The following is a 229,935-nucleotide window of genomic DNA, read 5'->3' as shown; positions in this document are numbered from 1 at the left end:
AGGCACCTTGCCCAGGTCGACGAGCGTTCGCTGACCTTGGATGACCTCGTCACCTTGCCATTCACGACCAAGGATGATTTGCGCGAGGCAGGCTTCGACATTCTGTCCGGCCCGCTGGAAGACAGCATCTTCTATTACGAGACGACGGGCACCACCGGGCCTGCTACGCCATGCCCACGGGATCGCAAGGAAAGCTACGCGAGCAATCGCCAACTGGCCATGGCCTATCAGGCGGTGATCGAAAAGCACTTTCCGGGTGAGAAGACCGTGGTCGGCATCATGGGTCCCACCGAGGTCCATTCCTTTGGTGACACCCTGGGCGACGTCTGCACTCAGCTCGACGTGTGCAATGCCAAGATCTGGCCGCACTCACCGGTGATCGGCTGGCCCAAGGCGCTGCAACTGCTCAAGGACCTGCGCATCGGGGTGCTCGCTTCCGCACCGGGGCTTTTGCTGGCCATGGCCAAGGAAGCCGAGCGCCAGGGCTTTAACCCACGCGAGGACTTCGCTCTGCGTGCCTTCATGATGAGTGGCGAGCTGTGCACCCCTGCGTTGAAGAACAACCTCTTCAGCCTGTGGGGGGCGCAAGCCTACAACAGCCTGTATGGCTCCCAGGAAGCGATGATCATCGCGGCTTGCAACGCCAACGACCAACTGGTGCCTCATCGCCTCAACTACCTCATCGAAGTGCTTGATCCCAAAACTGGCGAAAGCCTGGGCGGCACCGGCGATGGCGAGTTGTGCGTGACCATGCTGATCCCTGGTAGCAAGCCGTTGATCCGCTACCGCACGGGTGACCTGGTCTCGATCCAGTCGCGTCCGGGCTATCCCCAATCGATGCGCCAGACCGTCAAGGTCGTCGGTCGAGTGAAGGATGCCGTGCAGTTGAACGATCGCGCCTTCTCGGCCGCGCAGATCGAGCAGGCGCTGCTTGAAGGCGTTGAACAGTGCCTGGGCTATCAGATCGTCCTTAGCCGCGCCAATGATCGCGACACGGTCATCGCCAAACTGGAAATGTCGCGCTTCTTCGATGGCGACCGTGCACGCCTGGTGCTGCTGATCAAGGAGCGCCTGCGTGAACGGCTGGGCGTCGAAGCCACGGTCATGGTGGTGGGCGATCTTGCCGAACACGTGAACCTGGGCAGTTGGTTCAGTTGGAAAGAAGCCCGCATCGTCGATCAACGCGAAGGCCAGTGAGGTCACCGATGAGCTTGTCTGTTCGCGTGATCGACAGCGCCAGTGATCTGTTCGAGTCCGTCAGGCAACTGCGCAGTCGCTACCTGGGGACTAACCCGGCGAAGGAGGATGACTTCGAGCGAAGGGAGCAGCTGCGCGACGCCATGTCTTACCACCTGATCTATCTGGACAACGACGAAGTGGTCGGGACGCTGCGCGTCACACCGCTGGGCCATGGCCTGAGTTTCGTCGAGCGGGCCGTCAATGTGCATGCCTATTTCCAGCAGTCGACGGATGCCTTCGATGCCAATCGGCTGGTGCTGGACGAGCGTTACCGCGGCGGGCGGCACCTGCGCATGTTTCTCCTGCAGGCGGCGATCTGGCTGAAAGCCAACACCCACCTGCGATTCATCTCGGCACTGTGTCGCGGCCAACTGGCTGCGCTGTATGTCGGCCTGGGCGGGCGCGTGCTGGAGGAAGACGTGACCTGGACGGGGGAACAGGTCGAGCGGCGCTACAGCCTCGTGTACCTGGAACTCGAAAGTGTTTACCACAATGTTAAAGGAGCCAATTGAAATGCAAGCATTCTTCAAGGAACTCGACGCTATCGTCGACGCGGGTTGGGCCCAGATCAAGCAGGGCGCCTACTGGAAATTCAGCCTGGACAACCCTACACCGCCAGCCCTCTACCAACAGCTCATGCTGCAGGTGTACCACTACACCCGCTACAACTCGGTCAACCAGGCCGCCTGCGCCTACAGTGCCGACCCGGAAGAAACGACGCTGCTGCGCTTCGTCTACAAGCACGCCCTGGAAGAGCTGGGTCACGAGCGCATGGTACTGCGTGACCTCGAGTCGGTCGGGCTGCTGCCACAGGACATGCCGGCACCCCTGGCGCCAACCCAGGCACTGATCGCCTTCCTCAATGATGTGGCTATCCGCAAGGGGCCGATCGCAAGGTTGGGCTACAGCTATTGGGCCGAGGACGTCTACGAGCACATCCAGCCGATCCTGGACCGGTTCCGCACCGACCTGGGCTTGAAGGATGAGCAGATGACGTTCTTCGTCGCCCACTCGACCATCGATGAGAAGCACGCCGAAGAAGTGCGCCTGGCCATCCAACGTGCGGTGAAGACCGAGGACGATCGTCGCCAGATCAAGGAAGTCGCACGCGTCACGTTGTGGCTGACCGGACAGTTGATGGAGGAAGCGCTGCGAGCCTATCTGGCTGGCGAAGAAGGGCTGCGAGAGGCGTCCTGAATCATGAATCTGACCATCATTGTTGGCTCTAGCCGACCTTGTGGTGTCAGTGCACGGGTGGTGGCGCTGGTGCGCCGCCACTTGGGCGAGGAGATTGAGATCGATGACATCTGGCTCAAGGATTACCGGATCGATTATTGCGACGCCGATAACGCCTGTTCGGATCAGGACTGCGCCGTGCAGGACGACGTCGGGCAGTTGGTGGCGCGGTTGGACCGCGCCGATGCGGTGCTCTATCTCCCCGTCATGCATGCCTACGGCACCAACAGCCGCTTCCAGGCGTTCCTGGAGCGGGTCGGCTATGGCTTCATGCGTCCACGCCAACGTCCCCTGCGCGACAAGCTCGCGGCGATTGCGGTGGTCGGTCGGCGCTATGGGCACACGGCTGTTTTCTCCCAGGTCGCGCTGAACGTACTGCTCAACAAGATGATTCTGGTCGGCTCGGGATTCCCGCCGTGCTTCCAGACACAGCTGGCCCACGATCCTGAAGCGGAACAGGCCTTGTGCGAGACGCTGGACCGGCTCTGTGAGCACTACCGTCGTCTTAATCCCACAGGGGTTGCCACGGGCAAGCCGGAAAGAATCCTGCGGCCCATTCAATTTCAGAAGGGATAACTGTCATGCCATTGAAAGATTCATTGCTGGCGCTGCTGGTCGCGTTTCTCTGGGGCGCCCAGGTCACTGCCGTGAAGATGGGTGGCGCCGAGCTGCCACCTATCCTCATGGTCGCCATGCGTTACGCGATCATGGCGCTGTTTCTCATGCCATTGCTCAAGCGGGTCAAGCGCGAGCAGTTCGGGCCGATGGTCGTGATCGCGACGATTACCGGCACTTTGCATTTTGGTTTGCTGTACTGCGGTATCGCCCGGGTAGACGCTTCTACCTCGGCAATCATCTATCAGCTGGCGGCACCCCTCACCCTCGTTCTGGCGTTTGCGGTATTGGGTGAAGTCCTGAAAGTGCGGGTGCTGGTGGGCATCCTGCTGGCGTTCGCCGGGGTCCTGGTATTGCTGGCCAAACCGTCGGCGAGCGGGACTTTTGTCGGCATGCTGCTGGTGGCGCTGGCGGCCTTGGCATTCGCGGTCGGATCGGTGTTGACCAAGCGTCTCGGGCCGCTGGATCCGCTGGCCTTGAGTGCCTGGACGGCTGTCATCGCCGCGCCGCAACTGTTGTTGTGGTCCTTCATCCAGGAAGGCGGGCAATGGGCAAGCGTCCACACGGCCAGCGCCCAGGCATGGTGGGCGGTCCTCTACACGGCACTCAGCGGCGGTCTGCTGGGGTTCGGCCTGTGGTTCTGGTTGCTCGGACGCAATTCGATGCAGCAACTGAGCCCGTACCTGCTCCTGGTGCCGTTGTTCGCGATCGCCGTCAGCCAGATCATGCTCGCCGAAGGCATCAGCCAGCGCCTGCTGATCGGCGCCGCGTTGACGCTGTCCGGCGTGGCGCTCTGCCAACTGCGCCTGCCCGCAAAGTTCTTTCTCAAAGGCGGCAGCAAAGGGCAAGGAGTGGCGGATGAACAGCGTTGATCGCCTGTTGCTCGGCACCTTGCGCCTGGTTCAGCGCTGGCGGTTCGGTTTGAAACTGCGCTGGCACACCAGTGCGCAAGGGCGCTTGGCCTATCTGCAAAGCGCTGCGCGTCAGAAGGGGCCGACATTGGTCATCCTTCATGGCTTGGGGGCCAGCAAGGACCAGTGGGGGCCTGCGATCCTGGGCTTGGCACGCCATCACCCTTGCGTCTTTGTCGATTTGCCGGGACATGGCCAATCCTTGTACGAGCCGCCTGCGGGCTTCGGACCGCAGGCCTTGCTGGCAGCGCTGGAGAATTTGTTGGAAACGGTAGGCGAGGGTCCCTTCGTGCTGGTCGGCAGCTCTTTGGGCGGTTGCGTGGCCGGGTTGTATGCCGCGAAATACCCCCGGCGCGTCAGTCACCTGGTCTTGCTGGCGCCTGCCGGTCTCGGCCCGACGGTGCTGGGGCCGGCATTGCAAGCCGGCCTGCAAGGGCAGGGAAATGTCTTCGGCTATCGTACGGTCGAGGAGATGAGGCGCTTCTGGAGCCTGGTGTTCAGGCGGCCACCCCAAGTGCGAGGACGCCTGGCGCAGGCCATGGCGGCCAGCGGCAGGTCGCGGTTTGCTGCGGTGCAGCGGGCCATTGAGGATTTCCGCCGCGAAGGCCTGGACGTACTTCTCGTGCGGCTTCCACAGATCGCTTCGAGGACGCTGGTGATCTGGGGGCAGCATGACCAGGTCTTCCTGCCTGCCGCCCTGGAGGACCTGCTCCAACAACTGCCCGACGCCCGTGGCCAGGTCATCGAGGACTCTGGGCATGTGCCCTATCTTGAGCGGGGGGCGGAGGTCGTTGCGGCCATCACCGGGTTCATATCAACCTCCGGTGCCGGGGAGGCTCGACCATGCTCGAAGTGATTGCCAGCACCCGCAGTGAGATGTCCCCGGCCCTGTTCAAGGCACTGGCGCGCTATCGGTATGATGTGTTCGTCAAGGGCCTCGGCTGGGCATTGCCCTGCGCCGAGGGCTTCGAGGTGGATGCTTTCGATCGGCCGGACACGGTGTATGTCCTGGCCCGCGACAGCAGGCAGGAAATCGTCGGGTGTGCACGCTTGATTCCTACCGATCGCCCCTTTCTGTTGGGGGAGGTGTTTCCCCAGTTGATGGGTGACACGCCGTTGCCGTCCTCAAGCACCGTCTGGGAGCTGTCCCGGTTTGCCAGCCGGCGTCCACTGTCGCGACGGGCCCAGGTCATGCGGGCCTGGCACGACACTACATGGTTGATGAGCAAGGTCATCGGCGTCGCGCAGACCCTTGGCGCACGTCGGTTGATTGCGTTCAGTGCGCCGGGAAACGAGCGCCTGCTCAGGCGCATGGGTGTCAGCACCCACAGGATTGCGGGGCCGCAGATGGTCAATGAGTTTCCAGTGGTGCCTTTCTGGATCAATGTGGCGGGTTATCGTCACCGTGCAGTGGCTGGTAAGACTCAACGCGAGTGCCAGCCCAACTGAGCTGAAATCTGCTGCGTGGCTTCCATCAGCTGCTTGACGTAATCCTGCTTCAGTTCTTCCCGGAAGCGAAAACACGGGAATGAAACGCTCATGCCGCCGATCACGTGACCAAAGCGGTCACGAATCGGCGCCGCCAGGCAGCGCATGTTGTCTTCGAACTCTTCATGGTCTTCGGCATAGCCTTGCCGGCGGACGGTTTCCAATTCTTCCAGATAGGCTTCGATGCTGGTCAGTGTGTTGGCTGTGCGGCGCTCGAAGCTTTCTTCCTTGAGGTGCGCGAGCAACTCATCTTCTTCAAGCCAGGCCATCAGCACCTTGCCGATGCCGGTGCAGTACAGCGGCGCTCGCCGGCCAATGCGCGAGTACATGCGCAGGTTGTACTTGGAGTCGATCTTGTGCACGTAGACGATGCTGCCCTCATCAAGAATCCCCAGGTGAACCGTCTCCCCCGTCAGCTCGTTGATCCGCCGCATGCCCGGCTCCGCTTCCCGGACGATGTCCAGGTGGGGTAGGGCCTGGGCGCCCAGCTCAAATAGACGGACGCTGAGACGATAGCGATCCTCGGCATCCTGCACCACATATCCGCGCGCCTTGAGCGACTGCAAAAAGCGATAAACCGTGGCCTTGGACATGTCCAGTTTGTTGGCGATTTCCGAGACGCCGCTTTCTTCCGGATGCTCGGCCAGGGCCTCGAGTACGGCCATGGTCCGGCCCACCGCCGACACCAGCTCGTTGTTTGGGATGACGCTGTTGTCCATGAAGGCTCCAACGTGAAAAGTAAAACCCAAGGATATACGCAAGCAGAACAAAACGCTGTTTCATTTTTGCTTGACGAGGCGATAAATCTGACTAGACTCGGGCCTTGAAAGAAAAATGAAACGCCGTTTTAAAAACATAAAAAAGGCGCGTGACAATGGATATGACACTTGTGCATGGCTCCCATGCCCGCCCGTTGAAGGTGGCGTTGGTGGGGGAGTGCATGATTGAGATGCGCGGTGAACCGGGCGCCTCGATCTCCCAGACCTTCGGCGGCGATACGCTCAACACGGCGGTGTATCTGGCGCGATTGAGCAGCCGTGGCGCAGTGGTCGTGGACTACATGACGGCCGTGGGGGGCGATGCGTTTAGCGTGGCCATGCGCCGCTCCTGGCGAACCGAAGGGATCGCGGACGCTCATGTACGGGTGATCGAAGACGCGCTGCCGGGGCTGTATTTCATCCAGACCGATCTGCACGGTGAGCGACGTTTTCTCTACTGGCGCGGGGAAGCGGCGGCGCGGCGCATGTTCGACGGGCCTGAGGCCGACGCCATGCTGGCTGCGCTGGCCGAGTACGACTACATCTATCTGAGTGGTATCAGCCTGGCGATCCTCAGCGGCGAAGGCCGTGAACGCCTGATGCAGGCCTTGCACCTGGCCAGGCAAGGCGGCACGCGCATCGTCTTCGACAACAACTACCGTCCCCACCTTTGGCCCAATCCTGAAGCGGCCCGGCAGGCCTATCGCGAACTGTTGCGCCTGACCGACCTGGCCCTGATCACCTGGGAAGATGACGCCATCCTGTTCGGCTACCGCGACACCGAGGCCTTGTTCAGTGCTTACGCGCAAGAGGGCATCGGCGAAGTTGCCCTCAAGCGCGGTGCCGATTCCTGCTTGATCCAATGCCCGGCGGGCCGTTTCGAAGTGCCTGCCCAGCACGTTGCCCGTGTCCTCGATACCACCGCTGCCGGCGACTCGTTCAGCGCCGCTTACCTGGCCTGCCGCCTGCAGGGCGGCGACCCGGAGCAGGCCGCTCGCTGGGGCCACCGCCTGGCGGCCCAGGTTGTCCAGTACCGAGGTGCGCTGATCCCCCAAGCGGCGATGCCGAGCATGGGGACGCCCTCATTTCCTTCTGTTGCACAGGTTTGACCTTATGAAAATTCTTGAAGCGCGCGTCATTGTTACCTGCCCGGGTCGCAACCTGGTCACCCTGAAGATTGTCACCGATGAGGGCATTTATGGCATTGGCGATGCGACGCTCAATGGCCGCGAACTGGCGGTGGTCGCATATCTGGAAGAGCACGTCCTTCCCGCGCTGATCGGCCGCGATGCCCACCGCATCGAGGACATCTGGCAGTACCTGTATCGCGGTGCGTATTGGCGCCGTGGCCCGGTGACCATGACCGCCATCGCCGCCGTTGACGTCGCACTCTGGGACATCAAGGCCAAGGCGGCGAACATGCCGCTGTATCAGTTGCTGGGCGGCAAGAGCCGTGAGCGGGTGATGGTCTACGGGCATGCCACCGGCAAGGACATCGAAGGCTGCCTGGACGAAGTCGCTCGCCACGTCGAGTTGGGCTACAAAGCCGTGCGCGTGCAATGTGGTGTACCAGGTATTGCCACCACCTACGGTGTTGCCAAGCGCAGCGGCGAACGTTATGAGCCGGCCGACAGCGACCTGCCCGCCGAGCACGTCTGGGACACCGCCAAATACCTCAACTATGTGCCCAAGCTGTTTGCCGCCGTGCGCGAGCGCTTTGGCGATGACCTGCATATCCTCCATGACGTTCACCATCGCCTGACCCCCATCGAAGCGGGGCGCCTGGGCAAGGCCGTGGAGCCGTACAACCTGTTCTGGCTCGAAGACTGTACGCCGGCCGAAAACCAGCAGAGCTTTCGCCTGATTCGCCAGCACACCACCACGCCCCTGGCCGTTGGCGAGGTGTTCAACTCCATCCATGACTGTCGCGAGTTGATCCAGGAACAGTTGATCGACTACATCCGCACGACGCTGGTGCATGCCGGCGGCATCACCCATGTGCGGCGCATTGCCGATTTCGCCGCGCTGTTCCAAGTGCGTACTGGTTTCCATGGCGCCACCGACCTGTCACCGGTGTGCATGGGCGCGGCCCTGCATTTCGATACGTGGGTGCCCAATTTCGGCATCCAGGAACACATGCCTCATGAAGACCGTATCGAAGAAGTCTTCCCCCATGCCTATCGCTTCGAGGACGGTCATTTCACGCCCGGCGATGCGCCGGGGCATGGCGTCGACATTGATGAAGACCTCGCCCGTCAGTACCCCTACAAGCGTGCCAGTCTGCCGGTCAACCGTCTTGAAGACGGCACGCTCTGGCATTGGTGAAGCGTTTCCAACCCATCAAGCGGCGGGGCGGATGTCCCCGCCAGGAGTGACCCGATGAAAGCGTTCCAGGTAAGAGCACCTTTTGAGTTCGGGCTGGCCGAGGTCGACGGACCGCAGGTGGCTCGTGGTGAAGTCCAGGTCGATGTGGCTTACGCCGGCATCTGCGGCTCGGACATGCACATCATTCACGGGCAGAACGCATTCGTGCGTTTCCCTCGTGTCACCGGCCATGAATTCTCCGGGGTGATCCGGCAAGTCGGCGAAGGCGTCGAACACCTGCAGGTGGGCGACCGGGTGTGCGTCGATCCGGTGATCAGTTGCGGCACCTGTTATCCCTGCCGCATCGGCCGACCGAATGTCTGCACACGGCTGCAAGTGATCGGCGTGCATCGCGACGGTGGCTTCAGTGAACAGGTCTGCGTACCGGCCGAGAATGCCCATCGCTTGCCCGACTCGATGTCCCTCAGCCACGGGGCCCTGGTAGAGCCTTATTCCATTGCCCTGAATGTGCTCGATCGCATGCAGCCCCATCCGGGCGACAGCGTGCTGATCTATGGCGCCGGTGTCATTGGCCTGACCCTGGTGCAGATGGCCCGGGCGCTGGGGCTGACCGACATCACCGTGACCGATGTCATCGACAGTCGCCTGGAGACGGCGCGGGCACTGGGTGCGAGCCGGACTCTCAACGGCCAGCAAGTCGATGTCGAAAGCACAATGCGTGAACTCACCCAGGGTGAAGGCGTGCCGTTGATTGTCGACGCCGCCTGCATCCCGGCACTGATGCCACAGATGGTGCGCCTCGCTTCGCCAGCCGGACGCATCGGCCTGCTGGGTTTCAATGCCACGCCCAGTGATCTGGTGCAGTTGGAAATGATCAAGAAGGAGTTGACCCTGGTGGGCTCGCGGCTCAACAACCGCAAGTTCCCCAGGGTGATTGAACTGATCGCCAGCGGCCAGTTGCAGGTCCAGGACCTGATCAGCCATCGCGTCACGTTCGACGAGATGCCTGGCGCCATCGACCTGATCGAAAAACACCCCGAGCAAACCCGAAAGGTACTGGTGGAACTGACGAACGCCCACCACTGATCTTCCGACCTTATCGTGCCCGAGTGCGGGCACCCTCACCGAATAAACACAACAAGCGGGAGGCTCCACCATGTTTGGTCAAGGACGTAGCTTAATCATCATCATGCTGTTCCTGGCAGGGGTCATCAATTACCTCGACCGGTCGGCATTGTCTGTGGCAGCCCCTTTCATCCAGAAGGACTACGGTTTGAGTACGGGTGAGATGGGCATGATTTTCAGTAGTTTTTTCGTCGGCTATGCCGCCTTCAACTTCATCGGGGGCTGGGCTGCCGACCGTTACGGCGCCAAGACCACGTTGCTGCTGGCCATGGTGTTGTGGTCGTTGTTCAGCGGCCTGACCGTGCTAACAGTGGGCTTCGCTTCGCTGGTGCTCATCCGGATTCTGTTCGGCATGGGTGAAGGACCGCTGAGTGTCACCACCAGCAAGATGGTGAACAACTGGTACACCCCCAAGCGCAGGGCGCGGGCGATTGGCACGTCGATGTCCGGCACGCCGCTGGGCGGGGCGATTTCCGGCCCCGTGGTGGGCTTTATCGCCGTCACCTACGGCTGGAAAATGTCGTTCATTATCATCATGCTGATTGGCCTGGTCTGGGCGGCGGTGTGGTTCAAGTTCGTCAAGGAAAGGCCAGAAGGTGAGGGCGCCGAGGAGATTCTTCGGGCCGAGGGGCAAAGCGAGCTGGCGGCACAACCGGTGTTCCCGCTGCGCTATTACCTCAAGCAACCGACGGTGCTGTTCACCTCCCTGGCGTTCTTTTCCTATAACTACACGTTGTTCTTCTTCCTGACCTGGTTCCCCAGCTACCTGACCATGGCCCACGGCCTGAACGTCAAGGACATGAGCATTGCCACGGTCATTCCCTGGGTCCTGGGTTTCCTCGGCCTGGCCTTGGGCGGTTTCATTTCCGACTTCGTGTTCAAGAAAACCGGGCGGATGATGTTCTCGCGCAAAGTGGTGCTGGTGACGTGCCTGTTGGCCTGCGCTGTCTGTATCGCTTGTGCCGGGATGGTCAAGACCTTGTATCCGGCGGTCGCCCTTGTGGCCTTGGCGGTGTTCTTCCTTTACCTCACCGGCGCTATTTACTGGGCGATCATCCAGGACACCGTCCCGGCGGCGCGGGTGGGTGGGGTCAGTGGCTTCATGCACTTTCTGGCGAACACCTCGGGCATTGTTGGCCCGACCTTGACCGGTTTCCTGGTGCAGTTCACCGGTTCGTTCACCAGTGCGTTCCTGCTGGCAGGGCTGTTGACCGTGATCGGTGCGGTGTGTGTGGCGCGCTATGTAAAACCCCTGGTGGTGGTCAATACCGGTGACTCGGCGGCACAAGGCTCGCAACCGGCTTCGGCCCTGAGCCATCCCTGAACAGAAGGAGTGTATTGATGCCTGTTGTGAAACGAGTGCCCTCCACCGGGGCTGCAGCGCAGATCGGTATCGTCCATCTGGGTTTGGGCGCGTTTCATCGCGCCCACCAGGCGGTCTACCTGCAGCGCCATCTCAATCGTCATGGTGAAAGTGACTGGGGGCTGTGCAGCGCCAACCTGCGCTCCAATCGCACCTTGGTCGATCAATTGCGCGAGCAGGATGGTCGCTACCATGTGGCCGAGTACCGCGACCGCGAGCAGGTGACGCTGCGCGAGATCGCGGTCTTGCGTCAGGCCTTGTATGTGGGCGAGGGCGGCCACGACCTGGAACTGCTGTTGCAGCGCATGGCTGCGCCGCAGACGAAGATCGTCACCCTCACCGTCACCGAAAAAGGCTATTGCCTGAGCCCATCCTCCGGGCAACTGCGCAGCGAAGATCCGCTGATTGCCCATGACATCGCTCATCCACAAACGCCGCGCTCGGCCCCCGGTATTGTCCTTGAGGCCCTGCGCCGTCGCCGCGCCGCCGGCATCCCGGCCTTCACCGTGTTGTGCTGTGACAACATGCCCGACAACGGTCAACGCACCCGCCAGGCGGTCAGCACGTTGGCGGCGAGGCAGGATGAGGCGCTGGCGCAGTGGATCGACCAACAGGTGGCGTTTCCCAGCTGCATGGTCGATCGCATTGTGCCCGCGATGGACGGCGAGTCCTTTCGACGGCTGGAACAATTGGACTGTCACGACCCGGCGGCAGTGGTCTGTGAAAGCTTCAGCCAGTGGGTGATCGAGGATCACTTTCCCCTCGGACGCCCGGATTGGGAAGTGGAGGGTGTGCAAATGGTGGAGGACGTGCGCCCGTTCGAGACGATGAAACTGCGCATGCTCAATGGCAGCCATTCGTTGCTGGCCTATGTGGGGTTGCTGGCGGGCCATGAGTCGGTGTTCGACGCCGTCAGTGACGCGAATCTGGCACGGCTCTTCGAGCGCTACATGGCCGAGGAAGCGGCGCCCACCCTGGACATGCCGGCGGGCATCGATCTTTCGCTGTATGCCCGCGATCTGAAGGCGCGCTTTGCCAATGACAGCCTGCAACATCGCCTGCGCCAGATCGCCATGGACGGTTCGCAGAAACTGCCGCAACGCTGGTTGCTCGGCGCCCGGCACTTGCTCGATCAAGGGCGAGGCATCGGCTGTACCGCGCTGGGCATTGCGGCATGGATTCACTACTGCACGCAACCGTTGCCTGGTCATCCGATGCACGTGGTTGACGACCCTTTGAGTGCAACGTTTGCCGATCTGGCGGGGCGCTTCGACGGCGTATCGTTGGTGGAGGCCTTTCTCGAATTGGGCGAAGTCTTCCCGGCCGCGTTGTCGGAGCGCCCGGCGCTTCGCGAGGCCGTGCAACATGCTTATACCGCGCTGACCCGCGACGGCATCGGCAGCCTTTTGCAGACCTTTGCCGCACCCAACTAACAAAAAGGAGAACAACATGGAACCGACATGGCGTTGGTTTGGCCCCAAAGACCCGATCTCCCTGGCGGACGTTCGCCAAACCGGTGCGACCGGCATCGTCACCGCGTTGCACGAAATCCCCAATGGCCAAGTGTGGCCGGTGGACGCCATCGCGGCGCGTAAAGCGATGATCGAAGCCGCTGGCTTGAGCTGGTCAGTGGTGGAAAGCATTCCGGTGCACGAGGACATCAAGCGCGGCTGCGGGCGGCGTGACGAGTACATCGCCAACTACCAGCAAAGCGTACGCAACCTGGCGAGCTGCGGCATCGATATCGTGTGCTACAACTTCATGCCGGTATTGGACTGGACCCGCACCGACCTGACCTTTGAGCTGGCGGATGGCGGCTGGGCGCTGCGTTTCGATCAAACCGCGTTTGCCGCCTTCGACCTGTTCATCCTCCAGCGTCCGGGTGCGCAGGCCGAATACCGTGCCGAGGATATCCAACAGGCCAAGGCCTACTTCGAGCAACTGACGCCAGCCCAGAGCGAGACCTTGGTCAATACTTTGATCGCCGGCCTGCCCGGCGCCGAGGAACACTACAGCCTGGAGAACTTCCGGGCCTTGCTGCGCACCTACGCCGACATCGACGAGGTGAAATTGCGTGAACACCTGGGGTATTTCTTGCGCGCGGTGATCCCGGTAGCAGAGGAAGTGGGAGTGCGCATGGCGATCCACCCGGACGATCCACCCCGGGCGCTGCTCGGCCTGCCACGCATTCTGTCCACCGCCGAAGACGCCCAATGGTTGCTGGACGCCGCTCCGAGCCCGGCCAATGGCCTGACGTTCTGCACCGGTTCCTATGGCGTGCGCGAAGACAACGACCTGGTGGCGATGGCCAAGCAGTTTGCGCCGTTCATCTACTTCACCCACCTGCGTTCAACCCGCAGGGAAGCGGATCCGCGCAGCTTCCACGAGGCCCATCACCTGGATGGCGACGTTGACATGGTCGGGGTTATCAGTGCCTTGGTGGCCGAGGAGCGCAGGCGTGAACGCGAAGGCGGCCCGCGCTTGCCGCTACGGCCGGACCATGGGCATCAACTGCTCGATGATCAACACCGCAAAAGCAATCCCGGCTACTCGCTGATCGGCCGCCTCAAGGGCCTCGCCGAAATCCGCGGTGTGGAACTGGCCGTGCGGCAACAGTTGGGCTGAGGCTTGAAGATAAACAGGGGAAATCCGTCAGGCCAAAAAACCTGTGGCGATGTATCAGTTGCCGAGGGCATTTGTGGCGAGGGGATTTATCCCCGTTGGGCTGCGCAGCAGCCCCCAAACCGGACACCTCGGTGTATCAGGCAGACTACATACAACCTGCCTGGGGGCGCTGCGCACCCCAGCGGGAGCAAGCTCCCTCGCCACAGGTTCGGTGTGCAGTTGATTGAGTTTGAGTGATCCACACAAGCGCCCATCCACCGCAGGTCTAGCCACTCATGTCTTCTGGTTCCAGCGCTTGCAGCCAACGGTTCTCCGAACGGCTCAAGTGCTGGCGCATGCAGGTTTGTGCGCCGAGCACATCTTTGTTGGCGACGGCATGCAGGATCGCTTCATGCTCGGCCACCGCGGCTTCCCATGTCAGAGCATTTTCTGAATGCTTGCTCAAGTGCGCCGAAATCGGGTTGTGTCGTTCATCAAACAGCGCAGTGATGATCCGGACCAAGGCAGAGTTGCCACTCATTTTGGCCAGACGCTGATGAAATCTACGGTCGTCTTCCAGCGGGGGCAGGCCGTTGGCAATGCTGGCGCGCATGGCGTCGATGCATTCCTGCAGATAGCGGTAGTCGCTTTTTTTGCCATGCAAACAGGCCAGGACCACTGACTCACCTTCGATCAAGGCGCGCGCCTGCATCAGTTCCGAGGGGCTTTCGCCCAAGGTGCCGGCAGGATTTTTTCCATCTGTGGGCCTGGCGCGGACATACACGCCCGAGCCCATCTTGATTTCAATTTCGCCCTCGATTTCCAGGGCGATGAGCGCCTCGCGCAGCGAAGGCCGGGAAACCCCCAGCAGTTGGGTCAAATCACGCTCGGGAGGAAGCCTGGAGCCTGCCTTGAAATCCCCCTGGACGATGTAGTTTCGCAGTTGGTCAGCGATTTTCTGGTACGGCTTTCGCTCGGCGGCGTTGATCGGTGAGACCATGGCAACGGTGTCCATCAGATAGTCTGCGAAGGCTACCATAGGCGCTTGGTGCTGTTCATTTATGTGGGAGCGGTGGTGCGGCAATCACATCACCGCGCCAATCTGCCAAGGCACAAACTCGTTATCACCCAAACCGTTTTCTTCACTGCAGGTGCGACGCCCGGAAGCGGTATCGAGCATCAATCGGAACAACCGCTCACCGGCCTCGGCCACCGACTCCAGGCCATCGACAATACCCCCGGCGTTGAAGTCCATGTCCAGCTCCATGCGTTGGAACAGGCGGGTGTTGGTGGCGATCTTCAAGGATGGCGTGGGTTTGCAACCATAGGTCGAACCGCGACCCGTGGTGAAGCAGATGAGGTTTGCGCCTCCCGCGACCTGACCGGTCGCGGACACCGGGTCGTAGCCGGGGGTGTCCATGAACACCAGTCCCTTGGCATCGACCGTTTCAGCGTATTGGTAAACGCCCATTAACCCGCTGGCGCCTGCCTTCGCCACGGCGCCGAGGGATTTCTCCAGAATGGTGGTGATGCCCCCGGCCTTGTTGCCAGGCGAGGGATTGTTGTTCATGTCCCCATCGTTGTGGTGCACGTAGGCTTCCCACCAACGGATCCGCTGCATCAATTTTGCCGAGATGTCAGCGGATGCCGCGCGGGCCGTCAGCAGGTGTTCGGCGCCATAAATTTCCGGTGTTTCCGACAGAATGGCGGTGCCGCCATTTCGCACCAGCAGGTCTACAGCGGCGCCGAGTGCTGGATTGGCGCTGATGCCTGAATAACCATCCGAACCGCCACATTGCAAGCCGACACTCAGGTGGCTGGCCGCAACGACGGTACGCTGGAGGTCGTTGATGATTGGCAGCATCTGTTCGATATGGGCGATGCCCCGTTGCACGGTTTCACGAGTACCGCCGGCGTCCTGGATGATCAGGCTGGCCTTGAGCGGCGCTGGGCGATCGCCGAGCTCTTCCATCAGCGGGACGAGCTGGTTGACTTCGCAACCCAGGCCGATCAACACGATTCCGGCGAAATTGGGATGATCGGCATACCCGCGTAAGGTGCGTTTGAGAATATCGATGCCTTCGCCTTTGGCCCCCATGCCGCAGCCACTGCCATGAGTAATCGCCACGACGCCATCGACGTTGGGGAAGTCTTTCAGGCGCCCCGAAGAAAAGGCGTTGGCGATGTGTTTGCACACGGTTGCCGAGCAATTGACGCTGGAAATAACGCCGATGTAGTTGCGGGTGCCGACGCGGCCATCATCGCGGACGAAACCCTCGAACGTCGCCGCAGTAGTGCTGGGCACCGTGGGGGCATAAATGTTGCGCACGCTGTGTTCGGCATTGGTCGTGGGCATGTCCAGGTTGTGCACATGGACGTAATCGCCGGGCTCGATGTCCCGGGTCGCCTGGCCGATGGTCTGGCCATACTTGAGCACCCGTTGGCCGGCCAGCACCCTGCGCAGGGCGATCTTGTGGCCGGACGGGATGGGTTGCCGGGCGACCAGCACGATGCCGTCGGCGCTCAGCTGTTGCCCTTGGGCAATATCGCCTCGGGCCACGGCAACATCATCACCGGGGGTTAAAACAAGCAAAGAAGACGGCGGGTTCATGGTGCGTCTTCCTCCTAGCACTCGATGATTGCCTTGACGACACCTTGCTTGGGGTCGAGCAAGGTGCTGAACGAATGGGCAACATCGCTGAGCGTCAGACGATGGGTATTCAGGGCCGCGTCCGGAATCAATCCGTTGCGCAGGCATTCCTCCACATGACGGAAGTCTTCCTGGGTGGCGTTGCGGCTGCCCATCAGCGTGGCTTCACGCTTGTGAAACTCCGGGTCGGAGAAGGTGATGGAGTCCCGCACCACTGAAATCATCACATAGGTGCCGCCGTGGGCGATGAACTCGAACCCGCGCTCCATGGCCCGTGCGTTGCCGGTGGCATCGAACACCACGTCGAAAAAATCACCCTCTGTCAGTTCAGCCAGGGTCTGCTTGTCGCCTTGGCCGATTTGCACGGCGGCGTGGATATCCAAGTGTTGCTTACAGAACGCAAGACGATCCTCACGGGTATCCAGGACGGTGACTTGCGCCCCACGCAGGCTGGCGAAGATCGCCGCCGCCATGCCGATCGGTCCGGTGCCGACCACCAGCGCGCGTTTATCCTCCTGGACATTTGAACGCCGCACGGCGTGAGCGCCGATGGACAGGAACTCGATCATCGCCGCCTGATCAAGGGAAACCCCCACGGCTTTGTGTACGAATTGGTGGGGAACGCTCAGGTACTCCGTGAACGCCCCATCGCAATGAACCCCCAGCACTTGAATGCGGGTGCAGCAGTTGGTCTTGCCCTGGCGGCAGGCGATACATGCGCCGCAGGAAAGGTAGGGCATCACATAGACCACATCGCCGATGGCGAGGTCGCTGGCGCCGTCCGTCTCGTCTACAACCCCGGAAAACTCATGGCCCATGACGCGCGGGTATTCGAGGTAGGGCTGATTGCCGGTGAAGATATGCAGGTCGGTGCCGCAGACCCCGACCCGTCGGACCTGGATGAGGACCTCGCCCGGTTTCCTGAGGGGTTTTTCGCGCTCGATGGCGGTTAACGAGCCGGGTTCGTTACAGATGACAGTCAGCATGATGATGCTCCTTGGCGGGCACACAGGCGACGAATGCCAGCTAACGAGGGGAGGGCGTTGAGCGCCCGGTTGGCGAGGGATCTGCACATTCCGAGGATCTCTTTTTTTGTTGTAGGCGGACGGGCGTCCGCTGGGGTGATCTTGGGTCGAAACTACACGCCAAAAAAAATATTGGCAAGACCAATTAATAAAAAACAAAATTGGACAGACCAGTTTTGAGGCCTCTCTACGGGCATCGCCAGGCCCAGGGGTAAAAGGCAAAATGGGGTTGATGTCGGACCAAACGGCGGGTGGAATCCTGTGGGGACGTTTCAATGAACACTGAATGGACCAAAAAAGGCTGCGATGTTTGCCGGGCGCTATGGGAGTCCGGCCAGCGTCCTCCAGAGCTTGCGGTGAGCGTCGTTCTCCATTCCCGCTTGCATCGATGTTCATCCTGCGGCGCGTTCTGGGAGCAGCTTGAGCGTTATGCCGATGTCATTGGTGAGCAGCAGGCGCGGGAGTTGTATCCCGAGGTCTTCAAGTCGGAGGGCTTTTAATGAACCCAGGCGATTCCCTCATGTCATTCATCTGTCAGGAACGACAACATGATGGAGTTGCCTATGCGACCAATGGATTTCACCAGCCTATCCCTCGCCGCGCTGCTCTGCGCGGCTTGCTCAAGCCAACCGCCCGCGACATGGAGCTACGAAGATGCCCAGGGGCGAGCCAATCTGCCGCCCGACCAGGCCTACCCCGAACTGTTTGAAGCGGTTCAGCGCGGGCAGCTTTTCACTGACCAGAAACACTTCGTGGACGCGCTGCCCAAGCGTGACCCGGCGAAAATCCGCGCCGATTACCTGGCCCGTCGGGACAGTGATGGCTTCGATCTCAAAGCTTTCGTGCACGACAATTTCATCGAATCCGGCGAGGCGCAAAGCCCGGCGTCGAAACCTGGCGCTTCGATCGAAGAACACATCGACAGCCTTTGGCCGGTGTTGAGCCGCAGCTATAGCCAGGTGCCGCAATTCAGCAGCTTGCTGCCCTTGCCGCAGCCCTATGTGGTGCCGGGCGGGCGCTTTCGCGAGATGTATTACTGGGATTCCTATTTCACCATGCTGGGGCTTGAGCAAAGCGGTGAGAAGGCCCGGGTTCGCCAGATGACCGACAATTTCGCCTACATGATTGACACCTACGGCCACATCCCCAACGGCAATCGCACCTACTACCTGAGCCGGTCGCAGCCGCCGTTCTTTGCCTACATGGTGGAGTTGCAGGCGCACATCGAAGGTGACCAGGCCTATGGGCGCTACCTGCCACAATTGCAGAAGGAATATGCCTATTGGATGGACGGAGCCCAGACGCTCAAGTCTGGGACGGCCGCCAAGCACGTGGTCAAACTGGCCGATGGCAGTGTGCTCAATCGCTATTGGGATGCCAGCCCGACGCCTCGCCAGGAATCCTGGTTGCAAGACGTCAAGACTGCCGAGCAGGCGCCGGAGAGGCCCAAGGAGGAGGTCTGGCGTGACTTGCGTGCTGGCGCCGAAAGCGGCTGGGACTTCAGCTCTCGCTGGTTGGGCGATGGCCAGGACCTGGCGACCATCCGCACCACATCCATTGTGCCGGTGGACCTGAACAGCCTGATCTATCACCTGGAACGCACCATCGCCAAAGCCTGCGAAACCGTGCAGAACAGGCCATGCGTCCAGGCTTATGGGCAGCGCGCCGAATTGCGTCAGCGGGCCATCGAGCAGCACTTGTGGGATGCTGAAAAAGGCTTCTACGTGGACTACGACTGGCAGCAAAACCAACAACGCCAGCCACTCACCGCCGCTGCGCTTTTTCCGCTGTTTACCGGCCTGGCCTCCACCGAGCACGCCAATCGCACCGCCGATGCGGTACGTGAAGGCTTGTTGCGTCCCGGTGGCATTGCTACCACCCAGGTCAGTAACGGCCAACAGTGGGATGAACCCAATGGCTGGGCACCGTTGCAATGGGTGGCAGTGGAGGGGCTGGACCGCTACCAGCACAGGGCACTGGCCCAACAGATTGGCAGTCGCTTTTTGCAGCAGGTTCAGAACCTCTACAGCAAAGAGAACAAGCTGGTAGAGAAATACGATTTATCGGGCCAGGGAAATGGCGGTGGAGGCGGCGAGTATGAGTTGCAGGACGGCTTCGGCTGGACCAACGGGGTGACACTCAAGCTGATGAGCAAATATGGCGCAATCTCGCCAACTCCCATTGGTGAATGAAGTGCAGCCTTTGTTCGCCTATGAATGCTGAATGCGCCACCGACATCGCGAGCAAGCTCTCACGGCGGGCATTGCCCATCAGGCATGGGCTGTTGCGGCATTATCTACTCATGCACCGTCACCCGGTTACGCCCGGTCTTCTTCGACGTATACAACGCCTGGTCCGCCCGGGCGATCAGATCGGCGTGGCTGTTCGAGGGCTGGCTCAGGTCGGCCACGCCCAGGCTGATGGTGAAACGGATGTGCTGGTCGTTGTACACCACCTCCAGCGCTTCCACGGAGTGGCGCATGCGTTCGGCGAAAGTTTGGGCGCCGCTGCTGTCGGTATCCGAAAGCACCACACCAAACTCTTCACCGCCATACCGCCCGACCACATCGGAGTCGCGCGCATGTTCGCGCAGCAGCCTGGCGACATGCTCGATGACCTTGTCGCCCGCCTGGTGCCCATAGGCGTCGTTGACTCGTTTGAAGTGGTCGATATCGAGCATCACCAGGCTCAACGTATTGCCATAGCGGTGATGTCGGGCATAGGCGGCCCTGAGGCTTTCTTCCCAATGACCGCGGTTGTACAGCCCCGTCAGTCGATCGGTGCTGGAGAGCTGTTGCAGTTGCGCATTGGCGGCCTGAAGCTGATGCCGGTTGGTGGCGACGTCGGTGACGTCATAGATCACCAGGCAAATATGGTTGATTTTGCTGTCAGGGGAGCGCAGCGGCAGCAGGGTAGTGTTCTGGTACATGAACTCTTCGCTGCCGGTGATCGGCTGATAGTTCTCGAACCGCACCAGATACGGCCGCTGCTCCCAGACCGTAAACGCTGGAGTGCCCAGGGTGGCGACGCTTTCCACTTTGCGGCTGAACCATTGGCGATCGATTTCGGGGAACAGGCTGAAGAAGGACTGATTGTGGGCGTCCTTTGGCTGCACCCCCGAGCGGTTCTCCATGAAGGTGTTCCAGACCTGCACGCGGTAGTCGCGGTCGAGCACCACCACACCGACATCGATGCTCTGAACCACGGCAAGCAACCAGTGAAATTCGTTCAGATCAATAGGATCGTTCATGGCTCAGTTCATCAGGTAGGCGAGTTTGTGGGTCAACCGCTCGATGGAGTCTTCCGTGAACAACAGCAATAGGTCGAAACGAATATCGTGCCCTTCCAGGCTGTAGCTGATTTCCACCGCCAGGGTCTTTTTCCAGCGCGTGCGGTTGACCCGGATCAGCTCATCAATGGCCGCGTGCTGGCCGAGGATCTGTGGGTGGCCTTGAGAGAATCCTACGTCGATCTGTTCGGCAATGCTGGTCAGGCACGCACCGATCAGTACGCTGGAGAGGTCCAGCAACATTTCCAGGTCCGAATAGTCGCTGCTCTGACGTTGCATCAATTGCGCGATGTCGCTGATTTCCGAGTCGTGAAACATCAGCAGGGCTTCGCCAGCGATGCCGCTGCCAATAAAGCCCTGGCAGATAGCCGTGAGTTGCTGTGAGCTGCTGGCATCGTTCAGCGCCATGTGCAACTCGCCGACTTCGAGGATGTTCACATTGGGGACGGGCAACTGCACAAAAACGCCCAATACCTTGGCGATCAGGGCGGCTGCCTGGCCGATGGCTACGTTGACCGTTTCGCGGAATACATCGTTGAAGCTGATGGTTGTGTTCGATACTGGACGATGCTGTAGCGGTGCCTGGCCGGGTTTCGCCAAGAGTCCCAAGCGACTCAGGGTCTGGCGCAGTTCATTTTCGTCGAAAGGCTTTTTCAGGAACGCCAGCGCACCCAGCTCATGCACGCGGCGCACCGCTTCCTCCTGGACGTCACCGGAGATCACGATGACTTGCGCCTGCAACCCTTCGGCGCGCAACGCGCTCAACACCTGGTAACCGTCCATCTCCGGCATGGTCAGGTCGAGCAACACCACTTGGCCCAGGCCCTGGCGTATCGCGTCCATGGCCTGGCGACCATTGACGGCCTCGGTGACCGAAACCGGCCAGTCCGCGGGCAGCGCGCGTAACACCTGTTTACGGGCCATGTTGGAGTCGTCACACACCACTAGGGGAATCACTGACACAGAAGGCTCTCATAGGTGGATGGATATCAGGGAAACACTTAGATGCATCATGCCATAGGGTAGCAAAGAGCACCTAATGCATAGGGTTTATCGAGGGATCCATCCAGAATGGCGAGGCCGGTTGGGCGCTTACACCATGTGCCCAGCCCCGTAATACTTGTCCCAAAGCTTGTTCCGAAACCGGTTGTCCGGATCGAATTGCGCCTTGAGTGCGAACAGGCGTTGCGCGTGGGGGTAGGCGCGGGCGAATTGTGCCCGGGTGGCATGCAACTGGTAGGGCAGATAATAGGTTCCGCCGAACGACAGTGCGGCGTCGATGAGTTCGCGCGTCCACGTGCCGACTTTCTCGCGGTCGGCCGCGCTGACGTGTTGCCAATAATAGAGTACGAACGAGAACACCTCTTCACGGGCCCAGGACAGGCACGAATCAGGCGCGGCTGGTGCGTGCCGGATGGAGATGTTCACGGCGTTCACGTTGTGCGTCCGCAGGATGCCCGCCATGTGTTCGACAAACCCGTTGAGCTGGGCGACCGGCACAAAATATTCCTGCAGCGCGTAGGTGCTGTCCTGTGTCGCGAGAGGCCCGAGCGAGGCAACGTCCCGGCTGGCTTCGTAATTGCGCCGTACAACCGGTTGGCTGAGGTAGCGCAACGGGTCGATTACATCCTTGCGAATCAATGGACCACCGGGAAGCCTCGTCACACCCCACATGAGGGTCCGATCGAATGTGTAGGATTGCCCCGGAGCGACCAGCCTCTGCGCCACTGTCAGCTCTTTGTCCGTCGTGCGCCAGGTGACGGCCGTCGCTTGGTCAAAGTAAGGAGGCGCCAGATCGGCGTTATGCAGGATAGCCTGTTCGTTGCCGCGGATCTGTTCATTGAAAAACCTGGTGTAATCGGCAACGGGCATGCGGTGTACCTGACGTTCCATCGAGACGTTTGGCGCGAGGTCCAACTCGACCTCAGTGATAACCCCCAGCGCTCCGTAGCTGCCGATGGCCGCGTGGAACAAGTCGGTATTGGCGGTGCGGGACGCTTCTACTACCGAGCCGTCGGCGAGCACCAATTGCAGGGCTCGGACTGAGTTACTCACCGGGCCAGCACCGACATAACGCCCATGCGCATTGACTGACAGCGCTCCGCCAACGGTGAAGTTGGCATAGCTCTGCATGATCTTTACCGAGAGGTCATGCGGATCGATCACCGACTGCAGGTCGCGCCAGCGTATCCCTGTTTGCACACGTATGACCCTGTGCTCCGGTGAGTAACGAATGACCTGATTGAACTGACGCATATCGAGGTGCAGGCTGTCTTCGGCGGCAATCTGTCCGCCCATGCTATAGCGGGCGCCCCCGATACTGATTGGGCCTGACCACAGAGTGAGGGCCTGGCGGATTTCGTTCGTGGTACGTGGGGCGAGCACGCGGCTCACCCAAATCGGGTTGAGTAGCGTCACATCGTTAACCAGGACGCCTGAAGAGGCGGCCCATGCCGACCAGGGCGACAGCACACCGATGGCCATCCCAGCCATGCCGGCCTGGAGTAGATTGCGCCGTGTGAAAGAGAGCGAAGGCATGGGCGGGGCGTGCGGTCGTGTGTTGTCGATCATGCTGCGTTATCCATGGGTGAATCGTTGAGCGTTGCGCTGAGCCTGCAAACGTCCGTGGTGGAAGCGCTCCAAAAATGCGCCAAAAAGTTTGTCCAGTGACACATCAGGATTCGCCCCTGTAGGCCGCTTGCCATCAATGCTACAGTCCCGCGCTTTCAGGGGGGAGGGGACGTCATGCGGATCGTAGTAACGGCTTTGGTAATGACACTGCTCGGAGGATGCGCAACGGCCAACGAAACCTTTGGCAATGGACAACTCTGCGGCCTTCATCCCTACTGCGGCGCTGCTACCGATATCGAGGTGATCAAGGCCACGACCGCGGAAAGCGCTGGAGCCCTGCGGGTATTGGCACCGCTTGCAATAATCGACCTCCCTTTCAGTATTGTCGCCGATACGTTGATCCTGCCTTATACGATTTTTCATATGAAGCCTGCCGAGGAGTAGCTGTACCCCGGTCCCCCCAACATCACTCAGCATGCACTTTACGAGCACCGGCGCGAAGACAGGTGGCATCGGTGTTTTCGCGTACAGCTTTGCGTTGCGGGGGGTTACGTCTGGGGCAGGGCTTCTTCGACAAGCTCGATCCAGTGGCGCACGGGTGTGCGTGCGGCACCGTCGAGGTGGGTCTGGCAGCCGATGTTGGCCGTTACGATCACTTGCGGATTACCGCTCTCCAAGGCATTGAGTTTGTTATCGCGCAACTGCCGGGACAGCTCGGGTTGGGTCAGCGAATACGTGCCTGCCGAGCCGCAACACAGGTGACTGTCGGGCACCGCCGTGAGGCTGAAACCCAGGCGCTCGAGCACTCCCTCGACGGCGCCACCGAGTTTCTGGGCATGCTGCAGGGTGCAGGGGCAATGGAAGGCCAGGCGCCGATCACCGCGCATGCCGAGGGCTTCCAAGGGTTCGGCGCCTAGTACTTGCACCAGGTCGCTGGCCAAGGCGCTGACGCGTTCGGCCTTGGCCGCGTAGGCCGGGTCATCCTTGAGCAACTGACCATATTCGCGCACGAAGGCGCCGCAACCGCTGGCCGTCTGGACAATGGCTTCGGCCCCGGTCTCGATGGCCGGCCACCAGGCGTCGATGTTGCCCCTGGCCCGCTCAAGGCCTTTTTCCTGGGCATTGAGGTGGTAGTCGATTGCCCCGCAACAACCGGCCTCGCGGGCCGATACCACCGAAATGCCCAGGCGATCCAGGACGCGAGCAGCAGCGGCGTTGGTGTTGGGCGCCAGGGTTGGTTGCACACAACCTTCGAGCATCAGTACATGGCGCGGATGCCGCACTGGCGGGCGTGGCTTGGCCGGAGGGTGCTGGCGCGGCAGCTTGGTTTGCAGGGCGTGGGGCAGCAGCGGACGGAAAACCTTCGCGGCCTGGATCAACGCTTGGAAGAGTGCAGGCCGTGGCAGTACCGCCCGCAGGGCCTGGCGAAACGCGCGCTGGGCGAGGGGACGGGGCACTTTCTGCTCAACGACAGCGCGGCCGATGTCCAGCAGGTTGTGGTACTGCACGCCGGATGGACAGGTGGTCTCGCAGCTGCGGCAGGTCAGGCAACGGTCCAGATGTAGCTGAGTCTTCGCGGTGACTGCCTGGCCTTCAAGCACCTGCTTGATCAGGTAGATGCGCCCGCGGGGGCCGTCCAGCTCATCGCCCAGCAATTGGTAGGTGGGGCAGGTGGCCGTACAGAATCCACAATGCACACATGAGCGCAGGATGCGCTCGGCCTCCTCGGCACGGGGAAGGCTTTTGGCTTGTTCGCTCAGATGGGTTTGCATGGCTCGTCCTCAGACGTCGGCGTACATACGGCCCGGATTGAAGATCCCCTGGGGGTCGAGCTGTTTCTTCAGGTTCTGGTGATAACGCAACAACGGCTCGGCCAGCGGGTGGAAAGGTGCTTCGTCGACGGCATAGAGGGTGGCGTGACCACCAACGCTGGACGCTGTATGGCGAATGATTTGCGGCAGAGCTGCGGATTTCAGCCAGCGCTGGGCGCCGCCCCAGTCCAGCAGTTGCCGACCGGGCAGGTCGAGAGGCCCGGTGTTGTTCGGCAACGAAAGCCGCCACAGCGGTTCGGGTGTGGCAAAGAACCCCAGGCGCTGCTCCCGCAGGTCAGCCCAATAACTGTTGTCGAGGGCGTCGCCACCGAAACGGTCGATGGCCGAGGCCACCGAGCCCTCACCACCTTCCAGGCGCAAGTGCAGTGCCTCGCCGTCATGACAGTCCGCGCTGATCGGGATCGGCTGCTGGCCCCATTCGGCCAGTTCAGCCAACGCCTGGCGAACATCCATTGCCAGTCGCACGCTCAGGCACTGGCGTGGCTTGGGCAGGACCTTCAAGGACACTTCCGTGAGTAGCCCCAGGCAGCCGAAGCTGCCGGTCATGAGGCGCGACAGGTCATAACCGGCGACGTTCTTCATGACTTCGCCACCAAAACGCAGCAACTTGCCCTGGCCGGTGATGACCCGAGTGCCCAGCACGTAATCCCGCACCGAGCCGGCCCAGGGGCGCCGTGGCCCGGACAGGCCCGTGGCGACCATACCGCCCAAGGTAGCCCCTGGGCCCAGGTGCGGGGGCTCGAACGGTAGAAATTGCCCGGCCTCGTTGAGCGCCGCTTCGATCTCCACCAGGGGAGTACCGGCGCGTGCGGTCAGCACCAGCTCGGTGGGGTCGTAGCTGACGATGCCGCGGTGCTGACGGGTATCGAGTACTTCAGCGCAGACCGGGCGGCCCAGCATGGCTTTGCTGTTGCCGCCCTGGATGCGCAGCGCCGTGCGTTGGTTGAGGGCATGGTTGACCTGTTCCAACAGCGCGGCGCTGGCGTCATGATCGTAGGGCATCAAAAGCGCTCCAGTTCCGGGAACGGCAGTTTGCCGAGGTGCACGTGCATCGAGCCGAACTCCGCGCAACGCTGCAGGGTCGGGATGTTCTTGCCGGGGTTGAGCAGGCCTTGCGGATCAAAGGCCTTTTTCACCGCGTGAAACACGGTCAACTCGTCGCTGTTGAACTGCGCGCACATTTGGTTGATCTTCTCGCGCCCGACGCCATGCTCCCCGGTAATGCTGCCGCCGACTTGCACGCACAGTTCCAGGATTTTGCCCCCCAGCGTCTCGGCGCGCTCCAGTTCGCCGGGCTGGTTGGCGTCGAACAGAATGAGCGGGTGCATGTTGCCGTCCCCCGCATGGAACACGTTGGCCACGCGCAAGCCATGTTCGTCCGACAGGTCGCTGATGCCTTTTAGCACCCGCGGCAACTCGCGTCGTGGGATGGTGCCGTCCATGCAGTAATAGTCAGGGGAGATGCGCCCCACGGCGGGAAACGCATTTTTGCGCCCGGCCCAGAAACGCGCCCGTTCGGCCTCGTCGCAGGCCACCCGCACATGCACGGCGCCAGCAGCCTTCAAGACCGCCTCGACCCGTTGGCAATCGTCCTGCACGTCGGCCTCCACACCGTCGAGTTCGCACAACAGGATGGCGGCGGCATCGACTGGGTAGCCGGCGTGGATAAAGTCTTCAGTGGCCCGAATCGACAGATTGTCCATCATCTCCAACCCACCGGGGATGATCCCGGCGGCAATGATGTCGCCGACGGCGCGCCCGGCCTTTTCCACCGAATCGAAACTGGCGAGCAGCACGCGCGCCACTTGGGGCTTGGGCAGCAACTTGACCGTCACTTCGGTGATGATGCCAAGCATCCCTTCCGAGCCCGTGAACAGGGCGAGTAAATCAAATCCTGGCGCGTCCAGGGCGTCGCTGCCCAGGGTCATGCTTTCGCCCTCGACGGTGAGGATGTCGACCTTGAGCAGATTGTGCACGGTCAGGCCGTACTTCAGGCAATGCACGCCGCCGGCGTTTTCCGCGACGTTGCCACCGATGGAGCAGGCGATCTGGGAAGACGGATCGGGTGCGTAGTACAAGCCATGTGGCGCGGCCGCCTGGGAGATCGCCAGGTTGCGCACCCCGGGCTGGACTCGCGCATAGCGGCCTTGGGGATTGATTTCAAGGATGCGGTTGAAGCGTGCCATCACCAACAGGACTCCCTGTTCCAGCGGCAAGGCGCCCCCCGACAACCCGGTACCGGCGCCCCGGGCCACCACCGGTACCTGACGGGCATGGCAGATGCGCAGCAGCGCTTGTACCTGCTCGATGCGCTCGGGCAGGACGACCAGCAACGGCATGACGCGGTAGGCCGAAAGCCCGTCGCACTCATACGGCCTCAGGTCCTCCGCGCTGTGCAGCAGCGCCAGGTCGGGCAGGGCCTCACGCAGTTCTGAAATCAGCGCGGACTTGTCGACCCGAGGTAATACGCCATCGACGCGCTCATCGTAGAGAATGTTCATAGGCTTCTATTGTTCTTCATGCCAGGCGGAAGGGCATTTGACAGTGTAGCGCTCGATGATTGAGCCAAGCACATTCATCCGGTCCTGCCAGTCGGGAAAGTATCGCGACGGCCCACTGAACGTCTGCGCCCGCGTGGCCTCTGAACCTAAAGCAGGGCGGCGACCTCGCGCCGCCCGTTGACACCAGGAGGAAAGGCTCACATGAACATTCTAATGGTCCTTACATCCCACGATCAGTTGGGCGATACCGGCAAGAAAACAGGGTTTTGGCTGGAAGAGTTCGTCGCTCCCTATTACGTGTTTGTCGACGCCAAGGCGACAGTCACGCTTGCCTCTCCCAAGGGTGGACAGCCGCCGCTAGACCCCAAAAGTGATGAAGAGGACGCCCAGACTGAGGCTACCCACCGTTTTCGTACCGATACGATCGCCCAAGCGGCCCTGGCCAACACGGTGCCGCTGGGCGAGATTGACCCTTATGACTTCGATGCCGTGTTCTACCCCGGCGGTCATGGGCCGCTCTGGGACCTGGCCGAGGACACGGATTCGAAGACCCTCCTCGAAGCCTTTTATGCCGCGAATAAGCCCGTGGCCGCGGTTTGCCACGCCCCTGGCGTGTTCAAGAACGTTCAAGCCCCGGATGGCCAGCCGGTGGTGAAAGGCAAAAAAGTCACCGGTTTCACCAACTCTGAGGAAGACGCCGTGGGACTGACGCAAGTGGTGCCGTTTCTGGTGGAGGACATGCTCAAAGCCAAAGGCGGCGAGTATTCCAAGGCCGCGGACTGGGCCAGCTATGTGGTCGAGGACGGGCATTTGATCACCGGTCAGAATCCGGCTTCATCCGAAGCCACCGCCAAAGCGTTGCTCAAGCGGCTGGCGCAGGAACAGACGGCCTGAGCCGTCGCAGGAGGCGGCCCGGTTTGGGCCGCCTATGAGCGCAATATCCTCCCCGATCCATGTCGGCGGCCACCGCACCACTGGCGATAACTTATGCGCCAGGCTTGGCCGGTGGTTGCCCCTGCATGTAGTTTTGATGCCGCATCATCTGGTCCATCATCATCTGTTGCATGCCGGTGAATCTATCCATCATGTACTGGCGTTGACTTCTTTGCTCCGGGGGCAGCTTGGAGTAGTCCTGCCAGCCCATCATATGACCACCGCCCATCATCTTTCCTTTGCCCATCATGCCGGGGCCTCGGCAGCATCCCATCATTCCCGGCCCCCCCATCCCATTCATCATGGCCATGCCACTTTGCATCGTATTCCAATGTTCCTGAAGGAGCTTCTGCCGCTCCTGGGGATCCTGGGTCTGCTGGATTTTCTCCATCTGCTCCTGCATTTTCTGGAAGGTCTCTTGCGCCTGGGCCATCTGCGTATCGAACTCTGCAACATTGGGGGTTTGTTGCTGCGTCGACGGCACTTCAGATTGCTCGGCTGCTGACGTCCATAGGGGGGAAAGCGATGCAAGAAGGAAAAGCATGGCCAGTCGGGTATTTTTCATGTCGAGCTACCTATGTGGGGGAGGAGCCGAACCAAAATCACAGGTTTCACACGATTGTGGAGAGTGGAGTCAGCCGCATTCGCCGGAACTCATGGACTTCAGCATGACAGTCGCTTACTAACGCCCCCAAATGATGAGTAGATATCCCCGGGACAACCTTGATTTATGTCATCTTCGAAGGTGGCCGCCGGTTTTGTGCCCTGAAGGGCTCAAGCACTGGCATGGGTCAGCCCGGTCAAGGTGTCGGCGATGGTCTTGGTGCGTTGCGCTGTGCCTTCAGTGGTGCGGCTGGAGTCCTCCAGGACATCGAGCATTTCGCGCAGTGCGCCCACGGCCACGGACTGATCTTCGATCTGTTGAGCGACGCCTTGGATCTCCTTTGACAGCAGGTCGATATCCACGCCGATTTCAGCCGCATTCTTGCGGGTGATTTCCGCCAGCTTACGCACCTCGTCAGCCACCACGGCGAAACCTCTGCCCATTTCACCCGCCCGGGCGGCTTCGATGGCGGCGTTGAGCGCCAACAGGTTGGTCTGCCCGGCGATTTGCTGAATCACCTGCACGATCGACTGGATACGCAGGCTTGAGCTGGCGAGCGCACGCGCGCCGACCACCGCTTCACCGGCTTGCGTGGCCAGTTGTTCCACGGTTGTGCCCGCCTGCTCGGCAACGCTATTTTGCCGATCTATCGTGCCCGTCAGGTCATCCATCGACAGGTGCAGCTCACCGGAGTAATGCTTGATTTGCGTGGCCATCTCCTCTTGCTGCTGGCTGGCCTGTGCCAATACCTGGCCCAGGTCCGTCAGGCCGTTGAACACCGGCAGGATCGTGTTATCCAGGCCGCGGGTGTCCAAGGCGCTGTTGAAGTCATTCATCTTGAACGCCATGATCTGCTTGACCACTACATGGTTCAGGCCGGCCAGTTTCTTGATCTGACGACGCAGGAAGAAGGCCTTGAACTCGCCATAGTGGGCGATGAAGTGGTCGACGTATTCATCGGCAAAACGGGCGCCCTTGGTGATTCGAAAGAAGAAAATCGCCGTGAGCGTCTGGTTCAGGTTCAGGCCCAGGATTTCACCAAAAGTCGAGAAACCGGCCAAAGGCACGTCGCCGAAAATACCGGCCATGCTGCCCAGGTCACTGCCGTTGTTGAGCCGGCGCAGGATGCAGTCGTTGAGAATGGCCGCTACCGGCCGACCACCTTTACCTCTGAGGAATTTCTCGTAGTCGATGCGGGTCGCTTCGCGAAGAGGCGTGCGCTTGACCATCACCAGCTCTTCGCCGGGCGCAACGTCGCAGAACAACTGGATGATTTGTTGTTGATAGTCGATGCGAGCAATGGAGCGCACGAACAGTTCTTCACCCACCCGGATGGCGAATGAGTAGTCGGCCAGCTTCTTTTCCAGCGTTTGGGCCGTGCACTCGAATGCGTCGCACAGGGCCTGCACCATGCTCTTGATATTGCCGCGGCTGTCGATGACCTGGTCGATGGTGCGGTCTTCCACCGACGCGGTCAGCACGTTGAGGCTTAATCCGGCGGGTTGGAAGTTCTGGCTTTTGAATACCCCGAAGCGCACATCCGCCGCGGTTTTCAGAAAAACAATTTGCGCATGGTTCTGGTAACTGCGCTGGCCATCGCTGATCAGGGTTTTCTTGAAATCCGTCTTGCCCCCGGCAGAGCCGCCGACGAACAGGCAAGGGAAGCGCCCGGACTCGTAGAGCGCCTCCATAAAGAACGACTCGGACGCCGAAAGACCATCGAACACCACGTAGGCCAAGGTGTCGCGGTGGTCAATGGGCGTGCTCACCTGCGCCTGCTTGATATTGTTCACCAGTTTGGCGATTCGCTCGCGCATGGCCAGACGTTTGCCCCCGCTGCGAATGTCTTCACACTCCAGCGGCACCATCACCACCTCGGCCGAAGCAATCACACTGGAATCAAACAGTTGCAGCACCACCCGGTCCCACGTCTCGCCGGTCTGGCAGTACAGCGTGCTCGCGCCGTTGCACAGCTCTCCCGACGTCGTGCACAGGCTGATTGCACTGTGGCCAAAGCGCTTTTTGATTTTGGCGGCGATCTGGTCGATGTCCAGGTGAGGAGAGACAAAGCCGGTGACCAACACCGGGTCTACGCGCACGCTGGCCAGCGCCTGGTCAAGCTCACTGGCGGTGCAGACCACGCTGACAGCACCTTGTGCGTGGGCGCGGGCCTTTTTGAAGAGATTCAGTAGGTTCATGGCTGGACTCGTTTGAGTGCGACGTGATGCATACGCGGCATACGCGCGGGGCCTTCCTCTGTCCTCTTATGCGAAAGCGAGCTTGTTAGAGTTGGTTACGCAGAGGCGCCCGGCGGCGCTCAGGCTATATACAGGGACCACCAGCGGTGGATGACCCCTGTGTATTGCCCAGTCTCAAACTATCTATTTGCTTTCCCGCTCCACATTGTCTTTTCGTTGGCTTTTACTGCGTCTATCGATCAACGACTTTCGTACACATCTGCGCAGAAACACAGCAAAGCTGCCCGGCGTCCCCTCCACACCGTTTGCGAAGGTCCTTCTTCGCCATGTAAATCGGACGATTGGCTGCGGGTGCAAAACGGCACAGCCGCTCGACCGATCGATCAGCCGTTCAATAGGGTCATCGTCTGAGCGGCGTATCTATCGCCCGCTACCACACCTTCGGCGCCGAAAATGTCATCCAGATGAACCCGTTCGTCGGCGCTCAATGTAACGGCCGTGGCCGCGACATTGCTCTCCAGATATTTGCGCTGTTTGGTGCCCGGGATCGGGATGACATGGTTGCCCTGGGCCAATACCCACGCCAGGGCCAGTTGCGAAGCGCTGATGCCCTTATCTGCGGCCAATGCTTTGACCCGTTCCACCAGTATCAGGTTGCGAGTGAAGTTGTCGGCCTGGAAGCGTGGGTTGAAACGGCGATAATCATCGGCGGCAAAATCGTCCGGACTCTTCAGTTCACCCGTCAGAAACCCGCGACCCAGGGGGCTGTAGGCGACGAAGGCAATGCCCAGGCGTCGACAGGTATCGAGCACACTGTTGTGTTCAGGGTCACGGGACCACAACGAGTATTCGCTCTGGACCGCTGCCAGTGGATGAATCGCATGGGCGCGTTGGATGGTCTCGGCGCTGGCTTCTGAGATGCCAATGTGGCGGACCTTGCCCGCCTTGACCAGCTCGGCCATGGCCCCGATGGTCTCTTCGATGGGGACGAGGGGGTCAACGCGGTGCTGGTAGTAGAGGTCGAGGTAGTCGGTCTTGAGGCGTTTGAGGCTACCCTCGACCGATTGCCTGACGTATTCAGGGCGGCCATTGACGCCTCGGGCGTGGGGGTCGCTGCTGCGCACCAGGCCGAACTTGGTGGCCAGGTAGATGCTTTCACGCTTGCCGTGCAAGGCGCGTCCGAGCAGTTCTTCGTTGGTGTGCGGGCCATACATGTCAGCGGTGTCGAACAGGGTCACGCCCAGTTCCACGGCGCGGTGCAGCGTGGCAATGGCCTCTCGCTCATCCACCCCGGTGGTGTAGAAGTCCGACATGCCCATGCAGCCCAGGCCGATGGCTGAAACGTGGGGGCCGTGATGGCCGAGTTGGCGGGTCATCATGATGATTGCTCCTGGCGGTGAATGACTCGTTCAGTCTCCAGCAAGCTGTTTTCTGGATAAACCCGTGATTTTTGGTTTAACTATTCGCACTATCTAAATAGTGAGCCCGAGAATGGATCGATTACAGGCCATGCAGGTGTTCAGGCGCATCGTCGAGCTGGGCGGTTTTGGCAAGGCGGCCGATGACCTTGGACTGCCCCGGGCGAGCGTCAGCCTGTTGATACAGCAGCTGGAAACCCATCTGGGCGTGCAACTGCTGCAGCGCACCACACGGCAGGTGCGCGCGACACTCGATGGTGAGGCCTATTACCAGCGCTGCGGCCAACTGCTCGACGACCTCGATGACCTCGAGAGCGCGTTGTCGGTGCAGCGCAGCCAACCGCGCGGCACCTTGAGGGTGGACATGCCCATCGCCTTCGGCTGCACCTGGATCCTGCCGCATCTGCCGGATTTCTATCGGCGCTACCCAGGGTTGCAACTGGACATCGGCTTCCACGACCGGCAGGTCCATCTGCAGCGCGAGGGCGTGGATTGTGCGATTCGGGCCGGCAACGTCGTCGACCAGGCATTGGTGGCACGGCCCATTGTGCGGCTGCAGCAACTGACCTGCGCCAGCCCCGACTACCTGGCCCGCTCGGGCACGCCCCAACGGTTGGAGGATTTGCCGGCGCATCGGGCCATCAACTTTGCCTCGGGCAATGGACGATTTTTCCCGTTTGAGTTCGAGGTGGCAGGGCAGGTGCGCGAAGTGCAATTGCCGGGCGAGCTGACCGTCAACAATGCCGACGCCTACGTAATGGCCTGTGAGGCCGGCTTGGGCTTGATTCAAGTACCGCGTTACCACGTCCAGCGGCAATTGGCCGAGGGGCGCCTGGTGCAAGTGCTGGATGAATACGCCGTGCCGTTGTGGCCGATCTCAGCGGTGTACCCACCGCATCGACAGTTATCGCCTCGGGTGCGGGTCTTTATCGACTGGGTGATCGAGTTGTTGCACGGGGTGGCGGATACGCAGCGGGAGTTGATGGTGAGGGTCTAGAGGCGCGCGACCACGTCAAGCCTGGACCCAACGCTGACGACTCCAGCTACTCAACGTATCGACCACGAACACCAGTAGCAGCATCGCCAGGATCACCGTACTGCCCTGGGCCTCCTGGAACAGGCTGAGGCTGACATAGAGCATCTGGCCCAACCCCCCGGCACCGACGAAGCCGAGCACGCTGGCCATGCGGATATTGTTTTCCCAGCGGTACAGGGTATAGGCCAGCAACTGGGGCAACAGATTGGGCAGTGTGCCGTAACAGAACGCCACGACAGCATTGCCACCCTGCAGGCGGATGGCATTGGCCGGTTCTGCCGGGGTGTTTTCCAGCGCTTCGGCGAACAGCCGGCCGAGTACGCCGGTGGTGTGCAGGGCTAACGCCAGGGTGCCGGCATTGGGGCCGAGCCCTGCGGCCAGGACCATCAGCGCGGCCCACACCAGTTCCGGAACCGCGCGCAAGGCATTGAGCACAAGGCGCGAGGCGCTCTGGAACGGCCAGCCGTAGCGCCCGGCCGCGGGCAATGCCAATAACAGGCCGAAGACCGTCGCCAGCAGCGTGCCGATGGCGGACATCGCAAGGGTTTCCACGGCGCCCTGGCCAATCGCGCGCAGGTGGCCCAGGCTCAGGTCCGGGCTGAGAAAACGCTGGGCATAAGCGCCCATCCGGGTCAGGTTGCCGCTGTCGTTGAGCTCGCCGAGGTCGATGCCCAGATAGGCGAACGAGGCGACGACCGCCGCGCCGATACCCAGGACAATGAGCGCGTTGAACAGACGATTCATGCCAGCCTCCAGCGCAGCAGGCGGCTGAGGTGATCGGCGAGCAACACCAGGACGAGGAACGTCAGCAGCAGGCTGGCCACTTCACCGCCGGCGAACATGCGCAACGACAGGTCCATTTGCTGGCCCAGGCCACCGGCACCGACGAAGCCCATTACCACCGAAGCGCGGATGGCGCACTCCCAGCGGTACACCGTGTAGGACAACAGCTCTGCCGCGACATTGGGCAGGATCCCATAGCCGAAGGCCGCGAGCCGGCTGCTGCCGGCCTGCAGCAACGCGTGGGCCGGACGCTGGTCGACTGACTCGTAGATTTCCGCGTAGACCTTGCCCAACATGCCGCTGTAGGTAATGGCAATGGCCAATACCCCGGCGGTCGGGCCGAGGCCGACGGCGCGCACGAAGAGCAGGGCCCAGACGATTTCCGGCACGCTGCGCAGGAAGATCAGTAAACCGCGTACGGGCCACCGCAACAGTTGGCCCCAATAGCCTGGAATGCCGGCATGGGAGGCCGCAGACAGCGACAGGGCACGGCTGGCCAGCAGGCTGGCGGGAACGGCCAACAGCAACGCCAGGGCCATGCCCGCCGTGGCGATCGCCAGCGTTTGCAAGGTGGCTTGCAACAGCAGCTCAATGAATTCCTCGCCATGGGCTGGAGGCCAGAAGGCTGAGACAAAGCGGCCCATTTCGCTCTGACTGTCACTGGCCACCAACACACTGAGGTCCAACTCACTGAATCGAATGCCCGGCCACAGCAGAACCAGTGCCAGCAAACTGAGCAGCAGGCGAGGGCGGGTGGCGGGGTCTCGGGTATCGCGTGTCAGCATCGGGGAATCTGTACGCTCAAGGGCGGCGCCGGGATCGGTGTGGACTGCAATTGTTCATTGGCGTAGAGCGTGTCGAGCAGCCCACGGTCGACCGCATCGGTTGGCAAGTCGAACAGGATCTGGCCATCGCGCAGGCCAACGATCCGCGAAAAATGCGCCAGGGCCAGCTCCACCGCATGCAGGCTGGCGACCAGGGTGACGTTGTGCTCCCGGGCATGGTGGCAAAGCACCGACAGTGTGTGCTCGGCCAAGACCGGGTCCATGGCCGATACCGGCTCGTCGGCCAGCAACACCTCGGGCGCTTGATACAGCACGCGAGCGATGCCCACGCGCTGGAGCTGGCCGCCGGACAGTTGCTGGCATTGGGCGAACAGCTTGTCGCCCAGGTCCAGCCTGGCCAATGCCGCGCGAGCACCGGGAATATCCAGCGGATGCAGCAGGTTCAGCAGGCTCTTGCCAATCCCCCACTGGCCCAGCTTGCCAGCCAGAACCGCAGTGACCACGCGCTGGCGCGGCGGCAGCGGGGGCGCTTGATGGATCAGGCCGATGCGCGCGCGCAGGCGTTGACGCTGGCGCGCCGACAACTGCCAGGCTCGCACGCCGAGCACTTGCATTTCACCGCTGCCCGGGCGCAGGGCGGTGCCCAACACGTTGAGCAGGCTCGACTTGCCCGCACCGGACGGGCCGATGATGGCGACCTGTTCGTTGGCGCCGATGTGCAGGTCCACGTCACGCAGTGCCTGGACACCGTTGCCGTGGACCAGGCTGACCTGGGTCAGGTGCAACGTCATTTGAGCAGTTCGGCGGCGCGTGCGGCTTCCTCGATGCCCTTGTAGTTCTCAGGCTTGGTTTCGATGAAGCGGCTGGCGGCCTGCAGGTCGAGGATTTCCTTGTCTTTCGGGTTCGCCGGATCGAGTGCCAGGAAGGCGGCTTTTATCTTGGCGGCCAGGGCGGGATCGAGGGTGCCGCGCACCGTCCAGTTGTAGTCGAAGTAGGCCGGTGTGGTAGCAAACACCTTGACCTTGGTGGTGTCGACCTTGCCGGCGGCGACCAGTTTTTCCCAGACACTGGCATTCAGCACCCCGGCATCGACCTTACCGGCCTGGACCCAGGCGACGGTGGCGTCATGGGCGCCCGAGTAGCCGACGCGGCTGAAGTAGGTTTCCGGCTTGATGCCGTCCTGTAGCATGAAATAACGCGGCATCAAACTGCCGGAAGTCGACGACACCGAGCCGAATGCGAAGGTCTTGCCCTTGAGGTTGGCCAGGGACTTGACGGCGGGGTCGGCGGTGATGAATTTGCTGGTGAATTGGGCGTCCTGCTCGCGCTGTACCAACGGAATGGCATTCCCGGTTTTCAGGCGGGCTTGTACGAACGTGAAGCCACCCAGCCAGGCCATGTCGATCCGGTCGGTGGCCAGTGCCTCGACCACGGCCGGGTAGTCGCTCACGGGCACGAACTCGACTTTCATGCCGGTTTGCTGTTCCAGGTAAGCGCCAAGTGGCTTGAACTTGCGCAGCAGCTCGGTAGGGGCTTCATCGGGAATCGCGCTGACCTTGAGTGTGTCGGCGGCCTGCGTCAGCAGGGTGCAAAAAGACAGGGTCAAGCCTGCAGCCAGTGCCAGGGAACGCTTGAACATGGAAGATCTCCGGTACATTAACGCAAGAATGTTTAAGCGCTAGCCACAGGTTGTTAAAGGCACGGCGCTTTGTGAGGGTAGACGAGCGGGAGCCCGATGACCGTTTTTTGGCTGCCCCGGTGGATCGCTGTTGGCAGCATTGCCGGGATCCTACAAGCTCAAACTGGCGATGCAAGCAGTTCTTGATCTAAATATCGCGCCGGACCAGGCTTGATTGAAATCACCTGCACTCATTGTCGCAGTCAGCAGAAGCAAGCTGAGCCTGGCATGATCGACGATCCGATGAACGATGACGCAAGAGCCTGATTCGATCCATGAGCGATGACTCCTACACACTGTTCACGCGCTTCAAGACCCCCGACCCTGCAATTGCTCCACGGGAACAGGTGCCGATGCTCGCCCAGGAGCTGGCCTGGGCGCATGAGCACGCTGCCATGCACCGCTTCAGCTGGATCGCGGTGCTCGTGCCGCCGTTGTGCTTTGGCCCTGTGCTGCCGGGCATCGCGTTTTTACTCGGCCTGTGGCTGTATCGAGCGCTAGTCGCCCCAGGTCTGGACGTTGACCGGATCGTCGATGACTCCCTTGGCTGGCTTGCGCTGGCGACGTTGCTGTTCATGGCCGGTTGGGCGCTGCACAACTTTTTGCGCGATACCCGCGACCCGACCAGACGCTACTGGCAGTCGATGCCGGACCAAGGACTGGTCGAGCTTGAGCGCCATACCCTGGTCTCTGGCATCAGCCTGTGGTCTTGTGACTATGACCCGGATTGCAACGCCCTCATGCAGTGGACCAATGGCAAACTTGAGCGTATGCAAGACTCCGGTGTGTCGCAATGGGTCCTGGCCAAGACCGCTGCGGGCCACTGGCTCGCGCTCAAGGAGGGATATCCGGGCAGTTTCACCTACGAGCGGGTCGGGCGAATGCCTGCGCTGGACAAACAGATGCAACCCCGCCAACAACTGGCGTTTGCCTTTGCCCCCGGTACCAACCTACCTCTGGGGCGGCGTTTCGACGGGGCGCCAATGCCGTTGACGCAGACGCCGTATTGGATGTCCGCCGATGAACTCAAGCGCCTTGTAGAGATTGCCCATCACTGGACCTTTTTCCCGCCGAACCGTTTTGCCGTGGTCAATGACCAGGATGCCAGGTGGGTGCAATGGCTGGTGGACAGGGCCCAAGCCAGCGTCGGCCCCCGGCCGGAGCGATGCATTCCGACGGTGGTTTAATCTACCCGGAAACAGTGAACGCTCAAGCACTTGCGTCGCTGCGCTCATCCATAGTTATCCAGAAAAACCGTGAGTATGTCTGTGGATAACCGCGTCGCGGCCAGGCGGTTGGAGCGTTTCAACAGACGATCAAAAAATAAACAGGTAGAGGGTTGTTAACCGGTCCTGCGTAAGCCAGCTGCTCACCTAGTCCCTCGAACTTCTACGCAACTGCCCCGGGCTGACGCCAAGGCGCTGCCTGAAGACAGTCGCCATGTGCGCCTGGGAGTTAAAGCCGCAGGTGTGGGCGATCTGCGCCAACCCGGCTGTTGAATCACGCATCAGGGCGCGGGCCTTGGCCAGGCGTCGGTCGATCAGGTAGCTATGGGGGCTTTTGCCCGTCGCATGCTTGAAGGCGCGCATGAAATAGCCTTCGGACAATCCGAGCAATCCCGCCATGGCCGGTACACTCAGTGGGCCGTCGAGGCCAGCGTCGATGAACTCATCGAGCAGACGCATGCGGTTGCCGGTGATAGACCCTGGGGGCGGGGTCGACAACGCCAGGTTATCCATCGTCCGTTCAGCCAGCCCGAGTGCCCAGGCCTCCCAATCGTCCTCGATGGAGGCCCGCAACAGTGCCCCGCGCATTCGTCGGGCGAGGGCGATGGCCTGTTGATCAATGCGATTGTTGAAGGCCCGATCGCCTACCAATGGAAAACCGTCTGTACGCATGACCCGCAGGTATTCACCGCCCCCCGGTGATTCGGAGAACACGTCACACTCGGCCGGGACGAACGCCAGGCCATTGGGCATGGCCTCGAAGGGCTGCACGCGGTCGCTGCCAATGGCATGCACGCCTCGCTGGCTGTCAAAGGCAAAGCCAATCGCCGCCTGGGTCGCGACATAACGGGCCGCGTAGGCGCAGCCGGGTAACAATTCGATCGCCCATGGGCCAGCCTCGATACGACGGACCGGTTCGGATGGACGCGATGGCGGCAGGCGGTTTCGATAGCTCATGAACACCATAGTAGAGAAGAGCGAGCACAAAAGTCAGGTCAGTTTTCTGAAAGCCGCCGTCTGGCGCCCACGCCTAGACTGGGCAAAACCTGGAGGTCACTCATGCACACACTGACTCGCGACGATCTTGAACAAGCTGCGCATCATGTCTATCAAGTCATGCCGGCAACCGCCCAATACGCCTGGCCGTTGCTGGCTGAACGGCTGGGTTGCACGGTGTGGGTCAAGCACGAAAACCACACCCCGACCGGTGCTTTCAAGGTGCGCGGTGGTATCACCTTTATGCACTGGCTCAAACGCACCCACCCGGACGTGAAAGGCGTGGTCACCGCCACCCGTGGCAACCATGGCCAGAGCCTGGCGCTGTCGGCAACGGCGCAGGGTTTGCGGGCGTTGATCGTGGTGCCGGAGGGTAATTCCGTCGAAAAGAACAACGCCATGCGCGGCTTTGGCGGCGAGGTGATTGAGTACGGCCGCGATTTCGATGAGGCCCGTGAGGAGGCTGCGCGCCTGGCGCAAGTGCATGGCCTCTACCTGGTGCCACCGTTTCATATGGAGTTGGTCAAAGGCGTGGCCACTTATGCCTTTGAATTGTTCAAGGCCGCGCCGGACCTGGACACTGTCTATGTGCCGATTGGCTGTGGCTCGGGGATTTGTGCGGTGATCGCCACCCGTGATGCCTTGGGCCTGAAAACCCAGGTAGTGGGTGTGGTGTCCACTGAGGCGATGGCGGCAAAGTTATCGTTTGAAACGGGAGACCTGTGCGAAACCGCCTCGGCCAACACCTTTGCTGACGGCCTTGCCGTGCGCAGGCCAATTGCCGAGGCCTTCGCCATCTACGGGGCCGCTGCGACACGGATCGTATCGGTCAGCGACCAGGAAATTACCGAAGCCATGCGTGTCTATTACACCGATACCCATAACCTCGCTGAAGGGGCTGGCGCGGCCGCTTTGGCAGCGCTCATGCAGGAGCGTGAAGCGATGAAGGGGAGGAAGGTGGGGGTGATTCTGTCGGGTGGGAATGTCGATAGATCGGTGTATGCGAAAGTGATTGGATGACTGAGGTGGCGCAGGCGGTTTCTTGATCTTGCCTTTGGATACTGATTTTGACCTCAAACCAATAGGCTCTCGCCTGACAGGCCCGCTTTGTAGTCTATAGTTTTCACCAGACCCGGAATCCTTTCGCGTGGCCGATCAGGAGCAATTAACTCCAGGAGCCGTTACCGCGTCAAAGGCCCGCAAGCCGTCAGCAGTGAAACGATGCAGGGAGCACATCATGCCGGTCCAACGGTCGAATATATTGGGATCGGCCTCTGATATTGCCAATGCTGCAAACTCCGTTTCCGCTACCACCCATAGCCTGTTTCGGCGCGGGTTCGACCAAGCCAAAGAAATCTACATTTTATTTCCGCTGCTAACGGTGCTCCTGTTGCTGGCCATCTGGGCGGGCACCCTGTACCTGATCAAGGTCGAACAGGTTCGCGCGCAACAGGGCGCCGCCACGGCAAGCCTGGAAATCGGCGCCACGTACGAGGCGCAAATTCTGCGGGCCGTGCGTGAAATTGATCAGACCCTCAAACTCGTCAAATACACTTACGAGTCCGAGGGGGAACAAAACCCGCTGCCAAAACTCAAGGAGCGGGCGTTATTGCCACCCCCTTTCCTGTTTGACGTCAGCGTGGTGGACGCCAGCGGTGTGGTGGTCGCCAGTACGCAGGCGAGTGAAGTGGGCATTGTCGTCGCCCAGGATGAGGCGCAAACGCGGTGGCGCGACAATACCCTGTCGATCAGTCGTCCCTGGAAAAATCCTGCGACGGGCGAGTGGACGCTGCGCTTCAGCCGGCGTCTCAATTCGGCGGGGGGCGCGTTCTCCGGGATCGCAATGGTCGAGGTCGACGCGGCGTATTTCGTCAGCAGCTACGACGCCTCGAAGCTCGGCAATCAGGGTACGCTCGGGCTGCTGGGGACCGATGGCATCTTCCGGGTACGGCGTACCGGGGAGGCAGTAATAGCCGGCGATACGGTCGATTACGCGGCGGTGGTGCCGGACACTGAAAACACTGAAGCGCTACTCTCGACCAATGGATGGGACGGGGTACGGCGCTACACCAGCGCCCGTCAACTCTACGACTATCCATTGGCAGTGATCGTCGGCTTGTCCGAGGAGGAGCAACTGGCTGCGGTGACGCGGCAGGCGCATACCTACCTGTGGCGGGCGGCGGGCGGTAGCCTGTTGCTGGTGTTGTTGGTCAGTCTGCTGAGTCGGATGAGCTGGCAACTGGTGCAAAGCCGTTTGCGGGCCGCCGAAGCCAAAGTAGCCTACGCCGAACGTGTCGAGTATCTCGCCTATCACGACGGTCTTACGTCGCTGCCTAATCGTAGTTTGTTCAGCAAGATGTTGGCTCAGAGTATCCGCGAGGCAAGCCGATATGATCGGCAGTTGGCGGTGCTCTTCCTGGACCTTGATCGTTTCAAGCAAATCAATGACACGCTTGGGCATGATGCCGGTGACCAACTGCTGCAAGCCGTTGCACTGCGCCTTCGGGCCTGTCTGCGCGCCAGTGACACCGTAGCTCGATTAGGCGGCGACGAATTCGTGATCTTGCTGCCGGAGCTGTCGGAGGACTCGTACGTGGCGGTCACCGCGCAGAAAGTCCTGTCGACCATTGCCCGGCCCTTTAACCTCCACGGTCAGGAGTTCCGTATCACCGCCAGTGTCGGCATCAGTGTTTTTCCCCGCGATGGCCTGGACGAGCAGACACTCAAGAAAAACGCCGATATCGCGATGTACCAGGCCAAGCAACAAGGCAAGAACAACTTCCAATTCTATTCCGAGAAACTGAATGCGGACTCGCTGGAACGGCTGACGCTGGAGTTGAGTTTGCGCCACGCCCTGGAGCGCGAGGAGTTCCAACTTCACTACCAGGCCAAGCGAGATGTGCGCAGCGGCCAGATCACGGGCATGGAAGCGCTGTTGCGTTGGGAACATCCCGATTTGGGGGTGGTGGCGCCCATGCAATTTATTCCGGTCGCGGAAGAGACCGGCTTAATCGTGTCGATCGGCAAGTGGGTGCTCAAGACCGCCTGCCGACAAAACGTTACCTGGCAACAACAGGGGCTGCCGCATTTGGGGATGGCCGTGAACCTGACCGCGCGGCAGTTTGCCGATGAGAACTTACTCACGGATCTCGCCGCGATACTGGCAGAAACTGGTATGGACGCCGGTCTGCTGGAACTCGAAATTGCCGAAAGCCTGCTCATGCAAGATGCCAAAAGAGCATTGAAGGTATTGATCGGGCTTAAAGACTTGAAGGTCCGGATTGCCATCGATGACTTCGGTATCGGCTATTCTTCGCTCTCGGCACTCAAGCAATTTCCCCTCGACGTCATCAAGATCGATCGTTCGTTTATTCGTGATATCTGCGATGTCTCGGAAGACAAAGCCTTGACCGAGGCCATTATTGCGATGGGTAGGACCCTCAGCCTGACCGTGGTTGCCCAAGGCGTGGAAACCAAGGAACAGGCCGACTTTCTACGGGACAATGCCTGCGACGAATTCCAGGGTTTTTACTTTAACCGGCCGGTGCCTGCCGACCAGTTCAAGGCATTGCTGCAAGCACAGACGGCTCATCCGGGGGCCGATAGGTAGAGGTCCAACGGGCTGATGAACAACGGGTACTCATTGGGGGGCAAGCGGTAGCGCCTTGACGCTGCTGTCCACATCGCGTGCGTCGATGTAGCCAATGGTTTCGGGATTCTCCGCGATACGTTTCTTGACTTCCGCGCTGCTTGAAACAGCCTGCGGAGGCTGTCCTCTGCCGGTAAAAATGATTTTCGACCAGTGCGCCTTGAGCTGGGACGCAGACTTGCCGGTGAAGGTTGAGTAAAACTCATCGCGGGTCGTTGAATCTTCGGTCTGATCAATCGGGACGGCCTGTCCGCCGTCGGGAAAACGGCTGGTTTTGCCCAGGAAGATATCCGCAACCTGATTGCGCGCCAGGGTTTTTACCGGATTGGAGGTGGCAACGACCACGACCACATCGGCCTTGATGGCAGCGCTGGCTGTGCACATGGCAAGCCCCGCTAGCGCAAATCCGATGAGCCTCACAAACCTCATGGCCTGCTCCATCAGAACACAAAATCGACAGCTAGGCTGATCACGCTGAATGACCCTCCCGGCTCAAAGTCTGGTTGGGGGTTGATCAACGGACCGACAGAGTTGCCCTTGAGACGTGTGTGGTCGTACTGCAATTTGGCGTCCATGTTCTTCGTGAAGTCCCAGCGCACGCCAAGGGAAAGTGTTTGGCGGCCTTCACCAGATCCCAGGATGGTGTTGAGGGCGCCGTTGAGGCCGACAGCAGCCTCAGCGAAGGCGGGGGGTAAAGTCGACACCGTCAAACCCGAGGCGGAGGTTTCAGATTCCGTCCTGGATCGCGCGTAAGTGATGTAGGGGGTGAATGCCTCGACCCGGTAGCCACCGCTGACATACCAGGCGCTTGTGGTGCCTAACGCGGAGCGACTATCGAGACGCCCCCACTCGCTCATGACGAACCAGTCGCCCGGATCGTAGCTGGCGCCTACCCCGAAAAAACCGACGGGTGTGTCATTGGAGTCGTAACGTTTGGCAATAGCGTTGCCTTCTGCACCGAACGCCCTGAACGTATCGAAGAGTGAATTGAATTGCTCCACGGTCAGGTCGGTTTTCATATAGGTGATGCGCGTGGTCAGGGCGCCGAACTCGGTGGTGTTGGTAATGCCCCACAGATTCCTTGCCATCGCCTTGCCGGCACCGTCGGGCTGGCGGCTGTCGTGCTGGCCGTAGTTACCCTGCACGGTATTGGTGAGTTCATCGACATGAAATCTGTAGCTGAGGTCCACGCCGTCGCTGCTGGTGATGGGAATCAGGCTGTAAACCTCCATCGGTGGACGCACCCAGGGCAGGGTGTACCCCACTTTTCGGGTGTCGGAGAGCAAGAAAACCGGCAAAACGGTGCGGCCGACACGTGCGCTGAAATCCGGCGTGAACTGATATTTGATGTTGGCCCACTCGACGAAGGGCCGATAGCTGTTGTCGTAACGCTGCTCTGAAATGACTTGTACCACGGCGGAAAGCTGGGGAGTGAACGTGGCGATCACCTGGGCACCCATCAAACTGTCGACGTCGGCGCTCCAACTGCGTGAGTGACCTGCACCGTTGGGTTTGAAGATAGTGGAGGTGAAGTCAGCTTTTCTCTCGCTGGAATGGACTATCCCCACTGTGCCGAAAGTGCTTAGCGAAAACATCGACGTGTCTGGGGCGCCGGCGTTGACGGCGCTGGCCTGCAAGGTCACCACTGCCAGCGCCAGGGTATTTAGTTTTGCCACGGGTCTGCCGCCATTCGTTCTGTTCCTTGTAACGTTGGCTGAAACTGCGTGAGGCACGAACCGAAGAGTAGCCTAGATCGCCAGCTTGAGCGTAAAGGTCGCCCCTTTTCCTGGCCCATCGCTGTGCGCCTCCAGTGAGCCTCCCATCTCCATGGCTGCCAGGACGCAGCTGTGCAAGCCAAACCCGTGGCCATCTTTGCGCGTGGTGAAGCCATGGGCAAAAATCCGCGTCAGGTTCTCTGACGCAATACCTTCACCGTTGTCGATCACCTTGATAGCCAAGGTGTTTTCTTGCTGGACTTCACTGTGAAGGGTGATCTGAGGGCTACGTTCCGGTCTGTCATCCATCGCACTGCTGGCATTTTTTATCAGGTTGACCAGGATCAGCAGTACCCGGTGTTTGTCCAGCTGCAGCAAGGGCGTTTCTGCGAAGTCTCGCACCACGGTTATCTGGCGTGCCGCGATTATTCCGGCGTTCATGCGCAGGGCGTCCTCGATCAGTTCCTTTATTTGTACGGCCTCGGCGATGCTGGAAGCGCCTGCATAGGATTGCTGCGCGGAGACGATTTCCTTGATGTGATCAACGCTTTTGCTCAGTTGCTCAAGTTCGTTGGTCATGCTTTGTTGCTCGACCGCCAGGGCCTCCACCAGTTGGTTCAGGTAACCAGGCAGAAGCTTGCCTTTCTCGTCATGGGAGATGTAATCACCCAGATCTTCGGCATGCTGGTTCATCAACTGCACCGCCTTGCCAAGCCCCAAGGCCTTGCTGTTGCGCAGCTTACGGGTGACCAGCTCTGCGGAGATATTCACGCTATTAAGCACGTTGCCGACGTTATGCAGCACGTTGGTGGCGATTTCGGCCATGCCGGCCTGGCGGGCTACCGCGGCGAGTTGAGTCTGGGTTTCGGCGGCGCGCAAGCGGCTTTGCGCCAGTTGCCAACTCATCCGGGCGAGCAGCCCCACCAACAACACCAGCACCAGGCTGCCGCCCGCCGCCCGCCAGAGGTAGGTGTGCGCTTGTCGAGTCACTGCGGCCAATTGTTCCTTCTCGGACAAACCGACAATCACCGCCAGCGGCAAATCGTAGAGTTGGCGGGCGCTGGTGTAGCGCCGTACACCGTCCCATGCATTGACCGAGAGTACCGCCTCGGTATTTTCGGTGTCTGGCACCACCGCCGCGTAATTGACCGCATCACCGGCCAATACTGCCTCTCCGGTGCGTCGTACGCGGAAGATGCCGTCAGTGCCCAGGAGTCCGAGTGCGCCCTGGTCGCCGAGCTTCGAGGCGTCGTAGCTGCTGACGAAATAGGCGGCATCGACCTCAACCCTGGCGATTCCGGAAAACGCGCCCCCCGCTGCATTCAGCCGGCGACTGAAGCGCAATCGCCATTCGCCTGTCTCAGGGCTTTTCCAAGGACGACTGATCAACAGTGAATCGTTGTTCTGCAGAGCCTGCTGCTCGTCCGGGTCGGCGTTTTTTTCACTCTCGTGCCCCCGTGTGCTCGCCACCAGCCCTCCGCGCGGATTGACGACACTGACGTCAAACACCAGGGCCGGCGGCAACAATGCGCGCTCCTTGAGTCGGGGCAGGGGATTGCGCTCACCCTCAGTCTCGTAGGTGTATTTGACCAGCTTGAGGGTCTGATCAATCTCATGAATGGCGCGCAACATTTGTGCTTCGTACGTGGCGCCGATTTCCATGCTCGCTGTCGCTGCTCCCTGCTGGGCGCGAATCTGTTCGACCTTGATCAGGTACAGGGTGGCCGTCCAGATGGCCAGTAACAGGAGCACGGCTAATAGCGGGAATAAAATGTAGGCTTCTTTAGTCTGGTCGAAGACGCGCCGAAACAGTTTATCCGTGGTAACAGAAATGGCGCCCGGGGAATTCTCGATGCCAGGGGCCGACCTCGCGGTATTCGGCTGTTGGATCAGCATGATGTGCTCCCTGCATCGTTTCAATACTGAAGGCTTGCGGATATGCGGCGCGATAATCGCTCGAGGAGGGGGGGACGCTCCTGATTGCCCGAGCAAAAAAATCGGACCTGAAAGAACTATAGACCACAAACCGTACCCGCTATTGCCTTGCCCGTTTCAGGGGGGGACTGGCAGGCGACCGTTACCTACGGCTCTTCGCGCATGATCCGCGCTACTTCGCCTGATGCCTTGAGCTGCTCGAAAGCCCGCTGGGCCTTGGCGACGACTTCGTCCGAAGTGCTCAGGCTGAAGGCCAGGTGTACCCGATGGGGCCGCTCATCAAGGGAGTAGACTTCCTCCAGTGAAGTGAAATCCACAGCGGCATCCTTGCTCATCAGGCGCGCCGTATTTTCGGGCATCGGTAGCAACTGGATCTGATGATTCAGCAGCTTCTGAAAGTTATCGTGGTTATCGACCGACACCACCAGCCGGGTAAAGCCTTGCTGCTGCAGGTAAACTTGCTTGGCGTCATTGCGAACCACGCCTATGTCGTACTGCTTGGCCTCTTCAAGGCTGTTTATGGTGATGGCCTCGCCCCCGCGCATTTTGTAGAGCTTGGTGGTCGACTGATGTATTTCACCCACCCACTTGAATAGCTCTTCGCGGGCCGGCGTACGATCCAATGGGAAGATCAGCACATTAGGCTCATGCAAGGCCTTTTCGTAAGCCCGTGCCCACGGATACAGCCCCATCCGAAAGTCAGTGAGTTCTGCGCGTTTCAATGTTTCTTCGGCTATGCGAGTGCCTGGCCCGACGAGCTGGCCTTCACGGGCGTAAGCGTACAAGGAGTCTTCGGTCACGACTTCAATCGCCTCGGCATGGCTTTTGAAGCTGATCAAGGCCAGGAGCAAACATGAACAGAGCGTCAGACGAGAATGCATACAGACCTCATTACATGCGATGGTTTATATAACGACGCGGTCGCGCCCTTGGTGTTTGGCCCGGTACAGCGCCTGGTCGGCGCGTTGCAACAGTTGATCGAAATGATCCATGGTCTCCGGGTCCAGCTCGGCGACGCCGATGCTCAGGGTGACGAAGGAGGAGACCGCTGAGCCGCTGTGGGGAAGCTCACGTTCGGCCAGGCTTGCACGAAGTCGCTGGGCAGCGTCGTAAGCCTGGTTTGCATCGATGTTGGGCAGCACCACGACGAACTCCTCACCCCCGACGCGGGCGGTCAGTTCGCCAGAGCGCCCGAAAACGCTGCTCAGGGTTTCAGCGATCTGCTTCAAGCACTGATCCCCCTGTATGTGGCCGTAGGTGTCGTTGTAGATCTTGAAAAAATCGACATCGCACATGAGCACGGCCAGCGGGGTCCTGTGGCGGATCGCGCGGCGAAATTCGACTTCCTTCAGTTCGTCGAAATAGCGACGGTTGGCCAGGCCGGTCAAGGCATCGTGACGTGACAGGGCTTCCAGGGACTGGTTGGCCGCCTTGAGTTCGGCGGTACGCGCCTCGACCAGTTCGGCCAGTTGATCGCGGCTGGCGGCAATCGCCAGTTCATCCGAATGCTGGCGCTCCAAGTGGGCGTGGAGATTGTCTTGAAGAGCATTGACTTGGAATTCGAGCAGACTCAGCTCATCTTGGCCGTGCACCGAGCGTTGCAGCTTGAGGTGATGCTTGAGTGTCTGCGGGGCGAGACCGCTCAGATGTCGGGCGATCTGTACCACGTGCACGGTCACCAGGCGGTTGAACATGGTCATGACCAAGCCGGCCAGCAGCAACGATTGGATAATCTGAGTGATGACGATGCTGCGGGCTTCCTTCCAGAGACGCTCCCAAAGCAGGTGATTGTCGCCTTCAATGGTCAGCTCGCCGACTTTTTCGTTGGCGCCGATGTAGGGTTGCGCGACGAGCTGGCGATGCAGCACTGGCACCACACCTGAGGGGCCGAGGGGATATCGATTGAATTCGATAGTTTCAGGCGACTGGCCTGGTCGTAAAATATTCAGCGCCACGCGCCCCACCGGCGCAGCCTTCGCGACGCTGCTGAGCTGCTTGTCCAGCGATTCGCGGTCCATTTCCCAGATGGCGTGAGCCAAGGTGTTCTGGAACACTTGATCGATCAGGGCAAGCTCCGAGTTCATCTCCGTCAGGTTGCTCTCCCAAGCCATCCAGGTCCGGAGAGTGACCATGGCCAGGGTAAAGAGCAGACAGAACAGCAATGTTGCGAGCACCAGGCGCCGACCCAATGAACTGAACGTCCTGGTCTTCGGCTGTGGGGAGGACGGCGCCGGCAAGTGGTCTCCCATGTCATAACCATTTGCGCACGATGGCATCGAAAACACCATTGCGACGGATGGCCTCGAGGCCTGTACGGAATTTGTCGACCGTTTCGGTCGGCGTCTTGCGGCTGAACGCCATGTAGAAGCCCTCTGCGTTGCTCAACTCGGGAAGCGGCAGCGAGCGGATCAGCACTTTTTCCGGGTCCTCGCCATTCTGGCGAGTCAGGTACAGCGCGTTGAGTTCATTGGAAATCCATAGCTCCACATGGTCGACCTTGAGCTTGCGGTAGTTGTGCTCGTACTTGGTGCTCGACTGCAACTCTTCACCGATGCGGAAGCCCTTTGAGATCAGATACTGCTCCCCCACATCCTGATTGACCGTGGCGATCTGGTGACCATGGGCATCGGCCAGCGAGTTGAGTTTTACCGGGCGGACGGCCAGCGAATATATGTACCACTGCGTAGGGGCAATGGCGCCGATCCATTGGAAAAGCGATTCGCGGGCAGGTGTGCGGACGATTGAATAGATCAGCACATTACTTTCATTGAGTGCCAGTTCATACGCACGGGCCCAAGGCATGGGCTGGATAGGAGGCGATTCGACGCCGGCTTCCTTGAATACGGCCTGCACCACCTCGGTGGCCATGCCGGTCACCCGCCCATTCTGCGTCATGTTGTAGGGCGGCAATTCCTCCGTAACGATACGCAGCGCGGTCTCTGCTGCAACGCTTGGCGGGGATCCGCAGGCAGCCAGAAGCACCAGAATGCCGAATATTAGAAAGCGGTTAAGCGCCAGAGCCATCGAAATTATCCTGTGCAACCAGCAGAACCTGGCGGGTCTACGAGCCATTGACTTAATGGTTATCGACCGGGCGAGCGTCAGCTTGAGCATCGCCCGTCGAACGACGCTGGCGAACTTCGAGCAAACGGCTGCTGTTGTTGCGCAGGTCCGCAGTGGCCATGGCGCCAATGAGGACCTGCTTACCGGTGGCGGGCAACAGGAGGTATTGGGTCGGTACTCGAACCTATCTGGAGAGTTTTGACCCGGGCGGGCAGGGGGATCGGTTCGAGCTGGGTCCGCCTTAATAGACCTGAGGCACGATGAGCTCCGGTGGCGTCGGGCTGCGGGAGTAGTCCTCCTGACGCACGCGCTGTGGCAGTTCAATCACCGGTAGCTCCACCTCTTCATAGGGCATCTGCCCGAGCAGGTGATGGATGCAATTGAGGCGGGCTTTTTTCTTGTCGTCGGCTTGCACCACCCACCAGGGGGCTTCGGCGATGTGGGTACGCTCGAGCATGATTTCCTTGGCCTTGGTGTAGGCCTCCCAGCGCCGCCGGGACTCCAGGTCCATGGGGCTGAGTTTCCATTGCTTGAGCGGATCATGAATGCGACTGAGAAAGCGCAGGTGCTGTTCCTGGTCGGAAATGGAGAACCAGTATTTGATCAGCTGAATGCCGGAACGGGCGAGCATCCGTTCAAACTCAGGCACCGTGCGGAAGAACTCTTCGTACTGGTCGGCGTTGCAAAACCCCATGACTTGTTCGACCCCGGCGCGGTTGTACCAGCTACGGTCGAACAGCACGATTTCACCCGCCGCCGGCAGGTGTGAGACGTAGCGCTGGAAGTACCACTGAGTGCGTTCGCGGTCATTGGGGGCGGGCAGGGCGGCAACCCGACATACCCGGGGATTGAGGCGCTGGGTAATGCGTTTGATCACGCCCCCTTTGCCGGCGGCATCGCGGCCTTCGAACAGGATCACAACCTTGTGCCCGGTCTTGACTACCCAACTTTGCAGCTTCACCAATTCGCCTTGCAGGCGAAATAGTTCGCTGAAATACAGTCGGCGGATTTCCTTCTCGCTGGCGTCCTGGTCGTGTTCATCGAACAACGCATTCAAGCCGTGCCCGTCTTCGGCCAATTCCAGCTCCAGTTCTTCGTCGCTGTGATCGAGCAGTTCACGGTGGATACGCTGTATCAAGGTGTCTTGGATGGCTGACATGGTGAGGAACTCGCGTCGTGGGTGCGGCAAACGCTATTCGCAATTTATGACAACTTCGCTACGCCTCACGACCCACAGGTTTTCATCGGTTTAATTGCCCATAGGCCAGCAACCGACGCTCGGCCAGTCGGAATATACCCACCAGCGCAAACGCCACCAACATGTAGAGCAAGGCGGCGATCCCATAGGCTTGAAAAGTCTTGAACGTGGCCGCGTTAACATCCGCCGCGATTTTCAGGATGTCGGGCACGGTGGCGGTAAAGGCAATGGCCGTGGCATGCAAGACAAAAATCACTTCGTTGCTGTAGGCGGGGAGTGCCCGGCGCAGCATGCTCGGTATCAGCACCAGCATGATCAATTGGCTGCGAGTCATGCCCAGGGCCAGGGCTGCTTCGATCTCGCCGCGTGGGGTGGTGCGCAGTACACCGGCGAGAATTTCGATGGTGTAGGCGCAGGTGTTCAAGGCCAGCGCCAGGATGACGCAGTGCATGCCGTCGCGGAAGAACCACCACAGGCCTGGTGATGCTCTGATGAGGCTCAGGCTGGCCAGGCCGCTGTAGATGATCAGCAACTGCACGAACAATGGCGTGCCGCGAAACACCAGGGTGTAGAGCTGGATCGGCAGTGCCACCCAGCGGCTGCCGTAGGTGCGAATCAGTGCCAGTGGTATCGCCGCACACAAACCGGTGACGGCGGATGTCACCAACAGCCATAGTGTCACGGACAGGCCGCTCCAGCGGTAGCCGTCGGACCACAGGAAGTTCGGTCCGAACTCCTTCAATATCTCGATCATGACACGCTCCGCTGCGGTTCGATGCTGTAGCGCCGCTCAAGGTGTTTGAGTGCAAGGCTTGAAAGGATCGCAAAGGCAAGAAATATCGCGGCGATCACCAGGTAGAAAAACATCTGCCTGGAGGTCGCATTGCCCGCCTGTTTGGCGACCTGAACCATGTCATTGAGGCCCAGCAATGAAATCAGGCCGGCGCTTTTCAACAGCACCTGCCAGATATTGCCGATGCCGGGCAGTGCGAACCGCATCATCTGCGGGAGGCGGATACGCCGCAGGACTTGCCTGTGACTCATGCCATAGGCCCGGGCCGCTTCCAGCTGCCCGGATGGGATGGCCTGGAAGGCGCCGCGAAAGGTCTCGGTGCAATAGGCACCGTAGATGAAACCCAGGGTGCCGATGGCAGTGCCGTAAGGGTTCAACTGGAACGATTCCTGGCCGAGCGCGTCCGCCATCTGGTTGAGCCCGATTTGCGCGCTGTAGTAGATGAGCAGCATCAGGACCAGGTCCGGCACGCTGCGCACCAGCGTGGTATAGACCGTCGCCACCATCCGCAGCGGCGCCAGCGACGAAAGCTTGGCCAAGGCCCCGAACAGGCCAAGGACGAGGGCTACGCAGGCGGCCCACGTGGCCACCTGGACGGTCAACCATGCGCCCTGGAAGATGAGATAGCCGTACCCTTCGAGAAACATGCTTTCAGGCTCCGCGCGGCTGGTTTACTTGGGCGAGATGTCGAAGTCGAAGTATTTTTTGGCAATGCGTTCGTAGGTGCCGTTCTGGTGGATCCGCTCGAGCGCCTGATTGATTTCACCGGCAAGGGCCGTATCGCTTTTGCGCAAGCCGATCCCGGTGCCCGGCCCGAAGATTTCCGCTGATTTCACCACTTCTCCGGCGTAGCCGAAGTCTTTGCCCATCGGCTTTTTCAGCAGGCCTTCGGAAACTGCGATGGCATCGTCGAACGCGGCATCCAGGCGGCCGTTGATCAAGTCCGAGTAGGTCAGGTCACTGCTCTGGTAAGGCACCACTTCCACACCTTTGAGCCCCCACATCCGCTTGGCATAGACCTCGAACACACTGCCTTGCTGCACGCCGACGCGCTTGCCGCGCAGGGATTCGGCCGTGGGTTGCAAAGGGCTGCCTTTCGGGGCCACCAGGCGCGCCGGGGTGTCGTAGAGGGTGTTGGAAAAAGCGATTTCAGCTTTGCGTTCTTCGGTAATCGACAGCGCCGAGAGTATCCCGTCGAACTTCCTGCCCTTGAGGGCCGAGACCATGCCGTCGAAGGCGTTCTCCACCCAGACGCAACGCCGCTGCAACTCGGCGCACAGGCTTTCCCCCAACTCGATGTCGAAACCTGTCAGCGAGCCGTCCGGTCGCTTGGACTCGAAGGGCGGGTAGGTGGGATCGACCCCGAAACGCAACTCTTCACTGGCGCCCCAGGTCATCAACGGGCTGGCCACGAGCATCAAACCGATCAGACATTTTTTCATCGACAGGGTATCCACGACAGGTTGGTAGAACCGCCCCGGAATGGCCCGGGGCAGCACGCATCAGCCTTGAATGTTCAAGGCTTGTTTCAATTGCCGGGCGCGTTCGGCGTCCACCGCGTGACCATGGCCAAAGCCACCGGCCCAGCCGCACACCTGGCCGGCATAATCGACGCCGCGTAAAAGGCATTGGGCGAGGCTGTGCCCGTCTTGCCACGCCAGCAAAAACGCCGCGATGAAGCCGTCGCCGGCGCCCATGCTGTCGACGAACGTGCAGGGCAGTGCCGGTTGCTCATGGACGCCCTGTGCATCGATCGCGAGTGCGCCCTGGGCACCGCGAGTGACGACCACAACCGCCGGGCCCATGGCGCGCATCGAGTTCGCCAACTTATGGGCTTCGTTCGACGGCAGGTCGGCCGCCGAGAAAAACGCAATGTCGACATGCTCCAACAAGGCCGGCCAATCGAACTCGACCCAGTTGTCCGAGAAGTCGAATGACAGGCAGCCGCTGGCCTGGCGGATCTGCGCCAATTGGCTTTCCAGGCCGCTGTAGAGGCTGCTGTGTGCCAGCGGGAATGTCGCGACATAGGCCAGGTCGTCGGCATTGAGTCGCAGTTGACGACATACTCCAGGATCGCTGCCGAGAAACACTCGCTCGCTATCGATGCTGTTGACGCATGCCCAGCCGTTGGCGCCCGGCAACGTTTGGCAGCGTGAAACATCGACGGCTTCCTGTTGCAGGCAATCGAGCAGGCGCTGGCCGTATCGATCATCGCCAACACAGCCCAGGTAGGCGCTGCGAGTGCCCAGCCGGGACGCGAGTACCGCCACGTTGAGCGCATTTCCGCCGGGGTATTCGAGGTTTCGGTCCAGGTACACATCCAGGGTGTTGTCGCCGACCGCGATCAGGCTGGCCATGCTCAGTACTCCGTTTTCCACATGTAGCGACGCGTCGTCAGCGGCTGCTGGTGCCAGACCGCCAGGTGGGCGGCGATGCGTTCCGCGGCGATACCGACGATGTAGGGCGCGACAATCGCGCGGATTTCCGGATCGATGCCCTCCATCGGGAAGTCCTTGGAGTCATAGACCATGACCCGCTCGGTGTACCGCTGGCAGAAGCGCACGACCCGCTCCATCTGCGCCCGGCTGGGGTCTTCGCCCACCAGCAACAGCAGCGGGGTGGTCGCGTCGATGGCTTCGAACGGACCATGGAAAAACTCGGCAGCCTCCACCGGCAGGCAATGCAGCCATTGGCTTTCCATCACCACGCAGACGCCAAACACATAGGCAGTGGTGAACATCGGACCCGAGGCGAGGAAGTACATGACGCGGTCATCTTTGTAGAGGCGTGCTTCTTCGGTTGCCCGTTGGTCGTTATTGATCGCCGCGTCGGCCAGTGCCTGTGGCAATGCTTTGAGCGAGCGCGTGAGCTTGTCCAGCAGTGGCCAGCCTTCGCGCTTGGCCAAGATGCCACCGATCAAGGCCTGGAGGATCATGAAGCACCCGAAGTACGCCTCATCGGTACGCCCCAGCAGAAAGCAATGTTGCACGGCCTGGGCCAGTGGTAGCTCGGCGGTTTGTGTCACGCCTACGGTGAGGCAGGGCTTGTCTTGCAGAAAGCGTGCGGCGGCGATGGTTTCCCGGGTCGTTCCGGATTTGGACGCGAGGACCACCAGGGTGCGTTCATCCAGGCGCGGCGGATCGATGTCCATAAAGTCGGCCGGGAAATAGCGGCGTACTTCCAGTGTGTGGCTGTAGCGCTCAAGCCAGTACTGCAAGCCGAGCATGATGCGGTTGGGCGCGCCGCAACTGACGAAATAGATACGGTCGATCCGCGTCGCCAACTCCTGGCCAAACTGCTGGGCGTCGTCGACGATTTGCACGGATTGCTGCAAGGAAGTGATGAAGTCTTCCCGGTTGAACTGGATCGCCATGTGAACTCCTGGATGCCTTGTTGCGGTGCTTCATGTTGCTGTTCATGATCACCATTTAGACCAAAAGCTATACCATGAAAAATACCATTACAAGGCTTTTTGTCCGTGGTCTAATGAGCCGTTCAGCAGTTTTCAGCGTGTTATTTGAAGTGAGTTTGCTTATTGCCATCAAGCTGGCGGGGTTGCGGTGGTTTTTTTGGTTTTTATCGCAACATTGATGCGTCAGAAAAATAATCCAGGATGTAGACCATGAAAGTTGTTCCTCCAAAGTCCTCTGATGTGGCGCTGCTGGCGCCCGAACGCAAGCAGGTGGCCTGGCAGGCCGTCCAGGCGTTGCTCGAAATGCTCGAACGCCCGGAGTTCGGGCCGACTGAACGTATTCCAGCGGAACGGGACCTGGCCGAGCATTTGGGCATCAGTCGGATGACGTTGCGCAAGGCCCTGCAAACGCTGATCGATCGTGGGGTTCTGGAGCGCCGGGGCAATCGTGGGACCTTCGTCACCGCCCCGGGTGTCGAGCGTCCCCTTAATACCGTGGCGCGCAAAGGCATCGCTGAAGTGGTCGAGCAGGCCGGGGCCAGGCCTGGCAGTAAGCTGCTCTACTTCGAACAAACCCAGGCCAGCGCACGCGTCGCCAAATTACTGAAGATTCAGGAAGGGGATGCTTTGCTGACCATTCGGCGTCTGCGCACCGTGGACCAGAAACCTTTCTGCATCGAGACCAGCTACATCCCCGCGGCACGCGCGCCGGAGCTGGTAGCCGGGGACCTGATCGAGGGGGCATCGTTGTATGCCTTGCTGTTATCGCGGTACCAGATCGAAATAGAAAGCGACGAGGGCACGTTGAGCATTGCCACGATGAACGACCAGGAGGCGCGCCTGCTCGAAGTCGAACCGGGGACGGCTGCGCTGGTTTATCGGGGCGTGATTTTCGACCGCCAGGGACGGCCGGTGGAGTACCTGGTCTCGATCAACCATCCTCAGCGCGTGGTGTTCAAGCTGGCGGACAGCCGGGTCAATAGCATTCATACCGAGCATTGATGTGAATGTGCCGCCGCCCTCGCGAGCAAGCTCGGCTCCCACAGGAGTCCCTGGGTGTCCACAGATCCAGCGTTCACCACACATCCTCTGTGGGAGCGAGCTTGCTCGCGATAGCGGTGGGTCAGTTGCCGGTGAGCCGGGAGGTCGCGCGGGGCCTGATTTTCAACTGGTTGGATGGGATTTGAAAACTCCACTGAGTACAAAGGCATAACGTTCCGGACGAATGAAAAACGTCGTGCGGTCGCAGCAGCGGCCGTCGGCAAACCAGGAGGTGCGCTCCATGACCAGCAGTGCGGTGCCGCGTTTGACGTGCAGCGCGCTGGCCAGGCGTTTGTCGGCTTCCTGCGCGCGGATGGCCAGGTCGGCGCGAGTGACTGTCAGGCCGGTGATTGACTCGAGAATGGAATAGATCGGTTGATGTTCGACGTCAGCCCAAGTCACGCTGGCCAGCTCGGCCGGTAAATGGCTGCGTCCCAGCGCGATAGGTTCTTCATCGACGAAATGCAGTCGCTCCAGCAGCAGGCAATCGTCTGCGCCTTCAAACAGGCCTCGCAATGCCTCGGGAACCGGCTGCAGGGCGTGACTGACCACCCGCATGCTCGGTTGCAGCCCTTGCAGCAACAACGCCTCATGAAAACTGCGCAACGCATCCAGGCCGTGGCGGACCTGTTTGGCGGCGACGAAGGTGCCTTTGCCTTGTTTGCGCTCCACCACGCCTTCTTCGCTGAGCTTGCCCACCGCCAGACGCACCGTGACGCGGCTCACGCCAAAGCGCTCGCCCAATTCCGCTTCAGACGGCAGCTTGCCGTTGGGTTGGTAATCGCCGCGCTGGATTTCCTCCAGCAACTGATGGGCAATCTGTTCGTAAAGCGAGGTGCTGCTGTCGCGAAGAATGGGCGTGGACACTGTCAGCTTCCGTGACCTTGAGTGGGGCAGGGTGCCTTCACTTCTAAGGTTATAAAAATAGGTTATTGGGACTACTTGTATTAATACGTATTATGTCAGGCAATCCCATTGTAGACGACCTGACGACACTTGCCATGCTCAAAACCGTTCCCTACCCCCAGCAGCAAGCCGATGCTCTGACGGTCGATGACATCAGCTTCAGTTACCCCAACGGGCACCGGGTTTTTTCCTCGTTCAGCCTGAACGCCAAGCCCGGCGAGTTCGTCGCGATCCTTGGGCCATCGGGCTGCGGGAAAACCACGCTGCTGAATTTGTTGTCAGGTTTCGTGCAACCGCAAAGTGGCCTTATCACCATCAATCAGACGGCGGTGCGTCCGGAGCGTTCGGAACTGGGTTATGTGTTCCAGGCACCGCAATTGTTTCCCTGGTTGAGCGCTCTGGAGAACGTCCGTTTCGGCCTGCGGATGAGCGCTCAGACCAACGAAGCGCAGCAGCGCGCGCAGGCCTTGCAGTACCTGCGCCTGGTCGGCCTGGAGAGCGCGGCGCATCGGCTGCCGCACCAGCTTTCCGGTGGCATGCAACAGCGCGTTTCCCTGGCCAGGACCCTGGCCTTGGAGCCCAGCGTATTGCTGATGGACGAGCCGTTCGCCGCGCTGGATGCCATCAGCCGCAACAGCATGAATGAAGAGACGTTGCGCCTCTGGGCCGAACTGGGCCAGACGGTGTTGTTTATTACCCATGACATTGATGAAGCGGTGTTCCTGGCGGATCGGGTCATTGTGCTCAATATCGCCCCTGGCGGTATCCACAGCGAACTGGACATCCATCTGCCGCGTCCCCGTTCCAACCTGAAAACCCGTCGCCTGCCGGCCTTTCTCGATTACCGCAATGAGCTGATGGAGCGCATTTCCCAGGTCATGGATGCGTCCCAAGCCACTGCTTACCTCACCCCACAACTCGAGCTGACAGCATGATCAAACGTTCGCTGCTTGCCCTTTCATTGTCTGTTGCCGCCCTGGCAAGCAGCGCATTCGCCGTGGCGGGCGAGGAGAAACCCTTGCGCGTGGGGTATGTCTTCGCCATGGCCAATGCCCCGGCGCTGATCGCGGACAAACAGGGTTACTACCGCGAGGAAGGCCTGAATGTCGACCTCAAGGCGTTGGGCGATGGCCCGGTGATCCAGCAAGCACTGGCCGCCGGAGAGCTGGATGTGGCCTATGTCGGGACCCCGCCGGTGTACCAGTGGTTTTCCCGGGGGCTGCAAAGCCGGATCCTGGCGAAGGTCAATTACGGTCAGGCTGCGGTGATTGTCGACGCAAAAAGTCCGATTAACAGCCTGGAGCAACTCAAGGACAAAAGACTCGCCGGGGTCAAGAAGGGCAGTGGCATGGATGTGTTGCTGCGCGGTTATGTCCTGAAAGAAAAGGCCGGGCTCAATCCTGACAAGGATCTGGACATCATCGACATGCCGCCCGGCAACATGAACGCGGCCCTGGAGCGCGGCATCGTCGACGCGGCGTTTTCCTGGGAACCCTTTGTCAGCCAGTCGCTGTTGCGCGGTTCGAGCCGGATCCTGCTGGACGTGAACCAGGCGCTGCCCAATTACCCGTGGTACGTGGTGATCGCCTTGCCGAAGACCTTGCAGGAGCGCCCGGACGATGTGGTGAAACTGCTGCGCGCCCATCGCAAGGCCATCGCCTTCCTCAACGAGCGTCCCGCTGAAGCGAACCGGCTCATCGCCGAGGCGTTCAAGCTTGAAGCGGTGCAAGGCACCGACGGCCGGACCATCGCACCCGAAGACATCGTCGCCCAGGCACGTACTCGCTTGGGCTGGTCGGCGGACTTGCAGGCAACGGATATCCAGTTCATCCAGCGCCTGATGAACTATTCCCACGATCTGGGTTTTATCGACACCACGCTCAAGACCGAACAGATCGTGGATACCTCCTACCTGGAAAAAGCCGCGCACTGAGTCCGTCATGTCCTTGCCAAAACCGAATTGGGGATGGGCGTCGCTGCCGTTCCTATTGTTGATCTGGGTGGCCCTGGCCAGCCGCTTTCCCACGTACATCCTGCCGCAGCCCTGGGACGTTGCCCGCGAGGCGCTGCGCTGGCTGGGCGATAGCTCGCTGTGGCAGCACCTGCGGGCCAGTGTCCTGGAAGAGTTGGGTGGTTTCTGCGCGGCGGTGATCGTTGCGCTCCTGTTGGGCACGGCCGCAGGTTTGTCTTTGCGATTTCGCGACTTTATCTCGCCGCTCAACAGCCTGTTCATGGCCATTCCGCCGATCGCTTGGGCGCCGCTGATCATGATCATTTTCGGCCTCGGCTACGTCTCCATCGTGCTGGTGATTTTCATCGCCGCGATGTTCCCCATGGCCGTGACCATCCAGGAGGGCGTGCAGAGTATTCGCGGTGGTGAAGTCCGCGCGGCGCGCACCCTGGGGGCCAATTCCTGGCAACTGTTGGCCCATGTCTACTTGCCGGCCTCGTTGCCCTTTGTGACTGCAGCGTTGCGCATCGGTTTCAGCCAGGGCTGGAGGGCGTTGGTCGCGGCGGAAATGATCGGTGCGTCCCAGGGCATCGGCTGGATGGTCTCCACGGGCGGGCAGATCGGCAACAGCAGCCAGGTGTTGCTGGGCATTGTCGTGATCGGCCTGATTGCCTGGCTGATGGAGAGCTTCGTGTTCCGGCGCATCGAGCGCCACTACCAGAAATGGCGCGTGCAATAAGCATCGCCCCCCGTATCCAAAACCTTCAGTGGACCACTGCACGAGGTGTCATGTGAGTAACGTTTTCGATCCCCGCGAAGCCGGGCATTACATTGCCCCGCAAGGCCTCTACGAACGCAACAAGAAACGCCCGTTCCTGGGCCGCATCGACTGTGATCGAGACACGCTGATCGCCGGTCAATGGGATGAAATTACCTTGGTCTACGAGGTCGGTGGCAGTGGCCTGGCGGACGGTGCCTGGCTCAAGCTGGCCTTCAAGTTCTACTCCGACTGGGCCTTGTTCCAGACCTCGAACCCGGCTGGGCCCAACTATGTCAGCGCGGAATATCAAGCCGGGGAGCTGGTCCCGGGCCAGAGTCAGGCCACCGTACAACACCTCAAAGTACGCTTCGACCAGAAGGGCCATGAGCGGCCCTTCCAGAAAGCGATCATCATCGACATCGTCGACGGTTACCTGAATCCAGGGGACAAAGTCATCATTCGCCTGGGGGATCGCCGGCAGGGCGGCGCGGGGACGCGGGTGCAGAGTTTCGTCGAGAAAGACTTCCGCTTCCGGCTGTTCATCGACCCGTTGGGCAGTTCGAAGTTTGCCGAGGTGCCGGGTGATCCGTTGCTGGACATCGTGCCGGGACCGGCCCGGAGCCTACAGTTGATCGTGCCGCGACTGGTCAGTGCGGGTGAGGCGTTTGACGTGCTGCTCAGGGCGGATGATGCCTGGGGCAATACTTGCCGCCAGTTGCCACTCAAGGGCGTTTTGACCTTCATCGATCCTGAAGGCGGAGAACGGCGGCAGCCGTTTACCTTGGCGGCTAGCGGCTGGGCCACTGCGCGGCTTGAGGGCATTGACCTCGGTGCCCAGGGTGAGTGGCGTTTGTCCGCCGAGGTACAGTCGACCTCGGTCCGTGGCGCCCAGGCGTTTGTCACGGTCGATCCGGCCGGTACAGCGCTGCGTCCGCTCTATGCCGACCTGCATGTGCACTCCGATGACACCGTGGGCACCAACGACACCTTGTACAACCTCAGCTACGGTCGCGACGTGGCCGGGCTCGATGTCCTTGGCTACACCGCCAACGACTTCAACATCACCGAGCAGCGTTGGGACCAGGCGGTCAAGCTGATCCACGAGCTCAATGAACCGGGCCGATTTGTTTGCTATCCCGGCACCGAGTGGTGCGGTAACTCCTGCGCGGGCGGGGATCGTAATGTGGTGTTCCTGCATGACCGCAAACCCGAGTTTCCCTTCGACAATCAGGGACGGCTGGTGCGCTCCTTCGAATGGAACGAGTTCACCGCCGGTACGATCAAACCGGGCGCCTGGCCGGTGGACGAGCTGTACGCCGCCTATGCCAAGGACCCCGAAGGCCATCTGATGATGCCCCATGTCGGCGGGCGCCGTTGCAACCTTGACTGGCACCATCCGGAGCTTGAGCGGCTGATCGAAGTCGGTTCGGCCTGGGGGCAGTTCCATTGGGTGTATGCCGAAGCGCTGCAGCGTGGCTATCGGGTGGGTGCCGCGGCGAACAGTGATGAACACCAGGGCCGTTGCGGCGGCGGGGTTCCGGCCACGGCAGTGTTTGGTTCGCGGGGCGGGTTGACGGGGGTGGTTGCTGACGGCTTTGATCGAGCCAATGTCGGTAAGGCGCTTCGCGCCCGTCGCACCTTCGCCACGACCGGCGAGCGCTCGTTTGCCAGCCTGAGCCAGGGCAAGCATTTCATGGGTGAAGTCTTCACCGCCGATTCGAATGCCACGCTGGACTATCGACTGCTGGGAGAGGCAGGTTGGGAGCAGGTCGATCTGTTTGATGGCGACAAGTTGATCTGGTCACGCAACCTGCATCAGGAACTGGGTTTTTCCACGCAACGCATTCGCTTGCGTCTGGGTGGCGCGCGGATCAAGGACCGTTATCGCGGCGCTTACTGGACCGGCGAGATTCGCATCACCGGCGCGGTCATCAATGGTTTTCGCGCCTTGGGCCTCGATCATCCCGAGCAAACCGTCTGGCGCAAGGATGCCACTGTCCTGGCCTTTCGCACGGACACCAATGGCGATACCGACAGCATCGAAATCGACCTGTCGCACCTGGCCGGCGCGACGTTGCAGATTCACAGCCGTATCGACAACTACGTCAAGGTCGGTGATCCGGCCGAACCGCAACCCTATGTGCATGCGCCGGCGGTGCTGATGGAGCTGTCCGGGGAGGAGTTGCTGGCGCAATCGCAAGTCATCGAAGAGCTACCGGGCGCCGAATTGAAAGTCTCCCTGGAAAGGACCACCGCTGCAGCGCTGCCCCGTGAGCTGCGAGGGAGCATTGAACTGGCCCGGTTGAACCTGGAGCAGGGCCGTGAACATCCACTGTTCATCTGTGCCCGTCAACGGGATCAATCCCGGGTCTGGACTTCGGCGCTGTTCCTGACGTTATAAAACGCGGGGTTTGACGCCCCGCCGGATAGACGGCATATTTGCTCGATTGTGAGCATTTATGCTCGTTTATGTGGGTTGTAATGCCATGACTTCACCTCACGAAGCGTTTCCCGGCGAACGCCAGCAATTGATCCGTCGGCGTCTTGCCCAGTACGGCCGGGTGATCGCGGCTGATCTGGCCAGCGAGCTCAATGTGTCCGAGCACTCGATACGGCGCGATCTGGGTGCATTGGCGGCGGCGGGGTTGTGCAAGCGCGTTTATGGCGGCGCCATACTGTTGCCCGGCGCGGAAGGGCCGTTGGAGGTTCGAGTACAGCAAGACACCGTGCGCAAAAGCAGTCTTGGCCAAGCGGCGGCTTCATTGCTGAGGGCCGGCCAGCATGTCTTCATCGATGCCGGGTCGACCAACCTGGCCATTGCCTGCGCCATTGACCCGCAACTTGAGCTGACCCTCACGACCAACTCACCGTTGATTGCGGTGCAGTTGATGAAACTGCCGCGCGCCGAAGTCATTGTGCTGGGCGGTCGCCTGAACCCGGTGGCTGGAGGTTCGATCGGGCTGACGGCGGTACAGCAATTGCGCCAATTCAGTTTTGACCTGTGTTTTCTGGGGGCCTGCGCCATCGACCCGGACAACGGCGTCACCGCGTTCGGTCTGGACGATGCTGAGTTCAAACGCGCGGTGGTCGCCGCCAGCGGTCAAGTGGTGGCAGCCGTGACCAATGAAAAACTGTCGAGCGTTGCGCACTATCAGGTGGCATCGTGTGAAGAAATCGCTGTCCTGGTGGTGGAGCACGATGCGCCGCGCGAGCGACTGGAGCCTTTTTTCGGCAGGGTTTCCAAGGTGATGACGGCGGCCTGCGAACAGCGGCGCGGACAAGGCCAGGCTTGAGATGGTTGCCTTGGCACGAGCAGCAATCAAACGGATGCCGGACGCCCCCATTGTCCGCCACGTCATTTACGTCTAGTTTGCTGCCCCATCATAAGGACAAAAACAGGAGTCATCGATGCAACCGATTCGTCTCGGTCTGGTGGGCTACGGCAAGATAGCCCAGGATCAACATCTTCCCGCTATCCTCGCCAACCCCGCGTTCCAGTTGGTCGCTGTCGCCACGCAAGGGAAACCCTGCGCCGGGGTGGAGAACTTCCAGTCCCTGGGCGAATTGCTCGAAAAGGGCCCGCACGTCGATGCGATTGCGTTCTGCACACCGCCGCAAGGTCGATTCGCGTTGGTGCAACAAGCGTTGGCCGCTGGCAAACACGTCCTGGTAGAGAAGCCGCCGTGCGCCACGTTGGGCGAGGCGATGGTGTTGGTGGAGCAGATCCGGGAGCAAGGCGTCAGCGGTCTGTTCGCCTGGCATTCGCGTTACGCACAAGGCATCCAGGCGGCCCGTGACTGGCTGGCCAGCCGTACCCTGCAAAGCGTGAAAATCGACTGGAAGGAAGACGTGCGCAAGTGGCACCCGGGCCAGGCGTGGATCTGGCAACCCGGAGGCCTGGGCGTTTTCGACCCGGGCATCAATGCCTTGTCGATTGTGACCCACCTGCTGCCACTGTCACTGTTCGTCGAATCGGCCGAACTGCGCGTCCCCAGCAACTGCCAGTCGCCTATCGCCGCTAACATTAAAATGTCTGACGCGGGTCGTCTCGATGTCCGCGCGGAGTTCGATTTCGACCATGGTCATGATGAACTTTGGAGCATCGAAATCCGCTGCACCGAAGGTCTCTTGCGCCTGGACAACGGCGGCGCACTGTTGAGTATCGACGGCGTGCGCCAGGCCGTTTCGCAGGAGGGCGAGTACGCAGCGGTGTATCGGCATTTCCAACAACTGATTGCTGACAAGGCCAGCGACGTGGACCTGCAGCCGCTGCGACTGGTCGCAGACAGCTTTTTTGTCGGTAGCCGCGCGTCGGTTGAACCGTTCTACGACTAGGCGCTGTCAGGGATTAACCGCAGGAGGGGGGCCAGTCGATCCATGCGTCGACTGGCTGCGCTTGCGTTCGATTCTGTCGCTATCCGACGCTGGGTGCGATGGCGGGCAGCCGTCTTTCAGCCCAAATCTTCAGCCTGATGCCGCTCCGGCACCTGGCTCGCCTCATCCCCCCACGTCCGGTTGACGCGTTGCCCACGGATGACCGCCGGCCGTTTGGCGATTTCTTCCGCCCAACGCTGCACATGGGTGTATTCGTGGGCAGCGAGAAACTCGGCGGCCGAGTACACGTTGTTGCGCACCAGTTGGCCATACCAGGGCCAGACCGCGATATCGGCGATGGAGTAGTGGTCGCCCGCCAGGTATTGGCTTTCACCCAGGCGGCGATCCAGGACATCCAGTTGGCGCTTGGCCTCCATGGTGAAGCGATTGATGGGGTACTCAAGCTTCTCCGGTGCGTAGGCATAGAAATGCCCGAAGCCGCCACCCAGGTAGGGCGCAGCGCCCATTTGCCAGAACAGCCAGTTCAGGGTTTCGGTGCGCCCGGCCAGGTCAGTGGGCAGGAAGGCGCCGAATTTCTCTGCCAGGTAAAGCAGGATCGAACCGGACTCGAAGACGCGGATGGGCGGCTCCACACTGCGGTCCTGCAAGGCCGGGATTTTTGAGTTTGGATTGATCTCGACAAAACCGCTGGAGAACTGGTCGCCCTCGCCGATGCGAATCAGCCAGGCGTCGTATTCCGCGCCTGCATGCCCGAGCGCCAGCAGTTCCTCAAGCAGGATGGTCACTTTCACGCCATTGGGCGTGGCCAGCGAATAGAGCTGCAACGGGTGCTTGCCGATCGGCAATTTCTTTTCGTGGGTCGGCCCGGCGATCGGGCGGTTGATGCTGGCGAACTGGCCGCCAGACGGGGCCTCATTTTTCCAGACCTTGGGCGGAACGTAGGACGCTTGACTCATGGAACGTACCTCATCGTTTGCTGGCGGTGTACACGTAGACCGCGCAAGAGGGGGGCGCCTGGCGTGATGCGGTAAGCGGCACGCCAGAGAGGCCGAAGCCTGGCCTTCGAATGAAAGCAGAGAAGCTATCATAGGCTGCGCGGCGCGTGGTGGTCGGCGCGCCAGAGACCCTGGCTGGGAGACGATCAGAGAATCAGATGTCCACGCTCCGTCGGTTCACCATCGATGTGAGTGGTCGATCGGCGGACGTAGCCTGCTTAAGCGCTCAGCCACAGTTCGACTTTATCTCGGCTCGGAATGCCTCCGGAATGAACAACTTTGCCATCAATGACCACGCTGGGTGTCGATATAACCCCATAGCTCATGATGTCACGTAGCTCTTCCACTTTTTCCAACTTCACAGGCACGCCTTTCGCTTGAGCGACTTGCTCGATGATGGCGATTGTCGATTTACACTTGGAGCAACCGGTACCTAGCACCTTGATATCTTTCATGGGAACCTCGGCGGATGGACTTACAGAACGAAGTTGAAGGCGTAGCCAACGACGAGAATGCCGGCGGCGACGACACCAATGAAGGTGGCGATCAGGCGGACTTTCAACACCTTGCGCAGAATCACCATCTCAGGGAGGGAGAGGGCAATGACGCTCATCATGAAGGCCAGTACCGTGCCCAACGCTGCACCTTTGGCGAGTAGCGCCTGGACAATGGGAATGATCCCTGCTGCGTTGGTATACATGGGAATGCCTATCAGGATCGCGACTGGGACAGACCACCACGCCTCTTTACCCATGAAACCGGCCATGAAATCTTCGGGCACGTAGCCATGAATACCTGCGCCAATGGCGATACCGGCCAGGATGTAAGGCCAAACGTTTCCGACGATTTCACGCACGCTGCCAAAACCGGCATAGATCCGTTCATGCAGCGGCATGTGTATGTCTTCTGCGGTTGCCTGGACTTTGGGCATGTCGCGAACCCAATCCTCTAGAGAGTCCTCCATTTTCAAGCGCCCGATGATCCAGCCTGCAACCACAGCAATAAACAAACCGAGACTCAGGTACAGCAGCGCAACTTTCCAGCCGAACAAGCCCAATAGCAGTGTCAATGCGACCTCGTTCACCATGGGCGCGGCAATGAGAAACGAGAAGGTCACCCCTAAGGGCACGCCTGCCTGAACAAAGCCGATAAACAGAGGAACTGCGGAGCAGGAGCAGAACGGGGTAAACACCCCGAGAGACGCCGCCATGACGTTGGCCATGCCCTCGCTTCGTCCGGCCAATGTTGCGCGGGTGCGTTCAGGTGTGAAGTACGAGTTGACCATTCCCATCAAGAACACGATGCCGGTCAGCAGCATCAGCACCTTGGGCGTGTCATAGAAAAAAAACTGCAGGGCACCACCCAGGTGGCTGTCACGCTCGACAGGCAGCGCTGCAACCAATGCCTCCGAGACAGGGATAAGGGCCTCATACAAACCGAACCAAATAAGCACGGCTGCCACCAAAAAAAGGCGGGGACTGCGCTGTGGCCAGCGCACAATGATCTCGTTCATGTCCACACCTCCTGGGACGGAGCCGGGCTAGGCCACCGATTGATCGGCCAGAGCCGCTGCGATTTCGCTGACCGTGCTGCGAGCCGTACGCGTTACGCCGATCAACGTGGCGGAAGCCGAACCGGTCCACTCACCGTAGCCAACCAGCCATAGCCTGGGTTCTTCAATCGAACGGGTGCCTTCGACCTCGACACGGCCCTCGCTGTTGACCACGCCCAGCGCATCCAGATGCTGCAGGGCCGGTCGGAAACCAGTGCACCAGATCACCACGTCCACCGCAGACTCTGAACCATCGGCCCAGATCACTCCGTTGCGGGTAAACCGTTGGAAAGGCCGGACAGATTTGAGCGCATGGCGTGCTCGCGCATCGACAACGGGCGGCACCATGACGATATCGCCCAACCCGCCCACGGGCTGTTCGATGACAAGGCCTTGCTGTTGGGCTTTCCAGCGCCCGGTGGCGCGCTCGAACAACACGCGTCCATCCACTTCGTCGGGCAAGAACAAGGGTTCGACAGGCGTCACCCAGGTGGTCTGCGCGACTTTGGAAACCTCAGCCAGAATCTGCGCCCCTGAATTGCCACCGCCCACCACCAACACACGCTTACCCGCGAACGGCTGCGCCTGGACATAGTTCGCGGAGTGCAACTGTTGGCCGGCGAATGACTCGGCATCCGGGTAGTAAGGAATGTAAGGATTGCTCCAAGTGCCCGTGGCACTGACCACGGCCTTGGCATCCCAATGCCTGCCGTCAGCCCATACGCGCAAGCCCAGTGCTGTGCGCTCCACCCGATTGACCCGTACCGGACGCACCACCGCAAACTGATAGCGTTGTTCGTACTGCTTGAGGTAGTCGATCACGTGGTCGCGCGATGGGTAGCCTGCTTGCGTGGGGGGCATCATCCAGCCAGGGATCGAACTCCACGTGGCCGGGGAGAACAGGCGCAACGAGTCCCAGCCATGCCGCCATGCGCCTCCTGGTTCTTGCTCGGCGTCGAGGATGACAAACGTCAATTGCGTGCGGCGCAGGAAATAGGCCACCGCCAAGGCAGATTGACCCCCACCGATAATGACAACGTCAAATGCGCTGGAGGGCGAATCAGTCATGACGGCGAACCTTCAAGGGCGTGGATGGAACGGCGGCAGTGGTCCCTGCCAAGGAACCGTCTCAATAATGCTTGCACGTTTTGATGCCCAATAACGTATAGATCGGGCAGAAGCGGAAAATGCCAGTGGCCAGCGGCACCAGGCCGATCCAGCCCCACAAGCCGATCACACCGGTCAGGCTCAGGGCGATGAGAACAAGCCCGATGACTATGCGCAGGCTACGGTCAATGGTTCCGATATTGGCTTTCATGCTGATCTCCCGATCAATGGGGGCGCCGGGTCTCCAGCGCCGTGAACAACAACATGCCCGCCAACATGGCCAGCATGAACACAATGATTTGCCAGTGTCCGGTCAGCAGGATGGCCACGGCAGGGCCAGGACAGATACCGGCTATGCCCCAGCCGATGCCGAACACCAGGCTGCCGCCGATCAGGCGTGGGTCCAGCTCACGTTTGACCGGTAGTTGCATAGGGCTTCCCAGCACTGAACGCGATTGCCGGCGAGCCCAGGTGAGCGGGCCGATGGCAACGCCAATCGCACCGATCATCACCAACGCCAGGGACGGGTCCCAGGCCCCGGCCAAATCCAGAAAGGCCAGCACTTTTCCCGGGTTGGCCATCCCCGCCAGGAGCAGACCGAAGCCAAAGAGCAGGCCGGCAATGAATGCAGTCAGTTTGAGCATGATCAAACCCCCATCACATGACGCAGGACAAAGACTGTCGCGAAACCGCTGAACATGAAGCAGGCCGTGGCGATCATTGAGCGCGGCGACAGGCGCGATATGCCGCACACGCCATGGCCGCTGGTGCAGCCCGAGCCATAGCGGGTGCCGATCCCCACCAACAGGCCGGCGACGACCAGCCCGACCCAGCCGCTGTGGAACTCAATCGGCGGCAAAGTGGCAAACAGCCCCCATAAAAGCGGTGCGACCAGCAGACCCAGAAGGAACAGGGCTTTCTCGCCCACGCCTTCGCCGCCGCGCTGCAGAAGGCTGCCGATCAACCCACTGATGCCAGCGATACGTCCATTGGCGACGACGAACAGGCTGGCCGCCAGGCCGATCAACAGGCCGCCGGCGAGGGATGACCAAGGTGTGAAATTGAGCCAGTCAACATTCATGAGCGTTCTCCGATACACAATCGTTGCTATTCCACGACAGGGTTCAACCCAGGACTTTTACCAGCAGGGCCACCGCCACCAGCGTAGAGACCAGGGCAAAGCCTTTTTGCAAGTAGGGTTCCGGCAACCTGGCCGCAATCAAGCGCCCGCCAAGCATGCCGCTGAGTGCGCCAATGGAAAATGGCACGGCTACCGCCCATTGCAAGTGACCGGCTGCCGAACTCGCCACAACCCCCGACATGGAAACCAGTGCAATCACCGTCAGCGACGTGGCGAGCACCGACTGCGTGGTCAAATTGGTGTAGCGCTGCAGCGCCGGGACCATGACGAAACCACCGCCGACTCCGAGCAAGCCGGAAAGCACCCCTGAGACCACGCCGGAAGCGGTGAGCGCCCAGGCACATGGGCCGGTCCAGTTCAGTTTGCCGCGGTTCTCATCTAGGACACAGGGCGGTGGCTTGCCCCTGCCAGATGCCTTTGCCCGCGCGTGCGCAGGCCGTGATTTTTGAAAGGCCCGCCAAGCCACGTACATCAGCAAAAGGGCAAACATGATCGTCAAGGGGGCGTTGGGAGTACGTTGAGCCAACCACAAGCCGACGGGGGAGCAGACGATCCCCGCCCCGGCGGTCAGAAGTGCGGCTTTATAGCGTACGATGCCGTTTTTGAGCCCCATCACGGCGCCCAGGGTGGCGGCTAAGCCCACGGCGAGCAAACCAATAGGCCCGGCTTCGGCCATGCTTAATCCCACACCAAACACCAGGAACGGGACCGCGAGTATGCCTCCACCCGCGCCGGTCAGCGCCAGAATCACCCCCACGGTGAAGCCCAGTAGCAAGACGCTCATCATCTTGTTCTCCTGGCGTTCAAGTCCGATTTCATAGGTCCGCCAACTCGGGTTTTGCCAGCCACTCATGGCCCTTGAGCATCCCCTTCCAATACAGGGGCGGCAGGATCCGCTCTTTGAGCAGCCACGCCAGCCGCGAGGGGCGGGTTCCGTCAATCAGCCAGGATGGGAAACTGGGGGCAACCTTACCGCCATAGGTGAATTCGGCGAGGACGATCTTGCCCCGTTCCACCGTCAGCGGGCAGGAACCGTAGCCGTCGTATTGGGCGCAGCCCTCGGCCTTGCCCATCGCCGCCAGCACGTTATGGGCGACCACGGGGGCCTGCTTGCGCGCCGCCGCTGCGGTTTTAGCGTTGCTGGTATTGGCCGCGTCTCCCAGCGCGTGGACATTCGCCCACCCTTTGTGGCGCAGGGTTGCGGGATCGACGTCAAGCCATCCTGCCGCATCCGCGAGGGGGCTGACACGAATAAAGTCCGGCGCAACCTGCGGCGGCACCACATGAAGCAGGTCGAAGTCGCGGGTGACAGGGTGAGAGCTGCCATCGGGCCCGACGCAACTGAAGGTGGCCGTGCGCTCGGGACCATTGACGCTCGTCAGGGTGTCGCCGAAATTCAAGTCGATGCCGTAGGCGTGGATGTACTTCATCAAGGCGGGCACGTAGTCGGGAACACCGAACAGCACCGTCGCGGCACTGCAGAAATCGATCTCGATATCCCCCAGCACGCCTTCGCGCTGCCAGTGGTCGGCAGACAAGTACATGGCTTTTTGTGGGGCTCCGGCACACTTGATCGGCATGGGGGGTTGCGTGAACACGGCTTGTCCACCGCGCAGTTGTCGCACCAGTTCCCAGGTATAGGGCGCCAGGTGGTACAGATAGTTGGACGTCACACCGTTTCGCCCCAGGGTGTCCGACAAGCCTTCAATGGCATGCCAGTTGAGTTTGAGGCCTGGGCACACGATCAGTTGTTCGTAGCGGACGACTCTGCAGCCGTCGAGAATGACGGCATTTCTGTCCGGTTCGAAAGCCGCTACCGCGGACTTGATCCAGTGCACGCCACGGGGAATGGTCGCGCCCATGGTGTGGGCGGTTTGGGAGGCTTCGAAGACCCCGCCGCCGACCAGCGTCCAGCCAGGCTGGTAGTAGTGCACATCCGCCGGGTCGATGATGGCAATGTCGAGTCCTGGTTCGCGGGCCAGTAAACTCGATGCCGTGGCGATGCCCGCGGCGCCGCCACCGATAATCACCACCGCGTGTTCGGCCTCGGCCACTTCGACCGGCGTGCGTCCGTTATTGGCAATGCGGCGAATGACGCCTTTCATGTCGAACCCGGCCTTTTTGGCTGTGTCGACGATCTGTGGCAAAGGTTGGTGCCCGGCTTGCGACAGCGCCCACATCGTTGTCGAGCGCATGCCGGAACGGCAATAGGCCAATATTGGTTTCGGCACTGTTTCAAGCAACTTGGCGAACGCTACGCCTTGTTCGTCCGTGACCTTGCCGGACTCGGCGGGCAGATAGTGGGCTTCAATGCCCATCGCTTGAGCCACACGTTTGATCTCGGCAAACAACGGTTGATCGCTGCCTTCACCGTCCGGACGGTTACAAATGATGGCGCGAAAGCCGGCATTTTTGAGTTCATTCAACTGATTGGGAAAAATCTGCTCTGAAACCGATAAGCCGGGCGCAAGGTGGCGGATGTCCATAAATGTCTCCGATCGGGAAGTTTTTCTTATAGGGAGCGTCAGAGCACGTTGAGCGGGATCTTGAGATAGCGCGTGCCGTTGGATTCAGGCTCGGGAAAGTGGCCGGCGCGCATGTTGACTTGCACCGATGGCAGGATCAGCGTCGGCATGTCCATCAAAGCGTCACGCTTGGTGCGCATTGCGACAAAGGCTTCTTCACTGATGCCGTTACGGACATGGACGTTGTCGGCGCGTTGTTCGGCAACCGTGCTGGCAAACTGCACCTCGCGGCCACCGGGCTGATAATCGTGGCAGGTGTAGAGCACGGTGTTGGCCGGCAGGCTCAACACCTTGTTGATGGATTGGAACAACGCGCGGGCATCACCACCCGGAAAATCGCATCGTGCGGTACCGTAGTCGGGCATGAACAAGGTGTCGCCGATGAATGCAGCCGTTTCCAGGCCGTCGCTGATGACGTACGTCATGCAGGCCGGGGTATGGCCCGGTGTATGAAGCGCGCGACATTGCAATGCACCGATCATGAAAGGTTCGTCATCGACAAACAGGTGATCGAACTGGCTTCCATCGCGGGCCATGTCGCCACCGGTATTGAACAGGGTGCCAAAGACTTCCTGCACCGCGGCAATGTGGCTGCCGATACCGATGTTACCGCCGAGCTTTTCCTTCAAATAGGGTGCGGCGGTGAGGTGGTCGGCATGGACGTGGGTTTCGAGAATCCATTGGACCGTAGCGTTCAACGTCGCCACCCGGGCCATTAACTTGTCGGCAGACGACGTCGTGGTACGGCCCGACTTTGGGTCGTAATCCAGGACACTGTCGACCAAGGCGCAGTAACCGGTCGATTCATCCAGCACAAGATAACTGACAGTGTGGGTCTCAGGATCGAAGAACCCTTCGACGTGCAATTTTACGGTCATGACTTGCCTCCTCAGGACTGTAGCAGCCGCTCAAAGAATACATACAGCAATAAGTCTGCCATGCCATGATCAAAGCGAGGATTACACTCAAGCATTTGATTTTATTGGTTTTTAATACTCTTTCGTGCGATGTCTTTACGCGCGTTGATACAAAGGTACTGCCACTGGCAGTATTTGTTGGCATAGTGGCAGTGTCAGTTTAGCCAGGACTATGCACCGGAGCCGCGATGATCAACATCCTGCCGTCCACCCAAGAACATCTTCCGCATCCGGACCAGGTGCAGTCCCTGGTCTCGTTTCTCGAGCACGAGCCTCATCCGATGATCGTGCTTGATCCCGATTACAACATCCTGGCAGCGAATACGGCTTACCTGCGTCAGTTCGGCAGTGCCGACAAATCCTTTATCGGTCATAAGTGCTATCGGATTTCCCATCACTACGATGTCCCTTGCGATCAGGCCGGTGAGCACTGCCCGATGAAAAAGGCCAAGGAAATGCGCGGCCCGGATCGGGTCTTGCACATCCACCACACCCCCCGTGGACCTGAGCACGTTGATGTGGAGCTGCGCCCGATCCTGGATGAGCACGGCGATATCACCGCTTACGTGGAACGGTTGACCCTGGTGCGCAGCGCGTCAGCCCGGCCCAGCAATGAGGGCTTGGTAGGCCATTCACCGGCCTTCAACCAGGCGCTGTCAGAACTGCAGCGAGTCGCGCCATCGATGTTGCCGGTGTTGTTGCTGGGAGAGTCCGGCACAGGCAAGGAACTGTTCGCCAGGGCGGTTCATGAAACCAGTGAACGTGCCTCGGGACCCTTTGTGGTGGTCGATTGCTCCGGGTTGACCGAAACGTTGTTCGAGAGCGAGCTGTTCGGTCATGAAAAGGGGGCGTTCACGGGGGCCACAACGCGCAAGCCGGGCCTGGTTGAAACGGCCCAGGGCGGAACGTTGTTTCTTGATGAGATCGGTGACGTCCCGCTGACCATGCAGGTGAAATTGCTGCGGTTGATTGAGTCTGGAACCTATCGCCGTGTTGGCAGTGTCGAGACCCTGCATGCCAATTTCAGGCTGGTGGCGGCGACCCACAAACCTTTGGAGAAAATGGTGGAAACCGGTGAGTTCAGGCAAGACCTGTACTACCGCATCAGCGTTTTTCCCATTCACTTACCCCCTTTGCGTAACCGGGTGGAAGACATCAGCTTGCTGGTACATTCGTTCCTGCAGCGTGCCGGTAGAGGCAAGCGCCGGCTGACTATCGACTCCGCTGCCTTGAAGCAGCTGCAGCAGTTTTCCTGGCCGGGCAATATCCGTGAGCTGCGTAATGTTCTGGAAAGGGCCAGCCTGTTCGCCGATGACGGCGTGATTCACTCGGTGCAGTTACCCCAGGCTACCGCGGTGTCCAGCCCATTGGCTACGCCAGTGCTCGACAGCAGGGCATTGGCACAGGTGCTGGCAACTTTTAAAGGTACGCGTAGCGAACTGGCTGAACACTTGGGTGTGAGTGAACGTACGTTGTACAGGCGACTGAAAGAACAAGGTTTGTCCTGAAGGCCGTCAGCCCTGACTGCCATTGACTGCCACCCTGGCAGGACTTTTTCCTTTCCGGGTACCCGGCGTACTGAGCGCCGGTTTCTAACTTATTGTTATATCAATAAAAAATCTGATTTCCTGCCTTTGGCATGACGCGTGCTAATGCCCCGTCATGACTATTTCCGATAAACGACTGCGGCGCCATTTGCTCACAGCAGTACTGATCAAGCTGATTGTGCTGACAGTGCTGTGGTGGGTGTTCGTCCGGGATTCGCGCGTCAGCGTCGACTCGAACACCATCGGCGAAAGGTTCGGCGTACCCACCTCGGCTCAAGGGGCAAGCAAGTGATTTCAGAACAACTGGTGGACCTGTCACGGCTGCAATTTGCAGCCACTGCGCTTTATCACTTTCTTTTTGTACCGCTCACCGTGGGCATGGTCTGGCTGCTGGTCATCATGGAAAGCGTCTATGTCATGACCGGCAATGTCATCTGGAAAGACATGACACGCTTCTGGGGCAAGCTGTTCGGCATCAACTTCGCCTTGGGGGTGACGACAGGGATCACGCTGGAGTTTCAGTTCGGTACCAACTGGGCGTACTACTCGCACTACGTCGGCGACATCTTCGGCGCCCCCCTGGCGATTGAGGGCCTGATGGCGTTCTTTCTCGAGTCCACCATGATCGGCCTGTTCTTTTTTGGTTGGGACCGCCTGAAGAAGCAGCATCACTTGCTGGTCACATTGCTGATGGCGATTGGTACGAACCTGTCGGCGCTGTGGATCCTGATTGCCAACGGATGGATGCAGAATCCGGTGGGTTCAGAGTTCAGCTACATCACCATGCGCATGGAGATGGTCGATTTCTGGACAGTGGTTTTCAATCCGGTGGCCCAAGCCAAGTTCGTGCATACCGTTTCGGCGGGTTATGTCACTGGCTCGATGTTTGTATTGTCGATTTCCAGTTGGTATTTGCTCAAACGTCGTGACGTCGAGTTTGCCAAACGCAGCTTTCGGGTGGCGGCGGCTTTCGGGTTGGCTTCTGTCTTGAGCGTGATAGTGCTGGGGGATGAGTCCGGCTACACGGTGGGTGAAGCGCAGCAAACCAAAATGGCCGCCATGGAAGCCATGTGGGAGACAAAACCCGCACCGGCCGGCCTGACCCTGGTGGCGAGCATCAATGAAGCTGAGTCCAGGAACAATTGGGAAGTCGAGGTGCCCTGGCTGATGGGGCTGATTGGAACCCGCTCGGTCAGCAAACAGATTCCGGGTATTCACGACATCAAGGAGAAAAACCGCGCTCGAATCATCCGCGGTATTACCGCCGTCAATGCCCTTGAAACACTGAGGGCAAATCGCGGCGATCCCGTCGCACTCAACACCTTCGAAGCCTATAAGGCTGATCTGGGTTTCGGCTTGCTGCTCAAACGTTATGTCCAGGACGTCAACCAGGCGACGCCGGCAATCATCGAAACGGCCGTTAACGATAGCGTTCCACGCGTGACGCCGATGTTCTGGGCATTTCGCATTATGGTGGGCCTTGGTTTTGCCATGCTGATGCTTTTCGGGCTGGCATTCTGGAGCACCTTGAAGTCCGGTTCTACACACCATCGCTGGTTACTGCGCGGGGCTCTTTTCATGCTGCCTGCGCCATGGCTCGCCTGCGAGCTGGGCTGGTTTGTTGCCGAATACGGTCGCCAACCCTGGACCATCTACGGCGTACTGCCGACCCACATGAGCGTCTCCACCCTCAGCGTCAACAACCTGTACGGCTCGCTGGCCGGGTTCGTTGTTTTCTACACCGTACTGCTGATGGTGGAAATGTTCCTGATGGTCAAGTTCGCCCGCCAGGGGCCCGGCAGCCTGGGTACAGGCCGTTATGTCTACGACGCCAAGTTGAAGGAGCTGCACCATGCTTGATTACTTCACCCTGAAGATTATCTGGTGGGCGCTGGTCGGCGTCCTGTTGATAGGTTTCGCCATCATGGACGGCCACGACATGGGCGTGGGTACGCTGCTGCCGTTTGTTGGCCGCAATGACATGGAACGCCGCGTCGTCATCAATACCGTGGGACCGCATTGGGATGGGAATCAGGTCTGGTTCATCACGGCCGGCGGCGCGCTGTTCGCCGCCTGGCCGGTGGTGTATGCCACCGCATTCAGCGGATTCTACTGGGCGATGATCCTGGTCCTCTGGGCATTGTTTTTCCGCCCGGTGGGTTTTGACTATCGCAGCAAGATCCACAACCCTGCCTGGCGCAGTACCTGGGATTGGGGGCTTTTCGTCGGCGGGGCGGTGCCGCCGTTGGTGTTCGGGATCGCGTTTGGCAATTTGCTGCTGGGGGTCCCGTTTCACTTCGATCAATACCTGGTGTCGACGTACACCGGCAGTTTCTGGCAATTGCTCAACCCTTTCGCGCTGCTGACCGGCATCGTAAGCAGCGCCATGATTACCCTGCAGGGCGGCGCGTATCTGGCCCATCGCACTGAGGGGGGCATTCAGTCCAGGGCTATAACAGGCGCGGTGGGCGCTGCGATAGTGCTGGTGTGTTCATTCGTCGTTGCCGGTATCTGGTTGCAATGGATTGAGGGCTATCGCATTGCGTCGGTGGTGGATACCGCCGGGTTGCCTGACATTCTCAACAAATCGGTCGTGAGAGAGGCGGGGGCCTGGATGGCTAACTATGGCCATTATCCGGCGCTGTGGCTGTTGCCGGCGCTGGGCTTGGCTGGCGCAGCCGGTGCCGCGCTGTTGCTGGTGATGCGCCGTACGCTTTCAGCATTTGTCGCCTCATCGCTTGCGGTGGTCGGTGTCATCAGCACCGCAGGCGTATCGATGTTTCCCTTCGTCATGCCGTCATCAACGATGCCAGCGGCGAGCCTCACGGTATGGGACAGCGTCTCCAGTCATCTGAGCCTGGCCATCATGTTCTGGGCCACGTTGATCTTCATGCCACTGATTGTCCTTTACACCTCCTGGGCGTACCGCGTCATGCGCGGCAAGGTCACCGTTGCACAGATCAAAGCCAACGAACATTCAGCCTACTAGTGCCTGCAAAGGAGTCAAAGACATGTGGTATTTCGCCTGGATGCTAGGCGTCGGTTTTGCGTTACTACTGGCGATATTGAATGCGATGTGGGGCGAGAACGAGGCGGGTCGAGCCTTGAGTGATAGTGACGAGGCGCCGCGATGAAGCCGCACCTCTGCGCGGCCCAGCCGTCCTCACGTATTCATGTACTGAGTTTGATCATTGCAGTGACCATCATGCTGGCCTGCACGCTTTATCCCCCCATGATCGCAACCCCTGATGGGAAAGCCGATCATGCTCTGGCCAGCGCGTTGTTCGCAGCCATGAGCGTGGCGTTTGTGAGGGGGGTGGGTTTCGTTCCACGCAGGCGGATCTGGCGGTGGTTATTTTCGGGGTGGATCTGCTTTGGGGCACTGGTGCTTGCAGGGGCGTTAAAGTACTGGCGTTGATCGCTGGCGTATCAGCGTCGGGTGACCTCTACACGGTTGGCCCTGCTGAAGGCGTCTCAATCCCGGGCTCGGTCAGGCGTAGGCGAATCTGTTTCTCAATCTCGATGAGGGCAAAGAAGGCCATGCCAATCCCTATGATCAGGAGTCCATCCATGAATGAGACGGCCTCGGTGGCAAAGACCTTTTGCAATGTCGGCACGTACGTAATGGCGAATTGAGCGACGGTCACCACTGCGATGGTCAGCCACACCACCTTCGTGCCTCGAATGGCCTTCCACGTGAAAGAGGTGCCGTACAGATTGCGTATGAAGAACAAGTGGAATATTTCCATCACGACCAACGTATTGACCGCAAGGGTACGGGCCAACTCCACTGAATAACCACGGTCGAGCGCGTACGAAAAAATACCGTTGACGCCGCACAGGAAAAGGATGGAAACCAGCACCATGTGCCAGACCAGGGCGCCGCTGATCAAAGGCTCATGCCTGGCGCGCGGAGGCCTGCGCATGCTGTGCTCCTCGGTCGGCTCGAACGCCAGGGCGATTCCGAGTGTTACTGCGGTGATCAGATTGATCCACAAAATCTGTATGGCCGTGACTGGCAGCGTGAAGCCAAACAGCAGCGCGACGATGATGGTCATTGTCTCGCCGGCATTGGTCGGTAACGTCCAACTCAACACTTTCTTGATGTTGTCATAGACCGTCCGTCCCTCACGTACCGCAGCCACGATGGAGGCGAAGTTGTCATCGGCCAGCACCAGGTCCGCAGCCTCTTTCGCCGCTTCACTGCCTTTGCCGCCCATGGCGATGCCGGCGTCTGCGCGCTTGAGCGCGGGTGCGTCGTTGACGCCATCGCCGGTCATTGCCACGGTCATGCCGTTCGATTGCAACAACGTCACCAATCTGAGCTTATGTTCAGGGCTGGTGCGGGCGAAGATGTTCACCTCCTTTAACGCTTCTTTCAGTACGCCATCGCTCATGGCGTCCAGATCGAGGCCGGTCAGGACCCTGTCAGGGTTTTGCAAGCCAATCTGATAGCCGATGGCGCGGGCGGTACCGGAGTGATCCCCCGTGATCATTTTAACGGCGATACCGGCCGCCTGGCATTGCTCAATGGCCTGTATCGTTTCTGGACGAGGCGGGTCGATCATGCCCACCAGACCAAGCAAGGTCAGCGTCCCTTGCACATCAGCCAACTGCAATACGGTGTGTTCGGGCGGCACTGACCTGATTGCAAACGCCAAGACCCGCTGGCCTTTGCTGGCGATGGTATTGGCTTGTTGGTGCCAGTAATCGGCGTCAAGCCGCTCGGCCGCTCCAGCACTGCCACGCTGCTGTGTACACATGGCGAGAATCTGCTCAGGCGCGCCTTTGACATAAATAGAGGCTTGTCGGTCATGGTTGTGATGCAGAGTCGCCATGAATCGGTGTTTGGCGTCAAACGGAATGGCATCGGTGCGAGCCCACGTACCGCGTTCTTCTTCGCTATTGATGCCGGCCTTTGCCGAAAACACCAGCAATGCGCCCTCCATCGGATCCCCTTCGACTTTCCATGCCTGTTCATGCTGCCTCAACATGGCGTCATTACAGAGACTGGCCGCGCGCCCCAGTTGCGCCAATGTCGGGTGATTGGCTGTATCGATCAACTGATCGGCAAGGTTCATGTTGCCCGTGGGCTGATATCCCGCACCATCGACTGTGAAAGTAAGATCACTGATGACAACCGACGCCACCATCATTTCGTTGCGGGTGAGGGTGCCGGTCTTGTCCGTGCAGATGACGGATACCGAACCCAGCGTCTCGATGGCAGGCAGGCGCCGCACGATGGCGTTGCGACGGGCCATCGCCCGAACCCCGACCGCCAGGCTGATGGTGAGCACCGCGGGCAACCCTTCAGGTATGGCCGCGACCGACAGCCCCACCACGACCATGAATATCTCGGTGAATGGGTAATGCCGGACAAAGTGACCGTAAATGAGCAGCAACCCCGCGACGGACAGAATCAATAGCGTCAGCCAGCGTGCGAAAACGTTCATTTGCTGCACCAGGGGCGTCGTCAGTGTTTCGACGCCCGACAGCAGGTTGCTGATGCGGCCGATTTCGGCTGATGTGCCGGTCGCCACAACGACCCCTGTCGCTTGTCCGCAGGTCACCAGGGTGCCGCTGAAGGCCATGCAGGCACGATCGCCCAGGGGCGCCGCCAGTCGCACCGGTTGGATGTGTTTTTCCACGGGGGCGGATTCGCCGGTCAGAATGGCTTCCTGGATCTGCAACCTGTTGGCGTGCAGCAGGCGAAGATCGGCGGGGACCTTGTCACCGGCCTCCAGCAAAACGATATCGCCCGGAACCAGCACCTCACCCGCGACACCCAGGCGTTGGCCGGCCCTGATCACTGCCGCGCACGGCGCCAGCATCTGCCGGATGGCGTCCATGGCTTGTTCTGCCTTGCCTTCCTGGACGTAGCCGATAACTGCATTGGCAAGCACTACCGCCACAATGACCACGGTGTCCCACAGGTGCTGCAACATCGCCGTCAGCGCGGCAGACGCCAGGAGTACATAAATCAGAATGTTGTGGAACTGCAGCAAGAATCGCAGCCACGCTGGCCGCCGAGCTGATTCGGGCAGACGATTGAAGCCCGTGCGCTCAAGCCGGGCTTGCACTTGCGCCGCGCTCAGCCCGGCTTGCTCATTGACCTCAAGCAGGTTCAGCACCTGCTCCGCAGGTAACGTGTACCAAGCCAAGGCATCTGTGGGAATCGGATGTTGCTCCTGCGATGCGTCGCTTGGTCTATTCATCAAGGCATGTTCCTTTGCGCGTGGCGGTTGCTTTACACGCTTGAGCCGACCTGTTGCGGCGCAATCACCCACAAGCTGCAGGGCATCTTGTACAACAAGCCCTCCACGGTGCTGCCGATCAGCTTGTCCAAGCCTCCATAGCGCACTCGGCCCATGACGATGACGTCAATATCATGGGCGGCCGCGTAACTGGTCAGCACCTTGGCCGGCTCGCCCATGATCATGCGCCGTTGTTCCGGGGCGATGCCGTTGCGTTCTGCCAGGGCGTCGAAGGCTGCGCCCTGGGACTCGTAGAGCTGACGGGCCAGGGTTGAGGAGAAGAATGTCGAGCCATTGCCGAAGCCGTATTCGGCGGCGGTGATGGAGGACAGGTCGTAAGCGTAGATGACTTCCAGCGTTGCGTCGCAGCTGACCGCCAGTTTGTTGGCTTCGCTCAAGACCCGGTCATTGAGACCTTCGTAGCGCCCGTCGCGATGAAACGGGTCGATGGCCGCCAGAATCTTGCGCGGGCGGGGATGGGTGACCTTATTGACGAAGTGCAGCGGGACTGCGCATTCGCGCAGAAGGTGCACGTCCAGCGGAGTGAACATCAGGCGTGAGAACCAGGACTCAGGGTCCACCGTCTTGATCAGCGCATCCATCGGCTGCTCCTTGAGGTGAATCAGGATCTCCTGCAATGGACGCTCGACCCACGTCACTTCTGTCGTGACTTCGATGCCGAGCTTGCGCAGCGGCCGGGCCTGCTCCTCCAGCCATTGCCGATGGCGTTCAATGTAGCCCAGGCGCATCTGTTCCAGCGCCTGCTCATTGACCAGGCCGGCGGTGGCCAGGCCCTCCAGGTAGTCGAACGCGACGATATGCAGGGCGGCGCCTTCGGCCTTGGCCAGGGCGGCTGCCCGGTCGAACGCCGGGTTGTGTTCCATCAGCGGTGAGACGACCAGCATCAAGCGCGATTGCGTAGACATGACAAACCTCCCGGGTACGGACGTATTGGCACCGGGCGACCCTTCGCACGGCGTGGCGTCTGGGTTTGATCATGATCGTCCGTAGATCCGGCGGTTTGATTTACATCAAACCTGGCCGAAAACGTGGTATCGCGTCCTGCAGCGCTCGAGCAATAGCGCTATGTTTGATCATGATCACTCTCCCCAGGGCAAAAGCCGGGCAGGCTCGGGTTCCCCCTGGATATAGATACCGTTGGAGTAATCGCCATCGACGCCCCCATAAGCGAAACCCTGGGCTTTGCCAATGCTGCCGCTGCGCTGGGAATCGGCCTGTTGGTGGGGCTGGAGCGCGAGCGGCGTAAAGGCGAGGGCGATAGACGCGACTTTGCTGGCCTGCGCACCTTTGCCATTACGTCTTTGCTGGGTTATGTCACGGTCCGGGCCGGCGGCCCGTTGTTGCTTGGGTTCGTCGCGCTTGCGCTGGGGGCAGTGGTCACGATGGCGTACTGGAAAAACCTCGACAAAGACCCCGGCATCACCAGCGAGGTGACTGTGTTCGCGGTGCTGGCCTTGGGGGCGTTATGTGTGAGCGCGCCGGCCCTGGCGATCGCGATTGGTGTGGTCATAGCCGGGCTGCTCGCCAGTCGGCAGACGCTGCACCACTTCGCCCGCAACCAACTGACCGCTGCCGAACTGCGTGATGGCCTGTTGCTGTTGATTGCTGCCCTGGTGGTGCTACCGCTGGCGCCGGATCGTTTCCTCGGACCCTACAATGCAATCAATCCGCGCACCCTTTGCACCCTGACAGTCATGCTGATGGCGGTGGGGGCGCTGGGGCATGTCGCAGTCCGCACCCTTGGCACCCGTTACGGTTACGCCCTCAGCGCGATTGCCTCGGGGTTCGCCTCGGCCACGGCGACCGTCGCGACCATGGGTAATATCGCCGCGAAAGAGCCGCTCAATCTCAAGGTGCTGAGTGCCGCCGCCGTATTGTCCAACCTGGCGACGGTGGTTCAAATGGGGTTGATCCTCTTTGCGGTGGAGCCCGCTCTGTTGCGTTGGATGTGGGGGCCGCTGCTGTGCGGGCTGCTGATGACGTTGCTCTACGCTGGCCTGCTGATGTTTCCCCGCCCCAGGGTTCGGGCCGATGAGCCTATCAAGCACGGCGGGGCCTTCAGCCTCAAACTGGCATTGACGGTCGTTCTGGTGATGAGCGGTATCACGCTCCTGTCATCGGCGATGCTTGAGCAATTCGGGCAGACCGGTGTGACCGTGACTGCGATTTTCAGCGGACTGGTCGACGCCCATGCCTCGACAGCCTCCATTGCTTCTTTGGCGAAGGCCGGGTTGATGCCCTTCGATGTCGTCGCCGTGCCGGTCTTGATGGCGCTGAGCAGCAACTCCCTGAGCAAATGTGTGGTGGCCTGGCTCAGCGGTGGGCGCGGTTTCGCCGGGTATGTGATCCCAGGTCAGGTGCTGGTGACGCTGGCGATGTGGGCCGGGCTACTACTCCCGAGTCCGTGAGCCTGAGTGATGGCAGCTTGATGAAGATCAAGTCCTGCGCTTGGCATGCGTCCATTCTGGAACCCTCAATCCTTTAAGTGGCAGCCGCCACGTGCCGAGGTGTTCCATGTCCCAGACTCAACGTTTGTTGTTATTGGCGCCTGACGCCATGATCCGTACGCCAGCGTTCGACCGTGCCACCGAACTGGCCCTGGCCCTGGATTTGCCCCTGCACATCGTCGCGATCGATTACCTGGATTTGCTCTCGGTGGCCGGTCTTTTCGCCCCGGAGCAGGTCAAACAAGCGCGCGAGGGCTACCTGGAGACGCATCGGCACTGGCTGTGGCAACAGGCTGAGCTGGCGCGCCGACACGGGGTCGAGGTGAGCTGTGAAGTGGTTTGGGGCAAAGATCCCTATCAAGCTTTGCAGCAATACGTCAAAGAGATGCCATTGGCACTGATCATCAAGGACGCCGAGCCGGAACCGGCGATGAAGCGAATTTTCTTCACGCCACTGGACTGGCGCTTGCTGCGTGACTGTCCGGTGCCGGTACACCTGGTCACGGACGCCCGTCACCCCCGGCCTCGGCGGATCCTGGCGATTGTCGATGTGCTGCGCAGTGAAGACCAGGACCTGGTGTTCAACGACCAGATCGTCAACGCCGCCGTGAAACTGGCTGAACAGTGCAACGCCCAAGTGGAGTTGCTGCACGCTTTCGATTGGACGGCGGTGTACGCCTCGGACATGGGCATCGGCGCGCTACCCCTGGCCACGGGACTCTACGAAGCACTGGGCCGGGCGCAGCACGAGGTCTTCGAGTCCCTGGCCGAGCGCCATGGGGTCGAGCCGCAGCAGCGTCATTTCATTGAAGGCACGCCATTGAACAGCATCTGCACGTTCGCCGCCGATCACCAGGTCGACGTCATTGTCATGGGCACCACCGGGCATCGTGGCCTGGACCGGCGTTTGGGCACCACCGCCGAACTCATCTTGCAACGGGCCCCCTGCAGCGTGTTGGCGATCAAGCCGCAGGAGTGAGGGGATCAACTCCGCGCGGGGCCTCGATGCGTGGCCCCGCGCCAGTGTTGTGACTAGAGATAGAGACGGTGGATGACCTGCCGGGTGTCGTCGGGGTCGGAACGGGTTTCAAACCCCAGGCTATGGGCCAGGTCCCGCATGGGGGCATTGCTGGCGGCGTCGACGGAATACATCTGGCGATAACCGTTTTTGCGCGCGGTCTCGATCAAATGCTCCATCAACAACGTCCCCAGCCCCAGGTGCTGCCAGGAATCGGCGACGGTCACGGCACACTCGCATTCATGTTCGCCGGTCGCGCAATAGCGGCTGACGCCGATCTCGATCAACTGGCCGTTGTCATGGACCAGGGCGATGTAGGCCATGCGTGTCTTGCAATCGATATCCATCAACTGATCGAGCATGGCCGTGCCTGGCTCATTGATTTGCGCCAGGAAACGCATGTGCCGGGACTCCGGTGACAGGCGCTTGATGAAGTCATATTCGCGCTGGCGGTCTTCATCGCGCAGCGGCCTGATCAACACGTGCCGGCCGTCTTTAAGGGCCTGGATCCAGTGCTTGCCACTGATGCTGGCATACAGGGCGGCGGCACGTTCGTTGTGGTCTTTGACTGTGAGCATGATGTGATCCTCCTTCGGATGTGAACCTGCGGTGCGGCAAAAAAAGCTACGCATTCGGTACTGTTCTACGCCCGCGGCGGCGATTGATTCTGATCTGGATCAGTCCTCGTGTACCCAGCTGTCGATTGCCCCGTAGTTGATTCAGATCAAACCGCTTGGGGCATCGATGAGCGCACGCTGCAGATCGCGCCGCAACGTGTCGGCGCGCGGTTTCCGACTCGAGGTGAACAACCCGATGGAGGTGTGTGATGGGGCAATACCAGCGCCTGCTCTTGATTGTCGAACCCGATCTGCATCCTTCCGCGGCGATGCGACGGGCCTGTGCCCTGGCCAGGGCCAGTGGCGCCGAGCTGCATTTATGCGCCTTCGTTCAGCCGCCACCGCGTACCCATTTGTGGGGTGAAAAAATCGACCAGGCGACGATCCAGCGCTATTTGCACCGTTATCGTCGCTGGATGGTGGAGGAGGCCTCGCTGCTCAAGGAGGAAGGGCTGGAGGTGACGACACACGTGGTCTGGACCATCCATCCGTTGCTGGACATTCTGCGCTACGTCGAACAGTTCCAGCCCGACCTGTTGATCAAGGACGTCACCCTCGAACCTTTGCTCAAGCGCGTTTTCGCCACGCCGCTGGATTGTCATCTGTTGCGCGACTGCCCGGTCCCCGTGCATTTGGTCAACCAGGCAGTAAACGGCTTGCCGCGTCGGGTGGTGGCTGCGGTGGACCCCTCGGATCCCGAGGCCAATGCCTTGAACGAGCGCATCGTCCAGACGGCCGCTGCCTTGGCCCGGCAATGCGATGCTGCGTTGCACCTGCTGTATGCCTGCGACTTGTCGCCGGCCTTCAATGGCGAAGCCGCGTTACTGGCCGGGGCCTGGGATGAGGACTTTGCCGACGCCTTGCGCGAATCGTTGCACGCAGCGTTCATCACCCTCGCCGAACGTTGTGAGGTGCCGGCCGAGCGCCGGCACTTCGTCATCGGCCTGCCCGTGCCGGTGATTCATGAATTCCTCGAGGCGTTCGAGGCGGACGTGGTGGTAATGGGCACCGTGCACCGCGCCGGTCTTGAGCGTTTGATTGGCAGTACGACGGAGCGGGCCCTGTATTCGGTGCCGGGCAGTCTGCTGGCGGTCAAGGGATGAGCACGATGGCCCCGTTGACCTGGCCGCTCCTCAGGCGCTCCAGGGCTTGGTTGGCTTGATCCAGTGGGTAGCAGGTCACGTTGCAATGCACAGGCGTACGCTGGATCTGCTCGAAAAACGCCACGCCGTCCGCGCGAGTCAGGTTGGCCACTGAGCGCACGCTGCGCTCCTGCCACAACAGGCGATAGGGGAAGGCCGGGATGTCGCTCATGTGAATGCCGGCACACACCACGCAGCCGCCTTTGGCAGTGGCTTGCAAGGCCAGCGGCACCAGGGCGCCGACGGGGGCGAATATCAGGCTGGCGTCGAGCAAGTGTGGCGGCGCCTGATCCGATGGCCCGGCCCAGGTGGCGCCCAGCGAACGGGCATAGTCCTGGCCGCTGTCATCACCGGGACGAGTGAAGGCATAGACCTGCTGACCCCGGCCCACAGCGACCTGGATCGCCAGGTGTGCAGCGGCGCCGAAACCATAAAGCCCGAGGTGAGGGGCGTTTTGCGCCATCTGCAAGGCCCGGAAACCGATCAGCCCGGCACACAGCAAGGGCGCCGCTTCGGCGGCCTCCAGCGTGTCGGGGAGGGGGAAGCAGAACCGCGCATCGGCGACGGTGTAATCGGCATAACCGCCGTCCAGCTGGCAGCCGGTGAACAACGCCTGGTCGCAGAGGTTCTCCCGACCCGAGCGGCAGAACTCACACACCCCGCACGTCCACCCCAGCCAGGGCACGCCTACCCGCCGGCCAATCCAGTCCGCGGCCACCTGCGCGCCAACGGCGATCACCTCACCGACAATCTCGTGGCCCGGCACCCGCGGCAACCGGGCCTGCGGTAGTTCTCCGTCGAATAGGTGCAGGTCGGTACGGCACACACCGCAGGCTTGCACCTTGATCAGCATTTGCCCGGAGGCCGGCGTCGGTCGCGGACGTTCCTCCAGTTGCAAGGGCTGGCCGGGCGTGTGCAGGACCATGGCGCGCATGAGCAATCTCCTGTTTGGGCGGTGCCAGAACATCGAACGAGAACCTTGTATGACCTTAGCGTCCCTGGTTCTGATGTAAATCAAGTCGTGCTCATTCGGGCGCTCCAGAATCAGGCATGGCAAGCCGTTCGAGAACGGTTCAAGCGATCAGGGTCAGCTGCCGCCAACCCTGTTTTTTGCGGAGGACGTGATGAGCGATTTTCTCAGCCCCGACCAACTGGAAGGCATTGACGCCTACTGGCGAGCGTCCAATTACCTGGCCGTGGGCCAGATCTACCTCAAGGACAACCCCTTGCTGCGCAAACCGCTGCAACAGGGTCACGTCAAGCCTCGCTTGCTGGGCCATTGGGGCACGACGCCAGGGCTGAACCTGATTTACGTGCACCTCAATCACCTGATCAAGCGTCATGACCTGGACATGATCCTGATCACCGGCCCCGGGCATGGCGGCCCGGCCATCGTCGCCCAGAGTTACCTGGAGGGCAGCTTCACCCAGTGCTATCCCGCAGTGGAGCAGAACGAAAACGGAATGCTGCGCCTGTTCCGGCAATTCTCCTGGCCCTATGGGCTGTCCAGTCATGTCTCGGCGCAGATTCCTGGCTCTATCCACGAAGGCGGGGAGCTGGGCTATTCCCTGGCCCATGCCTATGGGGCGGCGTTCGACAACCCGGACCTGATCGTGGCCTGCGTCATTGGTGACGGTGAAGCCGAAACCGGCACGTTGGCGGCAAGCTGGCACTCCAACAAGTTCCTCAACCCCCGGCGCGATGGCGCCGTATTGCCCATCCTGCATCTCAACGGCTTCAAGATCGCCAACCCGACGCTGCTTTCGCGCATCAGTGAAGACGAACTGGCGGCCCTGATGTATGGCTACGGCTATGACCCTTATTTTGTCGAAGGCGACGACCCGCAAGCGGTGCACCAGCAGTTGGCCAGGACCTTGGACGGCATGTTGCTCAAGATTCGCGAGATCCAGCGCATGGCCCGCGCGGATTCGTCGGGGGAGGCGCCGGAGCGTCAGCTCTGGCCGATGCTGGTGTTGCGCACGCCCAAGGGCTGGACCGGTCCGAAGTTCGTCGACGGGCAGCAGGTTGAAGGCACCTGGCGCTCTCACCAGGTACCGCTGAGCCATTTCGAGCTGCCCATGCACTTGACGCAACTGGAACAGTGGCTCCAGAGTTATCGGCCCCAGGAACTGTTCGACGCCAACGGTGCGTTGCTGCCGGATATTGCCGCGTTGGCGCCGACCGGACATCGGCGCCTGGGCGCCAATCCCCACGCCAATGGCGGCTTGCTCCTCAAACCCCTGGAGCTGCCTCGGTTTACTGATTACGCCGTGCAACTCAGCGCCCCCGGCAGCGTGCAGGCAGAGTCCACACGGGTGTTGGGCGGCTTTGTGCGAGATGTGATGAAGCACAACCTGCGGGCGGGCAATTTCCGCCTGTTCGGCCCCGACGAAACCGCCTCCAATCGCCTCGATGCGGTGTACGAGGTCAGTGGCAAAGCCTGGATGGCGGCGCTGGAGGCGGGCGATACGAACCTGGAGTGCGAAGGCCGGGTGATGGAAATCCTCAGTGAACAGGTGTGTGAAGGTTGGCTGGAAGGGTATTTGCTGAGCGGTCGGCACGGGCTGTTTTCCTGCTATGAGGCGTTCATCCACATCGTCGATTCGATGTTCAACCAGCACGCCAAGTGGCTCAAGACCGCTGCCCAGATCCCGTGGCGCGCGCCCATCGCTTCGCTCAATTACCTGCTCACATCCCACGTCTGGCGTCAGGACCACAATGGGTTTTCCCATCAGGACCCGGGGTTCATCGACCTGGTGGCGAACAAGAGCGCCGACGTGGTGCGCATCTACCTGCCAGCAGACGCCAATTGCTTGTTGTCCGTTGCCGATCACTGCCTCAAGAGCCGCGATTACATCAATGTCATCGTGGCCGGCAAGCAGCCGGAATGGCAATGGCTGGACATCGATTCGGCCATCCGGCACTGCTCGATCGGGATCGGTCGCTGGGCCTTTGCCTGCCACAACGACGAGGACCCGGACGTGGTGATGGCCTGTGCCGGTGACGTGCCGACCCTGGAAACCCTGGCTGCTGTCACGCTGCTGCGTGAGTACGTGCCCGACCTGCGTGTGCGGGTAGTGAATGTCGTGGACCTGATGGCCCTGCAACCGCCGCAACAGCATACCCACGGGTTGCCGGACGCCGAGTTCGATGGGTTGTTTACCGTGGATAAGCCGGTGATTTTCGCCTTCCACGGTTATCCGTCGCTGATCCATCGGCTGGTCTACAAACGCCACAATCACGATAACTTCCATGTCCGCGGTTTCATGGAGGAGGGCGCCACCACCACGCCGTTCGACATGGCGGTGATCAACCACTTGGATCGCTACCAACTGGCGCTCGATGTCATCCAGCGCGTGCCACGCTTGCAGCCGCTGGTGGACAGCGCTCGGGATCGCTACTGGGCAACCATGGAAAAGCATCAGCTGTACCTCATCGAGCATGGCCAGGACATGCCCGAAGTATTGAACTGGCGCTGGACGCCGACGCCGCAATGACTGCCAACACGCCTCATGGCATCGACGCTGCACCGTGGCGTTCGAGCCTGACTTTGGAGACCCATCATGAGCCAGTACCAACGCCTGCTGCTGATCCTCAACCCGGCCCAACGCCATTCGCCCGCCCTTCATCACGGCGCGGCCCTGGCGGCGGCCAGCGGGGCGCACCTGCACATCACCGCATTGATCCCCTCACTGGAGATCCTGTCGCTGCTTGAAGAGGAGCCGCGCGAAGAGGCGCGGCAGAACTATCTCCAGGACCATCGCCACTGGTTGGAGGATGAGGCGGACAAGATGCGTCGTCGTGGCCTGCGGGTCACCACCGAGGTGGAGTGGGCCCATAAGATGGGCAAGCAGATCCTGCAACACGTCACGCAGATCCAACCCGACTTGCTGATCAAGCAGGTGCAACACGAGCCTTTACTCAAACGCGCATTTTTCACGCCGCTGGACTGGCAACTCCTGCGCAACTGCCCTGTACCGATGTACCTGGTGGGGGCCACCGGTCATGCGCTGCCGCGTAAAGTGGTCGCGGCGGTGGACCCTTCCAGTGCATTTGCCCAGAACAGTGGGCTGAACGACCGGATCATCCGCGAGGCAATGGGGCTGGCCTTGCAGTGCGACGCCGAGCTGCATCTGGTTCATGCCTATGAGGTGTCGTCAGTCTATCTGGGGGATGTGGGCGGTGGCGGCCTGTCGCTGTCGCAGCTCAGCAAGGAGTTTCGCAGGAGCCTGGAAAAAACCTTCCTGGAACTGGCGAATCTGTTCGGTGTGCCGGCCGAGCGCCGGCATTTTCTACTGGGCCATCCAGTGTCGGCCCTGAGTGAGTTCGCCTTGGAGCACGAGGTAGACGTGATCGTCATGGGCCGATTCCAACACAATGATCTGCATGGACTCTTGGGCAGCACGACCGAGCACATTCTGTACCAGGTGTCGTGCAGTGTTCTGGCGGTTTGAGCAATCGGCCCTGGCCACTGTGTTGTTGACTAAAATCAACGGCAGGCAAGGTGAATGATGTGACCCATAGAGCCTCTATCGACTGTTCAGGAGCACCGTCATGCGCATGACCTTTCTGGGAGCAGCCGGCACGGTCACCGGCAGCAAATACCTGCTGGAACACGACGAACAGCACATCCTGATCGATTGCGGTCTCTTCCAGGGGTACAAGCAATTGCGCTTGCACAACTGGGACCCGTTCGAACTGCCAATGCGGGAGCTGGACGCGATCGTATTGACCCATGCGCACCTGGACCACAGCGGTTATCTACCGGTGCTGGTGCGCAATGGTTATCGCGGTCCGATCTATGCCTCGCCGGCGACCTGTGAACTGGTGAAAATCCTCTTGCGCGACAGTGCCCGCCTGCAGGAAGAAGAGGCCGAGTACGCTAACCGCAAGGGATTCTCCAAGCACGACCCGGCGTTGCCGTTGTACACCCTCGAGAACGCCGAGCGGGCGCTGAAGTTACTGCGGCCGATCGCGTTTGAACATCCGGTGGAAATTGCCCGAGGGGTGACGATATTGCTGCGCCGCGCCGGGCATATCCTCGGCGCCGCCACGGTGCAGGTCCAGGCTGGCGGGTTGACGCTGGTGTGTTCCGGGGACCTGGGGCGGCCCGAGGACCCGGTGATGTTTGCCCCCCAGGCCATCGAGCAGGCGGATTATCTGCTGGTGGAATCCACCTACGGCGACCGTCGGCACCCACGGGAGTCACCGGAAGATCAACTGGCCGATGTCATTACCCGCACGGCATTGCGTCGCGGCATCACCCTGGTGCCTTCGTTCACGGTCGGACGCGCACAGCTGCTGATGTATCACCTGTATCGCCTGAAACAGCGCCACGCCATCCCGGATATCCCGATTTACCTCAACAGTCCCATGGCCATCGATGTCACCCGGTTGTATCAGCGCTTTGGCGCTGAGCATCGGCTGTCCAGGGAAGAATGCGAAGGCATGTGTCACATTGCACATCCGGTTCGCTCGGCCAAGGACTCCATGGCCCTGGACCTGCAACGCACCCCGGCAGTGATTATCGCCGCCAGTGGCATGGCCACCGGTGGACGGGTGCTGCACCACCTCAAGAGTCTTGCCCCCAACCCCATCAACACCTTGTTGATGCCGGGGTTCCAGGCGGGTGGTACGCGGGGCGCAAGGATTGTGGCGGGCGAGCCCTCGGTGCGTATCCATGGCAAGGACGTGCCGATCAATGCTGAAGTGGTGCCGATGCAGACGCTGTCTGCCCACGCCGATGCCGACGAAATCATGCAATGGCTGCGCGGCTTCAAGACCCCGCCACGGCATACCTATGTCGTCCACGGCGAGCCCAACGCTTCCGATGTCCTGCGCCATCGCATTCACGACGAACTGGGCTGGTCAGTGTCGGTGCCGGAATACCGCGATAGCGTGGAGCTCTGACCCCACCGCCATCGCGAGCTTGCTCGCGAAGAGGCCGGTAGCGGCAACGACGTCGTCAGCCTGAAATAAGCCCTGCCACAAAAAAGCCCCTCGTCGTTGGCCGGCGAGGGGCAGGCTATCGAGCGTTCAGTCAGCCTTGATCGGCACGACTTTTTCCGCTTTCAGTGCTTCCGGTTTTTTAGGCAGCGTCAGTGTCAGCACGCCTTTGCTGAACTGGGCTTCGATCTTGTCGCTATCGATCCCTTTTGGCAGGTTGAACACCCTTTCGAAGGAGCCGTAATGGCGCTCGGACAGGTGATAACCTTTTTTATTTTCTTCCTTGGTTTCTTTTTTCTCCCCCTTGATGATCAGGTTGCCATTGGCCAGGCGGATTTCGATGTCCTTTTGATCCATGCCAGGCAGTTCGGCAGTGATTTCAAAGCTCTTATCCTTTTCGCTGATATCCACGGCCGGCAGGCTGGTGGCGAACTCGCGGCGCCAGAAGGGCTCGACATCGAACAATCCGCGACTGAAGGGGGAGAGCCCTGTCCCCCGGCTGAAGTCATCGAACAGGTGATCGACCTGCTGACGGAGTTTTTCCAGCGGATGCCAGAGGTCAGTCTTGGCGGGATGCGGAGCATTTTTTTCGGTGTTGACCGGCATTTTTTTCACTGAATTGGACATTTGATTTTCCTCTTTGGTGATGTCCGGATGGCTCCTGGCGCCATTGCCAGGGGCCGGTCCCGGACGGGTCAATGCACGCTTGCAAGCTTTTACAACGAGAGCTGGCCGGACCAGAGCATCCAACCGGCGAAGATCGCCGCCACCCAGATCACCAGCAGCAGGGCCCAGCCAAAACCGTTCAGGGCCTGGCCTGTCCTGGCCCGTTGAGCGCTCAGGTAGATCAACGAGCCGGGGGCATAGAGCAGGGCACTGAGCAGCATGTACCGGGGACCGGCGGCGTACAGCAGCCAGACGCAATAGGCGGTGGCGACCAGGGCTATGGCCATGTCGCGCAGTTGCAGGCTGCGATGGCCGGCGTAGGTCTGGCCTTGCCAGGTCATCTTCAGCGCATACAGGCCGCTGAACAGGTACGGCAGCAGGATCATCGAAGTGGCGAGCGAAATGAGGGCCAGGTAGCTGGCACTCGAATACAGCGTCAACAACAGGAACAACTGGATGCAACCATTGGTGATCCACAGCGCATTGGCGGGGACTCCCTGCTGGTTTTCCGAGGCCAGCAGACGCGGCATGACCTTTTCCTTGGCCGGGGTGAACACCGACTCAGCCGCCAGCAGGGTCCAGGCCAGCAAGGCGCCGCCCACCGAAACGATCAGGCCGATGCTGATCAGCACCGCCCCCCAGGGTCCGGCCACCGCTTCCAATACCCCCGCCATGGACGGGTTCTTCAGGGCGGCCAGTTCAGGTTGTCTGAGGATACCCAGCGACAACAGGGAAACGGCGATCAGCAGCAACAACGTCAAGACGAAACCAATCACGGTGGCCCGGCCCACGTCCGCCCGTTCGGCGGCACGGGCGGAAAATACGTTGGCGCCTTCAATGCCGATAAACACCCAGACCGTCACCAGCATGGTGCTCTTGACCTGATCCAGCGTACTGCCCAGTGCTGGCGTGCCCCAAAAGTCCACCAGGAAGGTGTCCTTGGAGAAACCGGCGATCACCAGCCCAACGAACAATAGCAGAGGCACCACCTTGGCTATGGTGGTCAGGGCGTTCGCCTTGGCGGCGGTGCGCATGCCGCGCAGGATCATCCAGTGCAGCGCCCACAACACCACCGACGCACCGGCAATGGCCGCTTTGTTATTGCCTTCGCCGAACAGCGGAAAGAAGTAACTGAGCGCGGCGAACAGAATCACCAGGTAACTGACGTTGCCGATCCAGGCGCTGATCCAGTAGCCCCAGGCCGAATTGAAACCCAGGAATTCACCCCCCAGCGCGCGGGCGTAAGCGAACACGCCGTTATCGAGCTCAGGCTGGCGATTGGAGAGCATCTGATAGACCAGGGCCAACGACAGCATGCCCACGCCGGTGATCAGCCAACCGATGAGGATCGCCCCGGCGCCCGCGCTGGCGGCCATGTTCTGGGGCAGGCTGAAGATGCCGCTGCCGATCATTGAGCCGACTACCAGGGCGATCAGCAGGCTCAACGACAAGCGTTTAGGTTCGACCTTTCGCAAACTGCCAGCTAAAGGGTGAGGTGTGACGGTCGGGATGACCGGTTCCGTGCCTTGCAGGTGCGTTGCCATGATAGGGCCTCCACGAGACGAAAGGTCCGAGACCGTCGCCCATGCGAAGGTCCGAACGCTGGTATTAATCTCGGCGCAAAGGCAGCAGGAGGCATTGATTTAGATCAGAGGTCATGCAAGGTGTGCGGGGGGAATTTCAGAGTTCGGCGTGACGATGGCAACCGACGACCTTTTGCTTGAGGCCGGGCAAGTCCAGGATCGTGACGTTGCGTCCATGCACGTCCACCAGTTCCTCTTGGCGCAGGTGGGCGATGCCCCGACAGATGGTTTCCAGGCGCAGACCCAGGTAGGAGCCGATGGCTTCGCGGCTCATGCGCAGCACAAACTCCCTGGAGGAATAGCCGCGCATGTTCAGCCGTTGTGACAGGTTCAAGAGAAACGCGGCCAGGCGCTCTTCGGCGTTCATATTGCCGAGCAGCAGCAACATGCTGTGGTCGCGCACGATCTCCTGGCTCAACAGTCTATTGAGGTTGTGCTGCAAAGACGGCAAATCGTGGGCGAGTTTTTCCAGGTGGTTGAAAGGGATCGGGCAGACCTCGCTGTCTTCCAGGGCTATCGCATTACAGGCGTAGTGATCGGTGCTGATGGCGTCTAGGCCGAGCATTTCACCTGGCATCTGGAACCCGGTGACCTGTTCGCGACCGTCCACCGACAGCACGCTGGTCTTGAAGAAGCCCAGCCGCACCGCATACAACGAGCGCAACGGGTCGCCAGTGCGGTATAGCGCCGAGCCCTTCTTGACCTTCACCCGCTGGGCAATCAGGGTGTCGAGGCGCTCGACTTCACCGCCCGTCAGGCCGATGGGCAGGCACAGCTCAAGCACGCTGCAATTGGAGCAGGCGGTTTTGAGGGCATGCACCTGCAGAAGTCGGGGTTCAGACTCAGCCATGGGACAAATTCCTTTAGTTGGGGCAAGCATAGAAGAACAATCCCTCTGTGCCTGTTTTTTGTCGTTGAAAGGCATGCCGGCTGTCGATTGGCGCTCAGTTCGCAGGCAATCGGCACCGCGCAGCAGCAAACTCGTCACACTAGCGTTTTCAGCTGCACGGGGCGTATTCAACGGCCATTCTGCGGATGTGTTCGTGACGAAATGACGGGCACCGTGACCTGGGAAGGCTTTCCAATGACTCAGAGATGATGGCGGCGATCCATGCGGTGCCGGTGGCTGCGCTTGAAACGGTGGAGGCGCTGTGCAGCGAGTGGATCAGGCGATTTTCCCGCTTATGCCTGACTGGATGGTTTCAATGGATATGGGTATGAGGATTTTTCCTCAGGCCCCGGATGAAGTGGTTGTCGAGTTGTTGCAGCGAGCCTGGGAGCGAGAGGCCGCGCAGGACCGCCATCCCAGTAGCTCGCCAGCCCCATAAAAGAGGGCTGTCAAAGAAGTCGCAGCGCCGCCACCGGACGCTTGGTCGGTAAGAGTGGGGCAAACTCTTCAGGGGTCAGGGTCTCCCTTTCCAATAACAGACGAGCTCCAGTGTCCAGATCAGTCCGGCGACTTTCAAGCAAGGTCTTGGCGCGTTGATAGGCTTCATCGAGCAACGCACGAATGCCCAGGTCGATTTCCCTGGCCGTTTGCTCCGAGTAATCTTTTTCACCGCTGTCCTGCAGGCGGTCGCCCAGGTAGGTTGCGCTTTTGCGCTCCAGCACGGCCTGGCCCAGCTCAGGGCTCATGCCGAACCGGGTGATCAACTGGCGGGCGATATCCGTCGCGTGGGCCAAGTCGTCGGCGGCCCCGGTGGAAATCTGGCCATAGACCAGGGATTCTGCAGCCCGCCCGGCCATCAGCACGACCATGCGGTCCTTGAGCATCTGGCAACTGATGAGGAAATGATCCTCGGTCGGACGCTGCAAGGTATACCCCAGCGAGCCGATGGCGCGCGGCACGATCGAAACCTTGTGGACCGGGTCCATGGCCGGCAGGTTGCTGGCGGCCAGGGCATGGCCCATTTCGTGATAGGCCACCACTTGGCGTTCATCGGGGTGCAGCAGGCTGCTCTTGCGTTCAACCCCGGCAATGATGCGCTCCACGGCTGCCGTGAAATCGTCGAGGCTGACCGCTTCGGCGCCGCGACGGGTGGCGACGATGGCGGCTTCGTTGACCAGGTTGGCCAGGTCGGCACCCGTAAAACCGGTGGTGATGTCAGCGATACGCTCACTGTCGAGGTCCGGTCCAGTGAGGATTTTCTGAAGATGGACCTTGAGGATCGCCTGGCGACCTTTGCGGTCGGGGCGATCAATCAGAATCTGCCGGTCGATCCGGCCGGCTCGCAGCAACGCCGGGTCCAGCACCTCAGGCCGGTTGGTTGCGGCGAGCAGCACAACCCCCTCACGTGGGTCGAAGCCATCGAGCTCTGAGAGCAATTGGTTGAGGGTTTGTTCTTTCTCGTCGTTGCCCCCAAAGGCGCCGACGCCACGCATTTTGCCCAGCGCATCGAGTTCATCGATAAAAATGATACAGGGCGCTGCCTGCCGGGCTTGCTCGAACAAGTCATGCACGCGAGCCGCTCCGACGCCGACGAACATCTCGACGAATTCAGACCCCGATATCGAGAAGAAGGGCACGCCGGCTTCTCCGGCGATGGCTTTGGCGACCAGGGTCTTGCCGGTGCCGGGCGGGCCGACCAGTAACGTTCCCTTGGGGATGTGCGCGCCGAGGCGGGCATATTTCGCCTTGTCCTTGAGGAAGGAGACAATTTCCACCAGTTCGGTCTTGGCTTCGTCGATACCGGCGACATCGGCGAAGGTCACCCCGGTATCGCGTTCGACGAACACCTTGGCCCGGGACTTGCCAATGTTCATGAGCCCACCCAGGCCCTGTTTTTCCGCCAGCCCGCGAAACAGGAAATGCCAGATCACCATGATCAGCATGAAGGGCAGCAACCAGCCCAGCAAGCCGCTTAAAAAGGTGTTTTCGTTGATGCCTGTAAAGCCGACCCCTGAGTGGGCGAGGTCTGTTGCCAATGCTGGATCGACCCGTACGGTGGAGAATAGCGTGTGCCCCTCGATCGGCTCCTTCAGTTTGCCGCTGATCTGTTCTTTCTCGACGCGAAGATCGCTGACCTTCTGATTGTTCAATAGCTGCAGAAACTGGCTGTAGGGGATGACTTGCACACTGGATCGTTCAAGAAACAAAAACTGCACGAGGCTGAGCGCGATGAATGCGATGAAGAAGTAGGACAGATTCCATTGGTGGTTTTTTTTCATGGCCTCGACTCAGTAAAAGGCCCCGGATGAAGAGGCCGTGCACGAGTGACCGGGAAGACTGCAAACTCCCCGGTCTGCAACTCAAGCCAGGAGCAGATGATCGTCCACTTCCCTGACGCCAGGTACCGACCAGGCCGCCCGTTCCGCTATCCGCCGCTGGCGCCATAGGTGAACCTTGCCTTCAAGCCTTACCACGTCACCGTCGACCTTGACGCGAATGCCCTGGGCATCCACCTCGGCGCTGCGCTTGAGGGCCTCCTCGATACGGCGCTGGATATTGCCGGCGTCCACTCGAGGTCGCAGGGTGAGTCGGTTATTTACCCCAACCACGCCGGACAACTTGAACACTGCCCGCTCCACGGTTTCCTTCTGGTACTGCCAATCGACTTCACCCTCCAGGTTGACCCAACCGTTCTGCACGATGACTTTTATGTCGCCTTCGGGAACGTCCGAGCTCCAGTTGATGATCTTCAAGGCGCGAGCGGCAATGGTGTCGTCCGCCGTGCCAGCGCCTTTATCCAGCCGAACCTTGATTTCCTCAGCTACGGCGCGCACGCCTTTGATGCCTTTGACTGCGCGTTCGGCATTGATCTTCTGAGCATAAGTGCTGACATGACCGGAGAGGGTGACCACGCCGTTGTCCACGGCCACCCCGATATTTGCAGCGTTGATGTCAGGTTGGAACTCGAGTTCTTCCAGAATGGTCTTGCGCAGCGTCAAGTCGTCCATCACGGCGTCCTCCAGGTAATCAGGAAAAGGCGGGGCGTACGCGCCCGGTTTGCTTTTTTTACGCCTGAGTGCCGCAAAGACATTGAGCTAAATCAACAAGGCTCTAGTGAGCCACGGTGCGGGGGCGTCGGACGGGCCATGCAGTTGACAAAGATCAGAGTGGGCAGAGAGTGTTGCCAGATAATCGGGTCAGTTGTTAGACGTAGTTCCTGTCGCGCTTAACCGAGGAAATAGCCATGACCATGAATAGATATTTGCCGGTCGTATTGATGAGTATTTTTCTAGCGACCACCGCCGGGTGCAGTCATAAGCATGCCCAGGAAATAGATGCCCGATTGGAGTCGGCGGAAAATAACGCCGCAACGGCAAGACTCAGGGCGGATGAGGCCTACAGGAAAGCTGAGCAGGCCCAGATAATGGCCGAACAGGCGCAACGTACCGCCGAAGAGGCGACCATCCGCGCCACCCGGATGACCGATAAGGCCACGCGCAAGTAATCAGTGGATGCACGCGGCATGCTCAAGAGGCCGGGCGCGGCGATCTTCGGTTTCCTGGCACTTGAGAGACCCGGGCCCATGCCGACTCAGTGGGAATGGCTACACTTCTGTGCAACTGCAAAGGCGCGCCATTCCCGACACGGAAGACTGATCATGACGAAAGGCTCTGCGTTCCAATCGCTCGGTTGCGCCGAGTGCCGTAACCATGAGGCGCTGGGGTTTGATTTCACCATGGCCTTTCAGCCGATCTTCAACGTCCGGACGCGCGCGGCGTTTGCCTATGAGGCGTTGGTGAGGGGCGTCAATGGCGAGTCGGCAGGCTACATTCTGGGGCTGGTGAACGACGGCAACCGTTACCGATTCGATCAGGCATGCCGCGTGAAGGCCATCGAAGAAGCGGCAAGATTGGGCATTCTGGACATCCCCAATTGCTTGTTGAGCATTAACTTTCTGCCCAACGCGGTGTACCGGCCCGAGACCTGTATCCGGGCCACCCTGGAAGCCGCGCGCCTGACAAACTTCCCGCCGGACAGGCTCATGTTCGAAGTGACCGAAGGCGAAAAGATGGACGACCCGGATCATCTCAAAGCCATTTTCGTGGAATACGAACGTCAAGGCTTCACCACCGCCATTGACGATTTCGGTTCTGGCTATTCGGGCCTTAACCTGCTGGCCATGTTCCAGCCTCAGGTGCTGAAGATTGATATGGCGTTGACCCGCGCTATCGATCAAGACCCCGTCAAACAGGCGATCGTTGAAGGCATCATCCTGGTCGCCAGGCGCCTGGGAATTCTAGTCATCGCCGAAGGTGTCGAGACCCGTGAAGAAAGCTCAATGCTGTTAGGCATGGGTATCGAACTGATGCAAGGGTATTTGTATGCACGGCCTGAGGTCGGCCATCTTGCTGTTGGCCGCTTTGATTAGTCATTTGTTTACAAGGTCGGACGGCTTCTGCGTCGGGTTAAGGCAGCGATCTGTCCTGGTGGCGCCGGCAGATCGGTCCATGACGACAGATCAATCCGATACCGGATCATGACAGCAGACACACAGCTTGTTGCCGTCAAGGTCTCGAAAGTAGGCGCCGTAATAGTCGGGGTGGTAGTGGGGTCTCAATCCCGGCGCTCCCTCACATGTCCCGCCCAATGCCAAGGCTGTTGCGTGGCTGCTCCTGACGATCTCTCGGCTCGGTGCGAGTAGCGCGACCATCTGACCATTACCGGGCGCGTTTGCCTTGCCGTCGAAGGGCTTTCCAATCACGAAAATCGGTCGGGGGGACGACTCAGAAACCCAGCCGGCCCAGCCTTTGTCGGCGTCGCAAAATTTCAACTTGAGGCCCAGTTCGGCCATTATCTTTGCGTAGAAGTCCAAGGCACGGTCAAAATCAGCGATACCTAAAAATACATGAGAGATCATGATGACTCACCGTTTTGCCTATGAGAGCGAATGAGTTTGGCGCGAATCGATTAGCGGTGAAAGGGGCTTGCTTCAAGCGTTTCAGTCAAGGCATGGCCCGGCGGTGGAGGCTTTTCTGTCGGGGGCAGTGGACGTCAGGATGATACGAACAGCCATCACCACCCCCACAAGCACGCCAGCAAGACCCAACGCTTCTAAAAGTGTTGGCAACCGCTGATGAAACACCAAGCCCAATAGCGTGGCGAATAGCGATTCCAGGGATATCAACTGCCCGGAAAGCACCATGGGGAGGCGTCGGGAGGCCGCGTTCCACGCCCAGGCCCCGACGACTGACGACATCAGCGCGATAACGAAGCCCCAGGCATACAAGTGTCCCGCCAGGGAACCCCTGAAACCCAGGCTCGGGAGCTTGAGAAGATCAAGCGCCTGCACCAGCGGTAACAAGCACAAGGTGCCGATTCCCCCGCCGACCATCATGAGCCCGGTCCAGGCACCTGATGCATTGGCCGGGAGGTTGACCAGGGCACTCTGGTTCAACCAACTGAATACCAGCCACAAAACCACGGCAGCGATCGAGAAAAGCAAGCCCAGCAGCCATGAACCGTCGCCGGTCGAAAAGTGATTGATGCTGCCGATGTTCGACAGCAATAGCCCGCCCGTTAAAAAAGCCAGTGGTATCGCCAGTCTTCGCCATTGCACGGTTTTGTGGGTGGCGTTGCCGAGCAATGCCAGCAAGACCGGCACCATGCCAATAAACGCCGGGGTCAGCACCGGCCCGCCAAAAATGACGCCTGCGGCAATGCAGGTGCTGTAACCGAGGTAGCCGATGACCCCGAGGCTTGCACCACGAAACAGTTGGTCGCGGCGCAGACGCTTAAGTTGGGTTCGATAAAGGACCACGACACCCACGCCCAGCGCGCCGGCGATCAGGAACCGTATGATCATCAAATCGTAGATCGTGTAGACACCGGTGACGTAAGGCGCAATGAAATTCAATGCCCAGCTCAGTGTCGCGACGACGGCAAGGGTCACGCCGGCGAGGGTGTTCGAGTCAGTAGGGGGCATTCACGCATATCCATAAGGCAGTCAGCTCATGTTGCACAGCGTCGCAGCTATGCTACAAACGAGTTCTCGGCCCTGGATGCATTACCCCTGATTATGAATAGCCTTGGAAAGTCATTGCCGCCGCTGGCCAGCTTGTTGCCCTTCGAAGCGGCTGCGCGCTTGGAAAGTTTCTCCAAAGCCGCCGAGGAGCTGCACATCACCCAAGCGGCGATCAGTCGGCAGATTCGCGGGCTTGAAGAGGACTTGGGGCTGAAGCTTTTCTGCCGTCGCAACCGCGCCGTCTTCTTGACCCAGGAAGGGCGTGAGCTGGGACGTGTGGTGAGCAACGCGTTGCAAAGCATCAGCGCCAGCGCCGTCAGCCTTCGTCAATCGCCAGGTAAAAACCGTGTCGTTTTACTGTGCCAATTGTGCGAAGCGTTCTACTGGCTGATGCCGCGCCTTTCGACGTTCCATCAGCGATACCCGGAAATCGAGATCCAGGTGGCCACCTCCACCCGACCGTTGACTGATTTCAATGAGCATTTTGACGTGGCCCTGCAAAGCACGGGACGTCCCAGCGGTGCTCATCGTTTGATGTTTACCGCGGCTGATGAAGTGTTTCCGGTGTGCAGTCCCCATTACCTGCGTACCCGCAAGGCGCTGCAAGTCAGTGACCTGCCGTCCCACAGCCTTTTGCACTATCGCGCCACGCCGCCTCATTGGATGCAGTGGGATGGCTGGCTCCAGGCGTTCGGGCAGACGTTGGATGACGCTTCCAAGGGCTCGGTGTTCGATAGCTACCCCTTGATGCTCCAGGCAGCGGTCGAGGGGCATGGCATCGCGTTGGGGTGGCGGCGCACCGCCCAAAGGCTGATTGAAAGCGGTGCGTTGCTGAGACCTTGCGTAGAAAGTGTCCCCTTGCCTGAGGCGGTCTCTGTTTTCAGCCGGCCGGGCGGGGACGATCGGGTTGAGGTTAAGGCGCTGATCGACTGGCTTGAAGGTGAATTGGGAAGTGATAGCCAGACCAGTCGCTGTTAAACCGGTGAAGTTGCCGCTTCCTCAGCCATGGCAGCCCGAACGCTGGGGCGTGCCTCGATCCGTTCCATGTACGCCGCCAACACCGGCCAGTTCTCAACTTGGATATCGAAGAACGGCAACCATTTGAGTACGCTGAACAAGTAAGCATCAGCCAGGCCAAAGGTGCCCATCAGGTAGTCCTGCTCTTCAAGCGCCAGGCTCAGGTAGTCCAGGCGCTTGAACAGTTTTTGTTTGAACAGGGCCTTGGTCGGCTCTGGGATATCGGCGTTGAACAGTGGCGCGCAACCGCTGTGGATCTCCGAAGAAATGAAATTCAGCCACTCCTGGAGGCGAACCCGTTCCCAGGTGCCATTGACCGGTGCCAGGGCATTGCCCGGGACAAGATCGGCCAGATACTGAACGATGGCAGGCCCCTCGGTCAGCACGCTGCCGTTATCCAGTACCAAGGCTGCGACGTAGCCTTTGGGATTGAGGTCCAGGAAGTTCAGCCCGTCAGCGGTTTGCTTGGTCTGGTTGTTAACCCGGACCAGCTCGAAAGCGATGCCCAGTTCTCGCAGCACGATGTGCGGGGACAAGGAGCAGGTCATGGGGGCAAAGTACAATTTCACGGTGTTTCCTCACGAACGGATAGGTCTCGACGCCTCCAGAATCGGTGAGAGCGGGTTCATTTTGCAAAGGACTTATTGGCTGCTAGCCTATGACAAAATCTCATGAGCGCTGCAAGTCATATGGCCGCCAAAACCCCCTCTCTTAATGGCTTGAAAGCCTTCGAGTCCGCTGCCCGGCACATGAGCTTCACCAAGGCCGCAGAGGAGCTGAACGTCACTCAAACAGCCGTAAGTCATCAAATCCGGCGACTCGAAGACGAACTGGGCGTTCGGTTGTTCTTGCGACTCAAAGACGGCCTGGCCCTGACCAGTGAAGGCCAGGCTTATTTGCCCGGAATCAGCTCAGCATTTCATGAGATTCGCCGTGCCACGGAGCGACTGCTGGACGGCGGGAATAACAGCGTGCTGACGATCAGTACCCTGGTGTCCTTGGCCTCCAAATGGCTGTTGCCGCGATTGGCGTCTTTCCAGGAGGCATTTCCCGATATCGACGTGCGCGTGACGGCCTCCACCGAGCTGGTGGACTTTCGCAAGGGTGGAATTGACGCGGCGATTCGCTACGGCTTCGGTGACTGGAAAGGTTTGCGTGCGGATTGGCTGATGTCCGATGAGATTTTTCCAGTGTGCAGTCCCACGTTGCTGGAGGGGCGCAATGGGTTGAGCAGTCCCGCTGATTTAGCCAATCAGACATTGCTGCAGGTCAGCGGGATGACCCATGACGACTGGAACCTATGGTTGAGTGCGGCGGGTCAACCGACAAGATTTGCCGAAGACGCTCGGCTGACATTCGACCTCGCCATGATGGCCGTGCAGGCCGCCATCGACGGTTTGGGTGTCTGCATTGGACGCTCGAGCTACGTTGATGACGACCTGAAAGCGGGACGGTTGGTGGCACCGTTCAACCTGAGGTTGAAGTCGGATCTGGGCTTCTACCTCGTGACGCCGCTTGAATCGGCAAGCTCGAAAAAAGTGCAGGCGTTTAGAACCTGGTTGATGGACCTGGTGAGTCGCTCGGACACACCGAAAATCAGTGAAGTGCTAGGTTGATTCGAGCATGTGTACATAACGGATAGCCTATTTCGTATCAGCTACGGCGGGGTTAGAACGGCCCCAGCTTGAGCGGGTACTGGATGACGACATACAGCCGGTCGATGTCATCGCCGGCCTGGCTGCTGTTGGCGCGATGGGTGACGTGGGACAGTTGCAACGACAGGTCCTTGGCTGCGCCTGACTGCACGATGTAGTGCAGGTCCAGGTCGCGCTCCCAATGGCGTCCGCCGTCACCTTGTTGTGGACGGTAACTGCCGGTGTCGGTATCGAACGGGTTGTACGCACCGCCTTGGGGGGCATGGCTGCCGTCGATCCCGCGTCCCGTCACATAGCGGGCCATGAAGCTCAGGCCGGGGATGCCCAAGGTGCCCAGGTCGAGGTCGTAGCGCGCTTGCCATGAGAGCTCGCCGGGGCCGTTGAAGTCGGCATATTTGATCGAGTTGGCCAGGTAGATGGAGTCGCCGCCGACGAAATCGAAGGGCGTGTCGCCGTTGATTTTCTGATAGGCCAGGGTGAACGCCTGGGCATTGATCCGGTATTTGCCACTCAGGCTATAGGCGGTGGTGTCGATGGCCCCCGCGATGGCCTTGCCATCGTCGCGGGTGTGGTAGAGGTTGCCGTCGAGGAACAGCTCGCCAAGCGTGGTGTGCAGGTTGGCGTAGTACTGGCGCCAGGTGTCGCTCAGTTCGGAGGCATAGAGCGCACCACCGAGGGTTTGGCCGCTGAGCAAGTCGGCGCCGATGAAATCGATGGCGCCGTGGCGCGTCGTCGCCCCATAGCCGGAAAAATCGCCCTTGCCGGTCGAGGCGTCCTGATTCTTGAACGCGCTGAAATGACCCGCTTGCAGGTCGATCCCTTCGAACTCACGGCTGGAGAGCAGCAGGCCGCTGGCGTACTCCGGTTGCAGGCGCTTGTCTGCGGTGTCGAATACCGGGTTTTCCACGGTCATTTCACCGAGTGCCAGGGTGGTTTTGGAGGCTTTGAATTTCAGCGCGCCGCCGGCACTGGCATAGCGCTCTTCGCTTCGCCCTTCATCATCCAACGGCAGAAGCCCCGTACCGGAATGCCCCTTGCCGCCGTCCAGTTTCAAACCCAGGAAGCCGTGGGCGTCGAGGCCTACGCCGATCGTGCCGGGGGTGAAGCCGGACTCGAACGAGGCGATGAAGCCTTGGGCCCATTCCTGCTTGTAGCTTTTACCTGCTGGGGTCGGGGAGCGGTAGTCGCTGTTGAGGTAGAAGTTGCGGCTGAGCACTTCAAGGCTCGCCTCGTTGAGAAACCCAGGCGCGCTTTGCGTGGTCTGCGCGGCCATCGCCGGGGTGAGCGCTGCAAGGAGCCAGAGCGGTTTCAGCGAGACGGATGCCAACTCTGAGGCGGCATTTTTCGGTGCAAACAACATGCTTCAATTCCCGGGTGAAAAATGAGTTGCCGACACCCGACACCGCCAGGCAAACGGGCTGATGCCTTCGCTGTGGGTGAAGATGTGGCAAAAGTGCGCCTGATCGCAGAACCCACATTCCAGGCTGATCTGCGTCAGGGTCAGCTCGGTCTCCCTGATCAGTTGCTTGGCCCGGGCGATACGCTGACCACGGATCCAGGCCTGGGGAGACTGGCCGGTGCTGCACTTGAAGGCCCGGGAAAAATGACTGCGGGACAGGGCGCAGGCCTTGGCCAGTTCAGCAATTTCCAGGGTGTCGCTCAGGCCGTCGAGAATCATTTTCTTGACCAGGCTTTCGCGCCAGGGAGACAGGCCTCCGGTGCTGGTTTTGCGCGTTGGCTTGAGCGGCGCCCTGACGGTGGTGTGCGATGCGTGAGCCATGACAAAAATTCCGTGTCAGTGGGAATTGCCCGGCGCACCGCGCGGTGGGCCGGCCGTTTCCCGCTTGAGAAAGCAGGTCTGGGCAGAGAGATGGCTTCATTCTTGGGCGTGGGGCGCGAGCGTGCGAGTTAAACGTTGTTAATTGCACTCACTCAGCACATGGCTGCAATTTTTTGCGCTGTGAGGCGAGTGCACGATGGCCGTCTCCGGCTGGTGTATGAATGGCCGTTCTTCCCTCAACCCGCGAGACTCGGCGTCAGCGCGTTTGGACCTGAGCCTGCAGTTGTCCGCCGACAATGGATATTTCCTTGAACTGCGAACCGTCGCGCACAACGAACAATGCGTCCATCGCGCGTTCTTGTGCCAAGCGGGGGCCTTGGGTTTCGCCCAATACCATCAGAGCTGTGGCCCAGGCGTCGGCGAGCATGCATGAGCCCGACACCACCGTGACGGCCGCGAGTGCGTTGCACAGGGGGGCGCCGGTGGCCGGGTTCATCGTGTGGGCGAAGGACTGCCCCCTGACGTCGACCCAATGTCGGTAATCCCCGGATGTGGCGATGGCGGCGTCGCAGAGTTCCATCACCCCCATGACTTCACGCACGCCTCGACAGGGCTTTTCCATGGCCACGGCCCAAGGCTGCGCGTCAGGTTTGCTGCCGCGGGCGCGCATCTCTCCGTCAATGCCTACCAGGTAGCGCGTGATGCCATACCTGTCCAGGCAGCGGGCCAGCTCATCGACACCAAAACCTTTGGCAATGCCGTTCAAGTTGAGGTTCAGCGGTGCCTGTTTGCGTACTTGGTTGCGTTGGGAATCAACGATCAGCGCTGTACTGGTCGAGCGTCGAGTGGGTGCGGGCAACCCATCGAGCGCCAGTTCGGTGATCGACCGTTCGCCGGGACCGAAGCCCCAGGCGTCGATCAGGTCGCCGATGGCGATGTCGAAGGCGCCGCCCGATTGCCGGCTGACGCGCAACGCCGCAGACAGGACCGTGGCCAGTTCCTCGGGCACTGCTATCCATTCCTGCAAAGGCGCAGTGTTGAGGCGGTTGAGGTCGGAGTCGGGTTTCCAGGTCGACATTTGCTGGTCTACCCGGGCCACGGCGCCCGCCAGGCTGTGGCTGATCGTGCGGGTGTCGAGTTCGGTTTCAGCATAGAACAGGGCGGTGTAGCGGGTGCCCATGGTCTCGCCGTTCAGGCTGTAGCGTTGCAATTCAGTAGACGTCTTCACGATAGCGTCCTTGTGCCTTGAGGGTCCGCACATTCAGGTTGAGCGGTGCCAGCACTTCATCCAGGGCCAGCATCACACCCTTGGCCATCTCGCGACCGCCGCATACCAACACCTGGGCGCCTTTCTCAATCAGCCGGCGCAAGATCAGGGCGTCGCTGATCAGCCGGTCTTGCACGTAAGAACGGTCCTTGACCTGGGAAAAGGCGGCGTGCAATGCCGTGAGACGGTGGTCCGCCAAATAATGGTTGAGTTCGGATTCGTAAAGGAAATCCGAGGTCGGATTGCGCCCGCCCCAATACAAGTGCATGGGATGGTGGGCCCTGTTGTTGCGGATAAAACCGGTCAAGGGACCGATGCCGGTACCGGCGCCGATCAGGATCACCGGATGAGCGCCCGACGCGGGGCGAAATTGTGGGTTCGGCTGGATAAAGGCTTGGATCGGCGCGCCGATGTGCAAGCCGTGAAGATATTCCGAGCACACGCCGCCTTTGTGTTTGCGGACACAGATCTCCAACACGCCGTCCTGTGAATCGCAGGCCAGGGAATAGAAGCGTGGGACAGGGCTGCCCGGCGGCACAATGCCCACCAGATCTCCGGCTTCAAAGTCCGGCAACCTTGCCGCCGCCTTGAACCGCAGTACGTGTGTAGGTGCATCCACCTGCTCGCCATAGGCAATGCGCTCGGCCAGCACCAGTTGATGGGTTTGTGGCTGCCGCGGGGTGTGGACCAGCGTCAGGTCGCGCCCCAGCGCTTCACCCAAGGCGTGGCCCCAACGAGCAAATTCCTGGGACGATTGGCGATTGATGGTTTCCAAGTCCATCAACGGCGCGCCACCGGCTTGCACCAAGGCTGCCTGCACCTGATGGGCAAACTGACAGAACTGCGCAAACTGTCGGTCACCAAAGCCCAGCACGACAAACGGCTGGCCAGGTTTGAGCCCGGCTTCGGCCAGTCGTGCCAGGAATTGCGAAGCCGAGGCCGGAGCATTGCCGTCACCGTGGGTCGCAGTGAGGATGAACACCCGTTGAGCGTTGATGTAGTGGTTGGCGTATTGATTCATCACCGCGCTATGCACGCGGTGACCGGCCTGGTGCAAGGCATCATGCAAGGCGTTGGCAAAGCCCCAGGTAGTGTTGGTCTCAGTGCCCACCAATATCACGCTGTCGGCGGCTTGCGCAGCGCTGTTATGGCGGATGTTCGGCCCGGCCTGGCGGCGGCGCCACCACATCAGGATGCCGGTGATGCTCATCAAGGGCACGCAGAGGGCACAGAGGCCCAGCAACAGGCCCAGCCACCAGAGCCCTTCACCGGTGTGCAACTGATAGATCAATTCGTAGACGTTGTGCATCGAGTCATGGGCTTGATAGGACAGCAGGGTGCCGCTGGCCGGGTCCACGTAGCCGTCGCCCTGGGCCGTGCGCAGGGAAAACACGTCTTGCGGATTATTCGGGCTGGGATAGACGAGCTCGTGCAGGTCATTGAGGTCGGTGGCCTGCAACGCTTGCAGGTTCGCCACCGGCAAGGCCGGGCCTGCGCTGATGTGGTCGGGGAATGCGGGCTCGCCCTGACTGCCGTCGGCGATGAAATCGAAGGTCGTGGCACACATGTAGAGCCCGCTCAGTGCCGATAGCAGCAGCCCAAGTAACGCCAGGCGCCCAACCTGCGCGTGCCAGCGCTGGCTGAAATTGCCCTGCAACGGCCGCAGCAGGTTGCGCCAGCCGCCCACCCGCCGGACCAGCAACAGCGCGCCGGACACTGATAGCACCAGCATGAACAGCGCGCCGACACCCGCCACCCCGTGGCCCGGTGTGCCAAGAAACAGCGAGCGGTGCAAGTCTTTCATCCAGCGCGAGAAAGCGGAAGGTTCGTAGGGAGCCAGGCCTTGCCCGGTCAGTGGGTCGACCTTTTCGGCCCCGACCTGGCCGGCCTGATTGAAGTAGACGATGACGGTCCCGGACGCTGTGCGCTGGATCTGCTCCACGCCCGGAAAGTGGCTGGCAACGCGTCCGGCCAACTGTCCGACATTGACTTGCCCGGCCCTAGTGGCGGTGCCGCTCAGGCGTTCCAGGGCCGGATCGACAGACAATATCGCGCCGCTGATGGCCAAGAGCATGACCAACACGGCGGCGATCAAGCCGGGCAGGGAGTGGAGCTGGCGAAGCATGTTCGGCCTCCGAAAAGGTAGGTGCTACAAATCGTAAGTAAAGGATTCGACGTAGGTATTGCCCGCCGCCGGCTTGCCCGCGCCTTCAGTCGTCAGAGGCACGACGACATCGGCCCGAGCATCGCGTTTGTCCTCCACGGCACTGTCGATACGGATTTGATACCCGGCGTCGATCAGGGTGTCTGCCAGCTCGACGCTGACTTTGAGCGTGTCTCCACTGCCGACACTGGCGCCGCTGACGCCGTCGAACTCGCTCGGGCTCATCTTGCTGCCACGGGCCCAGTCGGCCAGGTGCTTGTAGTACTTGGCCTTCTTGCCGGCCACCCAGAGGGTTTTCTGATATTGGCCGCTGGCGTCCGTGAGGTAGATCGCCAGGTAGGCATCATTTCCGCTGTAGCGCTTGAGCGCGGTCGTCAGCGTCACCTCACGGGCCTGAGCCAGCCCCGGCAGGACGATGGCGCCAGCGAGGCAGGTTGCAGCGATAATCTTTTTCATGGGGTTGTCCTTTTGATCGTTAGGTCCAGAGCCTGTACCGGCTTGCTGACAGCAACCTGAAAGGCCGGGCAAGCGTGTCGAAATGTCACGGTGTGGTCGCACGGTCGAGGTAATCCCTGGCGTCGTCATCGTCGCGGAAGTAGATCTCAAGCTTGCGCAGATGCAGCGACGCCGGTGAGTAACGGGCTTCGATGACATTGCCTTTGCGGTCCAGGCCCTTGAGCTTGTAGCAACCGTCATCGACCTTGATGCGCTGCACGCTCCAGCCGTGTCGCTGTTCTACCTGCTGGCGCAAGGTTTCCCGTGGTTGCCAGTCGCTGACCGGTTCGCTGCAATCGTCATCGGCCAAGGCGTAGCCGTTGATCAGCACACTCACCAGCGCGGTGCTGGCGATAAAGCCTGGTTTCATGATCTGTCTCCTGCCGGGGTTTCTTCGTTGGCATACCCTACGGTGCATTCCTGACAACCAGCTGAATCTTCAGATTCACGTCAGGTAAGGCGGATAAGGTGCTGCACGACCACCATCACAGGAGCTGCCAGATGCGGGTTTTATTGGTTGAGGACGCGCCAAGGTTGGGGGAGGCGGTGCGCGAACAGATCGCCGATGACGGCCACGCCGTCGATTGGGTGCAATGCCTGGCTCATGCGCGCAACAGCGTACGCACGACCCCTTACGACCTGATCCTGCTCGACTTGATGCTGCCGGACGGTCGCGGACTGGATTTCCTGCGCCAGCAACGTGGTGCAGGGGATGCGACCCCGGTGATCATCCTGACCGCCCAGGACCAGATATCCGATCGCATCGCCGGGCTCAATGCCGGAGCCGATGACTATCTGGTCAAGCCGTTCGACCTGTTTGAGCTCTCGGCCCGTGTGGCGGCGGTGGCCCGTCGGTACAGTGGCAACCCCAACCCGCAGATCAGAATCGGCGAGCTGCACATCGACATGAGTGCTCGGACGGTCCAGCGGGCCGGTGTGTCCGTGGACCTGACGGCGCGGGAATGGGCGTTGTTCGAGGCATTCGTCCAGCGTCCCGGCGCGTTGCTGTCCAAGACGCAACTCGAAGAGCGCCTGTATGCCTTCGGCGCGGAGATCGAGAGCAACACGATCGAGGTCTATATCAGCCGGCTGCGCAAGAAGCTGGGTCGCGACTTCATTGAAACCGTGCGTGGCATGGGCTATCGGTTGATATCCCCATGAGTGCCTCGTTCAGCCTGCAAAAACGCCTTTGCCTGGGATTGACACTGGGCATGACTGTGCTTTGGCTTGCCGCGACCGTCGGCACATGGCGGGTGGTGCAGCATGAGTTGGATGAGATGTTTGACAGTGCGCTGGCGGAGACCGCGCAGCGGATCCTGCCCTTGGCCGTGCTGGAAATCAGTAATCGTGAAGATGCGGATAAGGCGCAACTGGTGGCCGCGCTGAAAATGCACAAAGAATACCTGACCTACTTGGTCCGCGATGCCCAGGGCAGGATCCTGATGCAGTCCCACGATGCCAATCCGAAAATCTTCAGCAAACAACCGATTGAAGGCTTCTCCACCACTGGAAAATACCGTCTGTATGGCGCCAGTGCGCTGCGCGAGTCGGTGTTCATCGAAATCGCCGAGCCCCTTGGGCATCGCCGTGAGGCTGCACGGGAAGCTTTGTTGGCCTTGCTCTTGCCGTTATTGGCGTTGATACCCGTCAGCCTGTTGGGCACCTGGTTGTTCGTACGCATGAGCCTGCGCAGTGTGCTGGCCTATCGGCGTGCCGTGGAGACCCGTGGCGCGGGCGATCTGTCGCCGATCAAGGTGTCGCACCTGCCGGCGGAAATCAGCCCGTTGGCGGATGCGGTCAACCATTTGCTCAAGCGCTTGCGCAAGGCCTTGGAGGCCGAGCGCAGCTTTACCGCCAACAGCGCCCATGAATTGCGCACGCCATTGGCCGCGACCTTGGCCCAGGTCCAGCGCCTGCGCCATGAAGCGCCCGAGGGCCCGTTGCGGCTGCGTGCGGCGAAAATCGAACACTCGCTACGCGAATTGGCGCGGCTCTCGGAAAAACTCATGCAACTGGCCAAGGCCGAGGGCGGAGGACTGTTGTCGGAGGCGCCCCAGGACCTCATTCCGTTGCTGGCCCATGTGGTCGATGAGTGGCGTCACAGCAGTGATCGGCAGATCGAGCTGCAGCTTCCTACGCAGGCCAGTGTGTACTCGACCATTGACCCGGACGCTTTTGGGATCCTTTTGCGCAACCTGATCGAAAATGCCTTGAAGTACGGTGCGGCCGCTCAACCCATTGAAGTCAGCCTCTCTGGCCAGGCGTTGCTACGGGTGGTCAACGGCGGGCCTGTGGTGCCGGAACCCGTATTGCAGCAGTTGACCGAACGTTTCGTGCGCGGTCAGAGTGAAGTCAGCGGGGCGGGGTTGGGTTTGGCGATTGTCAAAACGATTGTGCAAGGGGTGAACGGACGAATCATGCTGGCATCACCGGCAAAAGGCCGGCAGGACGGATTCGAAGTCGGCGTCTGGTTACCGCTCGCCTCGACGATCGAAGGTTGAACAGCAGGCTTGGCCTGCCATGCGCTCGCGTGTTGGGCGTTGGTTTTATCGCCAGGAGAAGGGCGGGCCTGAGCCCGCCCCCAAGTTATTGCTTGCCACTCCCCAGCGGTGGTGTCCGAGGTGGGATCATCCGTTTGGATCCCATCGACTCAAACGCCGAAGCCAATTGCAACAGCGTCGAATCGTCATAGGCGCGTCCGGCAAAGGTCAACCCGACAGGCATGCCGATGTCCGCCATGATGCCCATCGGCACTGTCACGGTGGGTACGCCCAGGTGGCGGATGGCGAGGTTGCCGTTGGCGACCCACACGCCATTGCTCCAGGCAATATCGGCAGACACCGGATTGATATCGGCATCTGCCGGCCCGACATCGGCAACGGTGGGGAAGATCACCGCATTCAGGCCAAGCCGATCCATCCAGTCTTCAAGATCGATTCGCCGGGTTTCTTCGAGTCCGCGCAGTCCATCGGGCAGGGTCGGGATCTGGTCCCAAGGCGTGATGCCCCGCTGGGCCATCTTCACGTATTCATCCATGCCGGCGGCAAGATCGTCCTCCCGGTTGGGCAGGGTGCCAGGGTCGTGGGGGAAGATCTTCGGTCCGTCGACATCGGCCAGACGATTCAAGTTCGGATCGCCGTTGGCCCGCAGGAAATCATCGAACGCCCAGGCCGACAGGTCCCACAGCTCGTGGTGCATGAACGCCTTGGATACCAGGCCACGAGTAAATACCGTCGGGGCACCGGGGCGATCGCCTTCGCAGTTGGACACCAGCGGGAAATCCACCTCGACCACTTCGGCACCACAGGCTTCGAGAGCCTTGCGGGCCTCTTTCCAGAGGTCGATCACCGAGGCACGGGTGATGATTCGCTGCCCTGTCGGACCACCAATGCCGGGCGTGTCCGCCGTACCCGCATCTGGGTCGGCGTTGATGTACATGCGCGGAACACCGAAGCGAATGCCCGCGAGTGCACCGATGCCACTGGCAAGGCTCGGATATGAGGCGGGACGAACCGAGTCGACGCTGGGAATCGGTACCCAGGGTTGCAGGCGCCACAGATCGCCACGGGTGTCAGGGTCGTTTGCCACCACTACGTCCAGCACTTCGAGAAGATCAGCCATGGTCCTGGCGTAGGGCACGACAACGTCCATCGTCGGGGTCAACGGCCAGTTGCCGCGCACCGAGATCACGCCACGCGAAGGGGTGTAGGCGCACAAACCATTGTTCGACGCCGGGCCGCGTCCACTGGACCAGGTTTCTTCTGCGAGGCCAAATGCGGCAAAACTGGCCGCGGTTGCCGTACCCGCACCATTCGAGGAGCCCGAGGCAAACGGTGCGGTGAGGTAAGCGCCGTTATATGGACTCTCCGCACGGCCATAGACCCCGCGTTGCATACCGCCATTGGCCATGGGCGGCATATTGGTCTTGCCCAGGCAGATCGCCCCGGCGGCGCGAAGTCGTTCGATGGTGAACGCATCACGGTAGGCCACCAGGTCCTTGAACGCCGGGCTTCCGGAAGCGGCGGTGAGGCCCTTGACCAGATAACTGTCCTTGGCCGTATAGGGGATGCCGTCGAGCGGACCCAGGGTCTGGCCCTTGGCCCTACGGGTATCGGACGCCTGCGCTTGCTCCAGCGCATCGGGGTTGCGAACCACCACGGCGTTGAGGGCGGTGGGCGTGTCGGGGCCGTCGTAGGCATCGATCCGGGCGAGATAGGCCTGGACCAGCTCGACCGCAGTCGTCTGGCCGGACTCGAGGGCCGCACGCAGTTGGGCAATGGAGACTTCGGTGATTTCGATCATGCTATTACCGTCGCGGCAGAGGGATGACAGTGCAGGGCCGTACAAAATCAGATCCTGGCATCTCAAAGTGGATATTTATCGGCTTTTGCCCACTGTACTACGCCTGCAGTCTGAGGGTCTATTCGGTAATGGATTCTTCACCACTGGTCCACAAGGTACTCGGTTCATTCTTGACAACGATCCAGCCTGAGCAAATACTCGCCACCCATATTCATATATATGACTAGATAACAAGGTGAATAAGGTCAATGAACTCTCTCTCCAGCGATGTCCGCTTGCCGCTTTATCAACGTCTGCGCGACCAATTGGCCGAACAGATCGCCAACAACCGCTGGCGTCCGGGGGAGGCGATTCCTACCGAGGCCGCGCTTTCGGCGGAATACCAACTGTCCACCGGCACCGTGCGCAAAGCGGTCGATGCGCTGGTCAGCGAGGGCGTGCTGGAGCGCCAGCAAGGCCGCGGCACCTTCATTCGCCGGCCTCAGTTTCAGTCCTCGCTGTTCCGTTTCTTCCGGTTTCAAACCGCTGCCGGTGAACGCCGGGTGCCGGAGAGCCGCATCTTGTCTATCGAGCCAGTGCCGGCACCCTCGGCAGTCGCCCAGGCGCTGGGGCTGCCGGGCGACGCACCGGTGATTCGTATCGTGCGTGTGCGTCTGCTGGATGTGAAGCCGGTGCTCGCCGAAGAAATCTGGTTGCCGCGTAGCCGCTTCCAACCGTTGCTCGAGATCGACTTGAGTCAGAAAGGGCCATTGCTTTACCCCATCTATGAAGAAACCTGCGGCCAGGTTGTCGCCTATGCCGAAGAAACCCTCACCGCCGAATCGGTGAATGAGGTGCACGCGCGATTGCTGCAGGTACCGGTCAACAGTCCGGTGGTGGTGATCGAGCGCCTGGCGCGTGATTACGCCGGCACCCCCCTGGAGTGGCGTCGCTCTCGCGGGCATGCCGAGCATTTCCGCTACAGCGTGGAAATTCGCTGACCCATGCCGGGTTGACGGAGCGTTCAGCGGCCCGTCGGTGGCCGCTGTTTTAACCATTGTGTTTGCCATGACTGGCCCTGCAGCGGCGCGGTTCGCTCTCGGCTGCCTTTCGTTCCATTTATAAGGATAAAAATCATGTTCAGTTGGTATCGCCAAGTCACTGCGCGGGAGCGCAAAACGTTTTGGGCCTGCTTCGGCGGATGGTCCCTTGACGCACTCGAAGTACAAATGTTCGGCCTGGCGATTCCGGCATTGATCGCCGCGTTCGCCTTGAGCAAGGGCGATGCGGGGCTGATCAGCGGCGTGACCCTGGTCACCTCGGCCATTGGTGGCTGGGTCGGTGGCACGCTGTCGGATCGCTACGGTCGGGTGCGCACGCTGCAGTGGATGATTTTGTGGTTCTCGTGCTTCACCTTCCTGTCCGCATTCGTCACCGGTTTTCATCAGTTGTTGATCGTCAAGGCGCTACAGGGGTTCGGGATCGGTGGGGAATGGGCCGCCGGTGCGGTATTGATGGCCGAGACCATCAATCCCAAGTATCGCGGCAAGGTCATGGGCACGGTACAAAGCGCCTGGGCAGTGGGTTGGGGGCTGGCGGTCGGGGTCTTCACGCTGATCTATTCTTTTGTGCCACAAGACATGGCCTGGCGGGTGATGTTCATCGTTGGCCTGCTGCCGTCGTTCCTGATCATCTGGGTGCGTCGCAACGTGGAGGAGCCCGACAGCTTCCAGCGTCTGCAAAAAGACAAAGTCATCCCGCAAAGTTTTTTCAAGTCCCTGGCCGGCATTTTTCGCCCTGAACTGATCCGCGTGACGTTGTTTGGCGGGCTGTTGGGGCTGGGCGCCCACGGCGGTTATCACGCGGTGATGACCTGGCTGCCGACCTTCCTCAAGACCGAGCGCAACCTGTCGGTGCTCAACTCTGGCGGCTACCTGGCTGTGATCATCTTTGCCTTCTGGTGTGGCTGCGTGGTCAGTGGCTTGTTGATCGATCGCATAGGCCGGCGCAAAAACATCGTGCTGTTCGCGTTGTGCTGCGTGGTGACCGTGCAGTGCTATGTATTCCTGCCACTGACCAACACTCAGATGCTGTTCCTGGGCTTCCCGCTCGGTTTCTTCGCCGCCGGCATTCCGGCCAGCCTCGGAGCGCTGTTCAACGAGTTGTACCCGGCGGATGTCCGCGGTGCCGGCGTGGGGTTCTGCTACAACTTTGGCCGCGTGCTCTCGGCGCTGTTTCCGTTCCTGGTCGGTCACATGAGCGACTCCATGTCGTTGGGTTCGGCCATCGGCATCGATGCCGGGATCGCCTATGGCGTAGCCGTGATCGCGGCGCTGTGTTTGCCGGAAACCCGAGGCCGCAGCCTTGAAGCCTCGGCGGCATCGGTGCAAACCTCTGCCGGCGGGACCGAGAGCGCCCGAGCCTGATGACTTTCACCTCGATAGATGAAACCCATGCTTGATACCTGTTCCAAGCCGATCACCGGCATCGATGCCCACGCTCATGTGTTCAGCCGTGAGCTGAAGCTGGCCACTGCACGGCGTTATACCCCCGACTATGACGCCACGCTTGCGCAGTACCTCGAACACCTGCAAACCCATGGCCTGAGCCATGGCGTATTGGTGCAGCCGAGCTTTCTCGGTACCGATAACCGCTACCTGCTGGCGGCATTGCGGCAGGCTCCGGAGCAATTGCGCGGGGTCGTGGTGCTGGAGCGAGACGTCAGCCGCACCGTGTTGGACGACATGGCCCGGCTGGGCGTGGTCGGCGTGCGTCTGAACCTGATGGGCAAAGCCTTGCCTGACTTTCGCGACGCCGTCTGGAGAGATTTTTTCGGCCACCTCGCTGAGTTGGATTGGCATGTCGAGTTGCACCGCCATGCCGAGGATTTGCCAGGGTTGATTCGTCAGTTGATGCCCTTTGGCATCAAGCTGGTGATCGATCACTTCGGCCGTCCTGATGCGCGGTTGGGCACCGATCAACCAGGTTTTGCTGAGTTGATCGAGTTGGGGCTGAGCGGGCGAGTGTGGATGAAGGTTTCCGGTATCTATCGGTTGGCCGGGACGGATCAACAGAACCTGGAATTCGCCCGGGCTTCGCTGTCCCTGCTGGAGCAGAGTTTCGGCCCGCACCGTTTGGTATGGGGCAGCGACTGGCCACATACGCAGCATGAAAAAGACGTCGGGTTCGATACGGTGATAAGCCAGTTGCAAGCCTTGCAGTGCTCGGCGCCGCTTAAGCATGCATTGCTGGTAGAGGCCCCCCGGTCGTTGTTCAGGTTTTGAAGAGCAGGGCGCCGATCAAGAGTTGGGGCATGATTTCAATTATTGAGCCAGGGTCGAGGTTGTCTGGACGCTTGTTTCCTGGCGTCAAAACATATTTCCTCCGTGGCGTATCAAGCGCTCAACCTGGCAGCCGATACCCTTGTAGGTCCGATTAATTTCCGGGTTCGCTGAGGGTACGTCATGTTTAATAAGAATCTAAAAACTGAACTGGCGGCTAGGACAGCCGAATTGGCAACATACAAGGGATTAGTCGGCGCTCTCGAACGGTCGATGGCCGTTATCGAGTTCAGCCCGGATGGCAAGGTCCTGCGCGCCAACGAAAACTTCTTGAAAACCATGGGCTACCGCGCCGAGCAGTTGGCGGGGCTGTCCCATCGGGATTTCTGTACCCCCGCGCTGGCAGGCAGTGCCGAGTACCGTGAGTTCTGGAGTCAGCTGCGGGCCGGTCAATTCGTTTCCGGCACTTTTCAGCGACGCACCTCCCAGGGCCAGAACGTGTGGCTGGAGGCCAGTTATAACCCTGTAATGGATGAGCAAGGCCGCGTGGCAAAAGTCGTCAAGTACGCACTCGACGTCACTGCCCGGGTCGTCAGTGAGGCAGAAACACGCGGCAGTCTTACAGCACTCGATCGGGCGATGGCGGTGATCGAGTTCGATTTGAGCGGTAACGTCTTGACCGCCAATGATAACTTCCTCCATACCTTGAATTATTCGCTGGCCGAGATCAAAGGCAAACACCACCGGATGTTTTGCGAGCCGAACCTGGTCAGCAGTGCTGAGTACAGTGATTTCTGGCGTCGCCTGAATGCCGGTGAGTTTTTTAGCGGTCAATTCAAGCGCCTGGGCAAGCACGGCAAGGTTGTTTGGCTGGAGGCAAGCTACAACCCGGTCTACGATGCCGAAGGCAAACTGAGCAAGATCGTGAAGTTTGCCAGTGACATCACCGAGCGGGTAGAGAAGTTCGAAGAGGACTCCCGCGGCGCCTCCCGCGCTTATCATATCTCCGCCGAGACTGAGAAAGTCGCCGAACAGGGCGCGCAGGTCATCCAGCAGACGGCCAAGGAAATGCGCCAGATCGCCGACAACATCGGGGCATCCGGGCGTCTGGTCGGGCAGTTGGGGGCTCGTTCAGAAGAAATCACCGCCATCGTCAATACCATTCGCGGCATTGCTGACCAGACCAACCTGCTTGCGCTTAACGCGGCAATCGAGGCCGCGCGGGCAGGGGACCAGGGCAGGGGGTTTGCGGTGGTCGCCGACGAAGTCCGGCAGTTGGCTGGGCGTACAAGCCGTTCGACAGCCGAAATTTCCGAGATGATCGGCATGATCCTGTCCGAAACCCGCGACGCAGTCGCGAGCATGAGCGTCACCCACGAAGGCGCGCTGCGGGGCGTCACGCTGGCAGACCAGGCGGGTTCGGTCATCCTGCAAATCAGGGCTGGGACGACGGATGCACTCGAAGCGGTGAGCATGTTCGCGTCCAAGCTCGATGAGTCCGAAGTGATACCCAAGACGGCCGTTGGCTGGGTCGGCTGAACCCGCGTTCTTCCAGGTCGATCCAGGATTCTGGGTCGACCGCGAGGTTCATATACACCCTCATTCCCTGTGGGAGCGGGCTTGCTCGCGATAGCGGTGGGTCAGCTTGCAGGGATTTTCGACACGTCGAGTTGCACCCTGGGTCCATCGGCCTTGACCAATTCCAGCAATACCGCGCGCAGCTCCGGCGGTCGCACCGGCTTGGCCAACACCGCGATGTTCAGGCTTTGCAGGGATTCGCGTATCCGCGCTATCTCATGCCCGGTAATGACCAGCGCCGGGACTTCCCAACCGCGTTGCTCGCGTATGACCGCGATACACTCGGCTCCTGAAACCTTCGTACCCAGGTCGAAGTCGGCGATGATGATGTCGCAATCGCTGGCCAGCCCTTGGTCGTCGCTGTGGGTTTGCACCTTGCAACCCCATTTTTCCAGCAGCACCGAGGTCGCCATCAAGACGTTGGCATCGTCTTCTACCAGGCATACCCGCAACCCGTTCAGTCGGCTGTGGACCGTCTTCAGCTTGGGCGTCAGGATCTTCGGAGTAGCTTGCTCCAGGCCGCTGATCGCCACCTTGGTGCCGTGTCCGACCCGGGAATGGATGTGCACATCGACCTCAAGTAACTGGCTGATGCGCTTGACGATGGACAGCCCAAGCCCCAACCCTTCGACATCCTTGTCGCGTACGTGGCGCACTCGGTAAAACTCCTTGAACACCTCGGGCAAATGCTCGGCGGCGATACCCCGTCCCTTGTCGTAGATCACCACGGCCAGCCCCGTTCCCTGGCGGCGTACGCCGATTAATACCGGTTGGCCTGGGGCATATTTGAGAGCGTTGGACAGCAGGTTCTGAACCATGGTGGTCAGCAGTCCCGGGTTGACGTTGACCCAGTAAGGGCTGGCACGCAAGCGCAGCTCAACCCCCGCCCAGCGTGCCGCCTCGGTGTTCTGTTTGACGACGTCCTGCAGCAGCTCGCCCAAGTGAACCGTATCGGACTGTGGCACCAGTTTGCCGTGGTCCAGGGTGTAGATATCGAGGATCGAGCGAAACAGCTGCGACACGGTGTGCAGCGAACGGTCGATGTTATCCACCAGCCGCAACTCTTCCACGCCTAGCTTGGCGTCACGCAGGCAGGCGGTGAACAGGCCAATGGAGTGGATCGGTTGGCGCAGGTCATGGCTGGCCTGGGCGAGGAAACGAGATTTCTCCTGGTTGGCCGTGATCGCCTCTTCGGAGGCAATCCGCGTACGCTTGAGCAGAGTGTGCGCATAGGCCGGCACCACGACGGTGGTCACGATTAGCATCAGGAACAGGTACGGCTGGGTCCGCCAGAATGGATTGAGCCAGAAAATCAGCACCAATACCGACAGTGCGATGACGGTCGCCAGTGCCAGGTAGCGGGAGCCGAAGCGCACACCGTTGCCCAGCGTTACCCAGAGCAGCGCCGCGTAAATGGGCAATGCACCTTCACCCCCCAGCACCATGGCAAACGCAATGCCGGCGTAGTCATGGAGCATGGTGAACAGGCGCCGCCAGAAGAAGTGCCCCGGCTTGCGCTGGATAAGCAAGCGCAGGAACACCGACGCAATGATGAACGTCACGATGTAAATGATGATCGGCGTGTAGGCCGCGGCGTCATCGGTCTCGATGCTGGCCAGGATGATGATGTACAACAGCGCACAGGCACTGACGATCAGCCGTACCGTAGCCTGATTGAGTTCGCTGTTCTTTTCCACTGACCTTCAACCTTATGACCGGGTGGATTGAGCGCAGGTACTGGGAAAGGGTGAATCAGGCCGACTCGGCTATCCACCAGGCCGATCAGGCCAGTGGGCATGCCGAGTCGGCGAGTTGTCTTGAACCTTAATAGACTCGGTAATATTTCACCACATCGTCGACGAAATAGATCGTCAGTACCGTCCCCTGGGCCTGGCCCTGGGACGTGTTGGTGCCGGTTGCACTGCTGACGTCACTGGCCACCTTTTGCACTTTGGCGATTTGTGCCGATGCGTCATACATCTTCATGCGCGTCTCGTCCGACACATATTTGTTAGCCAACTTCATATACCTGTCGAGACCCTCTTCTTGCTTGGCGTAAGTCCAATTCGACTCGTTGCTGGTACTTGTCGAGTTGAGTTCTTGAGTCGAGGGGGCGCCGAACATTTGGGTAATCTGAGTTTTGGTCGTCTTGCCGGGATAAATCGTCTGTTTTAGATAAGTGACATCGAATTTCTTGGCGCCTGAGTTCAAGGCGCTCAAGGAATTCAACGAGTTCAAGGAATTCATTAAGTCGCCCGTGTTTGTACAGCCGCTGATGAGTCCAGCCAGCACGCACAGCGCTATTCCATTTTTTAGTGTTTTTCCATGATTGAAGGACATAGAGACTTACCTTGAGTGATTGTTTTCAGGACCGTTCCATTCTTCGACCGAACAAGCGGTGAAGTTGGCCCAGCGTTGCGCAGCCAATCGATCTGTTTAACCCAATAGGGCCCGCAAGCCACAAAGCATCGATACGCGCGGTCGCCTGCCCGGCGTATGGCTCATTTATTGTCTAAGTATTTGGACTGCTCGCGTCAGCCTTAATAGAGCACTCACAGAGTAGAGTGTAAAAGCTGGAGCAGGCCATAGCACAAGTGTGCTATGGCGGTGAGCAGGTTAGCGAGGATGACGCTGTATATAACTTTTTGACCATTACACTTATATTTTTATACCGTTGCTTTGTAGGGAGACAGGCTCAAGGCCGACCCATCTACGGTTTGTTTTTTTCTGGCCAGGCGCCACTGCTGGGATAGTTGGAGAGTTGTGCGGCGGCGGCCGCGCGGGTCGGGACTCCCAGGGCTTTGAGCAAGCTTGAAACATGGATGCGAACCGTGAAAGGTGAAATGCCAAGTGCCTTGGCGATTTCCTTATTGGTCTTGCCATCAGCCACCAAGCCCAGCACTTGGCGCTGGCGCGCGGTCAGTTGAGTAAGCGACGCCGACTGCAAGTCGTCCAGGATCGAATTTTCCGAGTGGTACCTGACGATCACTTCGCCTTCGCGAATTGCCATGATGGCTTCGGCTATGCCGACGGGGTCGATATTCTTTCCAATAAAACCGTCTGCACCCAGTGACATCACCTGGGAAATAATGTCGATGTCGTCAATCATTGAAACCACAATGATTGAGGTGCGTTTGAACTCGTTGCGCAAATGCCCTATGACCTGCAGCGATTTGATACCGGGGAAGCGCAAATCAAGAATCAGCGAGTCCACTTCCGCACCCGACCGCGCGAGCGCCAATACCTCATCAAGGTTGCCGGCTTGTTCTATGGACGCCGTCGGTAGAAGTCGTTCTATGGTTTTCAGCATCCCTTCGCGAAACAGTGGGTGGTCATCGGCCACTATTACCCTGCACGTCATGCTCAAGATCCTCCTGATCTTCTCGTTTGCTCATCGTAACCTAAACTGGAAACGCGGGTTTCAGGTTTGAAACAACCATTTGTGTGGGCATGCCGTCACGACTATGACGCAAAAGAATAGCCAGGCTGATCAGCGCCCATTGAGGTCGACGGTCGGGGGCTTCGTTTGCCTGGTTTGTGGCTGTGCCCGCTGGAGGACGACGCCAACGGGCTGAAGGTTTCGGGCTCTGATGCAATGCAGCCATTGGCGAGCAGCGCGGCAGGAAAATCCCGACGGTGATCAGGGGCGCAACCGTCCTCGAAACGCCCCGACGGGCCTGGGTGTGAGAACTAACGGTTACGAGGCGCGGGGTTTTTATGAACTAGCAAAGCGAATCAGGATCAAGAGTTCAGCACTGCAGTTTTTAAAAATATCCGTACCCGCATTCAATGGGGTTAATCCGAGCTGGGATCGCTGACTCAGGATGATAATTTTTCGGTCGACAGACAGCAGGGACGTTTCAGCCAGGCGGATTGAGGATTGATTGATGTCGAATGTTGAAGAGCTTGCCAGGGAAACGTTTACCCTGAGCGAGTACGACAGTTTGGTTTCCATAGGAACAAGCGCGCTCGAGGCCATTCCGGGTGCAGTGTATCTCTGTGATCGCCAAGGCTGGCTCGTCCGGTACAACAGCGAGGCCGCCGAGCTGTGGGGGAGAACCCCGGCATTGGGGGAGAGCGGTGATCGTTTCTGCGGCTCGCATCGACTTTATTTGACAGACGGTACACCGCTGGCTTTTGAACATTGCCCGACGGCCTTGGCACTTGATGGGGGCGTTGCGACGCGCAATCAGGAAGTCCTCATCCAGCGCCCGGATGGCTCGCGGTTCGTGGCTCTGATGAACATCCGCGCACTTAAAGATCGAGAGGGGGCGATCCAAGGCGCGATCAATTGCTTTCAAGACGTCTCGGCGCACCATGCCATGGCCGAAGAGCTTCGGTGCAAGAGTGCCGAGCTTGAGGACTTTTTCGAAAACAGCGCAGTGGGCCTTCACATCGTCAGTGGTGACGGAATCATCCTGCGTGCCAACAAGGCTGAGTTGGCGCTGCTGGGGTATTCGGCGCAAGAGTATTTGGGGCGCCACATTACGGAGTTTCATGTAGATGCGCCGGTTATTGGTGACATCCTCAATAAACTCGGCAGCGGCGACTGTCTGGAAAGTTATCCGGCGCGCCTAAGGGCCAAAGACGGTTCGATCAAGCATGTTGCGATCACCTCCAATGGACGGTTCGAAGAAGGCAAGCTCTTCAACACCCGCTGTTTCACGATCGACGTCAGCATCGCCCAGCGGATGGAAAGCCAGGTTCGCGAGAGCGAGCGGCATATGCGTAACCTTCTCGAGGCGTTGCCCGCCGCGGTTTATACCACCGACGCGGAGGGCCGCATCACCTTCTACAATCGCGCGGCTGTCGAGTTGTCAGGTCGCACACCTCAGTTGGGTGAAATGTGGTGCGTGACCTGGAAACTGTTCAACACGGACGAAACCCCGCTTCCCCATGACGAGTGCCCGATGGCGGTGGCCTTGAAGGAAAACCGGCCGATTCGCGGTGTCGAGGCGATCGCCGAGCGGCCGGACGGCACCCGTGTCCCCTTTGTTCCGTATCCCACACCGCTGCATGATGGTGACGGCAATTTGGTGGGGGCGATCAATATGCTGGTCGATATCACCGAGCGAAAACAGGCGGAAAACCGGCACAAGACCCTGATTGACGAGCTTAATCATCGGGTCAAGAACACCCTGGCCACGGTGCAATCCCTGGCGGCGCAAACGGCGCGCAACGCCGAGGACGCTAAAGACGGTTACTACCGTTTTGAAGCCAGGCTTCTGGCGTTGTCCCGCGCCCATGATCTTTTGACGAGGCGGCATTGGGGCCATACACCCCTGGATTCCCTTGCCCAGGAAGTGCTGATGCCGGTATTCGGCCATGAGCCCAGTCGTATCAACGTCCAGGGTGCTTCAGTCGACGTCAGCACCCGGATCGCGCTCAATCTCACGATGACCCTCAATGAACTGGCAATCAATGCGCTTAAATACGGAGCGATGTCTGTCGAGACGGGCACGCTGTCAGTGACCTGGACGGTGCAACCTCAACCGGACGGAGCGTTGCTGACCCTGGACTGGCGCGAGCACGGAGGGCCTGCGGTGTCACCGCCAAAACGAGAAGGGCTGGGGTCTCGTCTGATGAAACGCTGCATCGAGCGCGATTTGGGTGGGAAATTTGAGCTCAACTTCGTCCCGCTGGGCATTTTCTGCCGGTTCTCGTTTCTGATCGGCGCGTCCGGGGCATGAGCCCATTCGCTGGAGTCAGGGTGCTCGTGGTCGAGGACGAAGGCGCGATTGCCATGATGATCGAGGAAATGCTCGATGAGTTCGGGTGTGAAGTAGTGGCGTCAGTGGCCCGGCTCGTCACGGCCCTTGAAATAGCCAGCTCGGCGGAAATTGACCTGGCGATCCTGGACGTTAACCTGGCGGGCGAGCGTGTTTTCCCGGTTGCCGAAATTCTCCGCGATCGCGGCATCCCAATGGTATTCAGCACCGGATACGGCGCCAGCGGGCTGCCGAGCGATTTCGCCCAGCACCTGGTCCTGCACAAGCCGTTTTCGCAAAGCGCCTTGCAGCAAAAAGTCGCGCTTGCACTGAGGCGCTGACCTCCAGCTCCAAAAGGGGTCGCTACCGGGCCTTGGATTTCCCCGTCAACCGCTCTGGAAGCCGCCATTTCATTTTATGAAACGGTGGATTGCAGTTTGTGCGTATTCCTGCGAAGACGCTTTGGGAAGAAGATGGCCTCACCTGCACTGCATGCCTCGGCAAGAGACGTAGCGCAGCTTCCCTAATCGTAGCGCACTGGCCCAGGCTGCAATGCGGCGGGCGCGAGGAGTAGCTGATGAACGAAGCCTCGAAACCACCATCCTCGCCCTGGCATGAAGGTGAGCTGACATTGCAGCGCTCTGTCGGCGCGGTCGACATGATGGCCAGCGTTGGCCAGCGGCAATTGGCCCGCACCTGGATGCCGGATCAGCACCGGGAGTTCTACGCCCAGTTGCCCTTCGTGGTGTTGGGTACCGTGGATCGGGAAGGCGACGTGTGGGCGACCCTGCGCACCGGGCAGCCCGGCTTCATGCAGTCGCCCGACCCGCAAACCTTGCGCATCGATCTCAAGCCACAGCCCAGCGACCCGGCCCAGGAGGGCATGGGCGAGGGGGATGCCATCGGTATGTTGGGTATCGAGTTGCACACCCGTCGACGTAACCGCATGAACGGCAATGTGCGCCGTCAACTGGACGACGGCCTGGAGATTTCAGTGAGTCAGGCCTATGGCAACTGCCCGCGCTACATCAATCTGCGCCAGTATCGCTTTGTCGAAGAGCAGGCCGCCGAGCCTGTTCAGTTGGCCCCGACAGACCCGTTGGTACGTCGCCTGGTCACGGCCGCCGACTCGTTTTATATCGCCACCTATGTGGTTCGCGACGGCGAGCGCCAGGTTGATGCGTCCCATCGTGGCGGTAAGCCGGGGTTTGTGCGCATGGACGAGGACGGGACGCTGACCATTCCGGATTTTTCCGGAAACCTGTTCTTCAACACCCTGGGCAACATCCTGCTGAACCCGCGTGCAGGACTGGTGTTCGTCGATTTCCAGAGCGGCGACCTCCTGCACATGAGCGGTTCGGCGCAAGTGCTGCTGGACGACCCGCAAATCACCGCGTTCCAAGGCGCCGAGCGGCTGATGCGCTTCACGCCGCAGCGTATTGTCTATCGCCCGGCGGCGATTCCCTTGCGCTGGAAAGATCAGGCCGAAGGGGACTCGCCCAATTCATTGATGACCGGCAGTTGGGAACAAGCCGCCGAGCGCTTGCAGGCCGAAGCCGTGCGTAGCCATTGGCGGCCACTGCGGGTCGAACGCGTGGTGGATGAAAGCCACAATATTCGCTCTTTCTATCTGCAAGCGGCTGACGGTGCTGGCTTACCCCGTTTTGAAGCCGGCCAGCATCTGCCTGTGCGGGTCTTGCTGGAAGGACAACACGCACCGTTGATTCGAACCTATAGCGTCTCCAGCGCGCCGTCGGATGACTTCCTGCGCATCAGCGTCAAGCGCGACGGCTCGGTGTCTTCGCACCTGCATGAGCAGATTCAGGTGGCCCACGAGATTGAAGCGCGAGCGCCCCAGGGGCATTTCACCGTCCAGCCCACCGAACGGCGTCCGTTGGTACTCCTGGCCGCCGGCGTCGGCATTACGCCGCTGCTGTCGATGTTGCGCGAGGTGGTTTACCAAGGGCAGCGCATCAGCCGCATGCGCCCGGTCTGGCTGGTGCAAAGCGCGCGCTCGGTGGCTGACCTGGCGTTTCGTGACGAGCTCAATGAGTTGGCGGCCCGCGCCGGTGACAAGCTGCGGATACTGCGCATGGTCAGCCAACCGCCCGCCGAGGCGCCGGCAGGCGAGGGCTACGACGCGACGGGCCGGATTGACGTGGGGTTGCTCAAGCAGTTGCTGCCCCTCGATGACTACGACTACTACTTGTGTGGACCGGGCAGCTTTACCCAGGCGCTGTATGACGGACTGCGTAAATTGCGCATTCCTGATGATCGTATCCACGCCGAGACCTTTGGCCCGTCGACGCTTGTCCGCGACGCCGAAGTCAGCATGCCAGCGACACCGCAAACGCCGGCGGCGAGCGAAGCGGTGAAGGTCTTGTTCGCCACCTCCGGCAAGGAAGCGCGCTGGGAGCCCGGCAGTGGCACCTTGCTCGAGCTGGCGGAGGCGCGCGGCTTGAGCCCTGAGTTCAGTTGCCGCGGCGGCTCCTGTGGCACCTGTAAAACCCGGTTGAAACGCGGTCAGGTGCATTACCTCAATAGCCCGGCGGAGCCTTTGACCGAAGATGAGGTGCTGATCTGCTGCGCGGTGCCGGCCCAGGGCAGTGAGACGTTGGTGCTGGAGGTTTGAGAGAGCGTCAAACCGACCGGCCGCTGACTATTTCAAATAGTGGAATGCTGGATTGTAAAAGCTGGTGATTCCGCTGTTTGGGATAGGAGGGGAGGATAGCGCCATCGACGCGATTCCCGCCTCGACCCCAAAAAACAACATGGAGTACGTCATGTCTCAGAAAGCGATCAAGCTCTATCGCCATCCGTTGTCTGGTCACGCCCATCGCGTCGAGTTGATGCTCTCGCTGCTCGGCCTGCCGACCGAACTGATATTCGTGGACCTGATGAAGGGTGAGCACAAGACCCCCGAGTTCCTGGCCATCAACCGGTTTGGTCAGGTACCGGTGATCGATGACAACGGCACCGTCCTGGCGGACTCCAACGCGATCCTGGTTTACCTCGCGGCAAAGTATGGCAATGGCCAATGGTTGCCGAGTGACCCGCTCGCTCAAGCCAGGGTTCAGCGCTGGCTTTCGGTGGCCGCTGGGCAGATCAACTCGGGCCCCGCCAACGCGCGATTGATCACAGTGTTTGGCGCGGGCTATAACGCCGAGGATGCTATCAATCGTTCCCACGCCTTGCTGAAAGTCATGGAGAGCGAGTTGGGGCAAAGTGCTTTCCTGGCGGCTGACAAACCGACTATCGCCGACGTTGCCGCATACACCTACGTGGCGCACGCCCCGGAGGGCAATGTCGCGTTGACCGACTATCCGCATGTCCGTGCGTGGCTGGGCAGCATTGAAGCGTTGCCGAATTTCGTTGGCATGCAACGGACTGCCAAGGGCTTGCAACACGCTTGATTCAAGCCGCTGGGGCTTGCCGTGAAGCATCTTGCGGCAAGCCCCATTACGCCGCGCGGTAGCTGCTCCACCAAAACGGGATCGCCCATGGATCGCTTTCAGGAAATGCAGGTTTTTATGGCGGTTGCCGAGGAAGAGGGGTTTGCCGCGGCAGCCCGTCGCTTGCATATTTCCCCTCCGAGTGTGACGCGAGCCGTCGCTGCAATGGAAGAAAGGATCGGCACCCAGCTGTTATCCAGGACCACCCGCAATGTGCACCTGACCGAAGCGGGGCAACGCTACCTGGAAGATTGCCGGCGGATTCTCGGCGAGCTCGAAGAAGCGGAGGAGGCCGCCGCCGGCAGCTACCTGATACCGTGCGGATACCTGACCGTCACGGCACCGGTCCTGTTTGGCGAACTGTACGTGGCGCCACTGCTGACGGATTACCTTGATCAATTTCCTTCGGTGCATCTCAACGCATTATTGGTCGATCGAGTGGTGAACATGGCTGACGAAGGGATCGATGTGGCGATACGCATTGGTCATTTGCACGATAACGCTCAGCACGCCATCAAGGTCGGCGAAGTACGTCAGGTGATATGCGCCGCGCCCGAATATTTCGAGCGGCACGCAAGGCCACGGCACCCGGCAGAGTTGAACACAGCCAAGATCGTGATGTCTTCGGCCAGTCACTTGCTGAGCGATTGGCAATTCATGGATGGCGCCAAGCCATTGAGTTTACGGTTTGATCCGCGCCTGGTGGTTACCGCCAATCAGGCCGCGATCAATATTGCGTGCCTGGGCTGGGGAATCACGCGGGTATTGTCCTATCAGGTGGCCAGGCACGTCGCTGACGGATCGCTGGAAGTGGTGCTCGAAGATTTTGAGCTGCCGGCGCTGCCGATTCATGTGGTGTATCAGAAGAGCAATCGGGTGCCTGCCAAGGTGCGTACCTTCGTCGACTTTCTCGCTGATCGGCTCGGGGCCGACGTGACGCTCAAATCGCTCGGCAAGGGCGTTGGCTGATGGGACGCCACCATGAAATGCTGATGTTCCACGCGATTTCGCAAAGCCCGAGCCTCGCGTCAGCCGCCCAGCGCCTTAACGTATCCGGCCCGACCGTCGTGCGTGCCATTGCTCGGTTGGAGGCCCGACTCGGCGTCCAATTACTGTCGCGAAGCACTCGTGGGGTGCTGCTGACTGAAGCCGGTGCGGCATTCATGGCCGATTGTTCACGTATCCTCAAAGAGGTCGATGAGGCCGAAGCCTGCGCCCAGGGCTTGCATGTCCAGGCGCAGGGCAGTCTGACGGTGCTGTTGCCGTTGCTCTTCAGTCGCTATGTCATGGCTCCGCTGCTGGCCGATTACATGGATCTGTACCCCGAGATAAGGGTGTTCGCGCAGTACCATGATCGTATTGCGAACATGAATGAGGAAGGCTTGGATGTGGCCGTGCTGGTGGGGCATTTGCCCAGTTCTGCATTGATCGCACGAGCTGTCGGCAATGTTCGCTCGATCGTTTGCGCCAGCCCGGCGTATCTGGCTGCTCATGGTGAACCCGTCGTGCCGCAGGATTTGCGCAATCATCGACTGATCGCCACGCAAGCCAATCAGGACAGGGTTCAATGGTCTTTCCAAATGCAGGGCGAGCCAAGCAACATCAGGGCTCGCACGCGACTCAGTTGCGCGACATTACAGTCGGCCATCGATGCCGCGACGCATGGGGCAGGGGTGACGCGTTGTGTGAGCTATCCGTTGTACGATTATTTGAACAGCGGACGATTGCGCAGGGTCTTGCAGCCCTATGAACCGCCCTCGACGCCAGTCCAAGTGGTTTACCGTGAGAGACGTAAAGCTCCAATGCGCGTGCGCAGTTTCGTCGATTACATTGTTGAACGGCTGCGCGAGCATCCGGCCATGAGGCCTGATGTCTGCTAAGGAGCCCAGTCAGTTTCAAATTGCGCGCCGCACTCTTCCGGGTGCTTGGCCATAGATATCCTTGAATTTCTTGCTGAACGCCGCCTGGGATTGGTAACCCACCTGCACTGCGATGTCGCTCAAGCCGAGATGTGAATGGCTCAGCAAACCGAACGCCAGCTCCATGCGTACTTGCGTCAGCAATACCCACGGTGATACCCCGGCCACTTGAACGAATGCCCGCATGAAGGATGCGCGGGACATGTTCGCGGTCTCGGCCAGGCCTTGAATCGTCCACTCGTGCGCAGGGTCCGCCAGCATCGCCTGCCAGGCCCGGCCCAAACGTTTATCGCCCAGCAGGGCCAACGAGCCGCTGTCCTGGCCATGGTTTGCCAGGTGCGCGCGCAGAATCAGGGTGAACAACGCCTGGGAAAGCGCGTCGAGCAAAAACCGAGCGCCGACCTTATCCCCGTCCGCTTCCCCTCGAATGACCTCGACCAACGCTGGTAGTGGCCCATTGGCCGGCAAGGCGCCGCTGGGAATCACCAGGTATTCGGGCAGGGACGCAAACAGCAGGGAGGCGCGGTTGAAGTGAAAGCCACCACAGAGCATGTCCAGCTCCGGGCTGGCGCCACCGATGTGATGTATCGGCAGCATGCTCCCCGGGACGATGTCTGGGGTGGTTGGCGCTACTGTCTTTCCAGGGCTGTGCATGAGGTGCCGGGCCCCACGAGGCAGCAGCAGAATGTCGCCTGCACGCATGGGTAAACGCTGCCCGTCGGGAAACTCTACCCGGCATTCTCCTGCCAACACGATGTGATAGGGCGCTTTGCCCAGCGCTTGCTGCTCATGATCCACAGCCCAATCGCCCTGGAACTGACAACGCAGATCCAGGCTGCCGCGCACATTGGCCAGACTGATGAGTTTATCGATCGCATTCATTTGAGCGTTTCGCAAAAAAAACTGAGTGGATTGAACAAACCCGAGCTGCGCCAGGGTGAAAAACTGAGTGCGTCGAAACAGTACACCCAACCCACTCAGGAGTTAATGCCATGTTCAATAACTGGTCCGAATTATTGCCCACTATTCAGAAAGCCTTCGGCGCACTGGGCAAGAGCAACCCGAAAATGGTCAAGGCCTACATGGCCCTTGGTGAGGCCACCAGCGAGAACAACGTGCTCGATGCGAAGACGCGCGAGTTGATCTCGATCGCCATCGCTGTCACCACCCGCTGCGACGGTTGCATCGCCGCGCACACGGACTCGGCGATCAAAGCCGGTGCAAGCCGCGAGGAAGTGACCGCAGCCCTGGCCACCGCGATCTCGCTGAATGCGGGGGCTGCGTACATTTACTCGCTGCGTTCGCTTGAAGCCTATGACGCATTGAACAGACCGGCGTGATTGCACGCCACATCTGGCCCCAGGCGCCGCAAGGTGCCGGGGCTTTTCAACTCATTGTTTCATGCCATGCAATTAAGTCATGCGGTCCCTGATCCTTCTCTAAACCCTGCCTGCCGACGAAACTGACCCCAGACGCAACGGACCTTCTCAGGCCTGGGCAGCGTTCTCTATCCACCAGGAGATTCCTCATGAACGACACCCTCCATGCCTGCGCCGACAGCCCTTGGCCAGAGTCTTTGAACGTAACCCACAGCGAGTACGAAAGTGGGTTTTTGCTGCCGCAACTGATGGGCGCCTTAGCCAGCGAGTCTGCAGAGTTGGGATCACGGAATCTGCGCCAGGGGCGAGGGATCACGGCAAGCTTCTGGAGCGAAGTGTTTCGCTGGGCTGGGCGTTAAGGACAGGTTTGTGCTAAACCGTTTGATCGGTCGATGCCAGCTTGCTGGCAGCCAACTTGTCTAGAAGCACTTTTAAGGGACTGATCATGAGCCTCCACGGCCAGTACGATTCGCAGAACATTTTTGCGCTGATCCTTCGGGGCGAAGCGCCGTGCTACAAGATTTATGAAGACGCCGACGTCATGGCCTTCCTGGATATTTTTCCTCAATCCCGCGGTCACGTCCTGGTGATCCCCAAAGCCTCCCAGGCCCGCAATATTCTGGATGTCGAACCCGCTACGCTCGGGGCGATGATGTCGGCCGTGCAGCGGCTCACTCGCGTCATCGTGGATGAATTGGAGCCGGACGGCGTGCAGGTCGCGCAATTCAATGGCGCTGTGGCCGGGCAAACGGTCTACCACATTCATGTGCACATCATCCCGCGCTGGGAGGGTGAAGCACCTGGGGAGCATGGAAGAGGAAAGGCCGACCCTGAGGCGCTCAAAGTTCTGCAGGCGCGTTTGGTAGAGCGCATCAAGCGCTCTTGAATCCCGCCGCGAAAGTCCAGGGACTGGCGTTGACTTGCCGGGGGCTGGCGTAGCCACATTCCTGGCGAGCATTCGGTTTCCATGCCCTGATGATTCCTGATCAGTTCATAAGCCCGGCGTGCCAGTTGTTTGGGTTGGGGATTCGTGGGGTGGGTATGAGAACCGTTGCGGATACCGGGGATCGCGACAGCGCAGCAGATCGGGCGTTGAATCCGGTGGTGCGCTTGCATGTAGGGCTGGAGAACGTCGAGGCGTTGGTCGAGGATTTTCGACGGGGGGTCGCTGCGGCGGATGCTGGATGATGGGCGCGCCGAGGGGGCGCCGGCCCCTCGGCTGTGTCTCGAATATTGCTGATAGGGAGAGGCGTTTTGGGGCGAGATCAATTTGCCTTTCGCGACCATGAGTTGCTTGCGGCATCATCAGGTCCTCCTTGATGTAGAGCCTGAAATAATCGCTTGTCCAGGCACATCGACTCGCTAGCGCTCCAAGCACCTCCAAGGCTGATTACTCGAGCCACGTATTGACCACCCGCCGATCCAGCTCCTCCCAATCCGCCATGCCCAATACCCGCGTGGTGTTCAGCCCACGCAAATAACCGCGCAACTGGTTGGCGGTGGCCCGCGCCAGTTCCGGGTCGGGGGCGTTCTCGCTTAACAGCACGGTTTCGTACTGGACCAGGTACTCGGCCACGCGGTCACGAAAGTCGGGCAAGACAGCATCGCGGATCAGATCAAACGTTCTCAAGGAAAAGTCCTCATCATTTTTTTAGTGGTGATCTTAGTGTGTATCTGTCTTCACGGCGCGTAACTATCGCTAGAGGTGATAGTGACCATTACGCAACGTAAGTTCTGCTTTGTCGGAGATCGGTGGAAAATCACCTCCATCGAACACGTCGCCCCAGACATCTGGGCGCTTGATGACCGAACCCTTTGTTTTCAGGATAGATCGATGCGCTCTTTATTTGTGCTTCTCATGACGTTTGCCTCGCTGTCGCTCGCCGGTTGCGCCTCCGTGCCGAACGACCCGACCCTGACCTTGCAGACCAGCAAGACACCGGCCCAATACGCCGAATGTGTCGTGCCGAAATTGCAGGGCAGCGCATTGAACCCAATGGTCTCGCAGACCCAGCGCAGCTACCGGATCGTGGTGCCGAGCAAAATCTCTGCGGACAACGTGCTGGAAGCCTACAAGTCTGGCAACGGGGGCAAGGTATTCATCTATGAGCGGCATCTGCTGGCTTCGAACCTGCTGCCTTCGAGTTTTGGCCGCGCCGCACAGGACTGCATCTGACCCCGGCCCGTAAACGTTTTTCACCGTGCTCCTTTGGTTGGCCGCAACCAACCAATTCCTTGCCCCGCACCGTATTCGGTTGCGGGGCTTTTTTTTGTCTGCTTGGATCAGATTCGCGAGTCGTCTGCCCTGATGAATTCGATGAGCGCTTTCAAGGCCGGTGGCACGTGGCGTCGGCTGGAGTAATACACAAAGAAGCGGCTCGGTGGGGCTTTCCAATCCTGGAGTATTTCTCTGAGATGCCCGCGGCGGATGTCGTCGCGCGCCAGTGCCTCGTAGACGTAGGCTATTCCAGCGCCATCTTTCGCGGCTTGGATCATCAGCCCATCGTCTTCCAGGATGAGCGGGCCGGTGACGGATAAGCGTATCGGCTGACCCTCGGCCTGATACTCCCAAGCGTACAGTTTGCCGCTGGGAAAACGCCTGGCAATGCACGCATGATCGAGCAGGTCGCGGGGTACTTGTGCGACCCCTTTCGCGGCTAGATAGCTCGGTGCGGCAACGGTGACGAATGACTGGGGGGCGCCGACAGGCACTGCGATCATGTCGCCGGCCAGGTTTTCCCCAAAGCGGACTCCCGCGTCGAACCCGTCGTTGACGATATCGGTCAAGCCATCATCGGTGATCAGCTCCAGCTGAATGCGTGGATACCTGGCCACGAAGGGCGCGAGCACTTGCGCAAACACAATGCGCGCCGCCGGACGTGCCACGTTGAGGCGTAGTTTGCCGACGGGCACTGCCTGCATCGAGGTCAATTGCGCCAAGGCCTCGGCAACCTGGTGCAGGGTCGGCGCCAGCGTTGCCAAAAGCTGCTGGCCGGCCTCGGTCGGGGTCACGCTACGCGTGGTCCGGTTCAGTAGCCTGACGCCCAGGCGTGTTTCCAGCGCGCGCATCGCGTGACTCAACGCCGAAGCCGAGACGCCACGTTCGTCGGCGGCCTTGCGAAAGCTGCGATGGCGAGCGACGGCGGCAAAGGCATCGAGTTCAGAGAGGTCGGGGTGCTGACTCATGAATTTTGTTCAGTAGTTCAAAGAAGATTACCTATCTTATCTTCATCAGATTGCTCCCGGATACTGCCTCCATCATTCGTGGAGAGGTCGCTATGCAAAAGAATCGTCTTGGCTCATCGCAGTTCCTGATTTCGCCGATTGGCCTGGGAACGTGGGCCATTGCCGGCACCGGTTGGGAATACAGTTGGGGCGCGCAGGATGACAACGACAGTCTGGACGCACTGGAATATGCCATCGAACGTGGGGTGAACTGGATCGATACCGCTGCGGTTTATGGCTTGGGCCATGCCGAGCAGTTAGTCGGGCAATTGTTGCGGCGGGTGCCGGCCTCGCGACGTCCTTTGGTGTTCACCAAAGGCAGCTTGGTCTGGGATCCGGTCACGAAGGCGATTGCGCACTCGCTGGCGCCCCAATCGTTGCTCGCCGAAGTCGATGCCAGTTTGCGCCGGCTTCAAGTCGAGGCCATCGATCTCTATCAGATCCACTGGCCCGCTTTTCCGGCCGACGCCAGCAGCGAAGGTATTGAAATGGCGCTTTCGGCTTTGGCAACGGCCCGTGACCAGGGAAAAATTCGCGCGATCGGTGTCTCGAATTTCGACGTTGCTCAACTCAAACGAGCCCAGGCGGTCACCGAGATTGTTTCGCTCCAGCCGCCATACTCCGCGTTGATGCGCGATATCGAGAAGGACGTCCTGCCATTCTGCGAGCAGGCCGGGATGGGGGTCCTGGCCTATTCCACGCTTCAATCGGGGCTGCTTTCCGGCAGCATGACCCGCGAGCGCATCTCGCAACTGCCCGAAGACGATTGGCGCAAAGCCCGAAGTGCTGACTTCCAGGAGCCCCGTTTGAGCGCAAACCTGGCATTGGTGGACGTCATGGCACGCATTGGCGAACGGCATGGGGTCGGCGCCGCGGCAGTCGCCATCGCCTGGGTACTTCGTCAGCCGGCTGTAACGGGCGCCATTGTCGGCGCCCGCCGTCCCGCACAAGTGGATGGGCTGATTGCAGGTTCGCAGTGGCGCCTCAGTGCTGCGGAAATCGAGGAGATTCGACCGTTCCTGCCGGCGGGCATGGGAACCAATGTCCCGGGCGCCGCCGCCTGACCGATTTGATCGAGGTCGACGACCCTGAGCGGACACTCGCCAACGTCACCTCAGGGTCGAAGGCTGCTTGCTCCGTTATTGCAGCGGAACATACACATCGGTCTGCCATTGATCCTGCGGTGTCTCGGGATAGACGCTCAGGTAATGGAAGAACAGCGGCTGGTCACGCAGTTCCTCTCCACTGGCAGGCAGCCAGTCGCGGTAAATCGGATAGATCGTTTCGCCGATGTGATCCGGTGACCCTACGTGCCGCACCACGGCGCAGCGACCGCCAGGAATGACGGTTTCATGCACGCCGAATTCATTTGGCACCACGGCCTCGTGAATCTCGCCGCAGATGGCGAAGCGGAATGCTTGTGGAGGTGTCGTATCGGGGTTGCCGTAGGGAATGCCAAAGGAGCGACTCGATGCCACCGGCGACTGGCCGCTCTGCATACGCCACTCGATGAACTGGCGCACGCTCTCATTGACGAGCCCGGGGGGGCCGCAGTGCTCGAGCGTTGCTACCCTGACTTCAGGGAACTCCACGATTTGTACTTGCATGATGATAGTCCTGGAAAAGTGAGGAATTGCGAACACCGAGTTCCAGACCTGCCAGTTCGGTTCCTTGCGGAACGCACTGGGTGTCATACCGAGCGAGCGCCTGAACGCCCTGCAAAATGCCTCGGGACTTTCAAAACCAGCACCGGATGCGGCGTCCAGTACCGAGTAATCGGGCAGGGCGGCGAGGCGATGTGCCGCGCGTCGTAGCCGCATCAGTTGCACATAACGTGAGACCGGCACGCCGACGAACGCGGTGAACTGGCGATGGAAGTGAAATGCCGAGAAATTCGCCACTTGGCTCAGCGTCTTCACCGACAGGTCGCCTTCGAGGTTGTCATCGATATAGGCGAGTACGGCGTTGAAGCGTTTTGTGTAGGCGAAGTGGGTCGGCATGTCAGACACTGGAAAGGCTCTTGGAAGTACGGTCGCAATAGAATCGACTATAGCGGGAGGAGCGTGCCTAGCCGCGTTTGCTGATAATCCCATGCGCTTGTAGCAGGCCTGCCAGCTTGCGCTGTCTCGAGTTGCCATGGTAACCAACTTTCGCGCCGAATTTTCCAAGCAAAACCGCAGGTGTTCACCTGCCTCTGGAAGGATTGCACTCACTGCAACAGGTAGACATAACGTAAGGCGGTGCGTCAGATACTGGCTGCAGGATGAGGTCTTCAGCCAGACGCATTGTTCTGCTAAGTCCTGAGCAGGACGAAGCGGACTGGGTCAACGTGCAATTTTATCGCGTGACGTCCGCGCTTTCGGAGGAAATGGTTGAGTCTTGGCTGGGCTCGGTAGCCAGTTTCAAACGGTCCGCTTTACTGATGTATTTGTCCTTCTTTGGCGGTGCCAATTTGGCACTGGCCTTTTTAGCGTGTGCTTGGAGCAACTGTTTTATTTTTTTACGACGATTCATGTTTTCTACTCGGCTTTGAAGTCTTGGATGATGACAGAGGTTCCGGCTGATTGCTGTCCTTTGAGCAACGAACCTGTTCGGCTATCGCAGGAAAGCCGAGGTTGAGTTGACTCGTCCTGGTTTGACTGGCCGCCCAGCGCGATCAATCGGTTTCAGACACGGCCCAGCACTAGCGTCGCACGCGTCCCCGTCGGGCTGCGATTTTCCAACCTGACTTGTCCTCCCAACCGATCGGCGATGGCTTTTACGATGGCCAGGCCCAATCCGGCGCCTTGGTCATTGCCGCGGCTGTAAAAGCGTTCGAGGAGCCGATTGGACTCGGACTCATCGATGCCCGGGCCTTCGTCCTCGACCGATAACTCATAATGGTTGCCTGCTTTGGCCAGACGCACCGTAATCTGCCCCTGGGCGGGGGAGAAGTTGGCGGCGTTGGTCACCAGATTGTTCAAGGCAATGTTGATGTCGGCCGGGTCCACCCTGACCGGCTCGATGTCGTCGCTGACATCGAACACCAGTTCAAGTCCCTTGCTCAGGAGCCAGGGTGTCAGTTGAACCAGGCTTTCCCGGACGGTAGCGGCCAGGTCGATAAGGGGAGGGATGCGTGCTCCTGTCTTCGGTTCGATCCGAGCCATGGTCAGCAGTTGATTGACCAGCCGGCTGGCCCGGTCAACGCCGGCGATCAGGTGTTCAAGTGATTCGCGGCGCTCATGTTCGGTGCCGGCCTCCAGCAGGTTTTGCGCATGTACCCGCAGCACGGCCAGGGGGGTACGCAGTTCGTGGGCGGCATCGGCGATGAAGCGCCGTTCGCGTTCGAGCACGTCCTGGATTTGCGCAAGCATGCGGTTGAGCGCCGCTTGCATCGGTTCCAGTTCGCTGGGCAGGGGTGTCAGTTGCAGCGGCTCCAGCGAGCCGCTGTGGCGCGCGCGCAGGGTGGCCGCCATGTCGGCCAACGGCTTGAGACCCCAGCCGATGGCCAGCCAGACCATCGCTGCCAGGATCAGGCTGCCCAATATGTTCGGCCACAGGGTATGGCGCACGATGCGATCGACCAAGTCCGCCCGTACGTCATCGCGTTCACCGACCCAGATGTTCAGGCCGTTCTGTTTGTCCTTGAGGACAAAGGCTCGCCAGTGGCGGTTGTTTAAATCCACCACATCGCTGAAACCGGGTTCGGTCGGCGGTGTGCGGAAGGAGGGGGCGCTGGCGGTATGCACCAGCACTTCGCCCTGGGCGTTCCATACCTGGAAGGCGATTTTGCTTTCGTAAGGATGGCCGTCGGTTCGTGGCGCTGCCTCGCCCAATGCGGTGTTGAACGCCCGATACAGGTCGGCGTGGGCCTGGCTCGCCATCGGCATGTGCATCACGCCTTGGAGCAGGCGGGCGTTTTGTGCCAGTTGCGCGTCGTAGACCTCGGCGATTTCATGATTGCTGTCGTGCAGGTTGAGCACGCTGATCACCGCGAGCCCTGCGAGCATCAGGCCGATGATCAGGGTCAGCGTACGGCGGCGAATCGAAGTCATCGATGTTCCTCCACCAGATACCCCACGCCGCGCACGGTGCGGATCAGCTCGCTGGAGAACTTCTTGCGCAGGTGGTGGATATGCACCTCAAGGGTGTTGCTCTCGGCTTCTTCACTCCAGCCGTACAACAGTTGCATGAGGTGATCGCGGGTCATGACGCGGCCGGGGGGCGAGAGCAATTCGTGCAGCAACTGATATTCCTTGGGCGTCAACACCACGGGCTTACCGAGATAGCTGACCTGCTGTGTGCCAGGGTTGAGGCTGATGCCGGCGTGTTCGATCAGCATTTGTGCGCGCCCGGCACTGCGCCGTAGCAGGGCGCGCAAGCGGGCCTTGAGTTCGGCCAGGTCAAACGGTTTGACCAAGTAGTCGTCGGCACCGGCGTCCAGCCCGGCGATGCGGTCTTCGGTCGCATCGCGGGCGGTGAGGATCAGCACCGGTAGGTTGGAACCGCTGGCGCGCAGGCGCTGAAGCACTTCCAGCCCGTCCATGCGCGGCAGGCCGAGGTCGAGCACGGCCAGGTCAAAGGTTTCGCTGAGCAGCGCGTGCAAGGCGCTTTTGCCGTCCTTGAGCCAGTCGACGGTGTAGCCTTCGCGCCCCAGGGCCTGATGGATGCCTTCGCCCAGGGCCACGTCATCCTCGATCAGTAGTACACGCACACGGACTCCTAGTCAGTTGAGTTTTTTGTTCACTTCAATCAAGAGTGCCTGGATTTCCTTGCGACGCCCGGCATCGGCCTGTTCACGTCCGGGGCGTGGCGCGGCATTGAGGGCTTTCTGCAGGGCGCCTTGGGCTTCAGCGTAGCGTTTCTGACGGTAAAGGTGATCACCCCAGAAGTACAGGCTGTCGATACCGTCGGGGTTGAGTTGCAGCGCCTGTTTGAGCAACTGCTCGGCTTTGTCGGCATCACCGAAACCGATCGGCCAGCCGGGCACCCGGTCATACAGCGCCGCAAGGCTGGTATAGGCCGAGCCTTGCAGGGCTTTCGGGTCGAGGACCAGGGCTTTTTCCAGGTCGGTCCTGGCCTCTTTGACTTTGCTCAAGGCGCCAAGCCCGCCCTGGGCACCGGCCCAACTGCTGGTGACGATGCCCGACCAGATCCAGGCTTCGGCCAGCTCCGGGCGTTCACGGGTGAATGTCGAGGCTTGCGTCGCCAACTGCTCGAACGCAGCCTCGCGTTGTTTTTCCGGCAACTCATATTGAATGTGCGCCCAGCTTTGCTGGATGCCGACGAGGCGTTGCTGGTCAGTGGTATCCAGCGCCCAGGCGCTTTGGCCCATGGCGACGATCATCAGGCCGGCGAGAAATTTTTTCATGGTTTCAGGTGCTCGTTTTCAGGTTTGTGACTCAGGCGACGGATCAGCGGCAATTGCTTGCGCAGGCCACGGTCCACCAGGTTCGGCAGCAGGCTGTTGAGGCGCACGAAAAAGCGCTCCGGCCAGCCCAGGTAAAGATCGCGACGGTCACCGGCGATGGCGTGGGTCACTGCGTTGGCCACCGCTTGCGGATCATCGACGTTGGCTTTGAGTGCATCGTTCAGCGCCTGGGCCGCCGGGCTGTTCATCGAGGTGCGGGTGGCGCGGGGGGCGACGTAGAGGACGCCGACCCGGGTGTCCGCCAGTTCCCGGCGCAGGGCTTCGGAAAAGCCGCGCAAGGCAAACTTGCTGGCACAATAACTGGCGTAGCCGGGGTAGCCGATGGAGCCATAGGTTGAGCCCACGTTGACCACCATGGCGCTGTCGGCTTGCTTGAGCAGCGGCAGCAGCAGTTTGGTCAGACAAATCGGCGCACCGATATTCACCGCCAGCATCGCGTTGACGTCACTGTCATCCAGCTGTTCGAGCATGGCGAAGTGGTTGATTCCCGCTGCGTTGATCAGCAGGTTGACGCCGTCAAGGGCAGTGGCGGCGGCGAGGATCTTGCGGCGGTCGCCGGGTGACGTCAGGTCAGCGGCCACACAGCATAGGTTCTGTGGATAGCGCGCCAGCAGTGGCAGCAGCGATTGCTGATCTCGCGCCACGGCCAATACCCTGGCCCCGGCGGCGCACAGTGCAGCGGCGATGGCCTGGCCGATGCCGCCGCTGGCGCCGGTCAATACCACGCGGGCGTCACGCAGTTGCATGGTGAGCCTCCGTGTCCCGCGGTAAACCCCGGAACATGTCGGTATAGAGCCGGTACACCACTTTAGAGGCGTGGATTACCGCCGCTTGATCCTCCGGGTCGTCGAGTTCGTTCATCAGGCCGCGATAGGTCTGCATGTGCCCGATGTCGAGGGATCCGTGGGAGCTCAAGTAGCTGAAGGCGCTGGCCGGCAACGCCAAGTGCTCACGGATGCTGTCCGCCGCGTGGGTGGCCAGGGCGATACTGGTGCCTTCCAGCACGTTGACCATGCCGAACAGCCCCACTGGGTTGCCCCGGGCGATCAGGTCGTAGAGAAAACTGACCATCAGCTCTATCGGCAACGAAGGCTGGCCGTTGCGCACGGCATTGCGATCACCGCCGCAGGCGACGATATCGTCGAGGACCCATTGTTCGTGGCCGTATTCTTCATCGATGTACTCGCACACCGCTTTACGCAGCCATTCAAGGTGAGCGGGCAGGCGCGCGCCGCAGGCCATCATCAGTGGCACGGTGTGGCGCACGTGGTAATAAGCTTCGACGAGAAACGCCCGGTAGCTCTCCAGGCTGACCTTGCCGTCGAGGGCGTCACGGATGATCGGCAAGTTGAACAGTTCGTGGCGTTCTTCTTTCGTGGCTTCTTGCAGGGTGTCGAAAAACATCATGATGCGGATTCCTCGAAATGGGCGGATTCAGTCAGTTGCACGCGGTACAGCGCGACGATGGCGTCGCGTCGCGGGCGGCCATTGGCGGTCAACAGGCCGTTGGCGGCGGTGAAGGGGTGGGGCAGGCGTGTCCAGCGATGCACCTGGGCATAATCGGGCAAGGTCTCGTTGGCCTCGGCCACGGCGGCGGTCAGTTCTGCGTCGGTGCAATCCGGGCGGTGAGGCCACAGCAGGGCATGATTGCGCGGCAGCGCTTCGCCGTAGACAAAGGCTTGGGCGATGTGTCGACGCTGGGTCAGTTCGGCCTCGACCCATTCCGGGTTGACGTTGCGCCCATAGCTGGTGACGAACTGGTGTTTTTTGCGGCCCTTGAGGTAAAGAAAACCATCCGCGTCGAATTCACCCAGGTCCCCGCTGGGCCACCAAGCCTCGGCGAAAGGGGCATCACCCAGGTAGCCGAGCAGGGTCGACCCCTTGATCAGCACTTCGCCGTCTTCGGCCAGGCGTATCTGGATATGGGGCAGGGGCTTGCCGACACTGCCCGGACGCTGTGCATCGGGGCGATTGAGGCAGACCACCGAGGCGCATTCGGACAGGCCGTAACCCTCGTAGACCGCCAGGCCGACGCTTTTGGCGCGGTGCAACAGGCTCTCTGAGACCCGCGCGCCCCCCACGGCGGCAAAGCGCAATTTGTGCGGGGCGAACGCTTTCTGTTCGGCGGCGCTGACCAGTATCTGCAAGAGCTGTGGTACCAGAATCAGGCTCTCGGGGGCACGACTGGCCAAACACGCGAGCAGGCGCGGAGTGTCGACACCGCTGGCACCCTGGATGCCGAGGCTTTTCTGGCTCGGTACGCTCAGCGTGGCGCCGGCATACAGCGCCGCATAGCAGCCGAGGTTTTCCAGCAGGATCGCCAGCGGCAACAGCGCCAGGTGATGCTGCGGGTCGGCGGGTTTGCTGGCGTGATCGAGCTCGCGCGCGACCCGCAGCAGGCTTTCGGCACTCAGGCATACCCCCTTGGGGGTGCCCGTGGTGCCTGAAGTAAAGGTCAGCTTGGCGGTGCCGGCGGGCATCCGGTTCGGTCCGGTGAATGTGCGATGCCAGAACTCGCCATTTTTTTCATAGCCGGCGGCGAGCAATTCGGCGGCCAACTCCGGTTCGGCAACGACCCGTTCCGCCTGGCTTTGCTCCAGGCAGTGGGCACGTTGGGTCGGGCTGAAAAAGGGCGGCAAGGTCACACAGGCCAGGCCTTCGAACAGTGCCGCCAGGTCCCAGAGCATCGCTTCGACGCCGTTGTCCAGCGCCAACGCGATGACGGATACCTGTTCATCGCGCAGACGTTGCTGGCGGTACACCACCTCGGCGTACAGTGTGGCGTAATCGAGTTTCAGCTGATCACCCCACAGCGCGATGCGCCGGGTGTGGCGCTCGGCATGGCTACGCAGGGTTTGCCGGAAGCGCTGCAGTTCAGGCGACATGACAGGTGTCCTCCAGGGAGGCTGGCAAGCCCAGTCGGGTGAACAGGCCGATGTTGCGCAAGTGAATGAAACCTGCGCGGATATTGCCCACGTGTACCCAGGGTTTACTTTCGTAGTAGCTGCCCCAGCTGTGGCGTTCATCGCCCAACCGCGCCGGGTCGGCGGCGCACAACGTCACGGGTTTCAAGCCGAGCCGGTGGAAGCTGTTGACCAAGCCGATGTTGCCGGTGAAGGCCACCCATTCCAGGCCACCCATGGCCAATAGATAAGTGATGGCGATGATGCTCAGCCGAGCGCTGCCGGTGTCGCTGGCGGCAAGGTTGCCGACTTCGACGATCCCGGCGCGATCCACCGGATGCCCCGCGGCGGCGCCGATCAGGGGCTCGATCGGCTCGTCCAGGTAGCGCTCCAGAAACAGGGATTCGTCATTGGCCATGCGCACCCCGGCCACGGCACAGAGCCCGTGGTCAGCGTTGCTCAAGCCAAACAGCTGCGGCATGAAATGCCGGATGTCGGCGCCGTGGGCCTTGCGAAAACGCTGCTGGATAAACGCTTCGAACGACGGCCGCTGCACGTCGTCCGGCAGGGCTGCGGACAGGATCATCTGCGGCGCCTCGGCTTGGCCGAAGTGCAAGGGCAGGGGGATGTTCCAGTTGACAATGGGCATGGGCAGAACGCCTCCCTTAATGGATTGGGGAGGAGTATCCGAGGCATTTCTTAACGAAGTCTGAAGGTGAAGAAACTCGCTCTTCAGATTGCCTTAAGACTTTAACGGCAGGCTGGCGACGTCGATTCGCAACTCCAGGATCGAGGCAGTCGAATGATTCGACGGTCGCTCTAACTTTCACGAGGCGCGCTATGACCCGCGATATTGCCGTAAACCGTTATGGAAAATTGTCGATGACTTTGCATTGGCTGATGCTCGTGCTGTTTGTCGGCGTGTACGCGTGCATCGAGATCAAAGGCTTGCTGCCCCGTGGCAGCAACGCGCGAAGTCTGTTTCTAGGGTTGCACGGGGTGTTCGGCCTGAGCATCTTTGCGCTGGTATGGGTTCGCCTGTTAGGACGCCTCACGCCGCGCCCGCCCATCACGCCCGCGCCACCGACCTGGCAGACCGGCCTTGCGCACCTGATGCACCTGGCGCTGTATGGCCTGATGATCGCGACCCCGGTGCTGGCTTGGCTGATGCTGGCCGCCGGGGGCAAACCGATGCCGTATTTCGGCTTTTTCCTGCCGGCTCCCGTGACGGTGGATCCTGACCTGGCCAAGCAGTTGAAGTATTGGCATGAGCTGCTCGGCACCAGCGGTTACTGGTTGATCGGCCTGCATGCGGCGGCCGGTTTGTTCCATCATTATTGGGTGGGTGATGATACCCTTGCGCGGTTATTGCCGAGACGAAATCGATCTTGAAGGGAGAATGCTGCTTGGTAGCAAGCGGATTTCGCTTCACGTGTAAACGGACATCACAACAACAGGGAGCGTTGCAACATGAAAACCATGGATCGGGCTTTGCTGGGAGTGGGGTTACTTATTCCGCTCTGGCTGTTTTTGGGGGTTGCGCTGACTGCGCGAGCCTATCCGGGCTATAGCCATCTGGATCAAGCCATGAGCCAACTGGGTGCTCTGGGAGCGCCCACCCACGGCTTCTCTGCCTGGGTGAACAATTTTCCGCTGGGTGTGATGTTCGTGCTCTTCGCCATAGGCGTGGCGCGGCGGTTCAAGGCATCGCGGTTGGCCTTGATTAGCGCAGCACTGATTCTCGTCCATGGTTTGGCAAGCTTCGCGACCGGCTATTTTTCCTGCGATCAGGGCTGTGCGCCGGTTCAACCGTCGGTCTCGCAGCAGAACCACAATCTTGCGGGGTTGGTGATGTTCATCTCGCTTACCCTGGCGGGGGTATTGTGGACGCTTGTCGGCAAGCGGCTGCTGTCGTCCAGGTTCGCCATGTTCTCGGCGATCTGCGTCATCCTGGCCATCGTGACCGTTATGCTGATGGCGACGGCATTGGCCGACGGTCGCTTGTTCGGCCTGTACCAGCGGCTCAATTACGGGGTTTCGGTGATCTGGATTGCGTCGTTGGCGGTCGTTGCCTTACGCGATGAAGATAATCCAGGTGTTGCAGTGAGCGTCTGCTAACTGCACAGCTGTCACTCCCAGTCAGTTGAGCTGACAGGTTGCACTGGCGCGACAGCGGTTCCGGCGGCAACCTTGGCGACCACCGGCAACCTCGACGTGCAACCGTTAATAAAATCATCCCCTTCAGTGGGGCGGTGGCCCCGCCAGAAACTCGCTGACCAGCGAGGCAATCTGTTGCTGGATCACGTCACGTGGGCGAGCGCCGTCGCCATCCGCGCAAATCATGCCATCGCCTGGCGTGTTCTCTTCGATCAACGCCGCCCCGCCGGGTTTGCACTGCGCCATGAAACTGAAATGGCTGGCATCGCTGATCTCGACGTAGCGCGTCGACGCTGGGGGCAGGCGTTTGGCCAAGTTTGCCGACTCCATCTGCGCGGGAAGCTCCTTAGACGGCACACCCGCCGCAATCACCAGTGCCGGGACCGGCAGCGCCGCAAGGCTCGCATCGGTCAGCCCGCGTGACAGGCCCAGGTCCAATGAAACAACGGCGGTGACGCGTTTGTCGCTCAAATCAGCGCCCATCCGTGCCTTCGATTCTGCGCTGCCTTCGGGGTTCATCAGTTGGTAAACGGTGCAACTGGCCAACTTCGGGTGGGCCTGGCAGTCCTGGGCAAAACGGTTGGGATCGAAACGTGCGCCGGCGATTTCCAGGATGGTCCAGCCGCCAAGTGAATGGCCCACTGCTGCAATTCGAGGTTTTGCGACCACACCAAATTGTTCCGGCTGAGCCATGACCGCGTCGATGGCGCGGCTGAGGTCGGCGGGCCGCCGCCATAACTGCGCCGCGGCTTGAGGGCTGCGGTCCTGGCTGGTGGTGCCGGGGTGGTTGACCGCCGCGACGATGTAACCCTTATGGGCCAATGCACTGGCCAGCCACGTCTGGTTTCGCCAATTTCCCCCGTAACCGTGGGAGAGCACCACCAATGGATGCTCGCCAGCAGCCGGTGGTGCGTTGCGCACGGCCAGGGCACTGACAAACACCGGATTGTCGGCGATCAACTGCGGTGTGGCGGTGGTTGCACTGGGATACCAGACCACCATTTCCAGCGGGCGGTCATTATGCGGGTCTGGCAGCGTAGAAGCCTGGAAGCCGATAGGGCTATTGTCTGCGAATGCGCGGGTGGTCAGGCAGATCAGGAGCAGTGCGCCGAGAGCTGTTTTCAATATCGTGATCTTCCTTGATTGGATCGGTTCATCATCTTAACTCACGCGTCTCGGGTGGACCGAATGCGCTTGGCCGAAAGCACCCCGTCATCGCCCTGTAGGTAGCCTACAATCAGTAGTGAATTTCGTTCCGTCGCGCGCAGGACGACTTTTCACCCCAAGTCGCTTTCAGGACACGTTTAGTCGTCCACGTGCAATCGCCAACCCCCGGGAGTGGCAAGCTGTGAGGATGCCCCGGACCAGGTGCGCCAAAGACACCTGGCCGGAGAGCGAGAATGGCGATCGGATGTGCCACGCTACCGTGACGTGGGCCGGACGCCGCAGCCAAGACTCCGGACGGCTGCCGCTATAGCGGTAGCGTTCGAGATGCCGAGGTATTTTATGCCCGATGAGACGCTTCACCTGCCTCTGATTCACAGCGTATTGGCGCGCGAAAAGGACACCCCCGGTGCCTTGTTGCCGATTCTCCACGCCATCCAGGAAGGCTGCGGGTACGTCCCCGACGTCGCCGTCCCGGAAATCGCCCATGCCCTCAACCTCAGCCAGGCTGAAGTGCGCGGCGTAATCAGCTTCTACCATGACTTCCGCACCACGCCGCCCGCACGCCATACCCTGCGCCTGTGCCGGGCCGAGTCGTGTCAGAGCATGGGCGCCGAGCGCCTGGCTGCGCAGTTGCGCGAGCAACTGGCATTGGATGACCATGGCACCAGTGCCGATGGCAGCATCAGCTTGCGGCCGGTGTATTGCCTGGGCGCTTGCGTCTGCTCGCCAGCCCTGGAGCTGGACGGTGAGCTGCATGCCCGGCTCACGCCCGAACGCCTGCGCGAGCTGGTGAATGGCTGCATGGAGGATGGGGCATGCTGACGCTCTATATCCCTCGCGATTCGGTGGCCCGTGCCGTGGGCGCGGACAAGGTGGCCGTTGCGCTGGTGCGTGAGGCCGAACGTCGGCAACTGCCGCTGGACCTGCGCCGCACCTCTTCCCGTGGCCTCTATTGGCTGGAGCCGCTGGTGGAGCTGGAAAGCGCTGGCGTCCGGCTCGGTTTCGGTCCCGTTACGCCGCAAGACGTGCCAAGCCTGCTGGACGCCCTGATCGGCGATCCGGCCAGCCACCCGTTGGCCTTGGGGCCGGTGGAGGAAATTCCCTATCTCAAGAGTCAGCAGCGTCTGCTGTTCGCCCGCGCCGGCATTACCCAGCCGTTGTCCCTGGACGATTACCGAGCCCAGGGCGGCTTTCTGGGCCTGGCTCGGGCTATCCAGATGGACGGTGCGGAGGTGGTCGCCAGCGTGCTCGATTCCGGCCTGCGTGGCCGGGGCGGTGCGGCGTTCCCGGCGGGCATCAAGTGGCGCACCGTGCGCGATGCCGTGGGGCCACAGAAGTATGTGGTCTGTAATGCCGATGAGGGCGACTCCGGCACCTTCGCCGACCGCATGCTGATGGAAGGCGACCCCTTCCTGCTGATCGAAGGCATGATCATCGCCGGTATCGCCGTAGGCGCGACGATGGGTTACATCTACGTGCGTTCGGAATACCCGGACGCCATCAGTACTTTGAACGATGCCTTGCGCATCGCCCGTGACGCCGGTTATCTCGGCGCGAACGTGAGCGGTAGCGGCTGCGCCTTCGATATTGACGTTCGCGTGGGTGCCGGCGCCTATATCTGTGGCGAAGAAACCGCACTGCTCGAATCCCTCGAGGGCAAGCGCGGCACGGTTCGCGCCAAGCCACCGTTGCCCGCCATTCAAGGCCTGTTCGGGCTGCCTACGCTGGTTCACAACGTGGTGACCCTGGCCTCGGTGCCGGTGATCATGGAGAAGGGCGCGCAGTTCTACCGCGACTTCGGCATGGGTCGTTCCCTGGGCACGATGCCGTTCCAACTGGCCGGCAACGTCCGTCACGGCGGCCTGGTGGAGCGCGCTTTCGGCCTGAGCCTGCGCGAGTTGGTGGAAGGCTATGGTGGCGGAACCGCCAGCGGTCGACCGCTGAAAGCCGCGCAAGTCGGCGGACCGTTGGGTGCCTGGGTGCCTCCGGCGCAATTCGATACACCGCTGGACTACGAGGCGTTCGCCGCCATGGGCGCGATGCTCGGCCACGGTGGTGTGGTGGTCGCCGACGACACTCTGGACATGGCCCACATGGCCCGTTTCGCCTTTCAGTTCTGCGCCGAAGAGTCGTGCGGCAAGTGCACGCCCTGCCGGATAGGTTCTACCCGTGGCGTCGAAGCGGTGGACCGCTTGATGGCCAGCACCGACGCCGCTGCCCGTGAGGAACAGGTCCTGCTGCTCAAGGATCTCTGCGACACCCTGCAATACGGCTCGCTCTGTGCCCTCGGTGGGATGACTTCCTATCCGGTCGCCAGTGCCCTGAAGTATTTCCCCGCCGACTTCGGTCTGGCGACCACGGAGGCCGACCAATGATCAACATCTTCGACCCCAGCAGCGATATCGACCTCGGCACCCCGGCTCGTGAGAGCGACGTGCAGGTCAGCCTGACCATCGACGGGCGCGAAATCAGCGTCGCCTCCGGCACCTCGGTGATGCGCGCCGCAGCGTTGCTCGGCACCACCATCCCGAAACTCTGTGCCACCGACAGCCTGGAGGCGTTCGGCTCCTGCCGCATGTGCCTGGTGGAGATCGACGGCATGCGCGGCTATCCGGCCTCCTGCACCACGCCAGTGACCGAGGGCATGGTGGTGCGCACCCAGACCTCCAAGCTCGCCGATCTGCGGCGCAACGTGATGGAGCTGTACATCTCCGACCACCCGCTGGACTGCCTGACGTGCGCGGCCAACGGCAATTGCGAGTTGCAGACCGTGGCGGGGCAGGTGGGCCTTCGCGAAGTGCGCTACGGCTACGAAGGCGCCAATCACCTGGCTGAAGCCAAGGACGTTTCCAACCCCTATTTTGAATACGACCCGAGCAAGTGCATCGTCTGCAACCGTTGCGTGCGCGCTTGCGAGGAAATCCAGGGCACTTTCGCCCTGACCATCACCGGGCGCGGTTTCGACTCCCGTGTGGCAGCGGCCGGCGGTGACAATTTCCTCGACTCCGAATGCGTCTCCTGCGGCGCTTGCGTGCAGGCGTGCCCGACCGCGACGCTGATCGACAAGAGTGTCGTGCAGATCGGCCAGCCGGAGCGCAGCGTCATCACCACGTGTGCCTACTGCGGCGTGGGTTGTTCGTTCCGCGCCGAAATGAAAGGCGAGCAACTGGTGCGCATGGTCCCGGACAAAAACGGTCAGGCCAACCATGGCCACTCCTGCGTCAAGGGCCGTTTCGCCTGGGGCTACGCGACTCACCCGGACCGCATCACCAAGCCGATGATCCGCAAGCACATCAGCGACCCGTGGCAAGAAGTCAGCTGGGAAGAGGCGGTGACTTACGCCGCCAGCGAGCTGCGGCGCATCCAGCTGAAGTACGGACGCGACTCCATCGGCGGCATCACCTCCAGCCGTTGCACCAACGAAGAAACCTATCTGGTGCAGAAACTGGTGCGCACCGCGTTTGGCAACAACAACGTCGACACCTGTGCCCGCGTTTGCCATTCGCCGACCGGTTACGGCCTCAAGCAAACCCTCGGCGAATCTGCCGGTACCCAGAATTTCGACTCGGTGATGAAGGCCGACGTCATCCTGGTAATGGGCGCCAACCCCACCGATGCGCACCCGGTATTCGGCTCCCAGCTCAAGCGGCGCCTGCGTCAGGGCGCACGGCTGATTGTCATCGACCCGCGCCGTATCGACCTGGTGGATTCGCCCCACGCCCGCGCCGACTTGCACTTGCAACTGCGTCCGGGCACCAACGTGGCGATGCTCAACGCACTGGCCCATGTGATTGTCAGCGAAGGGCTGGTGGATCAGGCTTTCGTCGAGGAGCGCTGCGAGGTGGCGGACTTTGCGCGCTGGCGCGATTTCGTCAGCCTGGCGGAGAACTCTCCTGAAGTGCTCGGCCCGGTGTGCGGTGTGCCCGCCGAGCAGATACGCGCCGCTGCACGGCTCTACGCCACCGGCGGCAACGCGGCCATCTACTATGGCCTCGGTGTCACCGAGCACAGCCAGGGCAGTACCTCGGTGATGGGCATCGCCAACCTGGCAATGGTCACCGGCAACATCGGCCGCGAGGGTGTCGGGGTGAACCCGTTGCGCGGGCAGAACAACGTGCAGGGTTCCTGCGACATGGGCTCGTTCCCCCACGAGCTGCCGGGCTATCGGCACATTTCCAACGAAACGGTGCGCGCCCAGTTCGAACAGGCGTGGAACGTGACCTTGCAACCTGATCCGGGCCTGCGCATTCCGAACATGTTCGAGGCCGCCCTGGACGGCACTTTCAAGGCGCTGTATTGCCAGGGTGAGGACATTGCCCAAAGCGACCCCAACACCCAGCACGTGACTGCCGCCCTGAGCGCCATGGAGTGCGTGGTGGTGCAGGACATCTTCCTCAACGAGACGGCCAAGTTCGCCCACGTGTTCCTGCCGGGCAGCTCGTTCCTGGAGAAGGACGGCACCTTTACCAACGCCGAACGCCGCATCTCCCGGGTTCGCAAGGTCATGGACCCGTTGGCCGGCAAGGCCGACTGGGAAGCCACCATCGCCCTGGCCGATGCCTTGGGCTACAAGATGCACTACAACCACCCCTCGGAAATCATGGATGAAATCGCTAGCCTGACGCCGACGTTCAGCCGCGTCAGCTACGCCGAACTGGAGCGTCATGGCAGCCTGCAATGGCCGTGCAACGATGCTGCGCCGGACGGTACGCCGACCATGCACATCGATCAGTTCGTGCGCGGTAAAGGGCGCTTCATGCTCACCGGCTATGTGCCCACCGAAGAGAAGGTCAACAACCGCTATCCGCTGTTGCTGACCACCGGGCGCATCCTCAGCCAATACAACGTCGGCGCGCAGACCCGGCGTACCGACAACGTGGCCTGGCACGAGGAGGACCGGTTGGAGATTCACCCAACCGACGCCGAGAACCGCGGGATCGTCGACGAAGACTGGGTGGGTATCGGCAGTCGTGCCGGGCAGACGGTGCTGCGTGCGAAGGTGACCGAACGGGTGGCGCCGGGCGTGGTTTACACCACCTTCCACTTCCCTGAATCGGGTGCCAACGTGATTACCACCGACAACTCCGACTGGGCCACCAACTGCCCGGAATACAAGGTGACGGCGGTCGAGATCGTGCGAGTCAGCCAGCCTTCGGAATGGCAGAAACGCTACCAGGCGTTCAGTGATGAGCAAGGGCGTCTGCTGAGGGAACGTCGCCATGCCGAGAAAGCCGAGGTGCGTCGATGAGCTCTGAAAGCCTGATCAAAATGGCCAACCAGATCGCGCAGTACTTCGCCAGCGAACCGGACCACACACTGGCCGTCAATGGGGTACGGCAGCATATGAAGAGCTTCTGGACGCCGGGCATGCGCCGCGAGTTGATGGCTTGGCAGACAACACACCCTGACGCGGTCCTGCACCCACTGGTGCTGGCGGCGCTGACAGAGTCGCAAGTGAGTGCCTAGTGAGCCATGGGGGCACGCGCCCCCGTGGTGAGGAAGAGTGGCGGCTCAGGTGTCGGATTGATGAGCCGTCCACTGCTTCATCTCTTCAGCAATGAAGTGAGTCACCAGGTCGCTGTACATCTTTTCGATGACATCTGGGTTCAGGCCTTCGGCCTTAGCCCACTCGCGTCGTGTCCCGAGCATGGCCTTGAAACGCTCCGGAGCCTGCACTGCAGTCGCCGAGGTCTTGAATTTCGAGGCCGCCTGCACGTAGCCAAGGCGCTTGCCCAACAGCTTGATAATGGCCAGGTCGAGGGCATCGACTTCGCGCCGGATATCCTCCATGCCTGCGCATTCCGAGGGTTGCAACGGAGGGTGGGTTTCCATGTAGGTCACTCCTTGTGGAAGAGGAACGGCCCAGTTTGAGCCGATCCTCTGCTATGGATTAGAAACTCCACTCTTCAGCGTAAACGACTCGGCAGAAGGGGCCAGCCAGGGTTGTATTGTGATGGGCGATGATCATTTCTGCCGTCAATTCAGAGGTGTCGGCGCAAGTATGGCCGTCGGCGATCAACACCGCATCGAAACCCAAGTCCCGGGCCGCACGGCAGGTGCTGTCGACACAATACTGGGTCTTCATGCCGGTGATAACCACGCCTTCTGCGCCACAGGCTTTCAAGCGATTGGCCAGGTCTGTCATGGCAAAAGCGTTGGGGCGGCTTTTTTCGAAGATGACCTCGTCGCCTTCCAGTCGTAGCTCTTGCACCAATTGCGTCAACGGACTCCCTGGTTCGATGGGCGAGCCAGGTGGGCCGACGTGGCGCGCCAGGAAAATCGGTGCTCCAGCCCTCCGGGCCTTGAGCAGCAAGCCATTCAAAGTGTCCAGCAGCGCTTCGCCGGCCCAGGGTTTTTCCGGGCCATGAAACAACCCGACCTGCATATCGAGAATCAACAGAGCATGCATCGTGCTTTCCTTGCGTTTGGGCCAGTGACACAAGGGCAAAAGAAAAGGCCCTTACCATCACTGGCGGGCCTTTGGGATACGTGTGTTATTGGCTCACGACACCTCACGACCCGCCTTGGCGGTCGTGGTCGTGGTGGTCGAGGCAAACTGTGGCAGGTTCATGGTGCTGACACTAACGTCCGGCCGTCAGGTTTGGCAAGTGGGTATGTCAGCTTGCTTGCGAAAGCGGTCCGTCAGTTTGCGCAGATGTTGGTTCTGCCGCCGCCATCGCGAGCAAGCTCGCTCCCACAATGGGTCAGCAACCAATCAACAAAAACCTGCGTCTCAGCCACCGCATCCCCGGAAACCCCGTAGTAATAGCGGGCTAACGGCAGACGCAACGACGGCAGTGGACAGGTCAGGCGCCCGTTGGACAAATCCCTGCCCAGCAGCGAAGCCGGACACAACGCCACGCCCAGGCCATCGACGGCGGCTTGCAGCACGAGGTGCATGTGATCGAATTGCAGCGGCGGCAGGTTGTTCAATGGATCGATCCCCGCGTGCTCCACCCAATCTTGCCAATCGCTGCTGCGTGTCCTGCCCGACAACAAGGTGTGCCGGGCCAGGTCGTGGACGTTTTCCAATGGCATGCTTTGCAGCAACGACGGTGCGGCGACCAGCAGCAGGTCGTCTTCCAGCAACACCGTGGGCTGTACATAGGGCGACCAGCCGGCGTGCCCGCGACGGATGACCACGTCGAACGGTTCCCGTGATGGATCGGGAGGCCGCGTGCTGGTGGCGACGTCAGGCTTGATGTCCGGATGGCGCGCCATGAAATCGGGCAACCGTGGGATCAGCCAACGCACCGCGAAGGAGGGGCGTACGTTAATGGTCACTCTGCGCTGGGCAGCACTGCGAGTCAGTGCGGTGGCGGCGTTGGCGATCTGGGTCAGTGCCTCGCTGACCTGCTCGTAGAAAATCCGACCGGCAGGAGTGAGCAAGGACTGGCGGGTTCGACGTTCGAACAGCGGCACGCCCAAGCGCTCTTCGAGCAACTTTACGTGCCGGCTGACGGCACTGTGGCTGACGTGCAGCTCCTCGGCTGCGCGGCTGAAACTCTGGTGGCGAGCGGCAGCGGCGAAGGCGCGGACGGCGTTCAACGGGGGGAGGTTGGCAATCATGTGTCTAATTTAGTCACATATGAGGTGCAATTAAAGCGTTTGTCAGCGTTGGGGGGCCACGTCAATCTGCAGGCCGAATCAATGCGCCCTTCAATGTGGAGTGATTAATGGCCAGTTACGGACTTTTTCTGATTCTGGCGACCCTGACGGTGCTCAGCCCGGGCCCCGGCGTGGTGCTGACGATCTCCAATGCCTTGCGTCATGGCTGGAACGGTGCGCTGCCGGGCATCTTCGGGATCGCCTTGGGCGCTTTTATCGTGGCGGGCATTTGCGCCAGTAGCCTGGGATTGATCCTGGCCGCCTCGGCAACAGCCTTCACGCTGCTCAAATACATCGGTGCCCTGTACTTGTTGTACCTGGGCATCAAGATGTGGCGTACCCAGCGTTTTATTCCCGAACTCAACGCCACGTCGCCGCGTCCTTGGCGACGATTTATCGAAGCGTTGTCAATCCAGTTGCTCAACCCCAAGGCGGGGTTCTTCTTCCTGGCTGTCTTTCCCCAGTTCATCAGGCCGGCGGGTGACTACTACAGCCAGTTCTTCTTGCTGGTGTCGTCCTACAGTTTGCTCGTGGTCTTGGTGCATTCCGGTTATGCCCTGACGGCCCAAGCCGCAAGAGGCTGGCTCTCCACTAACAAGGGCGCGAGGATTGTCGGCAAGCTGTCGGGTATCACCTTCCTCGGATTTGGCGTGCTGATGGCTTCTGCCAGCAAGTGACGCATACAAGTCAACGCCGTCCCGTGCGCGTACTCACATCCACCCAAACCGCCAACACCAGAATGCTGCCTTTGACGATCATCTGCCAATAGCTGTCGACGTCGAGCATGGACATGCCGTTGTCCAGGCTGGTGATGACCAGCGCGCCGAGGAGTGCGCCGTAGACGGTGCCGGAGCCGCCGCGCATGGAGGTGCCGCCGATGAAGCAGGCGGCGATGGCATCGAGTTCGCCCATGTTGCCGGCCGAGGGCGAGCCGGCGGCCAGGCGCGCGGTGTTGACCATGCCGGCGAGGGCGCACATCACGCCCATGATGCCAAAGATCCACAGTTTCACCGCTTGCACGTTGATGCCCGACAGGCGCGTGGCTTCCATGTTGCTGCCCACCGAGTAGACGCGGCGGCCGAACACGGTCTGGCTGGTGACGTAGCTGAACACCCCCAGCAGGACCAACAAGAGCAGCACCGGCACCGGGATGCCGTCGTAGCTGTTGAGGGTATAGACGAAGCCGGCCAGCACCGCGCCGATCAGCACCACGCGCAATACGTCACGCACCAGTGAATGCGCCGCCAGGCCATGCAGGGCACGATTGCGCCGCTGTTTCCAGGTCAGGAACAGGGTCAAGGCGAACAGCAGCACACCCAGCCCGGTCCCGACTGTGTGCGGCAAATAACCCTGGCCGACGTAGACCAGCTCCGGCGATACCGGGGCAATGGTGGTGCCGCCGGTCACCCCCAGCAGAATGCCGCGAAAGGCGAGCATGCCGCCCAGGCCGACAATGAACGACGGGATACGCAGGTAGGCGGTCATGTAGCCGTTGCCCAAGCCAATCACCAAACCGCACAAGGCGACCAGGCTCAGGTTCGCCAGCAACGGGATGTGATAGACCACGTCGAGAATCGCCGCCAGGCCACCGAGCAGCCCAAGCAATGAACCCACCGACAAATCGATCTCGCCGCTGATGATCACCAGCACCATGCCGCAGGCCAGGATCCCGGTGATGGACATCTGCCGCAGCAGGTTGGAGAGGTTGCGCGGGGTCAGGAACCCGCCGTCGGTCTGCCAGCTGAAGAACAGCCAGATCACCGCCACGGCGATCACCAGGGCGAGCATTTTGTAGCGGCTGAAGAGTTGTTTGACCTGATTCATCTACGCGGACTTCCGATCATTATTGTTATGGCCATCGGGCTGGCTGAGTGCGGCGGCGAGCACCTGTTCCTGGGTGAGTTCGTGGTTGATGAAGTCGCCGCGCAACTGGCCTTCGCCGATCACCAGCACGCGGTCGGATACCCCCAGCACTTCGGCCAGTTCCGAGGAGACCATGATGATCGACACGCCTTCGGCCGCCAGCGCGCCCATCAGCTTGTAGATTTCATATTTGGCGCCGACATCCACGCCGCGGGTCGGCTCGTCGAGGATCAACACGCGGGGTTTGGTCAGCAGCATCTTCGCCAGCACGGCTTTTTGCTGGTTGCCGCCGGAAAGGCTGGTGATCGGCAGGAACGGGCTCGCGGTCTTGAGGTGCATGCGCGAGATTTCCTTGTCGATGCTGCCCAGTTCGGCTTCGGCGTCGATCCGAGTCATTTTCGAGTAGTTGTCCAGCACGGCCAGGGTGATGTTCTGGCCAACTCCCAGGTCCGGAATGATGCCTTGGCGCTTGCGGTCCTCAGGGACCATGCACAGGCCGGCGCGGATCGACTTGAGCGGTGTGCGCGTATCGACCTGTTGGCCGTTGAGCCAGACTTCGCCTTCGTAGCGGCCGGGATAGGCGCCGAACAGTGCCGACACTAGCTCGGTGCGACCGGCGCCGACCAGCCCGGCGATGCCGAGGATTTCCCCGCGCTTGAGAGAGAAGGAAATGTCGTCGACCCGTTTGCGCTTGGGGTTGTCGACGTCGTAGCAGGTGACGTGGCGCGCCTCGAATATCACCTCGCCGATGTCATGGGGTTCGGTGGGGTAGAGGTTGCTCATTTCCCGTCCGACCATCTGGGTGATGATCTTCGGAATATCCATCTCGGTCATGGCGGTGGTGGCGATGTGTTTGCCATCGCGGATCACCGAAATGGTGTCGCACACGGCGGCCACTTCATCGAGCTTGTGGGAGATGTACACGCAGGCAACGCCCTTGGCCTTGAGGTCGCGGATGATGTCCAGCAGCACCTCGATTTCCGAACGGGTCAGGGCCGAGGAGGGCTCATCGAGGATCAGCAGCCGCGCTTGCTTGTTCAGCGCCTTGGCAATTTCCACCAGTTGCTGGTAGCCACCACCGTACTGGGAAACCGGTAGCGAGACGTTCATGTCCGGCACTTTGAGTTCACGCATCAGGGCCTCGGCGCGGTGGATCATCGCCGGGTAGTTCATGCGCCCGCCGGGCAGCGTCAGCTCGTGGCCCATGAAGATGTTTTCGGCGACCGACAGGTCGGGGACCAGGGTCAGTTCCTGGTGAATGATGACGATCCCGGCGGCTTCGGTTTCGCTGATGGACTGCGCCTTGAGCGGCTGGCCGTCCCAGAGGATTTCACCGTCCCAGGTGCCGTAGGGGTAGACCGCCGAGAGGACTTTCATCAGCGTGGATTTACCGGCGCCGTTCTCGCCGCACAGGCCGACGCATTCACCCGGCCGGACCTTGATGTCGATGCCGTTCAGGGCTTTGACACCGCTGAAGGTTTTGACGATGCCATTCATTTGCAGCAGGTAATCGGACATGGCGAGGGCTCATAGAAAAGGGCTCACACATAAGCAGGTGGGGATGGCCGGGGGCCAGGCGCACCCTAATGCCAGAGTCAGGCAAAGTCCCTGTGGGAGCGGGCTTGCTCGCGAAAGCGGTGCATCAGTCTGCATTGATGTTGACTGACCCACCGCTTTCGCGAGCAAGCCCGCTCCTACAGAAATCACTGCCCGGCGATCTGCGCCTTGGTGTAGAACCCATCCTTTTCCAGCAAGTCGATGTTGTCCTTGGTCAGCGGTGTCGGGGTGAGCAGGATGGTGTCGACTTTTTTGCTGCCATTGTCGTATTGCGAGCTGTAGCTGGGTTTCTCGTTACGCGCCAGTTGCACCGAGAGCTTGGCGGCTTCCGAGGCGATCAGTTTCAGCGGCTTGTAGACCGTCATGGTCTGGGTGCCATCGATCACCCGCTTGACCGCTGCCAGGTCGGCGTCCTGCCCCGAGATCGGCACCTTACCGGCCATTTTCTGCGCCGCCAGGGCCTGGATCGCGCCGCCAGCGGTGGCATCGTTGGAGGCGACGATGCCATCGATTTTGTTGTCGTTGCGGGTCAGGGCGTTTTCAACGATGCTCAGGGCTTCGGTGGGGTTCCATTCCTTCACCCACTGTTGACCGACAATCTTGATATCACCCTTGTCGATGGCCGGTTGCAGCACCTTCATCTGGCCTTCGCGCAGGACCTTGGCGTTGTTGTCCGTTGGCGCGCCACCGAGCAAGAAGTAGTTGCCCTTGGGCGCCGCTTTCAACACGCCACTGGCCTGCATCTCGCCGACTTTTTCGTTATCGAAGGAGATGTAGGCGTCGATGTCGGCATTGAGGATCAGGCGGTCATAGGACACCACCTTGATCCCGGCCTTCTTGGCTTCGGCGACGGCGTTGGTCAGCACGGTGGCGTTGAACGGCACGATGACGATCACATCGACGCCACGGGAAATGAGGTTTTCGATCTGGGATATCTGCTTCTGCTCGTTGGCGTCGGCCGACTGCACGAAGACCTTGGCGTCGAGTTTTTCCGCTGCGGCGACGAAGTAGTCACGGTCCCGCGACCAGCGTTCCAGACGCAGGTCATCGATGGAAAAACCGATCTTGGGGTGGGCCGCATCGGCCATGACCGGCAGCGAGAGCAGGGCCAGGGCGCCGGCGAGTAACGTGCGTTGTAGCTTTTTCATGGTGGTGCGTCCTTTTATTGTTGTTTGAAAGACACTGCCTGACGATGAGCGTGGTGCGGATAGAACTGTAGAGACTCACCGGGCGCCGCGTGCAGAGATTTGTCGCGAGAATGTAACAGCCTCTGCGTTGCGGACGCCGCCTGTTGTCAGGGGTAGATAAACCGGTTGACCACGTTTTCCAGCATCTCCTGTCGACCGCTGACAGCCTGGGGATTGAGTTCGTTATTGAAGGCATGCTCAGCCAGTGACGCGAGGCTGAACTCACCCGCCAGCACTGCCTGGCCGAATGGCTGCTGCCAGCCGGCGTAGCGTTGGTCCTTGAATTGCTGCAGTTGATCGTTCTGCACCATGGTCGCCGCGCGTTCCAGGGCCAGGGCGAGGACGTCCATGGCGGCGACGTGGCCGTGGAACAGGTCGACGTCGTCGACGCTCTGGCGGCGGACCTTGGAGTCGAAGTTGAACCCACCGTTAGTGAAACCGCCGGCCTTGAGGATCTCGTAGGTGGCCAGGGTCATTTCCTCGACGCTATTGGGGAACTGGTCGGTGTCCCAGCCGTTCTGCGGATCGCCACGGTTGGCGTCGATGCTGCCGAAGATCCCCAGCGACACCGCCGTGGCGATCTCGTGATGGAAGCTGTGCCCGGCCAGGGTCGCGTGGTTGGCCTCGATGTTGACCTTGATCTCGTTCTCCAGGCCGTACTGTTGCAGGAAGCCGAACACCGTGGCGCTGTCGTAATCGTATTGGTGCTTGGTCGGCTCCTGGGGCTTGGGCTCGATCAGCAGGTCGCCCTTGAAGCCGATCTTGTGCTTGTGCTCGACCACCATTTGCATGAAGCGGCCCAGTTGTTCGCGCTCGCGCTTCAAGTCGGTGTTGAGCAGGGTTTCGTAACCTTCGCGACCGCCCCACAACACGTAATTGGAGCCTTTGAGCCGTTGGGTGGCGTTCATGGCGCTGAACACCTGGGCGGCGGCACAGGCGAACACTTCCGGGTCCGGGTTACTGGCGGCGCCGGCGGCAAAACGCGGGTTGCTGAAACAGTTGGCGGTGCCCCACAACAGCTTGATCCCGGCCTGCTCCTGATGGCGCTCCAGGTGGTCGACCATCTGGGCGAAGTTGTTACGGTAGTCCTTCAGCGAATTGCCTTCCGGGGCGACATCGGTGTCGTGGAAGCAGTAGTAGTCGATGCCCAGTTTGGAGAAGAACTCGAAAGCCGCTTCGGCCTTGCCGATGGCCAACTCCAGCGGATCCCCGCTGCGCTGCCACGGGCGCTTGAAGGTGCCGGCGCCGAACACATCGGAGCCCGGCCAGACGAAGGTATGCCAGTAACAAACCGCCATGCGCAGGTGCTCGCGCATGGGTTTGCCGAGCACCAGCTTGTCGGCATCGTAGTGGCGGAAGGCGAGGGACGAGGCGCTGGCGGCGCCTTCATAGCGAATCTTGTCGACACCGGGGAAGTACGGCATGGGCGATTTCCTTTTTATTCTTGGCGGTGTCTCGATACTAACGCCGGGCCTGTGGCTGCTGATTATGAAAATCACCAACAGGTCGTTCGATTTTGAGTATTGAGATTCGTTGATTGCGCGCCTAGTCTGTGTTCACTGGTCCAGGGTAAAAACAATGAAAACCGTCCCGCCCGTCCACCGCATTGCACTGTTGTTCAACGGCAGCAAGATCTACGACCGCGGCATCATCAGCGGTATCGGCAATTACCTGAGCAGCACCCGCGCGTCCTGGGATTTGTTCCTCGAGGAGGATTTTCTCTGTCGCTTGAAAGGGATCGAGCGCTGGCAGGGCGACGGGATCATTGCCGACTTCGACGACCCGCTGATTGGCGAGGCGCTGGCCGGGATCAAGTTGCCGGTGGTGGCGGTGGGCGGGTCTTATCAGGATGCCCGCGCGTACCCCAAGGGCATTCCCTATGTCGCCACTGACAATGATGCGCTGATGAAATTGGCCTACGAGCACCTGATCGAGGCCGGCTTGACACGCTTTGCCTGCTTCAGCCTGCCGGAAGCACAAACCAATCGCTGGGCCCAGGAACGGGAAAAAGCTTTTCGCCGACTGCTGCAGCGCGATGGTCTGCACGTCGAGGTCTATCGCGGCATGGGCACCAGCGCGCCGCTGTGGGACAGTGCCGTCGAACAACAGATCGCCTGGCTGCAAAGCCTGCCCAAACCCATCGGCATCATCGCCGTCAGCGACGCGCGCGCTAGGCAACTGCTGCAAGCCTGCCTGACCGCCGGCATCGCCGTGCCCGAGCAGGTGGCGTTGATCGGCATCGACAACGACCCGCTGACCCGCAGCCTGACGCGAGTGCCGCTGAGTTCGGTAATCCAAGGCACCGAAACCATGGGCCGCACCGCCGCGCGCCTGCTTCATCAAATGCTGCACGGCATGCCGTCCACGGGTACACAGGTGCTGATTCCCCCCGATGCGATCAACGTGCAAGCCTCGAGCCTGCATCAACCGTTGGGCAATCCCTATGTCATGCAGGCGCTGCTGTTCATCCGCCAATACGCCTGCCAGGGCATCAAGACTGCCCAGGTGGCGGCCTATGTGGGAGTGTCGCGATCATCGCTGGAATCGCACTTTCGCAAGGAACGGGGCTGCAGCGTCCACGACGAGATCCTGCGCTTCAAACTGGCGGCGGCCGCCAGCGGACTGGAAAACACTGATTCGCCAATTGCCGACATTGCGCAGAATTGCGGCTTCAAGTCGGCGCAGTACCTGCACACAGTGTTCCGCCGCGAATTTGGCTGCACGCCTCGGGAATATCAGCAGGGCGCTAACGCAGCGACTTACTGACCCACCGCCCTTGTGGCGAGGGGATTTATCCCCGTTGTGTGGGAGCACGCTTGGTGGGAGCAAAGCTTGCTCGCGATTGAGTCGGCACACTCAACATGGATGCAAGCAGCCCCACCGCCATCGCGAGCAAGCTCAGCTCCCACAGGGGGGGGTGTACGCAGGATTTGCGACCAGCCTGGAGCCAGTGTGGGAGCCGAGCTTGCTCGCGATAACGACAGCACTTTCAACATGGATGTAAGCAGCCCCACCGCCATCGCGAGCAAGCTCGCTCCCACAGGGGGTTGTGGCGTACGCAGGATCTGCGAACAGCCTGGAACCAGTGTGGGAGCCGAGCTTGCTCGCGATGACGGCAGCACATTCAACATGGATGCAAACAGACCCACTGCCATCGCGTTCAGCCTTGTTCCAACAGTGGGATAAATCCCTCGCCAAACAGTTCTGTGTTGGCTTAAATGTCCGGCATTAGGGCTTGTGCCTTTTGGGCTGCGGCGACGGCGCTGGCTCATCGACTTATTAGGGAAGCATTGAATGGCGTTCAGGGTGTTGGTGGTCGGTGGGTATGGCAATTTCGGCAGCATTGTTTGCAGGCATTTGGCGGTGATGCCAGGTATAGAGCTGGTGCTCTCGGGCCGTGATCCCAAGAAGTTGCTGCGCAAAGTCGCTGAGTTGAACACCCAATCGGGCACGGTCTGCGACAGCTGGTGCGGCGATGCCATGGGGCCTGAGTTCAAATCCGTGCTGGGCTCGATGAACATTCAGTTGGTCATCCACACCGGCGGGCCGTTTCAGGGGCAATCCTATGCAGTGGCTGAGAGTTGTATCGACGCGGGCGTGAACTACTGTGACCTGTCCGATTCCAGGGCCTTCGTCACTGGCATTGGCGCTCTCGATGCCCGGGCAAAACAGGCGGGCGTGGCGATCCTCAGTGGTTGCAGTTCAGTGCCGACGCTATCGGCCGCGATCATCGATCAGCAGCGCTATCGCTTTAAACGCATCGACTCGATCGAACATGGTATTTCCTCTTCGGCCAAGATGCCCGGACTGTCCACCGTCGAAGGCGTCCTGGCCTACGCCGGCAAGCCGATCAAGCAGCTCAGGAACGGCCAGGTGCATGAGGTGTTGGGCTGGCAGGATCTTGAACTGCGCAAAATGCAGCACATGGGCACTCGGCTGCTGGCCAATGTCGACGTGCCGGACATGGATATCTTTGCCGGCCGCTATGGCGCCCAGACCCTGAGTTTCAAGGCCGGTTCAGGCCTTAAGCTCGGCGGCGTGGCCAACTACCTGCTGGCCCAGGCACTGCGCAAAGGCATCGTCCGTGACCATGCCCCCTGGGCCGCAAGGCTTCATCGCTGGGGGCTGTGGTTCGAGCGATTCGGCGATGGCAAAAGCGCGATGTACATCGATGTCCGAGGCATCGGGCTTGAAGGAAAACCGTTGTTCATGACGGCGCAGCTCACGGCCTTGAATGACAAGGGCCCGGAAATCCCCAGCTGCGCTGCCGTTGCCTTGGCTGCGAAACTCGCCCAGGGCTACTTGCCCGCACCCGGTGCCCGCGCGTGCGTCGGCGAAATCACCGTCGACGAATACATGGCCGCGATCAACGATCCGGAAAACCTGAGCCTGTCCGTGCACTTTTCTGACGAGCAGGGCTGACCATGCTCTATCTGTGCCTGAAATACATCCACGTCATCGCCGCTGTTTTCCTGTTCGGATTCGGCATGGGCTCCTACCTGTACCTGATCGCCGCCGGCCGCACGGCCAACCCTCAAGTGATCGCGCACGTGGCCAGGGCGGTCGTACGGTTCGACACCTGGATTACCACGCCGGCCGGCTTTATTCAGATCATCACGGGCTACCTGCTGCTGACGCTCGCCGGGCTTCCCCTGACCACCGAATGGGTGATGACCTCGCTGATCATCTTCCTGTGCGTGGGGGCGCTTTGGCTGCCGGTATTGGTGCTGCAGAAGCGGTTGTTCGTGCTGGCGTCAAGCGCGGTCGAAACTGGAAAAACGCTCGATGATCAGTACCTTCCCGTGTACAGAAAATGGTTCTGGTTGGGTATCTGCGGATTTTCGGGGATGTTTGTGATCGTGATGATCATGGTGACCAAGATGACGCCATGGCGATTGGTTGGGTTGTTGGCGTAGGAGGGCGATCAGCTGGGCGCCTTCAAGAAACGTCGTTCATGATCCGGGTCCGGCAGAAGGCACGTGTCGTATTTTCCGAAGAGCCAATAGCGATTCAAGGCAACCCGGTCATAGGCCCAATCGCGAAGCGCGCGGGGGAAAATGCGTAAAAGCTTCACCGATCGCCAACGGGCGGGCAACTGGGCGGCGACTTCGAAAAACGCATCCGAACGTACCCAGTAGTGCCGGTCACGAATCACCGCCATGGTGTCGAATTGATCCAGGGGCAAGCCTGCCCAGTCAAGCAGCGCCTGGCCCTCGGGCGACTGTACGGCGGCCAACCGGACGCGTCGGTCGTGGTCATGGCGGATCAAAAATCTCGCCCAGCCATTGCACAGCTTGCACACGCCGTCGAACAAGACCACGGTCTCGCCAGGCTTGAGCAATGGCGCGGCAGAGGATCGGATTTGGGAGGCGGGCATCAGCGTGGGTCCGGCGGGCTTGGTTATCCTGGATGATACTCGTGTGCCAGAATGAAAGCCTGCTTTATACCAGGATGAATGGAGCGCCTATGATCCCGGGATATCGTGTTCGCGTTCATTGTTTGATTGGTGCTCTGTTTTGCCTGTTCTGCGCTTTGTTCGCCAGTCCTATCTACGGCTGCCGGACGTATGCAGTGCAGTTCGCGACGGCTCTGATAAATGCCGGTCACTTGAATGGTGCGCCTTGGTCGTCGTGCCCAAAGGGGATCCGCGTACCACCTTCCTAAACCCACAGGCCAAACCGATAATCGCGTTCTGTCCCTTCGTGCAGCGCTAATTGCTCGATCAGGAAACCACACCGCTTGAGTACTTTGGTCGAGCCGATATTGTCGGCGTAGACGTGGGCCACCAAGCGTTTAAGGTTCCAGTGCGCCTGAGCCTGCTGGATCAGATGCTTCACCGCCAGTGTCGCCAGTCCCTGTCCGCAGGCGCTTTGGGCTATCCGATAGCCGACCTCTGCTGACCCCTCGGCCATGTCGATGTCTTTGAGGTTCGCTCGGCCCACGATTTTCCCCTCAGAATCTTCGATGACAAATGGATGCCAGGTTCCGGCGGCGAAATCAGACAGGTATGTTGCGATGTGCTCGGTGACGCCCTGCACCGAGTAAAAAGCCGGATCGCGAGGGTCAATGTGGCGCTCGAACCAGTCGCGGTTGTCCAGCTCAAAGGCCAGTAACGCTTCAGTATCCGAACTGTGCAGGGTACGAATGGTGACAGGGTTCATGCTCACACCGACCTTCCTTTATCGACCCGCTAACGGGTAGTGCTTGATACGACAGGCGTAGCTGTTGCCGTCGCCTTTACATATGCCATCCAGATACCGGTAATCGATACGTACCGATTGGCCTTTCTTGGGCCATTGCCGGCGGGGGAGCGTGGCTTGGTAATCAGTCGTTTCTGGCGTGAAAGTGAGCGTGGTCCCTGCCTCCGGGCATTCTGCGCTGGTCGATGCCGGACTGACTTTCAGGACCTGGGCCTGTAGCTGCGGATACGGTTGTTTCAGCACTTCAACGATACGCAGTTCCAAGCGGCAAATTTGCCAGGTTGCGGCTTGTGCTGGCTCAGCCGGAATTGAAAGTGCCAAAGCAGCCAGGGCATAACCCATCGTATGATTTTTCATTGTTGCGAATGCCTGGAGGGGTGATGTGCTGCCAAAACGCCCAAGACCAGTTGCCTGGCCAGCCGAGAAGTCAGGTACTTGTAGATCAACTGTAGAGCCCCAACAGGCGAAAGGCCCCATCAGTGGTCAGGGCTATGATCTCCGCCAGCGAGTGCAGCAGTATCGGGACCAGCAGGCCACCGCTGTTGATTCTCGCGATGGCGAGCACGCAGCCACAAGCAAAGAGCAGCGCGACGGTTGTCCAGTTACCGTATTGGATGTGAATGCCGGCGAAGATGGCCGACGTCACGATGATCGCGATCCATTTCCAGGCAGCGCTGTTCTCGTAGGGGAACAGTCGCAGCAGGTAATGGCGGAAAAACAACTCCTCGGCGATGGGTGGAAGCACGATCAGTGAGGCGACTTTGATCGCGAGTTGCCAACCGGTGAGGCCTGCCAGGAATTCGGCCATGAAGGCCTCTTGAGGCAACCCGAGCGCGGCGATGGCGACCCCGCAAAGCGCATAGGCCCCGATGATGCCGAGCGCGCCGACCCGCAGCGGTTTACTGATGGCGTTACCGCGCAGTTGGGCGCGCGAATCGGCACGGTATTGCCAGACGAACAGGGCGAGGAGAATAAGCGCGACTGAGCCCATCGTGGCGGTAAGCGATAGGTACGACTCTGCCGGTATGAGGAGAACCGCGGGTATTGCGGCTAGAAAAAACACCAGGGTGGCAAGAACGAACATGCCCAATCGCCGGAAGAAGCGGTAACCCGCAGAAGTGGGGGCGGGTAGGAGCTGAGGGGCGGCACCAAGATTCGTCACAGTCACTCCATGAGTGCAAAGAAGGAAAGGCATGCTGCCAGCATTCTCGGCCGTCTGGTATGGGTTGCTAGCGGCTTTGTGGAAAAGTAGGCAGATTTTTCAAGGTCAAATACTGTCAGGCTGTGCGCTGGTGTAAAAAAACCGCGGGGACTAGCCCTGGTAGACCGCCGCACTCCAATACTGGCTGCTGTTGCGCTTCTGACGAGTCCAGCCGTCTGCCTCCAATTGCTTGGCGATCATTCGATTCATCCAGCCATGCCCCAGCAGCAGGACCGGGCCATTGCCGGCAAGTACCTGCAGCCGTTGCGCTGCGCTGTTGGCACGCAGCTTCGCGGCACCTGCGGATTCAACTCGGCGTGAGTAGCCGCACAACCATAAGATCCGCAGGATGAACGCCCAGGTAAATGGTGAGAGCCTTGGCCATTTCCAGCGGCCATAAGGCAGTTGCGCTTCACAGAAAAGCGCGTCGACGACTGTGGGCTCCAGGCCTAGCGCCAGGGCAGAGGCCAGCGCACGGGGCGCGGAGCTGGAAACGATGACCGTGGCGGTCGCGGCGAGCTGTTGGCTGGCATCCGGGGCGGGGTGATGAGTGATTTCCGAGCGGTCGTAGTGTTCGATCCAGTCTTTCATATCGAGCGCTGATACCTTGGCGGTCGCGCCCAGTTTTGGCTGGCCGTGACGCATCAGGATTATTTCTCTGGGCACAGTCTGTGACGTCCTTGTATCAGGTGCGTTTTTCCTGCGAGGCAGGTGCACTGTAGTTTTTGAACCAATCATGCTCACGATACCACGCCACGGTATCGCTGATGGTCCGCTCCAGCGTGCGAAAGCGTACGCCGAGCTCTTGTTCACTTTTGCTGTGATTGAACCGGCTGCGGCCGGCTTCTCGCACTAACAGGCGCAAGGTGGCCATGCTCAGCAGAACCGGTTTGCGGGTGATACGGGCATAGAGCTCTTGCACCGCCGCCAGTATGTATAGAAGGGGCAGCGGTACTTGTCGAGCGGGTGTCTTGACGCCCGCGATGCGTCCAAGGACAGGCACCAGTTCGCCCATGGTCATATGCCGGCCTGCGGCGAGATAACGTTCTCCCCGGCGCCCATGGTCGGCAGCGGCAATATGCGCCAATGCCACATCGCGGGCATCGACCACGGAAAAACTGCCGGGGATCAGGCCGGGCAATTTGCCGTTCACGACATCGTTGACCAACTGCCCCGAGGAGGTCGGCCCAATGTCGGCGGGGCCCCACATCCAGCCAGGCAGGACCATGCAGGCATGCATTTCGGGATGGTCTTGCAGAAACGACAGAATGACTCGGTCGGCGAGAATCTTGCTGCGGTAGTAGTCATCCGCGTCGGCCTCGGCACGCAAACAGGTTTCATCGATGGATGTGCCGGGCGCCCCGTCGAGCACGGCGATCGATGAGGTATGGATGAACCGTCGGATGCCGGCGCGGAAGGCCTGGTCAATCAGCTCCCGGGTACCGGTGACATTGATCTTTTCCAGAGCTTTCCAGTGGCTGCCGCCCTTGTAGTTGTCGCGAAAGAATGCCGCCGTGTGAAACACCGTATCGCAGCCTTGCAGCGCCGGTGCGAAGGCCTCGACGTCGGCCATGTCCCCCACGATCAGTTCCACCCGTGGCAGCTTGGCGAACTGCTGTTCACCTTTGGCCCTTGACCGGACCAGGGCTTTGACCGCGTAGCCACGCGCGATCAATTCACGCACCAGGTTGTTGCCCAGCAAGCCCGTGGCGCCAGTGACGAAGACGCTGTACATGGTTCGAATCCTTCCTGTTGTTTTGACGGCGTGTAGATATACCGTCCAGGCCCCTCGCGAAAAACAGCGGCTGCTGCATAATGGCTTTGCATATATGCAGACCAGGGAAGGATGACGCATGGCGTTGCAAGCAAATTGGGATGATCTTCGCCTGCTGTTGGCGGTTTCGCGGCGTGGCAGCTTTCTTCAAGCGGGCCAGTTGCTGGGGATAGCACCGTCCACGGTGTCCCGCCGTTTGACCCAGTTGGAGAGCGCCCTGGGTGAGCCACTGGTGGAGCGGGGCGTGGATGGATGCTGGCTGACCCCGCGCGGCCAATCGCTGCTGGAGGTTGCCCTGGCTGCGGAATCGGGTTTGCGACGCCAAGCCGTGGCGGACCTGTCCGAGCAGCCCAAGGAGCTATCGGGCAGTGTTGTCGTCAGTGCCGGGGAGGGTTTTTCATCTGGCGTGCTGGAGGCCGCCAGTCGCTTTACTGCTTTGCATCCGCGCTGTTCGGTGGAGTTGCTGTCAACGCCAGACTTCCACAAAATCGTCCGCGGCGTGGCGGACATTGCGGTACGCACGGCCCATTTGGGCGAACCGTCGCTGATTTATCGCCCCATCGGCAAATTCGCCTACGGTGTCTTCGCGGCTGCCAGTTATCTGCAACGGTTTCCCGGCATGACGCTGGCCACTGCGGCCAACATTGCCCTGTTGCCGCCGTTGGACATGTTGCCGCAAATGCGTGCGGCAACAGCCGCGGGCCTGGAGCGAGCGCAGATCAGCGTGAGCTCCTTCGCCGCACAGCTTGAATCGGTGAGACGAGGTATGGGGGTAGGCGTGTTGCCGCGGATTCTGGCAAAGGACCTGGTCGAGGTGTTCCCGCAGATCGAGCTTCCAGACTTGGAGGTTTATCTGGTGACCCGGCCACAGGCATTGAAACAGGCCCATATCAAATGTTTTTTTGCCATCCTGGAACAGGTGCTGATCGAAGCCGTTTCCATGGACAGCAGATAACCCCGTGGCGAGGGAGCTTGCTCGCGCTGGGCTGCGCAGTAGCCCCCTTCGCGAGCAAGCCCCCTCGCAACCATGAATCAAATACGCCCCAATGATCTACCCCGCAGATTCAGTGCTCAGCCTTGTTTGGACCCTCTGCCAATCTGCCAGACATACGGCGGCTCCGTGCCGTTGATTTCCCAGTCGCCAATGATCCGCTCCTTATAGATCAGCGGGTTGTGCGAGGCGGCGGTGCGCGCATTGCGCCAGTGGCGGTCGAGGGCTTTGCCGGTGCTGGTGGCCGAAGCGCCGAGGGCGTTGAACAGGTCGCTGGTGGCGCGCAGCACCAGGTCGGAGATCACCACCTGGGCCTGGGCGGATTCCAGTTCGGCGGCGATGTTGGCGGTGTGCTCGGCCTCGGCGTTACGGCCAAAGCGGCTTTCATAGGCGCGTTGCGAGGCGCCCGCGGCACGCAGGGCCGTGGCTTCGGCAGCGTAGACCTGGGCCGAGGCCTTGCCGACCACTTGCTGCACTTGTACGTCCTGGCTGACTTGGCTGGCATTGCCGGTGCTGAAGATCCGTGTGCGTTTGTTCACCTGCTCGGTGATGTCGCGCACGGCTGCGCGACCGGAGCCGGCCAGCACCGCCAACAACACCAGTTGATAGAACGCCGTCTGGTACTTGAAGCGGGTGGCAAAGTCGATGAGGTTTTCGGCCTCGACCACGGCGTTCTCGAACACCGACGTCCCGCTGCCGGTGGTGCGTTGGCCAAAGCCGTCCCAATCGTCACTTTGCTTGACGCCCGGCTGGTGGACATTGACGGCGGCGATCACGTCGCTGCCGTTGTCGTCACGCTGGGCATACAGGTCGATCCAGTCGGCGAAAATGCTGCCGGTGCTGTAGTACTTGGTGCCGTTGACGACCCATTGATCGCCCTGGCGAGAAACGCGGGTACCGACTTCGCCGATTTTCACCGCGCCGATTTCGGTCCAGGCATTGCCCACCAGATCGCCCTCGACGAAGCGCTTGAACCAGGTGTCCTGTGGACTGCTGGCGTGGGCATTGAGGCGGTCCTCGACAAAGGCGAAGTGACCGCGCAAGGCCTGGGGCAGGTTGGAGTCGGCCTCGGCCAGTTCGATCAGCAGTTGCAATAATTGCGGCAGCGAAGCCCCGGCACCGCCGAACTCGACCGGTACGCGCACGGCGCCAAAGCCGGCTTCCTTCAACCACTTGACCTGTTCGAAGGGCAGGCTGCGGGTCTGCTCACGCTCCAGGGCGCCGCTCTGGATGCGTGCGAAAATCGGCCGAAACCGCTCGGCCAAGGCTTGGTAGTCAGTGCCGGTGGACAGGACAGGCGGCAGGTGTTGTTGCTGTGCGGTCATGATGAAGTTCCTACTGATGACGAGAGGGTGGGCAGGCTGAAGACCTGCCGGTGCCTGGAGCCATTGCACGCTCCATGCCTGACGTCAAAGGCCCGTAAAACCTGGGGCTGCACGGCCCTCATGGGGGAAAGGGGTGTCGGCCTGCGGACAATCTGTTGCGCGACTGTGTGCTGGGCAACAGTCATCGCCGCGAGCAACGACACCCCGCGGTGTTGCCCAGGCAACAGCGCAGCAACAGCTTGTCGGTCGGGCGACAGCACAGAGATTGTCTTAACCTATTAAGTATTTGATTAATAACGGAATATTAAGGTGGCACGGTTGCTGCTGTAGACCTTGTGCAGACGCTGCGACGGCGTCTATTGGCATGAGGTAAGTGATGAGCAAGCAATTCAAAGTGGTGGCGGTGTCAGGCAGCGTGCAGCAACCGTCGCGCACCCTGGTCCTGCTCAAGGCGCTGGTGGAAAGGCTCGGGCAGCAATTGCCGATCGAGGTGCGTTTGGTCGAGCTGGCCAGGATCGGTCCACAGTTCGCCGGCGTACTGCGTCGCGAGGCGTTGCCCGCCGCCGTGCAAGAAGACCTGCAGGCCATTGAAAGCGCTGATCTGCTGATTGCGGCGAGCCCGGTCTATCGGGCGTCGTACACCGGCCTGTTCAAGCATCTATTCGATTTCGTTCATCACGAAGCCCTTAAAAACGTGCCGGTGCTGCTGGCCGCGACTGGGGGTTCCGATCGCCATGCCTTGATCATCGACCACCAGTTGCGGCCACTGTTCGGCTTCTTCCAGGCCCTCAGTCTGCCCGTGGGGGTGTATGCCAGCGAAACCGATTTCACTCACTACGGGATCTCCAGCGCGCAGGTGCTGGAGCGCATCGAGCGCGCTGTCGAGTCGGCGTTGCTGAGCCTTGTCCCGGATGTGCGGCGCAACGCCAGCGCCGCCTGATCAATCACTTCATTTCAACGAGCCGTGGAGTACATGCAATGAGCCAGGACACGATCAAATTTGCTTACTGGGTGCCCAATGTCAGCGGAGGGTTGGTGGTCAGCAAGATCGAACAGCGCACCGACTGGGGGATCGACTACAACCGCAAGCTTGCGCAAATCGCTGAGGATGCAGGCTTCGACTACGCCCTGTCCCAGGTGCGCTTTACCGCCGGGTACGGTGCCGAATACCAGCATGAATCGGTGGCGTTCAGTCACGCCTTGCTGGCCGCCACCACACGCCTGAAAGTCATCGCCGCCGTGTTGCCGGGGCCATGGACGCCGTCGGTGCTGGCCAAGCAGATCGCAACCATCGATCACCTGACCGGCGGCCGAGTGGCGGTCAACATCGTGTCGGGCTGGTTCAAGGGCGAGTTCACCGCCATTGGCGAACCGTGGCTGGAGCACGATGAGCGCTATCGCCGTTCCGAGGAATTCATCACGGCACTCAAGGGCATCTGGACCACCGACAACTTCACCTTTCGCGGTGACTTCTACCGCTTTCATGACTACACCCTCAAGCCAAAGCCGTTGCAGCAGCATCCGGAAATCTTCCAGGGCGGCAGCTCACGTGCCGCCCGGGACATGGCCGCCCGTGTCTCCGACTGGTATTTCACCAACGGCAATACCGTCGAGGGGATCAAGGCTCAGGTCGATGACATCCAGGCGAAAGCCGCGGCCAACAACCACAAGGTCAAGGTCGGGGTGAACGCGTTCGTCATCGCCCGCGACACCGAGGAAGAGGCGCGTGCGGTCCTCGCCCAGATCATCGACCAGGCCGACCCCGAAGCGGTGAATGCCTTCGGTGATGCGGCGAAACAGGCCGGCAAGTCCAGCCCGGAAGGTGAGGGCAACTGGGCCAAATCCAGCTTCGAGGACCTTGTGCAGTACAACGACGGCTTCAAGACCAACCTGATCGGCACGCCGCAGCAGATCGCCGAGCGCATCGTGGCGCTCAAGGCCGTGGGGGTTGACCTGGTGCTCGCGGGCTTTTTGCACTTCCAGGAAGAAGTCGAGTATTTCGGCCGCAAGGTCCTGCCGCTGGTGCGTGAACTCGAACAACGCACAGTGGCGCCCAGAACGGCGGCAGTCGCTTAGGCCCGGGAGAGCACATGGTCACGTCCACCGACACACCACGGCACGCGATGCCGGCCAGTTTGCCCCAGTGGCTGCGCCAGCAGGCGCACTGGCACGGCAGCGGCATTGCCCTGCGCCATAAGCACCTGGGCGTTTGGCAGGAGCGAACCTGGCGGCAGCTGGCTGACGAGGTGCACAGTCTGGCGAGTGCCTTGCAGGCCTTGGGTTTTTCGGTGGGCGCGACCCTGACGATCATCAGCCGCCCGCGGCCGCAGGCGCTGCTGGCGGCACTGGCTGCGCAGTGGTTGGGCGGCGTGGCGAGCCTGATCGATCCGTTGGACCTGTCGAGCACGTCACTGCTCGGCGAACTGCAACCGGATTTCGTACTGGCCGAAGGGCACGAGGAAATCCTTCTGCTGTGTGCTGCGCGGGTGAGGCCGCAGGTTGTGATCTATCTCGACAAGCGTGGCCAGTCGGGTTCAGCCGCGTTCGGTCAAGTGCTGGACTACTCGGCCTTGGTGGCCGAGCGCACGTCCGCTGAACTGACGCCGCAAGCGCGGCCGCTGCATACGGCTTTTGTCTTTTACCGCCAGGGCCCGCAGGCCATCGAGCAACAACGCATCAGCCACGCCGAGCTGTTGCAGGAAGGTCGGCGCCTGGTGCAACGGGAAGGGTTGGGGCGCCAGGAAGAAGCACTGGCGGCCCGGGCTTTCGCCTCGGGCGGTCAGGCTCGCTACTTGTTGGCGCCTTGGCTGATTGCCGGCTTTCGCCTGAACTTCCCGGAGAACCTGGCGACCCGTGATCGTGACCGGCGTGAGCTGGGCCCGACGCTGGTGGCGGGCACGCGTGAGACCTACGCGCGCCTGCACAGGGAGGCGCTGGCGCGTTTGCCGGAGGCGGGCAGTTGGCAGCGCCGGCTGGTGGACTGGGCCTTGGCAGCGCGCCCGGGTCTGTTGCAACGCTATTTGGGGCACTGGTTGGTCCGGCGACCCTTGCGCGACGTCCTGGGTTTTTCTCGCACTCGCGCGCCGTTGCTGGTGGGGGATGCCTTGAGCCCCGAGACCCAGGCGTTTTTCGAGGCCTTGGGGATCCAGGTCCGCCATTGGCGCGATTCGACCGAGTGGGATGCACCAGAAACTCCCGTGAAAGAAACCACCGACGATTGGATAGAACGCCATTCGCAATTGGCCTGAGAGGAGGCGACCCATGACACACACGGCCGCCACGCATTTGTTGGAGCTGGAGCATATTTCACTGTCATTCAAAGGCGTCAAGGCGGTTACCGACATCAGTTTTCGGGTGGCCACCGGTGAGATCTGCGCCTTGATCGGCCCCAACGGTGCTGGCAAGAGTTCGCTGTTGAATGTCATCAGCGGCGTGTACCAGGCCCAGGACGGGCGCATACGTTTCGACCGGCAGGAGCGGCGCCGGATGCGCGCCCACGAGGTGGCGGTGCGCGGCATCGCCCGGACGTTCCAGAACATCGCCTTGTTCAAGGGCATGAGCGTGCTCGACAACGTGCTCACCGGACGCAATCTCAAGCGGCGCAGCAGTTGGATTGAACAGGCCCTGCGCATCGGCCGGGCTCGGGCCGAGGATGACATCCAGCGTGAAGCGGCGGAGCGGGTCATCGAGTTCCTGCACTTGCAGCCTTGGCGCGACGTGCTGGTCGGCAAGTTGCCCTATGGCTTGCAGAAACGCGTGGAGCTGGCCCGGGCCCTGGCGGCGGAGCCCCGGCTGTTGCTGCTGGACGAACCCATGGCCGGGATGAATGCCGAGGAGAAGCAGCAGATGAGCCGCTTCATCGTCGACATCAACCGTGAACTGGGCACCACTGTGGTGTTGATCGAGCATGACATCGGCGTGGTCATGGGCATCAGCGATCACGTGGTGGTGCTCGATTACGGTCGCAAGATCGGCGACGGACCGCCCGAAGATGTACGGCAGAACCCCGAGGTCATTGCGGCCTATCTGGGCACGCGCCACTAACCCTGGGCATTCGCAGGCTTCTCCGTTTGGAGAGGGCAGGCAAGTTGCGCCCGCAGAACAGGAACAGGCATGGAATTTTTCTTTGAAGTATTGATTGGCGGGCTGTTGGCGGGGGTGATGTATGCCCTGGTGGCCATCGGTTTTGTGCTGATCTACAAGGCCTCCGGCGTGTTCAATTTCGCCCAGGGCGCGATGGTGCTGTTCTCGGCACTGACCTTTGTCAGCCTGCTGGAGCGCGGTGTGCCGTTCTGGCTGGCGTTCGTCATCAGCCTGGCAGCGATGGTGCTGATCGCCGTGGCGGTGGAGCGCGTGGTGCTGCGGCCGTTGGTCAACCGCTCACCGATCACGCTGTTCATGGCCACTCTCGGGCTTTCCTACGTCGTCGAGGGTTTCGCCCAGGCGCTGTGGGGTGCCCAGGTGCACGGCCTGGAACTGGGCATCAGCGATGAACCGCTGGAGTTGGGGGGGATGTTGTTGTCGCAGTTCGACATTTTTGCCGCGCTGACGGCCGCTGCGTTGGTGCTGCTGTTGTCCTGGCTGTTCAACAAGACCCGACTGGGGCTGGCGTTGCGCGCGGTGGCCGATGACCCACTGGCGGCGTTGGCCGTGGGCATCCGCTTGCAACGGGTCTGGGTGGCGGTGTGGGCGGTGGCGGGGTTTGTCGGGTTGGTCGCCGGCCTGCTCTGGGGCGCTCGCCTGGGCGTGCAGTTCTCGCTCTCGCTGGTGGTGCTCAAGGCCCTGCCGGTGTTGATCATCGGCGGCTTTACCTCCATCAGCGGGGCGATTGTCGGCGGGTTGATTATCGGTGCCTCGGAGAAGCTGGCGGAGGTTTACCTCGGGCCCTTCATCGGCAGTGGCATCGAGAACTGGTTTCCCTATGTGCTGGCGCTGCTGTTCTTGCTGGTGCGTCCGGCCGGGTTGTTTGGCGAGCGGGCCATCGAGCGAGTCTAGGGGAGAAGCCACATGTTTTATCGAGAAGCAGGCCAGTTCAACACCCGCTATGCCCAGGACCGCCGTGTCTTCGCCCTGCGCCAGGATCGCCACGGGCTCGCCGTATTGTTGCTGGTTGCGTTCGTCGTGGTGCCCTGGCTGGGGAATGACTACTGGTTCAGCGCGATCCTGATTCCGTTCCTGGTGCTGTCCCTGGCCGGGCTGGGGCTCAACCTGCTGACCGGTTATGCCGGGCAATTGTCCCTCGGCTCAGCGGCGTTCATGGCGGTGGGGGCCTTTGCCACCTACAACCTCGAACTGCGTGTCGCCGGCTTGCCGTTGTTGTTCAGCATCGCCCTGGGCGGGCTGACGGCGGCGCTGGTGGCGGTGCTGTTCGGTCTGCCGAGCCTGCGCATCAAGGGTTTTTACCTGTTGGTCTCGACCCTGGCGGCACAGTTTTTCGTAACCTGGGCGTTGACCCGGTTCAGCTGGTTTTCCAACAACAGCGCCTCGGGCGTGATCACCGCGCCGCGCCTGGACGTATTCGGGGTGAGCCTGGACGCACCGGCCGGGCGCTATCTGCTGACCCTGACAGTCGTGGTGGCACTGTTCTGGCTGGGCAAGAACCTGGTGCGCAGCGAGCTGGGGCGCAACTGGATGGCGGTGCGTGACATGGACACCGCCGCAGCGGTGATCGGCATCCCATTGGCGAAAACCAAGCTGCTGGCCTTCGCCATCAGTGGTTTTTTTCTCGGTGTGGCCGGTGCCCTGTGGGCCTTTGCCTACCTGGGCACCGTGGAGCCCCATGGCTTCGATCTCAACCGGTCGTTCCAGATCCTGTTCATCATCATTATCGGCGGCCTCGGCAGCCTGCTGGGCAACTTTCTCGGCGCGGCCTTCATCGTTTTGTTTCCGGTGTTGCTCTCGAACCTGGTGGCTTTGCTGCCCGGCGGGCTGGTGGACGCCGGCCAGGTGGAGAACCTGCAGAAGATGCTATTCGGCGCGCTGATCATCCTGTTCCTGATCAAGGAACCAGAGGGCCTTGCGCGCCTCTGGCAGCGCTTTCGCGAGCGCGCACGGCTGTGGCCGTTGCGCTACTGAGCGATGCGCACAAGCGGGTTTGCAGTTCCATTTTGTTGGCTTATCACTGGCTTCATCACAAGGAAAATCCGATGTTCAAACGATCATTCGCCAGCAGCCTGGCACTGGCGCTCAGCCTCACCGCCGCAGCCTTTTCCGTCCAGGCGGACAACGAACAATACTTCCCGCTGCAAAGCTATCGTGTCGGTCCTTATGCGGCCGGCGGGACCGGTTTTTTCGGCGGCTTCATCGACTACCTCAAGTACGTCAACGCCAACGGCGGCGTGAATGGCGTCAAGCTGACCTGGAGCGAGTGCGAAACCGAATACGTGGTGGAAAAAGGCGTCGAGTGCTATGAGCGCCTGAAGAAAGGCTTGAACGGCGCGCCAGCGGCGGCCACCAACCCGTTGTCGGTGGGCATCGCCTATGCCACTTTGGAGCGTTCGACAGCCGACAAACTGCCGCTGATCACCATCAACCACGGTCGCACGGATTCCACCGACGGCAGTGTGTTTCCCTACGTTTTTCCGTTGCAGTTGAACCCGTATTCCGAGGTCTCGGCGATCATCAACTACATCGGCCAGCGCGCCGGCGGGTTGGACAAGCTCAAGGGCTTGAAGATCGTCACCTTGTATCACGGCTCGCCCTATGGCAAGGAAACCAACGAGGTCCTGCAAACCCTGGCCGACAAGTACGGCTTTGCGCTGACCTTGCTGGAGGTGCCGCACCCGGGCAACGAGCAACAATCGCAATGGCTGAATATCCGCCGGGAAAAACCCGATTGGGTGATCTTGCGCGGTTGGGGGGTGATGAACCCGGTGGCGCTGAAAACCGCGCAGAAAGTCGGTTTCCCGGCCGATCACATCATTGGCAATATCTGGAGCAATTCCGAGGATGACGCGGCGCCGGCCGGTGCCGCGGCCAAGGGCTTCATCGCCATCACCACTCACCCTTCGGGCACCGATTTTCCGGTTCTGCAGGGCATCAAGCAGCAAGTGGTCGACGCCGGTCATGGCGACTTGGCCGATCCCAAGCGGTTCGGCACCGTGTATTACAACCTCGGCGTGGTCAACGGCATCCTCAACGTTGAGGCGCTACGGATTGCCCAGCAGAAGTTCGGCAAGCAGCCGCTGACCGGTGAGCAGGTGCGTTGGGGGTTCGAGAATCTCAAGCTCGACGACGCCCGACTCAAGGAACTGGGGGCGCTGGGCCTGGTGCAGCCATTGCAGCTGTCGTGCGCGGACCATGAAGGCGGTGGTGCGGTGCGCTTCCAGCAATGGGACGGGACCCAGTGGAAGCTGATCAGCGACTGGGTGCAGGCCGACCGCGCCTTGCTGCGGCCGATCATTGAAGCCTCTTCGCATCAGTACGCCCGGGAAAAAGGCATTACCCCGCGTGATTGCAGCAAGGAATCCTGAGGTATCACGGCGACCCGGACGCTCGCGTCCGGTCGCTCCCTGAAGAGGCGAAAAGCATGACCACGCAAGTGCCGATCCTGCAGATCGACGATATTGAAGTGCTCTACGAACACACCATCCTGGCCGTGCGCAGCGTGTCGCTGACGGTGGCAAAAGGGCAGGTCGTGGTGCTGCTGGGCGCCAACGGCGCGGGTAAGAGCACGACCTTGAAAGCGGCCTCCAACCTGGTGCGCGCCGAACGGGGCGAAGTGGTGCGGGGGCGGATTGTGTACCAGGGAAAGGAGGTGACCCACAGTGCGCCTCACACGCTGGCGGCGAACGGATTGCTGCAAGTGCTGGAGGGCCGGCACTGCTTTGCCCAGTTGACCGTGGAAGAAAATCTCTTGGCCGGCGCCCTGGCGCGCCAGGTTCCGCGGCGCCAGCTTCTGGCCGACCTGGAGTGGGTCTACGCCCATTTTCCCCGTCTGAAACTGCGGCGCAAAAGCCTGGCCGGCTACACCTCGGGTGGCGAGCAACAGATGATCGCGATCGGACGCGCGCTGATGGCCAAGCCGCAACTGGTGTTGCTGGACGAACCGTCGATGGGCCTGGCGCCGCAGATCGTCGAGGAAATCTTCGAAATCGTCCGCCAACTCAATCAGCGCGATGGCGTGAGCTTTTTGATCGCCGAACAGAACATCAACATCGCCCTGCGTCATGCCCACTATGGCTATGTGTTGGAAAGCGGTCGCGTGGTCAGCGAAGGCAGCGCCGAACAACTGGCGACCCGCGACGATCTCCAGGATTTTTATTTGGGCGCGCAAGCGAGAGGGCAGGAAGCTGCCGGGATTGAAGAGCAGCGCTCCCCATAAACGAGCACACCGCCGAGTTGCTATTGTGGCGAGGGAGCTTGCTCCCTCGCCATGGGGGGAATTCAGGTAGACAGGTTGATCACCCGACCATCCTGTGTGCTCAACGTTGAACGACGTTTGTTGACCACCAGCTCACCAATCCTGATCAGCAATGTACGGGTGACGTTGCGGCTCAGGCCCAGCAAGCTGGCGGTGTGCACTTGATTGCAATTGGCGTAACGATAGGCGGCACGCAACAGCGCTGCTTCGACCTGCTCATGGAGGTTGCCGTGCTCCTGCTCGAGCAGTTTTTCAAAGGCCTTTTGCAAGAGTGTCTCGGCGCTTTGAGGGGCGCTTTCCTGCGGGTTGTCCTGGCGCTCGATGCGAAAGTTCGACAGGTGCAGGTCCTGTTCGCCGATCACGTTGTTACGGCAAATCAGCAGCGTGTGATGGATGACGTTTTCCAGTTCGCGGATATTCCCCGGCCAGGAGTAGTCGAGCAGTTTGCGCTGCGCCTGGGCGTCCAGCGTTACCTCACCGTGACCCAGCCTACGGCTGTACTCGGCGATGAAGTGGCGGATCAACGGGAGGATGTCGCCGGGGCGTTCGCGCAAGGGCTTGAGCGCCAGGCTGACGACATTGAGACGGTAGTAGAGATCCTCGCGAAAGTGCCCGGCGTTGATGGCTTTTTCCAGTTGCACATTGGTGGCCGCCAGTACCCGCACATTGATCTTGATGCTCTTGCGCGAGCCCAGGCGGACCACTTCACGCTCTTGCAGCACCCGCAGCAGCTTCACCTGGATCGGCAGCGGCAAATCACCGATTTCATCCAGGAACAGCGTGCCACCATCGGCCTCCTCGAACCAGCCGGCCTTGGCCGTCAATGCGCCGGTGAAGGCGCCTTTTTCATGGCCGAACAGTTCGGCCTCCACCAGCGTCTCGGAAAACGCCCCGCAGTTGACCGCCACGAACGGCTTGTCGCGGCGGGCGCTGAGGTTGTGTACATGGCGGGCGACCAGCTCCTTGCCGGTGCCGGTCTGGCCAATGATCAACACACTGGCATCACTGGGCGCTACGCGTTGCAGATGCGCCAACAGCGCCCGGGACGTCGGGTCTTCAAAGACTTGGGCCGTGGCGCGAATCGAGGTGGCCAGGCCGGGAGAAGGGGGAAGCGTGAGGAGCTGCATGACGGTGGCCCGTTAATGAGAGTGCAGTGACTGATGGTGAGTGCCAACGCTCCGTGATGGCATCACCGCGCGGAGCCATTGGGCGTAAGGATTAATCTAAATGATCTAAAAACAACAGAACAAATAACTTTAAGTTATTTGCTTAGCGTCTTCGACGACAGTCATGGCACTGGAATGAAGCAACTCTTGCGCATAGTCCTGCGAAAAGCTGTGTCAAATAAAAAACAATCAATAAAAAACTTTATTGACTAAAAATAAATAGCGAGTAATTATTCCCCTGCATCTGCTTTCACGCAGAGTCACTTTTCAGGGGCAACCCGATGAGTCAGAACACCATGCCTTCGTTGGCACGTCTTTACGTCGAGGCGACTGAATCGCCGTCCGACACCTGCAGCGCGCCATTACTCATGCAAGGCTTTCCGGCCGAACCACACCGTCGCGTTACCTGGAGCAACTGGATGCGACCTCCGTTCAATCAATGGGGGTTTCGCAACCTGGCGCGTCTGCGTCCGTCCATTGATGTGCAGGCAGGGGGCGGGCCGATCAGTCGGTTTGAACAGGCTCCTCGGCCGCTGGATGAGCTGCACTTCAACAGCGAGTCGGGTTTGAGCATCAGCGTGATCGAGCATCTGATCGCCAGCCAGACCGACGCCTTTCTGGTGCTGCAAGGCGACACACTGCTGTTTGAACGGTACTTCAACGGCCAGCGTCCCCAGGACCGGCACATCATGTTTTCAGTGACCAAGTCGCTGATCGGCACCCTGGGCGAACAGTTGGTCAGTGAGGGTGTACTGGATCCGACGTTGTCCGCCGCGTATTACGTGCCGGAACTGGTGGGCAGCGCGTTTGGCGATGCCACGGTCAGGCAACTGTTCGACATGGCGGTGGGCATCGATTACAGCGAGGTTTATGAGGATCCGGATTCAGAGAGCTCCCAGTACGGCTACGCCTGTGGTTTCCAGCCAGCTCCGGCGCAGTACGCTCAGTTCGAGTCTTTGTATCAATACCTGCCGTCACTGAAAAAACGCGGCAGCCACGGTGGCTTCTTCCATTATGTGACCGCCACCACCGAAGCCTTGGCCTGGGTGATGGAGCGCGCCAGCGGCAAGGCGTGCGACCGGTTGCTGCAGGATCTATGGAGCCAATTGGGCTGTGAGCGCGACGGCTACTTCATGGCCGATCCCTGGGGGCGTAGCGTTGCCGGTGCCGGTTTCAGTGCGACCTTGCGAGACATGGCGCGCTTCGGTCGCCTGTTGGCCAACGATGGTCGTCAGGATGAACGACAACTGCTGTCGAGCGAGACGATCGCCCGGATCGCCGCCGGTGCCGACCCGGCGATCTATGTCACGTCCCCAGACTTCGCGGCATGGACCCCTGGCGCGTCCTATCGCAGCCAGTGGTACGTCTTCAACGACCACAGCCAGGCACTCATGGCCGGCGGCATTCACGGCCAGTACCTGTTCGTCGACAAACCCTCCGGCGTGGTGATCGTCAAGCAGTCATCGCTGAGCGAGGCCGTCAGCCCGTTCGACGGGGACAGCGTGCGCATGCTGCGTGCCATCGCGGCGGACCTTGCCCGCTGACGTGACCCGATAAAACAAGAGATCCGCGTTCCGTTCACCTGGCCCGGCCAGGTGTTGGCGACGTTTTGCGCCGCCATTCACTGCCCTGTAACAACAATAATCACACAGGAGCTTCAAATGGTTTCCATGACGCGTTTTTCCCGAACGCTCTTAGCGCTTGGGTTACCCCTGACCACCCAGCTTGCATGGGCGGGCTACACCTTCGAGGACGGCAACCTCAAGGGCGAGGTCAACCTCACTGCCGGTGGGGCGGCTGTTTCTACCCGTAATGTCAATTTCGGCGGTGGTCGCGTCGATATGCGCAGCGGTAAGAACGGCGGCACCAAAATCGACTGGCAGGAGTTCTACGTCAAACCCGGCGTCAAGCTGGAGTACGCCGTGCAGCCGGACTTCAGCCTGCTGGCTGGCGGCTCTTTGGTGGGTGCGACCACGTTGGGCGACGGCGATGCGGGTGGCTTCACCCGCCGTTCCGATGGCAAGGTGGACACCGAAGAGCTCTACGGCGGTTTCCGGGCGGGGGAGTGGACAGTCACCGCCGGTCGTCAGAACTACATGATCGGCACCGGTTTCATCGTGATGGATGGCAACCTTGATCAGTTGAAAGACGGCGCCTATTGGCTCGCCCCGCGTACAGCGTTCAAGGATTCCGCAGTGATTGCCTGGGACCATGGCGCCTTGAAGGCTCAAGCGTTCAGCCTGGGGACCGACAGCGACCTTGGCGACTTTCGCATGAGTGGCGCGAACCTGGATTACAACCTCGACGATCAGGTAACGCTGGGGGCTACGGCCATGAAGGTCAAGGCCATGGGCCCCATAAGCCGGACATCGCCGCGACATCGCGATGGCATGCTGGTGTACAACGTGAGGGCGTTGAATGCCAAGGTCCCGGGCATCCCTGACCTGACCCTGAATGCTGAATATGCCCTGGAGCGAGGCAGTGGAGAAGGCGTGGATTACGATGCCAAGGCTTGGTATGGCCAGGCGGATTATGCCTTCAACACGTTGCCGCTGACCCCGATCATCGGTTACCGCTACGCGAGCTTTTCCGGCGACGGCAATCTCACAGACAACCGCCAGGAGGCGTGGGAGTCCCTGAGCAAGGGGTTCGTCGACTGGAGCACCTGGTTGATCGGCGATGTCGTTGGCAACTACCTGCTGTTCAACAGCAACGAAAACGTCCAGCAGTTTTCACTCAAGACTCACCTCAACGAAGGTCTGACCCTCGGCGCGATTCACTACCAGTTCTGGCTGGATGAGAAAAACTACATGGGCGCGGCCGTCAGTGACCGCCGATTTGCCGACGAGAGCGTAGTCTTCCTCGACTGGGCTGCTTCGAAGTCGCTGAGCACCTCGCTGTCCTACAACTGGGTCAAGCCGATGGCCGCGGCCAAGCAGGTGTTCGGCGACGATAAAAAATTCAGCGCGCTGGAACTCTATTTCACCTACCGCTATTAAGTGCCGCGAGCCTTCGCGGCCGCGCTGGAGTGTTTGATCATGAACAGGTTTTTGCGTAACACCTTGTTGGGTGCTGCTGTTTCGATGCTGGTCAGTGGCGCGAGCCTGGCCGAAGAGCGGACGGTGCGGATCTACAACTGGATCGAGTACCTGCCGCCGGAAATCCTGAAGAGCTTCCAGGAGGAAACCGGCATCCGCCCGATCTATGACGTCTTCGACAGTGTCGAGACGCTGGAATCCAAACTGCTGACCGGCAACTCCGGGTATGACGTGGTGTACCCGAGCAGCTCCAACGTCAGTCACCTGATCGCTGCCGGCGCAGTGCAACCCCTGGACCGCAGCCAACTGCCCAACTGGCAGCATCTGGACCCCGAGTTCATGAAGTCCCTGGAGGCCGTCGGTGACGAAGGCAATCGCTATGCAGCGCCGTACCTCTGGGGCACGACGCTGATCGGCTACAACGTCGACAAGGTTCGCCAGGTGCTTGGGGCCGACGTGCAGATGAATACCTGGGACATCCTGTTCAAGGAAGAGAATATGGCCAAGCTGGCCAGTTGCGGTGTCGGTTTGCTTGATGCGGCCAATGAGATCGTACCCATCGCCTTGCACTACGAGGGCCTGGACCCCAATAGCCAGAAGCGCGAAGACTACCAGCAGGCGCAGAAGGCAATGGCCAGGGTTCGTCCCTACATCACCTATTTCAATTCGTCGCGCTACGGCATGGACCTGGCCAACGGTGAGATCTGCGTAGGGGTGGGCTGGTCTGGCGGCGTGGCTTTGGCCAAGCGGTTGGCCGAAGATGCTGGCAAGGGCGTCAAGGTGGAGATGGCGCTGCCCAAGGAGGGTGCGCCGATGTGGTCAGACGTGATGATGGTGCCCACCAACGCCCCTCATGCCACAGAGGCTTACGCGTTCATCAACTACATCCTGCGTCCGGATGTGATTGCCCGGATCAGCAACAAGATCGGTTACCCCAACCCGAACAAGGACGCCACTGCGTTGGTGAACGCCGATATCCGCAACAACCCCGCCATGTATGTGCCGGATGAAGCCCGCAAGACCCTGTTCGCGCTGGAACCGGTGCCGGCCGCCGTGGAACGGATCCGCACCCGCACCTGGACCGCCATCAAGACCCATCGCTGATCAGCGTGGCCCGGCGTCGCGGCGTCGGGCGTTTACTGGCTGGGTGTACTCAGGCGCGCATGCCCTGAAACAGCAGCTCGGTGATACGCCGCACCTGTGTGGAATGTGCCTCGATATCCGGCTGTTCCTGATTGACCAGCCTGAACAGCTGCAAGTGTGAGTAGTCGTTCAGCAGGAAGGCGGCCAGCTCAACGTCGAGGTCGGCGCGCAGCTTGCCGGCCTGCTGCAATTCTCTGATCAAACCGCTGATTTCAGCCCTGAGCGCATCGTTCATGGCGCGATAGCCTTCGGGCAGGCCGTTGTCGCCACCAAACAGAATCAGCGGCAGCAGTTCGCGCCAGAGACTGGGGTGCATGACTTCCAGGGCGTAGCCGGTAAGCAGCCGCTCCAGGTAACACAGCGCTTCGACCGGATCTTCCATTTCCGGGATCTGGCTGCGGGTGTCCGTGAGCGCACGCTGGTCGGCGTCGTGCAGGATCTCGAGGATGATCTCCTGTTTGTTGCCGAAGTACTTGAACACGGTGGGTGCCGATACTCCGGCCTGGCTGGCGATTTGTTCGATGGTGGTGTTCTGGAAACCCTGGCGCTCGAACAATTCCACCGCTGCCTTGCTGATGGCTTGGCGTCGTTCGGCTTTTTGACGTTCACGCAGTCCGCTCACGGGAGGTCCTTGTCATAGAAAGAGGAGGGCGGCGCAATGCGGTAATCCTGTGGGAGCGAGCTTGCTCGCGATAGCGGTCGACCAGTTGACATTGATGTGGCTGACATGACGCCATCGCGAGCAAGCTCGCTCCCACAGGTTTGTGGCATGGCCTACACCTGTGTACTCAAGCAAAATACTTAACTGAGTAAAATTTTTAAAGCAGTTATTTCGACAGTGTCCTTTTTCAAGGGCAGCGTTCCACTGGTCATTGATGTGAAAACGCTCACTGTGTGCCCGGCACTAACCCAAGGTTACGTTGTCAGTATTTGGCGTCTGTAGCGCCGACGATCGGCTCAGATAGCCGCACGTCAGCAACATGACGCACTTTTTTTTGACGCCTTCGGGCAAATAACTCGCGATGGATTGCGCTGGGACCGACTATTCCTTTTGCGGGTTGATTCTCTATGCGCTTTCTACTCGATCCGCGTCATGACATTGATGCTGCCTTGCTCAGCTATCGCCGGGTTTTCTGGTCCTTGGCGCTGTTCAGTGGCGTGATCAATCTGCTGGTTTTGGTGCCGTCGCTCTACATGATGCAGGTGTACGACCGAGTCCTCACCAGCCGTAACGAAACCACCTTGTTCATGCTCACCTTGATCGCCCTGGGCCTCTTCATGTTCAGTGCCCTGATCGAGTGGGTGCGCGGCCAAGTGATGATTCGCATGAGCGCGGGGCTGGACGATGCCCTGGGCGAGCGGATTTTCGACGCCGCTTTCGCTCGCAGCCTGCGCGAGCACAACGCCAACCCAGCCCAGGTACTCAGTGACCTGGCGACGCTGCGGCAGTTGATCACCGGGCAGGGCCTGATCGCCTTGCTCGATGCGCCGTGGTTGCCGATCTTCCTGCTGGTGGCGTTCATCTTTCATCCGTGGTTCGGGGTGCTGACGCTGGTGCTCGCCCTGGTGCTGGTCGGCCTGGCGCTGTGGGGCGAGCTGGCGACCCGGGCGCGCCTGGGGGAGGCCAATCGGCTCGGTGTGCAGTCGTCGATCTATGTGAACAGCACGCTGCACAATGCCGAAGTCATCCAGGCGCTGGGCATGCTCGGGCCGTTGCGCCAGCGCTGGAGTTTGCTGCAACAGCGCATCATTGCCGCCCAGGCCCACGCCAGCGACCGCAGTGCCCGTATCACCTCGACAACCCGTTTCGTGCGCATCTCCGGGCAGTCGCTGGCCCTGGGCCTCGGGGCATTGCTGGTGCTCGAAGGCCAACTGTCGGCGGGCATGATGATTGCGATGTCGCTGCTGCTGGGGCGTGCCCTGGCCCCCGTGGAAATCGCCATCGGCTCGTGGAAGCAATTTAACGCCGGGCGCCAGAGCTATCAGCGCCTGAGCCAACTCCTGACCCAGCACCCACGCGATCGCCTGCGCATGCCGTTGCCACCGCCCACCGGCGCGGTGCGCCTGGAGCAGCTGTATGTCGGCCCGCCCGGCGCCTCGCAGCCGATCCTGCGGGGCATTAATTTCAGCCTGGCCAAAGGGGATGTGCTTGCCGTTGTTGGCGCCAGTGCCAGTGGCAAGTCGACCCTGGCCAGGGCGCTGGTCGGGGTATGGCCGGCCATGGGCGGGTCGGTGCGCCTGGACGACGCTGAGATCAGCCAGTGGTCCCACGACGCCTTGGGCCCGCACCTCGGCTACTTGCCGCAGGATATCGAGCTGTTCGACGGCAGCGTGGCCGACAACATTGCCCGCTTCGGTGAGCAGGACGCCGACAAGATCATCGCCGCCAGCCGTCACGCCGGTATTCACGAGATGATCCTGCGGTTTCCCAAGGGTTACGACACGCCGTTGGGGCCCGGCGGGCTTGGTTTGTCCGGTGGGCAGAAACAGCGTCTGGGCCTGGCCCGCGCGCTGTATGGGCACCCGACGCTGATCGTCCTCGACGAGCCCAATTCCAATCTTGATGACGCTGGCGAGGCGGTGCTGGTGCAGGCCATCAACGTGCTCAAAGCCGCCGGCAGCACTGTGGTGCTGATTACCCATCGGCCCAGCGTACTGGCGATCGTCGATCACATCCTGGTGCTCAAGGACGGTACCCAACAGGCATTCGGCCCTCGGGACCGGGTGCTCAAGGCGTTGATGCCCGCACCGAGATCGGCCACGGTACGGGAGGCTGGCGAAGATGCGTGATCTGACTCCAGGTGCGCAAACGCACAGCGAACAGGCGATGCGAGTGATCAGCGCCAATACCTTGCCCAGCGCCAGTACCGATGCCGGCGGCGCCGCCCGTTATGGCATGGGCTTCCTGGTCCTGACGTTGGGCGGTTTTCTGCTCTGGGCGTTCCTCGCGCCGCTCGACCAGGGCGTCGTGGGCAGCGGCACCGTGGTGGTGGCGGGCGAGCGCAAAGCTGTGCAGTCATTGGTCGGCGGGGTCGTGGAAAAGCTGCTGGTCAGTGATGGCGACCGCGTCACTCAGGGCCAGTTGCTGGTGCAGCTCAATACCGTGCAGGCGCAGTCGCAACTGGACGTGACCCTGGGCAAGTTGCTCAACGATCGCAGTGTCGAGGCGCGGTTGATCGCCGAGCGCCTGGGCAGCGCCGAGATCCAGTGGCCAGCCGAGCTGCTGGAGCGCGCCGATGAGCCGCGGGTCAGGGCGGCCATGGCTTTGCAGAGCCAGTTGTTTCTGACCCGTCGCGCGGAGCTGGGCAGCCGCTTGCAGATCATCGAACACGAAGCGGCGGCGTTGCAGCAGCAGTTGCTCGGCTATGAAGGCGTCAAGCGTAACTACGACGCACAGATGCGCTTCCAGCAACAGGAACTCGAAGGCCTGCGTGATCTGGCCCGCGAAGGCTACGTTCCGCGCAACAAGCTCTTCGAGGCCGAGCGCAATGCGGCTCAACTGGCCGGGCAGATTGCGTCTGGTGTGGGTGATGTCGGCAGGACTCGCCAGGCGATCAACGAAAGCCGGCTCAAGGCCTTGCAGGCGCAGCAGGAGTTCCGCCGCGATGCCGAAACCCAGCTGAGCGAGGTCTCTGCCGAGGCGTCGGGTTATGCCGATCAGATTCGTGCCTTGCAGTTTGAAGTCGACAACGGCGCGATCCGTGCACCCGTGGCCGGGCAGGTCATGGACGTGAGCATTCATACGGTCGGAGGCGTCGCGCAGGCCGGGCAAACTTTGATGCAGGTGGTGCCACTGGATGCGCCGATGGCGATTACTGCGCGTTTCGAGCCGCTGATGGCCAACAAGTTGCGCCCGGGGTTGCCGGTGCATGTGCATTTCACCGCGCTGCAGCGGGTGGATACGCCGACCGTCACCGGTACGGTGACCACGGTATCGGCGGACCAATTGATCGATGAACAGACGCACCAACCGTACTTCTCCGCCAAGGTCGAGATTCCTGCCCAGACCGTTGCTTCGTTGCAGAGCGCCGGGCTGCTGGTGCGCCCCGGCATGCTCGCCGATGTCACGGTGGTGACGGGTGAACGCACCTTGATGAATTACCTGATGAAACCCCTGCGCGAACGCTTGCTTGCGGCTTTCAAAGAGGAATGAGCATGACCGACCGTTGCCGCTATCGCTCTCGTGTACTGCTAAGCCTGTGTACCAGTTGGGCAGCAATCATTCCTGTATGGGCCGCTGAGGAGGGGCTGAGCCTGACCGCTGCCTACGACGCCTCACGCCTCAACGATCCGACTGTGCAATCGGCCGCCCACGCCTTTGAGGCTTCGCGGCATGAGGAGGACATCGGTCGCGGCGGCCTCTACCCGCAAGTGTCGCTGTCCTCGCGCTACGGCTACGGTGGGCGTACCGACGGCGGTGACGACAGTGGCTACGTCAACAGTAACGATTACCAGGCGAACAACGTCACCCTGGCGGCGCAGCAACCGCTCTACGACAAGGGGCGCTGGGCGGCGTATCAAGAGGGCAAGGCCAGGGGGCAATTGGGCAATCAGTTATTCGACGTTGCCGGCCAGACCCTGTACGACCGGGTGGCCAAAGGGTATTTCGACGTCGCTCGGGCCGAGAACGAAATCAAGTTGATCACCCAGCAGAAAGCCGTCATCAACGGGTTGGTCACCCAGAGCAAAAAACTCTATCAGGGAGGCCAGGGCGCGATCACCGATATCGACGAAGCCCAGGCGCGACTCGATCTGGTGGAGGCCCAGGAGGCCGAAGCCCAGGCCCGTCGAGTGGCTGCGCTGCGAGCGTTGTCCGGTCGGGCGAGTGTGCCCATCGATGATATCCAGCCGATGCGCGAGGAGATTGCCGCCGGCAGTCCGATCCCACCGGAGCAGGATTTGCCTTACTGGACGGCGATCGCCCGTGAGGCCAGCCCGGAACTGGCGGCGCGGCTGGCGGCGGTGAGAGTCGCCGAGGCGCAGGCCGACAGCCAGCGCGCCGGGCATTACCCGACCCTGTCGCTGACCACGCAACTGACCCGCCGGGAAACCCGCCAGTACCAGGAGCTCGACCCGCGCCAGGACACCTACTACGTGGGGGTTCAGTTGGATATTCCGTTGTACCGTGGCGGCGCGGTACGCGCTTCCGTGGCCAAGGCCGAAGCGCAACTGGCCGGTGCCCAGTCCGACTATGACGTGCAGCGGCAACAATTGGCCGAGGATATCGAAGCCGATTACCTGGGGGTGGTGGCCGGGTTCACCAAGAGCAAGGCGATGCAGCGTGCGGTGGAGTCCAATCAGCGGGCACTGACCTCCACGGAAAAAGGCTTCCAGGGCGGCGTGCGCTCCACGGTGGATATTCTTGATGCGCAGCAACGGCTATTCCAGGCCCGTCGAGACCTGCTCAACACCAAACTCGACATGCTGCAAAGCTATGTGAGCCTGCACACCCACACCGGCCAGATGAACCGCGCGGTCCTGGAGCGGGTGCAAAGCCTGTTTTGAACAACCCGGGATGCCCACCAAAGCTTAAGATCTCAGCCTACTGCCTGTGGTGAACTTCGAGTTTTGAGGCACAGCCAATCCCCTGTGGGAGCGAGCCTGCTCGCGATAGCGGTGGGTCGCTCAGCATCCATGCTGAATGACTCGCCCCATCAGATCAGGCGGTGAAGTCGCTGGCATGCAGCTCCTTGACGCCCACCAGTTCGAATTCGAACTCGGGGGTGGCGTCGGCGTTGGTGCTGCCGTAGACGATGCCATCGACAAAGCGCAGTTGGCCGGTGGCGTTGGTGGGGTCGAAGGCGTTGCTGCCGATGAACGTGAAGGCGTCGACCGTGGCGGTCAGCGGGTTGGCGTCCAGGCCGGTGAGATCAAGGTGATCGCCCTCGGTGGTCTTGAAGCCGTTGATCACATCGCGCAAAGCACCGACGCCCATGTCCGACAACGCGCCGAACGCATAGGTGTCGGCGCCCGTGCCACCGGTGAGGTTGTCGGTGCCTGCGCCGCCAATCAGTCGATCATCGCCCGAACCACCCACCAGCGTATCGTTGCCCGCGCCACCGTTCAGAACGTTCGCCGCGCTATTTCCCGACAGCGTGTCGGCGTAGGCGCCTCCCGTGAGGTTCTCGATGAATTTCAGGGTGTCGAGCCCGGACTCCACGGTGTTCTGTTGCGCAGAGGTCGAGAGGTTCACGGTAACGCCGGCCAGGGCCCGTTCAAACGAGACCGTGTCATTGCCGTCGCGCCCATCCAGCACGTTGTTGCCGGCGCCGGCGAACAGCGTGTTGTCCAGGGCGTTGCCCGTGCCATTGGCGGCGCCCGTGCTGTCGATATACAAATTCTCGACGTTGTTGCCCAGGGTATAGGCCGCCAAGCTGCTGTGGACACTGTCGATGCCGCCAGGCACCGCGTTGCTGTTGGTCTCGATCACGGCGTCGTCGGCGTTGTCGACATAGTAAGTGTCGTTGCCATCGCCACCGCTCATGCTGTCGACCCCGGCGGCGCCATCGATCACGTTATTGGCGGCGTTGCCGGTGATGAAGTTGCGCCGCTCATTGCCAGTGCCGTCGATCTCCGACACCCCGGTGAGCACCAGGTTTTCGAGATTGGCGCCCAGGGTCCAACTGACCGACGCTTGCACCGTATCGACCTGAGCGGTCGAGGTGTTGCTTTCCACCACGCTGTCGAACGCGTTGTCGACCACATAGATATCGTTGCCATCGCCACCGGTCAGGGTGTCGGCACCCAGGTCGCCATCCAGGGTGTCGTTACCCGAGCTGCCGACCAGGGTATCGTCCTGGTCGGTGCCGGCAATCATTCCACCCTGGTTCTGCGCGTTGTCGAAAATGTCCTGCACGCTGTTGTTGTCGTTGGGGTTGCCCTGGAAGCCAAGATCATCGGCGATGTAGTCGGCCAGGCGCTGGCCGACGATTTCCGCCGATTCCTCGTGCAAGTGCCAGACGTCATCGGGGTACACCAGCGGATCGACTTCGTAGCGCAAGGGCAGGTCGGTGTAGTCCACCGCCAGTTTGACGTCGGCGCGTTCGGCGGCCATGGCCTCCTGGGCGGCGCGGACGTAGCCGACACCCTCGACGATGGAGGCGATTTTCTCCTCCGAATAGCCCCGGGCACGGGCGGCATCCTCCTCGTAGTGACCGGTTTCCATCAGGTACACGCTGAAATTGCCGAACTGGGCGTGCAGGTAATCAAACACCTTCAGGGTCGCGGCCTTGTAGGCCGCTGCCGCCGCCACTTTGTCCGTGGACCGGGCGATCTCCTGGGCGGCTTCCTCGCCCTGGCCCCAAATGATGCCCATGGTGACGTTATCGATCGATTGCAGCTCGGTGAGTTGTTCGCGCAACAGCGTCACGGCCCGCAACAGCGCAGGTCCCGGTTGGTTGGTGTCGGTCAACCACCAGCACAATTTGAGCTCATCGGGTCCCAGGGTGGACAGGCCGTTGACCGTGCTGCCGCCCACCGCGATGTCGATGCCATTGCCGTCGGCATCGGTGAACTGGCTGCGCACGTCATAGGTGGTGTACCGGTCCAGGTCATTGACCAGCATGGAGGTGCCGGACTGGTCGTCATCTTCGGTCATGCGCAGCAGGCGCGCATTGGATTGGCCAAGGGTCGGCAGGTAGAGGATGTCTTGCTGGGCACGTTCGCCAAACACGAAATCACTGGCGGTCAGGGTGTTGAGGTAGTTGCCGCTGAGGGCGATTTCAAAACGATTGCCCTCGGCGTCGGCCTCGGCGGATTTGATGTAGGTCTTGTCGCCAGCCGCGTTCAGGGTCATGTACAGCGTGCCATTGCTGCCATCGCCAAGGCCGAGAAAACCCAGTCCTGAAACGTCGATTTTGTCGACGCCTGCGGTGAAGTCATAGATCGTGTCGGTGGCCGTCACGCCACCCGTGTCGTAGTCGCGATAGCTGTCGAGGACGTTGGTGTAGCGGAAGGTGTCGGCACCGTCGCCGCCGTACAGCGAGTCGCGTCCGGCGCCGCCGTCGACGATGTCCGTGCCGGTGCCGGCCTTGATCGTGTCGTTGCCAGCGAGGCCGAGGATCAGGTCCGCGCCGGCCGTGCCGTTGAGGGTTTCGGCGTTGTTAGTGCCGGTGATGGTGTTGGCGGGCGCATCGGCCACGGTCAGGGCGAAGCTGTCGCTGACCGAAGCGCCTGAAGGATCGGTGGCCTTGACCAGGACGTTGTAGTTGCCGGACGCGGTGCTGGTGGGGGTACCGGTGAAGGTCAGGTTGCTGGCATTGAAGCTCAGCCAGGCGGGCAGGGCGCTGCCATCGGCCAGGGTTGCGGTGTAGGTCAGTACATCCTGGTTGGCATCGGTGAAGCTGTCGTGGGTCACGGTGTAGCTGAACGGCGTGCTTTCGGTGGCATTCTGGTCGAGGAGCGGGATGGCCACGACCGGTGCCACATTGCTGGGCGTGTTCTGGTCGGCGAAGACAAAATGACTGGCCGTCAGGCTGCTCACCAGGTTGCCCGCCAGCGATACCTCGAAGCGGTTGCCGTTGGCGTCCACCGTGAGGTCCTTGAGGTAGGTGCGGTTGGTGGAGGCGCTGTAGGTCACTTGCAGTGTGCCGTTCAGGCCATTGCCCAGGCCGGTGTAGCCGAGCGCCGAGACGTCGATTTTGTCGGCGGCCACATCGAAATCGAGGATCTGGTCACTGGCGCTGGTGGAGCTGGTGCGGTAGCTGTCGAGCTTGGAGGCGTAGCGAAACACATCGGCACCCGCACCGCCGGTGAGTTTGTCCACGCCAGTACCCCCCACCAGGATGTCGTTGCCGGCGGCGCCATTGAGGGTGTCGTTACCGGCGCCGCCAAACAGCTGCTCGTTGGCCGCGGTGCCGGTCAGTGTGTCGTTGTTCGGTGTGCCGTTGATCACGGTGGGGGCGGTGGGCACGTCCTGCACCGCGAGGGTAAAGCTGTCGCTGACGGTGGCGTTGCTGCCGTCGGTCGCGGTGACCTGTATGGAATAAGTACCCGACGCAGTGTCGCTGGGGGTGCCGCTGAACGTACGGGTGGCCGCATCGAAAACCAGCCAACTGGGCAGGGCGCTGCCATTGGCCAGCTTGGCGGTGTAGCTGAGGCTGTCGTTATCCGGGTCGGTAAAGCTGGTGGCCGGCACCACGTAGCTGAACGGGGTGTTTTCGGTCGCGTTCTGGTCCAGCAACGGCGTGGCCAGTACCGGCGCCTGGTTGGTTGGCGAGGAGGTGGCGAAGACAAAATTGGCGTTGGTCAGCGTGTTGAGGTAGTTGCCGTCCAATGCCACTTCGAAGCGGTTGCCATTGGCGTCGGCGTCCAGGGACTTGATGTAGGTCTTGGTGCCGGCACTGTTGAGTACCAGGTACACGGTGTTGTTCCTGCCATCCCCCAGGCCAGTGAAGCCCATGGCTGAAAGGTCGATTTTGTCGGCGGAGATATTGAAGTCGGTGATCACGTCGCCAAGATTGGCGCCGCCGGTGTTGTAGTTGCGGTAACTGTCCAGGCGGTTGGAAAACACAAAGGTGTCCGCCCCGGTGCCACCGGTAAGGGTGTCCATGCCGGCGCCGCCGTCGAGTTTGTCGTCGCCCGCGCCGCCACTGAGGCTGTCGTTGCCCGCCAGGCCGAGCAGGGTGTCAGCGGCATCGCTACCCGACAGCGAGTCGCTGGCGCTGGTGCCGGTGATCACACGATTGAAGATGAAGTTGCTGGCGGTCAGGGTGCTGGCCAGGTTGCCCGAAAGGATCAGTTCGAAGCGATTGCCGCTGGCATCGGCGTCGTAGTCCTTGATGTAGGTGCGGTTGCTGCTGGCGTTGTAGCTGACTTGCAGGGTGCCGCCACGGCCATTGCCCAGGCCGGTGAAACCGAGGCCGGCGAGGTCGATCTTGTCCTGGGTGACATCGAAGTCGGTGATGGTGTCATCGAAACTTGAGGTGGCGTTCCGGTAACTGTCGGATTGAGCGACGAACCGGAACGTATCGGCGCCCGTGCCGCCAGTGAGTTTGTCGAGGCCTGCACCACCCACCAGAATATCGACACCGGCTCCGCCATTGATGGTGTCGTTGCCGGCGCCGCCGTAGAAAATCTCGCTGGCGGCGCTGCCCAGCAGGGTGTCGTTGCCCGCCGTGCCTTGCACGGTGGTCATCGGCACGGTGGCGCTGACATAGCTGCCGTCGCCATAGACCAGCGTGGCGCCCTTGCTGGTGTGGCTGATGGTGTTGGCAATGATCGCGTTGCGATCAGTGCCGTCTTCGTTGCGTTCGGCGACGCCGTAGGTCGACAGGTCGCTGCCGCTGATGACGTTGCCCTGGATCGTGTTATCGCTGCCGTTGAAGTACTTGCCGGACACCCCCAGGGTGTCATCGTAGGACTGGATGATGATTTCCGGTACCGGTGCGCCCAGGGAATTGTTGTTGAGTGTGTTATCGATGATCTCGACGTGGTTACTGCCGTAGATGCGGATCCCGGCGCTGGTGTTGTCGTGAATGTCGACGCCGCTGACGGTCACTTCGCTGGACAGCTTGATCAGCACCCCTTCGGCGCCGTTGCCGTACACCTCGCCACCGGTGATGGTGATGTTGCTGGGCGAGGGAATGTCCTCGCTGCCACGCTGCACCACGATGCCATTGCCGCCATTGCCGCCATTGTCGTAGGCGACGTTATTGGTCATGGTGAAATCGTGGGTGCTGGTGACGACGTTGAAACCGTGACGGTCGTTGTCGTAGGCGATGTTGTTTTCGAAGGTGCTGTCACTGAGGAAGTCGGCAACGAAGCCATCCAGGCCGTTGCCGTGGGCCACGCTGTTCTTGATGACCATGTTGACGGTTTGCTCATGGGGGTCGAAACCGTACCCGGAGCAGTCCTTGATCTCGACGCTGTCGAGGGTGACGTTGGAGTCGTAGCCCTCTTCGCCAGGGATATAGCCGTTGAACCAGCCGTCGATCTTGCCTGTGGTGTTGTCACGGTTGCCGTCGATGGTGAGGTTGCTGACTCCGAAGTCGTGGGTTTCCTCGCCATAGGCGGAGCGGATGATCCCGGTGATTTTGGTGTCGGAGCCGTCCGCCACCTTGACCGTGGTTTCGCCCATGCCGTCGCCGTACAGGTAGACGTTGCTTTTAAGCATCAAACAGCCGTCGGAGGGTTCCTCGCCTGCCGAAACGATATAAGTTCCGGTCGGCATGTACACCTGACCTCCACCTGCCGCGGCCGCCGCATCAATCGCACTTTGTATCGCCGCCGTGTCATCGGTGATGCCATCTCCTTTGGCGCCAAAATCTTGTACGTTGAAAATCATGAGCTTATCTCCGTATCTGGCTAGAACCGCGCTAGATGCCAATATTCCATCGGCAGCCACCGTGTTATGACCCAGCGGAGCGCAAAAGTTGTGACCGAATATCGGTGAAGTGTCAAAAAAACGGAGTAACTGATCAACGGTTGTGAGGTGTTTCAAAAAAGTAACGTTATGTTGACGGTTTCAGCGGCGTAATCCTGTGGGAGCGAGCTTATACCGGACACATGCTTTCCTTGATTGGCATCAACCCCCTCGTACCGCCCGCGCGATAACCTCGAATAAACCGCCGCCCGGTCAAGCCGGGTGGCCGAGGAGTCCCATGAGCTATCCGCTGTTTCTGACATTGCACCTGTTCGCCGCACTGGTGTTCATCGGCACGGTGTTTTTCGAGGTGCTGTTCCTCGAGAGCATCCGTAAACAACTGCCCGCCAAGGTCATGGTGCTGCTGGAGCAAGGCATCAGCCAACGCGCGCGCCAGTTGATGCCGTGGGTGCTGCTGGTGCTGTTCGGCGCCGGTGGCGCCATGGTCTGGCTGCGCTATTGGCCGTTGCTGTCGTCGCCATTGCAATCATCCTTCGGTTTGCTGCTGGGGCTGAAGATCCTGCTGGCGGGCAGTGTGCTGGGACATTTTCTCTGGGCCATGTGGTTGTTCAGAAGCGCCCGCATGAACGCCCGTTACGTGCACATCATCCATACCAGTGTGTTTCTCCATATGGTGGCGATTGTGTTGCTGGCCAAGGGCATGTTCTACGTCACGTGGTGAGCGATAGCGGCGTGGTTCCAAGGCGCTTGATACAGGTCAAGGAGCCCCGGCGGATAACGTCGGACACTGTCGCCGTGCTGCCACTCGGAGATTGTCATGTTCGACCTGTTTCAAACCCTCGGAGAGCGACCTGCGGGAAGTGCCCCGGCGGTGGCTGATGCCGATTGCCCGGTCGGCACGCGAAAATTCCATGGTGGTATCGGCTCGCTCGACCTGCTGCGCGGATTGCGTGACAGCCGCCAGACGCGGCGCCCTCTGTCCCTTTCGGTGCATCTGCCTTCGCGTTTGAGACTGGCGTCGTGTTCGCCATTGGCCAGCGTTTGTCGGTGCGGGGAAATCGAGGGCTATCTGCAACGCCTGACGTATGAGATGGGCCTGGTCGGCTGCCATCTGGGGCCGGGGCGGCGGGTCGAACAGTTTTGCCTGACCGGTGGCACCCCAGTGATCGCTCATTTGCAGAAGCTGATGAGTGATCTGCGCAAACGCTTCGACTTCTGCGAATACGACAGCGGCGATCACAGCATCGAAGTGGATCTGCACCACACCGACTGGTCGACCATGGGTCTGATTCGGGACCAGGGTTTCACCCATGTCAGCATTGGTGTGCCGGACATCGGCGCTGACAGTGATTTGTCGGTCGATTGCTATCAGAACCCGGCCCCGATTCATTCGCTGATCGATGCGGCGCGGACCTTTGGTTTTCGCTCGATCAACATTGACCTTGGCTACGGCCATGCCTGGCAGACGCCCCACAGTTTCGCCCTGAAGCTGGCCACGCTGATCGAGCTGGAGCCCGATCGGCTGTACGTTTTCGACTATGCCCGCGCGCCTTATCGTTACCGCTCGAAAAACGCTGGGGTGGCCGGCGCTTTTTGCAGCCAGGCCGACAAGGAGGCCATGCGGCGGATTTGCTGCGAGCAACTGCTCGGCGCGGGTTATCACTACATCGGCCTGGGGCAGTTCGTCAGGGCCGACGATGACCTGGCGGTTGCCCAGGAGCACGGTCGCCTGCATCGCAATTGCCAGGGTTTTACCCGCCACGGTTGCTGCGATCACGTGGGGTTTGGCTTGTCGGCCGTCACCCAGATCGAACATTTGTACGTGCAGAACACTGACGATCTGCTGCAGTACTGTCAGCAGCTGGACGCCGGGCAGTTGCCGGTGTGTCGTGGCTGGCGCTGCGAGGCGCAGGATCAGGTCAGTGCGACCGTGATCGAACAGCTTTCCTGCGACCTGGAGCTGGATATCCCGGCCATCGAGGCGCGTTTTGGCTTGCAGTTTCGCGAACACTTCGCGTCGATCTGGCCGTTGCTGGAGATGTTGCACGACAAGGGCTTGATTGAACTGTCGAGCCGTTTCATCGGCATCCTGCCCGCTGGGCGCCTGACTGTGGACGCGATCTGCAATCTGTTCGATCCCACGTTGGATGACGCAGGCCCACATACTTTTGAAAAGTTGAATCTTTCATGAATGCTGTATCCGGTTTCAATCGTGCCCTGGTGGAAAAATACGACCGCCCGGGGCCGCGCTACACCTCTTATCCCACGGCCCCGCAGTTTCACCAGGCGTTTGCCATGGACGAATACCGTCACGCTGCCCAGCGCAGCAACCAGGCGGCAGTGCCCAAGCCGTTATCGGTGTACATCCATATCCCGTTCTGCCAGAGCCTCTGCTATTACTGCGCGTGCAATAAAATCATCACGCGCAAGACCCATCGCGCCGCCGAATACCTGACGTACCTCAAGCGCGAGATTGTCCAGCAGGCCACCTTGTTCGACCGCTCGCGCAAACTGACCCAACTGCACTTGGGAGGAGGTACACCGACTTACCTGACCCATGAACAATTGGCTGATCTGATGGACTGCCTGCACCAATCGTTCGACATGGACGACAGCGACGAGCATGAGTTTTCCATCGAGGTCGATCCTCGGACCATCGATGGGCAACAGATCCAAGGCCTGCGCCAGTTGGGGTTCAACCGCCTGAGTTTCGGCGTCCAGGATTTCGACGCCCAGGTGCAGGTGGCGGTCAATCGAGTACAAAGCGAAGCACAGGTGGCCGAGCTGGTGACGGCGGCCCGCCTGGCGCGCTTCAAGTCTGTCAGTGTGGACCTGATTTATGGCTTGCCACTGCAAACCATCGCCAGTTTCGATGTCACCTTGAGCAAGATCATCGCACTGCGACCCGACCGCATTGCCGCCTACAGCTATGCGCATCTGCCACAACGGGTGAGGGCGCAGCGGATGATCCGCCCCGAAGACATGCCGCCGCCGGAACGCAAGCTGGAGCTGCTCGAGCTGACCATCAATCGCCTCACCGAAGCCGGTTATGTCTACATTGGCATGGACCATTTCGCCTTGCCGGACGATGAGCTGGTGCGCGCCCGCGCCCAGGGCACGTTGCAGCGTAACTTCCAGGGCTACTCCACTCACGCCGACTGCGATTTGATTGGCCTGGGCGTGTCCTCGATCGGCAAGGTCGGCGATAGCTACAACCAGAACGTCAAGGAGCTATCCCAGTATTACGCCCGTCTGGATCAAGGCTTGCTACCGGTGCAGCGCGGCTATCGCCTGAGCGACGATGACCGCTTGCGGCGCGAGGTCATCAGCGAGCTGATGTGCCATGGACGGGTAGAGTTCGGCCAGATCGAGGCCGAGCACGGCATTCGTTTTACCGAGTATTTCGCCGATGCGCTGGAGCGGCTCCGCGAGCAGGTTCGCGACGGCCTGCTGGACATCACCGATCAAGCGCTGGTGCTGCTGCCCCAAGGGCAATTGATGATGCGCAGCGTCGCCATGGCTTTTGACGCGTATCTGGAGGTCGACAAGACGGTCCAGTATTCACGTACGGTCTGACGACGCAGGTAAGAAAGAGCAGGGGGCATCGGGCTGCCCTCGTCACAAGGGCTGGTGTTCGTCCCGATTCCCAGGTTCGCTAGGATCTTTCGCTGCCCGGGGTTCCAGAGATCGGGATCAAGTCGCGGATCGCATAGAAGCCTTGTACCAGGCGCTTCTTGGCCCGGTACTCGCACAGCAGCAGCAAGGTATCGGGCAACTGGGAGATCGACGAAGAGTGTTTGACCACCATTGTTTTACCTCCCGAGCGTAGGCGTACAAGTGCCCCTGGTTCGAATGTGCCCATCTGCAGTCACCTCACAGTCACTTTGTTTGTGCGTTCTACCCAACCTCCGCCCAGGGCCTTGTACAGGTTGACCTCGGCCAGCAACTGCGACAGCCGGTCGACGATCAGGGTTTGTCGGGCGCTGAACAGCGAGCGTTGGGCATCCAGGAACGTCAGGCTGCTATCCACGCCAATGCGATAGCGTCGTTCCGCCAAGCGGTAGTAGTCCTGGTTGGCCTGGACCAGATCGCGTTGGGCGATCAATTGGTCTTTATAGGTCTTGCGCGCCGCCAAGCCATCGGACACTTCCTGGAAGGCGGTCTGGATGGCTTTCTCGTATTGCGACACGCGGATGTCTTTCTGGATCTTCGAATAATTGAGGCTCGCCCGAAGGCTGCCGGCATTGAAAATCGGCAGGTTGATCTGCGGTTGGAACGTCCAACTGCCCGAACCACCCTTGAACAACCCGGACAGTTCGCTGCTCGAGCTGCCGGCATTGGCGGTCAGGCTGATGCTCGGAAAGAATGCGGCACGGGCCGCACCGATGTTGGCATTGGCCGATTGCAGCAGGTACTCGGCCTCAAGAATGTCCGGCCGCCGTTGCAACAAGTCCGAAGGCAAGCCTGCGGGCACTTCGCTGAGCAAGTCGGACGCCAGTGGGCGGCCGGGCAGCTCATCGGCGACCGACGTGCCCACCAGCAACGTCAGGTTGTTGAGGTCCTGGGCGACCTGGCGCTGGAATTTGGCCAAGCTGGCCTTGGCGCTTTCCACCGAAGTGCGCGATTGGCTCAAGTCCAGCGCCGAGGCGGTGCCGACCTGATTACTGCGCTCGGTCAGGCGCAGGCTTTGCTCGTAGGACTGTAGGGTGTCGTGGGTCAGCGCCAACAGTTCCTGATCGGCACGCCAGGTCAGGTAGGCGCTGGCCACGCTGGCCACCAGACTCAATTGGGTGCTGCGACGGGCTTCTTCGCTGGACAGGTAGACCAGCGAGGCCTCGTCGCTGAGGCTGCGTATTCGCCCGAACAAGTCCAGCTCATAGGCACTGATTCCCAATGTTGCCGAATACGAGCGGCTAATGCCGGGGGCGCCGGTTCCCGTCAGGTCGGCCGGCAGTCGCTGGCGCGTACCAGTGCCATTGGCACTGACCGCCGGGAAAAGGTCCGCTCGCTGAATCCGATATTGCGCCTGGTAAGCCTCGACGTTCAGGGCCGCCACCCGCAAATCGCGGTTGTTGAGCAGTGCACCTTCGATAAGTTGCTGCAGCACTGGATCCTGGAACAAGTCGCGCCAACCCTGCTCGGCCGCGATAGGACCTGACAGGGCTGGGGCATAGGCAGACGTCTGTGGGTATTGTCCAGCTATCGGTGCAACGGGGCGTTGGTAGTCCGGGATAAGCGAACAACCACCGAGCATGAATGCCGCGGCCGCCAGGGGGCTCAAGAGTCTACGCATTGACCTGCCTCATCGTGGTACCCGTTCAGGTCCCGCAGGCGCGGGCAGGCGGGTTCTGTTGGGTCCGCGCTCACCCGCCGCGCGTCGTCATGATCCGATCATCCATTTCGCCAGCCCATGTCGCCCGCTGACGCCCAGCTTGGCGGCGGCACGTTTGAGATAGGTTTCGATGGAGCTGTTCTTGACCCTGAGCTTTTCTGCGATCTCCGGTACGGTGCCTCCGGCCAGCAACCCCAGGCACACTTCTTTTTCCCGCACCGAAAGGGTCACGTCGCACGGGCTCAGCCGCTCATGGAAATCGCGCTGCAACTGAGTCTGGTCAACGGCATTGAGTAACTGGCTCGTGGCGTTGCCAGGGGTTTTGAAGCAAGACTGCCGATTGAGGTGCGCATGGCGCTCCGCCAGAGGCAGCAGTGTCTCGGAAAGGTATTTCAAAAAGGACAGTTCCCGGAGGGAAAAGTCGCGTTGTACCTGAGGGCGATGCAACGAGATCACACAACGACGATTGGCCTTGCGGGAAATCAGATTGCATTGATGGGATGTGCCGAGGCAGGTGTTGCCTTTTTCGTCCTTCATCCGGGCGTTCAGATGAATCAGCAGGGCGTCATCCACCTCCAGCACTCTTTTCACCAAAGGGTGATCGTTGCGCTGTACCGCGCTGGTAGGGCAGGCGGATTGCATTTGCGCGTATTTCTCTAAACCCACATGCCCTAACAGCTGGACATCGAGGACGTTCGATTGGGTATCGTCGACTGTCCATTCACTCAATTCGAGTCGACTGACAGACACCGATGTTTCGATCATCTGGTGCATGTTGGTCAAGAAACTCTCGTGCCCGACACTTGAAATCAGCTTTCCTAGCTCTACGTAGAGGTGCGATTTCTCCGCGCCCTCAATATACGCATGTCGATTCATTATGCTTATCCTGCATACTGCGAAAAAGCTCTGCATCTCAGTGATCGTTGACGGAAGAAAATCCGACCGCTTCTCAAAATGCTGAAGCCTCTTCTGGATTTGATACCTGGGGTCAAATATCACCTGTGAATCCATTCACAAACAACGGTTCAGCGGGTAGGGCTATTAAGCGTTCCAGCGTAGGAAAAGTCTGTAAGGGAAAACAGGGACATTCCGGGACAGTAGGGTGGCGCCGTTTCGTTAGGCTCTTGGCAAAAAGTACACATTTGGAGAAAGGCTTTTCTTCGGGCAGTGATTGCGACGAAGGACGAGCCTTAAGCTATTTTTTGTAAAATATTTATTTAAATCAGTGGCTTGGGTTCTGTGTGTGCTCCTTTGAGGACATTCGTTATCTGTTTTTTGACGATCTTGCGTGTGGGAATTCTCTGGTAGAAATGTCAGAAATTCAGATTCCGATTATGGCGAATTATTCTGATTTCTCGATTCTCCTCCATGAAAGTGTCGTTTTCTGTCTGTGTAGGAGTCGTTTTTCGTCATTGACTCATCCGGAGTTCGCCCGGCCAAGACACGCTGGCGCGTCATGGCCAGACCGGTTGCCCTTGACGGCTTATGCGCAAGGCTTGAACGACAGGATGTCGATGTTCTTTTTACGCAGGCTGCTTTGCGGGGTCAGGCGGAAATACCATTCCCGAAGCCAGCAGGCGAGTGTCGACTCGGCCTGTTCGATGCCGCTCATGAAGCGAGCGGCATTGACGATCCCATTGGCCCGGGGGTGGCGATACGCCTGGTAGTCTGCCAGTGCGGTGCGCAGGTCCTGGGTGTGCGCCAGGCGATTGCCCAGCACCACCGCATCCTCGATCGCCTGCGCCGCGCCCTGGCCGAGGCTGGGCAGCATGGGATGAGCCGCATCACCCAACAGCACCACATGGCCGTCACAGAATTGCTCCACGGGATGGCGATCCCGGGCGTGCATTTTCAATATGACACTCTCGGGTGTCGCCTCGATGGCCGCCATGACTTCCGGCGCCCAGCCGCTGTAGGCACTGAGCACTTCCTGCTTGCTGATGTTCAAGGCTGCATCCGCCGCGTTCGCGTGGTTGCAGGTTCCCCACCAATACGCCTGGCCGTCCCCCACATCGCAGAGCCCGAAACGCTTGCCACGCCCCCAATAGTGCGCGACATAGCCGTCGGTCATGACTGGATGGCTGAAGGGCGTCACCGCCAGCCAGGCGACATAACCCGATGGGCGGGTGGGCGTTTCACCGAGCATCTGCTGGCGGATCACCGAGTTCAGGCCATCGGCGCCGATCAGCAGGTCAGCCTCCTGGCTGCTGCCATCTTCGAACTGCACCACCACGCCATCCGGGCGATGGATGTAACCCACGCAACGCAATCCGGTCGTCAGGGTGTCGGGCGTGAGTTGCTGCGCCAGGGCACGCAGCAGCAGGGGACGCTGGATATTCACGTTGGGGTGGCCCAACTGTTCGCCGATCTCGTGGATAGGCATGCTGGTGATGGGATCGCCGTTTTGTTTCTTGAAGAAAAACTGGCGGATCACCTGGCCTGCCTGCTCCACCGGAACATGGGCGTCGATCGAATGCAGCGCCGCCATGGCATTGGCCATGATCGACAAGCCGGTGCCGCCGGTACGCAGCGTCTGGGCCGCTTCGAAGACCTTGACCTGCCAGCCTGCTCGCTGCAGCGCGATGGCGGCGGTCAGGCCGCCGATCCCGGCGCCAGCCACAATGGCTTTTCTGGGTTCTGTCATGTTGTTTCACCTGTTTCTGGCCCGGAACGACCGGGCATATGAGTCTGGCGGGGCAGCCAATCCTGCCCCGTGACCAGTCGGTAACGGTTATGCGAATGCCGGCATGGCTCCGGCATTCCTGGCCCGGGCCGCGTCCATTCGTGACTCGATGAATTGGCCCACTCGCTCGATATGAGGTTCGCGCATCATGGTCAAATGGTCGCCCTCTACGGCGACTCGCTGCACCTGGGGCGCAATCGAGCGCCAGCCACGGTAGGGGTCGCGAAAGGCCGTACCCACCAGTTCATGGGGCGCTTGCAGCACATCGGGCAGTTCGACATCCGCCGCGAACAACGTGATCGGCAAGTCCAGGGGCGGGAAGCGATAGTCCAGCAAACCTTGCCAGTTTGCGTGAAATACCCGGAACAGCTGATCCAGTGTCGCCAGGGTGATGGTCTGGTCGAAAATGCCCTGGTCGATGCCGTGCTGCCTGATCGCCGCGAAGGCCTGGGAGTCGCCCATGGAGGTGAAGTCCAGGGCGTGGTAGGCGTATTCCTTTTGCCCATCGCCGCTGAGCAGTTCCCACATGAACCAATTCATGAACTCGGTGCGTTCTATCTGCACCTCGCCCTGTCTGACGCGCACGATGGTGTCGAGCAGAAACACGTTATGCAGACGCCGCCCGCGCCGCTGCAACTCGCTCGCCAGCTCATACGCCACGACGCCGCCATAGGACCAGCCGCCAATGTTCAGTGGCCCTTCAGGCGCGACCTGTTCAATGGCATCCGCGTAGTACAGCGCCTGGGCCTGTACCGATTGCAAAGGGGCACGGGCATCCCATGTACCTGGTGCTTGCAGTGCGTACAGGTGGACCTGGTCCTTGAGCACCCGTGCCAGTGCCGCATAACACAGCACATGTCCACCGATGGGGTGCACCAGGAACAACGGTGGCTTGCGCGTGGCGTTCTTGAAGTCCACCAGCGCACCGGTCTCAGGGTGCCCGGTTTCGGTGTGTTGCAGCACCTGGGCGAATTCGGCGATGGTCGGGGCCTGGATGAAGTCCGACAGCGACGGCTCCAGGCCCTGATGCCTGGCGAGCATGGCAACCAGTTGCACGGCCTTGAGCGAGTTGCCCCCCAGTTCGAAGAAGTTGTCGTAAACGCTGATGTCTTCCAGGCCCAGGGTTTCTTGCCAGTAGGCTTGCAGCAGGTCCTCCATGGCATTTCTCGGTGCGATGAAGGGACGCTGCAGCGTGCTGTGGACTTCTACCTTCTGCAACCGCAGCCGGTCGATCTTGCCGGTAGGCCCGAGGGGTAGCTTGGCGATGCTGACCAGGGTGTTCGGCACCATGTAGTCGGGCAGCGCCAGGCGCATTTCAGCCTTGAGTTGGTCCAGGTCCGGCTCGCGGCCCGGCAGGGGCTGGACGAAGCCCACCAGATACCGACTGCCATCGGGCGCGGGCTTGTCGATGACCGCCACCTGCTGGATGTCGGCCCTGAACCGGGCGGAGCCGAGCATGGCCACTTCGATCTCGCCCAACTCGACGCGATAGCCACGGATCTTGACTTGTGCGTCGCTGCGGCCTTGGTAGACCAGATCGCCTCCGGGCAGGTAGAAACCGATGTCGCCGGTTTCATACAAGCGCCGGGTCTGGCCTGCCAACTGGCGATAGATAAAACGTTCGTCGGTCAGGTCAGGTCGGTTCCAGTAGCCGTTGGCCAGGCATTCTCCTTCGATGAACAGGTCGCCCATGACTCCGACCGGGCAGGGGTTGCCCGCCCCATCCAGGACATGCATGCGCACCCCGTCGATGGGCGTGCCAATCGACGGCATGCTCGGCCAGCTCGCCGTGGCGCCTTCAAGCGTCAGGCGGGTGACCACATGGGCCTCGGTCGGGCCATAGTGGTTTTCGACCCGGCAATCGCCGATGCCATCGATCAGTTCACGGATTTCGGCGGTGATTTTCAATTGTTCGCCGGCCACGTTGATCTGGCGCAGCGATACCGGTCGGATGCCGAGCTGCATGGCGACTTCGGCCAACCCCTGGAAGGCGACGTAGGGCAGGAACAGGCGATTGACCTGTTGCGCGCAGATGAATTTCAACAGCCGGATGAAGTCATAGCGCAGCCCCTCATCAATCATCACCAGTTCTTCGCCGCTAGACAGCGTCGAGAGAATCTCCTGGAACGAAACGTCGAACGAGATCGGCGAGTATTGCAGCGTCTTCAGTGGTCCGGTCGGCGGCTGGCGGTTCTGCCAGAGGATCATATTGGTCAACGCCCGGTGCGGCATCGCCACGCCCTTGGGACGGCCCGTCGAGCCGGATGTATAGAGTAAGTAGGCGTTATCGTCAGCCACGATGTCGGTGGCAATGGAGGCAACCCGTGCGTGGCTGCGCGCCAGGTTGGTGTCGAAGCCGGCGACCACACTGTCCCAGTGCCGGGTGTCGGCCTGGCCGGCCAGGGTCATCGCCAGATGCGCAGATGCATCGGCGAAGAGCACCAGCCCCGGTTGCGAGTCTTCGAGAATCAGCTGGATGCGCTCATTCGGATAACTCAGGTCAATCGGTACATACGCGGCACCAGCCTGTAGGACGCCGAGCAAGGCAATGATCAGGTCAGGCGAGCGCGGCATCATGATCGCGACCCGGTCGCCCTGGCCGATACCCTGCTGGTGCAGCCAACTCGCCAGTTGTGCGCAGGTATCTCCCAACTGGCGATAAGACAGGCGGGCCTGGCCAGAACTGACGGCGGTCTGCTGCTCGTGGCGGGCGAAGCTGTCCAGTAGCAAGGCCGACAGATTGTCGGGGGCAACTGCCGTGGCTGCCTGTGGCGTGGGTCGTTCGAGGCGCGGCAGCCAGGCCGGGATGCTGGGCTTGGCATCGGGGGCGGCGATCATCAGTTCCAGTGTGCGCAGCAAGTATTCGGCGTAGGCCTCGACCTGGCTCGTGGCGACACGCGTTGTGCAGTAGTCCATTTTCAGCATCAGCGAACCGTTGCCAGGGTGGCGGCCCAGCGTGGTCAGCAAGTCATAGTTGCTGGCTTCGGTGGTTTCCCACTCGGTGAGGACTTCTTGGCCCTGGGCCAGCATGTCTTTGAGCACATAAAAATCGACGTAATTGAACACCACGTTCAGAGCGACATCGGTTTCGCGATGAATCAGAGCAAACGGATAGCGCCGGTGAGCGAACACCTGTTGTTCCTGGGCAATCAAGGCCCGGATGACTTCAAGCCAATTCTGGCCCTGGGTGTTGAAGCGCACCGGCAGGGTGTTGAGGAACAGCCCCAGGACCGAGGCGGCATCCTCGAACTCTGGCCGCCCATGGCTGATGACGCCGCACAGCACTTCCTTTTGATTGGACATGATGGCTTGGGCGAAACCGTGGGCCGTCAGCAAGACCGCCCGCAACGGCAGGTCGTGGGCCCGACAGAACGCTTCGAGGCGGGCCAGCTCCGCTGCAGGCAATTCCCGATAGGCCGAGCGATGCGGCGTCGGATCCGGAGCGACCGCGTGGATCCAGCTGGTCATGGCGGCGGCAGGCGCATCGCGCAGGTATTCGCCCCAGAACCGGCGGTGAACATCGCTTGCCATGGCGGCCTGCTCCTGGGCAATGAAGTCGGCCGGCGTGGTGGTCAGGGCTGGCAGGGCGTCGGTTCCAGGCGCCGAGGTGTAGAGCGTGATCAAGTCGCGCATCAAGGTGGCAACGCTCCAGCCATCGAGGATCGCATGATGGAAGCTCAAGACCAGGTCGATTTCAGCCTCCGCGACGAACACGCAGAACTGATACAGCGGCGCCCGCTGCCAGTCTTCGCGGTAACCCTTGCGTTCCTCCACGTAGGTGGCAATGACCTGGGCACGTGCGTCCGGGCTCAGTGCAACGACATCGATGACTTGTACCGGCGATTCGACCGTCGAATGCACCCGGGCCATGGGCACTTCGGCGTGGCCGATGTCGAATGACATGCGCAGGGCCGGGTGGCGCCGGATCAATGTCTCGCAGGCACGATCCCAAGCCGTTGCATCCCAACGCAGACGCAGGCGATAGCGGAAGATGTCGTGATAGATCGCCGACTCCGGATGCATCATCGAGTGATAGATCATCCCGACTTGCAGCTGCGAAGCTGCAAACACATCATCGTACAGACCCGCGCTGGTCACGCGGATCTCTGCCGGCACCTGGGCAAAAGGTGCCACGTGCTTCAAAGGCAGCAGCGGGGTGGATGACAGGTCTTGCGTCTGTAGCGACTGGGCCAGTTGCGCGATAGTGGGGTGCTGGTAAATTTGCGCCAGGGTCAGCGCTATGCCTTGTTCACGTGCATGGATCTGCAAGTGAATGACCTTCAAGGAATCGCCGCCAAGCATGAAATAGTTGTCGTGGATGCCCAGCGTCGTGCGTTTGAGGTTTTCCTGCCAGAGGTCGGCCAGCGTCTGCTCCAATGCCGTGCGCGGCGCTGTGGTATCGGTGCCCAGGGTGTCGGCAGGCTCGGGCAAGGCCTTGCGGTCCAGCTTGCCATTTACATTCAACGGCAATTGTTCAAGCTCGATCAGGTGCCTGGGCACCATGTAGTCGGGTACCTGATGGCGCAAATCATCTTGCAGCGCTTGCGGTGACAGCTTGCATCCGGGTTCGCTCACCAGATAGGCGCACAAGTACGCATCACCTTCGGTTTCCTGGCGAGCGATCACCACCACGTCCTTGACGCCCTCGCAGGTGAGCAGGTGCGCTTCGATCTCGCCGAGTTCAATGCGCAGGCCGCGGATCTTCACCTGGAAATCATTGCGCCCCAGGTATTCGAGGCTGCCATCGGGCAGCCAACGCCCCAGGTCGCCGGTCTTGTACAGGCGGGCCTGCGGGTCATCCCGGAATGGGTCCTGGATGAAGCGTTCGGCCGTCAGCTCGGGACGGTTCAGGTAACCTCGGGCGACACCCAGCCCACCAATATGAAGCTCGCCAGCCACACCAGGTGGCAGCAGTTGCAGGTTCGCATCCAGGACATGCATTTGAATGTTCGCGATCGGCTGGCCGATCGGCACGATGCCTTCGTGCATGTCGGCCCGGCAATGCCAGGCCGTGACATCAATGGCTGCTTCGGTGGGGCCATAGAGGTTGTGCAGCTGCACGTTGGGCAAGCGTTCAAAAAAACGCTTCTGCAAGGCATGGGGCAAGGCTTCGCCACTGCACAGTACCTGCTCGAGCGCCGGCAAACGCTGTGGTTCGACCTGATCGAGGAAGATTTGCAACATCGACGGCACGAAATGCAACAGCGTGATGCCGGCGCTCGCCATGATGTCCATCAAATAGCCTGGATCCTTGTGCCCGTCGGGAGCAGCGACGACCAGTTGCGCGCCACTGAGCAACGGCAGGAAAAATTCCCAGACGGACACGTCGAAACTGAACGGAGTCTTCTGCAGCACGCGGCTGTGCTCATCGACGCCATAGGCATCGCGGGCCCAGAGCAGTCGATTCACCACCCCGTCATGTTGGTTCATGACGCCTTTGGGCAGGCCCGTGGAGCCGGAGGTGTAGATCACGTAGGCCAAATGTTGGGGCGTCAGCCCGAGCGCAGCGGCGTCCGGGTTGTGCTCCGGCTGCCGGGACAAGCGTTCCTGGTCGGTATCCAGGCACAGTACCGGCATCGTCGCGGCGGGCAGGCTCGCCAATAACCCTCGGGTGGTTATCAGCGCGCTGGGTGCACTGTCGCTCAGCATGTGGCTCAAGCGGTCGGCCGGATAACCCGGATCCAGGGGCACGTAGGCGGCGCCCGCTTTGAGAATGCCCAGCAGGCCTATCACCATCTCCAGGCTGCGCTCCACGCAGATGGCGACTCGGGCGTCCGGGCCAAGGCCGGTTTCCAGCAGGGCGTGGGCCAGCCGGTTGGCCTGGCGGTTCAGTTGGTCGTAGGTCAGCGCTTGTTCCGCGAACCGTACTGCGAGGGCTTCGGGGCGAGCCGTGACCTGGGCCTCGATCAATTGATGGAGCAGCACATCCCTGGGGTAGTCGACGTCAGTGCAATTGCATTCATGCAGCACCTGGCGTTCATGCGCCGGCATCAGATCGAGGGTGTTGACCGGTACGTCGAAGTTATCCGCCACGACCTGCACGATGTGCATGAAGCGCTGTTGCAGTGTCTCGATCTGCGCGGCTTCGAAATAGGCTTCGTTGTAGATGAAATGCATCCACACATCGTCCTCTGGCGCTGCCTCGCGAATGTGCATCGCCAGTGGCAACTGTTCGTAGCCATTGCTGAGCTTGACCGGTTGCGCCAGTGCCGGCCCGTACCAGGTGTCCTGGTCCTGTTCGTAGGACACCACCACGTCGAACAACTGTCGCCGGCCGAGGTTCTGCAGCCCGAGTTCACGGTTCAGTTCACTCAACGGAAAGCGTTGATAGCGATAGTCCTGCTTGAGCGTCAGGGCAATCTTGCCGACCAGCTCGGCAAAACTCAGGTCGGTGCCCAGGTCCAGGCGTACCGGGCTCATGCCGACGAACAGACCGAGCGTGGCCTTGTGCGCGGCATTGGCGCGGTTGAGGATGGGCAGGCCGATCACGAGCTCATCGCGCTGCTCGATGCGTGCAAAGTAGCTGTACAGCGCGGCCAGCATGACGTGGAAGACAGTCCCCTGGCCCGAGTCTTTCGCCTGTTCGGCGAGGCGATTGTAAAGCGCCCGTGGCAGGCGCCAGGCATGGTTCTGACTGGGTGCCAGGTGCTGGCCGAAGCGACTCTGATAGCGGGGGGCAAGCAGGGGCTCGGGCAGGGTACGGTACTTGTCCAACCAGTATTGGCGTTGGCGCTGGAACGCGGCCGAATCCTTGTGGGTGACTTGCTGCTCGATAAATGCTTGATAGCTCGGCGCCGTGACTGGGTTGTGCGTCTGCTCGTGCAGGGCGGTATAGGCCTGGCTGACAGCACGGCCGATCATGGCGAAGGACCAGCCATCGACGATCAGGTGATGGCAGTTGACGAAAAAGTAGTAGAGGTTTTCCCGAATCTTGATCAGGTCGGCGCGCAACAGCAGTCCGCGGTCAAAGGAAAACGGGGTCTGCAGGTTTTCCTGCAGCAACGCCAGTGCGCTGGCCTGCGGATCGTCATGGCCCGATACGTCATGTACCGTCATCGGAACGCTGACAGCCCCCAGGAACCGTTGCCGTGGCAGAGGATGTTCGCTCGAGCCGGGTACCAGCTGGATCCGCAGCGCGTCGTGGCGGTTGACTACTTGATCGATGGCCGTTTGCATCAGTGATGCATCGACCGCGCCGTTGATGCGTGCATAGCCGCCGATGTTGTACAACGGACTGTCACCGTGCAGCACCTGGTCCAGCCAGATATCCAGTTGCGGAGCGGTGAGGGGATAAAGCACCTGCTCTGCGCTCGAAGCGGGCATGGTCTGAGTCATGAGGTTCTCCGTGGGCCGATCCGCTGGCCCGATGAAACGAATGAAAAGAGTGATGCCTTCAGGCCGGGCCATTGGCAGCGCAGAGTCAAACGCCGATCAATCCGTGATTACGCGACGCGATACGTGGCCGTGCGAGCGAGTGCCTCGACTTGCAGCGCTGCCGCTTCGCGGGCGCTTTCACCACTGGGCATCAGCTTGCTGTAGCGGTCACAACTGGCGCGCACGTCATGACTGTTCAGCACCTTGTCCAGGGCCGTGGCCAGTGACTCGGCAGAAGCAGGCGAGAAAATCCGCAGGCCGCACCCCAGGCCTTGCATTCGTGCGGCATTGTCGAAATGGTCGTGCGCAAATGGCGTGATGATCTGTGGCACCCCAGCGGCGATCGCCAGGGCCGTGGTCCCGACGCCTCCGTGATGCACCAGGGCCGAGGTGTGAGGGAGGATGCGGCTCATGGGGACGTAGCGCCTGACCAGGATCCTGCCGTCGCTGGACAGCGCCGGGTCTACCGGCTGACTGGTCAGGAACACTCCGCGGCGGTCGATCAACTTCAGCGCTTGAGCCGCGGCGGCGAAATATTGCTCGGCATTGACTGTGGTCGAACCCGGGGTGAACACCACCGGTGGGGCCACGCTCAAGAAATCTTCCAGTTCGGCGTCAGGTTCCTCGAAGCCGGATTCATCGAATAACGGGAATCCGGTCAGTACCGTCTGGGCAGGCCAGTCCTGTTGGATCCGGGCGAACCAGTCCGGGAACAGGCCCAAGACCCGATCGGGCGAGGAGATCCACTGGCTGATGATGCGCTTGACCGGGGGCAGGCCCAATTCGCGGCGAAAACCGTTGAGTTCCGGTTTCATGAGCCGATCGAGGAAGGCGTGCTCGATGACCCCCAGCAGCAGGCGTCTCAAGGGATACGGGACAAAGGCCGGCAGGTTCGCTCCCGGTGGATGGGTAGGGCGTGCGAGGGGCGACCAGATGGCGAACGGTGTGACCTGCCCGGTGACCAGCGGGATGCCGTGCTTTTCTTGCAGCAGGCGGGCGGAAAACGCCCATAACGAACCGAGCATGACGGTGTCGTCGTCACACGCTTGCTCCAGTAGCCGGTACTGTTCGCGCAAGGTGCCGCCGACGGTTTTCCAGAGGGTGGGCAGTGACGTGCGCGGGTGCCACAGCGCCGGGTCAGCCATGACCGCTTGATATTCCTCGCGGGTACCCAATGGCAGGAACTTGAAGCCGCAGCGCTCGATCACCGGGGCGAACACCGCGCTGGCGCAAAACGTTATCCGATGCCCGCGTGCTGCGAGCGTACGACCGATCCCGACAAACGGGTGGACGTCACCGGCTGAACCGATGGCCGTAATGATCACGTGCATAAGGCTCCCTCTAGAGTGATCGTGCGGTGGGTGACAGGTCTGATCGACGGGCGACCAGGCATCGCCTGTGGAGTCCATCCACAGAAACGATTCAGCTTGAGGGGCGTATTTAAGCGGTTGCAGGTAGGCAGCGTCTGTAGCGGAAAACGGGGACATCCTGGCGTGCGGATCAGGGCTGTTGACCCTGCGGGAGCGAGCTTGCTCGCGATGACAGCGGCACGGAACCACCGCTATCGCGAGCACGCACGTTCCCACGGAGTATGTGTCGAATCCTGGGGTACCCGGTGCATTGCTCACCGGACACCCCAGGCGCCTTTACGACACCGCGGCGGTTTTCAACGCCTGCGAAATCGCCTCGCCCAGCTTGGCCACATGAGGTGCCTTGACCAGCGTGTTATGGGTGCCGGGCAGTGGTGTCACGTTGACCTGATCCGCCAGTAGCGCACGCCAGCCCAGGGTGGGGTCGCTGCGTTGCTGTTCGCTCGCGGTGAACAGCGACACCTTGAGCGGGCTGGGTGGGCTGACGTAGGCGCCGATGGCCTGCCGCATCCGATAGGCGACTTCCAGATGAGTACGCAGCAGGGCGGCATCGATGTCGTGGGGCAGTTCCTCCGGTAGCAGGCGCTGGGTGATGCACAGCGCCAGCATCGCGTCGATGTCCGAGTGTTCCGCCAGTGTCGTCAGTTGCCGCATCAGCCCGGGGTCGATCTGCTCCGGCAGCCAGGCCATCAGGAACTGTGCTTCGCTGATCGATTGCGTCGGTACCGGATCGGGGCGTGCCGATGCATCAATGATGCCGAGGAATTCCACGACCTCGCCACCGGTCTGCAACTGACGAGCCATTTCATAGGCGATCAGGCCACCGGCCGACCAACCAGCGATCCGATACGGACCTTGCGGCTGGGTTTGTCGGATGGCCGTCAGGTAACGCGCCGCGATGGTCGGCACATCGGCCAGCGGCGCCTCACCCGCCACCAGGCCACTGGCCGCCAAGCCGTAGACGGGGACCTGGGGATCGAGCATCGGCGCCAGGTCCCGTGCATATTGCACCTCACCGCCCAGCGGATGGACCAGATACAGCGGCCGCTGGGAGCCGGTGCGCCGGATCGGCACCAGATTGCTGTGGCCGCCCGGTCGGGCCTGGCCGTCGAGGGTCCTGGCGAAGCCGGCAATGGTCGGCTCGACAAACAGGTCGCGCACGGCAATCGGCTTACCGAGGACCTTGCGCAGACGCGAGGCCATCTGCACCGCCATCAACGAAATCCCGCCGAGGCTGAAGAAATCATCATGGCGGCTGACCCGTTCCAGTTTGAGCAATTCTTGCCAGAGGGCCGCGATGGCGATCTCGGTGTCGCCCTTGGGCGCCTCGTAAGGCAAGGCCGGGGCAGGGCTGTCATCGCCAAAGCCCGACTGGGCGATGGCATTGACCGAGCGCACCAACGGCGGTGTGCTCTCCAGCAGTTGGCCGATGGATTGCTGCCCGTCGGTCACCAGGTTTTCCAGGAGCTTGGCGAAGAGCTCGGCAATGTTCTGTACTGTCGGCCTGTCGAACAGGTCATTGGCGTATTGCAGGCTGCCGCCGATGCGCTCGCCGTTGTCAATGAGGGACAGCGAGAGGTCGAACTGCGTGGTGTTATGGGGGCTTTCCAGGGTTTTCACCTCAAGCCCAGGCAACTGCAGCGGTGCCGGTGGCGTGTTGTCCAGGCTCAACATGACCTGGAACAACGGGCTGTGGCTCATGCTGCGGGTCGGTTGCAATGCGCTCACCACCTGCTCGAAAGGCAGGTCCTGATGATTGTAGGCGCTCAGGGTCAGGTTCTTGATCCGCGCCAGCAGTTCTTCGACACGGGTATCGCGTTCTGTGCTGACTCTCAAGGCCAGGGTATTGGCAAAGAAACCGATCAACGCCTCCAGCTCCGGCCGTTGACGATTGGCCACCGGGGTGCCGACCACCACATCTGCCTGGCCGCTCAGGTGGTTCATCAACACCGACCAGCCGGCCAGCAGCACCATGAACAGCGTGGTGCCCTGGGCCTGGCTGAAAGCCCGCAGATCAGCACTCAGGGCCGGCGAAAAGCTGCATTCGAGGATACCGCCGGCATAACTTTGTATTGCCGGGCGCGGACGATCCAGTGGCAGGTTCAACAGCGCGGGCGCACCTTCCAGATGTTGCCGCCAGAAGTCGATCTGCGCTTGCAGTGCCGGGCCTTCAAGGGACTGCCGTTGCCAGGCGGCATAGTCCACGTATTGCAACGCCAGGGGCGGCAACGGATCTTTCTGGCCCTGGGTAAACGCGCTGTAGAGCACACTGACCTCCCGCGCCAGCACACTGTTGGACCAGCCATCGGAAACGATGTGGTGCAGGGTGATGAACAGCACATGTTCCTCGTCCTCCAGTTGCACCAGATGGCCGCGCATCAGTGGTCCATGGCTCAGGTCGAACAATTGCGTAGCGTTGATCTGGCCGAGGTGCTCCAGCCTGGCCTTGCGTTCATCGAGCGCTAGCGTGCGCAGGTCCTGCTGGTCCAATTGGAAACCGTGATCGGTCGGTGCGATTTTTTGCACTGGCTCGCCGTCCACCAGTTCGAACCGGGTACGCAAGGTTTCGTGACGTGCTACCAGGCGATCGAGGGTGGCCTGCAGCGCCGCTTTGTCCAGCGAACCCTTCAAGCGCAAGGCCAGGGGCAGGTGATAAGCGGCGCCCGCCGCATGGTCCAGGTGGTCGAGGAACCACAGCCGTTGCTGGGCGAAGGATAACGGCAGTCGCCCCGAGCGGTTGGCCAATGGAATCGACGCCGATTCGGTGGGCGACGCGGCATGCACCAGGGCGGCGAGGCCACGCACGGTCGGCGCGTCGAACAGTTCGCGCAGGGTGATCCGTGCGCCCAGCTTGCGCCGCAGTCGCGAGAGCAGCTGCACGGCGAGCAGCGAATGGCCGCCGAGTTCGAGGAAGCCGTCATGACGACCGACTTGATCCAGATGCAGCAAACCTTTCCAGATCTCGGCAATGGCGATTTCAGTGTCGCCCTGGGGCGCTTCATAGGTTTTGCTCGCCAACGATTCCTGACCAGGTGCTGGCAGGGCGCGGCGGTCGAGCTTGCCATTGGCGGTGAGGGGCAGGGCATCGAGGTGCACGAAGGCGCTGGGCACCATGTACTCCGGCAGGCCGCTCAACAGCGCGCTGCGCAAGTGCTCGGCCGGGACGGGTTCGCCGCAGACATAGGCGACCAGACGCTTGTTGTCCGAATCGCCTTGGCTGTCTTCCCGGGCGATGACCACGGCCTCGCGGATACCCGGGTAGGCCACCAGGGCATTCTCAATCTCACCCAATTCGATGCGGAAACCACGGATTTTCACCTGGAAGTCATTACGCCCCAGGTACTCTAGCGTGCCATCGGCCAGCCAACGACCGAGGTCGCCGGTCTTGTACAGGCGTGCGTTCGGGTCAGTGCTGAACCGGTCGGCGATAAAACGTTCGGCGCTCAGCTCCGGACGGTTCAGGTAACCGCGGGCCACACCGGCCCCGCCGATGTGCAGCTCGCCGGCCACGCCCAGCGGCGTCGGTTGCCCCCGGGCGTCGAGCACGTGCACCTGGACGTTGGCGATCGGCCGGCCAATGCTCGGCCGTTCGCCGAGGTCGCGGATCAGGTCGATGGTGGCGTCTACCGTGCATTCGGTCGGGCCGTACATGTTGTAGAAACGAATGTTCGGGCAGTTGCGCAGTTTCTCCCAGGTCGCGGCGTTGATCGCCTCGCCACCGAGCAGCACGCTCACCGGCTGATAGCTCTGGCGCTCCAGCAGGCCTGCGGCGAGCAGGGTGTCGAGCTGCGACGGCGTGGAATCGAAGGCGTGCACCTGATGCTGTTCGAGGAAGTCCAGCAGCTCGTGGCCGCTGGCGCGGATCAGTTGCGGGATGATCACCAAACGGTGGCCGGAGAATAGCTGCGAGATGCCCTTGATCGACATGTCGAAGAAGAACCCGGCATTCAGCGCCACGGTGGCCGGTGTCGGGCAGTGCCGGTGGGTGGTGCGGGTCAGCACCTGCCAGAAGTTGAACACCGAACGGTGCTCGACCATCACGCCCTTGGATTGGCCGGTGGAGCCGGAGGTGTAGATCACATAGGCCAGGTGCTCGGCTGTCAGGCCTGGCACTTGCGGATTGGCATCAAAGGCCGGATTGCTCGCAGCCTGCAACGAATCAACCGTGTCGAGCAACAACAGCGGCAGCTCGCCTGCCTGCAAGTTGAGGGCCGCTTGGCTCAACAACGCCCGTGGCTGGCTGTCCTGCACCATGAACGCCATGCGCTCGGCAGGATGGGCCGGGTCGATCGGCACGTAGGCGGCGCCGGCCTTGAGCACCCCCAGCAGGCCGACGATCATGTCCAGGCTGCGCTCGGCACAGATCGCCACGCGTTGATCGGGTTGGATACCGAGTTCGAGCAACTGTCGGGCCAGGTGGTTGGCGCGGCGGTTGAGCTGGCGGTAGCTCAGTTGCTGGTTCTCGCAAACCAGGGCCACGGCCTCGGGATTGGCCTGGACCTGGGTTTCGAACAGGGTGTGGATTGGCTGGGCAGGCCCGAAGTCGCTGGCGGTGCGGTTGAAGTCCGCCAGCAGCAATTGCCGCTCGGTTTCGGGCAGCACTTCAAGATCGCTGGCGAGGCGTTCGGGGGCCTGTTCAAGGGCTTCCACCAAGGCGGCCACGGCTTGGCCGAGGTAGGCGGCGATGCGTTGCGGGTCGATGCCGGTGATGGATTGGGCGGTCAGGGAGAACCCTTTGCCCACATTCGCCACGGCGATTTCGATAGGGTAATTGGTGCGGGTTTCCGAGGCGATGAAGTGCATGCCTTCGTGATCGCCCATGTCCTCGACGTTTTCCCCGGCGGCATTGACCAGGTCGCCATGGCGGCAGTTGAGGATCACCGTGAACAGCGGCAGCGAGGCATCCACGGCACTGCAACGCTGGGCCAGGGCCAGGGACGCCTGTTCGTGGGTCAGCAATTCACTGAGCTGCTGGTAGGCGTCGCGGACGATGTCGCTGACGGTGTTCTGCTGCAAGCGAATGCGCATTGGCAAGGTGTTGATGAACATGCCCAGGGCATGGTCGGCACCGGCGGTGCCTTGGGAACGTCCCGACAGCACCGTACCGAAAATCCCGTCGTCGCGTCCGCTGGTCGCCGCTACCACCAGACCCCAGGCGGCATGGAACAGCACGGAGGTCGGCACCCCTTGCTGGCGTGCCATGCGATGCACCCGGGCACTGAGTGCCTCGCTCAAGTGCTCGACCGCGCGCTTGATCCCGGCGCCATTGCCGCGCACATCCAGCACCCCGTAAGGCGCGGTGGTGGAGTCGACATCGGCCAGCAGGCGACGGAAGTAAGCTTCGTGGTCGGCCTGGGACACGTTGGCGGCCTGGGCGATGAAGTTTCGGTAAGGCTGGGACGGCGGCAGGCTGTCGGTCTGTCCGGCCAGGACGGCCTGGATCTCCAGCATGATCAGACGCAGCGTCACGTTATCGCTGACCAAATGGTGGTCGAGCAACGCCAGCAGCCACTGCTCATTCGGCGCGTCGTAGATGATGTACGCGGCGATCAGCGGCGCCCGCTGCAGGTCCAGTCGCAGATGGTGGGTATCGGTGTGGTCGCGCAAAATCTGCAAGGCGTCTTCACCGGGGGCGCAGTCCAAGGTGACCACCGGCAACTGCGCCTGGCGATGCACCATCTGCACCGGCTGCGGCAACCCATGCCAGCGCAGCGCGGTGCGCAGGATGTCGTGCCGGTCGATCACCACCTGTACGGCGGCCAGGAAGTCATCGAGCAACTGGCGACGATTGAACGTCACCACAGTACGCATCAGATACGCGTCGCCTTCGGCCTGCAGCAAGTGGTGGAACAGAATGCCTTCCTGCAATGACGACAGGGGATAGATGTCCTGCACGTTACTGGCCCCGCCGGGGACATCGGCGACGATCTGCTCGATTTCGCCCTGGCTGAGGCTCACCAGCGGCAGCATCTGCGGTTCGATGGCCATGCAGTCGGCCGGGATCAGGTTGGCCGGCACGAACTGCTGGACGTTGTTGCCACCGGCCAGGACCGCCGCCATGGCCTTGAGCGTTGGCGCGGAAAATACCGTGCGCACATCCAATTGCAAGTCGGCCTGACGCAGGCGTTCGATCAGGCTGATGACCAGGAACGAGTGGCCGCCCAGTTCGAAGAAGTGGTCCTGGCGACCCACCCGCTCAACCCCAAGCAGCTCCTGCCAGGCGCTGGCCAGGGTGCGTTCGATTTCGCCCAAGGGGGCTTCGTAATGCTTGCTCGCGGCGGCAGACAAATCCGGTGCCGGCAACGCATTGCGGTCGAGCTTGCCATTGGTGGTCAGCGGCCAGGCTTGCAGGGTCACGAAGGCCCCGGGCAACATATGTTCGGCCAGCACGCCGGCCAGTTGGCTGCGCAAGACCGAAGACTCCAGCACAACTCCGTCATGGGCGATCAAGTACGCCACCAGGCGTTTGTCGCCGGGCTGGTCCTCGCGCACGATCACCAAGGCTTCGCGCACATCGGCCAGGGCCAGCAACTGGGCTTCGATCTCCCCCAGCTCGATGCGAAAGCCACGGATCTTGATCTGCGAATCGTTGCGGCCCACGTAGACCACACCGCCGTCGGCGCGGTAGCGGGCGATATCGCCAGTGCGATACAACCGCGCCGCGGGTTCCACGGCGTACGGGTCGCGGATGAACCGCTCGGCATTGAGTTCGGGGCGGTTCAGGTAATGCCGGGCCACGCCCGCGCCGCCGATGTAGATTTCCCCATTGACCCCCACCGGCACCGGTTGCTGGTACTCGTCGAGAATGCGCAGGCACAGGTCCGGCAATGGCGGACCGATCAGGCTTGGTGCGCCTGTGTCGATTTCCACTTGGCTGATCGGATAGAAAGTCGCGTGCACGGTGATTTCGGTGATTCCGTACATGTTCACCAGGCGCGTGCGCGACAGCGCGGTGCGTGCGGTCCAAGGGCGCAGGCTACGGAAATCCAAGGCCTCGCCGCCGAAGATCACTTCGCGCAGGGCATGTTCCCGGTCGCTGCGTTCACGGGCCTCGATGAACTGACGGAAGGCACTTGGCGTCTGGTTCAGGACCGTGACGTGCTGTTGACAGACCAGCGCATAGAAGTCATCGGGGGAGCGGGCCACGTCACTCGGGACGATCACCAGCTTGCCGCCATAACTCAACGCACCCCAGATTTCCCAGACCGAGAAATCGAAGGCAAAAGAGTGGAACAGCGTCCACACGTCGTTCTGGTCGAAGTCGAACAACCCGGCGGTGGCATCGAACAGCCGAGCGACATTGCCATGTTCCACCAACACACCCTTGGGCAACCCAGTGGACCCCGAGGTGTATATGACGTAGGCCAGGTGCCGTGGCGTCAGGCCCAGCGCCTTGGCCTCAAGGTTATAGTCCAGGGACACGTCCGCCAGGTCGTCTGCCGCGACGTAATCCTTGAGGTTCACCACCGGCACGGCATGTTCGGGCAGCACGTCGAGGCAGTCCGGCTGGGCCAGCAAGGCCACCGGAGTACTGTCGGCCAGCAGATAGCCGAGGCGCTCGCTGGGGTACGCCGGATCCAGCGGTACATAGGCGGCACCGGCCTTGAGCACGGCCAGCACCGCGCAGACCATTTCCACCCCGCGCCGAGCCAGGATCGCCACCCGGTCATCGGGGCGTATACCTTGGGCGAGCAGTTCACGGGCGATGCGGTTGGCGCGGCGATTGAGGGCCTGATAGCTCAGTTCGAGTTCGCCCAGGACCAGGGCGGTGGCGCTGGGTTGTGCGGCGGCGATTTGTTCGAAGCGCTGATGAATCAGCAGTTGCGTAGGGAACGCGGCTTTAGGAGGCAGGGTTGCCGGCGAGGCCTGGCGCTGTGCCGGGCTGAGCAGCGGTAGGGCGAACACCGGTTGTTCGATATCTTCCACCAGGGCTTCCAGCAGCGTTTGAAAGTGCTGGGCAAAGCGTTCCACGGTGGAACGGTCGAATAGGTCACTGGCGTATTCGATCACCCCGGCCAGGCTGCCGCCGTCATTGCCCAGCGTCAGCATCAGGTCGAACTGCGAGGTTTCATGGGCTTGGGCCACGGGGGTCAAGGTCAGGCCGGGCAGGCTCAATTCGCCGCCACCGGGGGTGTTATCCAGCGACAGGGCAACCTGGCACAGCGGGTTGTGGCTCAACGAGCGCGGTGGTTGCAAGGCTTCGATGACCTGCTCGAAGGGAATGTCCTGGTGTTCGTGGGCCGCCAGCGTGGTGTGCTTGATCTGTTCCAGCAACTGCACCACGCTCGGGTTTTCTGTCAGGTTCACGCGCAGGGCCAGGGTGTTGACGAAGAAACCGATCAGGTTTTCCGTTTCGGTGCGACCGCGGTTCGCGGTCGGTACGCCAATGACCACGTCGCGCTCGTTACCCAGGCGTGCCATAAGCACTGACCAGGCGCTGAGCAAGGTCATGAACAGGGTGACGTTGTGTCGTTGGCCGAAACGTTCCAAGCGTTCGCGCAATGCCGGCGCGATCTCCACCGGGACGTCGCCACCCCGATAGCTTTGCGTCGCCGGACGTGGACGATCGGTGGGCAAGGACAGCAACGCCGGCGCACCGCCCAGGTGCTCACGCCAGAAGTCGGCCTGGCGGCTCAGGCGCTCGCCGTTCAGGGCCTGGTGTTGCCAGGCCGCGTAGTCGGCGTATTGGATCGGCAGCGCCGGCAACGGATCGACCTGCCCCTGGCTGAAGGCCCGGTAGAGGGCCGCGAATTCCTTGACCAATACACCCACCGACCAACCGTCGGAGATGATGTGGTGCTGGGTGATCAGCAGGATGTGCTCGTCGTCGGCCAACTGCAGCAGGCGACCGCGAATCAACGGTCCCTGAGCCAGGTCGAACGGCGCCAGGGCTTCGCTATTGCCGATGCGGGCCGCACTGAGGCTGGCCTGCTCATACGGCAGCGAGCGCAGGTCCTGTTCGCTGAGAGCAAAGCCACAGTGTGCCGGGGCAATGACCTGTACCGGTTGCTCGCCACGGCGTACGAAGGTGGTGCGCAGGCTTTCATGCCGCGCCACCAAGCGGTCCAAGGCTGCCTTGAGCGCGGCACGGTCGAGATTGCCGCGCAGCAGCAGCGCCGCGGGCATGTGATATGCGCTGCCCGCGTCGGCATCGAGCTGGTCGAGGAACCACAGGCGTTGCTGGGCAAAGGACAGCGCCAGGGGTTTGTCGCGGTCTACCAGACCGATGGTCTCGGTGTGTGCTGTTTGCCGGTCGCCCACTACCCGCGCCAGTTCCTCCACGGTCGGATGGCTGAACAACTCGCGCAGCATCAGGTCGCCGCCCAGTTGTTGCCGCACTCGGGAGACCAGTTGCGCGGCGAGCAGGGAATGCCCACCCAATTCAAAGAAACTGTCGCTACGACCGACCCGTTCCAGGCCGAGCAGCTCCTGGAAAATCCGCGCCAGGGCGGTTTCGGTGGCGCCTTCGGGGGCGACATAGCCACGTTCGGACATGGCATCCAGGTCCGGCGCCGGCAGCGCATCCTGGTCCAGCTTGCCGTTGGCCGTGAGTGGGTAGGCGTGCAGGCTGACAAAGGCGCTGGGGATCATGTAGTCGGGCAGGGTAGCGCCCAATTGCTTGCGCAATGCGGCCACTTCCAGCGTGGTTCCCAGCAGGGGGATCAGGTAGGCGATCAGGCGCTTGCCCTGGCTCATGTCCTCGCGCGCCAGTACCCGGGCTTCACGCACACCGGCGCAGGCCAGCAGCTTGGCTTCGATCTCCCCCAGTTCGATCCGGAAACCGCGGATCTTCACCTGGGCGTCCATCCGCCCCAGGTGAACGATCTCGCCGTTGTCCAGCAACTTGCCCAGGTCTCCGGAGCGGTACAGCCGTTCCCCGGGACGGAATGGGTCGGCAATGAAACGCTCGGCACTCAGGGCCGGACGGTTCAGGTAACCGCGACCGACCCCCAGCCCACCGACGCAGATCTCACCGGCCACCCCCACCGGCAACAACCGCTGACGGGCATCGAGCACATAGGCCACGGTGGTCGGGATCGGCCGCCCGACATTGGAGACGCCGGCGGCGATGTCCGCTGCGCCAATGGCCTTGTAGGTCACGTGCACGCAGGTTTCGGTGATGCCGTACATGTTCACCAGCGCCACATGTCCGAAGGCCCGATGGAAGGCGTCGAGCCTGCCCAACTCCAGGCTTTCCCCACCGAAAATCACATAACGCAAGTGCTCCAGACGCACATCCGGCGTCGTCAGGGCCGCGGCGCTGAGCTGATGGAACGCCGAGGGCGTCTGGTTCAGCACCGTCACCTGTTCGCGTTCAAGGAAACCCAATAGCTCCACCGGATCACGACGCAGGGCTTCGGGTACCAGGCTCAGGCGCGCGCCGTAGAGCAGGGCGCCGAAGATTTCCCAGACCGAGAAATCGAAGGCATTGGAGTGGAACAACGACCAGACATCGTCGGCATTGAACTGAAAATCCAGGCGATTGTTGTGCAGCAATCGCACAACGTTGCGATGTTCGAGCAACGCACCCTTGGGTTCGCCAGTGGAACCCGAGGTGTAGATCACATAGCAGAGGTGGTTCGCTGCGGTGAGGTTCGGCAGGTCGGCGGCGCTGCTGCCATTGGCCGGGGTGGCATCGAAGACTTCGATGCCAAGATCCTGTAACGCCGGGCTCATGTCCTGGCGAGCGATGGCCTTGCGTGCGCCGCTGTCACGCAACACATAGGCGATGCGCTCCTGGGGCGAGCTCGGGTCGATCGGCACGTAGGCGCCGCCGGCCTTGAGCACCGCCAGGGTGGCGACGATCATTTGCACCGAGCGATCCAGGGCGATGGCCACCAGTTCTTGCGGCTGCACGCCGGCCGAGCGCAAACGGTGGGCGAGGCGGTTGGCCTGTTCGTTGAGCTGTCGATAGCTCAAGCGCTCCGGGCCCAGGTTGACGGCGGTGCGTTCCGGGTGTTGGCGGGCCTGCTCCTCGAAAATCTGATGCAGGGTCAGGGTGTCGGGCCAGGCGGCTTCGCTGTCGTTGAAGTCGAGAATCTGCCGCCGGCGTTCGGCGCTATCCAACAATGGGACGTCGTCGACCCGCTGCTGCGAATCTGCGACGAAGGCCTCCAGCAAGCGCACGTAATGGCGCATCAGCTGTTGGATGAATTCGGCGTCGAAGAACTCCGCGTTGTACACCAGGTGCCCGGCCCATTGGGGCTCACCGGCCGTGATCAGCAGGTGCAGGTCGTTCTTGCCGTAGCCGAGGTTGGTTTCCAGGGTATTGACCGCCAGGCCCGCGACCAGCGCACTGGCGTCGGTGGTGTGCTGGAAGTTGAAGAGCACATCGAACAACGCGGTGCGGCTCATGTCCTTGGCCGGATTGAGGGCCAGTACCAATTGGTCGAACTGCATGTGCCGGTGCCGCAGGCCCTGGGCCAGGTTGCTCGCGGTCTGTTCCCACAGCTGTTGCAGGGTGGTCTCGCTGTCACACTGGCCACGCATCACCAGCAGGTTGTCCAGCGGTCCGACGACATCGCGCAAGCCCGGCTCACGACAGGCGGCCGTGGTGCCGACCACCAGCTCATCGTGGCCGGCGTAGCGGCGCAGCAGCGCCGTGAAAGCGCTCAGGGCCAGGCTATCGCAGCTCACGCCGACTTCCCGGGCCAGGGCCTCAAGGCGCCGTACCAGCGCCGGTTCGAGGGTGAAACTGTGGCTGGCTTCGGCAAACACATGCACCGCCGCCCGCGGTCGATTCAGTGGCAGCTCCAGGGCTTGCAGTTTGCCGCGCAGTTGATAGACCCAGTAGGCCCGCAGGTTTTCCAGCACCGTGGCCGGCAGGTTGCGTTGCCAGGCGGCGAAGTCGCCGTAGCCTAACGACAAGGCCGGTAGCTCGGCGCGGCGGTCGGCGCAGGCGGCTTCATAGAGCGCCAGCAGGTCGCGCTTGAGCAACTGCATGGCGCTGCGGTCGGCCAGCAAGTGGTGCACGGCGATGGCCAGGATGGCGCGGCGCTCGTCCGCTCGTACCAGGCTGGCGCGCACCAGGCTGCCGCCGTCCATGGTCAAGGGGCGGCGGGTTTCGGCCAGGGCCTGGGCCGCCAGGTCGTGAGGGTTGCCCTGGATCAGTTCGAGCGCCAGGGTCGCCGGCCCGTCGAATTGCTGCCAGGCGCTGCTGCCGTCGCTGAGCACCCGGCAGCGAAGGATGGCGTGGCGGGCCAGCAGTCCGTCGAGGGCGGTTTGCAGGGCCGGTTGATTGACCTCGCCGCTCAGTTCCAGCAGCAGCGCAATGTTGTGATAGACCGGGTTGGCGTTGTACAGGTAGCCGGTTTCGAAGGTGTCGACGAACCACATCCGCTCCTGGTGAAAGGACAGCGGCAGTCGCTCCGGTACAGGCACAAGGGCCTTGACCTCAGGCAAGGCCAGGGCCGGGTCCAGCTCCAGCGCAGCGATCCGGGTGTCCGGGGCTTCGGTGAAGCAGTGCAGCAGACGTTCGAAACGCCCCGCCAGTCGCTCGATGGTGGAGGCGTCGAACAACGCGGTGGAATACGACAGGCTGCAGGACAGGCTTGGACCCCCTTCGTCGATGTGCAGGGACAGGTCGTGCTGGGTGTTGTCCTTGGGCGACGGTAAAAACTCCAGGTTCAGCCCCGGCAACTGCAGCTGGCCACCTGCGCCCCCGGCATTGGTGTAGAGCATGGTCTGGAACACCGGGCTGTAGCTGGCGCTGCGTGGTGGCTTGAGGGCTTCGACCACCAGCTCGAAGGGCGTGTCCTGGTGAGGCGAGGATTCCAGCATCAGGTGCTTGACCTGTTGCAGCACCTGATCGAGGGTCGGGTTGGCTTCCAGGCGTACGCGCAGGGCCAGGGTGTTAACGAAGAAACCGATCAGCGACTGCACATCCTGGCGGTCGCGGTTGGCGGCGACGGTGCCGATCACCAGGTCTTGCTGGCCACTGATCCGCGCCAGCAGGACTGCCCAGGCGGCCATCAAGGTCATGAACGGCGTGGCGGCGCGGGACTGGGCGAACCGGGCGATGGCACCGGACAACGACGCGGGCAGATCGAAGCCCAGGGTTTCGCCGCGGTAGCTCTGCACTGCTGGGCGTGGGCGGTCGGTGGGCAATGAAAGCAGGGGCGGGGCGCCGGCCAGGTGAGTGCGCCAGAACTCCACTTGCTGGTCCAGGCGTGCGCCTTCCAGGTGCTGGCGCTGCCAGGCCGCGTAGTCGGCGTATTGCCGGGGCAGGGGTGGCAGTGGGTCGGGCTGCCCGGCGCTGAATGCCTGGTACAAGGTGGCGAATTCCTTGACCAGGATGCCGATGGACCAACCGTCGGAGATGATGTGGTGCTGGGTGATCAGCAGCCGGTGCTCGTCGTCGGCCAGGCGTAGCAGGCTGCCGCGAATCAGCGGCCCGTGCAGCAGATCGAACGGTTGTTTGGCTGCCTCTTCGCTCAGGCGCGCGACCTGGGCCGCGGCTTCGTCCCGGGATAGATGGCGCAGGTCATGCTCCACCAGGCTGAAGCCGCAATCGGCCGGGGCGATGATTTGCACCGGGTGTTCGCCTTCACGGCGGAAGGTGGTGCGCAGGCTTTCATGCCGCGCCACCAGACGATTCAGGGCTTCCTTGAGCGCCGCCTGGTCGAGGGCGCCGCGCAGCACCAAGGCGGCAGGCATGTGATAGGCGGCGCTGGCGGTGGGGTCCAACTGGTCGAGGAACCACAGCCGCTGCTGGGCGAACGATAGCGCCAGCGGAGCGTCGCGGTCGACGCCGGTCATGTCGTCAGGAGCACTTTCGATGACCCGTGTCGCACCGCGTTGCTTGAGCAGGCGCAGGAGCGCGGCACGTTTCAACTGGTCGAGACTATCGTTATGTTCGTTCAATTTATTCAGCATCCTTGGAGACGATAGCGAGCAGTTCGCTTTCAGACAGCGAAGCCATTTCTTGTTGCAGGTCGAGCAGTTCATCCGACTCGTACTGCGCCAGTTGCAGGGTGTTGATCAGGTCGGCCAGGGCCAGCAGCGAGGGGTGTTCGAACAGCCCTCTGAGCGGCACTTCGACGCCGAAGGTTTCTCGTGCCCGGAGCGTGACTTGCACCGCCAGCAGCGAGTGGCCGCCGAGCTCGAAGAAATTGTCGTGACGGCCAATCCGCTCCAGCCCCAGCAGGTCGGACCAGATGGCCGACAGCAACGCTTCGGTCTCGCCGCTTGGCGCTTCGTACTGGCGGTACGCGAAGTCTTCGCTGGCAGGCGCCGGCAGGGCGTTGCGATCGAGCTTGCCGTTGGGGCTCAAGGGCAACTGCTCGACCACCACGAATGCCGCCGGGACCATGTAGTCTGGTAACTGCGAGGTCAGGTAGGGCCGTAGCGTGCTGCTGGCGTTACGCCCGGTCAGGTGCGGCTCGACGCTCAGGTACGCCACCAGACGCGTGGCTCCCGGTGTGTCTTCGCGGGCGATGACGGCTGCCTCACGCACCCCCGGCAGGGTCAGCATCAGGGCTTCGATTTCACCGGGTTCGATACGGAAACCACGGATCTTGACCTGTTGGTCGTTGCGCCCAAGGAACTCGATCACCCCATCGGCGCGCATGCGCACCAGATCGCCGGTGCGGTACATCCGTGGCGTGTCGCCCGGGCCGAATGGGTCGCTGAGGAAGTGCTCGGCGTTCAGTGACGCCCGGTCCAGGTAACCTCGCGCCACCCCCGCGCCGCCTACGTACAATTCGCCCGGCACGCCGAGTGGCACCGGCTCGCGCTGTTCGTCGAGCACGTACAGGCGACTGTTGGGGATCGCCCGCCCGATGGGCACCGTGCCCCGGTCCTGGGCGGTGCAGCGATGCACCGAAGCCCATACGGTGGCTTCGGTGGGGCCGTACTCGTTGTACAAGGTGATCTCAGGTTCCAGCCCAGCACATTCCTGCACCAACTGCGCGGGACAGGCTTCGCCGGCGACGATCATTTCTTGCAGGCTGCCATGACCGTGGCCGCTGGCGAGGCTTGCCAGTACCAGGCGTCCCAGGGACGGCACGCACAGCAGTGAGGTGATGGCCTGTTCACCAATGAACCGGGCGATGGCATCGGGATCCCGGGCGGTCTCGGCACCCGGGATGCACAAGGTGCCGCCACCGACCAGGGTCCCGAAGACCCCGGCCACGGAGCTGTCGAAGGCAATCGACGACAACAGCAGGAAGCGCTTGCCGGTTGCCGGCCCATACACCGTGCCACGGGCCAGCGTCGAGGCCACCAGGTTACGATGTTCGATCATCACCCCCTTGGGTTTACCGGTGGAGCCAGAGGTGTAGATCACATAGGCCAGGTGCGCCGGGGTCAGGCCCTGGGCATCCCGTTGTGGGTCCTGGCTGCTCGAGCGCACTGCCAGCGCCCGTTCGATGGCCAGGTAGCGAGTGCCCTCCTGCAGTGTGCCCACGGCCGTGCGACCGACCGGATCGGCCAGCAACAGGCGTGGCCTGGCGTCCTCGATGATCGAGGCCAGGCGCTCGGCCGGGTAGGTCGGATCCAGCGGCACGTAGGCACCACCGGCCTTGAGAATCCCCAGCAGGGCAGTGATCATCGCCACGCTGCGTTCGACACAGATGGCGACCAGATCCCCCGGTTGGACCCCTGCTGCGATCAACTGGTGCGCCAGACCGTTGGCCTGGGCATTGAGCTCGGCATAACTGAGCGATTGCCGGCTGTCGAGCAGTGCACAGGCGTGCGGTGTGCGGCGCGCCTGCTCTTCGAACAACTGTTGAATGCACAGGTGCGTCGGGTAGTCCACCTCGGTCTGGTTAAAGGTTTCCAGCAGTAGGGTGCGCTCCTGGGCAGGCAGCACGTCCAGTTGCGTGAGTGGGATCTGTGGCGTGTACATCAAGGCCTGGGTCAGTTGCTCCAGCGCCCGTTGCATCAAGGCGCAGATGCGCTGCGGGTCAACCCCCTGCACACTTTGCACGGTCAGGCCCAGGGCATCGCCATAGTCGTTGACCGACAGGGTCAGTGGGTAATTGGTCCGCTCGGCACTGTCGAGGATACGCATGCCCGGCCAGTGCAACTGGCTGTCGTCGCGCTGGTGGCGATAGTTGAGCAGCGTGGTGAACAGCGGCAAGGCGTTGGGTACGCCACTGCAACGCTGTGCCAGGGCCAGGGAGGCCTGTTCGTGGTCCAGCAGCTCGATCAGGTCGCGGTGGGTGGCCAGGACCTGTTCATTGGCCCCGGCGCTCAGTTGCAGGCGCACCGGCAGGGTGTTGATGAACACGCCCAAGGCCCGTTCCGCCCCGGCCGAGCCTTGCAGGCGCCCGGCGACCACCGTACCGAATACCACATCCTCGCGGCCGGTGCAGCGGGCCAGGACCTGGGCCCAGGCAACGTGGAACAGCGTCGCCGGGGTGATGCCTCGCTCCCGGGCCTGGGCGCGGATGCGCAGGTTGAGCTCGACGCCCAACGGCACACTGGCTTCTTCGATATGGCTGCCGTCGCCTTGCACTTCCAACAGATCGAAGGGCGCGGTGGGGGCATCGACATCCGCCAACCGGCGGGTGAAGTAGGCTTCGTGAACGTCGGCCGGGATGGCTTGGGCCTGGGCAATGAAGTCGCGATAGGGCTGTGGTGCCGCCAGGCTCTCGCTTTGTCCATGAAGGATCGCGTGGATTTCTTCCAGGACGATTTCCAGGGTCACATGGTCGCTGGCCATGTGGTGGTTGAGCAGCGCCAGCAGCCAGCGTTCGGAGTGCGGATCCTGGGCGATGCAGGCACGCATCAGCGGCGCCTGGCGCAGATCCAGGCGCAGTTGCCGTGGGTCGCTCAAGGCTTCGAGCTGGCTGCGCGGGTCCTTGTGGCCGTCGAGGGAAACACTGTGCACCGGCAACCGCGCCTGGCGCTGTACGACCTGTACCGGCTGGGGCAGACCGTCCCAATGTACGCAGGTGCGCAGGATGTCGTGGCGGTCGATCACCTGTTGCAAGGCGGCGATGAAGGCGTCGAGGCGCTGGCGGTTGTCGAACTCAAGCATCGAGCGCACCAGATAGGCGTCGCCTTCATGCCCGAGCAAATGATGGAACAGGATGCCTTGTTGCAGTGGCGCCAGGGGGTAGATGTCCTGGATATTCTGCGCGCCCCCAGGCACGGCAGCGACGATGTGTTCGAGCTGGGCTGAGGTCAGGTCCACCAGCGGCAACATCTGCGGTGTCAGTGCCAGGCAAGCGTCCGGAATACGATTGGCCGGCGCCTGGAAAACCGGATTTGTGCTGGTCGTCAGGGCCAGGGCCAGTTCTCGCAGGCTCGGGGCGCTGAAAACCATGCGCACGTTGGCGTTCAGGCCTTGTTCGCGCAGGCGTTCGATCAGGCTGACGGCCATCAGCGAGTGGCCGCCCAGTTCAAAGAAGCCGTCGTGACGACCGATGCGCTCGATCCCCAGCAAGGCTTGCCAGATTTCGGCGAGGATCTGTTCCACACGCCCTTCAGGTGCCTCGTAGGCGCGGCTGGCGTAGGCATCCTGGTCCGGTTCGGGCAGGGCGCGGCGGTCGAGCTTGCCGTTGGGGGTGAGCGGCAATGCATCCAGCACCACGAAGGCGCTGGGCACCATGTGTTCGGGCAGGCGACTGAGCAGTTCGGCGCGCAATTGTCCGGCAGCGGCCGGTTCGCCGCACAGGTAGGCCACCAGGCGTTTGCCGGACTGGTGATCGTGGGCAACGACCGCCGCTTCGCGAACACCTGCGAGGGCGGCGAGGGCGGCTTCGATTTCCCCCAGTTCGACACGCAGGCCGCGAATCTTCACCTGATCGTCATTACGCCCCAGGTACTGCAACGTGCCGTCGGGCAACCAGCGACCGATGTCACCGGTCTTGTACAGCCGGGCGTCGGTCTTGCCGTAGAACGGGTCGGCGATAAAGCGCTCGGCGCTGAGCTGCGGCAGGTTGAGGTAACCGCGCGCGACTCCGATACCGCCGATGTGGATCTCACCGGGTACGCCCACCGGCAGCAACTGCCCGTGGCTGTCCAGTACATGCAACTGCATGTTGCGGATCGGTCGGCCAATCGGGATCGACTGGTGCCGGTAGGTCTCGAGATCGCTATCAGCGGTGTACCAGGCGACCACGTCACTGCACTCGGTCGGCCCGTAGCTGTTGATCACCGTTGGCCGTGGCAGAGGGAGTTTTTCCAGCATGGCGAGCTGGATCGGCTCACCGCCCAACACCACCCGTTTCAGACAGGCAAGGGCTTGCTGATGATCGGCGTCCACCAGCGCGTGGAAGGCGCTGGGCGACATGTTGAGGTGCGTGATGCCGGCGTCGGCGATCTGCGCGACGATGGCGCCGGGGTTGAAGGGTTCTTCGGCCAGGTGCAGCGTGGCGCCGACCAGCAGTGGCGCGAGGATGTTTTTCTGGGTCAGGTCGAAGTTGTAGGAGGACGCGAGCAGCACGGCATCGCCAGCATCGAACGCCAGGTCTTCGAGGTACCAGTCCAGCAGGTTGCGCAGGCCGCGATGTTCGACCATCACGCCCTTGGGCAAGCCGGTGGAGCCGGAGGTGTAGATCACGTAGGCCAGGTGGCCGAAGCCCAGAGCTGTCACTGAAGGATTGTGCTCGGGGACTTGCAGCAGCGCCGCGCTGCCCAGCTCCAGCGTGGCCAGGCCTTGGGGCAGCGGCAACTCGTCCAGGCCTTGCTGGCGAACCAGGGCTCGTGGCTTGCTGTCGGCCAGCATATGGGCCAGACGTTGCGCCGGGTACTGCGGATCGAGCGGTACATAGGCCGCGCCGGCCTTGAGGATGCCCAGCAGGCCAATGACCATTTGCGCACTGCGCCGGGCGCAGAGGCCGACGGTGTCGTCGGGTTGCACGCCCAGGGCGATCAGCGCGTGGGCGATGCGGTTGGCCTGGGTATTGAGTTCGGCGTAGCTCAGGCTTTGCCCGGCGCAGACCAGCGCCACGGCGTCCGGGGTGCGGCTCGCCTGTGCTTCGAACACCACGTGCGGGAAACGGCTTGGGCTTTCGTCCAAAGCGATGTTGGCCGGGTTGAAGGTTTCCAGCAGTTGTTGACGCTGCGAGTCATCCAGCAACGGCAGGGTCGCCAGCGCTTGGTGGGCATCGTCGAGCATCGCGTCGAGCAGATGCAGCAAATGCTGGCCCCAACGGGCGATGGTGCTTTCGTCGAACAGGTCGGTGGCGTATTCGAACTGGCCACTGATGGTTTCGCCATCGTCGTTGAGCGACAAGCTCACGTCGAATTGGGTGGTGCCGGTGGGCTGGGGCAGTGGGGTCAGGCTCAGCCCTGGCAATTCCAACGCCTGGTC

At 61.0% G+C, this 229,935-nt stretch carries 192 protein-coding genes and 3 pseudogenes (1 of these 195 only partly in view); 93 read left to right on the top strand and 102 right to left on the bottom strand.

What is annotated here, in order from left to right:
* The 7 genes in view from ACWNZ1_RS13680 to ACWNZ1_RS13650 are tightly spaced (at most 8 nt apart) and all read left to right on the top strand, a layout consistent with a single transcriptional unit that may run on beyond the window.
* Window positions 1-1,197 carry the 3' portion of a phenylacetate--CoA ligase family protein gene (locus tag ACWNZ1_RS13680; protein WP_135845916.1) on the top strand. It extends 156 nt beyond the left edge of the window, so the window shows 1,197 of its 1,353 coding nt (coding positions 157-1,353); its start codon lies beyond the left edge, outside the window; the stop codon is at window positions 1,195-1,197.
* Window positions 1,198-1,205: 8 nt separating this feature from the next.
* Entirely contained in the window at window positions 1,206-1,751 is a 546-nt protein-coding gene (locus ACWNZ1_RS13675) for a GNAT family N-acetyltransferase (RefSeq protein WP_135845915.1), read from the top strand.
* Window position 1,752: 1 nt separating this feature from the next.
* Window positions 1,753-2,436 carry an iron-containing redox enzyme family protein gene (locus tag ACWNZ1_RS13670; protein ID WP_135845914.1) on the top strand — a complete coding sequence of 228 codons (684 nt, stop codon included), beginning with the start codon at window positions 1,753-1,755 and terminating at the stop codon, window positions 2,434-2,436.
* Between the two features lie 3 nt (window positions 2,437-2,439).
* The gene (locus tag ACWNZ1_RS13665) at window positions 2,440-3,051 is read left to right on the top strand and encodes a flavodoxin family protein (RefSeq protein WP_135845913.1); all 612 of its coding nucleotides are present in this window, start codon (window positions 2,440-2,442) and stop codon (window positions 3,049-3,051) included.
* Between the two features lie 5 nt (window positions 3,052-3,056).
* Window positions 3,057-3,962: a DMT family transporter gene (locus ACWNZ1_RS13660; RefSeq protein WP_135845912.1), complete on the top strand. Its 906-nt coding sequence runs from the start codon at window positions 3,057-3,059 to the stop codon at window positions 3,960-3,962.
* A complete protein-coding gene (locus ACWNZ1_RS13655; protein WP_256453313.1) occupies window positions 3,949-4,857 on the top strand; it encodes an alpha/beta fold hydrolase in 909 nt (302 codons plus the stop codon). The genes ACWNZ1_RS13660 and ACWNZ1_RS13655 overlap by 14 nt, the downstream gene beginning before the upstream one ends.
* Entirely contained in the window at window positions 4,845-5,450 is a 606-nt protein-coding gene (locus ACWNZ1_RS13650; protein ID WP_135845910.1) for an acyl-homoserine-lactone synthase, read from the top strand. The genes ACWNZ1_RS13655 and ACWNZ1_RS13650 overlap by 13 nt, the downstream gene beginning before the upstream one ends.
* Here ACWNZ1_RS13650 and kdgR read toward each other — a convergent pair.
* Entirely contained in the window at window positions 5,426-6,208 is a 783-nt protein-coding gene (gene kdgR, locus ACWNZ1_RS13645; protein WP_135845909.1) for a DNA-binding transcriptional regulator KdgR, read from the bottom strand. The two genes, ACWNZ1_RS13650 and kdgR, sit on opposite strands and share 25 nt — an antisense overlap.
* Before the next feature lie 155 nt (window positions 6,209-6,363).
* On the opposite strand from kdgR, the gene ACWNZ1_RS13640 reads away from it, so the two are divergent.
* The 6 genes from ACWNZ1_RS13640 (at window position 6,364) to uxuA (ending at window position 13,685) form a co-directional block, all read left to right on the top strand.
* Window positions 6,364-7,356, top strand: coding sequence for a sugar kinase (locus ACWNZ1_RS13640; RefSeq protein ID WP_135845908.1), 993 nt, complete (start codon window positions 6,364-6,366; stop codon window positions 7,354-7,356).
* A 4-nt stretch (window positions 7,357-7,360) separates the two neighbouring features.
* Window positions 7,361-8,572, top strand: coding sequence for a D-mannonate dehydratase ManD (gene manD / locus ACWNZ1_RS13635; protein ID WP_135845907.1), 1,212 nt, complete (start codon window positions 7,361-7,363; stop codon window positions 8,570-8,572).
* 54 nt (window positions 8,573-8,626) lie between these two features.
* A complete protein-coding gene (locus ACWNZ1_RS13630; RefSeq protein ID WP_135845906.1) occupies window positions 8,627-9,658 on the top strand; it encodes a Zn-dependent oxidoreductase in 1,032 nt (343 codons plus the stop codon).
* A gap of 70 nt (window positions 9,659-9,728) precedes the next feature.
* Window positions 9,729-11,021 (top strand): MFS transporter, encoded by a 1,293-nt coding sequence (locus ACWNZ1_RS13625; RefSeq protein ID WP_135845905.1) that lies wholly within the window; start codon window positions 9,729-9,731, stop codon window positions 11,019-11,021.
* 17 nt (window positions 11,022-11,038) lie between these two features.
* The gene (locus tag ACWNZ1_RS13620; RefSeq protein ID WP_256453312.1) at window positions 11,039-12,493 is read left to right on the top strand and encodes a mannitol dehydrogenase family protein; all 1,455 of its coding nucleotides are present in this window, start codon (window positions 11,039-11,041) and stop codon (window positions 12,491-12,493) included.
* 16 nt (window positions 12,494-12,509) lie between these two features.
* Window positions 12,510-13,685, top strand: coding sequence for a mannonate dehydratase (gene uxuA, locus ACWNZ1_RS13615; RefSeq protein WP_456027696.1), 1,176 nt, complete (start codon window positions 12,510-12,512; stop codon window positions 13,683-13,685).
* 265 nt (window positions 13,686-13,950) lie between these two features.
* Here the strand turns inward: uxuA and ACWNZ1_RS13610 are convergent, their stop codons facing one another.
* The 3 genes from ACWNZ1_RS13610 to ACWNZ1_RS13600 all read right to left on the bottom strand — a co-directional run bounded on the left by ACWNZ1_RS13610 (window position 13,951) and on the right by ACWNZ1_RS13600 (window position 17,300).
* Window positions 13,951-14,664, bottom strand: coding sequence for a FadR/GntR family transcriptional regulator (locus ACWNZ1_RS13610; RefSeq protein ID WP_135848023.1), 714 nt, complete (start codon window positions 14,662-14,664; stop codon window positions 13,951-13,953).
* Between the two features lie 84 nt (window positions 14,665-14,748).
* Window positions 14,749-16,275: a UxaA family hydrolase gene (locus tag ACWNZ1_RS13605; RefSeq protein ID WP_135845902.1), complete on the bottom strand. Its 1,527-nt coding sequence runs from the start codon at window positions 16,273-16,275 to the stop codon at window positions 14,749-14,751.
* 14 nt (window positions 16,276-16,289) lie between these two features.
* Entirely contained in the window at window positions 16,290-17,300 is a 1,011-nt protein-coding gene (locus tag ACWNZ1_RS13600; protein ID WP_256453310.1) for a zinc-binding alcohol dehydrogenase family protein, read from the bottom strand.
* 314 nt (window positions 17,301-17,614) lie between these two features.
* Here ACWNZ1_RS13600 and ACWNZ1_RS13595 point away from each other — a divergent pair, with 314 nt between their 5' ends.
* Both ACWNZ1_RS13595 and treA read left to right on the top strand, forming a co-directional pair.
* On the top strand, window positions 17,615-17,839 hold the full coding sequence (locus ACWNZ1_RS13595; protein ID WP_135845900.1) for a hypothetical protein: 225 nt from the start codon (window positions 17,615-17,617) through the stop codon (window positions 17,837-17,839).
* 63 nt (window positions 17,840-17,902) lie between these two features.
* Window positions 17,903-19,531 carry an alpha,alpha-trehalase TreA gene (treA, locus tag ACWNZ1_RS13590; RefSeq protein ID WP_456027695.1) on the top strand — a complete coding sequence of 543 codons (1,629 nt, stop codon included), beginning with the start codon at window positions 17,903-17,905 and terminating at the stop codon, window positions 19,529-19,531.
* Between the two features lie 104 nt (window positions 19,532-19,635).
* On the opposite strand, the gene ACWNZ1_RS13585 is transcribed toward treA, so the two are convergent.
* The 3 genes from ACWNZ1_RS13585 to ACWNZ1_RS13575 form a co-directional block, all read right to left on the bottom strand.
* Window positions 19,636-20,589: a sensor domain-containing diguanylate cyclase gene (locus ACWNZ1_RS13585; protein ID WP_265072147.1), complete on the bottom strand. Its 954-nt coding sequence runs from the start codon at window positions 20,587-20,589 to the stop codon at window positions 19,636-19,638.
* 3 nt (window positions 20,590-20,592) lie between these two features.
* Complete coding sequence (locus ACWNZ1_RS13580; RefSeq protein ID WP_135845897.1) at window positions 20,593-21,591, bottom strand: response regulator; 999 nt, start codon at window positions 21,589-21,591, stop codon at window positions 20,593-20,595.
* A gap of 129 nt (window positions 21,592-21,720) precedes the next feature.
* Window positions 21,721-23,199: an FAD-binding oxidoreductase gene (locus tag ACWNZ1_RS13575; protein WP_265072146.1), complete on the bottom strand. Its 1,479-nt coding sequence runs from the start codon at window positions 23,197-23,199 to the stop codon at window positions 21,721-21,723.
* A gap of 174 nt (window positions 23,200-23,373) precedes the next feature.
* On the opposite strand from ACWNZ1_RS13575, the gene ACWNZ1_RS13570 reads away from it, so the two are divergent.
* Entirely contained in the window at window positions 23,374-23,643 is a 270-nt protein-coding gene (locus ACWNZ1_RS13570) for a YceK/YidQ family lipoprotein (RefSeq protein ID WP_256453305.1), read from the top strand.
* A 104-nt stretch (window positions 23,644-23,747) separates the two neighbouring features.
* On the opposite strand, the gene glcF is transcribed toward ACWNZ1_RS13570, so the two are convergent.
* The 3 genes from glcF to glcD are packed head-to-tail and all read right to left on the bottom strand — an operon-like array spanning window position 23,748 to window position 27,532.
* The gene (glcF, locus tag ACWNZ1_RS13565; protein ID WP_280944091.1) at window positions 23,748-24,971 is read right to left on the bottom strand and encodes a glycolate oxidase subunit GlcF; all 1,224 of its coding nucleotides are present in this window, start codon (window positions 24,969-24,971) and stop codon (window positions 23,748-23,750) included.
* 9 nt (window positions 24,972-24,980) lie between these two features.
* Complete coding sequence (gene glcE / locus ACWNZ1_RS13560; RefSeq protein ID WP_456027694.1) at window positions 24,981-26,033, bottom strand: glycolate oxidase subunit GlcE; 1,053 nt, start codon at window positions 26,031-26,033, stop codon at window positions 24,981-24,983.
* Window positions 26,033-27,532, bottom strand: a complete 1,500-nt coding sequence (gene glcD, locus ACWNZ1_RS13555) for a glycolate oxidase subunit GlcD (RefSeq protein WP_135845893.1) — start codon at window positions 27,530-27,532, stop codon at window positions 26,033-26,035. The genes glcE and glcD overlap by 1 nt, the downstream gene beginning before the upstream one ends.
* A 201-nt stretch (window positions 27,533-27,733) precedes the next feature.
* On the opposite strand from glcD, the gene ACWNZ1_RS13550 reads away from it, so the two are divergent.
* Window positions 27,734-28,426, top strand: a complete 693-nt coding sequence (locus ACWNZ1_RS13550; RefSeq protein ID WP_256453302.1) for a type 1 glutamine amidotransferase domain-containing protein — start codon at window positions 27,734-27,736, stop codon at window positions 28,424-28,426.
* Window positions 28,427-28,517: 91 nt separating this feature from the next.
* Here the strand turns inward: ACWNZ1_RS13550 and ACWNZ1_RS13545 are convergent, their stop codons facing one another.
* From ACWNZ1_RS13545 to ACWNZ1_RS13530, 4 genes and pseudogenes are all read right to left on the bottom strand, one after another.
* Window positions 28,518-29,030 carry a hypothetical protein gene (locus tag ACWNZ1_RS13545; RefSeq protein WP_135845891.1) on the bottom strand — a complete coding sequence of 171 codons (513 nt, stop codon included), beginning with the start codon at window positions 29,028-29,030 and terminating at the stop codon, window positions 28,518-28,520.
* A gap of 209 nt (window positions 29,031-29,239) precedes the next feature.
* A complete protein-coding gene (locus ACWNZ1_RS13540) occupies window positions 29,240-29,740 on the bottom strand; it encodes a methyl-accepting chemotaxis protein (RefSeq protein ID WP_256454416.1) in 501 nt (166 codons plus the stop codon).
* 372 nt (window positions 29,741-30,112) lie between these two features.
* Window positions 30,113-31,267 (bottom strand): annotated as a pseudogene (locus ACWNZ1_RS13535) (FIST signal transduction protein); the annotation flags it as partial.
* Between the two features lie 383 nt (window positions 31,268-31,650).
* On the bottom strand, window positions 31,651-32,646 hold the full coding sequence (locus tag ACWNZ1_RS13530; RefSeq protein WP_256453300.1) for an aldo/keto reductase: 996 nt from the start codon (window positions 32,644-32,646) through the stop codon (window positions 31,651-31,653).
* Window positions 32,647-32,758: 112 nt separating this feature from the next.
* Here ACWNZ1_RS13530 and ACWNZ1_RS13525 point away from each other — a divergent pair, with 112 nt between their 5' ends.
* A complete protein-coding gene (locus tag ACWNZ1_RS13525) occupies window positions 32,759-33,682 on the top strand; it encodes a LysR family transcriptional regulator (protein WP_135845888.1) in 924 nt (307 codons plus the stop codon).
* A gap of 15 nt (window positions 33,683-33,697) precedes the next feature.
* Here ACWNZ1_RS13525 and phnE read toward each other — a convergent pair whose 3' ends face one another.
* The 4 genes from phnE to ACWNZ1_RS13505 are packed head-to-tail and all read right to left on the bottom strand — an operon-like array spanning window position 33,698 to window position 36,928.
* On the bottom strand, window positions 33,698-34,465 hold the full coding sequence (phnE, locus tag ACWNZ1_RS13520; RefSeq protein WP_280944087.1) for a phosphonate ABC transporter, permease protein PhnE: 768 nt from the start codon (window positions 34,463-34,465) through the stop codon (window positions 33,698-33,700).
* Window positions 34,462-35,289, bottom strand: a complete 828-nt coding sequence (locus ACWNZ1_RS13515; protein WP_135845886.1) for a PhnE/PtxC family ABC transporter permease — start codon at window positions 35,287-35,289, stop codon at window positions 34,462-34,464. Before ACWNZ1_RS13515 ends, phnE begins: the two co-directional genes overlap by 4 nt.
* Window positions 35,283-36,080 (bottom strand): phosphonate ABC transporter ATP-binding protein, encoded by a 798-nt coding sequence (locus ACWNZ1_RS13510; RefSeq protein ID WP_135845885.1) that lies wholly within the window; start codon window positions 36,078-36,080, stop codon window positions 35,283-35,285. The genes ACWNZ1_RS13515 and ACWNZ1_RS13510 overlap by 7 nt, the downstream gene beginning before the upstream one ends.
* Entirely contained in the window at window positions 36,077-36,928 is an 852-nt protein-coding gene (locus tag ACWNZ1_RS13505) for a putative selenate ABC transporter substrate-binding protein (RefSeq protein WP_265072143.1), read from the bottom strand. Before ACWNZ1_RS13505 ends, ACWNZ1_RS13510 begins: the two co-directional genes overlap by 4 nt.
* A gap of 314 nt (window positions 36,929-37,242) precedes the next feature.
* Here ACWNZ1_RS13505 and ACWNZ1_RS13500 point away from each other — a divergent pair, with 314 nt between their 5' ends.
* Window positions 37,243-38,154: a hypothetical protein gene (locus ACWNZ1_RS13500; RefSeq protein ID WP_280944086.1), complete on the top strand. Its 912-nt coding sequence runs from the start codon at window positions 37,243-37,245 to the stop codon at window positions 38,152-38,154.
* 186 nt (window positions 38,155-38,340) lie between these two features.
* Here the strand turns inward: ACWNZ1_RS13500 and ACWNZ1_RS13495 are convergent, their stop codons facing one another.
* On the bottom strand, window positions 38,341-39,159 hold the full coding sequence (locus ACWNZ1_RS13495; protein ID WP_256453297.1) for a helix-turn-helix transcriptional regulator: 819 nt from the start codon (window positions 39,157-39,159) through the stop codon (window positions 38,341-38,343).
* 93 nt (window positions 39,160-39,252) lie between these two features.
* On the opposite strand from ACWNZ1_RS13495, the gene ACWNZ1_RS13490 reads away from it, so the two are divergent.
* Both ACWNZ1_RS13490 and ACWNZ1_RS13485 read left to right on the top strand, forming a co-directional pair.
* Window positions 39,253-40,209, top strand: a complete 957-nt coding sequence (locus tag ACWNZ1_RS13490) for a threonine dehydratase (RefSeq protein ID WP_256453296.1) — start codon at window positions 39,253-39,255, stop codon at window positions 40,207-40,209.
* Window positions 40,210-40,426: 217 nt separating this feature from the next.
* Window positions 40,427-42,799 carry a bifunctional diguanylate cyclase/phosphodiesterase gene (locus ACWNZ1_RS13485; protein WP_456027693.1) on the top strand — a complete coding sequence of 791 codons (2,373 nt, stop codon included), beginning with the start codon at window positions 40,427-40,429 and terminating at the stop codon, window positions 42,797-42,799.
* A gap of 30 nt (window positions 42,800-42,829) precedes the next feature.
* Here ACWNZ1_RS13485 and ACWNZ1_RS13480 read toward each other — a convergent pair whose 3' ends face one another.
* The 12 genes from ACWNZ1_RS13480 to ACWNZ1_RS13425 all read right to left on the bottom strand — a co-directional run bounded on the left by ACWNZ1_RS13480 (window position 42,830) and on the right by ACWNZ1_RS13425 (window position 54,915).
* Window positions 42,830-43,267, bottom strand: coding sequence for a type 2 periplasmic-binding domain-containing protein (locus ACWNZ1_RS13480; RefSeq protein WP_135845880.1), 438 nt, complete (start codon window positions 43,265-43,267; stop codon window positions 42,830-42,832).
* An 11-nt stretch (window positions 43,268-43,278) separates the two neighbouring features.
* Window positions 43,279-44,514, bottom strand: coding sequence for a hypothetical protein (locus ACWNZ1_RS13475; protein WP_256453294.1), 1,236 nt, complete (start codon window positions 44,512-44,514; stop codon window positions 43,279-43,281).
* Window positions 44,515-44,586: 72 nt separating this feature from the next.
* Complete coding sequence (locus tag ACWNZ1_RS13470; protein WP_256453293.1) at window positions 44,587-46,449, bottom strand: ATP-binding protein; 1,863 nt, start codon at window positions 46,447-46,449, stop codon at window positions 44,587-44,589.
* A 185-nt stretch (window positions 46,450-46,634) separates the two neighbouring features.
* Window positions 46,635-47,369 (bottom strand): substrate-binding periplasmic protein, encoded by a 735-nt coding sequence (locus ACWNZ1_RS13465; protein ID WP_256453292.1) that lies wholly within the window; start codon window positions 47,367-47,369, stop codon window positions 46,635-46,637.
* Between the two features lie 24 nt (window positions 47,370-47,393).
* Entirely contained in the window at window positions 47,394-48,737 is a 1,344-nt protein-coding gene (locus ACWNZ1_RS13460; RefSeq protein ID WP_256453291.1) for a GGDEF domain-containing protein, read from the bottom strand.
* Window position 48,738: 1 nt separating this feature from the next.
* Window positions 48,739-49,512: a substrate-binding periplasmic protein gene (locus ACWNZ1_RS13455; protein ID WP_135845875.1), complete on the bottom strand. Its 774-nt coding sequence runs from the start codon at window positions 49,510-49,512 to the stop codon at window positions 48,739-48,741.
* A 280-nt stretch (window positions 49,513-49,792) separates the two neighbouring features.
* The gene (gene ppk2, locus ACWNZ1_RS13450) at window positions 49,793-50,710 is read right to left on the bottom strand and encodes a polyphosphate kinase 2 (RefSeq protein ID WP_135845874.1); all 918 of its coding nucleotides are present in this window, start codon (window positions 50,708-50,710) and stop codon (window positions 49,793-49,795) included.
* A gap of 82 nt (window positions 50,711-50,792) precedes the next feature.
* Window positions 50,793-51,503 carry a histidine ABC transporter permease HisM gene (gene hisM / locus ACWNZ1_RS13445; protein ID WP_256453290.1) on the bottom strand — a complete coding sequence of 237 codons (711 nt, stop codon included), beginning with the start codon at window positions 51,501-51,503 and terminating at the stop codon, window positions 50,793-50,795.
* On the bottom strand, window positions 51,500-52,189 hold the full coding sequence (locus ACWNZ1_RS13440; protein ID WP_256453289.1) for an ABC transporter permease: 690 nt from the start codon (window positions 52,187-52,189) through the stop codon (window positions 51,500-51,502). Before ACWNZ1_RS13440 ends, hisM begins: the two co-directional genes overlap by 4 nt.
* A 24-nt stretch (window positions 52,190-52,213) precedes the next feature.
* Entirely contained in the window at window positions 52,214-52,984 is a 771-nt protein-coding gene (locus tag ACWNZ1_RS13435) for an ABC transporter substrate-binding protein (RefSeq protein WP_135845871.1), read from the bottom strand.
* A gap of 60 nt (window positions 52,985-53,044) precedes the next feature.
* Window positions 53,045-53,899: a PfkB family carbohydrate kinase gene (locus tag ACWNZ1_RS13430; protein WP_256453288.1), complete on the bottom strand. Its 855-nt coding sequence runs from the start codon at window positions 53,897-53,899 to the stop codon at window positions 53,045-53,047.
* Between the two features lie 2 nt (window positions 53,900-53,901).
* The gene (locus ACWNZ1_RS13425) at window positions 53,902-54,915 is read right to left on the bottom strand and encodes an SIS domain-containing protein (protein ID WP_135845869.1); all 1,014 of its coding nucleotides are present in this window, start codon (window positions 54,913-54,915) and stop codon (window positions 53,902-53,904) included.
* Between the two features lie 74 nt (window positions 54,916-54,989).
* Here ACWNZ1_RS13425 and ACWNZ1_RS13420 point away from each other — a divergent pair, with 74 nt between their 5' ends.
* Both ACWNZ1_RS13420 and ACWNZ1_RS13415 read left to right on the top strand, forming a co-directional pair.
* Window positions 54,990-55,133 (top strand): hypothetical protein, encoded by a 144-nt coding sequence (locus ACWNZ1_RS13420; RefSeq protein ID WP_158296363.1) that lies wholly within the window; start codon window positions 54,990-54,992, stop codon window positions 55,131-55,133.
* A gap of 31 nt (window positions 55,134-55,164) precedes the next feature.
* Complete coding sequence (locus ACWNZ1_RS13415; protein WP_135845868.1) at window positions 55,165-55,956, top strand: GntR family transcriptional regulator; 792 nt, start codon at window positions 55,165-55,167, stop codon at window positions 55,954-55,956.
* Window positions 55,957-56,118: 162 nt separating this feature from the next.
* On the opposite strand, the gene ACWNZ1_RS13410 is transcribed toward ACWNZ1_RS13415, so the two are convergent.
* A complete protein-coding gene (locus ACWNZ1_RS13410) occupies window positions 56,119-56,862 on the bottom strand; it encodes a GntR family transcriptional regulator (RefSeq protein WP_135845867.1) in 744 nt (247 codons plus the stop codon).
* A 134-nt stretch (window positions 56,863-56,996) separates the two neighbouring features.
* Here ACWNZ1_RS13410 and ACWNZ1_RS13405 point away from each other — a divergent pair, with 134 nt between their 5' ends.
* From ACWNZ1_RS13405 to ACWNZ1_RS13380, 6 genes are all read left to right on the top strand, one after another.
* Window positions 56,997-57,836 carry an ABC transporter ATP-binding protein gene (locus ACWNZ1_RS13405; protein WP_256453287.1) on the top strand — a complete coding sequence of 280 codons (840 nt, stop codon included), beginning with the start codon at window positions 56,997-56,999 and terminating at the stop codon, window positions 57,834-57,836.
* Window positions 57,833-58,834, top strand: a complete 1,002-nt coding sequence (locus ACWNZ1_RS13400; RefSeq protein ID WP_256453286.1) for an ABC transporter substrate-binding protein — start codon at window positions 57,833-57,835, stop codon at window positions 58,832-58,834. Before ACWNZ1_RS13405 ends, ACWNZ1_RS13400 begins: the two co-directional genes overlap by 4 nt.
* 7 nt (window positions 58,835-58,841) lie before the next feature.
* The gene (locus ACWNZ1_RS13395) at window positions 58,842-59,591 is read left to right on the top strand and encodes an ABC transporter permease (protein ID WP_256453285.1); all 750 of its coding nucleotides are present in this window, start codon (window positions 58,842-58,844) and stop codon (window positions 59,589-59,591) included.
* Window positions 59,592-59,643: 52 nt separating this feature from the next.
* Entirely contained in the window at window positions 59,644-62,013 is a 2,370-nt protein-coding gene (locus ACWNZ1_RS13390; RefSeq protein WP_456027692.1) for a hypothetical protein, read from the top strand.
* Between the two features lie 85 nt (window positions 62,014-62,098).
* Window positions 62,099-62,905 (top strand): DeoR/GlpR family DNA-binding transcription regulator, encoded by an 807-nt coding sequence (locus tag ACWNZ1_RS13385; RefSeq protein WP_135845862.1) that lies wholly within the window; start codon window positions 62,099-62,101, stop codon window positions 62,903-62,905.
* Between the two features lie 115 nt (window positions 62,906-63,020).
* Window positions 63,021-63,947, top strand: coding sequence for a Gfo/Idh/MocA family protein (locus tag ACWNZ1_RS13380; RefSeq protein ID WP_456027691.1), 927 nt, complete (start codon window positions 63,021-63,023; stop codon window positions 63,945-63,947).
* A gap of 116 nt (window positions 63,948-64,063) precedes the next feature.
* On the opposite strand, the gene yghU is transcribed toward ACWNZ1_RS13380, so the two are convergent.
* From yghU to ACWNZ1_RS13330, 10 genes are all read right to left on the bottom strand, one after another.
* Window positions 64,064-64,903 (bottom strand): glutathione-dependent disulfide-bond oxidoreductase, encoded by an 840-nt coding sequence (yghU, locus tag ACWNZ1_RS13375; protein ID WP_135845860.1) that lies wholly within the window; start codon window positions 64,901-64,903, stop codon window positions 64,064-64,066.
* Window positions 64,904-65,160: 257 nt separating this feature from the next.
* The gene (locus ACWNZ1_RS13370) at window positions 65,161-65,397 is read right to left on the bottom strand and encodes a thioredoxin family protein (protein ID WP_135845859.1); all 237 of its coding nucleotides are present in this window, start codon (window positions 65,395-65,397) and stop codon (window positions 65,161-65,163) included.
* 20 nt (window positions 65,398-65,417) lie between these two features.
* Entirely contained in the window at window positions 65,418-66,455 is a 1,038-nt protein-coding gene (locus ACWNZ1_RS13365; protein WP_135845858.1) for a permease, read from the bottom strand.
* Window positions 66,456-66,482: 27 nt separating this feature from the next.
* The gene (locus tag ACWNZ1_RS13360) at window positions 66,483-67,562 is read right to left on the bottom strand and encodes an ArsO family NAD(P)H-dependent flavin-containing monooxygenase (protein ID WP_456027690.1); all 1,080 of its coding nucleotides are present in this window, start codon (window positions 67,560-67,562) and stop codon (window positions 66,483-66,485) included.
* Window positions 67,563-67,623: 61 nt separating this feature from the next.
* Window positions 67,624-67,812, bottom strand: a complete 189-nt coding sequence (locus ACWNZ1_RS13355; protein ID WP_265072135.1) for a YgaP family membrane protein — start codon at window positions 67,810-67,812, stop codon at window positions 67,624-67,626.
* 13 nt (window positions 67,813-67,825) lie between these two features.
* Window positions 67,826-68,245, bottom strand: a complete 420-nt coding sequence (locus ACWNZ1_RS13350) for a DUF6691 family protein (RefSeq protein WP_135845855.1) — start codon at window positions 68,243-68,245, stop codon at window positions 67,826-67,828.
* Window positions 68,246-68,247: 2 nt separating this feature from the next.
* Window positions 68,248-68,682, bottom strand: a complete 435-nt coding sequence (locus tag ACWNZ1_RS13345) for a YeeE/YedE family protein (RefSeq protein WP_135845854.1) — start codon at window positions 68,680-68,682, stop codon at window positions 68,248-68,250.
* Between the two features lie 43 nt (window positions 68,683-68,725).
* The gene (locus tag ACWNZ1_RS13340; protein ID WP_265073103.1) at window positions 68,726-69,529 is read right to left on the bottom strand and encodes a sulfite exporter TauE/SafE family protein; all 804 of its coding nucleotides are present in this window, start codon (window positions 69,527-69,529) and stop codon (window positions 68,726-68,728) included.
* 28 nt (window positions 69,530-69,557) lie between these two features.
* Complete coding sequence (locus ACWNZ1_RS13335) at window positions 69,558-71,228, bottom strand: bifunctional protein tyrosine phosphatase family protein/NAD(P)/FAD-dependent oxidoreductase (RefSeq protein WP_256453279.1); 1,671 nt, start codon at window positions 71,226-71,228, stop codon at window positions 69,558-69,560.
* Between the two features lie 38 nt (window positions 71,229-71,266).
* Window positions 71,267-72,145 carry an MBL fold metallo-hydrolase gene (locus ACWNZ1_RS13330; protein ID WP_135845852.1) on the bottom strand — a complete coding sequence of 293 codons (879 nt, stop codon included), beginning with the start codon at window positions 72,143-72,145 and terminating at the stop codon, window positions 71,267-71,269.
* A 227-nt stretch (window positions 72,146-72,372) separates the two neighbouring features.
* On the opposite strand from ACWNZ1_RS13330, the gene ACWNZ1_RS13325 reads away from it, so the two are divergent.
* The 6 genes from ACWNZ1_RS13325 to ACWNZ1_RS13300 all read left to right on the top strand — a co-directional run bounded on the left by ACWNZ1_RS13325 (window position 72,373) and on the right by ACWNZ1_RS13300 (window position 77,149).
* Window positions 72,373-73,692 (top strand): sigma-54 interaction domain-containing protein, encoded by a 1,320-nt coding sequence (locus ACWNZ1_RS13325; RefSeq protein ID WP_256453278.1) that lies wholly within the window; start codon window positions 72,373-72,375, stop codon window positions 73,690-73,692.
* Between the two features lie 154 nt (window positions 73,693-73,846).
* Entirely contained in the window at window positions 73,847-74,023 is a 177-nt protein-coding gene (gene cydP / locus ACWNZ1_RS13320) for a cytochrome oxidase putative small subunit CydP (RefSeq protein WP_178084266.1), read from the top strand.
* Window positions 74,020-75,591 carry a cytochrome ubiquinol oxidase subunit I gene (locus ACWNZ1_RS13315; RefSeq protein ID WP_135845850.1) on the top strand — a complete coding sequence of 524 codons (1,572 nt, stop codon included), beginning with the start codon at window positions 74,020-74,022 and terminating at the stop codon, window positions 75,589-75,591. The genes cydP and ACWNZ1_RS13315 overlap by 4 nt, the downstream gene beginning before the upstream one ends.
* Window positions 75,584-76,720 carry a cytochrome d ubiquinol oxidase subunit II gene (gene cydB / locus ACWNZ1_RS13310; RefSeq protein ID WP_265072134.1) on the top strand — a complete coding sequence of 379 codons (1,137 nt, stop codon included), beginning with the start codon at window positions 75,584-75,586 and terminating at the stop codon, window positions 76,718-76,720. Before ACWNZ1_RS13315 ends, cydB begins: the two co-directional genes overlap by 8 nt.
* 22 nt (window positions 76,721-76,742) lie before the next feature.
* Complete coding sequence (gene cydX, locus ACWNZ1_RS13305; protein WP_135845848.1) at window positions 76,743-76,865, top strand: cytochrome bd-I oxidase subunit CydX; 123 nt, start codon at window positions 76,743-76,745, stop codon at window positions 76,863-76,865.
* Complete coding sequence (locus ACWNZ1_RS13300) at window positions 76,862-77,149, top strand: cyd operon YbgE family protein (protein ID WP_135845847.1); 288 nt, start codon at window positions 76,862-76,864, stop codon at window positions 77,147-77,149. Before cydX ends, ACWNZ1_RS13300 begins: the two co-directional genes overlap by 4 nt.
* A gap of 28 nt (window positions 77,150-77,177) precedes the next feature.
* Here the strand turns inward: ACWNZ1_RS13300 and ACWNZ1_RS13295 are convergent, their stop codons facing one another.
* Both ACWNZ1_RS13295 and ACWNZ1_RS13290 read right to left on the bottom strand, forming a co-directional pair.
* Window positions 77,178-79,946, bottom strand: coding sequence for a cation-transporting P-type ATPase (locus ACWNZ1_RS13295; RefSeq protein ID WP_256453276.1), 2,769 nt, complete (start codon window positions 79,944-79,946; stop codon window positions 77,178-77,180).
* Between the two features lie 32 nt (window positions 79,947-79,978).
* Window positions 79,979-80,911 carry a universal stress protein gene (locus tag ACWNZ1_RS13290; RefSeq protein WP_135845845.1) on the bottom strand — a complete coding sequence of 311 codons (933 nt, stop codon included), beginning with the start codon at window positions 80,909-80,911 and terminating at the stop codon, window positions 79,979-79,981.
* Window positions 80,912-81,169: 258 nt separating this feature from the next.
* On the opposite strand from ACWNZ1_RS13290, the gene ACWNZ1_RS13285 reads away from it, so the two are divergent.
* Window positions 81,170-82,414, top strand: coding sequence for an MgtC/SapB family protein (locus tag ACWNZ1_RS13285; protein ID WP_135845844.1), 1,245 nt, complete (start codon window positions 81,170-81,172; stop codon window positions 82,412-82,414).
* A gap of 106 nt (window positions 82,415-82,520) precedes the next feature.
* A complete protein-coding gene (locus ACWNZ1_RS13280; protein ID WP_135845843.1) occupies window positions 82,521-83,432 on the top strand; it encodes a universal stress protein in 912 nt (303 codons plus the stop codon).
* Between the two features lie 53 nt (window positions 83,433-83,485).
* Here the strand turns inward: ACWNZ1_RS13280 and ACWNZ1_RS13275 are convergent, their stop codons facing one another.
* Window positions 83,486-84,049, bottom strand: coding sequence for a GNAT family N-acetyltransferase (locus ACWNZ1_RS13275; protein WP_135845842.1), 564 nt, complete (start codon window positions 84,047-84,049; stop codon window positions 83,486-83,488).
* 248 nt (window positions 84,050-84,297) lie between these two features.
* Between ACWNZ1_RS13275 and ACWNZ1_RS13270 the strand changes: the two genes are divergently transcribed.
* On the top strand, window positions 84,298-85,191 hold the full coding sequence (locus tag ACWNZ1_RS13270; protein WP_256453275.1) for a universal stress protein: 894 nt from the start codon (window positions 84,298-84,300) through the stop codon (window positions 85,189-85,191).
* Here the strand turns inward: ACWNZ1_RS13270 and ACWNZ1_RS13265 are convergent.
* Window positions 85,181-86,164, bottom strand: coding sequence for a zinc-binding alcohol dehydrogenase family protein (locus ACWNZ1_RS13265; RefSeq protein ID WP_256453274.1), 984 nt, complete (start codon window positions 86,162-86,164; stop codon window positions 85,181-85,183). The genes ACWNZ1_RS13270 and ACWNZ1_RS13265 overlap by 11 nt on opposite strands.
* Window positions 86,165-86,354: 190 nt before the next feature.
* Between ACWNZ1_RS13265 and ACWNZ1_RS13260 the strand changes: the two genes are divergently transcribed.
* The 3 genes from ACWNZ1_RS13260 to ACWNZ1_RS13250 all read left to right on the top strand — a co-directional run bounded on the left by ACWNZ1_RS13260 (window position 86,355) and on the right by ACWNZ1_RS13250 (window position 91,140).
* Entirely contained in the window at window positions 86,355-88,727 is a 2,373-nt protein-coding gene (locus tag ACWNZ1_RS13260; protein WP_256453273.1) for a phosphoketolase family protein, read from the top strand.
* Between the two features lie 66 nt (window positions 88,728-88,793).
* Window positions 88,794-89,684 carry a universal stress protein gene (locus tag ACWNZ1_RS13255; RefSeq protein ID WP_135845838.1) on the top strand — a complete coding sequence of 297 codons (891 nt, stop codon included), beginning with the start codon at window positions 88,794-88,796 and terminating at the stop codon, window positions 89,682-89,684.
* Between the two features lie 100 nt (window positions 89,685-89,784).
* Entirely contained in the window at window positions 89,785-91,140 is a 1,356-nt protein-coding gene (locus ACWNZ1_RS13250) for an MBL fold metallo-hydrolase RNA specificity domain-containing protein (protein ID WP_256453272.1), read from the top strand.
* A gap of 126 nt (window positions 91,141-91,266) precedes the next feature.
* Here ACWNZ1_RS13250 and ACWNZ1_RS13245 read toward each other — a convergent pair whose 3' ends face one another.
* From ACWNZ1_RS13245 to ACWNZ1_RS13225, 5 genes are all read right to left on the bottom strand, one after another.
* The gene (locus ACWNZ1_RS13245; protein WP_135845836.1) at window positions 91,267-91,803 is read right to left on the bottom strand and encodes an Hsp20/alpha crystallin family protein; all 537 of its coding nucleotides are present in this window, start codon (window positions 91,801-91,803) and stop codon (window positions 91,267-91,269) included.
* An 89-nt stretch (window positions 91,804-91,892) separates the two neighbouring features.
* A complete protein-coding gene (arcD, locus tag ACWNZ1_RS13240; protein ID WP_135845835.1) occupies window positions 91,893-93,386 on the bottom strand; it encodes an arginine-ornithine antiporter in 1,494 nt (497 codons plus the stop codon).
* A gap of 136 nt (window positions 93,387-93,522) precedes the next feature.
* On the bottom strand, window positions 93,523-94,275 hold the full coding sequence (gene fnr, locus ACWNZ1_RS13235) for a fumarate/nitrate reduction transcriptional regulator Fnr (protein ID WP_456027689.1): 753 nt from the start codon (window positions 94,273-94,275) through the stop codon (window positions 93,523-93,525).
* A gap of 488 nt (window positions 94,276-94,763) precedes the next feature.
* The gene (gene ftsH / locus ACWNZ1_RS13230; RefSeq protein ID WP_265072130.1) at window positions 94,764-96,593 is read right to left on the bottom strand and encodes an ATP-dependent zinc metalloprotease FtsH; all 1,830 of its coding nucleotides are present in this window, start codon (window positions 96,591-96,593) and stop codon (window positions 94,764-94,766) included.
* An 81-nt stretch (window positions 96,594-96,674) separates the two neighbouring features.
* Window positions 96,675-97,322 (bottom strand): BON domain-containing protein, encoded by a 648-nt coding sequence (locus ACWNZ1_RS13225; protein ID WP_135845832.1) that lies wholly within the window; start codon window positions 97,320-97,322, stop codon window positions 96,675-96,677.
* A gap of 242 nt (window positions 97,323-97,564) precedes the next feature.
* Between ACWNZ1_RS13225 and ACWNZ1_RS13220 the strand changes: the two genes are divergently transcribed.
* Window positions 97,565-97,819, top strand: coding sequence for an Lpp/OprI family alanine-zipper lipoprotein (locus ACWNZ1_RS13220; RefSeq protein WP_256454413.1), 255 nt, complete (start codon window positions 97,565-97,567; stop codon window positions 97,817-97,819).
* A gap of 153 nt (window positions 97,820-97,972) precedes the next feature.
* Window positions 97,973-98,743 (top strand): EAL domain-containing protein, encoded by a 771-nt coding sequence (locus ACWNZ1_RS13215; RefSeq protein ID WP_135848020.1) that lies wholly within the window; start codon window positions 97,973-97,975, stop codon window positions 98,741-98,743.
* A gap of 90 nt (window positions 98,744-98,833) precedes the next feature.
* Here the strand turns inward: ACWNZ1_RS13215 and ACWNZ1_RS13210 are convergent, their stop codons facing one another.
* A complete protein-coding gene (locus ACWNZ1_RS13210) occupies window positions 98,834-99,232 on the bottom strand; it encodes a VOC family protein (RefSeq protein WP_135845830.1) in 399 nt (132 codons plus the stop codon).
* Between the two features lie 81 nt (window positions 99,233-99,313).
* Window positions 99,314-100,297 carry a DMT family transporter gene (locus ACWNZ1_RS13205; RefSeq protein WP_456027688.1) on the bottom strand — a complete coding sequence of 328 codons (984 nt, stop codon included), beginning with the start codon at window positions 100,295-100,297 and terminating at the stop codon, window positions 99,314-99,316.
* Between the two features lie 93 nt (window positions 100,298-100,390).
* Between ACWNZ1_RS13205 and ACWNZ1_RS13200 the strand changes: the two genes are divergently transcribed.
* Complete coding sequence (locus ACWNZ1_RS13200; RefSeq protein WP_135845828.1) at window positions 100,391-101,314, top strand: LysR substrate-binding domain-containing protein; 924 nt, start codon at window positions 100,391-100,393, stop codon at window positions 101,312-101,314.
* Here the strand turns inward: ACWNZ1_RS13200 and gstA are convergent.
* A complete protein-coding gene (gene gstA, locus ACWNZ1_RS13195) occupies window positions 101,311-101,922 on the bottom strand; it encodes a glutathione transferase GstA (protein ID WP_135845827.1) in 612 nt (203 codons plus the stop codon). The two genes, ACWNZ1_RS13200 and gstA, sit on opposite strands and share 4 nt — an antisense overlap.
* A 120-nt stretch (window positions 101,923-102,042) precedes the next feature.
* Between gstA and ACWNZ1_RS13190 the strand changes: the two genes are divergently transcribed.
* Complete coding sequence (locus ACWNZ1_RS13190; RefSeq protein ID WP_135848019.1) at window positions 102,043-102,969, top strand: transcriptional regulator GcvA; 927 nt, start codon at window positions 102,043-102,045, stop codon at window positions 102,967-102,969.
* Window positions 102,970-103,021: 52 nt separating this feature from the next.
* On the opposite strand, the gene ACWNZ1_RS13185 is transcribed toward ACWNZ1_RS13190, so the two are convergent.
* From ACWNZ1_RS13185 to ACWNZ1_RS13160, 6 genes are all read right to left on the bottom strand, one after another.
* The gene (locus tag ACWNZ1_RS13185; RefSeq protein WP_280944077.1) at window positions 103,022-104,368 is read right to left on the bottom strand and encodes an OprD family porin; all 1,347 of its coding nucleotides are present in this window, start codon (window positions 104,366-104,368) and stop codon (window positions 103,022-103,024) included.
* A 3-nt stretch (window positions 104,369-104,371) separates the two neighbouring features.
* Complete coding sequence (locus ACWNZ1_RS13180) at window positions 104,372-104,788, bottom strand: helix-turn-helix domain-containing protein (protein WP_135845825.1); 417 nt, start codon at window positions 104,786-104,788, stop codon at window positions 104,372-104,374.
* Window positions 104,789-105,044: 256 nt separating this feature from the next.
* Window positions 105,045-106,016: an FAD:protein FMN transferase gene (locus ACWNZ1_RS13175; RefSeq protein WP_135845824.1), complete on the bottom strand. Its 972-nt coding sequence runs from the start codon at window positions 106,014-106,016 to the stop codon at window positions 105,045-105,047.
* Entirely contained in the window at window positions 106,000-108,180 is a 2,181-nt protein-coding gene (locus ACWNZ1_RS13170) for a PepSY domain-containing protein (RefSeq protein WP_265072128.1), read from the bottom strand. The genes ACWNZ1_RS13175 and ACWNZ1_RS13170 overlap by 17 nt, the downstream gene beginning before the upstream one ends.
* A 24-nt stretch (window positions 108,181-108,204) precedes the next feature.
* Window positions 108,205-108,675 (bottom strand): DUF2271 domain-containing protein, encoded by a 471-nt coding sequence (locus tag ACWNZ1_RS13165; RefSeq protein WP_135845822.1) that lies wholly within the window; start codon window positions 108,673-108,675, stop codon window positions 108,205-108,207.
* A gap of 85 nt (window positions 108,676-108,760) precedes the next feature.
* A complete protein-coding gene (locus ACWNZ1_RS13160; protein WP_135845821.1) occupies window positions 108,761-109,084 on the bottom strand; it encodes a PepSY domain-containing protein in 324 nt (107 codons plus the stop codon).
* A 131-nt stretch (window positions 109,085-109,215) separates the two neighbouring features.
* On the opposite strand from ACWNZ1_RS13160, the gene ACWNZ1_RS13155 reads away from it, so the two are divergent.
* Complete coding sequence (locus ACWNZ1_RS13155) at window positions 109,216-109,875, top strand: response regulator transcription factor (RefSeq protein WP_135845820.1); 660 nt, start codon at window positions 109,216-109,218, stop codon at window positions 109,873-109,875.
* Complete coding sequence (locus tag ACWNZ1_RS13150; protein WP_135845819.1) at window positions 109,872-111,215, top strand: sensor histidine kinase; 1,344 nt, start codon at window positions 109,872-109,874, stop codon at window positions 111,213-111,215. Before ACWNZ1_RS13155 ends, ACWNZ1_RS13150 begins: the two co-directional genes overlap by 4 nt.
* Window positions 111,216-111,300: 85 nt before the next feature.
* On the opposite strand, the gene ACWNZ1_RS13145 is transcribed toward ACWNZ1_RS13150, so the two are convergent.
* Window positions 111,301-113,016 carry an amidase gene (locus ACWNZ1_RS13145; RefSeq protein ID WP_280944075.1) on the bottom strand — a complete coding sequence of 572 codons (1,716 nt, stop codon included), beginning with the start codon at window positions 113,014-113,016 and terminating at the stop codon, window positions 111,301-111,303.
* A 248-nt stretch (window positions 113,017-113,264) separates the two neighbouring features.
* On the opposite strand from ACWNZ1_RS13145, the gene ACWNZ1_RS13140 reads away from it, so the two are divergent.
* The 5 genes and pseudogenes from ACWNZ1_RS13140 to ACWNZ1_RS13120 all read left to right on the top strand — a co-directional run bounded on the left by ACWNZ1_RS13140 (window position 113,265) and on the right by ACWNZ1_RS13120 (window position 117,815).
* The gene (locus ACWNZ1_RS13140) at window positions 113,265-113,996 is read left to right on the top strand and encodes a GntR family transcriptional regulator (protein ID WP_135845817.1); all 732 of its coding nucleotides are present in this window, start codon (window positions 113,265-113,267) and stop codon (window positions 113,994-113,996) included.
* Between the two features lie 135 nt (window positions 113,997-114,131).
* Window positions 114,132-115,421: an MFS transporter gene (locus ACWNZ1_RS13135; protein ID WP_135845816.1), complete on the top strand. Its 1,290-nt coding sequence runs from the start codon at window positions 114,132-114,134 to the stop codon at window positions 115,419-115,421.
* 27 nt (window positions 115,422-115,448) lie between these two features.
* Window positions 115,449-116,279, top strand: a complete 831-nt coding sequence (locus ACWNZ1_RS13130) for an amidohydrolase family protein (protein WP_456027687.1) — start codon at window positions 115,449-115,451, stop codon at window positions 116,277-116,279.
* 180 nt (window positions 116,280-116,459) lie between these two features.
* Window positions 116,460-117,227 (top strand): annotated as a pseudogene (locus tag ACWNZ1_RS13125) (PAS domain-containing protein); the annotation flags it as partial.
* Complete coding sequence (locus ACWNZ1_RS13120; RefSeq protein WP_238346761.1) at window positions 117,201-117,815, top strand: methyl-accepting chemotaxis protein; 615 nt, start codon at window positions 117,201-117,203, stop codon at window positions 117,813-117,815. The pseudogene ACWNZ1_RS13125 and the gene ACWNZ1_RS13120, both read left to right, overlap by 27 nt.
* 101 nt (window positions 117,816-117,916) lie before the next feature.
* Here ACWNZ1_RS13120 and ACWNZ1_RS13115 read toward each other — a convergent pair whose 3' ends face one another.
* The 3 genes from ACWNZ1_RS13115 to ACWNZ1_RS13105 all read right to left on the bottom strand — a co-directional run bounded on the left by ACWNZ1_RS13115 (window position 117,917) and on the right by ACWNZ1_RS13105 (window position 121,215).
* Window positions 117,917-119,551 carry an ATP-binding response regulator gene (locus ACWNZ1_RS13115; protein WP_280944072.1) on the bottom strand — a complete coding sequence of 545 codons (1,635 nt, stop codon included), beginning with the start codon at window positions 119,549-119,551 and terminating at the stop codon, window positions 117,917-117,919.
* A gap of 127 nt (window positions 119,552-119,678) precedes the next feature.
* A complete protein-coding gene (locus ACWNZ1_RS13110) occupies window positions 119,679-120,194 on the bottom strand; it encodes a hypothetical protein (protein ID WP_456027686.1) in 516 nt (171 codons plus the stop codon).
* A 370-nt stretch (window positions 120,195-120,564) separates the two neighbouring features.
* Window positions 120,565-121,215, bottom strand: a complete 651-nt coding sequence (locus ACWNZ1_RS13105; protein ID WP_265073102.1) for a response regulator — start codon at window positions 121,213-121,215, stop codon at window positions 120,565-120,567.
* 526 nt (window positions 121,216-121,741) lie between these two features.
* Between ACWNZ1_RS13105 and ACWNZ1_RS13100 the strand changes: the two genes are divergently transcribed.
* The 6 genes from ACWNZ1_RS13100 to ACWNZ1_RS13075 all read left to right on the top strand — a co-directional run bounded on the left by ACWNZ1_RS13100 (window position 121,742) and on the right by ACWNZ1_RS13075 (window position 128,894).
* Complete coding sequence (locus ACWNZ1_RS13100) at window positions 121,742-123,544, top strand: PAS domain S-box protein (RefSeq protein ID WP_456027685.1); 1,803 nt, start codon at window positions 121,742-121,744, stop codon at window positions 123,542-123,544.
* 20 nt (window positions 123,545-123,564) lie between these two features.
* Window positions 123,565-123,903 carry a response regulator gene (locus ACWNZ1_RS13095; protein WP_238346638.1) on the top strand — a complete coding sequence of 113 codons (339 nt, stop codon included), beginning with the start codon at window positions 123,565-123,567 and terminating at the stop codon, window positions 123,901-123,903.
* A gap of 236 nt (window positions 123,904-124,139) precedes the next feature.
* Window positions 124,140-126,194 (top strand): 2Fe-2S iron-sulfur cluster-binding protein, encoded by a 2,055-nt coding sequence (locus ACWNZ1_RS13090; protein ID WP_456027684.1) that lies wholly within the window; start codon window positions 124,140-124,142, stop codon window positions 126,192-126,194.
* A 151-nt stretch (window positions 126,195-126,345) separates the two neighbouring features.
* A complete protein-coding gene (locus ACWNZ1_RS13085; RefSeq protein WP_256453259.1) occupies window positions 126,346-126,975 on the top strand; it encodes a glutathione S-transferase family protein in 630 nt (209 codons plus the stop codon).
* 87 nt (window positions 126,976-127,062) lie between these two features.
* Window positions 127,063-127,983, top strand: a complete 921-nt coding sequence (locus ACWNZ1_RS13080; RefSeq protein WP_265073101.1) for a LysR family transcriptional regulator — start codon at window positions 127,063-127,065, stop codon at window positions 127,981-127,983.
* Window positions 127,983-128,894 carry a LysR family transcriptional regulator gene (locus tag ACWNZ1_RS13075; RefSeq protein ID WP_135845807.1) on the top strand — a complete coding sequence of 304 codons (912 nt, stop codon included), beginning with the start codon at window positions 127,983-127,985 and terminating at the stop codon, window positions 128,892-128,894. Before ACWNZ1_RS13080 ends, ACWNZ1_RS13075 begins: the two co-directional genes overlap by 1 nt.
* A gap of 15 nt (window positions 128,895-128,909) precedes the next feature.
* Here the strand turns inward: ACWNZ1_RS13075 and ACWNZ1_RS13070 are convergent, their stop codons facing one another.
* Window positions 128,910-129,815 (bottom strand): AraC family transcriptional regulator, encoded by a 906-nt coding sequence (locus ACWNZ1_RS13070; RefSeq protein ID WP_135845806.1) that lies wholly within the window; start codon window positions 129,813-129,815, stop codon window positions 128,910-128,912.
* Between the two features lie 110 nt (window positions 129,816-129,925).
* On the opposite strand from ACWNZ1_RS13070, the gene ACWNZ1_RS13065 reads away from it, so the two are divergent.
* From ACWNZ1_RS13065 to ACWNZ1_RS13050, 4 genes and pseudogenes are all read left to right on the top strand, one after another.
* Entirely contained in the window at window positions 129,926-130,273 is a 348-nt protein-coding gene (locus ACWNZ1_RS13065) for a carboxymuconolactone decarboxylase family protein (protein ID WP_135845805.1), read from the top strand.
* Window positions 130,274-130,461: 188 nt separating this feature from the next.
* A complete protein-coding gene (locus tag ACWNZ1_RS13060) occupies window positions 130,462-130,671 on the top strand; it encodes a hypothetical protein (protein WP_135845804.1) in 210 nt (69 codons plus the stop codon).
* Window positions 130,672-130,757: 86 nt separating this feature from the next.
* Window positions 130,758-131,198, top strand: a complete 441-nt coding sequence (locus ACWNZ1_RS13055; protein ID WP_135845803.1) for an HIT family protein — start codon at window positions 130,758-130,760, stop codon at window positions 131,196-131,198.
* A 98-nt stretch (window positions 131,199-131,296) separates the two neighbouring features.
* Window positions 131,297-131,500: pseudogene (locus ACWNZ1_RS13050) on the top strand (hypothetical protein); the annotation flags it as partial.
* 202 nt (window positions 131,501-131,702) lie between these two features.
* On the opposite strand, the gene ACWNZ1_RS13045 reads toward ACWNZ1_RS13050, so the two are convergent.
* Window positions 131,703-131,942 carry a hypothetical protein gene (locus ACWNZ1_RS13045; protein ID WP_256453256.1) on the bottom strand — a complete coding sequence of 80 codons (240 nt, stop codon included), beginning with the start codon at window positions 131,940-131,942 and terminating at the stop codon, window positions 131,703-131,705.
* Window positions 131,943-132,146: 204 nt separating this feature from the next.
* Here ACWNZ1_RS13045 and ACWNZ1_RS13040 point away from each other — a divergent pair, with 204 nt between their 5' ends.
* A complete protein-coding gene (locus ACWNZ1_RS13040; protein ID WP_256453255.1) occupies window positions 132,147-132,488 on the top strand; it encodes a YajG family lipoprotein in 342 nt (113 codons plus the stop codon).
* A 107-nt stretch (window positions 132,489-132,595) separates the two neighbouring features.
* Here the strand turns inward: ACWNZ1_RS13040 and ACWNZ1_RS13035 are convergent, their stop codons facing one another.
* Window positions 132,596-133,498: a LysR family transcriptional regulator gene (locus tag ACWNZ1_RS13035; protein WP_135845800.1), complete on the bottom strand. Its 903-nt coding sequence runs from the start codon at window positions 133,496-133,498 to the stop codon at window positions 132,596-132,598.
* 92 nt (window positions 133,499-133,590) lie between these two features.
* Here ACWNZ1_RS13035 and ACWNZ1_RS13030 point away from each other — a divergent pair, with 92 nt between their 5' ends.
* Window positions 133,591-134,601, top strand: coding sequence for an aldo/keto reductase (locus tag ACWNZ1_RS13030; protein WP_456027683.1), 1,011 nt, complete (start codon window positions 133,591-133,593; stop codon window positions 134,599-134,601).
* A 75-nt stretch (window positions 134,602-134,676) separates the two neighbouring features.
* Here ACWNZ1_RS13030 and ACWNZ1_RS13025 read toward each other — a convergent pair whose 3' ends face one another.
* The 6 genes from ACWNZ1_RS13025 to ACWNZ1_RS13000 form a co-directional block, all read right to left on the bottom strand.
* The gene (locus tag ACWNZ1_RS13025) at window positions 134,677-135,546 is read right to left on the bottom strand and encodes an AraC family transcriptional regulator (RefSeq protein ID WP_256453253.1); all 870 of its coding nucleotides are present in this window, start codon (window positions 135,544-135,546) and stop codon (window positions 134,677-134,679) included.
* 328 nt (window positions 135,547-135,874) lie between these two features.
* Window positions 135,875-136,051 (bottom strand): DUF2986 domain-containing protein, encoded by a 177-nt coding sequence (locus tag ACWNZ1_RS13020; RefSeq protein WP_456027682.1) that lies wholly within the window; start codon window positions 136,049-136,051, stop codon window positions 135,875-135,877.
* A gap of 152 nt (window positions 136,052-136,203) precedes the next feature.
* The gene (locus ACWNZ1_RS13015) at window positions 136,204-137,571 is read right to left on the bottom strand and encodes an ATP-binding protein (protein WP_456027681.1); all 1,368 of its coding nucleotides are present in this window, start codon (window positions 137,569-137,571) and stop codon (window positions 136,204-136,206) included.
* A complete protein-coding gene (locus ACWNZ1_RS13010) occupies window positions 137,568-138,230 on the bottom strand; it encodes a response regulator (RefSeq protein WP_135845795.1) in 663 nt (220 codons plus the stop codon). The genes ACWNZ1_RS13015 and ACWNZ1_RS13010 overlap by 4 nt, the downstream gene beginning before the upstream one ends.
* A gap of 12 nt (window positions 138,231-138,242) precedes the next feature.
* Window positions 138,243-138,887: a tetratricopeptide repeat protein gene (locus tag ACWNZ1_RS13005; protein WP_256453251.1), complete on the bottom strand. Its 645-nt coding sequence runs from the start codon at window positions 138,885-138,887 to the stop codon at window positions 138,243-138,245.
* Complete coding sequence (locus tag ACWNZ1_RS13000) at window positions 138,884-139,666, bottom strand: SDR family oxidoreductase (protein ID WP_406550184.1); 783 nt, start codon at window positions 139,664-139,666, stop codon at window positions 138,884-138,886. The genes ACWNZ1_RS13005 and ACWNZ1_RS13000 overlap by 4 nt, the downstream gene beginning before the upstream one ends.
* Between ACWNZ1_RS13000 and ACWNZ1_RS12995 the strand changes: the two genes are divergently transcribed.
* On the top strand, window positions 139,580-139,759 hold the full coding sequence (locus ACWNZ1_RS12995; protein ID WP_406550183.1) for a hypothetical protein: 180 nt from the start codon (window positions 139,580-139,582) through the stop codon (window positions 139,757-139,759). The genes ACWNZ1_RS13000 and ACWNZ1_RS12995 overlap by 87 nt on opposite strands.
* Here the strand turns inward: ACWNZ1_RS12995 and ACWNZ1_RS12990 are convergent.
* From ACWNZ1_RS12990 to ACWNZ1_RS12980, 3 genes are read right to left on the bottom strand one after another with little or no spacing between them, the layout of a single operon-like run.
* Entirely contained in the window at window positions 139,680-140,354 is a 675-nt protein-coding gene (locus tag ACWNZ1_RS12990) for a TenA family transcriptional regulator (protein ID WP_256453250.1), read from the bottom strand. The two genes, ACWNZ1_RS12995 and ACWNZ1_RS12990, sit on opposite strands and share 80 nt — an antisense overlap.
* Complete coding sequence (locus ACWNZ1_RS12985; protein WP_135845791.1) at window positions 140,351-141,832, bottom strand: AMP-binding protein; 1,482 nt, start codon at window positions 141,830-141,832, stop codon at window positions 140,351-140,353. The genes ACWNZ1_RS12990 and ACWNZ1_RS12985 overlap by 4 nt, the downstream gene beginning before the upstream one ends.
* The gene (locus ACWNZ1_RS12980) at window positions 141,822-142,499 is read right to left on the bottom strand and encodes a thermostable hemolysin (protein WP_256453249.1); all 678 of its coding nucleotides are present in this window, start codon (window positions 142,497-142,499) and stop codon (window positions 141,822-141,824) included. Before ACWNZ1_RS12980 ends, ACWNZ1_RS12985 begins: the two co-directional genes overlap by 11 nt.
* Before the next feature lie 191 nt (window positions 142,500-142,690).
* Between ACWNZ1_RS12980 and ACWNZ1_RS12975 the strand changes: the two genes are divergently transcribed.
* Both ACWNZ1_RS12975 and ACWNZ1_RS12970 read left to right on the top strand, forming a co-directional pair.
* A complete protein-coding gene (locus tag ACWNZ1_RS12975) occupies window positions 142,691-143,242 on the top strand; it encodes a cytochrome b (protein ID WP_135845789.1) in 552 nt (183 codons plus the stop codon).
* A 78-nt stretch (window positions 143,243-143,320) separates the two neighbouring features.
* Window positions 143,321-143,968, top strand: coding sequence for a DUF998 domain-containing protein (locus ACWNZ1_RS12970; RefSeq protein WP_256453248.1), 648 nt, complete (start codon window positions 143,321-143,323; stop codon window positions 143,966-143,968).
* A 123-nt stretch (window positions 143,969-144,091) separates the two neighbouring features.
* On the opposite strand, the gene ACWNZ1_RS12965 is transcribed toward ACWNZ1_RS12970, so the two are convergent.
* Window positions 144,092-145,132, bottom strand: coding sequence for an alpha/beta hydrolase family protein (locus tag ACWNZ1_RS12965; protein ID WP_256453247.1), 1,041 nt, complete (start codon window positions 145,130-145,132; stop codon window positions 144,092-144,094).
* A gap of 381 nt (window positions 145,133-145,513) precedes the next feature.
* Between ACWNZ1_RS12965 and ACWNZ1_RS12960 the strand changes: the two genes are divergently transcribed.
* From ACWNZ1_RS12960 to ACWNZ1_RS12945, 4 genes are read left to right on the top strand one after another with little or no spacing between them, the layout of a single operon-like run.
* Window positions 145,514-145,996: a formate dehydrogenase subunit gamma gene (locus tag ACWNZ1_RS12960; protein ID WP_135845786.1), complete on the top strand. Its 483-nt coding sequence runs from the start codon at window positions 145,514-145,516 to the stop codon at window positions 145,994-145,996.
* On the top strand, window positions 145,990-147,549 hold the full coding sequence (locus tag ACWNZ1_RS12955) for a formate dehydrogenase beta subunit (protein ID WP_265072116.1): 1,560 nt from the start codon (window positions 145,990-145,992) through the stop codon (window positions 147,547-147,549). The genes ACWNZ1_RS12960 and ACWNZ1_RS12955 overlap by 7 nt, the downstream gene beginning before the upstream one ends.
* Complete coding sequence (fdhF, locus tag ACWNZ1_RS12950) at window positions 147,546-150,422, top strand: formate dehydrogenase subunit alpha (RefSeq protein ID WP_256453246.1); 2,877 nt, start codon at window positions 147,546-147,548, stop codon at window positions 150,420-150,422. The genes ACWNZ1_RS12955 and fdhF overlap by 4 nt, the downstream gene beginning before the upstream one ends.
* On the top strand, window positions 150,419-150,640 hold the full coding sequence (locus ACWNZ1_RS12945; protein WP_135845783.1) for a formate dehydrogenase subunit delta: 222 nt from the start codon (window positions 150,419-150,421) through the stop codon (window positions 150,638-150,640). The genes fdhF and ACWNZ1_RS12945 overlap by 4 nt, the downstream gene beginning before the upstream one ends.
* Window positions 150,641-150,685: 45 nt before the next feature.
* On the opposite strand, the gene ACWNZ1_RS12940 is transcribed toward ACWNZ1_RS12945, so the two are convergent.
* The 3 genes from ACWNZ1_RS12940 to gcvA all read right to left on the bottom strand — a co-directional run bounded on the left by ACWNZ1_RS12940 (window position 150,686) and on the right by gcvA (window position 152,743).
* The gene (locus ACWNZ1_RS12940; RefSeq protein ID WP_456027680.1) at window positions 150,686-151,006 is read right to left on the bottom strand and encodes an isochorismate lyase; all 321 of its coding nucleotides are present in this window, start codon (window positions 151,004-151,006) and stop codon (window positions 150,686-150,688) included.
* A gap of 58 nt (window positions 151,007-151,064) precedes the next feature.
* Window positions 151,065-151,583, bottom strand: coding sequence for an isochorismatase family protein (locus tag ACWNZ1_RS12935; protein WP_256453245.1), 519 nt, complete (start codon window positions 151,581-151,583; stop codon window positions 151,065-151,067).
* Between the two features lie 233 nt (window positions 151,584-151,816).
* Window positions 151,817-152,743 carry a transcriptional regulator GcvA gene (gene gcvA, locus ACWNZ1_RS12930; protein ID WP_135845780.1) on the bottom strand — a complete coding sequence of 309 codons (927 nt, stop codon included), beginning with the start codon at window positions 152,741-152,743 and terminating at the stop codon, window positions 151,817-151,819.
* A gap of 107 nt (window positions 152,744-152,850) precedes the next feature.
* On the opposite strand from gcvA, the gene ACWNZ1_RS12925 reads away from it, so the two are divergent.
* On the top strand, window positions 152,851-153,459 hold the full coding sequence (locus tag ACWNZ1_RS12925; protein ID WP_135845779.1) for a LysE family translocator: 609 nt from the start codon (window positions 152,851-152,853) through the stop codon (window positions 153,457-153,459).
* A 10-nt stretch (window positions 153,460-153,469) separates the two neighbouring features.
* Here ACWNZ1_RS12925 and ACWNZ1_RS12920 read toward each other — a convergent pair whose 3' ends face one another.
* The 4 genes from ACWNZ1_RS12920 to xylA all read right to left on the bottom strand — a co-directional run bounded on the left by ACWNZ1_RS12920 (window position 153,470) and on the right by xylA (window position 158,813).
* Window positions 153,470-154,606 (bottom strand): sugar ABC transporter permease, encoded by a 1,137-nt coding sequence (locus ACWNZ1_RS12920; RefSeq protein ID WP_135845778.1) that lies wholly within the window; start codon window positions 154,604-154,606, stop codon window positions 153,470-153,472.
* The gene (gene xylG / locus ACWNZ1_RS12915; RefSeq protein WP_135845777.1) at window positions 154,607-156,163 is read right to left on the bottom strand and encodes a D-xylose ABC transporter ATP-binding protein; all 1,557 of its coding nucleotides are present in this window, start codon (window positions 156,161-156,163) and stop codon (window positions 154,607-154,609) included. It lies immediately after the preceding gene.
* Window positions 156,164-156,348: 185 nt separating this feature from the next.
* The gene (gene xylF / locus ACWNZ1_RS12910) at window positions 156,349-157,350 is read right to left on the bottom strand and encodes a D-xylose ABC transporter substrate-binding protein (RefSeq protein ID WP_456027679.1); all 1,002 of its coding nucleotides are present in this window, start codon (window positions 157,348-157,350) and stop codon (window positions 156,349-156,351) included.
* A gap of 146 nt (window positions 157,351-157,496) precedes the next feature.
* Window positions 157,497-158,813 carry a xylose isomerase gene (gene xylA, locus ACWNZ1_RS12905; protein WP_456027678.1) on the bottom strand — a complete coding sequence of 439 codons (1,317 nt, stop codon included), beginning with the start codon at window positions 158,811-158,813 and terminating at the stop codon, window positions 157,497-157,499.
* Between the two features lie 154 nt (window positions 158,814-158,967).
* Here xylA and ACWNZ1_RS12900 point away from each other — a divergent pair, with 154 nt between their 5' ends.
* The 3 genes from ACWNZ1_RS12900 (at window position 158,968) to ACWNZ1_RS12890 (ending at window position 162,305) form a co-directional block, all read left to right on the top strand.
* Entirely contained in the window at window positions 158,968-160,155 is a 1,188-nt protein-coding gene (locus ACWNZ1_RS12900) for a XylR family transcriptional regulator (RefSeq protein WP_456027677.1), read from the top strand.
* 528 nt (window positions 160,156-160,683) lie between these two features.
* Window positions 160,684-161,811 carry a saccharopine dehydrogenase family protein gene (locus tag ACWNZ1_RS12895; RefSeq protein WP_456027676.1) on the top strand — a complete coding sequence of 376 codons (1,128 nt, stop codon included), beginning with the start codon at window positions 160,684-160,686 and terminating at the stop codon, window positions 161,809-161,811.
* A gap of 2 nt (window positions 161,812-161,813) precedes the next feature.
* Entirely contained in the window at window positions 161,814-162,305 is a 492-nt protein-coding gene (locus ACWNZ1_RS12890) for a DUF2269 family protein (RefSeq protein WP_456027675.1), read from the top strand.
* A gap of 8 nt (window positions 162,306-162,313) precedes the next feature.
* Here the strand turns inward: ACWNZ1_RS12890 and ACWNZ1_RS12885 are convergent, their stop codons facing one another.
* From ACWNZ1_RS12885 to ACWNZ1_RS12860, 6 genes are all read right to left on the bottom strand, one after another.
* Entirely contained in the window at window positions 162,314-162,766 is a 453-nt protein-coding gene (locus tag ACWNZ1_RS12885) for a thiol-disulfide oxidoreductase DCC family protein (RefSeq protein WP_135845768.1), read from the bottom strand.
* 283 nt (window positions 162,767-163,049) lie between these two features.
* The gene (locus tag ACWNZ1_RS12880) at window positions 163,050-163,550 is read right to left on the bottom strand and encodes a GNAT family N-acetyltransferase (protein ID WP_456027732.1); all 501 of its coding nucleotides are present in this window, start codon (window positions 163,548-163,550) and stop codon (window positions 163,050-163,052) included.
* Window positions 163,551-163,568: 18 nt separating this feature from the next.
* A complete protein-coding gene (locus ACWNZ1_RS12875; RefSeq protein ID WP_280944065.1) occupies window positions 163,569-163,946 on the bottom strand; it encodes a hypothetical protein in 378 nt (125 codons plus the stop codon).
* Between the two features lie 85 nt (window positions 163,947-164,031).
* On the bottom strand, window positions 164,032-164,673 hold the full coding sequence (locus ACWNZ1_RS12870; RefSeq protein WP_265072108.1) for a CPBP family intramembrane glutamic endopeptidase: 642 nt from the start codon (window positions 164,671-164,673) through the stop codon (window positions 164,032-164,034).
* A gap of 228 nt (window positions 164,674-164,901) precedes the next feature.
* Entirely contained in the window at window positions 164,902-165,435 is a 534-nt protein-coding gene (locus ACWNZ1_RS12865; protein ID WP_256454410.1) for a histidine phosphatase family protein, read from the bottom strand.
* A gap of 40 nt (window positions 165,436-165,475) precedes the next feature.
* Window positions 165,476-166,525 carry an SDR family oxidoreductase gene (locus tag ACWNZ1_RS12860; protein WP_135845766.1) on the bottom strand — a complete coding sequence of 350 codons (1,050 nt, stop codon included), beginning with the start codon at window positions 166,523-166,525 and terminating at the stop codon, window positions 165,476-165,478.
* A gap of 118 nt (window positions 166,526-166,643) precedes the next feature.
* Between ACWNZ1_RS12860 and ACWNZ1_RS12855 the strand changes: the two genes are divergently transcribed.
* Complete coding sequence (locus tag ACWNZ1_RS12855) at window positions 166,644-167,519, top strand: LysR family transcriptional regulator (protein WP_135845765.1); 876 nt, start codon at window positions 166,644-166,646, stop codon at window positions 167,517-167,519.
* A gap of 116 nt (window positions 167,520-167,635) precedes the next feature.
* Here ACWNZ1_RS12855 and ACWNZ1_RS12850 read toward each other — a convergent pair whose 3' ends face one another.
* Window positions 167,636-168,880, bottom strand: coding sequence for an acyl-CoA dehydrogenase family protein (locus ACWNZ1_RS12850; protein ID WP_265072107.1), 1,245 nt, complete (start codon window positions 168,878-168,880; stop codon window positions 167,636-167,638).
* A 376-nt stretch (window positions 168,881-169,256) separates the two neighbouring features.
* Here ACWNZ1_RS12850 and msuE point away from each other — a divergent pair, with 376 nt between their 5' ends.
* The 8 genes from msuE to ACWNZ1_RS12810 all read left to right on the top strand — a co-directional run bounded on the left by msuE (window position 169,257) and on the right by ACWNZ1_RS12810 (window position 177,203).
* Window positions 169,257-169,820: an FMN reductase gene (gene msuE, locus ACWNZ1_RS12845; RefSeq protein WP_135845763.1), complete on the top strand. Its 564-nt coding sequence runs from the start codon at window positions 169,257-169,259 to the stop codon at window positions 169,818-169,820.
* A 38-nt stretch (window positions 169,821-169,858) separates the two neighbouring features.
* On the top strand, window positions 169,859-170,956 hold the full coding sequence (gene sfnG / locus ACWNZ1_RS12840; RefSeq protein ID WP_135845762.1) for a dimethylsulfone monooxygenase SfnG: 1,098 nt from the start codon (window positions 169,859-169,861) through the stop codon (window positions 170,954-170,956).
* Between the two features lie 14 nt (window positions 170,957-170,970).
* Window positions 170,971-172,128: an AMP-binding protein gene (locus ACWNZ1_RS12835; protein WP_256453240.1), complete on the top strand. Its 1,158-nt coding sequence runs from the start codon at window positions 170,971-170,973 to the stop codon at window positions 172,126-172,128.
* A 13-nt stretch (window positions 172,129-172,141) separates the two neighbouring features.
* Window positions 172,142-172,924, top strand: coding sequence for an ABC transporter ATP-binding protein (locus tag ACWNZ1_RS12830; protein WP_280944062.1), 783 nt, complete (start codon window positions 172,142-172,144; stop codon window positions 172,922-172,924).
* 69 nt (window positions 172,925-172,993) lie between these two features.
* Window positions 172,994-173,875 carry a branched-chain amino acid ABC transporter permease gene (locus ACWNZ1_RS12825; RefSeq protein WP_256453238.1) on the top strand — a complete coding sequence of 294 codons (882 nt, stop codon included), beginning with the start codon at window positions 172,994-172,996 and terminating at the stop codon, window positions 173,873-173,875.
* A gap of 12 nt (window positions 173,876-173,887) precedes the next feature.
* Window positions 173,888-174,955: a branched-chain amino acid ABC transporter permease gene (locus ACWNZ1_RS12820; RefSeq protein ID WP_135845758.1), complete on the top strand. Its 1,068-nt coding sequence runs from the start codon at window positions 173,888-173,890 to the stop codon at window positions 174,953-174,955.
* A gap of 71 nt (window positions 174,956-175,026) precedes the next feature.
* On the top strand, window positions 175,027-176,352 hold the full coding sequence (locus ACWNZ1_RS12815) for an ABC transporter substrate-binding protein (protein ID WP_135845757.1): 1,326 nt from the start codon (window positions 175,027-175,029) through the stop codon (window positions 176,350-176,352).
* Between the two features lie 56 nt (window positions 176,353-176,408).
* Window positions 176,409-177,203: an ABC transporter ATP-binding protein gene (locus ACWNZ1_RS12810; RefSeq protein ID WP_135845756.1), complete on the top strand. Its 795-nt coding sequence runs from the start codon at window positions 176,409-176,411 to the stop codon at window positions 177,201-177,203.
* Between the two features lie 62 nt (window positions 177,204-177,265).
* On the opposite strand, the gene ACWNZ1_RS12805 is transcribed toward ACWNZ1_RS12810, so the two are convergent.
* Window positions 177,266-178,369, bottom strand: coding sequence for a sigma-54 interaction domain-containing protein (locus ACWNZ1_RS12805; RefSeq protein WP_456027674.1), 1,104 nt, complete (start codon window positions 178,367-178,369; stop codon window positions 177,266-177,268).
* 320 nt (window positions 178,370-178,689) lie between these two features.
* On the opposite strand from ACWNZ1_RS12805, the gene ACWNZ1_RS12800 reads away from it, so the two are divergent.
* The 3 genes from ACWNZ1_RS12800 to ACWNZ1_RS12790 all read left to right on the top strand — a co-directional run bounded on the left by ACWNZ1_RS12800 (window position 178,690) and on the right by ACWNZ1_RS12790 (window position 182,550).
* Window positions 178,690-179,952 carry a serine hydrolase domain-containing protein gene (locus ACWNZ1_RS12800; protein WP_256453235.1) on the top strand — a complete coding sequence of 421 codons (1,263 nt, stop codon included), beginning with the start codon at window positions 178,690-178,692 and terminating at the stop codon, window positions 179,950-179,952.
* 117 nt (window positions 179,953-180,069) lie between these two features.
* Complete coding sequence (locus ACWNZ1_RS12795) at window positions 180,070-181,407, top strand: alginate export family protein (protein WP_265072104.1); 1,338 nt, start codon at window positions 180,070-180,072, stop codon at window positions 181,405-181,407.
* Window positions 181,408-181,446: 39 nt separating this feature from the next.
* Window positions 181,447-182,550: a polyamine ABC transporter substrate-binding protein gene (locus tag ACWNZ1_RS12790; RefSeq protein ID WP_280944059.1), complete on the top strand. Its 1,104-nt coding sequence runs from the start codon at window positions 181,447-181,449 to the stop codon at window positions 182,548-182,550.
* A 49-nt stretch (window positions 182,551-182,599) separates the two neighbouring features.
* Here ACWNZ1_RS12790 and ACWNZ1_RS12785 read toward each other — a convergent pair whose 3' ends face one another.
* Window positions 182,600-183,211: a TetR/AcrR family transcriptional regulator gene (locus ACWNZ1_RS12785; RefSeq protein WP_135845751.1), complete on the bottom strand. Its 612-nt coding sequence runs from the start codon at window positions 183,209-183,211 to the stop codon at window positions 182,600-182,602.
* A gap of 446 nt (window positions 183,212-183,657) precedes the next feature.
* On the opposite strand from ACWNZ1_RS12785, the gene ACWNZ1_RS12780 reads away from it, so the two are divergent.
* From ACWNZ1_RS12780 to ACWNZ1_RS12770, 3 genes are read left to right on the top strand one after another with little or no spacing between them, the layout of a single operon-like run.
* Window positions 183,658-185,379: a type I secretion system permease/ATPase gene (locus ACWNZ1_RS12780; RefSeq protein WP_456027673.1), complete on the top strand. Its 1,722-nt coding sequence runs from the start codon at window positions 183,658-183,660 to the stop codon at window positions 185,377-185,379.
* A complete protein-coding gene (locus tag ACWNZ1_RS12775; RefSeq protein WP_456027672.1) occupies window positions 185,372-186,742 on the top strand; it encodes an HlyD family type I secretion periplasmic adaptor subunit in 1,371 nt (456 codons plus the stop codon). The genes ACWNZ1_RS12780 and ACWNZ1_RS12775 overlap by 8 nt, the downstream gene beginning before the upstream one ends.
* A gap of 2 nt (window positions 186,743-186,744) precedes the next feature.
* Window positions 186,745-188,094, top strand: coding sequence for a TolC family outer membrane protein (locus tag ACWNZ1_RS12770; RefSeq protein ID WP_256453231.1), 1,350 nt, complete (start codon window positions 186,745-186,747; stop codon window positions 188,092-188,094).
* A gap of 154 nt (window positions 188,095-188,248) precedes the next feature.
* Here ACWNZ1_RS12770 and ACWNZ1_RS12765 read toward each other — a convergent pair whose 3' ends face one another.
* Window positions 188,249-193,873, bottom strand: a complete 5,625-nt coding sequence (locus ACWNZ1_RS12765) for a putative Ig domain-containing protein (protein WP_456027671.1) — start codon at window positions 193,871-193,873, stop codon at window positions 188,249-188,251.
* Window positions 193,874-194,189: 316 nt separating this feature from the next.
* On the opposite strand from ACWNZ1_RS12765, the gene ACWNZ1_RS12760 reads away from it, so the two are divergent.
* The 3 genes from ACWNZ1_RS12760 (at window position 194,190) to hemN (ending at window position 197,488) form a co-directional block, all read left to right on the top strand.
* Complete coding sequence (locus ACWNZ1_RS12760) at window positions 194,190-194,633, top strand: CopD family copper resistance protein (RefSeq protein ID WP_135845745.1); 444 nt, start codon at window positions 194,190-194,192, stop codon at window positions 194,631-194,633.
* 96 nt (window positions 194,634-194,729) lie between these two features.
* Window positions 194,730-196,103, top strand: a complete 1,374-nt coding sequence (locus ACWNZ1_RS12755) for an oxygen-independent coproporphyrinogen III oxidase (protein WP_256453229.1) — start codon at window positions 194,730-194,732, stop codon at window positions 196,101-196,103.
* Entirely contained in the window at window positions 196,100-197,488 is a 1,389-nt protein-coding gene (hemN, locus tag ACWNZ1_RS12750; protein WP_256453228.1) for an oxygen-independent coproporphyrinogen III oxidase, read from the top strand. Before ACWNZ1_RS12755 ends, hemN begins: the two co-directional genes overlap by 4 nt.
* Before the next feature lie 79 nt (window positions 197,489-197,567).
* Here hemN and ACWNZ1_RS12745 read toward each other — a convergent pair whose 3' ends face one another.
* The 8 genes from ACWNZ1_RS12745 to ACWNZ1_RS12710 form a co-directional block, all read right to left on the bottom strand.
* Window positions 197,568-197,720, bottom strand: a complete 153-nt coding sequence (locus ACWNZ1_RS12745; protein WP_406550143.1) for a hypothetical protein — start codon at window positions 197,718-197,720, stop codon at window positions 197,568-197,570.
* A 60-nt stretch (window positions 197,721-197,780) separates the two neighbouring features.
* On the bottom strand, window positions 197,781-199,205 hold the full coding sequence (adeC, locus tag ACWNZ1_RS12740; RefSeq protein ID WP_135845741.1) for an AdeC/AdeK/OprM family multidrug efflux complex outer membrane factor: 1,425 nt from the start codon (window positions 199,203-199,205) through the stop codon (window positions 197,781-197,783).
* An 87-nt stretch (window positions 199,206-199,292) separates the two neighbouring features.
* On the bottom strand, window positions 199,293-200,120 hold the full coding sequence (locus tag ACWNZ1_RS12735) for a helix-turn-helix transcriptional regulator (protein WP_135845740.1): 828 nt from the start codon (window positions 200,118-200,120) through the stop codon (window positions 199,293-199,295).
* Between the two features lie 607 nt (window positions 200,121-200,727).
* Entirely contained in the window at window positions 200,728-201,888 is a 1,161-nt protein-coding gene (locus ACWNZ1_RS12730; RefSeq protein WP_256453227.1) for an FAD-dependent monooxygenase, read from the bottom strand.
* 87 nt (window positions 201,889-201,975) lie between these two features.
* The gene (locus tag ACWNZ1_RS12725) at window positions 201,976-209,262 is read right to left on the bottom strand and encodes a non-ribosomal peptide synthetase (RefSeq protein ID WP_256453226.1); all 7,287 of its coding nucleotides are present in this window, start codon (window positions 209,260-209,262) and stop codon (window positions 201,976-201,978) included.
* A gap of 107 nt (window positions 209,263-209,369) precedes the next feature.
* On the bottom strand, window positions 209,370-210,632 hold the full coding sequence (locus ACWNZ1_RS12720; RefSeq protein WP_256453225.1) for a glycosyltransferase: 1,263 nt from the start codon (window positions 210,630-210,632) through the stop codon (window positions 209,370-209,372).
* Window positions 210,633-210,947: 315 nt separating this feature from the next.
* Window positions 210,948-224,534, bottom strand: a complete 13,587-nt coding sequence (locus ACWNZ1_RS12715; RefSeq protein ID WP_456027670.1) for an amino acid adenylation domain-containing protein — start codon at window positions 224,532-224,534, stop codon at window positions 210,948-210,950.
* Window position 224,535: 1 nt separating this feature from the next.
* Window positions 224,536-229,920, bottom strand: a complete 5,385-nt coding sequence (locus ACWNZ1_RS12710; protein WP_456027669.1) for an amino acid adenylation domain-containing protein — start codon at window positions 229,918-229,920, stop codon at window positions 224,536-224,538.
* Window positions 229,921-229,935 lie beyond the last annotated feature (15 nt).

The organism is Pseudomonas sp. CFBP 5748, from assembly GCF_053850495.1.
The sequence above is the reverse complement of the archived record's forward strand: the minus strand, read 5'-3'. Positions and strand labels throughout refer to the sequence as shown.

Bases quoted from the DNA above. Each gene is read 5' to 3' on its own strand.
- ACWNZ1_RS13135 (WP_135845816.1), top strand. From the start codon at position 114,132: ATGTTCAGTTGGTATCGCCAAGTCACTGCGCGGGAGCGCAAAACGTTT.
- ACWNZ1_RS12780 (WP_456027673.1), top strand. From the start codon at position 183,658: ATGCGCTTTCTACTCGATCCGCGTCATGACATTGATGCTGCCTTGCTC.
- ACWNZ1_RS12870 (WP_265072108.1), bottom strand. From the start codon at position 164,673: ATGTTCGTTCTTGCCACCCTGGTGTTTTTTCTAGCCGCAATACCCGCG.
- ACWNZ1_RS13540 (WP_256454416.1), bottom strand. From the start codon at position 29,740: ATGGATGACCTGACGGGCACGATAGATCGGCAAAATAGCGTTGCCGAG.
- ACWNZ1_RS13335 (WP_256453279.1), bottom strand. From the start codon at position 71,228: ATGGACATCCGCCACCTTGCGCCCGGCTTATCGGTTTCAGAGCAGATT.
- ACWNZ1_RS13425 (WP_135845869.1), bottom strand. From the start codon at position 54,915: ATGGCGATCCAGTTCAACCGGGAAGACTTCATCACTTCCTTGCAGCAA.
- ACWNZ1_RS12830 (WP_280944062.1), top strand. From the start codon at position 172,142: ATGACACACACGGCCGCCACGCATTTGTTGGAGCTGGAGCATATTTCA.
- ACWNZ1_RS13255 (WP_135845838.1), top strand. From the start codon at position 88,794: ATGAGCCAGTACCAACGCCTGCTGCTGATCCTCAACCCGGCCCAACGC.
- msuE (WP_135845763.1), top strand. From the start codon at position 169,257: ATGAGCAAGCAATTCAAAGTGGTGGCGGTGTCAGGCAGCGTGCAGCAA.
- ACWNZ1_RS13385 (WP_135845862.1), top strand. From the start codon at position 62,099: ATGACTTCACCTCACGAAGCGTTTCCCGGCGAACGCCAGCAATTGATC.
- ACWNZ1_RS13155 (WP_135845820.1), top strand. From the start codon at position 109,216: ATGCGGGTTTTATTGGTTGAGGACGCGCCAAGGTTGGGGGAGGCGGTG.
- treA (WP_456027695.1), top strand. From the start codon at position 17,903: ATGCGACCAATGGATTTCACCAGCCTATCCCTCGCCGCGCTGCTCTGC.
- ppk2 (WP_135845874.1), bottom strand. From the start codon at position 50,710: ATGTCAGCCATCCAAGACACCTTGATACAGCGTATCCACCGTGAACTG.
- xylF (WP_456027679.1), bottom strand. From the start codon at position 157,350: ATGAAAAAGCTACAACGCACGTTACTCGCCGGCGCCCTGGCCCTGCTC.
- ACWNZ1_RS13060 (WP_135845804.1), top strand. From the start codon at position 130,462: ATGAACGACACCCTCCATGCCTGCGCCGACAGCCCTTGGCCAGAGTCT.
- ACWNZ1_RS12895 (WP_456027676.1), top strand. From the start codon at position 160,684: ATGGCGTTCAGGGTGTTGGTGGTCGGTGGGTATGGCAATTTCGGCAGC.
- ACWNZ1_RS12725 (WP_256453226.1), bottom strand. From the start codon at position 209,262: ATGACTCAGACCATGCCCGCTTCGAGCGCAGAGCAGGTGCTTTATCCC.
- ACWNZ1_RS13665 (WP_135845913.1), top strand. From the start codon at position 2,440: ATGAATCTGACCATCATTGTTGGCTCTAGCCGACCTTGTGGTGTCAGT.
- manD (WP_135845907.1), top strand. From the start codon at position 7,361: ATGAAAATTCTTGAAGCGCGCGTCATTGTTACCTGCCCGGGTCGCAAC.
- ACWNZ1_RS13405 (WP_256453287.1), top strand. From the start codon at position 56,997: ATGCTCAAAACCGTTCCCTACCCCCAGCAGCAAGCCGATGCTCTGACG.
- ACWNZ1_RS13145 (WP_280944075.1), bottom strand. From the start codon at position 113,016: ATGATCGAAATCACCGAAGTCTCCATTGCCCAACTGCGTGCGGCCCTC.
- ACWNZ1_RS13325 (WP_256453278.1), top strand. From the start codon at position 72,373: ATGATCAACATCCTGCCGTCCACCCAAGAACATCTTCCGCATCCGGAC.
- phnE (WP_280944087.1), bottom strand. From the start codon at position 34,465: ATGAATCGTCTGTTCAACGCGCTCATTGTCCTGGGTATCGGCGCGGCG.
- ACWNZ1_RS13455 (WP_135845875.1), bottom strand. From the start codon at position 49,512: ATGGCTCTGGCGCTTAACCGCTTTCTAATATTCGGCATTCTGGTGCTT.
- arcD (WP_135845835.1), bottom strand. From the start codon at position 93,386: ATGGCAACGCACCTGCAAGGCACGGAACCGGTCATCCCGACCGTCACA.
- ACWNZ1_RS13210 (WP_135845830.1), bottom strand. From the start codon at position 99,232: ATGATCTCTCATGTATTTTTAGGTATCGCTGATTTTGACCGTGCCTTG.
- ACWNZ1_RS12960 (WP_135845786.1), top strand. From the start codon at position 145,514: ATGCCCGATGAGACGCTTCACCTGCCTCTGATTCACAGCGTATTGGCG.
- ACWNZ1_RS13085 (WP_256453259.1), top strand. From the start codon at position 126,346: ATGTCTCAGAAAGCGATCAAGCTCTATCGCCATCCGTTGTCTGGTCAC.
- ACWNZ1_RS12850 (WP_265072107.1), bottom strand. From the start codon at position 168,880: ATGACCGCACAGCAACAACACCTGCCGCCTGTCCTGTCCACCGGCACT.
- ACWNZ1_RS12865 (WP_256454410.1), bottom strand. From the start codon at position 165,435: ATGCGTCACGGCCAGCCAAAACTGGGCGCGACCGCCAAGGTATCAGCG.
- yghU (WP_135845860.1), bottom strand. From the start codon at position 64,903: ATGAGTCAAGCGTCCTACGTTCCGCCCAAGGTCTGGAAAAATGAGGCC.
- ACWNZ1_RS12945 (WP_135845783.1), top strand. From the start codon at position 150,419: ATGAGCTCTGAAAGCCTGATCAAAATGGCCAACCAGATCGCGCAGTAC.
- ACWNZ1_RS13200 (WP_135845828.1), top strand. From the start codon at position 100,391: ATGAATAGCCTTGGAAAGTCATTGCCGCCGCTGGCCAGCTTGTTGCCC.
- ACWNZ1_RS13630 (WP_135845906.1), top strand. From the start codon at position 8,627: ATGAAAGCGTTCCAGGTAAGAGCACCTTTTGAGTTCGGGCTGGCCGAG.
- ACWNZ1_RS13575 (WP_265072146.1), bottom strand. From the start codon at position 23,199: ATGATCGACAACACACGACCGCACGCCCCGCCCATGCCTTCGCTCTCT.
- ACWNZ1_RS13515 (WP_135845886.1), bottom strand. From the start codon at position 35,289: ATGCTGACACGCGATACCCGAGACCCCGCCACCCGCCCTCGCCTGCTG.
- ACWNZ1_RS13075 (WP_135845807.1), top strand. From the start codon at position 127,983: ATGGGACGCCACCATGAAATGCTGATGTTCCACGCGATTTCGCAAAGC.
- ACWNZ1_RS13355 (WP_265072135.1), bottom strand. From the start codon at position 67,812: ATGAAAGCCAATATCGGAACCATTGACCGTAGCCTGCGCATAGTCATC.
- ACWNZ1_RS13610 (WP_135848023.1), bottom strand. From the start codon at position 14,664: ATGGTCTCACCGATCAACGCCGCCGAGCGAAAGCCGTACCAGAAAATC.
- ACWNZ1_RS13205 (WP_456027688.1), bottom strand. From the start codon at position 100,297: ATGCCCCCTACTGACTCGAACACCCTCGCCGGCGTGACCCTTGCCGTC.
- ACWNZ1_RS13650 (WP_135845910.1), top strand. From the start codon at position 4,845: ATGCTCGAAGTGATTGCCAGCACCCGCAGTGAGATGTCCCCGGCCCTG.
- ACWNZ1_RS13625 (WP_135845905.1), top strand. From the start codon at position 9,729: ATGTTTGGTCAAGGACGTAGCTTAATCATCATCATGCTGTTCCTGGCA.
- ACWNZ1_RS13350 (WP_135845855.1), bottom strand. From the start codon at position 68,245: ATGCTCAAACTGACTGCATTCATTGCCGGCCTGCTCTTTGGCTTCGGT.
- ACWNZ1_RS13055 (WP_135845803.1), top strand. From the start codon at position 130,758: ATGAGCCTCCACGGCCAGTACGATTCGCAGAACATTTTTGCGCTGATC.
- ACWNZ1_RS12730 (WP_256453227.1), bottom strand. From the start codon at position 201,888: ATGACAGAACCCAGAAAAGCCATTGTGGCTGGCGCCGGGATCGGCGGC.
- ACWNZ1_RS13110 (WP_456027686.1), bottom strand. From the start codon at position 120,194: ATGTCCTTCAATCATGGAAAAACACTAAAAAATGGAATAGCGCTGTGC.
- ACWNZ1_RS13035 (WP_135845800.1), bottom strand. From the start codon at position 133,498: ATGAGTCAGCACCCCGACCTCTCTGAACTCGATGCCTTTGCCGCCGTC.
- kdgR (WP_135845909.1), bottom strand. From the start codon at position 6,208: ATGGACAACAGCGTCATCCCAAACAACGAGCTGGTGTCGGCGGTGGGC.
- ACWNZ1_RS13080 (WP_265073101.1), top strand. From the start codon at position 127,063: ATGGATCGCTTTCAGGAAATGCAGGTTTTTATGGCGGTTGCCGAGGAA.
- ACWNZ1_RS13675 (WP_135845915.1), top strand. From the start codon at position 1,206: ATGAGCTTGTCTGTTCGCGTGATCGACAGCGCCAGTGATCTGTTCGAG.
- ACWNZ1_RS13485 (WP_456027693.1), top strand. From the start codon at position 40,427: ATGCCGGTCCAACGGTCGAATATATTGGGATCGGCCTCTGATATTGCC.
- hisM (WP_256453290.1), bottom strand. From the start codon at position 51,503: ATGATCGAGATATTGAAGGAGTTCGGACCGAACTTCCTGTGGTCCGAC.
- glcD (WP_135845893.1), bottom strand. From the start codon at position 27,532: ATGAACATTCTCTACGATGAGCGCGTCGATGGCGTATTACCTCGGGTC.
- ACWNZ1_RS13290 (WP_135845845.1), bottom strand. From the start codon at position 80,911: ATGTCTACGCAATCGCGCTTGATGCTGGTCGTCTCACCGCTGATGGAA.
- hemN (WP_256453228.1), top strand. From the start codon at position 196,100: ATGAATGCTGTATCCGGTTTCAATCGTGCCCTGGTGGAAAAATACGAC.
- ACWNZ1_RS13065 (WP_135845805.1), top strand. From the start codon at position 129,926: ATGTTCAATAACTGGTCCGAATTATTGCCCACTATTCAGAAAGCCTTC.
- ACWNZ1_RS13270 (WP_256453275.1), top strand. From the start codon at position 84,298: ATGGGGCAATACCAGCGCCTGCTCTTGATTGTCGAACCCGATCTGCAT.
- ACWNZ1_RS12920 (WP_135845778.1), bottom strand. From the start codon at position 154,606: ATGAATCAGGTCAAACAACTCTTCAGCCGCTACAAAATGCTCGCCCTG.
- ACWNZ1_RS13340 (WP_265073103.1), bottom strand. From the start codon at position 69,529: ATGATGAGCGTCTTGCTACTGGGCTTCACCGTGGGGGTGATTCTGGCG.
- ACWNZ1_RS13600 (WP_256453310.1), bottom strand. From the start codon at position 17,300: ATGCTGACTGTCATCTGTAACGAACCCGGCTCGTTAACCGCCATCGAG.
- ACWNZ1_RS12770 (WP_256453231.1), top strand. From the start codon at position 186,745: ATGACCGACCGTTGCCGCTATCGCTCTCGTGTACTGCTAAGCCTGTGT.
- glcF (WP_280944091.1), bottom strand. From the start codon at position 24,971: ATGCAAACCCATCTGAGCGAACAAGCCAAAAGCCTTCCCCGTGCCGAG.
- ACWNZ1_RS12990 (WP_256453250.1), bottom strand. From the start codon at position 140,354: ATGATGTTTTTCGACACCCTGCAAGAAGCCACGAAAGAAGAACGCCAC.
- ACWNZ1_RS13660 (WP_135845912.1), top strand. From the start codon at position 3,057: ATGCCATTGAAAGATTCATTGCTGGCGCTGCTGGTCGCGTTTCTCTGG.
- ACWNZ1_RS13465 (WP_256453292.1), bottom strand. From the start codon at position 47,369: ATGCATTCTCGTCTGACGCTCTGTTCATGTTTGCTCCTGGCCTTGATC.
- ACWNZ1_RS13215 (WP_135848020.1), top strand. From the start codon at position 97,973: ATGACGAAAGGCTCTGCGTTCCAATCGCTCGGTTGCGCCGAGTGCCGT.
- ACWNZ1_RS13180 (WP_135845825.1), bottom strand. From the start codon at position 104,788: ATGGCTCACGCATCGCACACCACCGTCAGGGCGCCGCTCAAGCCAACG.
- ACWNZ1_RS13530 (WP_256453300.1), bottom strand. From the start codon at position 32,646: ATGATGACCCGCCAACTCGGCCATCACGGCCCCCACGTTTCAGCCATC.
- ACWNZ1_RS13250 (WP_256453272.1), top strand. From the start codon at position 89,785: ATGCGCATGACCTTTCTGGGAGCAGCCGGCACGGTCACCGGCAGCAAA.
- ACWNZ1_RS13495 (WP_256453297.1), bottom strand. From the start codon at position 39,159: ATGGTGTTCATGAGCTATCGAAACCGCCTGCCGCCATCGCGTCCATCC.
- ACWNZ1_RS12745 (WP_406550143.1), bottom strand. From the start codon at position 197,720: ATGGTGGTCAAACACTCTTCGTCGATCTCCCAGTTGCCCGATACCTTG.
- ACWNZ1_RS13435 (WP_135845871.1), bottom strand. From the start codon at position 52,984: ATGAAAAAATGTCTGATCGGTTTGATGCTCGTGGCCAGCCCGTTGATG.
- ACWNZ1_RS13440 (WP_256453289.1), bottom strand. From the start codon at position 52,189: ATGTTTCTCGAAGGGTACGGCTATCTCATCTTCCAGGGCGCATGGTTG.
- ftsH (WP_265072130.1), bottom strand. From the start codon at position 96,593: ATGAAAAAAAACCACCAATGGAATCTGTCCTACTTCTTCATCGCATTC.
- ACWNZ1_RS12765 (WP_456027671.1), bottom strand. From the start codon at position 193,873: ATGATTTTCAACGTACAAGATTTTGGCGCCAAAGGAGATGGCATCACC.
- cydB (WP_265072134.1), top strand. From the start codon at position 75,584: ATGCTTGATTACTTCACCCTGAAGATTATCTGGTGGGCGCTGGTCGGC.
- ACWNZ1_RS13510 (WP_135845885.1), bottom strand. From the start codon at position 36,080: ATGACGTTGCACCTGACCCAGGTCAGCCTGGTCCACGGCAACGGTGTC.
- ACWNZ1_RS13400 (WP_256453286.1), top strand. From the start codon at position 57,833: ATGATCAAACGTTCGCTGCTTGCCCTTTCATTGTCTGTTGCCGCCCTG.
- xylA (WP_456027678.1), bottom strand. From the start codon at position 158,813: ATGCCGTACTTCCCCGGTGTCGACAAGATTCGCTATGAAGGCGCCGCC.
- ACWNZ1_RS13395 (WP_256453285.1), top strand. From the start codon at position 58,842: ATGTCCTTGCCAAAACCGAATTGGGGATGGGCGTCGCTGCCGTTCCTA.
- gcvA (WP_135845780.1), bottom strand. From the start codon at position 152,743: ATGATTGCCAACCTCCCCCCGTTGAACGCCGTCCGCGCCTTCGCCGCT.
- ACWNZ1_RS13150 (WP_135845819.1), top strand. From the start codon at position 109,872: ATGAGTGCCTCGTTCAGCCTGCAAAAACGCCTTTGCCTGGGATTGACA.
- ACWNZ1_RS12805 (WP_456027674.1), bottom strand. From the start codon at position 178,369: ATGCAGCTCCTCACGCTTCCCCCTTCTCCCGGCCTGGCCACCTCGATT.
- ACWNZ1_RS13300 (WP_135845847.1), top strand. From the start codon at position 76,862: ATGAAGCCGCACCTCTGCGCGGCCCAGCCGTCCTCACGTATTCATGTA.
- ACWNZ1_RS13505 (WP_265072143.1), bottom strand. From the start codon at position 36,928: ATGTTCAAGCGTTCCCTGGCACTGGCTGCAGGCTTGACCCTGTCTTTT.
- ACWNZ1_RS13105 (WP_265073102.1), bottom strand. From the start codon at position 121,215: ATGACGTGCAGGGTAATAGTGGCCGATGACCACCCACTGTTTCGCGAA.
- ACWNZ1_RS13620 (WP_256453312.1), top strand. From the start codon at position 11,039: ATGCCTGTTGTGAAACGAGTGCCCTCCACCGGGGCTGCAGCGCAGATC.
- xylG (WP_135845777.1), bottom strand. From the start codon at position 156,163: ATGTCCGATTACCTGCTGCAAATGAATGGCATCGTCAAAACCTTCAGC.
- ACWNZ1_RS12735 (WP_135845740.1), bottom strand. From the start codon at position 200,120: ATGAATCGACATGCGTATATTGAGGGCGCGGAGAAATCGCACCTCTAC.
- fdhF (WP_256453246.1), top strand. From the start codon at position 147,546: ATGATCAACATCTTCGACCCCAGCAGCGATATCGACCTCGGCACCCCG.
- ACWNZ1_RS13190 (WP_135848019.1), top strand. From the start codon at position 102,043: ATGGCCGCCAAAACCCCCTCTCTTAATGGCTTGAAAGCCTTCGAGTCC.
- ACWNZ1_RS13595 (WP_135845900.1), top strand. From the start codon at position 17,615: ATGAACACTGAATGGACCAAAAAAGGCTGCGATGTTTGCCGGGCGCTA.
- ACWNZ1_RS12835 (WP_256453240.1), top strand. From the start codon at position 170,971: ATGGTCACGTCCACCGACACACCACGGCACGCGATGCCGGCCAGTTTG.
- ACWNZ1_RS13275 (WP_135845842.1), bottom strand. From the start codon at position 84,049: ATGCTCACAGTCAAAGACCACAACGAACGTGCCGCCGCCCTGTATGCC.
- ACWNZ1_RS13470 (WP_256453293.1), bottom strand. From the start codon at position 46,449: ATGCTGATCCAACAGCCGAATACCGCGAGGTCGGCCCCTGGCATCGAG.
- ACWNZ1_RS13605 (WP_135845902.1), bottom strand. From the start codon at position 16,275: ATGAACCCGCCGTCTTCTTTGCTTGTTTTAACCCCCGGTGATGATGTT.
- ACWNZ1_RS12875 (WP_280944065.1), bottom strand. From the start codon at position 163,946: ATGAAAAATCATACGATGGGTTATGCCCTGGCTGCTTTGGCACTTTCA.
- ACWNZ1_RS12880 (WP_456027732.1), bottom strand. From the start codon at position 163,550: ATGAACCCTGTCACCATTCGTACCCTGCACAGTTCGGATACTGAAGCG.
- ACWNZ1_RS13480 (WP_135845880.1), bottom strand. From the start codon at position 43,267: ATGAGGTTTGTGAGGCTCATCGGATTTGCGCTAGCGGGGCTTGCCATG.
- ACWNZ1_RS13170 (WP_265072128.1), bottom strand. From the start codon at position 108,180: ATGCTTCGCCAGCTCCACTCCCTGCCCGGCTTGATCGCCGCCGTGTTG.
- ACWNZ1_RS13100 (WP_456027685.1), top strand. From the start codon at position 121,742: ATGTCGAATGTTGAAGAGCTTGCCAGGGAAACGTTTACCCTGAGCGAG.
- ACWNZ1_RS12925 (WP_135845779.1), top strand. From the start codon at position 152,851: ATGGCCAGTTACGGACTTTTTCTGATTCTGGCGACCCTGACGGTGCTC.
- ACWNZ1_RS13245 (WP_135845836.1), bottom strand. From the start codon at position 91,803: ATGTCCAATTCAGTGAAAAAAATGCCGGTCAACACCGAAAAAAATGCT.
- ACWNZ1_RS13430 (WP_256453288.1), bottom strand. From the start codon at position 53,899: ATGGCCAGCCTGATCGCGGTCGGCGACAACACCCTGGATGTGTACCTG.
- ACWNZ1_RS13370 (WP_135845859.1), bottom strand. From the start codon at position 65,397: ATGAAAGATATCAAGGTGCTAGGTACCGGTTGCTCCAAGTGTAAATCG.
- ACWNZ1_RS13295 (WP_256453276.1), bottom strand. From the start codon at position 79,946: ATGAATAGACCAAGCGACGCATCGCAGGAGCAACATCCGATTCCCACA.
- ACWNZ1_RS13265 (WP_256453274.1), bottom strand. From the start codon at position 86,164: ATGCGCGCCATGGTCCTGCACACGCCCGGCCAGCCCTTGCAACTGGAG.
- ACWNZ1_RS12890 (WP_456027675.1), top strand. From the start codon at position 161,814: ATGCTCTATCTGTGCCTGAAATACATCCACGTCATCGCCGCTGTTTTC.
- ACWNZ1_RS13655 (WP_256453313.1), top strand. From the start codon at position 3,949: ATGAACAGCGTTGATCGCCTGTTGCTCGGCACCTTGCGCCTGGTTCAG.
- ACWNZ1_RS12825 (WP_256453238.1), top strand. From the start codon at position 172,994: ATGGAATTTTTCTTTGAAGTATTGATTGGCGGGCTGTTGGCGGGGGTG.
- ACWNZ1_RS13165 (WP_135845822.1), bottom strand. From the start codon at position 108,675: ATGAAAAAGATTATCGCTGCAACCTGCCTCGCTGGCGCCATCGTCCTG.
- ACWNZ1_RS12775 (WP_456027672.1), top strand. From the start codon at position 185,372: ATGCGTGATCTGACTCCAGGTGCGCAAACGCACAGCGAACAGGCGATG.
- ACWNZ1_RS13225 (WP_135845832.1), bottom strand. From the start codon at position 97,322: ATGGACGACTTGACGCTGCGCAAGACCATTCTGGAAGAACTCGAGTTC.
- ACWNZ1_RS13415 (WP_135845868.1), top strand. From the start codon at position 55,165: ATGAAAGTTGTTCCTCCAAAGTCCTCTGATGTGGCGCTGCTGGCGCCC.
- ACWNZ1_RS13500 (WP_280944086.1), top strand. From the start codon at position 37,243: ATGAGCGATGACTCCTACACACTGTTCACGCGCTTCAAGACCCCCGAC.
- ACWNZ1_RS13020 (WP_456027682.1), bottom strand. From the start codon at position 136,051: ATGAATCGTCGTAAAAAAATAAAACAGTTGCTCCAAGCACACGCTAAA.
- ACWNZ1_RS13130 (WP_456027687.1), top strand. From the start codon at position 115,449: ATGCTTGATACCTGTTCCAAGCCGATCACCGGCATCGATGCCCACGCT.
- ACWNZ1_RS12970 (WP_256453248.1), top strand. From the start codon at position 143,321: ATGAAAACCATGGATCGGGCTTTGCTGGGAGTGGGGTTACTTATTCCG.
- ACWNZ1_RS13260 (WP_256453273.1), top strand. From the start codon at position 86,355: ATGAGCGATTTTCTCAGCCCCGACCAACTGGAAGGCATTGACGCCTAC.
- ACWNZ1_RS12885 (WP_135845768.1), bottom strand. From the start codon at position 162,766: ATGCCCGCCTCCCAAATCCGATCCTCTGCCGCGCCATTGCTCAAGCCT.
- ACWNZ1_RS13185 (WP_280944077.1), bottom strand. From the start codon at position 104,368: ATGTTGTTTGCACCGAAAAATGCCGCCTCAGAGTTGGCATCCGTCTCG.
- ACWNZ1_RS13490 (WP_256453296.1), top strand. From the start codon at position 39,253: ATGCACACACTGACTCGCGACGATCTTGAACAAGCTGCGCATCATGTC.
- ACWNZ1_RS13070 (WP_135845806.1), bottom strand. From the start codon at position 129,815: ATGAATGCGATCGATAAACTCATCAGTCTGGCCAATGTGCGCGGCAGC.
- ACWNZ1_RS13280 (WP_135845843.1), top strand. From the start codon at position 82,521: ATGTCCCAGACTCAACGTTTGTTGTTATTGGCGCCTGACGCCATGATC.
- adeC (WP_135845741.1), bottom strand. From the start codon at position 199,205: ATGCGTAGACTCTTGAGCCCCCTGGCGGCCGCGGCATTCATGCTCGGT.
- ACWNZ1_RS12760 (WP_135845745.1), top strand. From the start codon at position 194,190: ATGAGCTATCCGCTGTTTCTGACATTGCACCTGTTCGCCGCACTGGTG.
- uxuA (WP_456027696.1), top strand. From the start codon at position 12,510: ATGGAACCGACATGGCGTTGGTTTGGCCCCAAAGACCCGATCTCCCTG.
- ACWNZ1_RS12790 (WP_280944059.1), top strand. From the start codon at position 181,447: ATGAACAGGTTTTTGCGTAACACCTTGTTGGGTGCTGCTGTTTCGATG.
- ACWNZ1_RS12980 (WP_256453249.1), bottom strand. From the start codon at position 142,499: ATGCCCATTGTCAACTGGAACATCCCCCTGCCCTTGCACTTCGGCCAA.
- ACWNZ1_RS13345 (WP_135845854.1), bottom strand. From the start codon at position 68,682: ATGAATGTTGACTGGCTCAATTTCACACCTTGGTCATCCCTCGCCGGC.
- ACWNZ1_RS13420 (WP_158296363.1), top strand. From the start codon at position 54,990: ATGAAAAATACCATTACAAGGCTTTTTGTCCGTGGTCTAATGAGCCGT.
- ACWNZ1_RS13380 (WP_456027691.1), top strand. From the start codon at position 63,021: ATGCAACCGATTCGTCTCGGTCTGGTGGGCTACGGCAAGATAGCCCAG.
- ACWNZ1_RS12720 (WP_256453225.1), bottom strand. From the start codon at position 210,632: ATGCACGTGATCATTACGGCCATCGGTTCAGCCGGTGACGTCCACCCG.
- ACWNZ1_RS12815 (WP_135845757.1), top strand. From the start codon at position 175,027: ATGTTCAAACGATCATTCGCCAGCAGCCTGGCACTGGCGCTCAGCCTC.
- ACWNZ1_RS12810 (WP_135845756.1), top strand. From the start codon at position 176,409: ATGACCACGCAAGTGCCGATCCTGCAGATCGACGATATTGAAGTGCTC.
- ACWNZ1_RS12755 (WP_256453229.1), top strand. From the start codon at position 194,730: ATGTTCGACCTGTTTCAAACCCTCGGAGAGCGACCTGCGGGAAGTGCC.
- cydP (WP_178084266.1), top strand. From the start codon at position 73,847: ATGACTATTTCCGATAAACGACTGCGGCGCCATTTGCTCACAGCAGTA.
- ACWNZ1_RS12820 (WP_135845758.1), top strand. From the start codon at position 173,888: ATGTTTTATCGAGAAGCAGGCCAGTTCAACACCCGCTATGCCCAGGAC.
- ACWNZ1_RS13570 (WP_256453305.1), top strand. From the start codon at position 23,374: ATGCGGATCGTAGTAACGGCTTTGGTAATGACACTGCTCGGAGGATGC.
- ACWNZ1_RS13330 (WP_135845852.1), bottom strand. From the start codon at position 72,145: ATGACCGTAAAATTGCACGTCGAAGGGTTCTTCGATCCTGAGACCCAC.
- ACWNZ1_RS13585 (WP_265072147.1), bottom strand. From the start codon at position 20,589: ATGAACGATCCTATTGATCTGAACGAATTTCACTGGTTGCTTGCCGTG.
- ACWNZ1_RS13090 (WP_456027684.1), top strand. From the start codon at position 124,140: ATGAACGAAGCCTCGAAACCACCATCCTCGCCCTGGCATGAAGGTGAG.
- ACWNZ1_RS13550 (WP_256453302.1), top strand. From the start codon at position 27,734: ATGAACATTCTAATGGTCCTTACATCCCACGATCAGTTGGGCGATACC.
- glcE (WP_456027694.1), bottom strand. From the start codon at position 26,033: ATGCCCTACGATCATGACGCCAGCGCCGCGCTGTTGGAACAGGTCAAC.
- ACWNZ1_RS12800 (WP_256453235.1), top strand. From the start codon at position 178,690: ATGAGTCAGAACACCATGCCTTCGTTGGCACGTCTTTACGTCGAGGCG.
- ACWNZ1_RS13015 (WP_456027681.1), bottom strand. From the start codon at position 137,571: ATGACTTCGATTCGCCGCCGTACGCTGACCCTGATCATCGGCCTGATG.
- ACWNZ1_RS13030 (WP_456027683.1), top strand. From the start codon at position 133,591: ATGCAAAAGAATCGTCTTGGCTCATCGCAGTTCCTGATTTCGCCGATT.
- ACWNZ1_RS12975 (WP_135845789.1), top strand. From the start codon at position 142,691: ATGACCCGCGATATTGCCGTAAACCGTTATGGAAAATTGTCGATGACT.
- ACWNZ1_RS12795 (WP_265072104.1), top strand. From the start codon at position 180,070: ATGGTTTCCATGACGCGTTTTTCCCGAACGCTCTTAGCGCTTGGGTTA.
- ACWNZ1_RS13040 (WP_256453255.1), top strand. From the start codon at position 132,147: ATGCGCTCTTTATTTGTGCTTCTCATGACGTTTGCCTCGCTGTCGCTC.
- ACWNZ1_RS12900 (WP_456027677.1), top strand. From the start codon at position 158,968: ATGAAAACCGTCCCGCCCGTCCACCGCATTGCACTGTTGTTCAACGGC.
- ACWNZ1_RS13140 (WP_135845817.1), top strand. From the start codon at position 113,265: ATGAACTCTCTCTCCAGCGATGTCCGCTTGCCGCTTTATCAACGTCTG.
- ACWNZ1_RS13525 (WP_135845888.1), top strand. From the start codon at position 32,759: ATGGATCGATTACAGGCCATGCAGGTGTTCAGGCGCATCGTCGAGCTG.
- ACWNZ1_RS12955 (WP_265072116.1), top strand. From the start codon at position 145,990: ATGCTGACGCTCTATATCCCTCGCGATTCGGTGGCCCGTGCCGTGGGC.
- ACWNZ1_RS13545 (WP_135845891.1), bottom strand. From the start codon at position 29,030: ATGAAAAATACCCGACTGGCCATGCTTTTCCTTCTTGCATCGCTTTCC.
- ACWNZ1_RS13220 (WP_256454413.1), top strand. From the start codon at position 97,565: ATGAATAGATATTTGCCGGTCGTATTGATGAGTATTTTTCTAGCGACC.
- ACWNZ1_RS13640 (WP_135845908.1), top strand. From the start codon at position 6,364: ATGGATATGACACTTGTGCATGGCTCCCATGCCCGCCCGTTGAAGGTG.
- ACWNZ1_RS13670 (WP_135845914.1), top strand. From the start codon at position 1,753: ATGCAAGCATTCTTCAAGGAACTCGACGCTATCGTCGACGCGGGTTGG.
- ACWNZ1_RS12935 (WP_256453245.1), bottom strand. From the start codon at position 151,583: ATGCATGCTCTGTTGATTCTCGATATGCAGGTCGGGTTGTTTCATGGC.
- ACWNZ1_RS12855 (WP_135845765.1), top strand. From the start codon at position 166,644: ATGGCGTTGCAAGCAAATTGGGATGATCTTCGCCTGCTGTTGGCGGTT.
- ACWNZ1_RS13460 (WP_256453291.1), bottom strand. From the start codon at position 48,737: ATGGGAGACCACTTGCCGGCGCCGTCCTCCCCACAGCCGAAGACCAGG.
- cydX (WP_135845848.1), top strand. From the start codon at position 76,743: ATGTGGTATTTCGCCTGGATGCTAGGCGTCGGTTTTGCGTTACTACTG.
- fnr (WP_456027689.1), bottom strand. From the start codon at position 94,275: ATGGCTGAGTCTGAACCCCGACTTCTGCAGGTGCATGCCCTCAAAACC.
- ACWNZ1_RS12860 (WP_135845766.1), bottom strand. From the start codon at position 166,525: ATGTACAGCGTCTTCGTCACTGGCGCCACGGGCTTGCTGGGCAACAAC.
- ACWNZ1_RS12985 (WP_135845791.1), bottom strand. From the start codon at position 141,832: ATGTCGCCTGAACTGCAGCGCTTCCGGCAAACCCTGCGTAGCCATGCC.
- ACWNZ1_RS13005 (WP_256453251.1), bottom strand. From the start codon at position 138,887: ATGAAAAAATTTCTCGCCGGCCTGATGATCGTCGCCATGGGCCAAAGC.
- ACWNZ1_RS13160 (WP_135845821.1), bottom strand. From the start codon at position 109,084: ATGAAACCAGGCTTTATCGCCAGCACCGCGCTGGTGAGTGTGCTGATC.
- ACWNZ1_RS13365 (WP_135845858.1), bottom strand. From the start codon at position 66,455: ATGAACGAGATCATTGTGCGCTGGCCACAGCGCAGTCCCCGCCTTTTT.
- ACWNZ1_RS13360 (WP_456027690.1), bottom strand. From the start codon at position 67,562: ATGACTGATTCGCCCTCCAGCGCATTTGACGTTGTCATTATCGGTGGG.
- ACWNZ1_RS12940 (WP_456027680.1), bottom strand. From the start codon at position 151,006: ATGGAAACCCACCCTCCGTTGCAACCCTCGGAATGCGCAGGCATGGAG.
- sfnG (WP_135845762.1), top strand. From the start codon at position 169,859: ATGAGCCAGGACACGATCAAATTTGCTTACTGGGTGCCCAATGTCAGC.